This window comes from Streptomyces sp. HUAS MS02, from assembly GCF_055702265.1.
In genome coordinates, this window is record NZ_CM146747.1 from 9,687,716 (window position 1) to 9,913,548 (window position 225,833).

The following is a 225,833-nucleotide window of genomic DNA, read 5'->3' on the forward strand; positions in this document are numbered from 1 at the left end:
GCGCTGCTTCCAGGTCTTGGCGACGTCCGGGTAGTCCTGGGGGGTCATCCGGTCGGTGCCGTAGAGCACGAACGGGGGCAGCACCTCGATGCCCGGGTAGTAGAGGATGCCGTGGTGGATCGGGAACAGCAGGTCGTCGATGGGGCCGTTGATCCCGCGAGGGGCGTAGTGCGACTCCGGGCCGCCGGCGGTCACCGACAGCAGGGCCTTCCTGCCCGCGAGGGTGCCTTCGCCGAAGCGCTCGCCGTACTGGGTGTCGCTGTGCTCACCGACGCCGTACGCGAAGTGGTAGGTGAACACCCGGTCCACCCAGCCCTTGAGGATCGCGGGCATGGTGTACCACCACAACGGGAACTGGAAGATGATCCTGTCGGCCCACAGCAGCTTCTCCTGCTCGGCGCGCACGTCCGGGGTCAGCGTCCCGGCGTCGAAGGCCCGGCCCGAGTCCGCCGCGACCTTCAGGGGGCTTGAGGCATCGGGGCCGTAGTCCGCGGCGTCCACGACCGCCTTCCAGTTCATCGCGTACAGATCGCTCACCCGCACCTCGTGCCCGGCGGTCTCCAGGATGGACACCGCGAGGTCCTTCAGCGAGCTGTTGAGTGACTTCGGCTCCGGGTGTGCGTAGACGATCAGCGTCTTCATGGGAACTCCTGCTCCTTCGGATCGGATGCCTTCGATCCTGGGGGCCGGGGCGCCCGGCGTTCAGGGGCTCCTCTTCCGTCGGACGGGACTTCCTGGTACCGGCAGGGCCACCCTCACGGGCGCCGGCGCGGCCATACTTCGGTGCATGGACGACCTCGCCAGCTTCCTGCGGACCCGGCGTTCCCGGGTCGACCCGGCCGCCGTCGGCATCCCGACCGACAGCCGCCGCCGGGTCGAAGGGCTGCGCCGCGAAGAGGTCGCGCACCTGTCCGGAGTCAGCGTCGACTACTACGTACGCCTCGAGCAGGGCCGCGCGACCCAGCCGTCCGAGCAGGTCCTCGACGCGCTCGCCCGCGTCCTCGGCCTCGACGAGACCGAACGCGGGCACCTCGACCGGCTCGCCCGGCAGCGTCGCCGCCGCGCGAAGGCGCCGGTCGGGCGGGTCCGGCCGGAGCTGGTGCGCGTCCTCGACATGGTCGCCGACGCACCCGCGATGATCATGAACCACCGCCTGGACGTGCTCGCCGGGAACCGCCTCGCCGTGCTCCTCTTCGGCCGGCCGATGCCGGGCCTGAACATCGCCCGGCACATCTTCCTCGAGGAGGCCGAACGCGGCCTCTACGCGGACTGGGAGGCATGCACCCTCGACGTGGTCGGGCACCTGCGCCTGGCCGCAGGCAAATACCCCGAGGACCCCCAACTGGCTCTGCTCATCGGCGAGCTGTCGCTGGGCAGCGAGCGCTTTCGCCGCCTCTGGGCCCGCGCGGACGTACGCGCCCGCACACACGGACGCAAGGCGTACCGGCACCCGCTGGTCGGACTGCTGGAACTGCACCAGGAGAACTTCGCACTACCGGACGAATCAAGCACGGAGCTGCTCGTATTCTCCGCGGCCCCCGGTACTCCCGCCGAGGACGGTCTGCGCCTGCTCGCGGGCCTGGGCACGGGCAGCGGTGACACGCATCCCACAGTGAACGCTCAGATCCGCGAGTAACCCAACAACGCCCAGGCGACGAACCGAGATCGCGCCGACGCAGCGACTCAGGGTGGTGTCTCTGGCTGCAGGCCGGGGCCGAGCACGGGGTGTTCCTCTGCTTCGGGTTGCGCAGGCATGACGGATGCTCTCCGCAGGAAGGGTGATGCAAATGTGTGGCCGCCACCGTACGGCCCACCATGGGCCCCCACCGCCAACGCCGCGACGAGCGTCCACTGCCACCGGGCTACCGCCCGACCATCAATACACCCAGCGCCAACTGGATCTGAGAACAGCGGAATTGACTACCTGGCCGAGGAACTCGGATCAGATTCAGGGGTCCGTCAATGCCGGACCCTCATGGCACCCGTCAGTCGAATGGGCACGATCGAACGCGTGACTAAGCCGTGGACCAGCAGTCGGCGGATGGAGCGAGGGCCGGCCGTGCAGTGCGGCCAGCTCATTGCTGCGTACGGAAGCCGGCCCCCGGCCCACTGACCCAGGATTTGCGGCACCCGTGGGAGAAGCCAGCCGCACCAAACCGGATCACCCCCGCCCGGGTCCGCCGGACCTTTCGAAAACCCTCCACCAGCACCTGCTTGGAGGCGATGGGTCTGCCGTGCGGTGGTGGTGGCCCGTGGCGGGGCCGTCGGTGCGTTCCGTCAACCCGCGCTCACCAGCTGATCAGTACTTCCCGCACGCCGGGGGACCTCAGGCCGGGTCTTTTCGAGTCAGCGCAGATGACATTTTCGGCAAGCGCAAGGTCAGTCCCTGGCGGCGTTCGTGGCGATGGCATCGACTATCAGGTCCCACACGGCGGCTGGCAGATCATGGCCCATGCCTGGGATGACCAGCAACTTGGCACCCGGCACTGCGTCGGCGGTCGCCTGGCCGCCGCTGACGGAGACCAAGCGATCCGCTTCACCGTGGATGACAACGGTTGGCTGGTGCACGTCCCGCAGGGCGTCGGTGCGATCCGGGGAGGCGACGATGGCTGCGAACTGGCGTAGTACCCCGGCCGGGTGGTGAGCGCGCTCGAACTTGGCAGTGGCTTGGCTGATCCGCTCCTCGTCGCTGGTCTCGAACCCGGGGGAGCCGATCATGCGGTACAGGGCGACGTCCGCGGCGATCGAGGCTGCGCGATCTGTTCCTGGCACGGGAAGCAAGGCGCTTACGTCGTCGAGGATGGTCTGTCCGACCGCAGGGTCGCCGGTGGTCGACATGATCGAGGCGAGGCTGGCGACGACATCAGGGCTGTCGATGGCGAGCTGCTGAGCGATCATGCCGCCCATCGAGGCACCGACCAGGTGAGCACGCTGTACGCCGAGTGCCTCGATCAGGCCGCGGGTGTCGGCGGCCATATCGGACAGACGGTAGTGGACGCTGGATGTATCACCTCCGAACAGCGCGGGCATGTCGGGCTCGCCGAGTTCGTCGAGCCAGGTCGACAGGCCGACGTCCCGGTTGTCGAACCGGATCACATGGAATCCGCGGGCAGCAAGGGCCTCACAGAATTTGTGAGGCCATTGGGTTAGTTGCTCTCCCAATCCCATGATCAGCAGCAAGGCCGGATCGTCGGGATCGCCGCACGTCTCGTAGTGGAGGTCGAGTCCGTTGGAACGCACGGTCGGCATTTTTTCTCCTTTGCGAGTTCGGCTTGTGGTACAGAGGGCGCAGGGGCAACTCGGTTTGCATCTTCGACCAGAATGATTTCATCATCGCGTTGTCGTAACCATCGCCAACCCGAGCGCGGGCATCAGCCCGCAAGCCGCCCCTGCGTATAATCGGCAACGATCGTGCGTTTGCGGCGAATTTCGCTGCCTTGGGTCGCCGCGCCGGCAGCTCTGCCTTCCACTGCACGGCCGAGGCCCGGTACTCCCACCCGCCCCCGCGGGTCGCTGCGGTGCGCCGTAACTCTCGGGGGATCGTCGAGGGGCACGGTCCAGACGGCAGGCGATCTGCCGTACCCCTGAACCTCCTGCTCCATGCCTACTCGCGCATCCTGAACTGATGAGAGCCGTCTCGGTCCTCCGCGTCGGTTCGCTGCGCGGAGATCCCCACCACGCTACGGACCATGGCCCGGGCGCTTCCCAGGTAACCGGCGGGGTGGCAGAGCGCGTCGATCCGGTCGGCGCCGAGGATTGCCGTGGCATCCGGGTCCTTTCGCAGTTCGACGGCCAGCTCGGTGCCGGTATCTCGTGCTCGACCGCAGGCAGCGTAGACGAGTTTGTGGGCGTGCTGGCGGCCGATTTCGGGTGCGAGTGCCATCATCACGGCTTCCGCGGCGATGAGTCCGCCGGTCAACCCCAGGTTGGCTCGCATTCGTTCCGCATCGACATGCAGTCCGGCCATCGCCTGCTCAGCCTGAGAAAGCGATGAGGCGAGCAGGAGGAATGCTTCGGAGATCACGGCCCATTCGACGTGCCAGGGCCCGGTGGCGCGCTCGAAGTCCTGCATCATCGCGTCGAGCATGGCGGATGACTTGTCACGAAGCAGCTTCGCCGCTGCCACCATGAGCTCGCTGGAGATGGGGTTGCGTTTCTGGGGCATGGTGGAACTCGCCCCGCGACCCCGCACGAATGGTTCGGCAAGTTCGCCGAACTCCGTTGAGCACATCAATGCGACGTCGGTGCCGATCTTGCCGACCGAAGCACCGATCGCCGCGAGCAGGCCGACAATCTCAGCGAGGCCGTCCCGCGCGACGTGCCACGTGATGTCGGGGTCGCGAAGGCCGAGTTCCGCGGCCAGTTCGGCCCGTACCCGAAGGCCGGCCGGGCCCGGGCCGAGCGAAGCCAGGGTTCCTGCCGCTCCTCCGAACTGCACCATCAGGTCCCGCTCCCGCACGGCGGTCAGCCGATCGGCATGGCGGTCCAGTGCGGACAGCCAGACGGCCGCCCGGTAGCCGAAGGTGACGGGCAGGGCGTGCTGGAGATGAGTCCGGCCGGCGGTGACCGTGTCGATGTGCTCCACGGCCAGATGACGCACGTGCGCGCGCAGGCGATCGAGCGCATCCGAGACCAGGGTCAAGCCCTCGGCGCACTGGAGCACCGTCGCCGTGTCCATGATGTCCTGGGTGGTGGCTCCCCAATGCACATATCCGCCGGCGTCACCACATTGCTCGGAGAGCTGCTCGACGATGGGAAGGATCGGGTATCCGACCGTCTCCGTGTCGCGGCGAAGCCGATCACGGTCGAGTCGCGCCGGGTCGCACGATTCCGCGATCACGTCCGCACTGTGGCGCGGTATGACGCCGACTCGTGCCTCCGCCTGCGCCAAGGCGACTTCGACGCGGACAACCTGGTCCACGTAGGCGCGGTCGCAGAAGACAGCCCGCATCTCGGCTGTCCCGAACAGGTCCCGGAACAAGAACGAGTCGAATACGGTGCTGCCGCTCATCGCCCGCCCTCCGGCCCACCGACGCCTGATGGGATCGGCGTCGCCGCGGCGAGGGCACCGTTGTCCCCGGACCGGGGAGTACCCATGTGGATGGCCACGTACTTCTGCTCCAGGTATTCGTCGATCCCGGTGTTACCGCCTTCCCTGCCGATGCCGGACTGCTTCATGCCACCGAAGGGAGCGCTCGGGTCGGACACGTAGCCGCGGTTGAGACCCACCATGCCCGTTTCGAGCTGTTCGCTCATCCGGAGCGCCTGACCCAGATCCTCGGTGTAGAGGTAGCTCACGAGACCGAACTCGGTGTTGTTGGCGTCGTGAAGGGCTTCGGCTTCGGTGCTGAAGGTCTGGATGGCGGCGACCGGGCCGAAGATCTCCTCGCGGGTGATGCGAGTGCCGGCGGGGACGTCGGTGAGTACGGTGGGCGGGTAGAAGTAGCCCGGCCCTTCGGGAACCTGAGCGCCGGTGCGCACTCGGGCGCCCGCGTCGACTGTTTCGTCGACCAGGTCCGCGACCCTGCGCCGCTGGCGCGCGTCGATCATCGGCCCGAGGTCGGAGGCAGGGTCCGTGCCGGGTCCGACAGTGACGGTGCTCATGCGCGCGACGAGCTTCTCACTGAACTCGTCCACGACATCGGCGTGTACATGGAAGCGATTGGCGGCGATACAGGCCTCACCGACGTTCCGGAGCTTGGCGGTCATCGCACCCTCGACCGCGGCGTCGAGGTCGGCGTCGCGGCAGACGATGAACGGAGCATTGCCCCCCAGCTCCATCGAAGTCCGCAGGACGGTGTCGGCTGCCTGGGACAGCAACCTGCGGCCGACGGGCGTGGAGCCGGTGAACGACAACTTGCGCAGCCGGCCGTCCAGGAGGAGGGACTCGGTGATCGCGGCGGCTCGTGTGGTGGGAACGATGTTGAGCACACCACCGGGAAGGCCGGCTTCGGTCAGAAGCGCCGCCAACGCAGCCGTCGTCAGGGGTGTCTGCGGCGCGGGTTTGACAACCATGGTGCAGCCGGCAGCCACGGCCGGGCCGATCTTGCGGGCCGGCATGGCCAGCGGCGCGTTCCAAGGCGTGATCAGCAGGCAGGGCCCGACCGGCTGACGGGTGACCAGTACTCGGGCGGTGCCGTCCTCGCTGACCTTCCAGCTCCCGTCGATCCGAACGGCTTCCTCACCGAACCAGCGCAAGTAGTTCGCGCCGTACTCGACCTCCGCCCGGGACTCGGCCAGTGACTTGCCCATCTCCAGGGTGATCAGCAACGCGAACTCGTCGATGCGCTCGACCAACAGATCGTGAGCACGCCGAAGAATCTCGCCCCGCCGGCGCGGGGGTACCGCAGCCCACTTCGCCTGTGCGGCACTTGCAGCGTCGAGGGCGGCCAGCGCGTCCGTCGGGGTCGCGTCCGACACCTCGCACAGCGTCCGTCCGGTAGCCGGATCCTCCACCGAGAAGCTGCCCCCGCCGGAAGCCGATCGCCATACACCGCCGATGAACAAGCCCTTCTCGACACGTCCGACGGCATCGGCTTGAGACAGAGAGGTGACCACGGATTCCTCGCTTCTTCCTGAGCGATCATGACGGGGGGAGCATCAGCCGACGGATGCGGTTGGTGCCGCCGTTCCCGGACCTGGGGCGGGCGGCAGAAACCGGCGGCAGCCGGGAAATACCGAGTGGCGGGCAGGCTGTCGGCCTCCCGGCCGGCGAGCCGGTGAGCACTGCTACTTGAGCGCGCCGATCATGGCCTCGGCCATGGGGGCGCTGGAGGCCGGGTTCTGGCCGGTGAAGAGGTTCCGGTCCTGCACGTTGTACGCCTGGTACGCCGGTCCTCCTGAGTGCTTCGCACCCTTGCGGCGCAGCGTGCCGGCCAGCAGCCATGGAGCGCCTTCCGCAGTGCCGAAACTCTGCTCCTCCTCGTCGGTGAAGGCCGTCATCTCCCGACCTGCGAACAGCCACTCGCCGTTCTCGTCCACGGCGGACAGAAGCCCGGCCGGGCCGTGGCAAACGGCCCCGATGATCTTCCCGGCCGCGTCCGCCTCGGTGAGCAGGCGGCCGAGGTCACGGTCCTTGTAGAGGTCGACCACAGGACCATGCCCGCCGGGGATGACCACGGCGACGTAGTCGTTGATGTCGATTTCGTCCAGCTTGAGCAGCGGACCGAACTCGCTCAAGGCCCGCGCAGCGTGCTCCACGTAGTAGGCACAGTCCGGCCCGGCGATCTCCGGGTCGGCACTGTGGGCGTCGAGCGGCTGCAGAACGCCGCCCGGGGAAGCGAAGTCGACGGTGAAGCCGGCCTGCACGAACTTCTCGTGGGGCGCGGCGAGCTCTTCGGCCCAGTACCCGGTCGGGTATTCCGAGCCGTCGTTGCGTTCCCAGATGTCGGCAGCGGACATGACGATCAGAATCTTGCGCACGATTCGTTCCTCTCTATGGCCAACGACGAATGCTCAGGCATCAGCGAAGTCGGTGGCGGCGGCGGTCTGCTGGGTGGCTTCCAGGTTCGCGAGCAGGGCATCGACCTTCGCGGTGGCGTAGGCGTGGGCGTCCGAGCCGAGCAGCTGGCGCAGCGGGCCCTCGCCGCTGACAACCCGGCGGATGATCGCCTCCGCGCCCTTGACCGGGTTGCCCAACTGGCTGCCCTGGAGCTCCAGGTGGTTTTCGGTCATCTCGCGCAGACCCGGGTACGCATCCGTCGTCGAGGCGGGCAACGCGAGCGAGTCGGTGGTGAGGAAATCGGTGCGGAAGTAGCCGGGCTCGACGATGGTGACCTTGACGCCGAAGTCGGCCATCTCCTGGGCCAGCGCTTCGGTGAGACCCTCGAGCGCGAACTTGCCCGCGCAGTAGAGGCCCCAGCCCGGAACCGCGGTCAGCCCGAGAATCGACGACACGTTGACCACATGACCGCTCTTCTGCTCGCGAAGCACCGGCAGCGTGGCACGCAATACGTTCCACACCCCGATGACCTGGACGTCGAGCATGTCGCGAACCTCGCGGGCACTCGTCTCCTCCACGGCAGCCAGGTAGCCGTAGCCGGCATTGTTGACGACCACGTCGATGCTGCCGAATCGCTCCGTGGCCTGGCGGACAGCCTGCCGGACCTGCTCGTCATCACGCAGATCGACAGTCAGCGGCGCCAGCCGCGAAGTGTCGACGCGGTCACCCAGGGCTGCAAGCAGCCGCTCCGCGGAACGGGTCGTCGCGGCGACCTGGTCGCCACGCCGGAGCAACTGCGTGACCAGCTCCAGGCCCAGACCGCGGGAAGTACCGGTCACGAACCACGTCGCGGGTCGATCCGTCGGGAAACTCATGGGGGTCCTTTCCTCACGATTTCGGTGATGCGCCTCCGGGCTGCTCCCGTGGTGGCGTGCTTCAAGCGTGATCCACCGCAAACCCCGGTGAGGGCCTATCTCGCGCCCTGTGGAGGCGCGGTCCCCGGAACCTAGGACTCGCCGGTCCACCCAGGACCGCGTCGGCCTCAGGGATACTCCAACCGTGAACAAAACCAACCAAGAACTCGCCGATTTCCTACGGCGCACCCGCAACCAGATCGACCCCGCCCGTGCCGGCCTGCCCCCCGACGGACGCGTCCGCCGCGTACCCGGCCTCCGCCGCGAAGAAGTCGCCCGCCTCGCAGGCGTATCCACCGACTACTACGCCCGACTCGAACAAGGCCGCCGCATCACTCCCTCCGCCGCCGTCGTCGAAGCCATCGGCCGGGCCCTCGGCCTCGACGCCGCCGGACGCGCCCACCTCAACGACCTCATCGGCCTGACCTCGGCACCCACCACCCGCCGAACCCACGACGTCCAACGCGTCCGCCCCGGCCTCTACCAGCTTCTCGACTCCCTCGACGGCGAACCCGCCCTCATCCTCGGCCGCCGCACCGACATCCTCGCCGCCAACCGCATGGCCAAGGCCCTCTTCACCGACTTCGACCAGCTCCCCGCCGCCCACCGCAACTACGCCCGCTGGATGTTCCTCGACAGCGACGCCCGAGCCCTCTTCCTCGACTGGCCCGACCAAGCCCGCGCCGCCGTCGAAAGCCTCCGGTTCGACGTCGGCCGCAACCCCGACGACCGCGCCACCACCGACCTCGTCACCGAACTACGCGAACACAGCCGCGAATTCGACCAATGGTGGGAACAACACCGTGTCCACCAGCGCACCCACGGCTCCAAACGCCTCCGGCACAACCTCGTCGGAGACCTCACCGTCGAATACGAAACCCTCACCCTCCCCGGCGACCCTGATACCACCCTGTTCATCTACACCACCGAACCGGAATCACCTTCACGACGAGCCATCGACATCCTCGCCAGCTGGACCGCAACCACCCCCACCCTCGAACCGAACCCCGGCACCACCGAGCAGTAACGCCCATACGAGTTCTGCCGGCAACAGCAGCACCGCGAGGCGACACCGACCTGCGCCAAGCCGCCGCATCGGCCCGTTCGCCCTTCGCAGACCAGCTCCTGATCATGTGCAGCGCCCTGTAACTGCCCCGCCGACACATGGGTGTTCTTCACCCACATGGCCAACGACCATGCACCCAAGTCTGGGCACCCGCGATCGCGGGCACTACGGATGCGTTGGCGACCAGGCCTGCACGCTCAACTGCCGGCGCAGGCCCGCGATCAGGCGCGCTCGACGAGCGGCAGCGGACAACGCGGGAGATCCACGACACCAGCAGGTGCGTCTTGACCGTCGTCTCGCTGATGAAGAGTCCCTTCGCCGCCTCGCGGTTCTCGTGCTCCGGGCGATCAGCTCGAACACCTCCAGGTCGCGCTGTGACAGCGGTGCCGGGGTTGATTCGCGCACCGCAGGCGGCGCCGTGGGTGACGTCGGTGCTGATGTCGACGTGATCACCTGCTGGAGCGGGAGCAGTGGTCCTTGCAGCAGAAGCGTGCGCGCCGGCACGCCAGAGGCGTTCCACGCCGGGTCGGCCACGTCGGCGTACACGTCGCGGTTATGTGCGGAAGCCGGAAAGGCTCGCCGCGTCGTCGGCCTCACCAGCCCATACCGTCTGGAAGACCTCCTTCGTCACCGTGTTGCGCTGAGGTATCGCGTGGCTTCCGGCGATATCGCGTTCACCTGGCCGCCGTAGCCGACGAGCAGCAAGCCGGACTCCGCATCGCCGGTGGAGTTCGCCAGGTTGCGGTGGACCGCGGCGAGATGCCTGTCGGTCAGTGAGCTGCGCAGGTACCGGCTTTGAGCTTGTGCGGGCGGGGGCCCGTCGCCCGGGTCACCCGTGCCCGGCCAGATCGCCTTGTGCCGCCACGCATCGTCCGCCGCAAGTCGACGATCGGCTGGACGCCAGTGTCGGAGGTCTCTGCCGAAGCAGTGGCCGCCGCTGCGCACCGCGACCCGGCGCCCGGCCCGCACCGCTTCGGCCACCGTACACACCACCTGATCGGTCGAGCCGACCACGCGGATCTCGTCCGGCCCTCCCACGTGCCGGAAGTCGTTGCCACGCAACAGGCCGTCGTACTGCGGATCGCCCGGCGGATCTTCACCGGCCCGAACGCCGCGGCCGGTGCGGTACACGACGAAGCCCGCCTCGGCCCCTTGCCATGGGTTCGGTCGGCTTTGTTCCGGACGTGCCCTGAAGGTGTGGGCTCAGACGGACCTGGCGTGCTCGATGAAAAGGTCGGCGAAGGTGTCCGGCTGGTCGATCGGGGTGATGTGACCGCAGTCTTCAAGCAGGTGCTGGTCGAGGCAGTCGGTGATCGGCTCGAGCTGGTGGGCGGTGGCCGTGCCGATCACGCCACCGCCTATGGCGAGGGCCGGCACCGTCAGCCGCCGGTCCTGCGCCCAGTTTCCGATCCATTCCGCGGTGGCCGGCATCGCGCGGTAGTGGTCGAAGGCGTTGCCGAGACGTGTTCTGCCTCGATAGGCCTCGACGATCACCCGTGTGAGGTCTGCAGGCACACCTCGGCGACTGCCGACGGAGAGGAAGAAGCGGACGTAGCGCTCCGCCGAGTTCTGCAGCACGTCCTCGGCCAGACCACCGGGCGCCTGGTGGAAGCCGAACCACCACGGCGGCCCCTGCCGCAGGAAGGCCTCGGCACCGGGCAGAAGCCCGATCAGCCCTTCGGACAAGGTCAGGCTGGTCACGCGCTCGGGCGATGACGCTGCCAGGGCGAATGCCGGCGTGACACCTAGATCGGTGCCGACGACGTGTGCCTCGCGGTCACCGAGGACATCCAACATTCGGAGCAGGTCCGTGGCGATCGCGGGTGCCTGATAGCCGCGGACGGCGGGTGTGCTGTCACCCAGCCCGTGCAGGTCCGGCGCGATGGCCCGAAGACCTGCCGCGGCCAGCCGGGGTGCGACATCGCGCCAGATCGCGCGGGTGTGCGGGAAGCCGTGCAGCAGCAGCGCAGCCGGCCCCTGCCCGAGCGTTTCCACGACGAGTTCGACCCCGTCGATCGGTACCCGGTGCACGGTCGCGCCGGGGAGGTGAGGAGACGGAATCGTAGGGCGCACAGGGGCTCTCCTTGGTTACGCTTGGGGACGTGGTAACCATAGGAAACCCCCGATGAACGGGGAAGAAGGCACTTTCCCGGCACCAGGTGACGTCGTGGTAACTGCCTCGCGGCAGGGGAACCTGTTCGATCCTCTGTGCCCGACGAGGCACCTGCTCGACCGGGTGGGCGCGCGATGGTCGACCTTGGCGGTGCTGTCGCTTGCCGCCGCTGAGGACGAGCTGCGGTTCACCGAGCTGAAGCGGGAGATGACCGGTGTGTCGCAGAAGATGCTGGCGCAGACACTCAAGGCACTGGAACGAGACGGGCTTGTCGGTCGTCGTGTCGAGGCGAGCAGGCCTCCACGGGTGTACTACCGGCTGACCGGCCTGGGCACGACGCTCGTCGCGCCGCTGCAGAGTCTGCGAGCGTGGGCTGAGCAGTACATGCCCGTGATTCAGCACAACTGCTCCATGTTCGACGCCGCCGACCGCTCGGACGGCCACGGCTGACCGCCGCAGGGGCGCTGCTCGACACGCGGATGCGAGCCGACCTCGACTTCACCGGCGGTCTCCATCGTGGCGGAGGCTGTGACGACGTGGACGGCGACATCGCTTCTCCCGCTCAGGCGTGGGCGGAGGAAGGCAAGGTGCTGCTGAATCTCTGTCGGGAAGTGTGTCCTGAACACGATGAGGAGCACCGCACCCAGCTCGACATCCGTGCACGGGTGGCCCGCCGCTCGACGAGGTCAGCCTGTCCGTTCGCGCGTCAGGACGCGGCCGGCCCGCAGCGCCGCCGATCCGGCGGCCTAAGAGCCGTCCTGCTGCGGCTGTGGCGGAGGCGCGGCCAGGGCGCTGTGGGCCGGTCGGGCAGCAGATCGACGGGACGGCGCGTGTCCATGTCCACCAGGATCGTGGCGTAGTTGTGTCCCATGCGCAGGTCCCCGCAGGACGTCGAAACTCCCATCGGCCTGCTGCGTCGGCTGTTGCGCGGCTTCGAGTCGGGCGCCGGCCTGGAGACCAGGTTCCAGCGCCGTCCCGTGATCCGTCCGGGGCGGGGCCGGTCCCGGACGTCAGCCGGCGGTGAGGGCCCGGCGACGGCGGATGAGGCGTCGTATCCCGGTCGGCAGCAGGCCGACGCCGGCCGACAGAGCGATGGCCGCCACCGCCAGCCAGGTCGGGCGCCATGGCCACGCCGGGCCGGAGAGTGTCAGATGACCCGAGGGGTACTCGGAGAACTTCGCCGTAGCGCGGGCGGTGGCCCGGTCCGCGTGGGAGGCGAGGTCGCGCAGCACCGGATCGAAGCCGAACTCGCCCTGGGCCCGCCCGCCGCCGGGCAACTCGACGCGGAGCCCGTTACGGATCGCCCATCGGGCCAGTGGCCGGTCGACCCCGTTGGTGTCGGCGACCCCGGGGACCACGAACCGGTCCACGCCGCGCGCGCCGTCGGTACCGGCCACCGCGTCGGCGACCAGCACCATTCCGTGCCGGGTGGTGACGGTGCTACCCGCCGCGACCGTTACTGTGGCGGACGCGAACGACACACCCGAGTACACCTCGAAGGCCGCGGCGGCGTCGATCTCGCCCACCCCGTCGACCAGCCCGATCCCTACCGTCGGCTGCAGCCACGGGAACGCGGCGTTGAGCGCGTACGGCAGGTCGGCCACGGCGAGCTGGTTCGCCGGGATCGCGGTCGGGCCGTCCAGCGTCCAGCCCGGGTATGCCAGCAACCCGCCGATCCGCCCGGCCTCGGCTCTGTCCGCCAGTCGTTCGACCAGGCGCAGCGCGCCGACCGTACCGGAGGTGATGCCGGCGGTCGTGGTCACCTGGCCGTCCTCGACGTAGCGTTCGCCGCGCTTCCAGTGCACAGCGGGGTAATCGCGTTGCAGGGAGCCGATGTTGGACCAGAACGAGGTGGCGTCGCGGCCGTCCAGAAGCCCGGTGGCGGCGAGCAGTTCCGAACCCGCGCAGACACCGAGGATCCGGCTTCCCCGGTCGGCCCGCTGAGTGATCCACTTCCGTAGTGGTGCCTCTTTCGCGCTGTCGGGGCCGACCACCGCCGGGACGATCACCACGTCCGGCTCGGGGAGGGCTGCCGTGCCGACCTCGTCCAGGGTGTGATCGGGCAGCAGGTGCAGCCCGCCGGAGAGCGGCGAGGGCTTGCGCTCGGCCGCGACGGTGTAGACGAAGAACCGGTCCGAGGTGGCGAAGACCTCGTACGGTGCCAGCACGTCGGCGGCGACCGAGCCCTCGTTGCTGACGACGACCGCGACCCCGATCCGCCCCTGCGGCACGGCCTTCGGTTTTGGCCAGCCGCCCGCCGGGTCCGCCCGGGAGGAGGCGGGGAAGCTGTCGCCCATGGCCGTGGCGACACCGGTAAAGGCGATGCCCGCGAAGGAGGCGAGCGAGAGCACGGTGCCGAGCAGCACCCAACCGGCCCTGCGTAGAGGACGCGACATGTGAGGACTCCGGATTCCGGGCGTGGCGAAGCCGAGCCGCCGCGCCGAAAGTTGCCAAGGGGGAGGAGAGGGGGTCAGCCGGTCGGGGCCAGCGCGGCGCGCGCCCCGGACGGGGGCCTGCCGTACCGGTCCGCGAACAGCCGCCGCAGGTGGCGGGCGTCGCGGAAGCCGCAGCGGGCGGCCACGGCTTCGACCGTGAGACCGGTCCCGGCCAGCAGCTCCGCGGCCCGCTCCAGCCGCAGCTGTCGCTGGTACTGCAGCGGGGTGATGCCGGTCGCCGCGGTGAACGCCTTGCTCAGTCCCCGGGGCGAGAGGTTCACGAGGGCCGCCAGTTCGGTGAGAGTGAGCTGGGTGTCGAGGTGCTGGGCGAGGTGGTCCTGCACCTGGTGGACCGTCGGCCGCAGGTGTGAGCGGTACTGGAGGAACGGGCTGATCTGCGGGCCTGTGCCGTCCCGGCGCATGTACACCACCAGCTCACGGGCGACGGACGCGGCCAGCCCCGGGCCGTGGTCCCGCTCCACCAGCGACAGGGCGAGGTCGATGCCTGACGAGATGCCAGCGCTGGTGCTCACCCGGCCGTCGTGGACGTAGAGCGCGGCGTCCCGGACCCGTGCCGTCGGGTAGCGGTGCCGCATCGCCTCCGTCAGCGACCAGTGGGTGGTGCACGCCCGCCCGTCCAGCAGCCCCGCCTCACCGAACGCCGCGGCCCCGCTGCACACCGACACCATCCTGGCCCCTGCGTCGTACGCCGTACGCAGCCACCGCACGGCCGCTTCCGGCACCAGTTCCCCTCCCTCCGCCGCGCTCCGCCCGGCCTCCGGCCGCCGCAGCCGGGGACCCGGAACCAGTACCAGATCTCCCGGCCCCACCACCGCCCCGCCCAGCGGGCCGAGTCCTGCCAGTCGCAGCCCTTGGGCCGACACCGCCTCCGGTGCGTCCGCCACGTACTCCAGCCGGTAACCGGCGCCCAGGTGGGCGGCCGCGTCGAAGACCTGCACCGGCCCCCCGAGGTCGAGCAGGTTCACCTCCGGCAGGACCAGCACCACGATCCGGCCGGTGCTCACCACGTCATGCTCGTTCACCCGCCCCACGATAGGAGGCGCGGACGCCCGGCATCAGGCCCACAAAGGATCGCTGCCGGACGGATCAGGTACTCGGTGCCACGAGGCGAGTCGCACGCGGTACGGGCGCCGGCCCGACCGCGTGTCTCGGCCGTCGGCGTTGACGCAGGCCGGGCAACATCGCCTGCCAGTTGCGCAAGCCATGCCACCCGCGCTGACATCCGCGTCCTGGCCGAATACCCGAACCGCCCGGTGTACCGAGCACCTCCTACCCACCCTGAGCTCTTCAGTCCGGTCTGTGGATCATGTGGCCGGGCCAGCTCGTGGGCGAGGTTTTCCAAATGCCGCGGCTGTCGGCCCCCACCACCGCGTCGGCCTTCACGGACTGTGAGTCGATCACCGCGGCCGTGGGCTCCGGATCCCGCCCGGCCCCCTCGCGTACCTTCCCCCCCGGCCGGTCATGGAGCTCACCGATCAGCCCGGTCCGGCGCCAGCGCCGCCAGAACGCATAGACCCGGTCCCAGGGCGGGAAGTCGACCGGCATGTTGCGCCACTTGATGCCGTTGTCGACGACGTAGAACACCGCATCCGACATCACGCGATGGCAGTAGCCCTCCGGCCTGCCGTCCCGGCCCTCCAACCACGCCGGCACCGGAAGCGGCGGCCGGATCTCCCGCCACTGGGCGTCCGTCAGGTCCGTGCTGTAGGCCCGGACCCGGCCGGGCTGGTCGGCCGCGTTCCCGAACCGGTGAACGAGGCAATCGCACGCCCCGTCGGACGAGTTGAACCAGGCAGCCCCGACCGCCTACAACGGTGACAACAGGGCTCCCGGCGTGATCGGTGTCTCAGCAACTCCGAACTGCACCAGAAGCCCTGTCTTCATGCGCCGCCACGGCAGAATCACTTTGGTGATGACGGTCGTGCGGTTGGGGCTGATCCGGGACCTGCGGAAGATCTGCCAGGGCTTCAGCCGTGCCATGCGGCGTTCGACTGGGGCTCTCGCCGCGGCCAGGGCCCGGTTGACGGTGCGCTGGGTGGGGGTGAGTTCACCACCGGGTGGCCGTTTGAGTCCGGCGGTGACCCAGGGGTCGGCGCCTTGGTAGGTGCGGTTGGCGAGGATCGGGATGCCCTGGCGTTCACAGATCGGATGCTGCGGTTGGTGCGGACTGGGCTGCGGTAGCGGCCTGGGCGCAGTAGCCGTCCGTCATGGGGCGGGAAACACCGCGTCTCCACCGTCCCCCCGCGCTTCGCGGGGACGGCGGGGATGGTCGGTTCGTCGGATCAGCCGCCGCAGCCGTAGCCGTAGTGGACCTCGATGCTGGTCACCGCGTTGTCCCAGAAGAACAGGAGTTCCTGCTTCTGCCCCGGCCCGATGATCCAGTTGCTGTCGCGGTAGTTGGCGTCGGTCCAGACGCACACATACTTGTCGGTGCGGTTCCAGACCGAGCTGGCCCGGTCGTTCCACGCCTGGCCGACGTTGGGGTTGTCCACCCCGTCGAGTTGGAGGACGTCCCCCGTGCCGTCGTGGCCGTCGAAGAGGCAGACCTTGCCCGCCTGGCAGGCGTTGTAGTCGGCCGCCGCGGTTCCCGAGGCCGCCAGGACGGCGGTGACGGCGATGGCCACTCCCGCCGCCGCGGTCTTCAGATTCAGTTTCATGAGCACCCTTCCCGTTGCCGCCTGTGAAAGCGCGGTCGTGGCCGCCCCGTCCATCTGTCGATCTCGGGGCCTTCCGCCGGTAAGAGCGTCCCCGCGCACAGATGGTTCGCAGGAGTGATGTGGCCCACAACTCCCGTCCGTGGCAGTGCCATTGAGGTCGTTGCCTGCACGCCTGAGCTTGACTCTGTCGGAGATCTTGAGATTCGCCGGTGCGAGGGCTTGATCAGCGGCATGCTCGGGAGGGTTCGAGGTTCAGTAGGTAGTGCGGTGCTCGATGTCTGCCCGCGCCCGTTCTGGTGAGCAGGTTCCGTCACTGACTGCCAAGGTCGCGCGGGCGAGCAAGCCGGGCGGCACGACGGCGATGTGGGTACGGGGCCGGCTCGACGGGTTATGGCGGGACGAGGACTTCCAGGTTTGGAGTCGCAGCGGGAACGGCTCGCGCCAGTCCTCCTCTCGCCGGTCCTGCCCAGTCGCTCGGCGGGCACGTTGACGTCGAAGAACCCGGGCCGCTTCTCCTCCAAGCGGGAGGAGAGCTTCACCGTCAACGCGTGGAACTCCCGCAGCGCGGCAGGGGAAAGCGGCTCCGGAAAGTCGGTCACCAGCATCGGACCAGACATGCCGGAACTTGTCCTGATCGGCGATCAACCTGGTCACCGGGGGTTTCCCAGGGGTTTCCCGTTGACCGTCGAAGAGGGCAACCGTGCTGCTGTGGACGTCTCGCGGTGCGCTGCCGGAAGGTTCGGGACGTGGGGAGCGTACGCCCACAACGAGACCTGAGAGAACCGGGGAACGAACGACATGCGAAGAAGCACGCCAGGTGACGGCGGCCGAAGACAGCACCGCCGCTTCCGCCCGTTGCGGCTGCTGCTGGCCACAGCCGTCTCGGTGGCCTGTCTGGGTCTGCCGACCACCACCGCCACGGCCGCTCCGGCGACCACCACGCCCGCGAAGACCGCTGCGGCTCCGGCGGCCATCACGCCCGCGAAGACCGCCGCGCCGGCCGCCACCGCCGACACCTGCGCCCCGCTGAAGGCCGGCGCGAGCATCGCAGCCGTGGACGCCGTGGAGACCGCCTGCCGCTACATCGGCAAGATCTACGCGTGGGGCGGCGGCCACGCGGAGGGCCTCCCGGGCCCCAGCCAAGGCATAGCCTCCCTGGACCCGATGGCCCAGCACGACACCAAGTACTGGAGCTTCGACTGCATCGGCCTGGTCCGCTGGGCCTGGTACAAGGCGACCCGCCAGGACCTCATCAGCGAGCGGACGACCCAGTCGACCTGGCAGAACCCGGGCTACGCGCACACCCGGTTCACCAAGGAGCAGGGCGAGGCCCCCCTGTTGCCCGGTGACATCCTCTACTTCGGCGCCAATCTCACCCACGTGGCGCTCTACCTCGGCGACGGCAAGTACATCGAGGCACCCGAGTCCGGCTACCCGATCCGGGTCGGCAGCGACAAGTGGGACCGCTACCGGGGTGCGCTGCGGCCGCTCGCCGACGGTGTGTTCCCGGTCTGGGAGTACGACGGGCACGGCAAGGAACTGAAGACCTGGGGGCAGCCGAACCTGCGCGCCGACTCCCACACCGGCAGCGCGATCAACTGGCAGATCCGCAACGGCATCTCGGTCGCCGTGCGGGGCCTGTGCCAGCGGGTCGGCGAGCGGGCCACGTACAACGGCATGGTCAACAACGTCTGGACGTATCTGCCGGACTATCGCAGCTGGGTCAGCAACCTGTTCCTGCAAGGGCCGGCGATCATGTCCGGAGTGCCGTCCTGCGGGGAGTTCTCCCGTATCGGCGGCACCTTGGACGGTGCCGACTCCAACACCTCGTGCGGTAACGGCACCGAACCGAACTCCTCGGGTGCGTGGACGGCCAAGTCGACGACCGTGTGGGGTCGTACCGTCGAGCTGCGCTACAACAGCACCACCGCGTGTGCCTGGGGCCGCATCATCGGCGGCACGATCGGCGACGAGATCTGGGTCGACCGCAGCGGCGACGGCGGAGAAACCTGGGACCCCATGCTCGGTTACGCGAGGATCACGTCCGGCACCGACGCCTACACCACCCAGTGGAACGACAACGGGCTGGTGATGCGTGCCTGCGGCACCAACGGCCCCGGCGGCTCGATCGCATGCACGGCCTGGTTCTGACGCGCGTGCCGTACGCCGCGAACTCCGGGGCTCCGTAGGCCGTCCGTCGGCGAGGGGAGGGGGTACGAGGCCGATCTGGCGGCCGAGGAAGCGTACGCCGTCCACCCGTGCCAGCGGGGTATGTCCCTCGCGCACCGTGTCCGCCGAGGCCGTCGGCGGACGCAGGGTGGCCCCGATGTTCGCGCGTCTGACCGCCGCGTACGCCAGGGTGCGGCCCCCTGGCGTCGACCTCCCACTCGCTGCGGATCTCACCGCACAGCGACTCGTGGCTGCCCGAGACCTGTGTGATCTCCCCGTGGGGCCGAGGTGGGGCCGGAGGAGAAAGCATCGGAAGCCGGGGCTGGCCGGGGCGGGGGCGATACCGGCCATGTAGGCGCGTACACCCACTCCATGATCGCGAGGTAGGCGTGCTCGCTGGCACCTGGCTGGGCGTTCTGGTGAGGGGGAGTCGCGACGGACGGGCTGCTCGCGCTCAGAGACAGGGCGCGAGGCTCACGATTTGAGGCTCGTTCATGTTAGATCCGTCCGTGGGAGACCAGCCGTCTGGGGGCGGGCTCACCTGCGGGCCAATCTGCAATGACCAGTGCCAGCCCTGCCCGGCTCGCCCTCAGTGCACCACCTCCCGCGAAAGCCACCGCACCGTGGGTTTTCCTCCACGAGAGCTCCGCGACCTGCAACTCCGCGTCCGCATCGAGCAGCAGACGTCCGAGTGGAAGACCCGCTACGCGATCCGCTCCGGAGTGGAGAGCACGGTCAACGCGTTCGCCCACGGACACGGCATACGGCGCTGCCGCTACCAGCGGTCAGAGAAAGGTCCGCGTTCAGCATGTGTTGACGGCCATCGCCGTCAACATCGAGCGCCTCAGCGGGCTGCCACCGGCTGAGGAAGCCCACACCCCCCGCCGGCCGACTGCCTTCCAGAACAACCTCGACCAGCGCGAGATCCCTCGCCCGAAGTCCTGGCGAACCGTGGGCACTTGACTCCGCTGACACCAAGATCCCCGACAGAGTCAAGCTCAGCTTGCGGATGACGTAGCGGAATGTGCTGGCATGTAGCCCATGCACGCGACAGATTTTCCTGACAAGCCGCTGTCCATCGGCGAGGTCGCCGAGCTGACCTCCCTCACGCCCCGGGCCATCCGCTACTACCACGAGATCGGCCTGGTGCCCGAGCCTGACCGGAACGGCACGAGCAACCGGGCATACCGCATGGGGGAAATCACCCGACTGCTGTGGGTTCAGCGGATGACCGCGGCCGGGCTGAGCCTGGAGGCTGTCCGCGAGGCCGCTAACGCCAGCGATGACCAGCAGATTCAGACACTCCTGACCGAGCTGGACCGCGTCCTGGCGGCCAAGGAGGAGGCGTTGCGGCAGCAGCGGGCGATGACAGCGCGGCTCCGCGAGTTCGGCACCACCACGGGCCTGTTCACCCCCGAGGTGGCTGCCGCCTACAAGGCAGCCGGACTTGAGGTCCCCAGCAAGGACGAGCAGGAGTTCATGCTCCTGCTGGAGGCGACCCTCGGCACCAGCTTCGCGCTCGACATAGTGCGTGCTGAAGCCTTCCTGGAGAGCCGTCCGGGTCTAAAGGCGGAAGACTTGCGGCTGAATACGCTGTTCGAAGAGCTGGCTGACGTCCATGTCGATGACGTCCGCGTTGAGCGGTACGCCCAGGAGATGGCGGCGCACCGCGCGGCGGTGGAGGCCGCAGAGGAAGCAGCCGGAGTGCGCCCGCCGGAGCCGGACTTCAGCGACGCCGACAAGCGGGGGATCACGCTCGGGGCTCAGGCCATGCGCACGGCGACTGTCCAGCCATCACCTGCGCAGACCCGCGCTGTGGAGCGCTACGTGGAGCTGATGATGGCCGACTACTTCGATGAGAAGGGCCATACGGGCGCGGAGTAGGCCTCGCCGAAGTCCAGGTCGCCGCCGCTGCCGTAGGTCACGGAGGAGGAGTAGAGGCCGGCGAACACACCGGTGCGGGAGCCGCTCAGCGCGGTCGGGTCGAGACCGGTGCGCTCGATCGCCTCCCAGCAGGTCTCCAGGAGCAGCCGCTGATGGGTCATCCACCGCCAGCGCCTCGCGCGGGCTGATGCCGAAGAAGTCGGCGTCGAACTCGTCTGCCTCGTACAGGAAGCCGCCCTCGTGGGTGGCCGAGCCGGGCAGGTCGGGGTCGTCGTAGAGGCAGTCGGCGTCCCAGCCGCGGTCGGCGGAAAAGCCGACGATCGCGTCGGTGCCGTCCGCGACCAGCCGCCACAGCGCCTCGGGGCCGTCGATCCCGCCCGGGTAGCGGCAGCCCAGGCCGACGACGGCGATGGGTTCGTGCCTTCGTGCGGATAGTTTCCGCAGCTCCGTACGAGTGCTGCGCAGTTTGGCAGTCGCGGCTTTGAGATAGTCGCGAAGCTGCTGTTCCTCAGCCATTCCGCCCCGTTCTCGCGCAGCAAACTCTGCATCGACCGGACATAATTCCGCGCTCGTCGTCAGCCCTATGCTCAGGTGTGATGCGTGCTCGGCCCGTGAGACCGAGTTCGCGTAGGGCGTCGGCCGGGCGGTTTCGGTAGTGGTCGTGTGTGGCGGCGTTGTTCTTCCAGCCAGCGAGGTGGGCGAAGCTGGAGGAAGGCGTTCGGAGCTCGATCGACGTCCATGATCATCCTCACCTTCTGAACTCGCTTTTCCGCTCCCGCCCGGAAACGCACTGCGGATTTCTCCCGTGAATTAAGGGCCGGGTGCGATGGGAGGCAAATCCGGTCCCTATCTGAAGTCGGGCTCGTTTGCCGTCCGTTGGCCCTGTCGGTGTTCAACCCACCGCGCCACTCGCGAACTGAGGGCGTCGAGAACTCTTTCTTCGCTCTGGAGCATAACCATGCGTCACCCGCCTCATGGACTCAGTTGAACACCACGACCATCCTTTTTCCGCGACGGTCCAGGGGGCGCGTGGTCAAGATGCGCGCGCTCCGTGGGCGCGGTAGTCGCAGGCCATCCACCGATCGGACGATGCCACTTCGGGCCTGATGGACGATGTGGCGGCGGCGCCCGGTCCGTCAGGCTCGTTCCATGATCACGGCGAGCACACGACGGTCCGCGAGACCTCGTCGAAGACAGCGGGCCGCGCGTCATCACGGGACGCCGATCACCTCGTACTGGCATCGAGGCAACCATCCCGTAGACAACCGTTCGACCGGCTTCGCAGTGACTGCCGGTCGAGGTCGCCGATGCCTGGGTCAGCTCACCCAGGCTGTGGTGATCTTCCCACCCAGGAGGCCACTTCCGCATGTTCCGACGTATCGGGAACACCGTCGTCCGACATCCCGTCTGGACGATCTTGGCTTGGCTGATCGCGGCGTTCGCTATATCCGCCACCGCACCGAGCCTTCCCTCGACCAGCGATCAGAGTGACTTCCTGCCAAGGAGTTACGAGTCCATCGAGGCGGCGGATCTCCAGGACAAAGAGTTCCCCAGCACCTTCATCCCGTCCGCGACAGTGCTGTACCAACGCGCCGACGGGGGCAAGCTGACCGCCGCCGACCAGAAGGACGCCGCCCGCATCGCCTCAGAGCTGGGCAAGAGGGGCATCGACGAGGTGGAGCGGGTCGTATCCGGTGAGCCGTCCAAGGACGGCCGGTACACCATGGCCCTGGTCCAGATGGACGATGAGAACGCCGATCAGTCCGCTCAGGCCGAGGCGGCCCAGGTGCTGCGCGAGGACGCCAAGACTCTGGCGAAGGGCACCCGGCTTGACGTCAAGGTCGGCGGGCCCGCCGCGGAGGCCCTCGATCAACAGGAATCGGCCGAGCGTGGCGAGCAGTTGATCGGCATCGGCACCTTCGCGATCATTTTGGTGACCCTGCTGGTCATCTTCCGGGCGCCGATCCTGGCCGTCCTTCCCCTGGTGCTGATCGGCATGGTGGCCGTGGTTGCCAACGGACTGATCGCGTACGCAACGAAACTCTTCGACCTCCAGGCCAACAGCTCGGTCTCGTCCCTCCTGATCGTCGTGCTCTTCGGCGTGGGCACGGACTACTTCCTGTTCCTGATGTTCCGTTACCGAGAACGTCTGCGCGCCGGTGACGAGCCCAAGCAGGCGATGATCAACGCGGTCGACCGGGTCGGGGAGGCCATCGCCTCCGCCGCCGGCGCGGTCATCATCGCCTTCCTGGCGCTGGTGCTGTCCACACTGGGCTTCCTGCGGCAGATGGGTCCGGCTCTCGCCATCGCTGTCGCCGCCACGCTGCTCGCCGGCCTGACCCTGATCCCAGCCGTCGTCTCGCTCATCGGGCCGAAGATCTTCTGGCCCTCCCGATCGTGGAAGCAGGAACCGTCCGGCGCCCGGTTCGCCGCCCTGGGCCGCGGTGTGCAACGCCGCCCGGCCCTGTGGGCCGCCGCGTCCGGCTTCGTCCTGGTCGCGCTGTCGCTGGGCACCCTGAACTACAACGCCACCTTCGACCTCACCTCGGGCTCGATGCCCAAGAGCAAGGAGTCGATGGTCGTCCAGGACGAGATGCAGAAGGCGTACTCGGCCGGCGCGGCCGCCCCCACCGACGTCTACCTGACGAGCACCGACGGCAAACCGCTGGACCGCGCCGCGTTCGACGACTATACGAAGGAACTGCGTTCCGTGGACGGCGTGGCGAGCGCCCGCATGGCCCAGGTGAACAAGGAGGGCACCACCGCGGAATTCACCGTCACCCTCGACCACGCGGCATCGTCGGACGAGGCGATCGACACGGTGGGCAGGGTGCGGGACGTCTCGCACGCCAGCGCCCCGGACGGCACCGAGGCCCTCGTCGGCGGACTGTCCTCGATCTACAAGGACATCGACACCGCGGTCAACCGGGACTACCGGACAGTGTTCCCCGTCGCCGCCGCTCTGATCATGGTCATCCTCGCGCTGCTGCTGCGCAGCGTCGTCGCCCCCTGGTATCTGATGGTGTCGGTGGGCCTCGGCTTCGGCGCCACACTGGGCGCCACCGTGTGGCTCTTCCAGGAGATCCAGGGACGCTCGGGGTTGATGTTCATGCTCCCGGCGATCATGTATCTCTTCGTGGTCGCCATCGGCACCGACTACAACATCCTCATGATCGCCCGGCTCCGCGAGGAGGCCCGGGAGGGCCGTGATCCACGTGCGGCCGCCAGCATGGCGGTGCGGCACGCGGGGCCCACGGTGGCCACGGCCGGGTTCATCCTGGCGGCGACGTTCGCCACCATGATGCTGGCGGGCAACACACTGCTGACACAGATGGGCTTCGCCCTCTCCTTCGGCATCGCGATCACCTCGTTCGTCATGGCGCTGTTCTTCACGCCGAGCCTCACGGCGCTGATCGGCCACGCGGCATGGTGGCCGGGGCACGGGGACCGGGCGCAGGGCGCGGCGGCCCGCTCGGCCGCCGAAGGCGACGGTCACCCGTCCGCCCTCGGGACGGGCCGACAGGAGGCCTACGACCTGTCAGAGCGCCGCAGGTAGGGAAAGACGACGTGCGACCGGCCACTCCGCGGGAGGTGGCGGTCCCGTTCCCCGCGAGGAGGGGCCCACCCCGATGACCAAGACTACGCAACACCCCTGGCCGCGAAGGTACCGCGTTCGCAGTATCTGGACGCCTGCGCTGGCAGGGCGACACGCCCCGGTGCCTGCCGCGATCGTGGGACCGCCCCAGCCGTGGGGCCACACGGTAATAGAAAGGACGTTGATGAGCAGCGGAACCTTCCGCGAGACACTCGCGGCGGCCGTCGCGTTCCCGAGAGCCTGCCGAACTCCGGCCCGCCGACGCTCCGGCAGGGCCCTCGAGGCGTTGCCCGCTACAGGTCGTCCTCCGTCTCCGCGCCGGGCATCAGGGGGTCGTTCGCTGCTCGTTGAGGATCTGTTCCAGGCGTCTTCGGATGTGGGGGTTCGCGGTCCGGTCGAGTTCGTGCTTCAGGGCGGTGAGGAGCTGGTTGGCGGTGGACGGGGCCCGTTCGTCGAGCAGGCGGACGGCATGGACGGCGCCTTCGATGCAGCCCGTGGCGTGGTCGGCCTTCATGATCCTCCTGCGTACCCTGTCGACGACTTCGCGCTGGCTGCTGTACTGCGCGATGTAGCGGGCGGCGAGGTACTGGCCGAAGGGGTCCCTCACCAGGGTCCAGCGGGGCTCGGTGCCGGAGGCAGTGGTCGGTGCCGGACGGACGGGGAAGTCCGACTCGGAGAACAGAGCCAGCAGTTCGTCGGTGAGCCAGAAGCCGTACCTGTCGGGGACGGTGTGGCGCAGCGCCCGGCCCAGAGCTGCGGTGAAGTCATGACCGGTCATGTCGGGACCGCCGCCGGGCCGGATGACGAACTGGTAGGCCAGGCGGCACACGATCTGGCCGAGCTCCTCCGGCCCGATGGCGGAGCGGGAAATACCCCGGTACAGCTCACGGCCGCCGAACAGCAGGGTGTAGGTGCTGTCGTACAGGTCGACCAGCCGGTGCGGGAGATGGCCTTGGCGCTCGTAGACGGCGGCCATCTGGGTCAGGAGTAGCGGGTTGGTGACCAGGGACATCATCTCGGGGGAGGAGATGACTTCGGTGAGCAGCCGTTCGGCGTCGGGCGGGGGCATGTGGGTGGCGCGCGCCCACCGGGAGAGCTAGGTGCGGATGTCGCCCGTCGCGAACGCGTCGATCGTGTGCGGGGCGAATCCGTGCGCCGAGGCTGCCACGTTGTTGGGTAGGTGGCTGATGGCGTCGCGGCGTGCTGCAGTTCGGTTCCGGGCTGTGCTCAGGCAGCGTGGCGAGGCCGGCGACGCCGGTGATCTGCTCCCACATTGCAAAGCGGATGCTCATCTCGGCTCGGTGGGCTGCAGCGGTCATCAGGTGTCGGCGGGGCCGGAGGTGGGGCGAGATACCGCTGAACGCGGACGGGAACCGCTGGGCCCCGCCCGCGGAGCGGAAGCCCTTCATCGCCCGTTCACGCTGTCTGGTGGGCTGGTGGCTGTTCTCGGCTCGGTTGTTGAGGTACTTCGACTGACGGTGCTCGACGGAGGGCATGACCTCGCGGTGGGCGGCGCCGTAGGAGCGGAGATTGTCGGGGACGATCACCAGCGGCACCGCGTGCGTCTTCCTCATCAGGAGGCGGAAGAACCGCCTGGCCGCACCCTTGTCGCGTCGGTTCTGGACCAGGATGTCCAGGACGTTGCCGTCCTGGTCGACGGCCCGCCACAGGTGCTTCTGTTCTCCATTGATCTTGATGAAGACCTCGTCCAGGTGCCATTTGTCACCCGGCCGGGGCTGCCGTCGGCGCAGCGCGCCCGAGTACCGCTGCCCGAACTTGGCACACCGGCGGCGCACCGTCTCGTACGAGACGACGATCCCGCGCTTGAGCATCAGCTCCTCGACCTCGCGGAACGACAGCGGGAAGCGGAAGTACAGCCACACGCAGTGGGAGATGACCTCGACCGGGTACCGGTGCCCCTTGTACGACGGCGACACGGTCCCCACGGCCAGCCCCCTCCAGCACGATCAACCAGAAGATCATCCCACCCGGCTGACCAACGTGACATCGCCGCGCCGGCAGCTCACCCCCGACAGCAGCACCCCCCCGGCGCCTTCCCCACACCCCGGTTGAGAATCTGCGGGGTAGCGACAACGACATTGCAGGACGACAACCGAGCCGTATCCTCCGGCTCCTCGACCTCGGCAGCACGGCCGTCAGCTCCTTGACTGCAGGGTGCTCTGCCCCTGCTGCTGGAAGGGCCGGTGCGAGCAGGGCGGCCGCGCGCCGGCCCAGGGCGTGGGCACCGTCCAACGCCGGGTCCAGAGCGATAACGTCCTGCTGAAATGCCTCCAGCCATTCGGGTGTGGTGCAGATGCTGACCAGCAGGGGGATGAACTCTTCCCAGGCATCCGCGGATGGCGGCGGCTGATGAAGTCGGTGCAGTCCAGGTAATAGCGCGTGCGCGGACTGCGCGCACGGACTGCGAGGATGTGCTGCAGTGCGGGATCACGCAGGCCGGCCCGCAACGCCAAACGCAGTGGCAGCGCCGATTCCTCCCGCTCCGCCGCCCACAGCAGGAATCAGCAGGGTCTGTGAAACGACAGATGCGCCGAGTGGGCTGCCACTCGGCGCATCAGATCATCGTGCCTCAAGGAGGGCGCCGCGGTGGTTACCGGCATGTGAGCATCAATGTGGAGACCAGGGTGACAACGGCCAGCAGCGGCCCAGCGGGAAGGACTGCTGCCGTGAACCCATGACGGGCTGCCTCCCAGGCGTTGTCGCCCGCCTTGTGACTGATCCAGGCGACCACGAGACCGGTGATGAGGCCGAGCAGCAGCACGAGCACGATCCAGGGCAGTACGCCCAGAATACGGTCCGCGGCAGAGACGGAGTGGCACGAGGTGGTCGCGGCTGCGAGCAGGTTGAGCATCGCTGTCCTTCCAGAACATATAGGGGGCACGTCGCCGGGTGGCGACGTGCCCCCTACCTCGCCATTTCTTGTTCCGTCCGGCTCCGTTGAACAACTGCGTCGTTAAGGATGCGCAGGTCACGCGCCTTGCCTGTTCTGTCCGACCGGATCCGGCCGGACAGCCGGGAACGGTGCGGTAGAAAGAGACAGGGCCAAGAGAAGGAGTGTTGGCAGTGTCGGAACACGGAACGGATTTCGCTGCCGCATTGAAGTCGTTGCACGTACTGGCCGGCCGGCCCACCTACACACAAGTGCACCGAGCTACCAAGGTGGCGACGTCCACACTCTCGGACTGGATGACCCGCAAGGCCGTCCCCGACAAGCCCGAACTCCTCGTCTCGGTCGTCCGCTTCCTGCGTATGCGGGTGGTAACCCAGAAACTGGACGCCCGCTTCACTCCCGAACAGGCCGCCCGCTTCGCCCAGCTGACAGAAGCTCACCTCGAACAGCAACGAGCCGCTGCAGCCCTGCCGGGCGCTGGAACCCTGGAGCGCCTACGCCGTCTGACCGTGCAAGCAGTCGACGACCTCAGGCTGGTCGTGGAGCCGAACGAGCGTTTCCGTCGCGGCGTTCGCCTGGAGGACCTGTATGTGCGCCGGGACATTGAGCACCTGGTGCTGGAAGCCGTGCCAGACCGGTGCGCGCAGCTGATCGCAGGCCAGCCGGGGTCGGGTAAATCCAGTGTGCTGTGGAATCTGCAGCGCACCCTGGCCCAACAGCCGCAATTCGAAGCCCTGTTCGTGAAAGCCACGTACTTGCTGGACGGTCTGCGGCCGGGCACTGCGGACCTGCCCACCGCCGTGACCGTTCCACAGATCGAGGAGGCCACGCGCTACTGCGCGGCGAACGGCCGAACGCCCGTGCTGTTGGTCGACACGCTCGACCTGTTGGTGCACAGCGAGCCAGGACGCCATGCGGTAGCGAACCTGCTGAAAGCGATGCAGCGCGCCCAGGTAGCCGTGGTCATGTCCTGCAGGCCAGGCGAGGCCGCGCAACTGCCCTTCGACGACGACGCCGACGATTTGGCCGACTTGGAGCTGCCGCTGCCGCCCTCCGGCCCGTGCACCGGACCCGACGGATACCTCAGGGCCCAGCTGAAGTTGGATTGGTACAGCCCTCAGGAACGCAAAGAAGCCATCGCACGTCACAGTCAGGCCTTCTGCCCTGACCGCCTCTACGGCAACGGGGCCACGGCTCGTCTGGAGGAAGACATCGCAGAAGCCGTCTACCGAGGACTGCCCCTGGCAGAGGTCTGCAACAACCCGCTCTACCTGCGTCTGCTGTTCGACATCTACGCCCCCGATCCGCCTGTGAAGAACCTCGATGTCACCTCGCTGTTCACCGCGCTACGCCGCCGACGCCTAATTCGCGACGTGCGAGCCGGACAGGGACAGACGTCCCAACGCCCGCAGGCCGCACGCAACCTGGAAGCGACAGCGCGGGCCCTGGCCCGCTACATGCTTGCCGCCAACACCCTGGAAGTGGACCTCGAGGACGAAGGGCACCACCTTGAAGCGCTACTGCCAGATTTGAGCTGGGAAGAGATCTGCGCCGACGTGGACGAGCTCAGACGCCGCGGCCTGGTGGCAGCGATTCCCCACACATCCTCCATCCGTTTCTTCCACCAGACCTTCTTCGAGTACATGGTCGCCGACTACCTGTGGGCAAGCCGCCGCAGCCAGGAACTGGTCGACCGTCTCGTGCAGCACCCGGACGATCTCGTGCTGGCCGCAGTCGCGGGGCAGCTCGTGCCACGGCTGGCTCCTGGAGCAGCCGACGCCCTGCTGGCCCCGCTGCTGCACCATGACCGGCTGGCTGCGACCGGTATCGAGTTCTACGCGATGCTGCGCGCGCCCGGCAAGGTGAGCACCACAGCCCGCACCGTCCTGCACTCCCTCCCCTCGGAGACCCTCAAGCGATTTCTGAAAGTGCTCCCTGCCCACCGCCACCGACGCGCAGAACGCTGGCGCGGCGACCTGGAAACGGTATGGAAGATCACCGGTGCAGACGGCTACCGGGGAGCCAAGCCAGTGCGGCTGCAGATGTTCGAGACCCTCCGACGCCTCCTGCCCCAACACCCCGACACCACCATCGACTTCCTCGACACAGCCGAGCGCCTGAAGTGGCTGATCGACCTGCCCGACGACGAACTGGCAGCGCACAAGGACACCGTCCTCGATCTACTGCGCGCAGCCTTCGTCTACGACACGGACAAGGCCCTGGAATGGCTGGCCGACGTCTGCCGGAAGATGATCGCCGCAGGGAAGTACGAAGTCGCCGCCGATGCCGTCCGGGCGGCCGCGCACGAGGCCCGCCGCGCCCGGGACCCGCACACACGTGCGCAACAGTGGGGTGCCGCCCTCGACCGCTTCCAAAAACTTCTGGAACACCGGGAACCGGGCAGCAAAAAGAGCCTCTACCTTGAACCAGTGGAACAGGCCGTCGGTACTCTCTGGGCCGCCCACCACACCCGACTGCCTCACGACGACCTTCTCGCCGCCGTATTCAGCGTGCTCGCGACGGACCTCACCCACTCCCTGCAGCGGGCACGCCTCCACGGAACGTCCATCGCCTCCCAGCAGCTCAACGACCGAGCCGCTCAGAGGGTGATCAGTAAACTGATCGACCTGCCGACAGCCGCCGCCCAGACGGCCGCCAAGGACCACGTCCTGGTCCCCGCCCTGCGCAACTGCGGAACCAGCCCCTTCGAGCAGCACCTACGCGCCGCATGCCGCAACGCCCTGAGCCAGCTGCCCGCACCGGCATACGAGGAGGGACGCCAGCGACGCACACCCGCCTCCTGGTTCGCAGACGCCCTTGCCGCCGCACAACCTCCCCTCGAGATCCTTCGCCAGCTGCTGCCCGAGAATGCGTCCCCACGGGTCTGGCTCGACCGCAACGGCCTAGCCCGACTCGTGGTCCCAGCTGTCGCGGCCGGCCACGAAACCGCCCAGCACGCCCTCGAACAATGGTCCTCCGATGCGGAAACCCGCGCCGAACCAGCGACAGCCGCGGCACAGGGCTCCATCAGGAAGCCCTTCACCGACATGGTCGGCGACCACCCGCAACTCCTGCGCTACCTGGTCGCCGAAGCAGCGCTCCTGAGCAAGACGTCTTTGCTGACCACGGCCATCGAAATCATCGGGAGGAGCGACCGTCAGCCCTCCACGGCCGACACGCGGCGCCTGAAAAGGCTCACAGACGCACTCTGTGAAAGCACAGACAAGGGCCGCAGGCGAGAAGGCTATCGTCTGCGGCGCGCACTGATCGATCATGCAAACTGGGCGCCCCCATCCCCTGCCGAACTACTGGGCATCCTGACCGCAACCCACCCCGGGCAGCCCCTGCACACAGCCGTTGTGGAGACGGCGATCTCAGCAGCACGATCCGGGCACTGGACGTACCCGAAGACCCGCCCACTCCTTGAACACCTCACCCACCTCTCCTCTCCACACCTACAAAACGGTGGCCGAAACAAGAGCGTCCACCTCATCCACCATGCTGTAGCCAGCATCTGGGGACGCCTCGGACCAATCGACACACCAGAGGAACAAGACCTGGCTCTGCAGACCACACTCGCCCTCGTCCTGCCAGAAGACGGCTCCATGCAGACCTACAACAGCGACGACGTACGAGAACTGGGACGACTCCTCCAACGCATGACCGCAGCCGCACCTACCAAGGCAGCGCAGGGCCTGCAGACCATGTCGACGCGCCTTCGCTCCTACACAGCGCAGAACGACAGCCGCACGAACGATCTCGCTGCGCGTCTCGTCACGCTCCTGGTAGAGCTGCTGGACAAACTCGGCCCCAGCGCGCGCCGACAACTCGTGACGGGTCTGGCCGGCGGCGAGGTGGCCCTGGCCCGCAAGACTGTGGAGATCTTCGCGCAAGCTCACGAGGTCTCCCTGACCACTCCTCCCACTTGGTTCCGCGATCTCGCACATTGCAAGGACCTACCCACCACTGTCCGGCACACGATCACTGCACGTCTGCGTATTCATGCCCGCATGCAATGCGGAGAGCTCTGGCCTGAGCTACAAGAGGACCCCACGCCCACCCCGGCAGCAGCCTGAGTCCACACTCCGCAAGCCCGCCGCATCTTCAGGCAACTGTGCAGCCCAGCCATCCGCTGAGGGTCTGTACGGTGAGCGGGTCTGTTCCGTAGTCGGTGGTGACGGAGGGTGTGGTCGGCCCAGGAGGATGCGGTGGCGGAGGAGGGGGAAGCTCGCGCGGCCGTACATCTGGCGCTTGATCAGCTTGGTTTTGTTGTTGACGCCTTCGGTGCCGCCGTTGTGGTGCGGCAGGGTGAGGGCGGCGTCGACTGCGGCGCGGTCCTTCTCGAGGCCCCGGGTGAAGGCATGCAGGTGGGGCAGGTCCTCGGCCTGGATCGAGGTGATCCAGGTGCTCAACAGGGCGGCGTTACCGTCGGCGGGATCCAGCAGTACGGCGAAGCGGTGGATGAGGTCGGCCAGAGCGGTCATCTCGTGGCAGGCGGTGCGGGCGGCCTCGATGCGTTCCCGCTGGTGGTCCTTGAGGCGGTCGGGGCGGGTAAGCAGATAGCGGGCGAGGCGCCGGGGCGAGAGTGCGGGCCGGTCGGCCTCGACGCGGCCCTGGTTGATGTAGCGGACGAGCAGGTTCGAGCTGCCGGTTTAGCCCCGTTCCCTGATCTCCTGGAGGAGATGGGTGACGGGGACGGCCGGGTTCTCCAGCTGGCGCCGGCGCAGGTGATCACGGTAAGGATCCACGAGGGTGGGCCGGTACTTTGGGGCGCGGATGAGGCGCTCGGGCTCGGCGACGCGGTCGTAGCGCTTGACGGTGTTGAGAGCCAGGTTCAGGCGGCGCGCGCACTCCAGAAGTCCGAATCCGCGCTCGCGCAGGGCGTGGACCTGCTGCCAACGCTCGCGGGTGGTGGCGGCCTGTCTCCCCTCGGCCGGGGGGGGCGGGCCCGTTTTCGCCCAGCAGGTGCTGTGGGCGGCGACTTCTTTACGGACGGCCTCGGCGAGGTTGTGCCACAGGTGCCAGCGGTCGCTGATCTGAACCGCGTCGGGCAGGGCTCGGCGGACCGCCTCGGCGTAGGTGGCCGATCCGTCCACACAGCCTCAATACCCGGATGTCCGCGCAGCCAGGCTTCCAAAGTGGCGGCTTCGCGGCCGGGCAGTACCTCGATTCGCTCACCGGTCTCGGCGTTGATGATGATCGTGGCGTAGCTGTGGCGGCGCCGCAGGGCGAAGTCGTCGACCCCGATCACCCGCGGGATCCGCACTTCCGGCAAGGGCACCCGCCGCAGCAGCCGCAGGGCGGAGGCGTACGACACGGGCACGGCCAGAGATCGGGCGAGTCGGGCGGACGCCCGGCCGCATAACTCCCTGACCAGCTCGGAGAGCTGGCCGGTCAGACGTGTGGTGCGGCGCTGATGGCGCTCCAGGAGCCCAGGGACCTGCTCTCGGAAGGACTGCCGCCTGCAGCCCAGGACCGGACAGACCAGCCGTCGTATCCTCACCCGGACCACGACCTGCCGGCCGTCGACCGGCACATCCCGCACCGTCCGGCGGTGATACCCGTGGACCCTCCCCGTCACCACGCCGCACACCGGACAGGGAACGGGAACATCCCGGGTCCGAGCCGAAACCCGGACTATCTCGCCACCGTCCGCCACATCCTCGATGACCAACGCCGACAACCCCGAAAAGACCGTTCGCACAAGCGTGTTCGCATCATCTTCCTGACGCGGTCGGCAAGACGGATACCGCGGTCCAGGGCGTTCGCCAGATCCGCCCGAAGCGAGGCCCGGCTGACGACCGGACCAGCGTCGTGGTCGCACGGTTCGGCGCCGGCCGCGAGGCACGGGCTATGGGGTGCTGCCGGTGCTGGTGATCTTCGGGCTGGGGGCTGGGCTCCCTGATGAGGGTTCAGCGGCTTTGATACCGCTGGTGAGGAAGGCGCCGATGGCGACGACGGCGGCCGCCGCGGTGATTGCGGCCAGCAGTCGCTCGCCTCTGGTCGCCGCGCTTCCGGTACCTGCGGTCGGCGTAATCCACTGGTAGACGCAGCAGCCGACGGCGAGCGCCATCGCCGCCACGAGGACGGTGCCGAGGTCAAGTGTCACGTTCATGGAGAAGTTCCCCCTTGGGTACGGGCATGTGCCTCTCGCATGCGGGCTGGAGCATGAGCGGTTCTTCAGCCCTTGCGTCGCGGGGTTGCAGCTCGGGCAGGACCGCATGAGTGGCGGGTTAGCCGCGCAACTCGCCCGCGCATGAGCGGGTCACATGGGAGCGATGTGGAACCTGGGCCTTACAGCAGCAAGATCGGGCCGGGTCAGGGCACCGGACGGACGGGGAGCAACTGCGCGGCGCGGCGGCGCTGTTCGGCACCGAGTCGCCTGGCCTTGCGCCGCACGCGTTCACCGAAGGCCTCCGGCTCGGCGGCGCCGGCGAACGCGGCGGCCTCCGTCCAGGTGCTGCCCTCGCCTTCGGCGTACGCGAACACCATCTGCCGTTCGTCCGGGGCGAGGGCGCGCAGGACGGTGTTGAGCCGTTCATCCTCGAACTCTCCGCCCGCCGCACGGGCGAGGAGGGCCATGTCGGCAGCCACCAGGTCGTGCAGCGAGAGCTCGTCCCCGAGGTCAGCGACCAAGCCATCGCCGCCTTGCCGATCACCCGCCACCGCTTCCACGGAGACTGGAACTACACCTTTCACCCCGCAGATCACCAACCGGCCCCAATCCTTCCCCCGCAACGCGGATGGCCAGCCGAGAGCTCTCACCCCCTCAGCCTCGATGACCTGCAGCACCCCGAGCTGACCGGCATGTCCCGCAAGCACCTCAGCGACCTGACCCACTCTTTGATCCCCAGGCTGGAAGAGCGCCGTGAGCAGGTCCGCCATGCAGCTCGCGGAGGACCACGCCGTGTCGCCCCGGGCACCGGCCGCAAACCCACACTCATTCCCGCCGACCAGATCCTGGTCACCATCCTCTACCTGCGGAAACACTCTCTTCAGGAGCTTCTCGGCCAGTTGTTCAACACCACCGCCATGACCATCAGCCGTGCAGTGAAAGATGTCCGCCCGCCACTGGAAGCCAACGGTGTCTGTCTCCCCGCCTCAACAGCCCGTTTCCACACGCCTGAAGACATCGCCAGATTCCTCGAGCCAGATAAGACCAAGATCAAACCGACGTGTTGATTACCGGCAGGCCCTTAGCCGGGCAACCCAGCTGAGGGGAGAGACGCCACAGGGAGGTGGTGGGGAGACTGGTCTGCGGATCGCGGCGGAGTCCGGGTCAGGCGGGCGGAAGACCGGGGCGCCGCTGCTCGGCGCGGCGGTGCTGTTCGGCGGCGAGTCGTTTGACCTTGCGCCGTACGCGCTCGCCGAAGGCCTCCGGCTCGGCGGCGCCGGCGAACGAGGCGGCCTCCGTCCAGGTGGTGCCCTCACCTTCGGCGTAGGCCAAGACGACCGCATGCTCGGCTGGGTCGAGCCCGCGCAGGACAGAGTGGAGCCGGTCGTCAGCGAAGACCCCACCCGTCGTGTGGGTCAGGTAAACGGCATCCGTGGCCACCAGGGCGTGCAGTGACAGCCCGCCGCCAAGGTCGGCGTCCAGGGACAGCACCCGGCCGTGCCGGGTGCGGCGCCGCCACACCGGTACCAGCTGCCGGTGCAGGGCGCGGGCTTCCGCCTTCAGCGCGCCCAGCGCAGTAGTCGGTAGACGCCCAGTCTGCCACAGTGGTTCACACCATGCGCCGACCAGAGCCGTGGAGACGGCCTCCCGCCACCGCTTGCTGCGAGGAACCATCAGCACCTCAGCGGCGATCCGGTCGATAGCGACATCTCGCGGGGCGCGGATGGGGTAGAGGCCCAGCGTTTGGGGCCACGAGCCGCACACAGCCCCGCGGAGCACCAGAGCCCGTTCAAGGTCCCGTGGACCAGCGGGCCTCTCGGCGGGCTTCACCCGTTCAAGGTGCGTCCGGTACGCCAGGCTGGTGCGGGCCTTGCGGCGACGCATGAATTCTTCTGTGGTTCTCCAGCGGATGCCGGTGGCGGTGTAAACGACATAATCCTGCAACTCTCCGGCCTTGCGTCCAGGGATGAGGGGATGCCAGTGATCGGTCAACGCGGGTTCCGGGAACGTGCGGCGGGTGGGCCTCGGCATTGTGCTGTACTCCTTCCTTGCCCGGTGTCTCCACTACTCCGTCTCAGGCAGGCGCTCCACCCGCCTCTGTGCAGTACGCCGGGTCTGTTCTGCTGCGAGCCGTTTAACCTTGTGCCGTACGCGTTCGCCGAAGGCGGCCGGGTCCGTGGCGCCGGATGCGGCCGCGGCCTCGGCCCAGGTGATGCCCGCACTTTCGGCGTATGCGAACATCACCCGCCGCTCGTCCTCGTTGAGACCGCGCAGCACGACGTTGAGCCGATCATCTTCGAACACGCCGGACGTCGTGTGGGTCAGCAGGTCGACGTCGGCGGCGACCAGGTCGTACAGCGACAGCCCGTCGCCGAGGTCGGCATCGAGTGACAGCACACGGCCGTGCCGGGTGCGCCGCCGCCAGATCGGAACCAGCTGCCGGTGCAAGGTACGGGCCTCTGCCCTCAGTTCCCCGAAGGCGGTGGGCGGCAGGTGCCCGTTCGCCATCAGCGGGTCGCACCAGCGGCCGAGTAGGGCGGTGGAGACAGCCTCCCTCCAGCGGGTGCTCTGTGGGAGCACCAGTTCCCGAGCCGCCAAAGTCAGGAGGGTGCCGCCCTGGGCGGGTACGACGATGCTCCTTCGGCATAGCATCGCCCAGAGCAGCGTGGAGGTGTGATGTACCGGACCGGTGACGAGCCTGCGGGAGGCCACACGGAGCCCGCCGTCCTCTCGCGCCCAGATGAGCGGTGCGTCGAGGTCATTGAGACGTACAGGGGCATCGTGTAGCGGGACGGCTACGGGTACTGCAGGCTCGCTATTGGGCTTCATCGCCACCCAGAACGTCGTCCCTGGCGAGTGTGCCGACGGGCGGTAGGCGGTCATGACATGCCCTCCCGCCGCTGCGCGAGGCGGCGTTGTTGTTCCGCGGCCTGTCGCTTGGCTTTGCGGCGGACGCGCTCGCCGAAGGCTTCGGGGTCGACAGCGCCGACGGCGGCCGCGGCTTCGGTCCAGGTGGTGCCCTCGCCCTCGGCGTAGGCGAACACCACCTGCCGCTCGATTGGGTCGAGGACGCGTAGAACGGCGTTGAGCCTGTCGTCTTCGTACGTCCCCCTCGTGGTGTGAGTGAGGAGGTCGACATCGGCGGCGACCGAGTCGTACAGCGACAGCCCGTCGCCGAGGTCGGCACCGAGTGACAGCACACGGCCGTGCCGGGTGCGCCGTCGCCAGATCGGAACCAGCTGCCGGTGCAGTCTCTGGGCTTCGGCCTTCAGCGCGCCGAGAGCTGTGGAGGGAAGGTAGCCGGCGTGCGCCAGGGGTTCACACCACTCCCCGACGAGCGCCGTCGTAACCGCCTCCCGCCACCGTTCGCTGCGCGGAAGAGTCAGGACCTCAGCAGCGATGTCATCCACATCGCCAGGAGATCTATCAAGGTTGATCACTGTGTTGCCGGTCAAGTGTTGGATCACTCCAGTTGCCCTGCCTCGCAGCCGCAACGTGCGTACAAGATCCGGCTCCGGACCAGCAGTTGAGAGAGGACCAGGCCCAGGACCTTGATCTCGGTGAGCCAAACGGACGCCGCCGTCGGCAGGAGTGGCTACGACGACTGCCATACCGAGCGGCGCTGCAGGGAGGGAGATGGGCACGAAGGTTCGGTAAGACGGCTGAGCTGGTATGGCCAGACGAGTGTTCACATCTGCTCCGTTCCTCACGCAGTGTCTTCCTCTCTCGGTCCCAAGAGGCGGGCGTACCGGCAATGAATCTTGAGCGGCTGCCTGTGACCCTGCTCACTCCGTTTCTCCCGAAGTTCGTCAGCGTTTGATGCGTCCGCGGACGGCAAGCACCACAAGGGCCAGGAGAACGGGTTCGAGAAGGCGCGAGGTCATCTCGATGTAGGTGCCGGCGGTGATGAAATCTTTGGTTTCGTGAGCGAGAGTGAGCAACGTTTGTCGACGGTTTTGGGCAGCACTTACTGATCAAGCGCCTCGGAAATGTCGATGAGAACTGACAACGCTCGGGCCTGACCGTTCCGCGACGCTGTGGGCGTTGGGTTCTGTTCAGCTGTGGGGGGTGGCTGATCGCACGACGGTCAGGCCGCAACGGTATGGCTCGTCGAGCTCGCCGTCGGGGAAGCTGCGAGCCAGCGCGGTGCGGTTCATGTCGAGGAGTTCAGCCCGCTCGATGGGGTCCATGACCGCGAAGTGCGAGTGCGTGCCGAGGTTGCTGATGTGCTCGTCGACGGTGATCCGGCGCGACCACGGGATCTCGCGGGTAGCGACGTGGACCGGGAACGGGGCGAACAGCTCAGCCACGGTTGCCGGGTAGTTGCGGGTGAAGGGCGCGAGTCGGGCATCCTCCGCCGCGACCCACGGGACGCGGACGTCGGCTTGGTTCCACCACAGGGCCAGCACGCCGTGCGGGCGTAACACGCGTAGTGCTTCGGGGACGGACTGGACCGGGTCGGTCCAGTGCCAGGCCTGGGCGTAGGTGATCACGTCGAAACTGTGGGCGGTAAAGGGCAGACGGTTCCCTTCGCCCCGGACCAGCGGGATCTCCGGCTCGGCCGCGCGCAGCTTGGCGGCCATACCGGCGCCCGGCTCCAGGGCTACGACGCGGGCGCCGCGTTCGCGCATCAGCCGGGTGGCGATGCCGGTGCCAGCTCCGCAGTCCAGCACGTCGGCGCCGGCCAGCGGTCGGCCGGCGAGTTCCTCAACGGCGTCGAAGAGGGCCGGCGGATAGTCCGGGCGGGCGGCAGCGTACTGCGTGGCAACGGTGTCGAAGGACAGGGCGCGGGCTTGGTTCGCGTGAGAGGCCATGCCCGTGATCTTTCCGGGTGCTGGGAGAAGTTGTCAGCACTGCACGGCGAGATCCGCGTTCAGCGCAAACAACTGACCGGGGCCTGACGAGAGGCTGTCACATCGGAGCTCGGGCCCACGATGAACATGATGCTGATTGAGGTCAGCCCGTGGCGGTGTCCTTGGCCTGGGCTGCCCTGGTGCTGGCGAGTCGGTAGGACTCGGTGCCGGTCTCGATGATGTTCCCGCCGAAGGTGAGGCGGTCGACGAATGGCCGCGTAGAGCCGCGGATCGGTGAACGTCCTGGTCCACCCGCCGAACGACTCGTTGGAGGCGATGGCGACGCTGTTCTTCTCCTCGCTGTCGGCGTACACACGATCGTCCCCGGTCGCGTACGAGTGAAAAGGGACGCTTGATGGTGCGGTGAATCGTGGTGCCCGGCACTGTGCTGCTTGTCCGGTGAAGGGTGGCGGAGGGCGGTGGCGCGGTGGTTTTGGATCCGCAGCGCTGGCTGGAACTGCGGCGGTTCCGTGCTCTGGTCGAGTCAGGAGCGGTCAGTCTGACGGAGGTGGCCAAGGAGACTGGGCTGGACCGCAAGACGGTCCGCAAGTATCTGTCGAGCACGGCGGCGTCGGTACCGCCGAGGCGGACGTCGAACGGGTCGGCCCCGGAAGAAGGTGGTCGACGAGGTTGCGCCGTTGATCGACGCGATGCTGCGGGCAGAGATCCTCATCAAGGGCGCCGTGGTGCACGAGCGTCTGGTGAAGGAGTACGGCTCGACGATCAACTATCAGCGGGTCAAGCTGTATCTGCAGGAGGCACGGCCGCGGATCGCGGGTGAACTGGGCATCGATCCGCTGGAGTTGGCGGGTATGCACCGCTGCTTCGAGGTAGTTCCCGGGGCTCAGGCTCAGGCTCAGGTCGACTGGGGCGATGAAGGCAAGATCCTCGCCCACCTGGGAATCCCGAAGGTCTACTCGTTCCATATGGTGCTGTCGTACTCGCGCGACCCGTTCTGCTGCTTCACCACGAGCCAGGATTTGCAGACCTTCTTCGACTGCCACCGGCGGGCATTTGCGCACTTCGGCGGGGTGCCGATGTCGATCGTCTACGACCGGACCAAGACCGTCGTGCGCTGGCACGCCGCCCCGGGCGAGGCGGTGCCGCTGCATCCGGAAGCGGTCGGCTTCGCCGGCCACTACGACTTCGACATCGACGTGCTGGCCGCCTACCGGCCCACCGGCAAAGGCCGGGTCGAACGCCAGGTGTTGATCGAGCGTGATCACGTGCTGGCCGGGCGAGCGTTCTCCTCGCTCGAGGAACTGGATGCCGCCTTCATGGCGTGGGTGCCGCAGCGACGCGCCCGCACCCACGCCACCCACCACGAGGTCATCGGACACCGGGCCGCCCGGGATCACGCCGCCCTCAAGCCGTTGCCACTCTCGCCCTATCTGGTGGCCGAGCGGCATCTGCGGCCGGTCGGCAAGGACTGCCTGGTCGCGTTCGGCGGAAACCTCTACTCGGTGCCCGCCCGCAAGGTCCGCCCGCGTCAACTGGTGGAGATCAGAGCGACGAAGTCCCAGGTCATGCTGCACACGACCGCCCCTGATGCCAGTGGCGAGACCCTGCTGTCCAGCCATCCGCGGGCGGTCGGCCGCGGCGTGGTTGTCAAGAAGGACGAGCACTGGGACGGCCTGCCGACCGGCAAGAACCGCCGCACCACGACGAGCGACGGGCCGCCACCACCGCGGAGCGAGTCCTCCGCGTCCGGTCGCATCGGGCCGTTGCAGGCCCTGTTGAACCGGTCCGCCACAACCCAGATCGAGGTCGGGAGGCGTCCGCTGTCGGTCTATGACGAACTGACCGGCACCCGGCCCTTCACCACCAACTCCCCGACGAAGGAGTCGTCTTGAGCGAGCTGGCCGGCAACCGCATCCGCACCACGGCCGGCAAGCTCGGCCTGCCCCACCTGGCAGAGACCATCAACGAGTACACCCGCCGGGCCGACGAGGCGAAGATGGGCTACCTCGACTTCCTCGACCTGGTCCTGTCCGAGGAACTCGCCGTCCGCGACGACCGCCGCTTCCGCCGGGGCCTGCGACTGTCCAAGCTGCCGCACCACAAGACGCTGGACGAGTACGACTTCTCCTTCCAGCCCGAGCTCGACCCGCGCAAAGTCAAAGACCTCGCCAGCCTCTCCTTCGTCGACGGCAAGGCGAACGCCGCCCTGCCGGGGCCGCCCGGGGTGGGCAAGACGCATATCGCCGTTGCCCTCGCGGTCGCGGCCTGCCGGGCCGGCTACTCGATCTACTTCACCAGCCTCGACGACATGGTCCGCAACCTCAAAGCCGCCGAAGCGGCAGGCCGGCTGGTCAACAAACTCGGCACCTACCTGCGGCCGAGCGTCCTCGTGGTCGACTAGGTGGGCTACCAGCCCCTCGAACGCGCCGAGGCGAACCTGGTCTTCAGGGTGATCTCCAAGCGCTACGAGAAGGGCTCGATCATCCTGACCTCGAACAAGACCTTCAGCGAATGGGGCCAGGTCTTCGGCGACGAAGTCCTCGCCACCGCCATCCTCGACCGGCTCCTCCACCACTGCGAAGTGATCGCGATCAACGGCCCGAGCTACCGGCTCAAGAACCGCCTCCAGGCCATCGAGCGAGAGACCGACGTGGCCTAACAACTGGGGACGTTCACACGTACCGGCCCGGCCCGAAGGGACAGTACGCCGACAGTGTGGCTCGAGGATGTCGGCGGTCTCGGCTGCGTGTGCCGGAGCCTGGACGGGCTGTACGAGCGCCGGGGCAGGTTCCCCGTGCCACCGGGACAGCCGCATGGTCGGCTACGTGCTGCCGGGACCGGCAGCCGGGCCGTCCCGTTCCTCGGGCGTCTTCCGGTGTTGTGTCTTGTGGCTGCTGCGCCGCGGGCGGGGCACTGCTTGGGTTGGCTTGTATGCGGCCGGGGTGTCTGCGGAGGCCGTTGGCCCGCGCGTGTTCGTGTCTGGGTGCGAGGGGTGCGAGGGGTGCGAGGGGTGCGAGGGGTGCGGGGCCGGGCGGTGCGAGGGCGGCCGTCGTCGGTGGTGGGGGCTGGGGAGGTCGTTGGCGTTGTGTGTGGGGGGCCCTATGACTTTGGTCGAGGGGTAGTTGGGGTTGGTGGTTGGTAGAAGGGGCCGTCGCGGAGCATCGCGAAGAGTACGTCCGCTCGGCGTCGGGCGAGGCAGAGGAGTGCCTGGGTGTGGTGCTTTCCCTGAGCGATCTTCTTGTCGTAGTAGGTGCGGGAGGCGGGGTCGGCCAGGGCGGCGAACGCGGAGAGTAAGAAGGCCCGTTTGAGCTGCTTGTTTCCCCGTCTGGAGGGTTGTTCGCCGCGGATGGAGGACCCGGAAGTGCGGGTGGCTGGGGCGAGGCCGGCGTAGGCGGCGAGGTGGGCGGCGGACGGGAAGGCGGTGCCGTCGCCGACGTCGATGAGGATGCGGGCTCCGGTCCTGATGCCGATGCCGGGCATGGACGTCAGGACCTTGGAAAGAGGGTGGGCCTCCAGCGGTTCCTCGATTCGGTGGGCCAGGAGTCTGCGCTGGTCGAGCACCGCCTGGAGTGAGTTGGCGAGGCTGGGGACGATCAGCGCGGCCGCGTCTGTGCCCGGAACGACGACGGTCTGCTCGTCGAGCGCGGTGAAGACGTCGTTGATCAGACGCTGGGCCATGCGGGGTGCTTTCGGGCTGATCAGAGCGATGAGTCGTCGGCGTCCGGCCTTGCGGATCTGTGCCGGCGAGCCGAACTGGTCCAGCATTCTGAGGACGGCCGGGTGCTGCATGCGCGGGCCGATGACTCGTTCCAGGTGCGGGTGGATCTGGGTGAACAGGCCCCGCAGCCGGTTGGAGAGGCGATTGGCCTCGGTGGCGAGGTCGTCGTCGAAGCCGGCGATCATCTGGAGCTCGGCGATGGTCTCGTCGTCGAGGTCGACCGAGCGAAGCGTGTGCGGCATGGCCCGGGCCGCGTCGGCGATGATGAACGCGTCTTTCGCGTCGGTCTTGGCCTTGCCGGGATAGAGGTCGGCGATCCGCCGCATCGTTAATCCGGGCAGGTAGGCGACGTGGCAGCCCAGGTCCCGGGCGGCTGCCAGCGGCAGGGCTCCGATCGAGGCCACCTGGTCGACGACCACGTGGACGGTGCCGTGTTTGGCCTGCAGCCTGGCGAAGACCTCGCGGAGCTTGGGTTCGCTGTTGGGCAGCCGCTTGTCGAAGGTCTTCTTCCCGGCCGGGGTGAGTGCGGTGGCGTGGTGTTCGCCCTTGCCGATGTCCAGTCCGAGGTAGACGTCGATGTCGCTGGTGTCGATCACGTCGTGGTTCCTTCGGTCCTGTTCGCCCGGCCTGCCACGGCACTGATCGCCACATCCACATTACGAAGAGCCTCCCGACCTGCGAAGAAGCCGTTGGTCATGCCCCTAGTCAGCGGTCTGTCCGTGCCTTCGGAGCTGGTGACACCACTCCCCGGGCCACGCAATCGACAAGGGGAGGTAGTCATGCCAACTCCGAAGGCCGGTAACCCCGTTGCCGTTGTGGGGGCCGAGGGTGGTGGTGGGGTGCCGTGTGTGGGTCGGGTGGTGTGGTTCGCGGACGGGGGGTCTGGTGGTGGGGCGGTGCTGTCCGCGGGCTGGGTTGTGGGGTTCGCGGACGGCGGGGGTTGGTGGTTGTGGGTGTGGTTGTCAGGTGGTTGGGCCGGTGATGGTGGAGGTGAAGATTGTTTTGTCGTCTTGGTGGCCGGTGATGTGTGTGGTCGTGGTGCCGTCTGTTGTGGTGGTGTGGGTGAGGTCGAGGTAGCAGGGGCGGTCGAGTTCGGCGTAGTGGAAGAACTCGGTCGTGGTGCTGACGGGGACCAGTCTGTGGGGGGCGGTGGCTGCGCAGGCGGCTTGGCGGGCGCCTTCGAGGAGGACCATGCCGGGGAGGTGGTCGTCGTGGTGGTCGAAGAAGATCGGGTGGGTGAGGTCGGGGGTGAGGAGCCAGCGGGTGGGGGTGTCGGTGGGGGAGAGGACGACGTCGGACACGGAGGTGCGGCCCACGGCTGCCGGGGCCAGTGGGGTGCGGTGGGTGTGCAGGTCGAAGGGGGGTCCTGTCCAGGGTGTGCGGCTGGCCCGCAGTCGTTGGTAGACGGCGGGCGCGGTGGTGGAGAAGGTGCCGGCGCCGGTTGCCACGAGGTTGTTCTCGCGGTGGATGGACAGTTCGATGTGCATCCAGGTGGCCACGCCCCGGCGCCAGGTGATGTCTGTGCATCGGGCTCGCAGGTCGAAGTCGGTGGGTGTCGCGGCGATGTGTAGGTGCTCGGGGTGGGTGGTGTGGGTGAGGTTCCACATCACGAACCGTTGTCCGAGCGGGACGTCGAGTTCGGCGTGTGCGAGGAACATGCCTGCCTGACGGAAGGTCTCCGCCACCTGCAGGGGGTCGTGTCTGGTCCCGTCGCTGAAGAACGTGTGTGCGCGGGGCCACTGCCCCGTGAGGGTGAAGCGCTGGTTGCCCTCGCTGGTGCAGCCGGTCAGGAACACCTCGGCCAGACAGGCCCGGTGGACGTACTCCTTCGGGACCGTGGTGGTGAGCCGGGGCAACGCCGGCGGGGCGGTTGCGTGTTGGGCAGCGGGCAGAACCATCGAAGACCCCCCTGACTTGATGTCTGTGCGACAACGGCTAATAAGATACGGACCTACCGGTTTTCTTGACGGACCCCAAAGGTAAAGGATTAGCCAAGGGTCGCGCGGTCTGCTGAATGAAAGATTCCGCCCGCACCGGGCCAAGTCGCAGACTTGCGTGGGGTATTGACAAGTTTTTGGCCAGATGGGTAACGATAGGTTCAGGTGGCGTTACGCTTCGCGATCAGCCCGTGAGAAGCTAAAAACCTTATGCGCGGTTTGTTTTGGTGATCGTTCGCGAGGAGGCCGTACGTGCACATTCCACCTGTCCCGCTCGTCCTCGACCCCACCGGCCGGGATCTGCATGGTGAGGCCCGCCGGCTGCGGGAGCTCGGCCCCGTCGTCCCGGTCGTGCTGCCCGGGGGCGTCGCGGCCTGGGCGGTCAACCGGTACGACCTGATCAAGCAGGTGCTGATGGATCCGCGGGTGTCCAAGGACGCCTACCGGCACTGGCCGAAGTGGATCAGCGGGGAGGTGAACCACACGTGGCCGCTGGCGATGTGGGTGTCGGTGCGCAGCATGCTCACCGCCTACGGCGAGGAGCACACCCGTCTGCGGAAGCTGGTCGCCGGTGCCTTCACGGCCCGGCGTGTGGCCGGGCTGAGGCAGAGGATCGGTGAGATCACCGGCGAACTGCTCACCCGGCTCGAGGCGGTGCCGCCCGGTCGGGCGGTGGACCTGCGCCGGGAGTTCGCCTGCGAGCTGCCCGTACGGGTGATCTCCGAGCTGCTGGGGCTCGAGGGCCGGGAGAGCCGGGACTTCCATCGTGTGGTGAGCGTGCTGTTCACCACCTCCACGGACCCGGTGCTGGCCCAGGAGAACCAGGCCGAGCTGTACGCGCTGCTGGGCGGGCTCGTCGGGCGCAAGCGGGCCGAGCCGGCCGCCGATCTCACCAGTGCGCTGATCGCGACACGTGACGAGGGCGGTGGGGGACTGAGCGAGAGGGAGCTCGTCGACACCCTGCACCTGATTCTCGGGGCGGGACACGAAACGACCGTCAACCTCCTCGACCACGCCATCTGCGCCCTGCTCACCCACCCCGAACAGCTCGCTCGGGTGCGTGAGGGCGTCGTCGGCTGGGAGGCGGTGGTGGACGAGACGCTGCGGTGCCAGGCGCCGGTGGCGAACATCCCGCTGCGTTTCGCCGTCGAGGACATCGATCTCGGCGGAACCGTCGTCCCCGCCGGAGAGCCCATCGTGCTGTCTGTGGTCGCCGCCGGCCGTGATCCCGAAACCCACGGCGAGGACGCGAGCACGTTCGATGTCACCCGTCCCACGCGCCGCGATCACCTGGCCTTCGGGCACGGGGTGCACCACTGCCTGGGCCGGCTCCTGGCCGTGAGCGAGGCGACGATCGCGCTCCCGGCTCTCTTCGGGCGGTTTCCCGGTCTGCGGCTGGCGGTCCCGGCCCGCGAGCTCGGCCTGCTGGAGTCGTTCATCTCCAGCGGGCACACAGAACTTCCGGTGCTGCTGGCACCCATGTCCTGACCCTTTCCCCGAACTTTGCGGTCCTCCAGGAGACTTCCATGTCCCAGGCCCCACTGCGTACCCTGCGGCTCGCTGCCGTCGACATCGACGGAGTGCTGCTCGACGACACGTTCAGCCCGGTGATCCACCGCCTCGCGGTCCGCTGGGGAGTCGACTACACGCCCGAGTTGGAGCACGCCGTCTTCTCCCGGTCGCGCCTGACGGCGGCACGGGCGTTCGTGGAGGCCGCGGGGGCCCCGGTGCTCCCGCACAAGATGATCGATCTCTACTTCGCCGAACGCGAGCGGTACCTGCGCACCCATCCGGTCCGGGTGGCCGACGGAGCGCTCGCCCTGTTGCGCCGGCTGCGTGCGGCCGGACTGCAGATCGTGTGCTACGGCGGCCTGGACAAGAGCCACTTCGACCGTCACCTGGGCGCATGGGCTTCCTGCTTCGCCGGGCCGCGCTACGTCTGCACCGATGGATTCCGCCCGGGAATCACCGAGATCACCCAGGACGTGTGGGGACTGGGCTACGACCAGGTGCTCTTCATCGACGACGTGGCGAGCGTCGCCGAGGAGGCGAAAGAACTGGGCGTCGCCTTCGTCGGTCACCCCAGCTCCTACGCCCACGGCTTCCAGCGCCGGCTCATGCGGGCGGCGGGTGTGCGGCACGTGGTGGAGTCCCTGTCCGACATCGACGAGGACCTGCTGTCCACCCTGGACCGTGATGCCGCCGAGGGGACCCTCTGGCGGCGCCGGGGGGCCGGGCCCGCGATCCTCACGAGAGGAGCGCGGCCATGACCGGCGACCCCGCGGCTCCGCTCAAGGGGAAGGTCGCCCTCATCACCGGCGCGAGCAGCGGCATCGGAGCGGCCGCGGCACAGGTCTTCGCCCGGCAGGGAGCCGTCGTCGTGCTGGCGGCGCGTCGGGAGAGCCGGCTGAGCCACCTCGTCGACGACCTGCGCCGCACCGGAGCCGAAGCGGGTTACCACGTCGTGGACGTGCGCGACGGCGACGAGATCCGGCGGGTGGTGGACCTCACGGTGGCGCGGTACGGCAGCCTGGACGTGGCGTTCAACAACGCCGGGGCGGGGATCGACAGGACGCCGCTGCACCTCATCGACGACGCGGCGTACGAGCTGATCATGGGGACGAACGCCCGGGGCACCTGGAACTGCCTGCGCTACGAGATCGCCGCGATGCTGGCGGGCGGGGGAGGGGCGATCGTCAACACGAGCAGCGTGGGCGGCCTGGTCGCGTCCGCGGCCGGCGCGCCCTACATCGCCTCCAAGCACGCCGTGATCGGTCTGACCAAGGCCGCGGCGGTGGAGTACGCACCGCACGGGATACGGGTCAATGCGATCGCCCCCGGCCTGACCCGTTCGGAGATGGTCCAGGAGTGGTTCGCCCTCAACCCGGCGGGAAAGAAGCGGGCCTTCGCCTCCGCCCCGCAGGCCCGGGCGGCCGACCCGCAGGAGGTGGCGGAAGCGGCGGCCTGGCTCTGCAGCGACCTGGCGAGTTTCGTCACCGGCGCGACGCTGACCGTGGACGGGGGCCGTACGGCTTGGTGACCGCCCGGCCCCCGTCCCTCGAAGGACCGGCCCCCGTCCGTCGCAGGAGGTGACGCGGCAAGACAAGTCCCGCGAGCAGGAGCAGACAGTGGCGCCGTGGGTAAGGTACGTAACGTTCGGTTTTTAATTTCGGCTGAGGAGCCCACCATGGCGCGCCAGGAACGTGCAGTACGGACCCGATGTGCTGTTATCAGGGCCGCAGCGGAAGTCTTCGCCGAACGGGGCTACGCCGCGGCGACGATCGCCGAGATCCTCGACCGGGCCGGGGTGACGAAGGGAGCGCTGTACTTCCACTTCGACTCCAAGGAGGCCCTGGCCCGGGGGGTGATCGAGGCCCAGATCACCGGCAGCGGCCACGTTCCCCGGGAGCTGAAGCTCCAGGAATGGGTGGACGTCGGCATGGTGCTGGCCCACCGGATCCCCCGCGACGTCGTTCTCCTCGCCGGCATCCGCCTGTCGGCCGACCTGCACAGCCGGCGCCTGTTCGGCAGCGCCTGGCCCGCCTGGATCGAACTGTCGACCACCTACCTCGGCCTGGCGAAGGACCGGGGCGAGGTGCTGCCCCACGTCGTCCCCGCCGAGACCGCCGAGTGCTTCCTCGGGGCCTGGCTCGGCACGCAGATGTTCTCCGAGGCGACCTCGAACTGGTCCGATCTGAGCCGGCGCGTCTCGGTCCTGTTCAACCACATCCTGCCGGCCATCGCCACGCCCGCGGCGCTGATCCGGCTGGACACGGCCCCCGACCGGGGGGCCCGGGTCGTCAAGGAGGCGCAGGGCCTGCGGCAGGCCGAGAACGCGCCCGAACACGCCGAGGTCTGACCCTGCGGCGACCGCCCTTCCGCGCGCCGGCGAGCCCTTCAGCCTCGCCCCGCGCCGGACGAGGACCCGCAGCATGTCAAGTCCTTCTCGTGATGACACCAGCACCGGACTAGCAAACAGACCAAATATGCGGTTTGCTATTGTGGAGTCGGACCGGGAAGGGGCCATGTGGTCAAGCAGATGCGAGCTGCCAGGACGCGTCGCGCCCTCGTCCTCGCGGCGGCCGAGATCTTCGCCGACGAGGGATACGCTCAGGCCACGCTGCCCCTGATCAGCCGCAGGGCGGGCGTCAGCGCAGGAGCTTTGCACTTTCACTTCGCGAGCAAGGACGCCTTGGCGGCGGAGGTGGAGAGCGCGGCGACCGAGTCCGCCCGGAGACTGGCCGAGGGCTGCCGGTCCGCGACCGGCAGCTCGCTCCAGGCACTCGTGGACACCGTCTCCGGCCTGCTGCTCGCCGTCGCCACCGATCCCGTGGTCCGCGCCGGCTTCCGGCTGTGCGCCGACCCCTCCCGCAAGAACGGGGCACAGATGCTGCGGTGGTGGCAGCGTCGGGTGCGTGACCTCGTCGCCGAGGCGCAGGAGGCGGGAGAACTGACGTCGGCCGTCTCCGCCGAGGCCGCCACGACGGCCGTCGTCGCCGCCACTGTCGGATTCGGGGCACTGGGCGTGGCGGACGCCACCTGGCTCTCGGGCGAACGGCTCGCGCAGTTCTGGTCCCTGCTCCTGCCCCGGCTGGCGGCCTCGCTGAACCCGGGGGCGGTCCCCGTGACCCGCAGGGGCGAGGCGGCCGACTGAGACGCGGGGCCGGGATGCCTGAAGCGCGCCCGGGCTCTGCCCGCCCCGCGTCGGCGGACCGGCCCGGGGCGGGCAGAGCCCTGCGCCGGCAGAGCGGCTGCGCTCCGTACGCCGCCCCGGGGCACACCTCCGGGGCGCCGGGCCTGCTCCAAGGAGGGACCTCGACCGGGCCGAGAGCGGTTCTTGAGTGCGGTGCCCGACGGTTGCGGGGAATTGCGACGAAGAGGGAGCCGACCGGATGAGCAGCACGCGAGCGGTACTCCGGGTGGAGCGGGGCCGGGCCACCGACGCCGAACTCGCCGCGCTCACCGCCGTGTTGTTCTCCCTGCTGGCGGCCCGGGGCGAGGACACCGGGCAGGAGCGGACGCCCGACGTCCCGCCGTGGCGCCCGGAGCGGGCGCCCGGCGCCTACCGCTCCCCGTACAACTGGCAGTAGGCCGCCGCCGTCGTTCATGGCTGATGCACGAACGGCCCGCCCATCCAAAACCGCCTGGACGGTTTGTTAGGATGGAAGTAGCTCCTCCGGGCCTCACCACGAGGGAGGGACACGCCGTGACCATTGTGAATGACATCCCCCGGACCTCGGGGGCGGCAGACGCCCGCGAGCGTGCGGCGGAACTGGGGTTGGTGCGGGCCGAGGCGTTGGCCGGCCCCGGCGAGAAGGCGACCGAGGCGCAGCACGCCAAGGGCAAGCTGACGGCCCGGGAGCGCATCGAGCTGCTGCTGGATGCGGGCTCCTTCAACGAGGTCGAGCAGCTGCGCCGGCACCGGGCCACCGGCTTCGGTCTGGAGGCCAGGAAGCCGTACACCGACGGTGTGATCACCGGCTGGGGCACGGTGGAGGGCCGCACCGTCTTCGTCTACGCCCATGACTTCCGGATCTTCGGCGGGGCGCTGGGCGAGGCCCACGCCACGAAGATCCACAAGATCATGGACATGGCCATCGCGGCCGGTGCGCCGCTGGTCTCGCTCAACGACGGCGCGGGCGCGCGGATCCAGGAGGGCGTCTTGGCGCTGGCCGGCTACGGCGGCATCTTCCAGCGCAACACCCGGGCCTCGGGCGTCATCCCGCAGATCAGTGTGATGCTCGGTCCCTGCGCGGGCGGCGCGGCCTACAGCCCCGCCCTGACCGACTTCGTCTTCATGGTCCGCGAGACCTCGCAGATGTTCATCACCGGCCCGGACGTCGTCAAGGCGGTCACCGGTGAGGAGATCACCCAGAACGGCCTGGGCGGCGCCGACGTGCACGCCGAGACCTCCGGCGTGGCGCACTTCGCCTACGACGACGAGGAGACCTGCATCGCCGAGGTCCGCTACCTGCTGTCGATGCTCCCGCAGAACAACCGCGAGTACCCACCGTGCGTGCCGTGCACCGATCCCCGGACCCGGCGCTCGCAGACGCTGTTCGACCTGGTCCCGGCGGACGGCAACCGGCCCTACGACATGGCCGAGGTCATCGAGGAGATCGTCGACGACGGCGAGTACCTGGAGGTCCACGAGCGCTGGGCCCGCAACATCATCTGCGCCCTCACACGGTTGAACGGACAGGTCGTCGGCATCGTCGCCAACCAGCCGCAGGCGCTGGCCGGTGTGCTGGACATCGAGGCCAGCGAAAAAGGTGCCAGGTTCGTCCAGATGTGCGATGCCTTCAACATCCCGATCGTGACCCTGCTGGACGTTCCCGGATTCCTGCCGGGAGTGGACCAGGAACATGAAGGGATCATCCGGCACGGCGCGAAGCTGCTGTACGCCTACTGCAACGCGACCGTGCCCCGGATCTCGCTGATCCTGCGCAAGGCGTACGGAGGCGCCTACATCGTCATGGACTCCCAGTCCATCGGCGCCGACCTCAGCTACGCCTGGCCCACCAACGAGATCGCCGTCATGGGTGCCGAGGGTGCCGCCAACGTCATCTTCCGGCGCCGGATCGCCGAGGCCGACGACCCCGGGGCGATGCGTGAACGCATGGTCAAGGAGTACAAGGCCGAGCTGATGCACCCCTACTACGCGGCCGAGCGCGGCCTCGTGGACGACGTCATCGACCCCGCCGAGACCCGCGAAGTACTGATCAACTCCCTGACCATGCTCCGCACCAAGCACGCCGACTCCCCGTCCCGCAAGCACGGCAATCCCCCTCAGTGACGGAGCACGCGATGGTCAAACAGGAAAGGGCGGCGCGGACCAGGGAGAACCTGATTCTGTCCGCGGCCGAGGTCTTCGACCGGGAGGGGTACGCGCTCGCCTCGCTCACCACCATCAGCGCGCAGGCCGGGGTGAGCAGCGGGGCACTGCACTTCCACTTCGCCAACAAGGCCGCGCTGGCGGAGGCCGTCGAGGACGCGGCGGCCCTGCGCCTGCGCGACATCGTGGATCACACCCCCGCGGCCGGTGGCCTGCAGAACCTCGTGGACACCACGCACCAGTTGGCGCGGGGACTGCGGGACGACGTGGTGCTGCGGGCGGGGTTCGAACTCGGCAGGGCGGCCGGCCTCGGGCCCCGGGCCGATGTGCGCGCGCACTGGCAGAACCGGGTCGAGTATCTGCTCACGCGCGCCGACCGGGCGGGCGAGCTGCGCCAGGACGTCTCCGCCCCGGCCGTGGTCACCGCCGTGGTGGCCACGACCGCGGGGTTCGAGATGCTCGCCCGGCGCGACGGTGACTGGCTCTCCCGGCGGACCGTCGCCAGGTTCTGGGAGCTGCTGCTGCCCACGCTGGCCGCCTCGGAGCTGCTCACCGCCCTGGATGCCCGCGGAACCCACGGATAAGACCGGCTGGTCTCTTTGGTTCGCCCCCTGGGGTGTCCGGTCGACCTCCGGGCAGGCCCTTCCTCGCAGCTTTCCGTCGGCGACTTAGGGGCTATTGCGGTATTTTGCTGGGTTTCTTGACGCGAGTGCCCCTCGGAGGTCTGTCGCCAGCAGCACGGATGGTCCGGTATTGACAAACCGTCCATGCTGTTTTTTTATGGAGTTCACAGGTCGAGATGCATCGGTCCTGAAGCCTGACTCCAGGGGGAGAACGTGGACATCGAAGTGCTGGGTGCGCTGTCGGTGCGCGAGAACGGAGTGTCGGTCGTCCCGACGGCGCCCAAGCCGCGGCAGGTCCTCGCCCTCCTCGCGCTCAACGCCGACCAAGTGGTCTCCGTGGCCACGCTCATCGAGGAACTGTGGGGCGAGAACCCACCGCGCAGTGCGCGCACCACGCTCCAGACCTATGTGCTGCAGCTGCGTGAGCTGATAGCCGAGGCGCTGGCGCACGACGAGAACGAGCGGTGCACCGCCAAGGACATCCTCACCACCGTCCCCGGCGGCTACCGCCTGCAGAGCCGGGGCGGCATCGTGGACTTCCGGGAGTTCGAGCGGCGCGCGGGAGCGGGCTACCGGGCCATGGACGCCGAGGACCACACCGGAGCCGCGCGCCGTCTGGCCGACGCGCTCTCGCTGTGGAAGGGCCAGGTGCTCACCGACATCCAGGCCGGCGGCCAGATCGACATGGAGATCCGGCGGCTGGAGGAGTCGCGGCTGTGCGCGCTGGACCAGCGCATCGAGGCCGATCTGCGTCTGGGCCGCCATCGTGAGCTGCTGTCGGAACTGACGGTGCTGGTCAAGCAGTACCGCATGCACGAGAGCCTGCACGGCCAGTTCATGCTGGCGCTCCACCGCTCCGGCCGGCGCGGCGAGGCGCTGAGCGTCTACCAGCGGCTGCGGGCCACCCTCGTGGCCGAGCTGGGACTCGAGCCCTCCACGGCGCTCAGCCGCCTCCAGCGCTCGGTCCTCATGGCCCGCCCCGAGTCGCCGACCCCCGCCCCGGCCGGCGCCGCGGGAGGCCGCCTCATCACCCGCGGCCCCGAACTGGCAGGCCGCTGAGGCGACTTCGACGCTGACCGGCGGCCCCCGCCGCGGGACCGGGGGAGGGCAGGACAGGGTGGCCCCGGCACGGCGCCTCCGTACGCGCGGCTCACCGGTGAGGAGACGGCGGGCGGCCCGGGGCGGCGAGCAGGCGGAACGAGAGGCACCTCCCGGCGCGACGGCCGCCGGGTGCCGAGCGCCGCTCGCGGACCCCGACCCCGGCCCTGGTCCCGACCCCGACCCCGGTCCCGGTCCCGGCCCTGGCCCCGGTCCCGGTCCCGGCCCTGGCCCTGGCCCTGGCCCCGGCCCTGGCCCCGGTCCCGGTCCCGGTCCCGGCCCTGGCCCCGGTCCCGGTCCCGGTCCCGGCCCTGGCTCCGGTCCCGGTCCCGGCCCCGGCCCTGGTCCCGGTCCCGGTCCCGGCCCTGGCCCTGGCCCTGGCCCCGGCCCCGGCCCTGGCCCCGGCCCTGGCCCCGGTCCCGGTCCCGGTCCCGGCCCTGGCTCCGGTCCCGGTCCCGGTCCCGGCCCTGGCTCCGGTCCCGGTCCCGGTCCCGGCCCCGGCCCTGGCCCCGGTCCCGGTCCCGGTCCCGGTCCCGGCCCCGGCCCTGGTCCCGGCCCCGGTCCCGGTCCCGGTCCCGGCCCCGGTCACCGGGACGCGGTCCGGGACGGGGACCGAACCCGCCCCGGGCCTCACTGACTCCCGCACGACGGCAGCACCGGCCGCAGTAGCCGCAGTGGCCGCACCGGCCCACTGGGCCTCAGCGGCCCACCGCCCGCGGTGCTGTTACGCGCTCCACGCGCTCCACACGCTCCACGCGGTCTGCACGGCCCGCACGGTCTGCACGGTCCACGTGGTCCAGGCGCTCGGCCAGGGCGCGTTGTTCGCGGGTGAGGCGCTCGATGTGGCCGCGCAGCCGGAGAAGCTCCTCGTAGAGCACCCGTACGCCCGGCGCGTCGCCGGCCGGACGCGCGGCCGCCGTCGCGGCCGGTGGTCCCGGCACCGGATCGGTGCGGGGCGGGAGCGGCGTCGCCTGCGGTTCGTTTCCGTGGGGAGCGGGCGTGTGCGCCGGGGACGGTGACAGGTCCGGGGCCGGTGACCAGGGGTCCTGGCGCAGGATCGTCTCCAGGCAGGCGCGCAGCGCCGGGCCCGGTTCGATGCCCAGGTCGTGCACGAGGGCGCGGCGGGCCCGGTCGTAGGTGCCCAGTGCTTCCGCCTGCCGGCCGCAGCGGTGCAGCGCGGTCATCAGCAGCTCGTAGAAGCGTTCCCGCAGCGGGTGAGCGGCCGTCAGCTCCTCCAGCTCGCCGGTGATCTCCCGGCCGCGCCCCGTCCGCAGGTCGGCCTCGTACAGCCGCTCCAGAGCGGTCAGCCGCATCTCCTCCAGCAGGGCCGCCTCGGCCGAGCAGACCGGGCCGCGTCCGCTGCCCTGCAGGGCCGGGCCGCGCCACAGCGCCAGGCCCCGGCGCAGCGCCTCGGCCGCGCCGGCGGGGTCGCCGGGGGCCAGCGCCCGCCCCTCCTGCGCGAGACGGCGAAAGCACCGCACGTCCGTCTCGACGCGGCCCAGACTGAGCACATAACCCAGCGGACGGGTCACCAGGAACTCGTGATGCTGCTCGCCCGAGCCCGGCGTTCCCCCCGGCAACAGCCGCCGCAGCCGGCCCACATGGGCCTGCAGGGCATTGGCCGCGTTGGCCGGCGGGTGCTCGCCCCACAGCTCGTCGACGAGGAGCTCGGTGGGCACCAGCTGGTCGGCCCGTACCACCAGGGTGCCCAGCAGCGCACGCTGCTTCGCACCCATGGGCACGATGAGGACACCGGTGCGCTCGTCGTGGACCTGGACCGAACCAAGAATCTGAAATTCCATTTAGCCCTGCCCCGAGAAAACCAGTGAAACGGCGGCCGGACCCGGATGCGGGCGACCGAATCGCCCGCCGGAAACGATCTCCGAGAAATTCTCGGCGGCAATGTCCGGGGGCTTTCTTCTCGGGTGAAGCTAGCTGCCCGGCGGTCGCTCCGCCGGATTCACCAGCTGTTTTCAGGGGTCTGTGCAGGCTTCCTCAAGAGGGTCTCAGGCCGCATCCGCCTCCAGATCGGGAAAGCCGGCCTGGAGGGTGCGGCGATGGTGGGCGCCGAGCAGCGTCAGCAGCGCTCTGCCGGATACGTCTGGCAAGAACTCGTACCCCTGCGGCGCGTCACCGAAGCCGGCGGGGTCCGGGGGCGCGGACCCCGCTGGCTTCGCGAGACGGCTCAGCACCTCCCGGGTGACCGGGTCCGCACCACGACCGGCAGACGTGCTTCGCGGTTCCTTCGCCATGGCCGGAAAACTAACAGCACCTGCCCGCCCCGGGACAGGGGTTCACCCCCGCCAGGACGCCCCGGAAACGCGATGTCAGCGGTTTATCAGCCGGACGTCAGTATGGATGAAAGATCCGGCTGCAAAAGGACTCGAGAAATTCTCGAGCCGGCCTGGCGAGCGGCTCGGAAGAAGGTCAGGTTCCTCTGGCCTGTGCCTGTCGGCAATGACAAATACTGCTGCGGCAGGACACTATTCAGAGAGTTGAAAACCGAACGCGCAACCGAAGGACGACTTGGCTCGGAGGAATCATGGAGATAAAAGTTCTGGGCACGTTGAATGCCGAAGTCAATGGAATGTCGATCGTTCCGACCGCGGGGAAGCCCCGTCAGATCCTGGCCCTGCTGGCGCTCTACCCGGGCCGGGTCGTCCCGGTACCGACGCTCATGGAGGAGATCTGGGGCACCAACCTGCCGCAGAGCTCGCTCACCACGCTCCAGACGTACATCCTCCAGCTGCGCCGCATGCTCGGCACCGCCATGGGCCCCGGCGCCCCGGGCACCGCCAAGGACGTCCTGGCCACCCGCTACGGCGGCTACCTGCTCCAGATACCGGCCGAGTCCGTCGACGTCTACCGCTACGAGCGGCTTCTCGCCGAGGGCCGGCAGGCCTTCGAGGACGGCGAGGACGAACGCTCCGCCACGCTCCTGCGCGAGGCGCTGCAGCTGTGGGACGGCCCCGCCCTCGTCGACGTCCGCGTCGGGCCGATCCTCGAGATCGAGGTCATGCGCCTGGACCAGAGCCGCCTGGTCGCCCAGGAACGCCGTATCGACGCCGACCTCAGACTCGGCCGGCACGTCGAGCTCATCGCCGAACTCACCCACCTGATCGCCCGTCACCCCCAGCACGAAGGACTGCACTCGCAGGCCATGCTGGCGCTCTACCGCTCCGGGCGGCAGGCCGCCGCGCTGGACGTGTACCGCCGACTGCGCCAGCGGCTCATCGACGAACTCGGCGTGGAGCCCTCCCCGCAACTGCAGCGCATGCACCAGGCGATGCTCGCCGTGGACCCACGCCTGGACGTCCTCTCCGGCCCCCGGCGCACCTCCACCTTCGACCTGTACGCCGCCTGAGCGGACGTACCGCCGAAGGACCCGGGCCTGCCGGGGCAGCGGACGCGACACCCGCACCTTGGGTGCCGGGACGGCGGGAAGGACACGGCACGCACACCGAGGGGGCGGGGGCCCGCGGAAGCCGGTGCCGGTCGAGCGCCGCCCGAGTCGCACACGTCAGGCTCTGGAGGCGGAGTCCGCGCCGGCGCGGGCGGGCACCGCACCGCCACCAGGCCGCAGCAGATTCCTGCGCGGCTCCAGGACTTCTTCAGGAGGGCGAGGGATGGCTTCCCGTACGCAGGACGACGGGGCGGGGGACGGGCGGGTCAGACTCTACTGCCTCGCCCACGCCGGCGCGGGAGTGGCCAGCTACCGGCGCTGGCCCGTGGCGGCGGGAACGGCCGTCGACGTGACGCCCCTGCCGCTGCCCGGCCGCGACCACCGCCGACGAGAGCCACGTGTCACCGACCGTGCCGCCCTCCTCGCCGACCTGCTGCCCGACCTGCTGACCGCGGCCCGCTCGGGCCCCTACGCGCTGTACGGGCACAGCCTGGGCGCCCTCGTCGCCTACACCCTCACCCGGGCCCTCGCCGACGCCGGAGCCCCGCCGCCCCTGTTCCTCGCCGTGGGCGCCTGCCCCCCACCGCACACGAGCACCGCCCTGGTGGGCGCCGCCGACCTGCCCGACGTCGACCTGCTGCCCCTGCTGGACCACCTCGGCTCACTGCCGCAGGGCACCTCGGCGTCACCGGGCGGGCTGTGGCGGCGCAGCGTGCTGCCCGTGCTCCGCGACGACCTGCGCCTGGCCGCCTCGCTGCGCGCCGCCGCCCTGGACCCGGCCACCGGCGGCCCCGTCACCTGCCCCGTCCTGGTCTTCGCCGGCAGCGACGACCCGCTGACCGAGCCGGAGACGCTCGAGCACTGGCAGCGGTGGGCGACCGGCCCCATCGTCAGCCACACCGTCGCAGGGGACCACTTCTTCGCCGACTCCCCCGACCTGCCGCACCTGGTCGCCCTGGCCTGCCGCGACCGCCTCGCCACGCCGGCGCCGGCGCCGGGGGGACAGCGATGAAGCGCGTCGTCATCACGGGCATCGGGGTCGTCGCACCCAGCGCGGTCGGCGCCGCCGACTTCTGGGCGCTGCTCACCTCCGGCCGCACCGCCACCCGCGGCATCACCCTCTTCGACGCCGGCGGCTACCGCTCCCAGGTCGCCGCCGAGGTCGACTTCGACCCCGCCGCGCACGGCTTCACCCTCGCCGACACCGAACGCCTCGACCGCGTCGCCCAGTTCGCGCTGGTCAGCGCGCGCGAGGCGATCGCCGACAGCGGGCTCGGCGACGCCGGGGACGCCCGCGCGCTGCGCACCGGGGTGAGCCTGGGCAGCGCGATCGGCTGCACCACGGCCATGGCCACCCAGTACGCCATCCTCAGCGACTTCGGCAGCACCTGGACGGTGGATCACACCAGGGCCGGTGAATTCCTCTACGACTACCTCGTGCCCAGCTCGCTCGCGGCCGTCGTCGCCCGCGACGTGGGTGCGCAGGGCCCGGTGGGCCTGGTCTCCAGCGGCTGCACCTCCGGCCTGGACGCCATCGGCCACGGCGCAGACCTGATCCGCGAGGGCAGCGCCGACATCGTCGTCGCGGGCGGCGCGGAGGCGCCCATCTCCCCGATCACCATGGCCTGCTTCGACCGTATGCGGCTCACCAGCCCCCGCAACGACGACCCGGCCACGGCCTCGCGCCCCTTCGACCGCACCCGCGACGGGTTCGTGCTCGGCGAGGGCGCCGCCGTCGTCGTACTGGAGGAACTCGAGCACGCCCGGCGCCGCGGCGCCCGCGCCTACGCCGAACTGTCCGGGTACGCGGCCCTCAGCAGCGCCCACCACATGACCGGGCTGCGCCCGGGCGGACAGGAGATGGCCGCCGCCATCCGGGCCGCACTGGACGAGGCACGGCTCAACCCGGTCGACGTCGAGTACGTCAACGCCCACGGCGCCGGCACCCGGCCCAACGACCGGCACGAGACCCATGCCATCAAGGCCGGTCTGGGCGAGCACGCCCGCTCCATCCCCATCAGCTCCATCAAGTCGATGATCGGGCACGCCCTCGGCGCCGCCGGTGCCCTGGACGTGGTGGCCAGCGCGCTCGCCATCCGGCACGACACCGTCCCGCCCACGGCCAACCTGCGCGAACCGGACCCGACCTGCGACCTCGACTACACCCCGCTGATCGCGCGGGAGATGCGCACCAGCACCGTGCTCAGCGTCGCCAGCGGATTCGGCGGATTCCACAGCGCCACGGTGCTCACCCAGCCACAGCTGAAGGAGGCGGTGTGACGATGGGCCAGAACACGGCGAGCGGCCCGGCCGGAGCCCCGACGCGGCCGGGCGGGGCACCCACGGCCGACGTGCTCGTCACCGGCATCGGGGTCACCGCCCCCAACGGGCTGGGCGCGAACGCCTGGTGGCAGGCCCTGCTGCGGGGCCGCAGCGGCATCGCACCGCTGACCCGCTTCGACGCCTCCCGCTACCCGGTGCGCCTGGCCGGTGAGATCCACGACTTCGTCGACGCCGACCACGTCCCCAGCAGACTGCTGCCCGAGACCGACCGGGCCACCCGCCTCATGCTCTGCGCGGCCAGGGAAGCCATCGAGGACTGCGGCGCCGACCCGGCGGGCCTGCCCGGCCACGCGGCCGGTGTGATCACCGCGAGCTCCGCCGGCGGCACCGAGTTCGGCCAGCGCGGACTCGCCGCGCTGTGGAACAAGGGCGCCCGCAACGTCAGCGTCTACCAGTCCTCCGGCTGGTTCCACGGCGCCGGCCCCGGGCAGATCGCCATCCGGCACCAGCTGCGCGGCACCGGCTCCACCATCATCAGCGAACAGGCCGGCGGCATCGACGCCCTCACCCGCGCCCGGCGCCGCATCCGCGAGGGCGCGCAGCTGATGGTCACCGGCGGCGTGGACTCCACCCTGTGCCCGTGGGGCTGGGCGGCGCACCTGGCCGACGGCCGCATGAGCCGCACCGCCGATCCGCTGCGCGCCTACCGGCCCTTCCACGCGGCCGCCGACGGCCACGTGGTGGGCGAGGGCGGGGCGCTGCTCGTCGTGGAGGACGCCGAAGCCGCCGCGCGGCGCGGGGCGACCGGCTACGGCATCGTCGCCGGCTGCGCCGCCACCTTCGACGGGCCCGACGCGCCCCGGCTGCGGGAGGCCGCCCAACTCGCCCTCGACGACGCGGGGGTGACACCGGGGGAGATCGACGTGGTCTTCGCCGACGGCGCGGGCGAACGGGCCGGCGACCTCGCCGAGAGCGCCGTGCTGTGCGCACTGTTCGGGCCCTACGGGGTGCCCGTCACCGTCCCCAAGACGATGACCGGCCGCCTGGCGGCGGGGGGTTCGTCCCTGGACCTGGCCGCAGCCCTGTTCTCCCTGCGCGACGAGGTCATCCCGCCCACCACGGGCACCGGCCCCGTCGCCCCGGACTGCCCCGTCGACCTGGTCCTCGACCGCCCCCGCCCCCGGCCCGGCCTGCGCACCGCCCTGGTCCTCGCCCGGGGCCGCGGCGGCTTCAACGCGGCAGCCGTACTGAGGGCGCCCGGCGCGTGAGCCGGGCCGGGCGGGACCGGACACCCGCCGTGACGACGCCCCGCCCGGCCCCGCCCGGCCGCGCCCGGCCCGGACACCACGGCACCGCACGGCGCGTGCGGCCCTAGGCCGATTCCCGGTGGCCGGGCTCCAGGCCGGCCAGCTCGCGGGCCAGGCGGCGTTCCAGGGCAGACAGGGGCAGGTCGGTGCGCAGGCGTTCGGGATGACCGGGGGGCAGGCCCCGCAGGGGAGCCCGACGGGCCGACGCCTCGTACGCCGACGTCTCGCCGCACACCGCCAGCAGTCCGTAGACCACGAGGCCGTCCCACAGGCCGCGCACGAGGCGGAGACAGGGACGCAGGGGCTTCACCGTGGGCCTCCTCAAGGCCTCGCTCTTCGGGTGGCCACCGTCCGCCGCGGTCCTTGAGCGCGCGCCGCCTCCCGGTGGAGCGGGGCCGGGCGCGCCGGCGCGCCCGACCGGGCGCGCCGGTGGGCAGGACGACACGGGCCGGCGCCAGGCGGCCTGGTGGCGGCGCGTCGAGGGCTCGGCACACGGACCGGGCCGGCAGCCCGCGACCTGCGCCGCCCCGGCCGGGCTCCAGTGGAGGTCGAGCGGGGCACGTGCGGATCACGAGCGGTTCCGGACAGGGTCGAAGGCACGGCCGCCGGCAACGCCGAAACGAGAGGCCCCCGGATGCCGCCCGTGTGGCGCGGGACCGCCGCTCGGGCGGGACCCGCGGCCGGGAACCTCCCACCGGCGCGGCGGCGCCGCCTCGACCAACGAAGGGTGTGGACGATGCCCGAACCGCGAGTGCACCGTGCCGTCAGCGACGTGACCGCCTCGGCCCCGGCCGGCGTGCTGTACGGGCTGATCGCCGACGCCACGCAATGGCCGCTGTTCTTCCCGCCCTGCGTCCACGTGGAGCAACTGGACTTCGACGGCAGCCGGGAACGGCTGCGCCTGTGGGCCGCCGCGGGGGAGAAGGTCAGCTCCTGGGTCTCCAGCCGGCACCTGGACGTGGCCGCCCTGCGCGTTCAGTTCACCCAGGACCTGCCCGAGGCCCCCCTCACCTCCATGAGCGGCGTGTGGACCGTCCGGCCGCTCGGCGACGGCTGCCGGGTGACCCTGGAGCACAGCTTCACCGTCGCCGACGACGCGCCCGCCGACGTGTCCTGGGTGCACGAGGTCACCGCCGCCAACAGCCGCGCCCAGCTCGACCGGCTGGCCTTCCTGGCCGAGCGCTGGACCCGCCTGGACGACCTCACCCTGTCCTTCGAGGACACCGTGCACGTCCACGCGCCCGCCGAGCTGATCTTCGACTTCCTCTACCGGGCCGAGGCATGGCCCGCCGAACTGCCGCACGTGCGCACCCTGGAGGTCTCCGAGAAGGCCGCCGGTGTGCAGGTGATGTCGATGGGCAGCCTCACCGTCGACGGCGCCGCCCACGAGACGGAGTCGGTGCGCATCTGCTTCCCCGGCGCCGGCCGGATCGTCTACAAGCAGACCCGCACCTCCCCGCTGCTGACCGCGCACACCGGCGAATGGCTGCTCGAACCCGACGAGCGGGGCGTCAACCTCACCGCCCGGCACAACGTGCTCCTCGACGAGCGAGGCATCGCGGCCGTCCTGGGCCCGGACGCGGACGCGGCACAGGCCGCCCGGCACGTGCGCGACCGGATCGGGCAGGCGGGGCTGCTGGTGCTGCAGTACGCCACGCAGTACGCCGTCGGCGCGGTGCGTGTCCTGTGACCACCGCCGGACAGCCGACCGCGGGCCTGCCGGCCGCCTCCCGCCCCGCGCGCCGCAGCGGCGGCGAACCCGAGCGCGCCGCCCGCCTGGAGGCCGCGCTCGCAGACCCCTTCGACCCCGCCAACCCTCACGGCCACCTGGCGCTGCTGCGCGCCGACGACGCCCGCGAGGTGCCCGAGGCCACCGAGACCCTGCTCGCCGACGCGGGCCTGGCCGCCGAGTTCGTCCCCACCGACCTCGGCGGGCACCTTCGGGACCTGGAACGGCTGGCGCGGGTGCTGCGCCCGCTGTTCCGCCGTGACCTGGCACTCGGCTACGGCTTCGGCATCACCTCGCTGTTCGCGGCCTCGGCCGTGTGGACCGCGGGCGACGACGCCCAGCGCCGCACCCTGGCCCGGGTGCTCAACGGCGGCGGACGGATCTCGATCGTGCACCGCGAGGTGGCGCACGCCAACGCCATCCTCCGGCACGAACTGCGGGCCGTAGACGCCCCCGGCGGCGGGTTCCTCCTCAACGGCCGCAAGGACGCCGTCATCAACGCCGACCGCACCGACACCTTCGTCGCCTACGCCCGTACCTCCGCCCAGGACGGCCCCGACAGCCACTCGGTGCTGCTGCTGGGGCCCGAACCGCCGGCCTCCGGACAGGTACGGCGGCTGGAGCGGGTCCACACGCCCGGCATGCGCGGAGCACGTTTCTGCGGACTGGAACTCATCGACGTGCCCGTGCCCGCCACGGCCGTGGTCGGCGAGGTCGGCGACGGGGTGTCGCTGGCGCTGCGCAGCTTCCAGATCAGCCACTGCCTCATCCCCGCCACCGTCCTGGCCGGCGTGGACAGCGTCCTGCGCCAGGCCGTGCGCGCGGCCACCGCCAACCGCCCCGAGGGCCGGCCCTCGCGCCGTCGGCAGCGGGCGCTCGCCGGGGTCTTCGCCGACCTGCTGGCCTGCGACGCGATGGCCGTCACCGGACTGCGCGCGCTCAGCCTCCTGCCCCAGGACGCCTATCTGCTCGCCGCGGCCGTCAAGTACACGATGCCGGACCTGCTGCGCGAGAACCTGGAGGAGCTCGCCGCCGTGCTCGGCGCCCGCGGCTACGACCGCGGCCCGCTCTACGGCGGCTTCCAGAAACTCGCGCGCGACCTGCCGGTGGCCGGACTCGGGCACTCGGGCACGGCCGTGTGCCAGGCGGTGCTCGTGCCCCAGCTGCCCACCCTGGCCCGTACGACGTGGTTCCGGTCCGCGGAGCCGCCGGCCGCCCTGTTCACCCCCGGGGCGCCGCTGCCCGTCTTCGACCACCGCCGGCTCGCGCACTTCGGCACCGACGACCTGCTCACCGCGTCCCTGATCGGCGCCGCCGAACGACTCTCGGCCCGGACCGGCGGCGGCCCGCTGGAGCGTGTCCTCGCCGCCCTGGCGCGGGCGTTCGTCGACGAGCTGAAGGTGCTGCGCGCACGGTGCGCCGCCCTGCCGGCCGCCGGCGGCACCGCCTTCGACCCGCAGGCCTGCGCCCTGGCCGACCGCTACGCCCTCGTCCTGGCCGCGGCGGCCTGCCTCGGTGTCTTCGAGCACCAGGACGGCACCGACGCCTTCCTGGCCGACCCCGCCTGGGCGGTGCTCGCTCTCGGACGCATCGGCCGCAGACTCGGCGCCGACGTGCCCGACGTACCGGCCCAGGCCGAGCACACCGTCCTGGCCGAACTGCTGCAGCGCTGCCGCGACGGACACAGCCTGGACCTGTACGCGACCCGGCTGGCCGGCTGAGACGGCCCGGCCCCACGCGCACCCACGCCGGGGCCTCGCCCCCTCGGCACCGACACCGGCACCGGGCACCGGGCACCGGCGCCGGGCCGGGGACGCCGGGCGCGAGGACGCCGTCCGGGTTCCGACGGCGCGGGCGTGCCCGGCGTCACCGCCCCCCATGACCGCCTCCCTGTTCTGCGCGGGCGGGCCGGGAGACCACGACACGCAGGGAGACGACGATGAACCGGGTCAGATGCGCGGTACCCCTCCATGTGCCGCGGCCGGCGGGGCCCTGGCGCGGTGTGCAGGAGGACCTCGCGCGGCTCGGCAACGCACTGGTGTACACGACGTGGAGCGAGTGGCTGCCCAGTGTCCTGACCACCCCCCGGCTGCGGGAACTGCTCGGCCGTGACTGGCACCGCTACCGGCGTACGCCCGACGCCGCCGTCCGCTACCGGTTCGCCGCCGCGCGGCTGCTCATCAAGTACACGGCAGCCGCGGCCCTGGTCACCCCGCCGCAGTACCTGGAGATCGCCTACCGCCTGGGCGGACGGCCGTATCTGCGCGGCTTCGACCAGATCGAACTGAGCCTCAGTCACACCGGCGACCTGATGGCGGTCGGGCTCAGCCGCACCGGCCGCATCGGCGTGGACGTGGAGCCCGCCGACCGCCTGGTGCGGCTGGACCTGCTCCAGAAGCAGATCCTCACCCCCGCCGAGGCGCGCGAGGTGGACGCGATGCCCGAGGACCGGCGCACCGCCCACATCCTGCGGCTGTGGACCCTCAAGGAGGCCTACAGCAAGGCGCTCGGCCAGGGACTGCGGCTGGGCTTCAACGAGTTCGGCTTCAGCCCGGGCGGCAGGCTGCGCGCCCCCGACGGAAGCGCGGCCAGCCGTGGCGAGTGGGACTTCGCCACGCACCCGGTGATGGACCGTTACCTGCTGAGCGTGGCCTGTCACGACGCGGGCCTGAACACCGCCGACGACACCTCCGTGCACACCATGCTCGACCGCGGCTTCCTCTCCGCCATGCAGCCCAAGGCCCCGGAGGAGCGCTGACACCCTCCTGACGGCTCATCGCGGGTTCACGCCCCCGGCACGCGTACGCCCCCGGCACGCGTACGACCGCAGCACGTGCCCCCCGGCACATGTCGAGGGATGCTCCGGCGGGCCTGGAGCGGTGTCGGCGCGGTGTCAGTCGTGCGGCGGTACGCCCCGGCACGCTTGCTGCCGGAGCGATACGCCCTCGGGCGGCTCCCGGGCCCCCGGGGGCGGGGCCCGCACCGGACCGGCCGCCGCGCCGGGGAGGGGGAACCATGGCGAGGCCGAGGCGCCCGCGCTCCGGGCGCGACCGGGTCCGCGGCGGCACCGCCCCCTCCGGCCGCCCCACCCGCACCGCGCTGCCCGTGACCCGGCAGCAGTACGACGTCCTGCTCGACTGCCTCGCCCACGCCCGAAGCGGCAGGCACGTCGAGCAGCTGACGTGGCGCTGGCAGGGACCGCTGGACCCCGACCGGCTCGCCGCCGCCTGGCAGTCCGTCACCGCCCGCGAGAGCGTCCTGCGTTCGTCGTTCGCCTGGGGCCCGACCCCCCGCCTGGTGGTCCACGACCGGGCCCGCATCGAGGTCGTACGGCATCCGGCGGGCAGCGTCGACTTCGCCCGACTGCTGGCCGAGGACCGGCTGCGCGGCTTCGACCTGCGCCGCCCCGGCCCGCTGCGCGTCACCCTCGTCGACGTGCCCGGCCGCGGCACGTTGGGGCCGGCGCCGTCCGGGACGCGGATGCTGCTGACCTTCCACCACGCGCTGCTGGACACCGCCAGCGTCTTCGTGCTGCTGGAGGAGTTCTGCCGGGCCTACCTCGCCGACGGGGTGCTGCCCGGCGGCGAGCGCAGGCCGGACCTGCGGGACTGGACACGCTGGCTCGACGGACAGGACCCCGCCCCGGCCCGGGAGCTGTGGAGCCGGACCGTGCCCGCCGGCGACCCGGCGCTCCTGCCGCTGCTGCCCGGCCCCGACACCCGGCAGACCGGCTGCGGCCGCGCCGAGGTACGGCTCAGCGTCCGCGAGGCCGGCCGGCTGCACCGCTGGGCCGCCGCCCGGGCCCTGCCCGACTCCAGCACCCTGCAGGCCGTCTGGGCGCTGCTGATCCACCGCGCGCAACGGGTGCCGGGAAGCCTGCCGGTGGGCTTCGGCGTCACCGTCTCGGGGCGGGGCATCCCCCTGGACGGCGTCGAGCGACTGGTGGGGCCCCTGCGCACGAGCCTGCCGATGGTCGTGACCGTCGACCCCGAGCAGCCGCTGGGCCGGCTGCTGGCCGCCCTGCGGGACCGGGCGCTGGACATGGCGGCCTACGAATGGGTCGCCATCGGGCAGATCCACGAGTGGACGGGGCGCGCCGCGACCGGCGGAAAGCTGGTGGAGAGTCTGGTGGCCGTGGCCGGCGGGCCCCGTCCGCCCGCCGGACTGCGTGCCGGACTGGGCGCGGCCGGAGTACGCCTGGAGATGGAACACGCCGACGGCGCGCACCCCGCCGTACCCGTCGCCCTCCTCGCCCACCGGAGCGCGGACGGCTCCCTGCGCCTGAGCGTGGTCCACGACCGGGCCCGGGTCTCCGACCGGGACGCCCGCCTGCTGGCCACGCACTGTGCCCGGCTGCTGCGCCTGCTGCCCCTCACCACGGGCGGCGAGACCGTCGGCGAGGTGCTGTCCGCGCTCGGCTCCGACCTGCCGCCCGTCATCGCGCCGCCGCGCCACAGCCGGCGCACCGTGCGGCTCCGGCCGCGCCCCACGGGTTCCACAGGCGGCGTCGACCGGGCCCCGAGCGAGTCTTGACACCCTGAGGCGACCGACCACGAAGGAGGCGCCCATGAGCGAGCGCGTTGAGGAGTTCCGGGAGATCGACATGGCGGTGTTCGGGATGGTTCCGGTGGGCGTGGCGCCGCTGCTCAGGCTGGCCGGGGCCGACGACGAGGACGAGGAGTTCCTCACCATCGTCCGCAGCATCGACTGAACACGATCCAGGGCCCGTTCGAGGGGGAGGACGAGAAGGAACATGTCGCTGTCGAAGCAGCGCCCGGCCGCCGTGCGGGTGCCCGCCGCGGTCGAGGCGTTCCTGAACGACCCGGCCGAGGTCGCGGCGTTCACGACGATCCGCCCCGACGGTTCGCTCCACGTCGCGCCGGTGCGCTTCACCTGGGACCCGGCCGCCGGGCTGGCCCGGGTCATGACGGTCGCCTCCTCGCGCAAGGCGAGGAATCTGCTGGCCGCGCCGGGGAGCCGGGTGGCACTGTGCCAGGTCCACGGGTTCACCTGGGTGACCCTGGAGGGCACCGGCACGGTCGTCGACGATCCCGCGCGGGTGACGCTGGGCGCGGGCCTCTACGCCAAGCGGTACTGGTCCGCCCCTCCCAACCCGCCCGGCCGGGTGGTCATCGAGATCGCGGTCGACCGCGTCCTGCACCTGAACACCTGAACACCACCCGGGGGACCACACGGCGGACGCGGGCGGGGGCGGCACCGGAACACCTCCGGTGCCGCCCCCTGAACCCGTCCGAACACGGCCGAACCCGGACGAAGGGCTCACCCCGCCGTCGTCGGCGGCGGCGGGGTGCCGTCGGCCCACAGCAGCCGGAACGACAACAGGCTCAGCCGCCACCCCCCGGGCGTCCGGCGGGCCTCGCCGTCGACGAACGTCCCCGTGGCGAACAGCGGCTCCAACTCCCCCTGCGGGCGGGCATGGTGGGCATGGTGGACATGGGTGGAGATCAGGTTGGCGCGCAGCACGGCCCGCTCGCCCTCCACCGTCACCACGGGCGGGGAGCCCAGGTGCTGGGTGGCCGCGAACGCCTCGAGTGCCGCACGGTGGTAGGCGGCCATGCCCCGGGCGCCCTGGTGCCGGCTGATCGGGAACGCCACGACGGCGTCCTCGGTGAACAGCCCGGCCGCCCAGGCGTCGTCGAGTTCCTCGTCGTCGAGGGAGACGAAATAGCGGGCGAGAAGGTCGGCGACGTCGGCGCGGGATTCGCCGACGTCGGTGGGGTGATCTCCGGTCCGAGCGGATTCATCGATGGTCCGAGTGGAGTTCATGCCTGAGAATGCCGCCGATATACCCCCGCCCGGCAAGTGCATTTGACAAAGATCTGACGTTCCCGACGTTCTTCTGGCATTCCTTGCAGAAGACCTGTACCTATGGCTATTTACCGCCGTCGAAAGCCCTCGCGATACTGGCCGTACACCAGTGAGAAGAGGACAAATGAATTTCTTCGACGCGGATGTCATTGTTGTGGGGGCGGGTCCCACCGGACTCATGCTCGCGGGTGAACTGAGGCTCAATGGAGTCTCGGTTACCGTGCTGGACAAGCTGGACGAGCCGATTCGTGAATCACGTGCTCTGGGATTTTCGGCGCGGACCATCGAGGAGTTCGCGCAGCGTGGACTCATGGCCCGCTTCGGTGAGGTCGGCGTCATTCCGGCCGGTCATTTCGGCGGCGTGCCGCTGGACTACCAGGTGATCGAGGGCGGCTCCTACGGTGCCCGCGGCGTCCCGCAGGCCCGCACCGAGGGCGTCCTGGGCGGCTGGGCGGTGCAGCTGGGCGCCGTGGTGCGCCGCGGCGTCGAGGTCACCGGCGTGGACCTCGACGACGACGGCGTGAGCGTCACCGTCCAGGGCGCGGACGGCGCCGGCCGCCTGCGTGCCCGCTACGTGGTGGGCTGCGACGGCGCCCGCTCCCTGGTGCGCCGGGCCGCCGGCATCGACTTCCCCGGCACCGAGCCCACGCTGGAGCTGCGGTTCGCCGACATCACCGGCGTGAGCCTGCGCCCCCGCTTCAGCGGCGAACGCGTGCCCGGCGGCATGGTCATGGTGATGCCGCTCGGCCCGGACCGCTGCCGCGTCATCTACTACGACGCCGCGCAGCCGTTGCGCACCGCCGACGGCCCGATCACCTTCGAGGAGGTCGCCGAGGCGTTTCGGCGGCTGTCGGGCGAGGACATCAGCGGCGCCACCCCGCTGTGGGTCAGCTCCACCACCGACGTCAGCCGGCAGGCCGCCCAGTACCGCAAGGGCCGCGCCTTCCTGGCCGGCGACGCCGCCCACGTCCACCTGCCGATCGGCGCGCAGGGCATGAGCGCGGGCATCCAGGACGCCGTCAACCTCGGCTGGAAGCTGGCCCTGGAGATCAAGGGCCGGGCTCCCGAGGGGCTGCTGGACACGTACCACAGCGAACGCCACCCGGTCGGCGCCCGCATCCTGACCAACACCCTCGCCCAGCGCAGCCTCTACCTCGGCGGCGACGACATGGAGCCGATGCGCGAGGTCTTCGCCGAACTGGTGAGGGCCCACCCTGGCGTCCAGCGCCACCTGGTCGGCATGGTCACCGGCCTGGACATCCGCCACGACGTCGGCGGCGCCGACCACCCGCTGCTGGGCCGCCGGCTGCCCGAGCGCGACCTGGTCGTCGCCGGCGAGAAGGTCTCCAGCACCACCCTGCTGCACGCCGGCCGGCCCGTGCTGCTCGAACTCGGCGGGGACCACGGCCTCGCCCGCGCGGCCGCCGGCTGGCAGGACCGCCTCGACACCGTCGCCGTCGAGTTCGACTGCGACGTGCCCGTGGACGGCATCCTCGTCCGCCCCGACGGCTACGTCGCCTGGGTCGGCCCGGCCGGCACCGGCCCGGACGGCCTCACCGACGCCCTCACCCGCTGGTTCGGTTCCGCCGGCTGACAACAGCCGCGCACCGGCAACTCGTCCGTATCCAAAGGAAGCGAAGGACCCATGCCCAAGATTTCCGTCGAGGACAAGCACCTGACCGTCCTCAACCTGTTCACCACCGACGCTCCCGAGAAGCAGGACAAGCTGATCGAGGAGATGACGAAGATCGTCGACGCGGCGACGTACGAGGGCTGGATGTCCTCCACCGTGCACGCCGGCGTCCAGAGCCCGGGCACCGCCAACTTCATCCAGTGGCGCAGCGGCGAGGACCTGGAGAAGCGGTACTCGGGCGAGGAGTTCAAGCACCGCACGCTGCCGGTCTTCGGCGAGATCACCACCTCCATCCGCCTGCTGCAGAACGAGGTCAGCTTCGTGCTGACCCAGCCCGGCCAGGGCGGCGTCGCCGACATCGGCCCGCACCGCGACGACTACACCGTCATCGGCGTCTTCGGCGTCGAGGCAGGCGACCAGGACGAGCTCCTCGACGCGCTCGGCGAGGGCCAGAGGTGGTTCCTGGACGTTCCCGGCTTCGTCTCGCACGTCGTCCTCAAGGGCCTGCGCGCCCGCGGCCTGGACGGTCTGTTCGTCGTCTCCTACTCGCAGTGGGAGAGCAAGGAGGCCTTCGAGGCCTACCGCGACCAGCCCGCCGAGCAGTGGCCCGAGGGCCGTGCCAAGGCCGTGGGCCGGGTGCGCGCGGTCGCCACCTCCGCGGACGTGAACACCTACCAGGTGGTCCACACCCGTTCCGCCGGCGAGTGAACCCGGCGCGTCCTTCGTGACGCGCCGCCCCGCCCGCACGCCTCCGGACTGCCCGGCCGCCCACGGTGTGCCGGTCCGTCCGGAGGCGTACGCATGCCCGCACCCGGGTCCGCACCCGGGTCCGTGCCCGCCGTCACCGGCTCCGGCCGGACTCAGGCGCTGCGCGGGCCGGGCGCTACCGCCGGGCCGCACTGTCGAGGCGTCGGAGAGCCAGCGCCGAAGCCGGCGAAACGAACGAAGCGAACCCCTCCACGCACACGCCGAGGAGCCAAACCTATGCACAGCACGCTCATTGTCGCCCGGATGACAGCCACCTCGAGCACCGACGTGGCCCGGCTGTTCGCCGAGTTCGACCGGACCGAGATGCCCCACCGCATGGGAACGCGGCGCCGCCAGCTGTTCTCCTACCGGGGCCTGTACTTCCACCTCCAGGACTTCGACGAGGACAACGGCGGCGAGCTGATCGAGGCCGCCAAGCAGGACCCCCGCTTCGTGCGGATCAGCGCCGACCTCAAGCCCTTCATCGAGGCATACGACCCCGCGACCTGGCGCTCCCCGGCCGACGCGATGGCCACGCGCTTCTACCACTGGGAGGCGTCCGCGTGAGCCGGCGTCGCGTTGTCATCACCGGCATCGAGGTGATCGCCCCCGGCGGTGTGGGCAGGGAGAAGTTCTGGCAGCTGCTCAGCAGCGGCCGTACCGCCACCCGCGGCATCACCTTCTTCGACCCCTCCCCGTTCCGCTCCCGGGTGGCCGCCGAGGCCGACTTCGCCCCCTACGAGCACGGCCTGAGCCCCCAGGAGGTCCGCCGCCTGGACCGGGCCGCGCAGTTCGCCGTCGTCGCCTCGCGCGGCGCGGTCGCCGACAGCGGCATCGACCTGGCGGCGCTGGAGCCCCACCGCGTCGGCGTCACCGTCGGCAGCGCCGTCGGCGCCACCATGGGCCTGGACCAGGAGTACCGCGTCGTCAGCGACGGCGGCCGCCTCGACGTGCTGGACCACACCTACGCGGTGCCGCAGCTCTACGACTACATGGTGCCCAGCTCCTTCGCCTGCGAGGTCGCCTGGGCCGTCGGCGCCGAGGGCCCCTCCACGGTGGTCTCCACCGGCTGCACCTCCGGCATCGACTCCGTCGGCTACGCCGTCGAGCTGGTCCGCGAGGGTTCGGCGGACGTCGTGATCGCCGGCTCCTCCGACGCGCCGATCTCACCGATCACCATGGCCTGCTTCGACGCGATCAAGGCGACCACACCCCGGCACGACGAACCCGAGTGCGCCTCCCGGCCCTTCGACAAGACCCGCAACGGCTTCGTCCTCGGCGAGGGCGCCGCGTTCTTCGTCCTGGAGGAGCTGGCAAGCGCCAAGGAACGCGGGGCGCACATCTACGCCGAGATCGCCGGCTACGCCACCCGCTCGAACGCCTACCACATGACGGGCCTGCGCCCGGACGGCAAGGAGATGGCCGAGGCCATCGACCTCGCCCTCGCCGAGGCACGGCTCAACCCGGAGGCGATCGACTACGTCAACGCCCACGGCTCGGGCACCAAGCAGAACGACCGGCACGAGACCGCCGCGTTCAAGCGCAGCCTGGGCGAGCACGCCTACCGCACCCCGGTCAGCTCCATCAAGTCGATGGTGGGCCACTCGCTCGGCGCGATCGGCTCCATCGAGATCGCCGCCTCCGCGCTGGCCATGGAGTACGACGTGGTCCCGCCGACCGCGAACCTCCACCACGCCGACCCCGAGTGCGACCTCGACTACGTGCCCGTCGTCGCCCGCGACCAGCTCATCGACGCCGTCCTGACGGTCGGCAGCGGCTTCGGCGGCTTCCAGAGCGCCATGGTGCTCGCCAGCCCGGAGAGGAGCCTTCTATGACCGCCTCCGTGGTGGTGACCGGCCTGGGCGTCGCCGCGCCCAACGGCCTGGGCGTGCAGGACTACTGGTCGGCCACCCTGTCCGGCAAGCACGGACTGGGCCGGGTGACCCGCTTCGACCCCTCGGACTACCCCAGCCGACTGGCGGGCGAGATCCCCGGCTTCGTGGCCGAGAACCATCTGCCCAGCCGGCTGCTGCCGCAGACCGACCGGGTCACCCGGCTGGCGCTGGTCGCGACCGACTGGGCGCTGAAGGACGCCGGAGCCGACCCCGCCGCGTTCGCCGAGTTCGACATGGGCGTCATCACGGCCTCCGCCGCCGGCGGCTTCGAGTTCGGCCAGGGCGAACTGCAGAACCTGTGGAGCCGCGGCAGCCAGTACGTCTCCGCCTACCAGTCCTTCGCCTGGTTCTACGCCGTCAACAGCGGCCAGATCTCCATACGCAACGGCATGAAGGGCCCCGCCGGGGTCGTCGTCAGCGAGGGCGCGGGCGGCCTGGACGCCGTCGCGCAGGCACGCCGGCAGATCCGCAAGGGCACCTCCCTGATCGTCACCGGAGCGGTCGACGCCTCCATCTGCCCCTGGGGCTGGGTGGCGCAGCTGACCACGGGCAGACTGTCCACCAGCGACGAACCCGCCCGCGCCTACCTGCCCTTCGACCGCGACGCCCGCGGTTACGTGCCCGGTGAGGGCGGCGCCATCCTCATCACCGAGGACGCCCAGAGCGCCCGCGCGCGGGGCGCGAGGATCTACGGGGAGATCACCGGCTACGGCGCCACGATCGACCCCCGGCCCGGCAGCACACGCCCGCCCGCCCTGCGCAAGGCCGTCGAGATCGCCCTCGCCGACGCCGGCGCCGACGCGCGTGACGTCGACGTGGTCTTCGCCGACGGCGCCGGCGACGCGGCCGGCGACCTGATCGAGGCCCGCGCGATCAACGACGTGTTCGGGGAGCGGGGCGTGCCCGTGACCGTGCCCAAGACGATGACCGGCCGCCTGTACTCGGGCGGCGCGCCGCTGGACCTCGCAGCCGCCCTGCTGTCGATGCAGGACGCGGTCCTCCCGCCCACGGTGCACATCGACCCGTGCGCGGACTACGGGCTCGACCTCGTCCTGGGCCGGCCCCGCCCGGCCGAGGTGCGCACCGCCCTGGTCCTGGCCCGCGGCAACGGCGGCTTCAACTCCGCCATGGTCGTCCGCCGCCCCGCCTGACCCACCGGACGCCAACCAACGACCCCCTGCGACGAAAGGACCCACCCATGACCGCCAAGCTCTTCACCCTCGCCGACCTCAAGCGCACCCTGCGGGAGGCCGCCGGGGTCGCCGAGGGCGTCGACCTGGACGCCGACATCCTCGACACCGAGTTCGAGGTGATCGGCTACGAGTCCCTGGCCCTGCTGGAGACCGGCAGCCTCATCGAACGCGAGTACGGCATCTGCCTGGACGAGGAGGCCGTCGGCGAGGCCAACACCCCGCGCGCCTTCATCGACGTCGTCAACGCCCAGCTCGCGCCCGCCCAGGCCGCCTGAAAGGAGCACCCGCCCCCATGAGCGACAACAGCACCGCGAAGGTCGCCGTCGTCACCGGCGCCACCAGCGGCATCGGCCTGGCCTCGGCACGCCTGCTCGCCTCCACCGGCCACCGCGTCTTCATCGGCGCCCGCGACGCCGACAACGTCGCCGCCACCGTCAAGGACCTCCAGGCCGAGGGCCTTCAGGTGGACGGCACGGTCGTGGACGTCCGTGACAGCGCCTCCGTCGACGCCTTCGTGAGGGCCGCCGTCGACCGCTTCGACACCGTCGACGTGCTCGTCAACAACGCCGGCCGCTCCGGCGGCGGAGTGACCGCCGACCTCACCGACGACCTGTGGCAGGACGTGCTGGAGACCAACCTCACCAGCGTCTTCCGGATGACCCGCGCGGCACTGACCACCGGCGGCATGCGCCACAAGAACCGCGGCCGCATCATCAACATCGCCTCCACCGCCGGCAAGCAGGGCGTCGTCCTCGGCGCGCCCTACTCCGCCTCCAAGCACGGCGTCGTCGGCTTCACCAAGGCCCTCGGCAACGAGCTCGCCCCCACCGGCATCACCGTCAACGCCGTCTGCCCGGGCTATGTGGAGACCCCCATGGCCCAGCGGGTCCGCCAGGGCTACGCCGCCGCCTACGACACCTCCGAGGACGCCATCCTCGAGAAGTTCCAGGCCAAGATCCCCCTCGGCCGCTACTCCACGCCCGAGGAGGTCGCCGGCCTGGTCGGCTACCTGGCCTCCGACACCGCCGCCTCCATCACCTCCCAGGCCCTCAACGTCTGCGGCGGCCTGGGCAACTTCTGACCGACCCGACCTTCTTCGAGGAGAACCTCATGACCACACGTGAGGTCGAGCACGAGATCGGCATCGACGCCCCCGCCGCCGCCGTCTACCGACTGCTCGCGGACGTGACCAACTGGCCGCGGATCTTCCCGCCCACCATCCACGTCGACCGGCTCCAGACACAGGCCGACCAGGAGCGCATCCGGATCTGGGCCACCGCCAACGGCAAGCCCAAGGACTGGACCTCGCGCCGGACCCTGGACCCCGCCAACCTGACCATCACCTTCCGCCAGGAGATCCCGGCACCGCCCGTCAAGCACATGGGCGGCACCTGGATCATCGAACCGCTCGGCGAGGCGCGCTCCCGGGTGCGCCTGCTGCACGACTACAGCGCCCTCGGCGACGACCCGCACGACCTGCTGTGGATCGAGCGGGCGGTCGACAAGAACAGCACCTCGGAACTCGCCGCGCTCAAGGAGAACGTCGAGCGGGCGCACGCCGCCGACACCGAGGAACTGACCTTCTCCTTCACCGACACGGTGCACGTCGCCGGAAGCGCCAAGGACGTCTACGACTTCGTCAACGAGGCCGACCGGTGGGCCGAGCGACTGCCGCACGTGGCCGTCGTACGCCTCACCGAGGAGACGCCCGGCCTGCAGGAACTGGAGATGGACACCCGGGCCAAGGACGGCTCGGTGCACACCACCAGGTCCTACCGGGTGCTCTTCCCGCACCACAGGATCGCCTACAAGCAGGTCACGCTGCCCGCGCTGATGACCCTGCACACCGGCGAGTGGACGTTCACGGAGACCGAGGAGGGCACCGCCGCCTCCTCGCAGCACACCGTCACCCTCAACACCGACAACATCGCACGCATCCTCGGCCCCGACGCCACCGTCGCCGACGCCCGCGAGTACGTCCACACGGCGCTGTCCACCAACAGCTGCGCCACGCTGTCGTACGCCAAGGCCCACGCCGAGCAGAAGCGGGCCTGAGGCGTGACAGCGGAGCGCCTGACGGCCGACGTGGTCATCGTCGGGGCCGGTCCCGTCGGGCTGATGCTCGCCGGTGAACTGGCCCGCGACGTCAACGTGGTGCTGGTGGAGAAACGGCGCGCCCCGGACACCACGTCGCGGGCCTCCACCCTGCACGCCCGCACCATGGAGATCTTTCAGAGCCGGGGCCTGATACCCGACCTCGGCGAGCCGCCCAGCGAGGTGCGCGGGCACTTCGGCGGCATCCCCCTCGACCTCACCCTGCCCAGCACCCACCCGGGCCAGTGGAAGGTGCAGCAGACGAAGACCGAGGCGGTCCTGGAGGAGTGGGCGCTGGCCGCGGGCGCGGAGCTGAAGTGCAAGCACGAACTGGTCGCCGTCGGCGAGGTGGGGGACTGGGTCGAACTCGAAGCCCTCGGCGACCAGGGCGTCCTGCGCCTGCGCTGCCGCTACCTGGTGGCCTGCGACGGCGAGAACAGCACCGTGCGCCGCCTGATCGGCGCCGACTTCCCCGGCCAGGACGCCCGCCGGGAACTGCTGCGCGCCGACATCGCCGGCATCGACGTTCCCAACCGGCGCTTCGAACGCCTGGAACACGGGCTCGCCATCGCCGCGCGCCGCCCCGACGGCGTGACCCGGGTGATGGTGCACGAGTTCGGCTCCGACGCTGGGCGGCGCTCCGCCGACGCCCAGTTCGAGGAGATCATCACCGTCTGGAAGCGGGTCACCGGCGAGGACATCAGCGGCGGCACCCCGCTGTGGGTCAACGCCTTCACCGACGCCTCCCGGCAGCTGACCCACTACCGGCACGGCCGGATCCTGTTCGCCGGCGACGCCGCTCACCAGAAGATGCCGATCGGCGGCCAGGCCCTCAACCTCGGCCTGCAGGACGCCTTCAACCTCGGCTGGAAACTGGCGCTGCACCTGCGCGGCAAGATCGGCGACGACCTGCTGGACACCTACCACACCGAACGGCACGCGGTGGGCAGGCGGGTCCTGGCCAACATCAGGGCCCAGGCCCACCTGCTGCTCGGCGGACCCCAGGTGGAGCCGCTGCGCACCCTGCTGAGCGAACTCATCGCACAGCAGGACGTCCGCACCCACCTCGCCGGGATGATCAGCGGCCTGGACGTGCGCTACGACATCGAGGGCGACCCCCACCCGCTGCTCGGCGCCCGGATGCCGCACACCGCCCTGCACACCGCGCACGGCCGCGTCCACCCCCCGCGCCTGCTGCGCACCGGCGGCGGCGTCCTGGTGGACCTGCGCGCCGGGGCCGCCGGCGAACCGCCGGCCGGCTGGACCGACCGGGTCAGCGCGGTGTCGGTCCGCGCGGAGGACCGTGAACTCCTGCACGGCGCCGACCGGCTGCTGCTGCGCCCCGACGGTCACATCGTCTGGGCCGGCCGGGACGCCGGCGACGCCGGACTGGAGCAGGCCCTGACCCGCTGGTTCGGCCCGCCCAAGCCGGTGCGCCGGCTGGAGTACTGAGCCCCACGCCCCCTTCCCCCTCCCCGCCCCGCCGGTGACCGCCACCCCCTTGCCGGGCCCGACATGATCCCGTCGCCAGGAAGGAAACAACCCCTATGGAACCCGTGGAAGGCACCACGACCGACACCGACGTCATCGTCGTCGGGGCGGGCCCGACCGGACTGATGCTCGCCGGTGAACTGCGCCTGGGCGGGGCTCGTGTGGTCGTGATCGAGAAGCTCGCCGCCCCCACCGGGCAGTCCCGCGGCCTGGGCTTCACCGCCCGCGCCATGGAGACGTTCGACCAGCGCGGCCTGCTGCCCCGCTTCGGACAGGGCGAGAGCCTTCAGACCAGCCCCATGGGCCACTTCGGCGGCACCGTCTTCGACTTCACCGTGCTGCCCGACGCCCACTTCGGAGCCCGGGGCATCCCCCAGGGCGACACCGAGGCGGTGCTGGAGTGCTGGGCGGCCGAGACCGGCGCCGACATCCGGCGCGGCTGGCAGTTCGTGTCCCTGTCCGACGGCCACCTCGACGGCGACACCGTCGAGATCACCGTCCGCACACCCGCGGGCGAGGACCGCACCCTGCGCGCCGCCTACCTGGTGGGCTGCGACGGCGGCGCCAGCCGGGTGCGCCGGGCCGCCGGTTTCGACTTCCCCGGCAGCGCCGCGCGCCGCGGCATGTACCTCGCCGACATCACCGGAGTCACGCTGCGCGCCCGTCACCTGGGGGAGCGCTACCCGCACGGCATGGTGATGTCCGCCCCGCTCACCGAGAACGTCTGGCGCATCATCGTCTGCCCCGACGGCCAGCCCGCCCACGACCGCGAACGCACCGTCACCTACGCGGAGGTCGCCGAGGCCTGGCGGCACATCACCGGCGAGGACATCAGCGCCGGCAGCGCCTCCTGGGTGAGCTCCTTCACCGACGCCACCCGCCAGGCCTCCGCCTACCGGCGCGGCCGCGTCCTGCTGGCCGGCGACGCCGCCCACATCCACCTGCCCGCCGGCGGCCAGGGCCTGAGCACCGGCGTGCAGGACGCGGCGAACCTCGGCTGGAAGCTGGCCGCCGTGATCCGCGGCGACGCCGGCGAGGCCCTGCTGGACACCTACCACGACGAACGCCACGCGGTCGGCCGCCGCCTGCTGATGAACACCCGCGCCCAGGGCACCGTCTACCTCGGCGGCGCCGAGTCCGAGCCGCTGCGCGAACTGTTCACCGAACTCATCGCCCACGACGACGTCAAGCGTCACCTGGCCGGCCTGGTCAGCCACCTCGACATCCGCTACGACCTGTCCGTGCCCGGCGAACCCGAGGCGCCGGCCCACCCCCTGACGGGCCGCCGGATGCCTCCGCGCCTGCTGATCGGCGCCGCCGGCGAGGCCCGTGTCGCCCAGCTGCTGCACACCGGACGCGGCGTCCTGCTGGACCTGGCCGACGACGCGGAGACCCGCCGTGCGGTGACCGGCCGGGAGGACCGGGTCGACGTCGTCACCGCGACGCTGAAGCCCGCCGACGGGCCCGATGCGCTGGCCGCCGCCACGGCCGTCCTGATCCGCCCCGACGGGTACGTGGCCTGGGCGTCCGACGGTGCCACGACGGCCGGCCTGGAGTCGGCGCTGCGGCACTGGTTCGGCCCGGCCCGCTGACCGGCGGGGAGCGGGGAGCGAGGAGCGGGGCACCTGGTGACGGGGTGCCCCGCTCCGGCGCGCCCACGGCCCGCCGCGCGGGGGACACCCCCGGCTGACGGGCCCGCCGCGCGGGGGACACCCCCGGCTGACGGCAACGGCCCCCGCCGCGCCTCACTGAGGCGCGGCGGGGGCCGTTGCGGCGTACCGGGGGCCGGTCAGACCGGGATCGCCTCGACGATCGAGACCGCCGAGGCCGTCTCCACCACACGCTCCAGGCGGAAGCCGGCGCGCAGGAGCAGGTCGGCGTACTGGGAGGCGGTACGTTCCCTGCCACCGACCAGGAGCAGCAGCCACAGGTCGACGAGCTTGCCCGAGTGCGGCTCCTCGCCCTCCTCGGGGATCACCATCTCCACCAGCAGCAGACGGCCGTCCGGCCGGATCGCGGAGCGGACGTTGCGCAGGATCTGCAGGGCCTGCTCCTCGGGCCAGTCGTGGACGATGTGCTTGAGCACATAGGCGTCCCCGCCCTCCACCACCGGGTCGAACAGCCCACCGGCGTGGGTGGTGCAGCGGTCGGCGACCCCCTGCCCGGCGAGGAACTCGGCCGCGCCGTTGCCCTCCACCCGCGGGTCGGACAGGATGCCCCGCGCCCCGGGTGCCTGCCGCAGGATGCCCGAGAGCAGCCCGCCGCGTCCGCCGCAGAAGTCGACGACCGCGGTGAAGCGCGAGAAGTCGTAGGCGGCGACGACCGGTCCGGTCTCGGTGTCGGACATGTTGCCCATGCCCCGGATGAACACCTCGCCGTACTCCGGGTTCTGCTCCAGGTACTCGAAGGCACCCATCCCGCGGTGCTTGGGCGGGCTCGGCTCGCCGGTGACGACCGAGTCCAGCAGACCGCTCCAGTCCTCCCAGTGCGTGGGGTGGCCCATCAGGACGGCGATGTCACGCATCGTCATGGGGTGGTCGGCACGCAACGCGTCGGCCATCGGCGTCAGTTCCCAGGTCCCGTCCGGGCGCGCGGCGAAGACACCGTGCGAGGCGAGCAGCCGCAGCACCCGGCCCAGGGCGCCGGCGTCGGCGCCGGTCCGCTCGGCGAGGTGCTCGACACCGAGCGGGCCGTCCGCGAGTTCGTCGGCGACCCGCAGCCGTGCCACGACATACAGCGCCTGCGTGACCATGGACCCCATGGCCAGTTCCAGCAGGGCGAACGGCGGAGGCGCCAGCTGACGGCTCTGCCGCTGCAGATCCGCACGGGCCTTCTCCGCTTCCCGGACGACGTGCGGGGGCGGCAGTTCGGGCATCAGATTCCTCCAGACAGGGGCGGGAAAAAAGGTGTCCCAACCGCCGGAAGGGACCCGGCCACCACGGTAGGGACGGGCCTTGGCGCAGCCCTGGAGAGCGACTCGGACACCGCTGGAGTTGTGGCGCACCGGTTTGACAACGGCCCCAGGACCCCGCCCGCACGGGCGGCACCGCCCTTCCCGGCGGCCATGAACGGGATCCTCCGCTCCCGCCCCGACCACAGTGCGCCCCCCGCTCCCACGCAGAGCGCCCCGGCCCACCGGCCGTGGCCCCACGCCCGCCGCGACGCCGGGATCCGCGGGGGAGCGCCCCGGGGCGCGCATCACATCCGGCGCAGAGCGGCTCGCGGCCCGCTCGACGCGCGCCGGAGAACGACGCCCGCCCGCCGGGCCGCTCGGCATTCTGACCGGGCATCCGCTTGCCGCCCCGCCCCGACCGACCCTCATGGAGGCTGCCTGTGTCCCCTCACCCGAAGACCCCCGCCGCCCCCGCGCCGACCGGCGTGTGGCTGATCGGGGCGCGCGGATCGCTCGCCACGACGGCGATCGCCGGCTGCGCCGCGCTGGCGGCCGGCCTGATACCGCCCACCGGCCTGGTCACCGAGACCGACGCCTTCGCCGACAGCGGCCTGCCCCCGCTGCCCTCACTGGTCTTCGGCGGCCACGACACGGCCGCCACCCCGCTGGCCAAACGGGCGGAGGACCTCGCCGCCCAAGGGGTGCTGCCGCACTGGATGCCGGCCTCGGTCCGGGAGGAACTGGCCGCCGCCGAGGCGCGGATCCGCCCCGGCGTGCCCCTGCCCGGCGACGGCCGCGGCCACGAGGAACTGACCGGCGTCCTCGCCGGACACCTGCGGGAGTTCGCGCACACCACCGGCGCGGCCCGCACCGTTGTGGTCAACGTCGCCACCACCGAACCGGCCCCCGAGCCCGGCGGCTGGCCCGCCAGCTCCCTGTACGCGGCCGCCGCCCTGCGCGTGGGCTGTTCCTACGTCAACTTCACGCCCTCGACCGGGCTGCGCCACCCCCAGCTCGCCGTGACCGCGCCGGTGACCGGCCTGCCGTACGCCGGCCAGGACGGCAAGACCGGGCAGACGCTGCTCCGCTCGGTCCTCGGGCCGATGTTCGCCCAGCGGGCGCTCGCCGTGCGGGCCTGGTCCGGCACCAACCTGCTGGGCGGCGGCGACGGGGCCTCGCTCGCCGACCCGGCCGCGGCGGCCGCGAAGAACGCCGGCAAGGAACGGGTCCTCACCGACACCCTCGGCACGACGCCCGAGGGCCAGGTACACATCGACGACGTACCGGCGCTCGGTGACTGGAAGACCGCCTGGGACCACGTCGCCTTCGACGGCTTCCTCGGGACCCGCATGGTCCTGCAGACGATCTGGCAGGGCTGCGACTCCGCCCTGGCCGCCCCGCTGGTCCTGGACCTGGCCCGGCTGCTGGCCCGCGCCCACGAACGCGGCCTGTCCGGCCCACGCCCCGAACTCGCCTTCTACTTCAAGGACGCCGACCCCGGGTCCCCGGCCTCCCTGGCCGAGCAGTACGCCCGCCTGCTCGCCTTCGCCGAACACCTGAAGGACCCGCGATGAGCACACCGGCAGAACCGGCAGAACCGGCAGAACCGGCAGAACCGGCAGAACCGGCAGGACCGGCAGGACCGGCAGGACCGGCAGGACCGGCGGGACCGGAGGGAGTGGCGACCCCGGCGCGAGTGGCGCGCGTGGCGCTCCCGCACGCCGCGCTCAACCCCTCGCCGCCGCACGGCCGGCCCGCCGGGTGAGCGTGACATGAGCGGGCTGCGCCTGGGATACGGCACCAACGGGCTGACCGACCTGCGCCTGGACGACGCCCTCGCGCTCCTGGCCGACCTCGGCTACGACGGCGTCGGACTGACGCTCGACCACATGCACCTCGACCCGCTCGCCCCCCACCTCACCGCCCGGACCCGCCGCGTACGGCAGCGACTGGACGCGCTCGGGCTCGGCGTGAGCGTGGAGACCGGCGCGCGCTACGTCCTCGATCCACGCCGCAAGCACGGCCCCAGCCTGCTGGACGAGGACGACGACGCCCGCTGGGCCCGCGTCCGGCTGCTGATCCGCGCGGTCCGCGTCGCCGCCGACCTCGGCGCGCACGCCGTCCACCTCTTCAGCGGCACCCCGCCCGAAGGCGTGGACCCCGACACGGGCTTCACACGGCTGGCCGACGCGCTCACCCCGGTGCTGGAGGCCGCCGAGGAGGCCGGAGTGCCGCTGGCCGTCGAACCGGAACCCGGCCATCTGCTGGCCGACCTCGCCGGCTTCCACCGGCTGCGCACCGCACTCGGCGACCCCGGCGCACTCGGCCTGACGCTCGACATCGGCCACTGCCAGTGCCTGGAGCCCCTCCCGCCGCAGGAGTGCGTGCGGCAGGCCGCGCCCTGGCTGAAGCACGTACAGATCGAGGACATGCGGCGCGGGGTGCACGAGCACCTGCCGTTCGGCCAGGGGGAGATCGACTTCCCGCCCGTGCTGCGGGCCCTTCAGGACAGCGGCTACCAGGGGCTGACCGTGGTGGAACTGCCCCGCCACTCCCACGCCGGACCCGCCCTCGCCGCGCACTCCCTGGACTTCCTGCGCAACGGAGGGACGAGATGACGAGATGAACGCCCCCATCGACACCGCACCGCACGTCTGGCTGGAGCAGGCCCTGGCCCAGGCCGCCGCCCGCGCGCCCGGCTGGACGCTGCGCTTCGCCGAGGCGGGCCGCCGCTGCGGCGCCGGCGCGCTCGAGGCCCGTGTGCGGCTGCTGGCCGCGGCCCGCCCCGAGCCGGCCGAGGTGAGCCTGCTGTACCGGCAGGGCACCCCCGCCGAGCGCCGTGCCGTCCTGCTGGCCCTGACCCGCCTTCACCTCCCGGCGGCGGCCGGGGTGCCGCTGGTGCAGGACGCCCTGCGCACCAACGACACCGGTCTGCTGGCCGCCGCCCTCGGCCCGTACGCCGCCCGGCACCTGGACGCCCACACCTGGCGGCACGCCGTCCTGAAGTGCCTGTTCACCGGCGTGCCCGTGCGCGGTGTGGCCGGGCTCGCCGAACGGGCCCACGGGGACGGGGAGCTGGCCCGCATGCTGCGTGCCCACGCCGCCGAACGCACCGCCGCCGGCCGGCTGGTCCCCGAGGACCTCGACCACGTGCTCGCCCTCACCGGACACCCCCAGGACCCCCCACCGAGCCGCCCAGCCGCCCCAGCCCCCTAACCGCCCCACCCCGCCCAGCCGACCGGGCACCGACCGAGTACCGACCCCGAGCACCCGACCGGGCACCGACCGAGGAGAACGGCGTTGCGCATCTTCGACCCGCACATCCACATGACCTCACGCACCACCGACGACTACGAGGCGATGCGCGCCGCCGGCGTCCGCGCGGTGGTCGAACCCGCCTTCTGGCTGGGCCAGCCACGCACCTCGGTCGCCTCCTTCGTCGACTACTTCGACGCACTGCTGGGCTGGGAGCCGTTCAGAGCCGCCCAGTACGGCATCGCCCACCACTGCACGATCGCCCTCAACCCCAAGGAGGCCAACGACCCGCGCTGCGCACCGGTCCTCGCGGAACTGCCCCGCTATCTGGTCAAGGACCGGGTCGTGGCCGTCGGCGAGATCGGCTACGACGCGATGACCCCGGCCGAGGACCACGCGCTCGAACACCAACTGCAACTGGCCGCCGACCACCACCTGCCCGCCCTCGTGCACACCCCGCACCGCGACAAGCTCGCCGGACTCCAGCGCACCCTGGACGCCGTGGCCGCATCCGCCCTGGACACCGGCCGGGTGCTGCTGGACCACCTCAACGAGACCACCGTCGCCGCCGCCCGCGACAGCGGCTGCTGGCTGGGGTTCTCGGTGTACCCGGACACCAAGATGGACGAGGACCGGATGGTGGCGGTGCTCAAGGAGTACGGACCCGAGCGGGTCCTGGTCAACTCCGCCGCCGACTGGGGCAGGAGCGATCCGCTGAAGACGGCGAAGGTGGGCCGGGCCATGCTCGCCGCGGGCTTCGACGAGGACGACGTGGACCTCGTGCTGTGGCGCAACCCGGTCGCCTTCTACTCCCTCTCCGGCCGCCTCGATCTCTCCCTCACCGCCACCGGCCCCACCCACCAGGGCAACTCCGTCCTGCGCGGCACACCCGCCCGCCCGATCCCCGCCGGACGGTGAACGGTGCGCTTCCTCCACCACGACGGCAGCGTCGTCCACCTCGCCTACTGCACCAACGTGCACCCCGCCGAGGACCTCGACGGCGTCCTCGCCCAACTCGGCGACCACTGCGCACCGGTCCGCCACCGCCTGGGCACACGCCGCCTCGGCGTCGGCCTGTGGCTGGCCGAACGCGCCGCCCGCACCCTGGACTCCGACCCGCGCGCCCTGTCCCGGCTGCGCGGCGAACTCGACCGCCACGGCCTGGAGGTCGTCACCCTCAACGGCTTCCCCTACGAGGGATTCGGCGCCGGCGAGGTCAAGTACCGCGTCTACCAGCCGGACTGGGCCGATCCCGAGCGCCTGGAGCACACCACCGCGCTCGCCCGGATCCTCGCCGCCCTGCTGCCCGACGACGTCACCGAGGGCAGCATCTCCACCCTGCCGCTGGCCTGGCGCACCCGCTGCGGCACCCCCCGCGGCGCACGCGCCCACGCCTGCCTCGGGGAGATGGCCCGGCGGCTGGACGACATCGCCGACACCACCGGCCGCTCCGTCCGCCTCGCCCTCGAACCCGAACCCGGCTGCGTGGTGGAGACCCTCGACGACGCCGTCGGCCCGCTGACCGCCCTCGCCCACGACCGGGTCGGCGTCTGCGTCGACACCTGCCACCTGGCCACCTCCTTCGAGGAACCCGGCCCGGCCCTCGGCCGACTCACCGCCGCGGGGGTGCCCGTGGTCAAGACCCAGCTGTCGGCCGCCCTGCACGCCGAGCGCCCTGACCGGCCCGAGGTCCGCCGCGCCCTGGCGGCCTTCGCCGAGCCCCGCTTCCTGCATCAGACCCGCACCCTGACGTCGGCCGGCCTGCACGGCACCGACGACCTGACCGAGGCCCTCGCCGACGACGGCCCCCTGCCGGACACCACCCCCTGGCGGGCCCACTTCCACGTCCCCCTGCACGCCGCCCCCGCCCCGCCCCTGACCTCCACCCTGCCGGTGCTGCGCCGCACCCTCGCCGCCCTGCTCACCGGCCCCGCACCGCTGACCCGCCACCTGGAGGTGGAGACCTACACCTGGCAGGCCCTGCCGCCCCGGCTGCGTCCCGCCACCCGCGCCGACCTCGCCGACGGCATCGCCGCCGAACTCGGCCTCGCCCGCGATCTGCTGACCGACCTCGGGCTGAAGGAGCTGCCGTGACCGAGAAGCCGACCCCGCTGCTCGTCCTGGACGTCGTCGGCCTGACCCCCGCCCCCGCTGGCCCACATGCCGCACCTGGCCGGCCTGGCCGCACAAGGGTCCGGGGCAGTTGTGGACACCGTGCCGCCCGCCGTCACCTGCAACCTTCCTCACCGGCCACACCCCCGCCGAGCACGTGTGACTGAGCGTGCTATCTGGCCCCTGAGCGTGATAGTCGGCCTCTTGAGCGGGGCAGATGGCCCGCGGGGTAGCGGGGGCGCGCTGGCAGTTTCCGTGCGACCTTGCCCCGCTCCTTGACCGGCTGGAAAGCCGATCACCTTCACTCACCGGTACGTCAGGACGCTGGGCATGCACAGTTATCGTTCGCCAGTACGTATGTGAACAGTGCGAGTTCGGGGGTGGGGACCTGATGGTGCGAAAGAGCGGACGAAGACTGGTGTCGGCGGTGGCGCTCCTGTCGGCGACAGGACTGACCGCAGGGTGCGGGGAAAGTGCCGAGCCCGTCGAAGCCGGGAGAAAGCCGGGGCCGGCGACGAGCACGGCAGCCGGTAAGGCGGCGGAGCACTCCGAACCGCTGACCGCTGCCAAGCTGAAGGCCGCGCTGCTCACTGCGGACCAGGCCGTCGGTTTCGAGATCACGGGGAGCAGTTCTCGGGACGGGGCTGAACAGGACTCCTCCCTCGACGTCAAGGAGACCGTCTCCCCGGAGGTCTGCCGGCACGTGAGGGAGGCCACCGGGGGTGATGGTGAGGAGGCTGCCGCAGCCTCGTCGATCATGTACCGGGCTGGGACCTCCATGGCTCCCAGGAGCACCAACCTGATGAGCTATCCGGAAGGGGCTGCACGGGCCCGCATGAAGCAGTTGCGCGAGGCCGTCGAGGCATGCAGCCGGTTCAGCTTCAGCAACACGATCGGAAAGGCGTCCGTCACAACCGAGGCGCTAGACGTCCCGGCCCTCGGGGAGAACGCACTGCGCTACCGGACCCTGTCCCGGCTGGACAACGGAGGCTTCGCCTGGACCCTGGTGACCGCCGTACGGGTCGGAGGCGTCATCGCGACTATGCAGGTCCTGGACATCACCGGGCCGATCCCACCCGAGAAGCTCGCCACGTTCAAGCCGGATCCGGGCCCCGACGAGGCGGTCATCGCCACTCTCATCGAGAACGTCACCACAGCCTGGAACACCTGAACTCGACTACGGCCCGCCGCACGCCTCGGCTCGTTGAACGCATCGACGTTCTCGCGGTCCGGCTCCAGCTACCCCCGAGCACGCTTTCTCGCCCGTAAGACACCTTCGCCTCGGCGGACTGGAACTCTGACCGGCACGCCACCGTCCACGCCCGAAGCTGTGTCCCGCGTGTGCACGTAGTTGGCCAGACAGGCCAACTACGCCGCTCAGTCACAGCACGGCATCGTCGGCAACGGCTGGTACTTCCGCGAACTCGGCGAGGTCCTGCCGTGGCGGCACAGCCACCGCCTCATCGAGGGCGAACGCCTCTGGGACGCCGCCCGCCGCACCCCCCTCCGCCACACGGCCGCCGGCATCTGCTGGTGGTACGCGATGGGCGCCGACACCGACTTCACCGTCACCCCGCGCACCGTCCACCACGCCGACGGCCGCAAGGAACCCGACAACCACACCCGCCCGCCGGACCTGCACGACGAACTCACCGCGAAACTGGGCACGTTCCCGCTGTTCTCCTACTGGGGGACCGGCGCGGGCCTGGCCTCCTCCCGCCGGATCATCGACGCCGCCCGGCACGTGATGACCACCCGTGCCCCCGACCTGACCCTGGCCTGCCTCCCCACCTCGACTACGACCTGCAACGCCACGGCCCCGACGACCCGCGCGCGCACCGGGCCGCCGCCGACCTCGACACCGCCCTGGTCCCGCTCCTGGACGACGCCCGCGCCCAGGGCCGTACCGTCCTCGCGCTCTCGGAGCACGGCATCAGCCGGGCCGGCCGGCCCGTCGACATCAACCGCGCCCTGCGCCGCGCCGGACTGCTCCAGGTGCACACCCAAGGCCGGCATGGAGCACCTCGACCCGCTCGCCTCGCGGGCGTTCGCCGTCGCCGACCACCAGATCGCCCACGTGTACGTCCGCCAGCCGTCCCCCCTCGATCCCGCGCCGGTGCGCGGCGGCCGGTTCGCCAGGCGACGGTGCCGGCTGCCCGACCGCGACGAGGACGCCCCAATGCTCCTGTGCTCGGCGCCGGGCGCGGTGTCCGGCCGGGTGCCGGCGACCGGGGTGAAACAGCTGTTGCTTCAGCCGGCGGACCTGATGGCGGGGCTGACCGGAAGCAGCCCCTCCCCGGGGCTCGACCCGGTCTTTAACTCAGCTCAGGGACCGGTCTAGATACGTCCCGGAACATCAAGGGCGTCCGACTCCGGCTGTGGTCAAGACGACTCACGAAAAAGGTCTCCGCCGTGAAAAAGATCGCCTCGTCGGCCGCGCTGTCCGGGCGGGCCGAACGGATCACCGAACGCGCCCGCCCCGACAACTGGAAGAAGCCGCCCCGCCGCATCGAGAAGTCCGAGTGCATCACCTGCGACACCTGCCTGCGCAGCTGCCCCGCGGAGTTCGGGGCCATCTTCGACCGCGGCCTGGACGTGGTGATCATCCCCGAGCTGTGCTCGGGATGCCCCGCGTGCGTGCTGGAGTGCCCCGTCGACTGCATCTACGTCGACGAGGACTGGACGCCGACCGACGACGCGATGTGGAACCACATCGGGCTGACCGCCGAGGAAACCCCATGAGAGGCTCCCCCGAACGGGCCGAGACCCGCCGCGCCGCCAACGCCCGCAAGCGGATCAGCCGCCGTCCCAGCCGGCTCGGCATCCCGGCCGGCACCCAGAAACCCGACCACGCCTTCGACCCGGACGCCGGCTTCCCCGGGCTGCTGAAGGACACCTGGCGCCGCGCCGAACAGGCCGCCGACCTGCGCTCGTTCGTCGAGGTGCTGCTGACCCTCGACGGGCACGTCCCCGCCGACGTGCAGCTGCGCGCGCTCGGCGGCGCCGAGGAGGCCGCGCTGCAGGCACTGTGCGGGGTGTCCTGGCGGGAGGAGAACACCCCCGCGCCGGCGCCGGCGCCGGCGCCGGCCCCGCGGGAGGAGCGGGAGGCCGCCTTCCTCGGCGAGATCGGGCTGTCCACCGGCGGCCGCATCAGGGTGCGGGTGCCCGGGGGCGAGCCGCTCGGCCGGCACGAACTGGCCGGCGGGGCACGGCAGGTGCCGTGGACGGCCCGCACCCTGCACACCTACCAGGAGCTGCTGCGGCACGCCGCCGAACGCGACGCCCGCTCGGCCGCCGACTGCCGCACCTGGCTGCACCAGCAGGGCGAACAGGGCCGGCAGGAACTGCTGGAGCAGGCCAAGGAGGCGGCCCTGCGCACCGCCCCGTTCGTGCTGTACCAGCAGGACAAGCTGTACACGAACTTCCGCGGCCCCAACAATCTCACCGGCAAGACCCTGTGGCCCGGCCACCCCGACTGCACCCTGAGCGACCTTCAGCACAAGCCGCTGGACCTGTGGTCGGACAGCGAGGTGCAGCTGCTGGTCTGCCTCACCCTGCTCATCCGCTCGGCCGGCCCCGGCCGGGTGGAGGAGGCCAACGGCACCCAGCTGACCGTCGGCCACGTCGCCCACATGCTGGAGCGGATCCGCCGCGGCTACAACAGCGTGCTGGGCGGCGAGACCATCGCGCCGGCCGCCGGCGACGACATCCGCGCGCTGGACGCCCTCGCCGTCGACTTGCGCGCACACCGCCCCGCCACCCAGCGCGGCGCCCAGCTCTACCGCGAGATCCACGGCGCGCTCATGCACAAGATCGAGCGGGTGGCCGCCGCCCCCGGGCAGCGGGCCCGCGCCCGCGAGGACGCCGTCTGCGCCCGGCTGGCCGAGAGGCTTCCGCTGACCGGTACCACCCTGGCCGAACTCGGCGACCGGCTCGCCGCATCCCCCGACTGGCTCGCCGGCCCGCACGGCGACTTCGAAACCGGCCTGGAATCCCTGGTCTACGAGACGGTCGCGGCGACCACCGAGGCGTTCGAGGCCGACTTCACCATGAGCCGCGGCATGCGGTCGCTGCCCGAACTGATCTCGGCCCTGCGCGAGGAACGCTGGGCGGAGATCTGCGACTGGGACATCACCCGCTTCTTCTGCTGCGTGGTCCCCAGCCCCGAGGCACGCCGCCACTTCGGCGGCTCCGAGGCCGCCCTCGCCGACGCGGCCTGGGCCATGTCCTCGCGCATGCAGTACAACTCCTGGCACTTCATCGCCGGCAACCTGCCCCGCGAACCGGAGGTGAGGGCCCGCGACCACTTCGTGCCCCCCACCATCCCCGACATCTCCTTCCACTCCGACCAGCACCACCACGGGCACGTCAACAACAACGTGCGGTTCGCGCTGCGCACCCCGCAGACGGTCGAGGTCGACGGACACCGTTTCAACGGCTTCATGGACCTCAGGCTGCTGCGCTGCGCCGGCGAACCCTTCGACGAGCAGGACCTGCTCGCCGCGCACCGCGTGTCGGCGTTCGTCGCCCGCGCCACGAGTCTCGTCGCCGCGATGGCCGTCGCCGGCCGGCCCGTCGAGGTCACCGCGTTCGACTCCCCGTGGCACTGGTCGGCCATCGCGGGCGGCACCGACACCACCGCCGCCGGGCAGGTCCGCCGTGCGTCCTGACCCGCACGGCGGACCCCGCCCGCTCCCCGGACCCCGGCGCTCTTCGAGGACAGCCCGATGACCGCCCGCAGCATCAGCCACCTCAAGGACCTCCTCTCCCGAGGAGAGCTCACCGTCGTCGACCACGTCCGCTCCGTCCTGGCCGACATCCGCGAACGGGACACCCTGGGCGCGTACGTCGCGGTCGGCGGCGAGGAGGCCCTCAAAGCCGCCGAGCAGGCCGACGCCCGTATCCGCGAACGCGGCCGCGAGGCATGGTGGGAGCAGCCGCTGCTGGGCGTCACCGTCTCCGTCAAGGACCTGCTGCAGACCCGGGACCTGCCCACCACCCGCGGCTCGCTGCTGCCCAACGACCGGCCCCGCGAGGACGCCCCGGCGGTCGCCCGGCTGCGCGCGGCCGGCGCCGTCGTGGTCGGCAAGACCACCACCTCCGAGTTCGGCTGGAGCGCCTGCACCGTCGGCCGCGTCGCCCCGCCCACCCGCAACCCCTACGACCCGCGGCTGACCGCGGGCGGCTCCAGCGGAGGCGCGGGCGCCGCGGTCGCCGCCGGACTGTGCGAGGGGGCGCTGGGCACCGACGGGTCCGGCTCCATCCGCATCCCGGCCGCGTTCTGCGGCGTCGTGGGCTACAAACCCTCCTACGGCCGGGTGCCCTACTGGCCCAACGGCGCCGACCGCCTCGCCCACCAGGGCCCGCTCGCCGCCGGCGTCGCCGACGCCGGCCTGCTCGGCCAGGTCATCGCCGGCCCCCACCCCACCGACCCCGACTCCGGACTCGGCTCCCTGGACTCCCCGCGCGACCTGCGGGCCCTCAGGATCGGCTGGATCGAGTACGAGGGCACCGACGAGGAGATCCGCCGCGTCACCGAACAGGGCAGACAGGCACTGCTGGGGGAGGGGCACCGCGTCGAGGACGTCGAGGTGCGCTGCCAGAACCTCTACCCGGCCGTCGTCGACATCCTCGCCGCCACCGAGGCCGCCGGCACCCCGCCGGAGACCGAGTCCTTCTGCGACCCCGGCCGCCTGGAGATCGTCCGCCACGGCCGCACCCTCAGCGGCGTACGCGTCATCCGGGCCGAGGAGGTGCGCCAGAACCTGCGCGCCACCCTGCGCTCGGTCATGGACCGCTTCGACCTGCTCGCCATGGCCACCGTGCCCGTCGAGCCGTTCGCGGCCGACGCCGTCGGACCCCCCTGGGCGGCCGACCCACGCGATCTGATGTGGCTGGCCTGGGCGCCCGCCTCCTACCCGTACAACATGACCGGCCAGCCGGCCGTGTCCCTGCCCGCCGGACTGACCCGCTCCGGGCTCCCGGCCGGACTCCAGCTCGTCGGCCCGGTCGGCGCCGACGACCTCGTCCTGACCGTGGCCCGCCGCCTGGAGGCGCTGCTGGCGCCGCTGCCGCGCCCGCCCGTGCCCGACCTCACCCCCGCCGTCACCGGCGAAAGGACGCTCTGAAGCCATGTATGCCAGGTCATGGTCGGTCCCCGTCGCGGAAGGCAGCGTCGGGCGCCCGTCGTTCGTCACCGACCACGGGCTGTGGGACGCCGCCCAGCTGGACGCCGCCGAACGCCTCGAAGCGGCCCTGGACGACGTCGACCTCGTGCGGGTCGCCTTCGCCGACCCGCACGGGCTCGCCCGCTCCAAGACCCTCACCGCGCAGGCGTTCCGCGGCGTGCTGCAGGGCGGCATGAACTTCAGCCCCGGCCCGTTCCTGTTCGACACCGGGCACGCCGTCGCCGTCGACTTCCGCGGCGAGCACGGTATCGGCGTCGACGAGATCACCGGCGCCGGCAACTTCATCCTGGTGCCCGACCCGCTGACCTTCCAGGTGCTGCCCGGCACCGGCCCGCGCACCGCCTGGGTGATCGGCGACGAGTACCTGCGCGACGGCACGCCGCACCCGCTGTCCGCGCGGGCCGTCCTGCGCCGCGTCCTGGCCGCCTACACCGAGCGGCGGCTCACCCCCGTGCTCGGCCTGGAGGTCGAGTGGTACCTCACCCGCCGCCTCGACGACGAGGCCGGCAACGAGGGCAACGGCTTCGGCCTGCAGGGCCGGGCCCCGCGCGTGTCCGCCGTCAACGCCGGCTACCAGTTCAACCTGGACGCCGCCTACGACACCGTCGCCCCCGTCACCGACCCGCTCGCCCTGGACCTGCTCGCCCTGGGCCTGCCCCTGCGCTCGATGGAGCACGAGTCGGGCCCCGGCCAGGTGGAGACCACCTTCAGCCCCATGTCGGCCATGGACACCGCCGACGCGATGCTGCTGTTCCGCACCCACACCAAGCGGTTCTGCGCCCGCCGCGGCCACCACGCCTCCTTCATGTCCCAGCCGCTGCTGGCCGCCGCCGACCCCAGCGGCTGGCACCTGAACCAGTCCGTCGTGGACGGCGCCACCGGCCGGAACGTCTTCTCCGCCGAGGGTTTCTCCGGCGGACCGTCCCCAAAGGGCAAGGCGTACGCCGAGGGCCTCATGTCCTGGGCCCGCGAGCTGTGCCTGCTGTCGGTGCCCACCGTCAACGGCTACCGGCGCCTGGCCGCCGAGCACGCCCTGGCCCCCACCCGCGTCGGCTACAGCGTGGAGGACCGCACCGCCATGCTCCGCCTGGTCGGCAGCGGCGCCGGCGCCCACATCGAGAACCGGATGGGCGAGCCGTGCGCCAACCCCTATCTGAACATCGCCGCCCAGTTGTTCGCCGGCCTCGACGGCCTGACCGCCACCCCGGCCGCAGCCGGGGCCGGGGCCGGGCCGGACGACGGCCCCGGCCAGATGGTGCCGCAGCACCTGCGCGAGGCCCTGGATGCCTTCACCGGCGGCCGCGCCGGCCAACTCCTGGGCGCCCCGCTGGCCGCCTGCCTGACCAGGCTCAAGGAGAGCGAACTGCGCCGCTACGAGGCCTGGACGACACACGCCGCCCCCGCCCCGGGCCAGGTCACCGAGTGGGAGCAGCGCGAGTACTTCGGAGCGTACTGAGGGAACGCTGCCGAAGCCGGGCCCGGTGCGGGCCGTGGACGCACCCCCGCCCCGGGCCCCCAGCCCCCGCCCCTGCTCCCGCACCTATTACGCCGTCATAGGTGCGGCGGGGCCTGCCGCCCCCGGCCCCCTTCTCCCCACCACCCCCGGACGAAGGCCGACGATGATTCCTCGCTACACCCTGCCCGAGATGGCCGACCTGTTCACCGACCAGTCGCGCTACGCCACCTGGGTCGAGGTCGAGATCCTCGCCACCGAGGCCCAGGTGGAACTCGGCCGCGTACCCCGCCAGGCCCTCGACGACATGCGCCGCGCGCCGGTCCCGCTCGCCGCCCGCGTCGCCGAGATCGAGAAGGAACGCGACCACGAGGTGCTGTCCTTCCTCGCCGCCTACTGCGAGCCGATCCCGCAGGACTCCGCCCGCTTCGTCCATCTCGGCATGACCAGCTACGACCTGGTCGACACCGCCCTGGGCCACACCCTGGCCCGCGCCACCGACCTGCTCATCGCCGCCGCCCGGCGGCTGCGGCGCCACCTGGCCGACAAGGCCCTCGAACACTGGGACACGGTCATGGTGGCCCGCACCCATGGCATCCACGCCGAGCCCACCACGTTCGGGCACAAACTCGGCGGCTACGCCTTCGCCGCCGACCGCTCCCTGGCCCGGCTGACCGCCGCCCGCCAGGCCGTGGCCGTCGGCACGATCTCCGGCTCGGTCGGCACCTACTCCCTGATCGACCCGGCCGTCGAGGCCCACGTCTGCCGGGCGCTCGGCCTGGGCGTGGAGCCCGTGCCCAGCCAGGTCGTCGCCCGCGACCGGCACGCCCAACTCCTCCAGGCGGTCGCTGCGTTCGGCGCCTGCGTCGAACAGGTCGCCCTGGAACTGCGGCTGTTGCAGCGCACCGAGGTCCGTGAGGTCGAGGAGCCCCGGGCGAGCGCCTACCAGGGCTCCAGCGCCATGCCGCACAAGCGCAACCCCACCACCAGCGAGCGGCTGTGCGGGCTGGCCCGCCTGCTGCGCGGCTACGCCTCCGCCGCCCTGGAGAACGTGGCGCTGTGGCACGAGAGGGACCTCGCCCACCAGTCGGTGGAACGGGTCGTGCTGCCCGACAGCCTGTCCGTGGGCCACTTCCAGGCGACGAAAGCAGCCGAGCTGGTGCAGACGCTGACCGTGCACCCCGAGCGGATGCGCGCGCACATCGACGCCACCGACGGGCTGATCTACAGCTCGTCGGTCCTCGCCGACCTGCTGGGCGAGGGTGTCGAACGCGAGCGGGCCTACCGTTCGGTGCAGGCCGCGGCGAACCGGACGATCGCCACCGGCGAGCACTTCTCCGCCACGCTCGCCCACGAGGGCATCGACCTCCCCGCGCTCGAACCCGAGCGTTTCCTCACCCACCACGACGTGGTGCGCAGCCGATTGGAGATTCTTCGTGACCTGGACGATTGAGCGGGTGGAGGGCGCCGCCCTGGACCTGGACGAGGTGCTGGAGGTGTACCGCTCCTCCGGCCTGGGCCGGCGGCGCCCGGCCGACGACCGCGAGCGGATGGCGGCGATGGTGCGCAACGCCAACCTCGTCCTGGTCGCCCGTGAAGCCGACGGCACGCTCGTCGGCATCGCCCGCAGCGTGTCCGACTTCTCCTACGTCACCTACCTGTCCGACATCGCGGTAGCGGACACCCGCCAGCGCTCCGGCATCGGCCGCGCCCTGATCGACGCCACCCGCAAGGAGGCCCCGACGGCGAAGATCGTGCTGCTGTCGGCGCCGGCCGCGACGGAGTACTACCCGCACATCGGCTTCACCGCCCACACCTCGGCGTGGGTGCTGAACCCGTAGGACCACGGACGACCGGTCCACCGGTCCACCCGTCACCGCGTGGACGCGGCCCCGTACCCGGGCTTCAGCGGGACTCGACCGCCGGTGCCTACGGTCGGAAGCGGACCGCCGCGCAGGACCCCTGGGGAGGCATGAGCCAGATGACGACGGCACAGACACTGCCGGAGCTTCACACACCCGCCCCACAGCCGGTTCGCCCGGCCGACGGCATACCCGGGGCCCCCGGGGCCCCCATGGCCTCCATGGCCGCCCCGGCGGCCCCGGCCTCCGTCGCGGCCCCGGTCTCCACGGCGGTGCGCGTCCTGGTGGTGGACCCCGACCCCGGCGACCCCCTGATCGCCCAGCTGCGCCGGCACGGCCACGCGCCCGTCGGCGTCACCCGGGGCAGCGCGGCGCTCCAGGCCTACGGTGACGCCGACCTGGTGCTGCTCGCGCTGGAACTGCCCGACCTGGACGGGCTGGAGGTGTGCCGCGCCATCCGCTCGGCCAGCCGCGTCCCCGTCATCATTGTCACCGCCCGCCACTCCGAACTGGACTGTGTCCTCGGCCTGCAGGCCGGCGCCGACGACTACGTCACCAAGCCCTACGGGATGCGTGAACTGATGGCCCGCATCGAGGCCGTGATGCGCCGCACCCAGTGGCAGCCCAGCGCCGTCGAGGAGATCCGGCACGGCTCGCTGCGCATCGACGTCAACTCCCGCGAGGTCACCGTGGACGGCGTCGGCGTGCCCCTCACCCGCAAGGAGTTCGACCTGCTGTGCCTGCTCGCCTCGCACCCCGAGACGGTCATCCCGCGCAAGCAGCTGCTCCACCGGGTCTGGGGTGACACATGGTCACGCCGCACGGTCGACACCCACGTCAGCAGCCTGCGCGGCAAACTCGGCGCCAACGGCTGGATCGTGACCGTGCGCGGGGTCGGCTTCAAACTCGGCAACGGCTGAACCCCGCCCGCCCCTGCACCCGGCCTCGACGCGCCCTTGAGCGGCCCTTGCTGTACTGCCTGCCGCGCGCGCCGGCGCCGGCGACGAGCGGGGGAGAGGGGGTGGGTCCGGTTGCCTCAGCGACCGGCACGTGACCCGCTGCGCCCGCAGGACACCACAGCCACGCCGCGCACCCCGCTCACGACAGCCGTACGGCGCACCGGGCCCGTGGTGCGCCGCCACGCCGCGAGCCTGCTGCTGCCCCCGCTCGTCCTCGCGATCCTGTTCTGTCAGCTGGACGTGTCCGCGGCGCGCGGCGGTCCGTCGTGGGCGGCCACCGGGGCTCCGCTGGTGACGGCCGCCGCCCTGCCCGCCCTCGGTGCCCTCGCCGACCGGCACGGACGCCGCCGCGCCGTGATCGGCTCCCTCGCCCTCCTCGTGGCGGGCACGCTGCTCGGGGCCGCCGCCCGGGACGCGGGCCCGCTGCTCCTCGCACGCGTCGTCCAGGGCCTCGGGACGGGCGGGGCCACGGCCGGCGTGGTGGCGCTGCTCGCCGAACGCCTCCCCGCCCGCGAACGGGGCCCCTACCTGGCCACCCTCGTCGGTGCGACCGTGCTGGCCCTGTCCACCGGCCGCCTGGCCGACGTCACGCTCGCCACCCACCTGTGGGTGCCCTGGGCCACCGTCTGCCTCGGCGCGCTGGCCCTCGCCCCGGCCGCGGCCCTGCCCCCGCCGCGGCACGACAGGGCCTGCGGCGACTACCGCCGCGCGGCCCTGCTGCTGCTCGCCGTCACCGCCCTGGTGCACCTGACGACCCGCGCCCGCACCACCCCCGCCCCGGCCGTGGACGGCGCGGTGCGGATGCTCCTGGGCGCCGTCGGCTGGCTGACCTCCCTGCTGCCCGGCCTCCCCGCCCTCTGACGTCCCCTCGCCACCGTTGCCTCCACCACCGTCCCACCCCCGTTTGAGCGTCTCGGCCGACCGTGGCGGCGGAGCAGGGAGACGTCGAGGACGGCACACGCACACCCCGCTCCGCCCAGAACCCTCAGGAAGAGGTCTGTCCTTGTGAACAGCGGACGTGTGACTCCACCCATGCGTAAACGCGCGGGCTTCCTGTGTCGGTGGCTAGGCCGCCGGGCAGAGGGCCAGCCCGGCCCTGTTGAGGACGTTCGTCGCGCCGACGTGGTCCGCGTTCGCCGCGAACCCGCACGCCGTGCACTGGAACATTTCCTGGGTGACGCGGTTCTCCCTCGCGACATGCCCGCAGTCGGGGCACGTGCGGGAGGTGTTGCGCGCGTCCACCGGGACCACCAGGCGACCGGCGCTCTCAGCCTTGTTCGCCAGGATTTGGAGGAACTGCGCCCAACCCGCGTCGAGGATGCTGCGGTTGAGCCCGGCCTTCGCGGCGGCACCGTTCGGCAGGAACGCGCCGTCGCCTGCCGGGTCGGGCTTGGCCATGGGGGTGCGGGTCATGCCCGCTGTGTTGAGCCGTTCGTGCGCGATCACGTCGTGGTCGGTGATGAGCGCGCGGGCGGTCTTGTGGTGGAAGTCGGCGCGCTGACGCCTGATCCTGGCGTGCAGCCTGGCGACCTTCCGGGCGGCGGCCCGGTGTGCCTTGGTACGCCGCTTGGTGCGCTTGGGGAACGTCGCCAGGTGCCGCTGCGCTTCGGCGAGTTCTTCGGCCGCCGCTTGAAAAAAACGGGGATTGGCGACGTGTTCGCCGTCCGAGGTGGTCAAAAAGTGGGCGACGCCCATGTCGATACCGGCGACCGCCCCGGTGGGCGGCAGTTCCTCGGCGGGCACCTCGTCGCCGGCCAGGACGACGTACCAGCGGTTGCCCTCGCGCTTCACCGAGATTGTCTTGACCCGGCCGTGCACGGGGCGGTGCTGGTGCACGCGGATGTGCCCGACGCCTTGCAGGCGTACGCGGGTGACGGGGTCGTGGGGGGTGGAGTCCCAGCGGCAGCCGTCACCGTTCTTCGGGAACACCACGGTGTCGAAGTGTCCGTCGCCCTTGAAGCGCGGGTAACCCGGAGTCTGCCCGGCTTTGACAAGGCGGAAGAACGCGGCGAATGCCCTGTCGAGGCGGCGCAGGGTGGCCTGCTGGGAAGAGAACGACCAGCGGCCCTGACGCTCGGGGGCGAACGCCCGGATCTCCTTGAGCTGTGCGGACTGGTCCCCGTACTTGACGCTCGTCTTCGAGGCGTGCCGGTAGGCGTCGCGCCGCTCTTGAAGGGCGCCGTTGTACAGCGAGCGGTGATCCCGCAGCATCTCGCCCAGCGCGGCCGTCTGACGGGCCGTGGGGCGCAGGAGGAACTTGTACGCGCGGATCACGAGCCGTCCTCCCTCTTCCCCGGGCGTTCCCACTGGGTGTTGGTGTACTTCTCGACCGTCGTCGCCGAGACCGCGCCGGCCGATGCCGCGAAGTACGACGACGACCACAAGGTGGGCATCCGCGATTTCAGGTGCGGGAACTCCTCGCGCAGCACGCGGGAGGTGAAGCCCTTGAACTGGTTGGCCACGTACGAGGCCGACGACTTCGGGTCGTGCTTCACGAACAGGTGGACGTGGTCGGGCATCACCTCAAGGGCGATGATCTCCCAGCCGCGCTCCTCCGCCTTCTGCCGGATCAGTTCGTCCAGTCGTTCCGCGACCCGGCCGCCGAGGACCGGACGGCGGTACTTCGGGCACCACACCACATGGAGCCCGAGGTCGTACCCGCCGCCGGAGAACCGGCGAACCTTCCTGGTCACAGCCACGCGATCGCTATACACGCGCCACAGGTCTAATGCGACAGAGAGGTGGGCTCAGGTGAACAGTGCAGATCCGTGCGCACAGTTGAGGTCAGAGCAGGGCTCAGAAGCCATTCCGCACCCCGCTAAAGCGGGGCGTCCCCTGGCTGGGTTCTGATGGAAGTGTGCCTCGTCGGCGCCGGACCGCGGGGGCTGTCCGTCCTGGAACGGCTGTGCGCCCAGGAACGCAGCTCCCCGCGCTGGGCCGAACTCACCGTGCACGTGGTCGACCCCGGCCCGGCCGGATCGGGCCGGGTGTGGCGGCCCTCGCAGTCCCGGCACCTGCTGATGAACACCGTCGCCTCGCAGGTCACCCTCTACACCGACGCCAGCGTCAGCATCGAAGGACCGCTGGAGAGGGGCCCGAGCCTGTACGAGTGGGCGTCGGCCCTGCGGCCGGACGCCCGTGTCCCGGGCACCGACCTGCCCCTGGGCGACGAGACCCTCGCCGAGGCACGCGACCTCGGCCCGGACGGCTACCCCACCCGCGCCCTGTACGGCCACTACCTGACATGGGTGTTCGAACAGGTCACCGCGGGCGCCCCGGGCCACGTCACCGTGACGGTGCACACCCAGCGGGCCGTGGCCCTGGAGGAGGACCCCCGCGCCGAGCCGGCCGCGGCCCCCCAGACCGTGGTGCTGGAGGACGGCACACGGCTGACGGGGCTGTCCGCGGTGGTGCTGGCCCAGGGCCATGTGCCGGTCGCACCGACGGACACCGAACGCGACCTGGCGGCCTTCGCCGACCGCCACGACCTGACCTACGTCCTGCCCGCCAACCCCGCCGACGTGGACCTGTCGGGCGTCGCGCCGGGCGAGAACGTCCTGCTGCGCGGTCTGGGCCTGAACTTCTTCGACTACATGGCGCTGTTCACGCACGCCCGCGGCGGTGTCTTCGAACGCGCCGCCGACGGCCGCCTGGTCTACCGCCCCTCGGGCCGGGAACCGCGCCTGTACGCGGGCTCGCGGCGCGGCGTGCCGTACCAGGCGCGCGGCGACAACGAGAAGGGCGCGCACGGCCGTTACCTCCCGCGCCTGCTCACCGAGGAGCACCTCGCCTCGCTGCGCGCGCCCGGCCGGCGGCCGCTGCGTTTCGGCACCGACCTGTGGCCGCTGATCGCGAAGGAGGTGGCGTGCGTCTACAGCGAGACGCTGCTGGCGGGCCGCCAGGAGGCGGGCCGCGTCGCCGAGTTCGCCCGCCGCTTCCTCGCCTGCGCGCCGGGCCGTGAGGAGGAGCGGCTGCTGGAGGAGGCGGGCATCGCACCCGAGGAGCGCTGGGACTGGCGGCTGGTCACCCGCCCCTGGGGCGAGCGCCGCTTCGAGGACGCGGAGTCCTTCCGCGTCTGGCTGCGCGGACACCTGGACGAGGATGTGCGCCTGGCCCGCCAGGGCAACGTCAGCGGCCCCGTGAAGGCGGCCCTGGACGTGCTGCGGGACCTGCGCAACGAGGTGCGGCTCGCGGTCGACCACGCCGGGCTCGACGGCGACTCCCACCGCGCGGAGCTGGACGGCTGGTACACGCCGCTCAACGCCTACCTGTCGATCGGCCCGCCCGCCTCCCGCATCGAGGAGATGGCCGCGCTGATGGACGCCGGGATCCTCCGGGTCACCGGCCCCGGCATCCGGATCGAGACCGACGCGGACGCCTCCTGCTTCGTGGCGACCTCCACGCAGATCGAGGACGTACGGGTGCGTGCGGGGGTGCTGATCGAGGCGCGGCTGCCCGAGATCGACCTGAGGCGCACAGCGGACCCGCTGATGAGGCAGCTGCTGCGCACCGGTGGGTGCCGGCCCCATCGCGTCCCCGGCGGCGACGGCGACTACGAGACCGGCGGCCTGGCGGTGACCGAGCGGCCCTACCATCTGCTGGACGCCCAGGACGTGCCGCATCCGCGGCGCTTCGCCTACGGGGTGCCCACCGAGTCCGTGCACTGGGTGACCGCGGCCGGGATCAGGCCGGGGGTCGGCTCGGTCACGCTGGAGGACTCCGACGCCATCGCGGGCGCGGTACTCGCCCTGCCCGCGGCCCTGACCCGGGCCCCCGCCAAGCTCCGTTCGGCGCCCGCGACCCGCGACACCGCCCCGGCGACGACCGGGACGACGACGGCCACGACCCCCGCCGCGGCGGCGGTGCCGGTGGCGCAGCGGAGAGCGGCATGACCACGACGCATGCACAGCCCCTCGGCGCACGGGAGTCGGCAGTCCAGCCGGACGCCGGGCTGCTCTCCCCGGTGCGCGCCGGCACCCCTGTCGAGGCCGCGGTCGGCGACGGCGCCTGGCTGCAGGCCATGCTGGACGCGGAGGCGGCCTTGGCTCGCGCCCAGGCGCGCTGCGGCACCCTTCCGGCGTCGGCCGCCGCGGCGATCACCGCCGCGGCGCGCGCCGAGCGGCTCGACGTACGGCAGGTGGCGCTGGCGTCCCGGGAGACGGCGAACCCCGTCGTCCCCCTGATCGCGGCGCTGACGGCGGCGGTGGCGAGGGACGCGCCGCACGCCGTGGAGTATGTGCACCGGGGCTCCACCAGCCAGGACATCTTCGACACCGGCGCGATGCTGGTGGCCGCCCGGGCGCTGCGGCTGATCATCGCCGACCTGCGCTCGGTGGCCGGCACCCTCGCCGGGCTGGCCGCCGAGCACCGGGACACGGTGATGGCGGGACGCACCCTCGCCCTGCACGCCGTACCCACCACGTTCGGGCTGAAGGCGGCCGGCTGGCGGCAGTCGGTGCTCGACGCCGTCGAGCGCCTTCAGCGGGTGCTGCGGGACGGGCTGCCGGTGTCCCTGGGCGGCGCGGCCGGCACTCTGGCGGGCTACGCGCCGTACGGGGGCGGCGGACGCCCTGCTGCGGACACCGGCCCCGCCGGCCTGCTGGACACGCTGCTGCCCGCCTTCGCCGCGGAGACGGGGCTCACCGTGCCCGCCCTGCCCTGGCACGCGCTGCGCACCCCGGTCGCCGACCTGGGAGCCGCCCTCGCTCTCACCACGGGCGCCCTCGGCAAGATCGCCGCGGATGTGCTGGTGCTGGCCCGCACCGAGATCGGCGAGGTGGCCGAGGCGGTGGCCGAGGGCCGCGGCGTGTCGTCGGCGATGCCGCACAAGCGCAACCCGGTCCTGGCCACCCTGATCCGCTCCGCCGCTCTTCAGGTGCCCGCCCTGGCCACCGTCCTGGCGCAGTCCCTGCCGACCGAGGACGAACGCTCGGCGGGTCTGTGGCACTCGGAGTGGCAGCCCCTGCGCGAATGCCTGCGGCTGACCGGCGGCGCCGCCCATACCGCCGTCGAGCTGGTCCGGGGCCTGACCGTCCGTCCGCAGCGGATGCGCGCCAACCTGGCGGCGACCGGCGGGCAGCTCGTCTCCGAACGCATCGCGGCGGCCCTCGCCCCGCATCTGGGCAGGGCGGCGGCCGGGCAGCTGCTGGCCGCCGCCTCGCTGCGGGCGGCGGACACGGCCCGGCCGCTCGCCGAGATCCTCGCCGAACACCCCGACGTCCAGCGCCTGTTCACGCCCCGCCGGCTGGCCCGGCTGCTCGATCCGGCCGACTACACGGGAGCCGCCGCCGCGCTGGTGGACCGGGCACTGAAAACACCGAAATAAATATCCCTGGAGCATCACTCGAATTCCAATTCAATACGCCCTGAAATTGTTTTTCCTCGGTTATGTGAACACTATTTCTCCCCTATTCTGGCGCAGATTGCACAGCTGCTCCGGAAGAAGCGGGAGCCAAGAGCGAGCTAGGGAGAATCATGTCGATATCACGCAGGTCCTGGAGAACGGGCCTGATGACGGCGGCCGCCGCCGCGGTCGTCGCGGCCCCCGTGCTCACCGCTCCGGCGGCGCACGCCGGCACCACGGCCACGATCGAGGTCGTCGCCGACCACCTGAAGAACCCGCGCGGCATCACCGTCCTGTCCGACGGCACGATCCTGGTCGCCGAGGCCGGCGAGGGCCTTCCCGGCTGCGCCGAGGGACAGAGCTGCGTCGGCCGTACCGGCGGCGTCTACCGGGTCAAGGGCAACTCCAAGGGCCGCGTGGTGAGCGGACTCGCCTCCCACGCGCAAGGGGTGGCCGCCGGCGCACCGGTCAGCGCGACCGGACCGACCGACGCCGTGCCCGACCCGCACGGCGGCTACGACGTCGTCAGCAACCTCGGCGGCACCACCGACTACCGGGCGTCGCTGGGCCCCGACGCGGCCACCCTGGGCACCGTCTTCCGCACCCGCGACGGCAAGGTCCTCGGCGACCTCGCCGCCCACGAGAGTCGGCTCAACCCCGACGGCGGCGAGGTGCACGCCAACCCGTGGGGCCTGATCCGCAGCGGCTCGGGCTTCCTGGTCACCGACGCCGGCTCCAACGACCTCGTCCGCGTCCACGGCGACGGCACCACCTCCACCGACTTCCTGGTGCCCGTCAACGTCACCCCCGTGCGCACCGCCGAGGCCGTACCCACCGGCATCGTCCGCGCCAAGGACGGCACGGTGTACTTCGCCGACATGAGCGGCATGGTCGCCGGCTCCGCCCGCATCTGGAAGGCCGCGCCCGGGCAGCAGCCCGAGGTGCTCGTCACCGGCCTGACGAACCTGATCGACCTGGCGGTGGACTGCCGCGGCGACCTGCTGGCCCTGTCCTTCACCGAGGGCTTCCAGGCCGGACCGCCGCTCCCGGCGAAGCTGTCGAAGATCGACACCCGGAGCAGGACCGTCACCGAGATCCCGACCGGCGGCCAGCTGAAGCAGCCCACCGGCCTCGCCGTCGGCCCCCGCGACCAGGTCTACGTCACCAACAACGCCCACGGCACGGACGGCCAGCTCGTCCGGGTCCACCACTGACCCTCCCCCCAGCGCGGCCCCGTCGGCATTCCCCCGCCCGACGGGGCCGCCCCCCTGTCCCGGCCCCGCCCGACATCCGGCAGCCCTGCCGATCCGCCCACTCGGTTCTGCCGCCGCGCCACTTGAGCCGGACTGCACCGCCCGTCGAGACCAGCGGGCTTTCCTGATCTGCATCCACCTGTACCGAGGAGTCGACATGCCACACGGCGTGATCATCGTGGGAGCCGGCCCGGCCGGTCTGATGCTCGCGGGCGAACTCGCCCTCGGTGGCGCGGACGTCGTCGTCTACGACAAGCTGCCCGCCCCGAGCGGTGAGTCCCGGGGCCTGGGATTCACCAGCCGCACCGCCGAAGTCTTCGACCAGCGGGGCCTGCTGGAGCGCCTCGGTGACATCCGCTGGGGCAGCAAGGGCCACTACGGCGGTGTCCGTATCGACTTCTCCCTGCTGGAGGAGAGCCACTTCGGTGTCATGGGCCTGGCCCAGTCGGTCACCGAGGACATGCTCGCCGCCTGGGTCGCCGAACTCGGCGTCGAGGTCCGCCGCGGACACGAGCTGACCTCCTTCACCGAGACCGACGAGGCGATCGTCGCCCGCTTCACCGGCCCCGCCGGCCCCGTTCAGGACACGGCCTCCTACCTCGTCGGCTGCGACGGCGGCAACAGCACCGTGCGCCGCCTGGCCGGCATCGCCTTCCCCGGCAGCAAGGCCACCCGCGGCCTGTACCTGGCGGACGTGGTCGGCGCCGACCTGCGGATGCGGCCCATCGGCGAACGCGTCCCCGGCGGCGGCATGGTCCTGTCCGTCACCCTCGAACCCGGCGTCGACCGCATCGTCATCCACGAACCCGGCGTCCGCCCCCACCACGGCGAGGGCGAACCGACCTTCACCGAGGTCGCCGACGCCTGGCAGCGGCTGACCGGCGAGGACATCCACCACGCCGACGCCACCTGGATGTGCGCCCCGACCAACGCCACCGGCCTCGCCGCCCAATACCGCAAGGGCCGCGTCCTCCTGGCCGGCGACGCCGCCCACGACCACGCCCCGCTCGGCGCCCAGGGCGTCAGCGTCGGCCTCCAGGACGCCGTCAACCTCGGCTTCAAACTCGCCGCCGTCCTGCGCGGCCACGCCGGCGACGACCTCCTGGACACCTACCACGACGAACGGCACCCCATCGGCGAGAAACTCATGGCCGACGTGCACGCCATGTCCCTGCTCTACCTCGGCGGCGAGGAGATGGAGCCGCTGCGCGCCGTCATGCGCGAACTGGTGCAGTTGGAGCCCGTCGCCCGCCACCTCGCCGGACGCGTCAGCGGCCTGCACATCCGCTACGACGTCGGCCCCGGCGACCACCCGCAGCTCGGCCTGCGCCTGGCCCCCTACCAGGTGGTGGAACGCCCCGACGGCAGCCGGACGAAGGTCGCCGAACTGCTCCACGGCGCCCGCGGCCTGCTCATCGCCACCGGCGACGACGAGACCGCGGCCAAGACGGCCGCCGACTGGGCCGACCGCGTCGACGTCGTCACCGGCACCTGGGCCCCGCAGGACACCGCACCGCAACAGCGGCCCACCTCCGTCCTGGTGCGCCCCGACGGCCACATCGTGTGGACGGACCCCGACGGCGGGGACCTGCGCGCGGCACTGCACCGCTGGTTCGGCCGCCCCGCCGCCTGACGGCCCCGCGACCCCCTAGGAGAGGCAACCCGCCATGACCGTCCTCGTCACCGGCAGCCGCGGCAAGGTCGGATCGCTGCTCGTACGGCTCCTCGCCGACCACGGCGTACCCGTCACAGCCGCCTCCGCGAGCCCCGAGAAACTGACCCCGCCCGACGGCGTCCCCACCGTACGGCTCGCCCTGGACGACCCCACCACGTTCGCGGCCGCCCTCGACGGCGTCACCTCGGTGTTCCTGTACTGCGACCCCACCCACATCGAGCGGTTCACCGCCGACGCCGTCGCCGCGGGCGTCGAGCACGTCGTGGTGATGTCCGCCGACGCCGTGCTGCGCGCGGACGCCGGCACCAACCCGATCGCCGCCCCGCACCTGGCGGTCGAACGCGCGCTGGCCGCCGCCCCGCTGACCGTCACCACCCTCAACTGCGGAGCACTGGCCTCCAACGCCGCCTCCTGGGCGTACGTGCTGCGGGCCCGCGGCACGGTCACCCTGCCCTTCCCCGACAGCTACGCCGACCCGATCGACGAGCGGGACATCGCCGAGTGCGCCTACGCCGCCCTCACCCGCCCCGAGACGCGCGGCCGTTCCTACCACCTCACCGGCCCCGCCTCGCTGAGCTTCCGCGAGGAGGTCGCCGTCATCGCCGAGGCCGCCGGCCGTGACATCCCCGTCCAGCCGATCCCGCCCGCGGTGTGGCGCGCCCACAAGCCCGACTCGATGCCGGACGACATCGCCGACGCCCTGATCGAGCTGTGGTCGCTCTCCACCGGGCCCGTCCCCCTCAGCGGAGACGTCCAGCTGCTCACCGGACACCCCGCCCGCCCCTTCCGCGCATGGGCGGAGCAGAACGCGGCCGCCTTCGCCGCCTGACCAACCGTCCGCCCCCCACCCGACGCCCCACGGAGACGAGGGACATGACAGCGCAAGCCGGCCGCACCCCGACCGACGAGGAACTCGCGCGCGAACTGCCCGGCGACTTCACCAGCCACCACGCCGACGTCAACGGCACCCGGCTGCACTACGTCACCGGCGGCAGCGGCGATGCGCTGGTGCTGCTGCCCGGCTACCCGCAGACCTGGTGGGCCTGGCACAAGGTGCTGCCCGACCTGGCGCGGCACTTCACCGTCATCGCGGCCGACCTGCGCGGCATGGGCGGATCGGACCGGCCCGCCGACGGCTACGACAAGAAGACGATGGCCGCCGACATCCACGCGCTGATCCGCCACCTCGGTCACCACGACGTCCACATCGCCGGCCACGACATGGGCGCCATGGTCGCCTTCGCCTTCGCCGCCAACCACCCCGAAGCCACCCGCAAGGTCGCGCTCCTGGACACCGCACACCCCGACGACAGCTACTACGACCTGCGGCTGATCGCCCGCCCGGGCACCGGCATCACCCGCTGGTGGTGGGCGTTCAACCAGGTCCCCCACCTGCCCGAGGTGCTGTACGCCGGCCGTATGCGCCAGGTCATCGACTGGCTGTTCAGCCACGCCCTGGACGACCAGTCCCTGATCGGCGACCGCGACCGCGCCGTCTACGCCGCCGCCTACGACAGCCCCGACGGCATCCGCGCCGCCTGCGGCTGGTACCAGGCCTACCACCAGGACATCGCGGACCTGAAGACCTACCCCAAGGTCACCGCGCCCCTGCTGGGCATCGGCTCCCGCTTCTCCCACGACCACTTCCGCACGACGCTGCCCACGCTGGCCGACGACGTGCGCGTGGAACGGGTCAAGCAGTCGGTGCACTACTTCCCCGAGGAAGAACCCGAGCTCATCACCCACTACCTCCTGGACTTCTTCCGCCGACCACCGACCACTGACCGCCAACCACCGACCACCGACCACTGACCGCCAACCACTGACCGCTGACCCGGTCCTGACCCGACCGACCACAGCCGACCTGGCAACCGCCCGCCCGCGGCGGCCAGTTGCGTTAAGGAGTACGACATGCCAAAGGGCGCAATCATCGTCGGCGCCGGGCCGGTCGGGCTGATGCTCGCCGGCGAACTGCGCCTGGGCGGCGTCGACGTCACGGTGTTGGAGAAACTGCCCGCCCCGAGCGGCGAATCCCGCGGCGTGGGCTTCACCCGCCGCGCCGCCGAAGTCTTCGACCAGCGCGGCCTGCTCGCCCGCTTCGGCGAGGTCGAATGGGCCCAGGGCCACTTCGGCGGCGTGCGCATCGACTTCTCCCGGCTTCAGGACAACCACTTCAGCGTGCGCGGCATCCCGCAGTACCGCACCGAACAGATCCTGTGCGAGTGGCTCGACGAACTCGGTGTCGACATCCGCCGCTCGCACGAGGTCCTCGGCTACCACGAGAGCGACGACAACGTCGTCGTCGACTACCGGGGCCCCGACGGGCCCGGCCGGCTCGCCGCCCAGTACCTCGTGGGCTGCGACGGCGCCCGCAGCCTGGTGCGCCGGATGGCCGGCATCGACTTCCCCGGCTGGGAGGCCACCCGCGGGATGTACATGGCCGACCTGGTCAACACCGACATCCCCCACCGGCCCATCGGCGAACGCGTCCCCGGCGGCATGGTGATGTCCTTCAACCTCCAAAACGGTGTCACCCGCATCGTCATCCACAACGAGTCCCTGCGCCCGCCCGAGGACAAAAGCGGCCTGACCTTCTCCGTGATCGCCGACGCCTGGCAGGAGATGACCGGCGAGAGCATCCACGACGCCGAAGTGCGCTGGATCAGCTCCTTCACCGACACCACCCGCCAGGCCGCCCAGTACCGCAAGGGCCGCGTCTTCCTCGCCGGCGACGCCACCCACATCCACATGCCCGCCGGCGCCCAGGGCATGAGCGTGGGCGTGCAGGACGCCGCCAACCTCGGCTGGAAACTCGCCGCCGCCATCAACGGCCGCGCCCCCGAAGGGCTGCTGGACACCTTCCACACCGAACGCCACCCCGTCGGCGAGCTCCTGATGCGCAACACCCGCGCCCAGACCAAGCTCTACCTCAGCGGCGAGGAGATGCAGCCGCTGCGCGCCGTCATGCAGGAACTCGTCGCCGACCCCGACGTCGCCCGCCACCTCGCCGGCCAGGTCAGCGGCCTCGACATCCGCTACGACATGGGCGCCGGCTCCCACCCGCGGCTCGGCCTGAGACTGCGCCCCGACCTGCCGCTCAAGCTCGCCGACGGCAACCCCACCCGCGTCGCCGACCTGCTGCACACCGCCCGCGGCGTCCTGATCATCACCTCCGCCGCCCACGACGCCGAAGCCCTGCGCACCACCGCCGCACCCTGGACGGACCGGGTCGACGTCGTCACCGGCGACTTCGACGACGACACCCGGCACCCGGACACCCCGCACGCCCTGCTGGTGCGCCCCGACGGGCACATCGCCTGGGCCGCACCCGACGAGGCGGACCTCGAACAGGCGCTCAGGCGCTGGTTCGGGGCCGCTTGAGGACCGATCCACCGGGCCGCCCCGGGCAGCCGGGCGGCCCTAGGGTCGAAGGCGCCCCAGGGCGCCACCCGGGAGGCGGCGGCAGGGACCTGGACGCGGCGCACACGCGCCCCCGGCCGCCGCCTCCCGCCCGCCGTGCCGGACCGGCGAAGACCCCGGACACCGGCGGTGCGCACGCCGCGCGGGGCACCAGGACGCGCGAGCCGAAAGGCACCACATGAGCACACGACCGCTGCACGTCGCCGTCATCGGAGCAGGCATCGGCGGACTGACCACCGCGACAGCCCTGCGCCGCCTGGGCATCGGCGTCGACGTCTACGAACAGGCGCCCGCGCTGGGCGAGATCGGCGCCGGCATCCACCTCGCCCCCAACGGCAGCCGGCTGCTGGCCCGCCTCGGCCTCGGCGCCCAGCTGCACGCGGCCGCCGTACAGCCCGAGGTGATGGAGGTGCGGGCCTTCGACACCGGCACCGTCCTCGTGCGCCAGCCGATGGGCAAGCCCTGGGCGGACCGGTTCGACGGCCCCCACTACACCCTGCACCGGGCCGACCTGCACGCCCTGCTCGCCGCCCAGGTGCCCGCCGCCCACATCCACCTCGGCAGGCGCGCGATCGCGGTCACCGAGGACCCCGGCGGCGTGACGATCGACTTCGCCGACGGTGCCGCCTGCCGCGCGGACGTGGTCGTCGGCGCGGACGGCGTGCACTCCGTACTGCGCCGCGCGCTCGCCGGCGTCGAACGGCCGGTGTTCTCCGGCAGCGCCGCGATCCGGGCCGTCGTCCCCGCGGACGACGTCACCGGCCTGCCCGCAGACACCCTGCTCACCTGGACCCATCCGGCCGGACGGCTGCTGGCCCACCCCGTGCGCTCCCACCGGGCCTGGGCGTTCGTCGCCGTCGTCCCCGACGGGGACGCCTCCGGCGACTCCTGGAGCCGCCCCGCCGACCTGACCGCGCTGCGGGCCGCGTTCACCGGCGCCGAACCGGCCGCCCGCACCCTCCTCGAGGCCGCCACCGAAGCCGGGCACTGGAGCCTGTACGACCGCGAGCCCCTGCCGCGCTGGAGCACCGCCCGCACCACCCTGCTGGGCGACGCCGCCCACCCGATGCTGCCCCACCACGGCCAGGGCGCCAGCCAGGCCGTGGAGGACGCCGTGGCCCTGGCCGCCTGCCTCGCCCGAAGCGGCGACGGCCCGAACGCGCCCGCCGCCGCCCTCGCCCGCTACGAGAACCTGCGCCTGGCGCACACCAGCCGCGTACGCCAAAGCTCCCTCGGCGGCGGCTCCGAGCGCCTGTCCACCCCGCCGAGCACACCCGGCGCGCCGCGCGGAGGCATCGGGCAGCTGGTCCGGGACGTCGCCCTGGCGCAGTCCTACGACGTGGAGGCGGACCTGGCCGCACGGGTGTGACCCCGCGCGGGGCCCACGGCGCGGGCGGCGTCGACGAAGGCCCTGAACAACCCCGCCGTGTCCTCGCCCAGTTCGGCATGCGCCTGCAGACCCACCACGAACCGGGCCGAGGGATCCTCGACGACCTCGACGAGCCCGTCCTCGGACCAGCCGGTGGCCACCAGTCCCGCCCCCAACACGTCGACGGACTGGTGGTGATGGCAGTACACGGTCGCCGACGAGCCCATCACCCGCCCGGCGAGCGAGCCGGGCGCGAGACGCACGGTGCGCCCCTCGTAGCGGCCGGGCACCTTCGGCGAGTGCCGCGGATGATGCTCGTGCAGGGTGCCGCCGCGGAAGATCGAGATCAGCTGCAGACCCCGGCAGACCCCCAGAACCGGAATGCCCCGCCGCTCGGCCACGGCGAGCGCCCGCAGCTCCGCCTCGTCACGCACCGGGTCCGACGGCAGGGCATACGGCCCCGGCACCGCGCCGTAACGGGCGGGCTCGATGTCCTGCCCCCCGCTCATCAACAGCGCGTCGACCCGCTCCATCACCTCCTCGACGGCGTCGGGCAACGGCGGCAGCAGCACCGGCGAGCCGCCCGCACCGGTCACCTTCTCCAGATAGGCCAGGGGCAGGACGGCCGCGGGCACGTCCTTCCAGATGGTCCAACTGAGCATGCTCGTATCGGCCGTGACGGCCACCACCGGTCCGCTCATGGGCAATGCACATCCTTCACTGAGTCGACGTCCCCCCCCCCAGGCAGCCCACCGCACGCCCCTGGACCCTCACTCGCGCACCGCCGCACACCCCCGACGGCCCACCGGCCTCACCGTGCCCCCGCCCGCCCGCGCACCCCGCCCGCCCCGCGCGGCGCCCCAAGGAACAGCGCCGCGACAGCACCCGCCACCAGCAGCGCCACCACCGCCCACAACGCGACGGTGAACCCGTGCACGGCGGCCTCCGCCCGCGCCCCCCCAGGCGGCGTCCCGGCCGGCCGATCGGCCGCAGCGGACGCCGCCACGGTGTTCAGCACAGCCGTACCCACCGACCCGCCGACCTGCTGCGCGGCGGTGAACACCGCGGACGCCGCCCCCGAGTCCGCGGGCGCCACCCCCGCCGTCGCCACCGTCATCGCCGTCATCGCCGCACCGCCCAGCCCCAACCCGCACAGCACCAGCGCCGGCAGCACCACCGCCGCGTACGAGGAGTCGGTGCCCACCCGCGTCAGCAGCAGCGCCCCGGCCGCCGCCACCAGCAACGCCGGCGTGACCAAGGACCGCGCCGACGACCGCGGAGCCAGCCGCGCCGCGAGCGTCACCCCGCCCGTCATCCCCACCGTCAGCGGCAGGAACGCCACACCCGCGGCGACCGCCGAGAACCCGAGGACCACCTGCAGGTAGTACGTCACGAACAGCAGCACCGCGAACGTGCCGATCTGCCCCAGCGCCGCGATCCCGAGCGCACCCGCCCGCACCCGCTCACGCACGACACGCAGCGGCAGCAGCGGATCACGCACCCGGCCCTGATGCACGGCGAACACCACGAGCAGCACCACCGCCGCAGCCAGCACCCCCAGCACCGACGGGTCGGCCCAGCCCCGCCCCTCGGCCGCGCCGAAGCCGTACACGGCCGCCGTCACCCCGCCGCAGCCCCACAACGCCCCCACCACGTCCAGCCGCGCCCCACCCGGGCCCCGCTCGTCCCCGCGCAGCACCCGCAGCCCGCCACCGATCGCGACCAGGGCGACCGGCACGTTGACGTACATGCACCACCGCCAGCCCAGGTACTCGGTGAGCAGTCCACCGAAGATCAGCCCCGCGGCCGAGCCGACACCGGAGACCGTCCCGAACACCCCGAACGCCCGGCCCCTCTCCCGGGGGTCGGTGAACATCGTCACCACCAGCGACAGGGCGGCCGGCATCAGCAGCGCGGCGAACGCCCCCTGCCCGGCCCGCGCCGCGAACAGCATCACCGCAGTCGTCGCGGCACCCCCCACGGCGGAGGCGACGCTGAAGCCCAGCAGTCCGACGACGAACGCCCGCTTGCGTCCCACCAGGTCCACGACGCGCCCGCCGAGCAGCAACAGCCCGCCCAGCGCCAGGGAGTAGGCGGTGATCACCCACTGTCTGCCGCCGTCCCCCATGCCCAGATCGGCCTGCGCCGAGGGCAGCGCGATGTTCACGATCGTGCCGTCCAGCAGCACGGTCAGCTGGGCCAGGGCGACGACCGCCAGCGCCCACCAGCGCAACGGATCGGGCCCGGCCGCCTGCGTGCCGGACGGCCCCGGCACGCAGACGGTGTCCGGCCGGGTGGGAGGTGTGGTCGTCATGACGGGTGTCCTTCGCGGCGGCGGTCGGGCGTAACACGACTGCCGACAACCGATCACGCCGCACTGGACACCTTCTTGAGCTGGGCTCAAGCCCCGCACACGAGGCTTGCGTCGGCCCTCGACCCGCACAGCCGCCGAAGCCCGTGTGCGCGGGCGCCGGACCGGCCGTCCGGGCGTGATGACAGGCTCAAGTCACTCTCGAGCCGTTCTGTGCCGGGGGCCTGTGTACTTTCCGAGACCCGTCCTCGGACCACAGGGTTCCACGCCACGTTCGTGACCCTGTCACCGACGAACGGGAGTTACGGCACACCCGGCGGCTCCTTCGTCCAGGACCGCTTCCGACGACCCGATCCTGCACAGTTGAGGAGTTCACAATGGCTGCCCCCGACTCAACCACGAGCCGACCAGGCCTCGGGGCGGGATTCAACCCCGGGGCGATCCTGGCCTTCGTGTGCATGGGCCAGTTCATGGTCTTCACCGACGTGTCGATCGTGAACCTCGCGCTGCCCTCGATCCAGAGCGGGCTCGACATGTCCGATGTCAGCCTGAACTACATCGTCACCGCGTACGCGACGGTTCTCGGCGGCTTCCTCCTGCTCGGCGGACGCCTCGCCGACACCTTCGGCCGCCGCCGGATGATCCAGATCGGCTTCACGATCTTCGCCCTGGCGTCCCTGACCTCCGGCCTCGCCGAGACCGGCAACGTACTGATCATCTCCCGCGCCGTCCAGGGCCTGGGAGCCGCCATGATCACCCCGGCCGCCCTGGCGATCCTGACCAACACCTTCACCGAGGGCCCCGAACGCAACAAGGCACTCGGCCTGTGGGGATCCCTCTCCGGCATCGCCTCCATCCTCGGCGTCATCCTCGGCGGCGTGCTGGCCGACGCGGCCAGCTGGCGGTGGATCTTCTGGATCAACGTGCCCATCGGCCTCGGCGCCGCCCTGCTCGCCCCGCGCATCATCCCCGAGAGCAAGGCCGAGACCCGCGGCCAGTTCGACACCTTCGGCGCCGCCACCCTCACCGGCGGCCTGCTGCTGCTGATCTTCACGCTCGGCGAGGCCACCACCGTCGGCTGGGACAGCCTGCGCACCATCGGCTCGCTTCTCGCCGTGGCCGCCCTGCTCGCCGCGTTCCTCGTCATCGAGACCAAGGTCAAGTCCCCGATGATGCCGCTGAAGTTCTTCCGCCTGAAGACCATGCGCACCGCCAACCTCTCCGCGGTGCTGGTCTTCGGCACCTTCAGCGCCCTGTTCTTCTTCGCCAGCCTCTTCATGCAGGACGTCTTCGGCTACTCCCCGCTCAAGGCAGGCTTCGCCTACGTGCCGCTGGCCGTGTCCGTGGCCGTCGGCGCCGGCATCGCCTCCGGCCTGGTCAACAAGGTCGCCGCACGCGCCGTGGTGATGCTGGGCCTGACCCTGACGGTCACCGGCCTGCTGCTGCTGGTGCGCGCCCCGGCCGACGGCCACTACGCGGTGGACCTGCTGGCCCCGTTCATCCTGCTGGGCCTCGGCTGCGGCATGGTCTTCGTGACCCTGCAGATCGCCGCGTTCGTCGGAGTCTCCGGCGAGGAGGCGGGCGTCGGCGCCGGCATGATCAACACCAGCCAGGAGGCAGGCGGCGCACTCGGCCTCGCCGTCATCGCCACCATCGCCTACAACGGCATGGGCGCCAGGCTCGCCTCCGCCAACGGCGACCCGGGCCTGATCACCAAGGCGTACGAGACCGCCAACCACCACGCCTTCCTGTCGGCCGCGGTCCTCGGCTTCGTCGCCCTGCTCGTCGTCACCTTCCTGATGCCGCGCGGCCAGAAGCCGGCGAGCACCACCACCCAGGAACCCACGCAGGCCGTCGCACCGGCAGCACCGGCAGGCGCGGTCCTCACCACCGACAGCCAGCACTGACACCCCGCCACCCCCGGCCCCGCCGCCCCCACTCGGGAGCGGCGGGGCCCCTTCGTGCCCCGAACGACGCCCCCGCAAAAGAAGTCCGGCCGGGCACGGAAGCCGCAACGAAGCGGCTCCGTGCCCGGCCGGACACGAACTCGACCGAACGACGACGCTCAGCCGGCCAGCGACTGCGCGGGCTGACGGGTGGTCGGCATCAGCCGGTGCCACAGGTTGTTGAAGCCGACCGCCAGCAACAGACCGGCGAGCTCCTGCTCGTTGTAGTGCTTGGCGGCCTCGGCCCACACGTCGTCCGACACCGGGTCGGGACCGGCCAGACGGGTCGCCTCCTCGGCGAGGGCCAGCGCCGCACGCTCGGCGTCCGTGAAGAACGGCGCGTCGCGCCAGGCCGCCACGGTGTTCACACGCTCGTCGCTCTCACCGGCAGCCTTCAGGTCGAAGGCGTGCTTGTTCACGTTCCAGCTGGAGCCGTTGATCTGGCTGGCCCGCAGGTAGACGAGGTTGAGCGTCGTCTCCGGCAGCCCGATCTTCTTCACGGCCCCCGCCACGCCCATCAGCGCCGGGATGACGTCCGGGCCGGCGGCGACGGCGGGATTGGGGATACGGGCGGTCATGGTTCCTCCAAGATTCACAGGGTGCCTACTGCTCTCGCATGACGAGCCGGACCACGACGAATGACGGCGGCGCCGGCAGAACACATGACGAAGAACCCCCCGACACGTGCCCCGGCCTCGCCCCCTTCCGGCCCGCGTCCGCAGGAGACCGAGAACCACCATGCCCTACCTCCCCCGCCCCCACGGCCCGGCCGGACCGCCCCTCCACCAGCACAAAAGCGTTCCTCGACCCACCCTTGAGCGAACCGTCAGGCAACCAGCCGCAACGCCTCCAGCCGCTCCGGATCGGTCAGGACGTCCATCGCCGCGATACGCCCGCCCCGGACCGTGAACGACAGCACCGAGATCGCCCGCCCGCCGGCGAACGACACCACCCCGGGCGATCCGTTGACCAGCACGACATGGGCGTCCTGGGCGAACCTGGCGAACTGAACCGCCTGCGAGGCGACATCGGCCGCCCCGCGCCGCAGCAGACTCGCCGCCTGCCCGCCCCCGTCCGAACAGGCCACCACATCCGGGTCGAGGATCGCCAACAGCGCCTCGAAGTCGCCCCCGCGCGACGCGTTCAAAAACGCGTCCACCACCTCACGCTTGCGCGCCGTGTCGCTGTCGGCGGCCGGGGCGGCCCCCTGCACCCGCCGCCGCGCCCGGCTGGCGAGCTGCCGGGTCGCGGCCGGCGTCCGCCCCAGCACGGAGGCGATGTCCTCGAAGGGCACGTCGAACATGTCGTGCAGCACGAACGCCAGCCGCTCCGCCGGCGACAGCGTCTGCAGGACGACCATCAGCGCGATCCCGACCGAATCCGCGACCATGATCTCCTGCTCCGGATCGACCGCCCCGAGCCCGCTGACGACCGGATCGGGCAGCCGCACCCGCCCGTCCTGCTCGGGCAGCGGATCCTCCCGCCGCGCCGCACGGGAGCGCAGGATGTCCAGACAGACCCGCCCCACCACGGTCGTCAGCCACGCGGCGAGATTCCTCACCTCGCCGACGTCGCTGCGGCTGAGCCTGAGCCACGACTCCTGAACGGCGTCCTCCGCCTCGGCGATCGTCCCCAGCATCCGGTAGGCCACCGACCGCAGCCGCACCCGTTCCGCCTCGAACCGCTCGGCCAGAACTTTCTCTTCCCGCACTGTCACACCCTCGTGTCGGCGTCCGTCGTAGTGGTGAGGGACGCTAACCGATGCAAAGGACAGCCGAGATGAACGCTCGTATGAAGAACCCCGCCGTGGTACTGCCGGACGCCATGAAGGGCATCCAGAACATCTACAAGGCCATGTACCAGGGCGGAGTCTCCCCCCGGCTGCTGGAACTGGTCCACCTGCGCGCCAGCCAGATCAACGCCTGCAGCGCCTGCCTGTACGCGGGCGTGGAGGGCGCGAAGAAGCACGGAGAGACCGACGAGCGCCTGCACGCGGTCGCGGCCTGGCGCGAGGCCCCGTTCTTCACCGAGGAGGAGCGCGCGGCACTGGAACTGACCGAGGCCGCCACCCGCATCGCCGACCGCTCCGGCAAGGCGGTCCCCGACCACGTCTGGGACCGGGCGGCCGACCACTTCAACGAGGAACAGCTCTCCGCGATCATCCTCATGATCGGCCTGACCAACTTCTTCAACCGCGTCAACACCGCCATCGAGGAGCCCGCAGGCGCCTCCTGGGGCTGACACCCCCCGCCCGGCCCGTCCCCGGCCCGCTCCGCCCCCGGGGGGGGCCTGACACGACGCCGGCCTTCAGGATCCGTATCCGTCCTCCGCGGCCCCTGAAAGACCGGCGTCGTCTGCGCCACCGAAAGCTTCACCGAGCCCGCAGGAGCCGCCGCGGCATGTTCAGGCACGCCGCCGGGCCGGCGACCGGCAGCCCGCAAGCGGTGGCGACGCCGCGTGCCTGCCCGACCGGGACCACCTCGTGCGCGCCGGCCCGGCGCGGCGACGCCCGCGAACTCCGCGAGTTCCGCGATCCCGGTGAGCACGTCCCGACCCACCTTCAAAAGGGGCGGGCCCAGATCATTCCGGCCAACTCGCCGCGCACCGGCGGCATGACGAGCGGCGCGGGACCGCGCCCTCGCCCGGGAATCCGGCTCGGCGCTCCCCGTGCCAGGGCGGGTTCCCGCACTTCCCACGGCAGCCGCACCTGCCCCGTCGCGCATCGACCTCACGTTCGCGACGGCCATGGAAACCGGACGATCCCGGCTCCCACCCCGGCATGCCGGCCGATTTCCGACAGCCACAACTGCAAGCGCGAAACGGGGAACACACCACCTGCCGCCCTCCTTGGACATCCGTATGAGAGCGCGGCCCCCAGCGACGCTCCTCTAAGCCTGGCCTCAGGTTGATCGGAGACAATGAGCGGCAAAAACACCGACTGGAAGGGGGGCGGGCCGGCGTGCGGATCATGATCGCGGATGATGACCCGGCCATCCGTGACTCGCTGGAGCGTGTGCTCCAGGTCGAGGGCTACGACACCAGCACCGTCGCCAACGGTCTCGCCGTGCTCGACGGGGTCGATGAGGCCGGCGGCGACACGCTGGACCTGCTGCTCCTGGACGTCATGATGCCCCGCCTCGGCGGGCTGGAGACCTGCCGGCGGCTGCGGGCCGCGGGCCGGGATCTGCCGGTGCTGATGCTGACCGCCCGCGACCAGGTCTCCGACCGGGTCGCGGGGCTGGACGCGGGCGCCGACGACTACCTGCCCAAACCGTTCGCCACCGAGGAACTGCTGGCCCGGGTGCGGGCCCTGCTGCGCCGGCGCACACCGACCGAGGAGGAGTCGCAGATCCTGTCGTACGCCGACGTCCGGCTCGACCCCGACAGGTTCCAGGCGTGGCGGGGCGGGCGGCCGCTGCACCTGACCCGGACCGAGTTCTCCCTCTTACAGGTCCTCATGAGCAACGCGACCCGGGTCCTGACCCGCGACGCGCTGTTCGAGGCGATCTGGGGCTTCGGCATGAGCTCCACCGCCAACAACCTCCAGGTGTACGTCAGTTACCTGCGCCGTAAGATGGAGGCCGAGGGGGAGCCGCGACTGATCTACACGCTGCGCGGCCTGGGATACACGTTGCGGGAGACTTCTCCGTGAGCGGGCCCGCCGGACGGCAACCGCGCCGGCTGATCCGATGGTGGCGCCGGCGGTCCCTGCGGACCAGGCTGACGGTGATCGCGGCCACGGCCATCGCGGTCAGCGTGTTCGTGGCCTTCCAGGTGGCCAGCGAGCTACTGGACTGGGAACTGCGGGAGAGCGCCGAGAATCAGCTGCGCGCCGACTCCCGCGTCCTGGCCGCGACCGCGGAGCGCGCCGGTCTGGCGCAGGTCCAGCTACCGCCGTATCCCGGATCCGGCCGGCTGGTGCGGGTCGTCCTGCCCGACGGCTCGACCCGGACACCGGCCGGCCAACCCGCGCTGCCCCCGGTCAGCGAGCACGCCGGGCGCGTGGCGCAGGGCGCGTCGGCCGACCTGATGGAGTCCAACGACAGCGACGAGGACGGCTACGTCATCTACACGCTGCGGGCGGGCGACGGCGCGGTCCAGGTGGCCCGCGTCGTCGACGACAGCCCGATCAACCGGTTCGGGCTGGGCATGCTGCTGATCGGGCTGCTCTGCGTGGCCGGCGGCGCCCTGGTCGGGCGGACCGTGGCACGGGCCGGGCTGGCACCGATCGACCGGCTGACCGCCGCCGCGGTCCGTGTCGCGCACACCCGGGATCTCGACGCCGGCATCCCGGACGAGGGCGGTGGGGAGATCCGGCGGCTGATCCAGTCGATCAACGACATGCTCGCCGCGCTCCGGGACTCCCGGCGGGCCCAGCGGCTGCTCGCCGAGGACGCCGCCCACGAGCTCAAGACCCCGCTCACCAGCCTGCGCCTCAACGTCGAGCTGCTGATCCGGCTCGATCGGCGCGGCACCCTGGACAGCGCACTGCCGGCGGAGAGCCGGAGCCGGCTGCTCAACGATCTCGGCGCCCAGGTGGCCGAGTTGAGCACCCTCGCCGCCGAGCTGACCGACCTGGCACGCGGTGACGTCAGCGACGAGAGCACCGAGGTGCTCGACCTCGCCGACGTGGTGGCGGCCGCCGCGACCCGGGCGCGTTCCCGCACGCCCGACATCGAGGTCGCGCTCGACGTGAGCTCCGTGTGGGTGAACGGGCGTCCCGCCGCGCTCGAGCGGGCGGTGCTCAACCTCATCGACAACGCCGGCAAGTGGTCACCCGCCGACCAGCCGGTCCAGGTCCGCCTCCGCGCCGAGGGCGCGTCGGCGGTGCTCGAGGTCGACGACGCCGGGCCGGGCATCGACGCCGCCGACGTACCGCGGGTGTTCGACCGGTTCTACCGTGCCGACAGCGCCCGGGCGTTGCCGGGCTCCGGTCTGGGGCTGTCGATCGTGCAGCGGGTCGTCGACGCCCACGGCGGCCGGGCCACCGTCGCCCGCTCCGCACGCGGTGGCGCGCTGCTCCGGGTCGGCCTTCCGGCCGCGGCCCCGCCCGCCCCGATCGCTCGGCTCACCGCCGGGGAGGACACCGCGGCCTGCTGACCCGCCGCCCCGGCGGCGCGGCGCAGGACCAAAGGGGCGGCGGCCGACGGGGGCCGTGAACGAGATCCGGGACGGGCCTGGGGCCCGTCCCGGATCTCGTCCCGTGCCGCCCCGCTCACCGTTGCAGCGCGGGCTCCTCCTCGTCGGCGAGCGACCGTTGACCGTCCGGCAGCTGCGGGAGCGGACGGGACAGCCGGCTCGGCCACCACATCCGCCGGCCGATCAGCAGGGTGAGGGCGGGCACCAGGACCGACCGCACCAGCAGGGCGTCGAGCAGCACGCCGAAGGCCACCAGGAACCCGACCTCGATCAGCATCACCAGCGGAAGTGTGACGAGGACCGCGAACGTGGCCGCCAGGACCAGGCCTGCCGAGGTGATGACGCCACCGGTGACCGAGAGGGCTGTGAGCATGCCCTTCTCGGTGCCCAGGCGCGCGGTCTCCTCCCGGGCCCGGCTGGCCAGGAAGATGTTGTAGTCGACGCCGAGCGCCACCAGGAACAGGAACGCCAGCAGCGGCACCGCATGGTCGACACCCTCGAACCCGAGGATCGTGTCGAAGACGAACACGCTGCCGCCGAAGGCCGCGGCGAACGAGACGACCACAGTGGCCATCAGCACCAGCGGGGCCAGGACCGCGCGCAGCAGCAGCCCCAGGACGACCAGGACGACCACGAGCACCAGCGGGATCACCAGCTTCTCGTCGCGGCTGGTGGTCACCTCGGTGTCGAGGTTCTCCGCACTCGGCCCGCCGACGATCGCCTCCGCCCCGCGCACCGCGTGCACGGCGGTGCGCACCCGCTCAATCGTGTCGTACTCCGCGTCGGTGTCCGGCGCGTCCTTCGGGAACACGGAGATGCCGGCCCAGCCACCGCTGGTCTGCTCCGGGACGGCCAGGGCCACACCGGGAGTGTCCTTGACGATGTCGAGCACCCGCTCCTGGTGCGCCGGCCGCGTGAAGACCGTCATCGGCTGCCCGCCGAGCTCGGGGAAGTGCCGGCGCACAACGGTGAAGCCGGTGACCGACTCCGGCGCGGACAGGAACTGGTCCTGCTCGCGCAGGGCGCCGGTGTCGCCCGCCAGCCCGAGAGCGAGCACGCCGAGCACCCCGAGGGAGCCGAGCGTCGCCACCCACCGGCGGCGGCTGATGGCGACACCGAGCCGCCCCCACAGCCCCGGCTTCTCCTCCACGGCCGTGCTGAACCGCGGGACGGCCGGCCAGAAGATCCGCCTGCCGAGCACCACGAGCACCGCCGGGAACAGCGTCAGCATGGCCACCAGCGCGCACAGGATGCCGGCCGCACCGATCGGGCCCAGCCCGCGGGTGCTGTTCAGGTCCGCGACGAGCAGGCACAGCAGACCGGCGACCACGGTGGCCGCGGACGCGACGATGGCCGGCGCCGCGCCGCGCAGCGCGTGGACCATCGCGACCCGGACGTTGTCATGGTGGTGCAGCGCCTCCCGGTATCGAGCGATGAGCAGCAGCGCGTAGTCCGTGCCGACGCCGAACACCAGGATCGTCAGCAGCGCCGAGTTCTGGTCGTTGACCACGATGCCGAAGCCCTTGACGAGCAGGTAGACGGTCCCCATCGCGGTCAGCGCGGCCGCGCCGACGGCCACCAGCGGGATGATCCACAACACCGGGCTGCGGTAGGTGAGGATGAGCAGGAGCGTGACGACGACGATGGTGGTGAGCAGGACCTGCACGTCGATGCCGTCGAAGACGGCATCCATGTCGCCGTCGATCGCGCCCGGGCCGCTCACCTCGAGCTCCAGGCCCGAGGGGCGGTCCTTCGCCGCGTCACGCAACGGGCCGACCAGGGTCTCCGGTTCGCCGTGGGCCGTGCTCACCTCGAGGGTGAACATCATCGCCCTGCCGTCGGCGGAAGCGCTCGCCGGTGCGCCCTCGCCGTCCTCGCCGGCCGCCGCCGTCGCCTTCGGCGGGTACCGCTCGGCAAGGGCGCTGGAGTGGCGCTCGACCGTCGCGCGGTCGGCGTCGGTCAGGCCGCCGCCGCGGTGGTACACGAAGACGAACGTGTTGTCGTCACCGCCGGGGAGACTGTCGTCCAGCACCGCCACCTTGGTGGACTCGGCACCGGCCGGCAGGGTGTCCACGGCGCTGTCGGTGGTGACCGAACTCAGCTTTCCGCTCAGCGGCACCATGCCCGCCGCCAGCACCAGCCACAAGCCGATCACCAACCAGGGCACCCACCGGCCTGCCCACCGGCCGGCCGGCGCCTGCCCGGACGGCCCTGCGTCGACTGCCATCACTAGCCTCCTGCATACGGGTTGCATCGCTTGTCTGGATGCCGACTTCCTAGCGAGCGAACCTGAGGCGACTGTTAATGCGCTGCTCAGACCGGCCGGCCGAACCATGCCCAGCGCGGCACTGACATCCCTGGCAACCGTCATCGGTTCGGCCCTGACCGCGCCGACAGCAGCCGCCCCGCCGGCCGCCGCCGCCGACCTACCGCCCCAAGGCACACCCGCAACCTCCTCGTCCACCCAGAACGCCTCCACCCCCGCGGGGGAACCGTCTCCTGGAGCCTGCGCGACGTCGACGTCCTGGCCCAGCACTACGGCATCGGCGCGCTGGACCTGCTCGCAGGCCCGACCAGAGCATGCGAGGCACTGCCCACCGACCGGCACCGCCGCGCCCGCACCGAGACGAAGGCGACGAGCCGGTGAGCGACTTCGACGCGATCGACTCACTGCTCGACTCACTGCTCGACACCGTCGGCCCGCAGGCCGAACTCCCGCCCCACCACCTGCGCCGCGAGCCGCGGGAGCGGGCCCGCCTGTCCAAGGCGCAGGTGGCACGCGCGCTCGGCGTGAGCCGTCAACCCTCAGCGCATGGGAAAACGGCCGCCACCCGGCCGGCGAGATCCGCACCAAATACGCCTGCCTGCTGGACGGCCAGGTCTGTCGAACGAGCGGTGTGACTGGGGTGGTTGGGTTACTGGCGGGCCGCTGAGAAGCGGCCGTCGAACCGGCGGGCTGCACGGAGGCGTCCTGAGTCTCTGTCGCGACGCTCGTCCAGTCTGTCGGCTATGGACCTTCCTTGCCGAAGAAAGACAGCAGGGCCCCGGGCCGGCAGGGCGCCCGGGCCGAATCTGCTGCTCCACACCGAAGGCATTGAGCACGAGGACGCCAACGGCGCCCTGCTGGGCGCATTCGCCCATGCGCGCGCGGAAGGCACGGCCGTACCTGGCACGCCATCGCGCCCTCCGACAACCGGTCTCTGCGCGAGTTCGCGGCATCCATCGCGCTCAGTCGCAACAAGCAGGGCCCGGGCCGCGGTCGGTGCCGGGGCTAGTAGTCGAGGTCGAGGTAGTCGATGTCGTTGAGGGTGACGTCGGAGAGTCCCCGGGCGCGGGCTCCGCCGTCTTGGAAGTAGATCTCTTTGAGCCCTTCGGCGATGATGCCGCGCATCTGCTGGTCGCTTGCTCCGGCCTCGCGGGCGTCGAAGAGGCGCCGGGCGTACGCCGGGGGGAGGTGCACGGTCAGTCGCCGCAAGCGTCCGTCGTCGGTGGTGCCGATGGGCGCGGTGTAGCCGAACCGGGCTCTTGTCTCCACAGTGATCCCACCCGTGGCGGCGGCCCGCTTCCGGCGACGTCTGCGGACCTGTGGCTGCCAACGGGCCCATACGGCGGCGTCGATCCGTTCGGCGATGGCCTTGGGCGGGTGCTTGCGTTCGCCCTTGCGGTAGCGCTCCACCGATCGCTGGCTGACCCCGATCTCCGCCGCGACGGCCCTGGTCGTCTTGAGCTGTTTCATCAGAAAGTTGATGCGTGCCCGGAGTGTCTTGGGCGGCCGTCGGGTGAAGGCTTCCCGGTCGGCGCGTTCGATGGCGTCGTCGATCTCTCCCACGGCCTACTCTCCCTCGTCGAGGACCGCGTCGCCGCCCTTGATGTGCCGGGCGGGGTTGTACCCCTGCTCCATCACATCGACCGCCCACAGCATCGACTGGACGCCTTCCAGCTTCGCCAGGCCCGGCGTGGGGCCGAGGCGGAACCCGCCCGGCTGCGGCTTGCCGGACGCCGCGTACGGCAGGAAGTCCAGGGGCGAAGGGCCGGGACTGGGGTAGACGACGCAGTCGGACAGCACGGCGAGCGGGTACAGACCCGTCATCGTGGCCATGTTGCGCAGCTTGCGGTGCATGTTGACCCGGGCCTTGGAGATGACGGCGGCGCGGATGTCGGGCCGCCAGGTCGGCCGCTGAAGCGCCGGCCACCGCTCACCCTCCTTGTATTTCCTTCCCTGGGGGCGCTCGCGGAGCTTGCCGATGCCGCCCTTGACGGTGGCCTTGATGGCGGCGAGGACAGCGGCCATCGCCGGGTCGGTGTCCTTGTGCCGCTCCATCGCCGCCAGGAACTCGGTGTCGGACAGTTCCTTGGTGACGCCGAGGTCGGCGAGGGTGTCGACGTAGGCGCTCTTCAACCGGTCGTGCCACGGGTCCAGATACGCGCCGGTCTCGCGCCGCAGGTACCCCTCGATCGGGGTGACGTTGTAGCCGAGTTCCTGGGCGTAGGCGACGGTGTGTGTCTGGTACCAGGCAGGTCCCGTCGGCCGGGTGCCGTCCGGAGTGAAGGGCGAGGGCAGGCGCGGGTCCACCTCGACGTGGGAGAGGTCGACCAGCCAGGAGCCGGGGATCTTCGGGCTGAACGTCGGGCTCACGAAGTGGTCGGGGGCGGACAGGCCGACGACCAGGCGGGCCGCGGCGGCGAGGAACGCGGTGTTGAGGTCCAGCCCGACCGCGAAGGGCAGGGTGCACTCCTCATCGGTGAGCAGGTCCACCGGCCGCACCCACTGGTACGCCTCCTCGTTCAGGAACCCGCCCGTCCAGCCGGAGTCCACGACGACGGGGTGCTCGGCGGTGGCCTCCGGCGGCGCCGGGTCCATCGGCTCCGTGCCCAGCGAGCCCGGGTTGTAGCCGGACACCCAGTTCCCGGTCGCATCGTCCCGCACCGCGCGGGTGGGCGGGCGCAGCGCCGTCATCAGCTCCAGCCCCGACACCGCCGTCGACCCGCGCGGCGTGATGACCCGCCGGGCGTAGACCCCCAGGACGCGGGCGACGCCGGCCGGCTCCATCTCCGCCACGCCGGGCCAGGACCGCTCATCGAGAGCGTCCCAGGACAGGATCGCCAGCTGCACGCACTGCCGCTCGCGCCCCTGCGCCTTGCGGTAGATCCTCGCCCATGGGCCGAACCCGCGCTGAGTGAGCCGCCACTTCGCCTTCACCACCTCCTTGACCACTGGATGGTCCTCGGGAAGGCGCAGGGACCGGCGCTGCTCGTGGCCTTCCAGGCGCTCCGGCAGCCCGAGCTTCACGGCGGCTGCGGCGGTGAGGACGATCAGAGGGTCGCTGTCCTTGCCGTAGCGGTTCAGCTTTGGCGCTCCGAGGCCGGACTCGCGCAGCGTCCACTCCACCAGTTCCACCACGGTGGTCGCGGGGCAGTCGAGCACGATGCCGTCGAGGCCGTATGCGGAGCCGTCACCGTCCAGGACCGCGAGGGGCCCGTGGGGAAAACGCGGATCGGCTGCGGGCTGAGCTGCCTTCTTCGTGGCCGGACGCCGCGACGGCGCAGCGGGCCAGGGGCTGACGGGGCGAGCCGGCGCCGCAGCCGGAACGGCGGGAGCCTGCGGGACATCTGCCGTCTCCCCCCGGGACGCGGCCGGCTCAGTAGACGCCGCGGGCGCCGTCGCGACACCCGAGGCTGCCGGAGCCGCACCGGGGGCGGGGTACTTCGCCGCCCATCCGTTCAGTAGCCGCTGATAGGCGTCCAGGCGCGGCGACTTCGGCTCGCTGCGGCCGTTTTCCCAGTTCTTCACGGACTGGGTCGTGGTCTTCAGCGCGGTGGCGAGGCGGGCTTGGGTGATGCCGGCGGCCTCACGCAGCCGGGCACGCTCCGCCGGTGGCGGCAGGTGTGGCTCCTCGTTCAGCAGAGCGTCGACGGACGCGAACAGCTCTTCCTCGGATGGCATGACCCCGCACCCCCGCTCCAGGTAATCCTTAACCACGAACTTATCCCATTTCTTAGCCCCCAGGGCTCATCTCCTCCCTAGCGCGGCCGGGCGGGTGCGGCGAAGTTTGTCTGGCGATGGGCTTCGCGCAGCGTGCTTACGGTCGCCGGGGAGGGGAAGTGTGATCGCCATGACGAGCGTGATGCAGCACTACGGTCTGCTGTGGACCGACCCTGACGGCGTCCCGCAGGCGTCGGCCGGCAGGTACGACAAACGCTCGGCGAAGCGTCGCCGCACCGAACTCAAAGCTGTGGGCTGCACACGTGTCCAGATCGTGCCGGTCAGGCCGGGTGACGTTCCCGAGCCGGTTTCCTGAGCGAAGCGGAACGTAGACAGAACCCTGCGATCAGAAGTCCCGTCCAGCAGCCCCGCCACGCAGCAGCGTCGACCAGCCACTGAACTCAGTCGAACAGACCGAGGTCCGCGAGCAGCTGGCGCCGTGCATCGGGCAGCGAGTCTTGCCTGCTGCGCATGTTGCTGCGCCACACTCCGAGCTTCACTACGTGCTCCTGGCCGTCAACCACGATGATCTCTTCGTGGACCCTGGGGACCTTCACGGAGCCCTCGCGGGCCTTGTACTGCGCCAGGGCCGCCACGCCCCGCTCGAAGGCCCCCACGGGCGCCGTGGACGGCCCCGGGGACGCCTGCGGCTGCGGGGCCAGCGGCGTGATGCCGAGCTGCTCCAGGCGCTCGCGCTGCCCGTCGGTCAGGGCATGCCAGACCTCGGGCTTGCGCTGCCGGATCAGCCACTTCCCGATGTCCATGCCGTGCACGGTGACGCCTGGCGTGACGACCGAGGGGTCACTCTCCTCGCGCACCAGCTCGCGCAGTGCGGCGTAATGGCGCTGCCAGTCCGCCGGCCACGCCGGGTCCCAGTCCTCGTCCACGGCCTCCAGCGCCGTCTTCCACTCGGGGTGTCCGTCCAGGGCGCGGGGCCTTCGGAGGTTGGAGAGCCACTGCCCCACGGGCCGGTCCAGCATCTTCGCGGAGCGGGGCGCGCACAGCGTCCAGTGCTGGTCGTAGTAGGCCTTCGCGGCTTCCAGGTTCTCCTGGAACCGTTCATCGGCCAGGGACCACACCATGCCGAGCTTCTCCAGCCGTGCTGCGCGCTGGCCGGTCATCTGCCCTGCCCCATATGCCCTTCGCTGTTCTGCCACCCACTGCCCGAGGGGTGTCGCGCCCTCTCGGTGTCCGTAGGGGACGCGGGCGTGCCCGACGCGCTCAGTGAATTTCTTGAGGGCCGCCCAGCCGCGTGCCCAGTCCTGGCGTTCAGTGTCGATCACATTGAAGGAGACCCAGTCCGCGACCGTGACCGGGTCACGCGGAGCTGCAAAGCGGAGCAGGAGACGGGATTCTTCTTCGCCTTCCTCGGGCGCAGAGCCGATGTTCACGGACGGTTGCGCGACGTCTTTCTGCGGTTCCTGGGGGATGGCGAGCAGTTCCACGGCCTCTTCATCGTGGGCCCGCAGGCCCTCAAGGACTTTCACCAAGGGCCGATACGATCCCGAGGTGAACATATCCTCCGGCTGCTCTCCGTGCTGGAGGAATACGGGCACGATCAGGGAGGCGAGCTTGCCCTGTCCGGGCTTCTGCCGGAGTGCCCGGCCGATGGCCTGGACGATGTCGTGGGGCGCGCCCTTGGGGTCCAACAGGGCGACTGAATCCACGCTTCGAATATCGACGCCCTCGCCCAGAACCCGGCAGTTTGCGAGCACGGCCCGCTGCGCCGTGGACCCGAACGAGCCGAGGACTTCCCGCCGGCGTTCGGGGACGTGCTCGCCGCACAGCCAGTTGGCCCAGATCCGCTTCGGGTACGCCTCGGGCTGATCCGCGCGCAGCTTCGCAGCCACCCGCTCCAGTCCTTCCGCGTACGCCTGTGCCTCGATGGTGCGGTGGTGGAAGGTGATGCACGTCGATAGGTCGTGCTCAGCCATGGTGCGCAGCAATGCGGCCTGGAGGGCTCCGAGGCGCTGCCCGCGGACCTCTTCGGTGTGCCGCTCCTCGCCCATCAGCCGTTCCGGGGTGACGACGGGATCCTTCAGCTCCAGGACGATGATCTGGTACCGCGCCAACAGGCCCCGGGAGACGGCAGAGGCGAGCGAGAGCTTGTACAGGACAGGCCCGAAGACCTTCTCGTCATCCATGGACGCCGCCATCTCCCGAGACAGCGGATCCCGGACCCCCTCGGCAACCTCGCGGTTGAGCCGCTCTTCCCAGATCCGCGGCGTCGCCGTCAGATACAGCCGCCGGTGCGCCGGGATGACGCTCTGGTCGTGGATGTCCGCCCACGCCTTACCCATCGAGCCACTTGTCCGGTGGGCTTCATCAACCACCGCGAGGTCTACTGGATCAAGCTTCTGACCGTAGACACCCTCGAACGCCTCCGCCAGGACACCCAGGCTGGCGTACGTCGCGTAGATGGTCACGGGCCCGGAGCCGTGCCACAACGCCAACTGGATCGGGTTCGTCGTGGAGCGCACTTTCAACGACCACAGTTCCGGATCGTCCTGGAGTGAACACACCGCCACCGCCGGCCCTTTGTGACCGGCCTCGTGCCACGCCCTCACCGTCTGCGCCAGCAGATCCAGCGTCGGCACCAGCACGAGCACACGCCCCCTGGGCACAAGCCGCCTCGCCGACGCGGCAGCCATGATGGTCTTCCCCGTGCCACACGCGGCGTGCACCTGCCCACGAAGACCATTCCAGGGAATTCCACCCGGCGGAACATCAAGACCGCGCACGATGGCAGCGACGGCCTCGATCTGGTGATCACGCAGCTTCACGGCCATGCCCCGTGTTCTCCTTTTCGCAGAATGCAGCGCGTAATAACAAATGGAATCCAGGCGCAAGGTGGCGCGGCGGTATGGGTGTAGCATCTGATCCCAGACTCTACACAGCCACAACTCGTGATGCATCACCCACGCGCCAACTTCATACCTGAGGCTGGTAAATGACTCAATCTCACCCACGAACGCTCGATTGTCCTTATGCTGACAGGCCATTGGTGAGCATGTCGGGACAGGTAGACACGGGGGAGGGGTTCAGGGTGGAGCGCAGCGGAACCCGTCACTACAACGAGGTCGGCACCGGCACCCTGCCAGGCCGACGGTCCGTCCTTTGCTGCCAGCCTCAGGAATCCCGCTTGCGGGATTCCCTCAATTCGCGCTTGCGCGAATTGACACGCACTTAGAATTCCGCTTGCGGAATTCGCTTCCCGCGCAAGCGGGAAGTTGGCGGAGCGTCAGCGGAGCCAACACCCGAAGCGAAGCGGAGGGTGTCACTATGCAGCGCGCCAGCGCTGCATATCCCGCGGAGCGGGATATGCCCCGGCAAGCCGGGGCATAGAGCGCGAATTGCGCAAGCGCAATTCGAATTCCGGCGCAAGCGCCGGAATGGAATTCCGTAAACGGAATTCCGACGGGGTGTCAATTCGCGCAAGCGCGAATTGAGGGCACCCGCGCAAGCGCGGTCGCCACGGCTGGCAGCAAGGGGAAGTGCATCACGTGCGGGCCTGTGTAGCCGCTGGGAATCCCAGCCACCACCCCCACAACGGAAGTGACGGACCATCGGCCCGACAGGTGCCGGCCCCACCACAGTGACGGGCTCCGCTTACGCTCCACCCTGACCCCTCCTCAACTCCCGAAACCCGCACGGACAGGCTCAGCAACACCCCACCAGCGTACAGGACAACCGACCGCTAAGGGGTGAGATTCGGCCATGTATCACCCTGGGGGCGGAAGTTGGCGCAAGAGTGATGCATCACCGTGATGCACTGTGTAGAGTCTGGGTACAGACACCACACCCCCGAGCCGCACTCACCGCGCCGGGATTCCCTTTCCGATTACGCGCACCATTCCGCGAGAAGGAGAAAACGGGGCATGGCCGTGAAACTGCGTGACCACCAGATCGAGGCCGTTGCCGCCATTGTGCGCGGCCTCGATATCCCGCCGGGTGGTATTCCTTTCAATGGCCTGCGCGGGCAGGTACACGCCGCGTGCGGCACGGGGAAGACGATTATCGCGGCGGCGTCGGCTAAGCGGATTGTGCCCAAGGGGCGCATTCTCGTTCTGGTGCCGACGCTGGATCTCCTGGCGCAGACGGTGAAGGCGTGGCATGAGGCCGGGCACAAGGGGCCGGCGGTTGCGGTGTGCTCGCTCCAGGACGACCCGGAGCTGTGGAGCCTGAAGGTGCGCTCCACCACGAACCCCGTGCAGCTGGCGCTGTGGCACGGCCAGGGGCCCGTCACCATCTACGCGACCTACGCCAGCCTGGGTGTCCTCGCAGAGGCCTTCGAGGGCGTCTACGGCCAGAAGTTGGACCCCGTGGACCTCGCGGTAGTTGATGAGGCCCACCGGACAAGTGGCTCGATGGGTAAGGCCTGGGCGGACATCCACGACCAGACCGTCATCCCGGCGCACCGCCGCCTGTACCTGACGGCGACTCCGCGGATCTGGCAGGAGCGGCCCAACTGGGAGGTCGCCGAAGGAGTTCGGGAGGCGCTGCCGGAGGAGATGGCGGCCTCCATGGACGACGAGGCCGTGTTCGGCCCTGTCCTGTACAAGCTCAGCCTCGCGTCGGCCGTCTCTCGCGGCTTGCTGGCGCGCTACCAGATCATCGTGCTGGAGCTCCAGGACCCGGTCGTCACCCCGGACAAACTGATGGGTGACGAGCGGCGCAGCGAGGAAGTGCGCGGTCAGCGGCTCGGAGCCTTGCAGGCCGCGCTCCTGCACACGATGGCGCAGCACAGCCTCCAGACCTGCATCACCTTCCACCACCGGACCATAGAGGCACAGGCGTACGCGGAGGGCCTGGAGCGCGTCGCGGCGAAGCTGCACGCCGACCAGCCGGAGAAGTACCCGGCGCAGATCTGGGCGGACTGGCTGTGCGGCGAGCACGTCCCGGAGCGCCGGCGCGGCGTGCTGGGTGAGTTCGGCTCCACCGCCCGGCGTGCGGTGCTTTCGAACTGCCGGGTCCTGGGCGAGGGCGTCGACATCCGCGCCGTGGACAGTGTGGCTCTGTTGGACCCGAAGGGGGCGCCGCACGACATCGTGCAGGCCATCGGGCGGGCATTGCGGCAGAAGCCGGGGCAAGGGAAATTGGCCTCTTTGATCGTGCCGGTATTTCTCCAGCCGGGAGAGAAACCGGAAGACATGTTCACCTCCGGATCGTATCGGCCGTTGGTGAAGGTGCTCGAAGGTCTCCGGGCTCATGATGAAGAGGCCGTGGAATTGCTCGCGATTCCGCAGGAGCCGCAGAAGGACGTGGCGCAGCCGTCCGTGAACATCGGTCCGGCGCCCGAGGAAGGCGAGGAAGAATCTCGTCTGTTGCTCCGTTTCGCTGCTCCGCGTGATCCGGTGATGGTCGCGGACTGGGTCAGCTTCAATGTGATCGACACGGAGAAGCAGGACTGGGCGCGCGGTTGGGCGGCGCTGAAGAAGTTCACCGAGCGTGAGCTTCACGCCCGAGTCCCATATGGTCACAAAGAGGGCGCATACCCCCTTGGGTCATGGGTGGCAGAACAGCGACGGGCCTACGGCGCGGGACAGATGACCGGCCAGCGCGCCCGGCGGCTGGAGAAGCTCGGCATGGTCTGGAGCGTCGCTGACGAGCGCTTCCAGGAGAACCTGGAGGCCGCGAAGGCGTACTACGAGGACCACTGGACCCTCTGTGCTCCGAGGTCGGCAACAGCCCTGGACAGGCCGGTGGGGCAGTGGTTGAGCAATTTGCGCCGCGCGGGTGCGCTGGACGGCCACCCTGAGTGGAAGGACGCGCTGGAGGCCGTAGACCCGCACTGGAACCCGGAGTGGCCGGTGGACTGGCAGCGGCACTACGCCGCGCTGCGGGAGCTGGTGCGTGATGAGGGCCAGGCCGACGTCCTGCCCGGCGTGACCGTGCACGGGATGGACGTCGGGCGGTGGCTACAGAAGAACCGCCAGCACGCCGTCTGGCAGGGCCTGATGGACGGGCAGCGTGAGCTCCTGGAGGCCATCGGCGTCGTGCCGCTGCCGCCGGAGCAGGCAGCGCCCGCCAAGGCGCCCAAGACGCCTCCTGGCGCCTTCGAGCGGGGCGTTGCGGCCCTGGCGCAGTACAAGGCCCGCACGGGCTCTGTGACGGTCCCCAGGGGCCACGTAGAGGCGTTGCCGGACGGTTCGGAGGTGAAGCTCGGGGTGTTTCTCAGCAACAGCAAGAGCCGCCGGGCCAAGCTGACCGTCGACAAGCTCACCGCGTTGGCCGGCCTCGGGCTGGAGTGGGCGGCAGCGGCAGTGGAAGGAGCGGCGTGATGGCCGCACCCGAGGAAGAGCGGCGCGGGGAGTAAGCCGTGCGGCGGCACGTCCGCAACAGCGCCTTCGAGGAGGCGGAGAGGGTCATCTCGGCTCTGCTGTCCGACCTTGGGGTGCAGGAAGCAAGGTCACAGCTCTGCCCCGGCCTCACGTGGAGCCGGGGCGGGTGAGCCCGAGCACGACCGGGGCCTCCCCTGTGGGGCCGTCTTCGACCCAGAACTGGTGAGCGGAGAGGATCGTGCGCAGGGCTTGGTGCATGGCGGCCTGCTGGGCGTGGACCAGCTCGTCGGGCAGGTGGAGGGAAGCCGTAGCGTCCTGCCGCCACAGCACCCGCAGCGCATGACGACGGCCCGGGACCGGGGCCAGGCCCACCCCGGTCTCCTCACCGTCCGCTGCTGCCTCGAGGCTGTACGGCGGCAGACCGGCCAGCAGCACGACCTCCAGCACCACACACGCCAGTTCCTCCCGCGGGCCGGTGAGCGGTTCACCGCCCGGCACGGCCAGGTGTGCGAAGTAGCGTGCCTGGGTCCGGTGGTCCCCGCCCTGCGGGTGCATCGGCTAGCGCCTCCAGGAGCCTTGGGGATCGCGTTCCGGCATCGTGCTCGGATGTTCGAGTCGGCCTGTGGCAGCATCGGCCAGCCACCTGGCCCATCTGTCGATGAATTCGTCCAGCTCGCCGATGACGAGGGGGGTAAAGGGCCAGGCTGCTTGCCTTGTGCCGATCCCCCCGGCGATCGCCGCGCGCCCTTGTTTGGGATCGAGGGCGAAGGGGTCCATCGCCGACAGCGTGCCGCTGAACGGGTTCGCCATGAAGGCAGTCTCAAACCACTGGTACTGCTCAGCCACCCGGGCATCGGCATACCAAAGAGAGTGACTTCTGCCTTCATAGCCGCGACGGGCCACGGTGGTCTTCACCGTGACCGTCGCGGCGGCGATCACGTCGAACGGCTGTGGCGCCCCCGCGGTTGCGGCCTCAGGGATTTCCTGGGGACCGGTGAGGGCCAGCTCGGCACCGCTGAGGTGCATCGTCCAGCCTCCCGCGCTCTCTCTGTGCACGGTGGCGGTGGAGAGAACACCCGTGATCGCCGTCAGGAGCTGCTCGGAGATGAGATTAAGAGACGTTACTGCCGCTGCGAACAGGTCCTCACGGCGTTCGGTCTCGGTGGCCTGCTCAGAAGCCTGCCGGTCGTCCTCGGCCCGGCGTGCGACCACTTCCCGGTCAGCTTCCGCGAGTGCCGCAAGTCCCCCGGTCAGTGCGCCAGCGGGGATGCGTCGCAGCCGTTCCAGCACGTTGGCGGGCGCAGGTCGCGCCTGCGGAGCCTTGTAGAGACATTCCGTGATCAATGCGGCCAGGAGGGCAGGAGCCGCGGTCAGCGGAGATGGGGTGCCGCGCAGGTGTTGGTCAGCGAAGCCCGCCTCGTCAGGACCGGTGAAAGGGGTGGTGCCCTCCAGGAGTTCGTAGGCGAGAACCCCCAGGGCATAGATGTCGCTTGCGCTGGTGGCCCGCTGGTTCTTCCAGCGCTCGGGAGCCATATAGGCCAGCGTTCCGTGGAACTTGTAAGTCAGCTGGGCGGTGGTGGCTTCGGCGTACCGGGCGATACCGAAGTCGGCCAGACACCAGCGGCCGTTGAGGAGCAGGACGTTCTCCGGCTTGAGGTCGCGGTGCACGACCTGGCCGTCCAGATCGGTCAGCGTCTCAGCGATATCCGTCAGTACGCGTACGGCCTCTTCGAGCGCCAGCGGCCCGTTCTGCAGGTGTGCGCGAAGGGATTTCTTGGCGCGGGGCATGACGAGTACCCAGTGGTCGTCATGCTCGCCGCTGTCGATGACGGTCACGACGTTGCGCACGCCCGGCAGGTCGGTGAACAGCATCTCCCGGTCGGCCCCGGGTCTCTTGGGTACCAGCTTCGCCGCCGCTTCCGTGCCGTCTGCAGAGCGCGCCGCGTATACAGCGCCGAAACCTCCCGGGTCCCCGATGGGCTCGCCCAGGAACCACTCCTGCTTCAGGAGCACTCGCACTTCTTCCACTCCAGTGTCCGTTTCGGGTTCCGGCGCCGGGACGGGTTCGGCGGTCGGTGCCGGCGCCGCCTGTCCGCCGAACATCTTCCGGTCGGCCTCAAGGGCTTGGTGAACTTGCTGACAGGCCTCGCTGACGTAGTCCCGAAGCGATTTGGCGTGCTCGTACCGCACGACCTGGCGCGGGATCTCCATCGTCCAGCTGCCATCTTCCTGCCTGCTGCGTGAGGAAGACAGAAGCGGCTCGTTGGCGATGTACTCCGGCATAAGGCGGATGATCCGAGGGCGCATGTGTGGGAACGCCGCCTGGAGTTCTTCGGAGGTCATCTGGACCCGGGTGACCTCATTCGGCGAACGCGGCGCGTTCCGCCACAACGTGATCATGTGGTGGAGGACCCGCATGAATGGATCACCGAGGTCGTACTTCACTTCATCCAAGGCAAAGGCCGCAGCAGCCGTCAGGGCGATCCTCGTGTCTTCGGCGAGGATGCGCGGGACGTGGGTGGTGAATCCGTACGAGAGTCCGAACGATCCTGCGGGAGCCCCGATACGCGGGAGCGAGTAGAGCACTTCGCGGGGGTTCTCCAGCCCGAACGAACTGGCCCTGTGTTTCACCCACTCCCACATCGGCCACTGACCGTCCGGGTCTTTGGCCTGCTGAGTGCCGATAGTGACCAGCAGGCCGCATTGCCGCCGATCAAGCTCTACTTCCGTCAGGTCGCGCACGGACATCTTGTCGGAGCCCCCCGGGGTGCCGAAGCGGTGGTATTCACGCGGACGCTAGCGGAAGGAGCAGCATCAGGACATTTGGGCTGCTCAGAGGCATAGGTGACCGGTTGTCGGCACAGGGCCAGCTCTTCATGCGGGAACTGACGCCGACGTCGCGCTGTCATTGCACAGCACGACTCCATACACCGGGCCCCGGGGATGCCTTCACTCCCCGGGGCCCGTGGTGTGTCCGGACGCGCGGCCGGGAGGGGCGTCAGCGGTCGATCGGGAGCACCTGGTCCAGGCCACTCTCGCGCAGGATTTGCTGGATGGTGCCGTCCAGCGTGCTTGCCGCGTCGATCACGGACTCCAGGCCGTCGGGCAGCAGGTCCTTCTCCCGGTACCAGTCGCGCAAGTGGTCAGCGGTGACGTGCTTGAGGTACTCGGCATCGGGTTTCGTCGCGTGCCGCAGCAGCGTCTCGGTGTAGGGCACGTGGAGGTAGTAGCAGCGTGAGACACCTCGGTGGGCGCGCACCAGGTCCTGGAGCATCGTGCCGTAACGGTCGGCGTACAGGATGCCCTCCACGACGACGTGGAAGCCGTTGTTGAGCGCGTAGCGGGTGGTCAGGTCGATCAGGCCGATGTTGGCGCCACCGGGCCGGTCGCGTTCGCGCAGCACGATGCGGCGCAGGTTGTCCTGGGCGACGATCGCAAGGTTGCGGCCGAACTTCTCGCGCAGGCCGGCCGCGATGGACGACTTCCCCGAGGCACTGTTGCCCCGGATCACGATCAGTCGCGTGTCCTCCGTTCCTACGGTTCCCGGCACGCTCTCCGTCACGCGTCGTCGCCATTGATGGTCAGCTGCAGTCGGTGCTCGTGGAAGTGGTCCCAGTTCATGAGCAGGCGGAAGCGCTGGTGTGCCTCCAGGCGTTCCGCGTCGGCCGGCTCCTGGCCCCGCTGGACGCGGGCGTCCCCGGAGGCCACGAGTTCGGTGAGGGCGATGCGGACGTCGTCGGCATACTGGCTGGTGGCGGCTGCCAGTCGGTCCAGGGAGGTGAGGGTCTCCTGCGGTTCGCCCAGATCGTCGACCAAGTGGTTGATGAGCCCGTCGACAAGGGGGCCGGTGCGCAAGGTCCAGCGGATCCGGTCGAGCCGCTTGGCGAGGTCGGCGTCCAGGGGCAGCAGGTCACCAGGCAACGGCAGCGCTGGGGGCATCGACCACCGGGTGCCGTCCGGTGTCTCCTCGCGGCGCGCCAGGCCCCACGTCAGGTACAGCTCCGACAGGTCCCGCACGGTTTTGGGCACCGGGTAGCCGGCGGCCGTGAGCATGGCGCCGAACTTCTGCCAGCGATGTGCCTCGTTCGCTTCGCGCCCCTCTGGCGCCTCCTCGTAGTCCCATTCCTCATCGGGCCACGAGAACGTGAGCGCGCCGTCGAGATCGCCGCCGATCATGTCCCAGTGGCCTTCGAAGATCTCCTGAAGGAGGTCGTCCAGGGAGCCGGTGAAACCGGGCTGACTCGCGGTCCCGATCAGCATCGTCAGCGGGAAGCCCTGGCGGGGCAGGACGTGGTCCCAGCCCGAAGCCCACCAGTCGTTGTGCATCGCCAGGTCCCGGCGCGGCCCAGGCACCGACGGGTTCTCAGTCATCCGCAGCTCTTCCTCCAGGAACGGTCAAACGCTTGCAGAGTACGCACTGTTGTGCGCGAGGCGTCACGCGCGCCCAACCCAGGCTTGATGGTGGGACGCGACGTGCAGCCCCTCGCGCAGGCGGCCGCGCAGGACACCAACGCGTGTCCTGCCCTCCACGACCTGCAGCCCGCTGTCTGATGGGTCCAACAGGCGTCGGGCGATCAGGATCGGCGGGCGCAGCCACGTCCCGTGCTCTTCCCAGTGGCGACCCACCTCGGGGCGGCGAACGTTGACCCAGTGCACCGGATTCTCGGCGTAGATCTCGATGCAGCCAGCATCGGACGCTCCGGTCGGCATCTTGCCGAAGTCCGCGGCCGGGATCGTCTCCAGCCGCCACCTGACGTCGCGCAGGGCGATGCCGCCGTAGTCACGCACGAAGGCGGCGTTGTCGCCGTGGTCGAAGAGGAACTGTTCGAGGACGTCGTCGGGCCAGTCCAGGGATGCCAGTGCAGGGTCTGCGCGGAAGCGGTCATAGCTGAGGCCGCCGTCTTCACGGCGTGCCATCACCGGGCTGAGGTCGCTCAACTTCATGCCGCCAGGTGTACCCCAGGTTCCCGACAGGGGTTCCCCTGCTCCCGACGCGCTGCTGCCGTGCCAGGTGCCGGACCTCCATGATGGCGGGATGAACTTGCCGTCCGGAGTGCCAGTGTTCAAGCTGCGGGATGCCATCGCGGAGGCGCTGTGGGCTCACGTCAAGGCCAACCGGCTCGCGGCGGTGTGCGAGTACCTGGGGCTCGCCCCGCAGCAGCCAGACGAAGATCCGTACAACAGCAAGAGGTCCTATGTTCACGCCCGGCTGGAGGGCAAGCCGCTCCCCGATCTGATGGCGATAGCCCGTCGAGTGGTCGATGAGTACGGCGATGACGACCTGCAACAGTTGCTGGCTCAGATGGGACTGCACGGCGTCTCCGGGGAGCTGAAGAACCTCATCTTCGCCGCCGACGGCCCCAAACCGCAGATCGTGCTGCCGGACTCCATCAGCAACACCATCCGCATCGTCAAGAACGAGCAGTATTGCCTGGTGTATGACCAGCCGCTGGAAGACCGCGGGCTGAGCTGGCAGGACTTGGTCACCTGGTGGGTTCGCCAGCATCCCGAGCACTCAGGTGACCCGACACAGGCGCGGATCTCGCTGCGGGAGCGGTTGCGGCGCTCGCTGGGCAACAACGGCGCTGAACTGCTGGTGTTCGACACCTACCTCAAGCTCGGCTTCAACGTCCCGGCGCTCATTCCACAGGTCTACCTCCACTACGACCCCTACACCATCAGCGAGTTGGGCGGAGCCAGCCGCCTTGCCCGACAGAGGATGGACTTCCTGCTGCTGATGAACCATCGGGCCCGCGCGGTCATCGAGGTCGACGGCATCCAGCACTACGCCCGCCCTGCCGGCCGCACTGTGGTGCAGGAGCCTGGCGTCGGCTGGCTTCCTGATCCTGTGCGCTACGCCTCGCTGGTGGCGGAGGACCGCGAGCTCACGCTCCAGGGCTATGAGGTCTACCGCATCGGTGGCCACGAGCTGTGCGGTGACACGGCTGCCGAGATGCTCACCGACTTCTTCGTACGTCTCCTGCGCCGCCACAGCCATGCCGACTCGAGCTGAATACCGCTGACGTATCCAGGCCTCTCCGCTTGCGCAACAAAGCCGGTGTATCTGAAATGCCCATTTCACTACAGTGTTGTGATGACTGAGCAGGAAAAGCTGGTTTCCCTTCAGCAGCGTAGAGCCGTGTGCCCCTACCCGGACTGCGCCACTGGCACCGTGATGGACATGGTCGATCAGCGCATGATCGCTCCGGAGAGCCGTGAGTACGCGTTTGGCGACTTCGGCGACGAGGGGTCGTTGCCCGTGCACCCCCACTCCTCATGGACGCAGCAGGAATGCTGGGTGTGCCAGTTGTGCGGTCGCTCGGTCCTGGAAGTCATCGAGTGCAAGCAGACAGGCTGGGGCAAAGACAGCCGCATCGAAGAGCTGACGCGGCTGGTGCTGTGGCCCTCTCCCCCACCCCGCGTGCTGCCCCCAGACGTACCGGAGCGGATCCGCAGCGCGTACGAGGAAGCGTCACGGGCAGAGAACTCCGGCGCGGCCCGGCTCGCCGGCGTGGGGTACCGGTCGGCGGTGGAAGAGCTGTGCAAGGACCAGGGCGCTACGCATCACACCTTGCACGGAAAGATCCAGGAGCTCGCGGCCAAAGGCTTGCCTGCCGACGTCATCACGGCTCTGGACGAGACGCGAGTCGTCGGGAACGACAGTGTGCATCACGGTGTCGCGTACTCCGCCGAAGAACTCGCTGACATTGCCGAGTTGGTCGCCGAGGCCGCGGTTCTCCTCTACGTTCAGCCCGCGCAGCGACGACGCATGGCGGAATCGCGCAGAAGGCGTCACGAAGCAGCTCAGCAGAACCCGTGATGCACGCTTGCTGCAGTCGACTCAGTGTTGGGCTCAGACGGCGGTTGACGCCTACGTGGTCTGTCTATGCCTCTGAGTCGTCTTCGGCATCCTCGGCCATGGCGATTGCTGTGCTCATGTCGAGTTCCAGACGCTGTGTAGGGAGGGACAGAGACCGCTCTTCTTTACCGCTGACGTTCGTCGCTGTCGCCCGCCATTTCCCGGCGACCGCGTCGGTGGCTGCTTCCTGGATGCTGTAGAGCGTGATCGGGTCGAGGGTGACGGTTTCGTGGGGGCGCAGGTCCACCGGATCAAAGCGGATGATGGTGCGGCCGTCTTCTTGCGTGATGTCTGGTGCATGCAGGGATGGCAACGCGAAGGCCGGCGACCGCCGGGCGGCCATACCCGCGATCATCCCTACCCCGATGGGCATGGTGCCTGTTCCGTACTCCTTGGGCCGGTCCGGCCAGTCGACTTCCTCATCGTCGTCCGCGACGTGAGCCAGGACGGTGCCCGGAAGGCTCAGCACGACTTCGACCTTGGTGAGGTTCTCTTCGCCGGGGTTGGTGAGCTTGAGCGTCAGGGGTGCCACGAGGGCGCGGACCGCGTGTGCCAGGGACTGCTGCATGGCCTGGTCGAAGTCGTTCAGGTACTGCTCCACCTCCTGCCGGAATTCCTCAGGGGAGCGGTAGTCGGAGCTGGCGTTGTACAGCGCCGCGAAAGAGTAGGGACGTGCCGCTGTGCCCTGCTTCCTCGGGCGTGCGGTGTCGAGCTGCTTCATCAGGTCTTTGCGTAGAGAGTCCAGGATGTGGTTGCGCCTGTCCGCTAGGGGAGGCAGCAGGGCGACGGTGCCGGTGACCGGGGCGACGTCGACGTTCACGCGCTTGGCTGCCCGGCGTGCCCGCTCGGTGAGGGCGTCGATCTCGGCTGCGCGGGCAGGCATGGTCTTGCCGGCATACCGGTGGAAGACCGTGCCGGGGTAGAAGTTCTGGTGCTCCTTGCGCAGGGGGTGGATGGGATCACCCCAGCGTGGAGGGAAGACATCGACGAGCATGACGTGCCGTGTTCCCTCGCCGTTGTCGAAAGGGACGTAGGTGAACTGGTAGCGGTCGAAGTCGCCGATGTAGCGCCCCAGCCAGGCGTCGACCTTCTCGATGTCGTGTGTGGCGACCCCGTGCAGAGCCCCTTCCTCCACCCCGACCAGGAGGTAGGCGTGACCTCCGGCCCACTGCGCTGCCACATCGGGCATCCGGTTGGCGAACCCGAGGATCGCCTTCGAGACGGTGAAGGCTCCTTCGGCCTTCGAGACGTCCAGACGGGACTTCCACTCCAGCCAGCGCGTTTCGTCCGCGCTGCCTGCGTCGAGGACGGCTTCGATCAGCGCTCGCTGTCTCTTCAGCCCGACTACTGGTTGGTCTGCCTCGAAGTTAAGAGTCATGGTCGTCCCGAGGTCCTTCGTCTCAGTGAGACCTCCATCATGCGGGGTCGCACTGACAACACCGACCGGATTTCAGCTGGGGCGGCCCTGCCAATGGCAGCGCACCCCCGTGCCGTCGGCGTCGCGCTGTCGTTGAACAGCACGACGCCGTACACCGCGCCCCGGGGAGGTCGTCTCCCCCGGGGCCCGTGGTGTGTCCGGACGCTGGTCAGATCTCCCCGGCCGCCGTGGCGGTGAGCCAGTCGGCGGCTTCGGCGTCGGTCATGAGCAGCGCCTGCGTCGGGTGGGCGTCGCCGTCCTGGACGACGTGGACACGGCCCGGGTGGGCGCTGCTCTTCGGGGTGGGGCCGTCTATCGGGGCGAGCCGCTGCCAGATGCCGGTGCTGACCCGGGCGAGGATGACGGTGGAGAACTGCTCGCGGGCGCCGGGGTCGAGGCCACCGGCGACGGCGAGTCCGTCGTAGATGACGTGGATGCGGGCCGCTCGCCCCTCGTGCAGAACGTCCTCGAGGGCGGCGACGGCCGGGGACTTCTTGGGGTCGTCCTCCTGCCGGAACGTCTCCCAGTAGCGGGTGAGCTGCCGCAGGGTGGCGTCGGCCCGGTCGATCACGACCATCAGCCGCGGAACGTCGTCGAGGTCGCCGTCGAGGTCGATGCGGCGCTGGAACTCGGAGGCGAGGCCGACCAGGGCGTCGTGGATGCCGGCGACGTTGCCGCGGTGCGTCACCGTCGGTAGGTCCTTCGCCCACAGGTGGGAGATGCGGGTGGTGTCGAGGACCAGGGCGTGGGCGCCCTGGTGGAGGAACTGGGCGGTGAGGGTGCGCAGGATGGTCGTGCTGCCGCCGCCGGCGCCGCTGCAGACCAAGATGTGCGGCGCGGCGTCGATGTCGACGGCGATGGCCCGGCCGTCGGTGCCGATGCCGATCAGCGCTGCCGAGGCGGGCAGCGCCTGAAGCTGCTCGTGCAGGCCGGGGTCGGTGAGGCGCAGCAGCTTCGGGAGCGCGGTCGTGGTCGTCATGGTGCGTGTTCCTTTTCTGTGCTGTGCCTGGTGAACCGGGTGTTCTCCAGGGCGCGGGGGATCGTGCGGGCCGGGCGGGTCCGGTTCGCGGGCTGCTGGTCAGTCGAGGTCGGTGGTGCCGGAGGCGGCGCGGGGCCGGTTGCGTGCCCAGCGCTTGAGGTCGCCGACGCGGTAGAGGAGTTCGGCGCCGCGCTTGTCGACCGGCTTGGGGAAGGACGGGTCGTTGGCGCGGGCGTAGCGCAGCGCGGCGAGGGTGTAGGGCAGGTGGTGTTCGGCGGCCTGGCGCAGCCCCACCGCCTGATCGTCGACGTCCCCGGCCGGGTTCGCCGGCGACGTCGACGCGATCATGCCGGGCGGGTCGGTGGCGTCGTCCCGCTGGTCGGGGAGAGCGGCGTATGCGGGCGTCTCGGGCTCCGTGGGCAGGATCCGCGCCTGGTCGTCGGGGCCGGTGGGCTGCGGGCCGTCAAGGGCCGTCTGGAGCTCGGCTGGTGCGGGCTGCGCGGGGACAGCGGGGCGCCTTCCGTCCGAGGACACCGACCTGCCGGTGGTGGCCCACTCGCGTGCTTCGGCGTCGGTGAAGAACAGCACCTGCGTCTCGCGCGCGGTGCCGCCGATGACGACCTGGGCACGGCCGGGGTGCTTGGTGCTCTTGGGAGCGGGGTGGATCTCGGGGGCGAGCATGCGCCAGGCGTTCATGCTGTAGCGGGCGAGGATGCGGGTGGCGAACTGCTCGCGGACCTCCGGGCCACCGAGGGCACGGGCGGTCGCGGACTGGGCAACGAGCAGGACGTGCATGCGGACCTGGCGTCCCATGAAGAGGATCTCCATGAGCGCGTCGATCGCCGGGGACGTTTTCGGGTCGCCGGACTCGCGGATCTTGTCCCAGTAGCGGGCCAGCTGCCGCAGGGTGGCGTTGACCTCTTCCAGGAGGATCAGCAGCCGCGGGCCGATAGCGTCCGGGTCGGCGTCGATGCCGAGTTCGTCGGCGACACGTGTTCGGCGCCGGCCTTCCCAGCCGAGCTGGACCAGGGCGTCGTGGATGTCGGCGATGTCGGCGCAGTACGTGACGCCGGGTATGCCGCGCGCCCAGGGGTGGGAGATCCGCTTGTAGTCGAGGATGAAGGCCTGCGAGCCGTGGTGGAGCATCTGGCAGGTGATGCAGCGCAGCGTCACCGACTTGCCGCCACCCGTGCTCGCGTTGACGAGGATGTGCGGCGATTCGGCGTCCAGGTCGACGGCGACGGTCTTGCCGCCGGTGCCGATGCCGATGAGGGGCGCGGACTCCGGAGCCTTGGCCACCAGCTCCCGCACCTTGGGGTCCTTGAAGGCGGCCTTCTTCGGAGGCTTGCGGGTCTTCTTCACCAGCACATACGGCTTGCGCCCGGCCGGGTGCCAGGAGAACGTCACGCCCTCCAGGGCGAGCTTCTGGGTGATGAGGTCGGCGACCACATCGCGGGAGAACCGCAGATGCACCGGCAGGTCGACGCGTATCTGTGCGTCGTCGTCGCTGAAGTTCTTCGGGACGTGGAGGTAGCGGCGCGGGTCGGTCTGCTCCGCGATCCCCAGCGGCACGGCGAGCGCCTGGTGCAGCGGCGTCACCCACTCGCGCATCAGCTCGCGGCGCTCACGGGTCAGCAGCCCGTACGCGAGTCCGCCGGCGACCGCGGCGGAGGCCGCGCTGATCCCGCCCGTCTGCAGCGCCGCGACTGGGACGGTGTCCGGGTTCTCCCACCAGGCCCGGGCCGTCTCCTGGTGCTCCCACAGCCCCCAGCCGCCCCCGGCCGTGGCGCTGAGGCCGGTGATGCGGAAGGTGAGGCGCTGCCACCCGGGCCGGTACGACGATCGGGAGACGCGGCCTTCGACCTTGGGCAGGACGCGGGTGCCGGGGTGCCAGAACGTGGCGTCGGTCCGCTTGATGCCGTCCATGTCCCGGCCGGCCAGGAAGCGGCCGATGCCGAACATGAGGGCTTCGGCGGTCTCCTCTACCTGCTTGTCGAACTTCGTCTGCGCCATGCCGTCCAACGCCCTTCGTGCCAGGTGTGCGTGGGGCGTCACGGTGCCGCTGGAAGCGGACACCCACGCCGGACGAGGACGCTAAAACGATCTCCCTGTGGATAGAGTTCGGCGCTGAAGCGGACGGCTGTGGACACTTTTCGGCGCCCAAAAGGACAACCCGTTCGGGGAATGGCGTCCGGGCTGGCGGCGCGAGACGCTACCCGCGCGTCCGCGCGGGCCCGGCCTCGCCAACCGCCCGTTCAGCAGATCAGCGAGGCGTCCGTGTGTGGAGGCCACACCGCAGCCAAGAGGCCCTGCGGGGGCAACTAGCCACTGCTGCTGTCTCCGTCCCTGTCCCCCTGGCCCCGGGTGCGCCGCCTCCGTCTGGCTGTCGTGAGACCAGCCGTGGTTAGGGCCACGAGCAGCGCGGACGGTAGCTGAGTAAGCAGGCCGCGGCCGATCTCAGCAGCGATCTCGTACAGCGACATGTAGGTCTCCGTGTTCATCGGCGAGTGATGACACGTTTGTAGGTCGGTGCCGCTCGCAGGTGGCGCGAAGTGATCGACGTCGGACGAGGTTGCGGCCACGTGTGGCAAAAGCCCTGATGGGAAGCCGCCGCGACTTCTACGATCTGCGGAAATTGCGGAGCATTGAGGGGGAGTTATGGCCGACCCGGATGGGGCGCGTACGCCGGAAGAGTTCACCCAGGCGCTGCGGCGGTTGGTCTCCGAGACCGGCAAGAGCCCCGAAGACATCGCCAAGAAGGCCGGCCTCTCGGGGAACACGGTGCGCGGCATCACGGCGGGGAAGAACTGGCCGCAGCAGCGCACCCTGGAACAGCTGGTCCGCGCCTGCGGCCAGGACACCAGGCCCTGGGTGAATGCGTGGTCGCCGCTTAACGACGCCCGGCCCCGCACGGAGCGGGGCAACGCCAAGAACGTGCAGGAGCAGATCGACGCGCTCGGAGCCGAAGTGGACCGGCTCCACGGCCAGGTGCGCTCCCTTCAGGAATCCCTGGAACAGGAAGAGATGGGAGACCGGCGCCGTGAGCGCCGCATAGCGGATGCCTACTTCGACTTCCTGGCCACGATGCCGACCCCTGAATTCCGGCGGGCCGAGTTAGAGACGGCCGGAGAAGAGATGAGGGCGCCCTCGCCCCTGCTCAACTACTCGGAGCCCGCCTACGGGGTCACCGAGGTGAACTTCTTCCTCGATAAAGTGAAGGAACTTGCCACCGCGGAGGGCCTTCCTCAGCTGGCCCTCTATCTGGCCACCAGCCCGTTACTCCGAGCGTTCATCACCGTCCCCGCATACGAGATGAAGGACCACGACGCGGTCTACGACTACGTCAAGAGCGACGTGGACGCATACATCACCAAGCTCCGGGCTCGTGTTCACCAGTACCTGCGCGCCTGCACGGACGACCAGTCGTCTACGCAGACTGGCGGCGGCGCAGTTCCTCGGACCAGTCCCGCAGCGGGCCTTCGAGAGTGAGGTTGTCCCCGCGGCTCACGGTCTGGAGCAGCTGTGCGCACACGGTCGCTTCGGCGGCGAGGCCGGCCGGGCTGCCCAGCAAGGGGAAGACGGCGCGGACGCGGGCGGCGGTGTCCGGCTTCAGCAGCGAGTAGGCGTAGAGCGTGGCGCTGTCGAACCCCTCCGGAGCCTGGCCCCATCCCTCCCAGTCCAGCAGGCGCAGCGGCGAAGTGAGGTTCGCCCAGTGCAGATCCGCATGGGCTGTGGTCCAGCTGGAGACGGCCGGGGCTGGGATGCCGACGAACTCGGGGATGGCCCGCTCCATGTACTGCTGCCGTACGGCGACGCGGTCGGTGTCGACGGCCGACACCTTCTCCATCGTCCCGGCGAGCTCCTTCCACCAGGAGTCCGGCAGCTGGAGGTCGTGCTGGAGGATCGGGTCGCCGGACAGGACCGGCTCGTCGACGCGCACCGACAGTTCCGCCCGGTAGGCGGTGCCGTCGTCGACGGCGTCATGGACGGCCAGGAGGGCGGGCCGGTGACCGTCGAGATCGCCGAAGGCGTGCTGGGCATCGAGGGCGCCGTCCCACAGCTTCCCCGCGGCCTTGTCCTCCGGCGCGGACACCAGCCGGAGCCATACCGGCGCGCCTGTAGCGGTGCGGGCCGGGGCACCCAGGGTGCGCCCGGCCCAACCCCAGAACTCCGCGCCCGGCTCCACCTGGACGTCCAGGGCCCTCGCCGTGTGCGCGTGGTGGGCGCGCATGCGCTGTTCGGTGTCCGGGTCAGGGGGAGGCGAGTACACCAGTGATCTCCCGCAACTTGGCGGCGGTCAGGGAGGGTTGAGCGACGGCGTCGGCCGCCTCCTTCCAGTGTGGCGCACCGGAGGCGGCCAGAAGGACGTCCGTCACCCCTGGGCATGACGCGACGGCGAGGACGCACGCCTGTGCGGGCGTCAGGCCCGGCCGGATGAGGTCGGCGAGGTCCTGGTCGACCATGCCGGGGAGGTCCCCGCCGTGCAGCGGGGCCGACGCCATCACCCGCAGTTCCGCGTCGGCGGCGGCCGGGAGCGGCCCCTGTCCGTGAAGGGCCTGCACGATCGGCGTCATCATCACCAGGTTGACCGGCAGCTGGATGGCGACCAGGTGATGCTGTTGTCCGTCGGCGGCTTCGGCGGCCAGGGCGAGCAGCTCCCCCACCGTGAACGCCTCCTCTTCCAGGCCCGCCCACGTGGCGACGCCGTACCCGGTCACGTGCCCGGCCGCCACGGCTTCCTCGAGGACAGCGAAGGCGTCCCGGATCGCCCGGTGCAGTGCGGGGCGGTCGCCGGGGTGGGCGCGCTCGGGGTTGTGCAGCAGGACCAGGTCCAGCCGGTCGCGCCCGAGCTGCTCGCGGTTGCGGCCGGTCTGCCAGCGCACGTAGTCGGGGGCGAGGCTGTGCCCGGCCGGGGCCTGGTCCTCGGTGAGGGCCCCGGCGTTCACGGCTTCGGCACCGGTGGCGGCCGTGAAGTAGCCGGCCTTCGTGGAGACCCGCAGGAATGGGTGGGCGGCCAGGGCCGGGGCGAGCAGAGTCTGCGCGCGGCCGGTGGCGTAGTTGGGGGCGGTGTCGATCCACTGCGCGCCGGAGGCGGCCGCACGGGCAGCCGCCTCCGGGATCGCCCGGCACCGGTAGGTGCCCAGAGCGAGCTGTGCCATCACAGAAGGCTCCCCACCGTCGCGGCCTGCCCGGCCACGAGCTCCTGGACCAGCCCGGCGACGTCCTGCACATCCAGGCCGGCCGCGTCGGCGAGCGTCGCCAGGTCCACGGTGCCGCCCTCTACCAGCGGGCGCAGCACCGCCTCAGCGGCCGGGGCGAACTCGAACGTGCTCCCGGCGGCGGACAGCGTCACCACGTCCTCGCCGACGTCCAGCACGGCGCGGGCCGTGGTCAGCCGCACTCGCAGCCCGGGGTCGGCCGGGGTGCCGTCGATGTACGGCAGGCTCGGCACCATCCGGCCGACGGCCTGGCCGTCCATCGCGACCTGGTAGCGGGCGAGCAGCGTCGGGTCGTCCAGCAGTTCGGCGAGCCGCTTGCGCATCCCGTCCACGGCGTCGGCCTGGACGTCCGGCGCGGCGAGCAGCGGCAGGTCGCGCCGCCAGTCCTCGTGCGTGAGCAGCTGCTCGCACACCCACGCCATCAGGTCCGTCGCCGTGTGGGTCTGCAGGCCGCAGGTGACATGCAGGGAGCGGGTGCCCTGGTCGGTGGAGACCGCGTGCCACACACCACGCGGCACGTACAGCACATCGCCGGGGTGCAGGACCAGGTCGGCGACCGGTTCGGTGGGTGCCTCGCCGGGGTCCTCGATGTCGCGGTACAGCGGGTAGGGGCGGGTGGTGCCGTAGATCCGCCACCGTTTGGCGCCGTCCAGCTGGACGATGACAGTGTCGTGGTCGTCCCAGTGGACACCGAAGCCCTCGGTGCTGGTCCACGAGGCGTAGAGGTTCGCCTGCACGCGGGTGCGCAGACGGCGCTCGATCGCTTCGGCGAGCCGGGCGATCGGCGGGTGGAGTTCGTCGACGCTGTCCAGGGCGAGGGACGCGCCCTCCTGAAGGCGGGCGTGCAGTTCGGCGGGGTGGAGGCGGTGCCAGACAGTGTGGCGGCGGGTGGCCACCGGGGCGGTGTATCCGCCGGCCAGCAGCGTCTCGCCGTTGCGGGAGAGCCGCATGCGCGGCGGCTCAAGGCGGTGGGCGGCCAGGATGTGGTTGAGGTCGTCCCAGGTCATCAGTCCGGCGACATCGAGCGCGCCGGGTACGTGGCGGTATTCGCGGTGCAGTGCCTGGGCGAGGAAGTCCTCGCCCAGGCATGCCGCGATGGACACATCCGTCATCGCGTCAGGGCTCCCGGTCCGTCAGTCGTTGCCGTCGCTCTTGCCGGTGCCGCCGCCGTCCGAGGGGATGGCGTTGCGGCCCCGGGCGGCGACGATCAGCCGACGGGAGCGGACCAGGCCGCCGGTCGAAGGCCCGGACGTGGCGGGCGGGGGCTGGACGGGACTCTGCATGGGTCCTCCTCCTGATCGGTCGGCCGGGCCCTGGACAGCCGCGGCCGCGACACCCGCCAGTACAGCCACGACAACGGCTGGCGCTAACCCCTCCATGGGGGCCCCAGGGTGGGTATGGTCGTTGGGCTGACGCAGCGTCATTCCACGGGCTTTCAGGGGGACTTGTGGACGACTTACCGCCGTCACCCGCCCAGGTTCCGCGCCGTCTGCTGGCCGATCCCGTCTTCGTCAGGGCCTTGCAGGACAGGGACTTCTCCGTGGTCTTCGCGATGGCGCACGGCGTGGGCATCTCCTTCAACCGGATCGCCGAAGCGTGCGCGCTCAAGTCCGAGCGCGTCAGCCAGATCGCCCGCGGCACGGCCTCGGTCACCGCACTGGCCACCGTCGAGCGAATCGCCGCCGGTCTGCGCATTCCCGGTGCCCTACTGGGCCTCGCTGCGCAACCCTGGGAAGACACCGCCGCTCTCAGCACGGAGTCCCACCATGGAGATGATCCGATGAAGCGCCGCAACCTGCTTCGTGGCGCGCTCGCCGCCGGCCTCACCGCCCCGGCGCTCGCCGCCCTCACCGCCGCCCGGACCGACGTCGACCAGACCCTCTCCCCCGACGCTCCCCAGGACCTCGCCGACCTCGAGGCCGCAGCCGAGAGCTACGGGTACGGCTACCACGGACAGCAGCCCACCCGTGTCCTGGCCGACCTGGTCGCCGACTTCACGACCCTGCGCCCGCTGCTCACCGTCCCGCAGCCCGCCCCCATCCGGGCCAGGCTGTGCCGGACGGCCGGGCAGATGGCCGGGATGACCGCGATCGTCTTACACGACCTGGGGAGCCGCCGCGAGTCCCGCGCCTGGTTCGCCACCGCCGCCCGGGCCGCCGCCGAATCCGGCGACGACCAGCTGCACGCCTGGGTCCGCGCCCGCGAGGCGATGGTGCCGCTCAACTACGGCGCCCCGAAGGCGGCGGCCGGCCTCGCCGAACAGGCCCGCCACTTTGCCGGGGCCCGGCCGACCGCAGCGGCGACCCTCGCGGCCGCCGTCGCCGCCCGCGCCTACGCCCTCAACCACCAGCCCGAGCAGGCCCGCGCCGCGCTGGCCGCAGCCGACGCCCTCATGGACCGGCTCCCCGAGGGCGATCGGTCGGACACGTGGCTGACCTACAGCGAACAGAAACATCACGTGCACCTCAGCCACGCCTACACCACCCTCGGAGACACGACCCGCGCCCATGAGAGCCAGCAGCGCGCACTGGAACTCTCCGCCCCGACCAGCAGCATGACGCGCACCCTGCTGAACATCGACGCCGCCGCCTGCGCCCACCACAACGGCGACACCGAGCAGGCCTGCCACCGCACCATCACCGCCCTGACCGCGCTCCCGGACGGCTACCGCACCGGGCTGGTCCGCCGCCGCGCGCTGGACCTGTACGAGGCGATCCCCGCCCAGCACCACCGCGAGGACGCTGTGCGTGAGCTCCGGGACGTCCTCGCTGCTTGACCCAGCGGTCAGGGGTCGCCCTCGATGGTGACGGGGGGCCTCCAGCGGGACGGTCCATTCGCTGCCCTTGGACCTGGCGGTGATGCTCAGGCGTACCAGCGCGTTCGCGTAGTCAGGGCGTCAGACCGAGGGCGTGCGGGTCGCTTTGGAGTTTTTCCGGCACAGCTGTAACGCGTGGGACCTGCTTCCGCACTACTCATTGAGGCCGTACGGTGCGGCCACGTCGAAGTCGGCGGTCTGGAGGCAGGCGCGTGATGGGTACGAGCAGGTCAGGCAGGTGGCCATGACGGATGACGAAACGCTCGCCGATCCGGTGGTCTTCACGCGGTTCTACCGCGCGCACCTGTCGAGCGGCGTCGCAATGTGCCGTCGGCGGGGCTTGTCGGAGGACGACGCCTACGACCTGACGCAAGCGGCCATGGCGGTGATCTTCCAGGCAGCCAAGGGCGGGAAGCCCGTGCATGATCCCGTCCGGTACTTCCGTGGGGTCCTCGCCAATCTCTCCAGCACCGCGATCAGGGCGCTGATCTCCGGTCGCGAACTGGTGGAGAAGCTCGGCCTGCACATCGAGGACTCCCTTCCGGACCGCCAGGCGGTCGCGGCGCCGGCGCTGACCCCGCACCTGGTCTACGCGGCCAAGGAGGAACGCGAGCGGATCTGCGAGGCGCTACGCGAACTCGCGCACCAGTACAAGGCATCACTCGCCTTGGAGAGCGACGGCTTCGACATCGAGGAGCGCGCCGCGCTCAAGGGCGTGCCCAAGGGCACCGAACGGGTCCATTCCCACAGGGCCCGGCAGCACGCCGCCCGGCTGATCGGACAGCGCGCTCCCGATCTGAGGCCCGTGGCCGTGGTCAAGGACGTCAAGCCGGCACGAGAGGAGGGGGCGGCATGAACAAGTTGGAGGGCACAGAGGGATCCGAATTCAAGCGGGTACTGCATCAGCGCGCCTGGAAGTACGTGCTCGGCATCGACGGAGACGATGTCCTGACCGGCGACCGGCTCCACGATGCCATCGAGGCTCTGGCCCAGGACGAGGCCGTGGACAACGAAGCCCTGTGGGAGGTTCCGGCGGACCTCCACGTCACGCCCCGGCTGGACGAGGTCTTCGAGATGGCCTCGCGGATCGAGCTGGAAACCCCGGCCGAACCGGCACTGAACTCCATCACCAACGGCCACCAAAACTCCGAGAAGCTCAACTACCTTCCCGGACCCGACGCCGAGTTCAGGGTGTCCGTCCGCTCAGCCCCCGAGATCGAGTTGACGGTCGACACTGACATCTACACGGTCACTTCGCCGTCCCGCCGAGAAGAGCGTGTCAGCACGCCGTCGGCCCGGCGCCGGCGGCTGCGCGACAAGCGCAGGATGCGTCGGCGTGATCGCACGCGTCCGTCCTGGAAGCGGATGCTCGGTATCGGCGAATCCTGGACACCGCTCAAGTCCGGGATGGTCCTCGGGCTGATGTTCATGTGCTCAACGCTGTGCTCAATGCTGTTGTCCATCCTGTTCCCCACTCGTGCGGAGCTGGACCGTGCAATCGAAACCGATTCAGTTCCCTGGTACGTGCTGGCCCTCACCGTGGCGGCCTACGCCACGTTCGTCATCGCACTCGTACATGTTGGGGAGCTGATTAGGCGGCTGATTAGGGGGCTGATTAGGGGCTGCGTCGCATTCGGGTCGCGGCAGCGCGCGCGGGAGGAGAAGGCCAGCGAGGCGGAAGTACGGGCGGCGGCGCGGGCGCGGGCCGACACGCCTGCGCAGCCGACGCGGAGCGGGTCGGCGCTCCATGAGTGGAAGGACCGCGACATGACCCGCTTGTAGCACGACGGTCCGTCGCCTCCCTGGTTCCTAGGCCGCAGGAAGCAACGGACCGATCGCAGCGCCCTCCAAGGAACACGACAATGAACCTGCAGAAGGAGACCGCTATGCCGTCCAAGGGTCGCACGAACCCCGACGCCAAGGCGAGGAACAAGTCCAAGACGAACAAACCCGCCATCCCCTCGGCCGTGCTCGCCGACATCGCGGAAACCGCGGCCCAGATGCCCACGGCACCCGGGACCGTCAAGGCCGGGACCACCGCGACGGCCGAGGTGCCTGCCGTCCCGGTGGAGGGCGGCCTTGCCGGGCGCGGATGGAAGAAGAAGGCGGTGAACGTGTGGCTGCCGCCGCTACCGCGCGGCTCAGCGCTCGGCGTCGGCACCGCCAGCACATGGCTCGCCTACAGTCTGATCGTGGAAAACAGCGCAGGCACCTCGACTTGGCCCGCCATCGCCCTAGTCGGAATGGGCATGGCCTACGACCTCGGACTTCGCCTCATCGACAGGTGGCGCTGAGCGGGAGCGCTCGCCCCCGCCTTCCCGAAGTCGTGGCCGTCACGGCAGGAGCCCCGGGCATCATGACTGATGTCCCGGGGCTCCTATCCTGCGGCGCATGCGTTCTACACGAGCGTGCCCAGGGCCTGCTCGGCCATCTGAATGCCAACCTGGGCGGCCGCCGTCGCTCCGGCATCCACCAGCTGGCCACGACCAGGTTCTCCGGCCCCACCTGACCGACTCGGCCGGCCCCAGCCCCTTGATCGGGAAACCGATGTCCAGGAAAAGTGGCCCCACCCGGCAGGGTGCTCAAAAGGCTCGAGGTAGCGCCAGAACTTCCGGTCGACGCTGCTCGGGGTAGATCGCCAAGAGGGGCCAGAGATCTCGTTCAACTGGGGCCAGAAGACTCGTTCGAAGCCAACCAGCATGGCCTTGACCTGGGTCGTGAACTGCCAATCAGGCCCGGCTTGGGGCTCGGCGACGTCGCTTCGTCATGGAGCTTCTGGGCGACGCGCTCCAGCTCCACGCGGTCCGGGTCGGGCATGCCCAGTGTGGGGCTGATCTGTCCGACGTACCCGGCCAGTTAGACGAACAGCGTCGGGTGGGTCTGTCCAGCCAACGGGTCTTCCAAGATTTTCGTAACCGGTGATCGGGTCAACTGGCCTGGGTGTCGGCTGGTTGGCGGCGTAATCCTGGTGGTGTGTGCGATACGGCTGGAAGAGCTGTTGCCACAGCTGGCCGCGGTACGGGTCGATCGTGTGGAGGCCAGCGGTGATCTGCATACCGCAAGCAAACGGATGGGTGGGGTGGCGCTCCAGCCCGGAGACTGAAGCGCCACCGGTTCCGCCCTAGCGCTGGATGAGGTATCCCCCGTAGCCTCCGCAGGCCGCGAGGGCCGAACAGAGGAGGGCTATGGCCCTGGAGGAGATGTAGATCCCGACGGTCACGTCCAGGTCGTCGCCGATCTGGATGCGCATCTTCTTCGGTTTCCTCGAGTTGCGTGTCGGTACGGGCGTCTCGCGCCCGGTGGCCATGTATGCCTCCTCGGTCTCGTGCTCATCTGGACACAGCACGCCCGTCGCTCCCGGCAGAGGTCTTCGGTCGTGGCTGTGGAGAGCCATTGTTGTGGGTGTTGGTCCGCTCCGTTTCGGCCGTCGGCATTTCGTTCCCCGTCACTGCAGGTCAGAGCGCAGCCACATTTCGAGCTGTGAAGAAGTGCACTTTGGGGCAACCCTTTGGGGGGATCGTCGGTCGAACCCCAGTAGATGGTCGGTGCGCGTGCGCTGAGCAGCTGTGTGAATCCCGCCACCCGAGCGGTCCATGCACTCGTCTGACCTGGTCATTTACTGGCAGGCGGGGACCCCTCGCGGTTACATGGGGAAGCCGGGGTTACAGTTGTCACGCACAGGTGACACTGAGCAACTCAGGGTTACGATCTATGACGGTTGGTGAGATCCGCTCCGGACCTCGCTCTTCGGTCTTGTGCTCACTGGGTACGCGGCACCTCTCGCTCCCGGCAAAGAGAACGAGGTGACGTGAGGCGCACATGCGCGTCGAGGGGCCGGTTACCGACCGGCCCCTCATCCATCTCAGCGGTCGCACAGCTCCTCTGCCCAGGTGCGGAGCTGGCTTTCGAGGGCAAGCGGCGCCGACGCCATCACCCGCAACCCCGCCCTGGCAGCGGCTGGGAGCAGGCCCCGGCCGCTGCCAGGGCCTGCACGGTCGGCTGCGATGCTCAGCGTTTCACGGTGCCCATCTGCTCGGGGGTCGTCTGCCTGCGCTCACGATCGGCCGCCCTGGTGTCCGGTGATGCATACGGGCCGGGGGCGGGGCGGCTGGGGCGGCGACCCCAGATGGAGGGATGATCGGCCGCGGCGAGGATGCTGTTGATGCGGCGGGCGAACTCGTGGCCGGGCAGCGGGAGCTCGGTGTCGGGCTCCCGGAGGTAGCCGGCCGTGACGGCCATGGGGATGTAGGCCATGAGCTTGCTGACTCCGGCGGGCCGGGAGCGGACGGTCTGCTTGGCGAGGTGGCCAAGGACCCGCATGAAGTGGGTGGTGGTCGTGCTGGTGATGCGGTGTTCTGCCGGGTGCCAGGTGCCGCCCTCGTCGACCGCGGGGGGTTGGGGTGGGGGCTGGACGTCGTCGGTCTGCCGGTGCCAGAAGTCGGCGGTGTCCCCCTCCCCCAGCGCCAGGTGGTGGAGGTAGAGGCAGTAGGCGGCGGCGGCCTGTCCGGCGCCGGCGGCGTACTGCCACCAGAAGCGAGCGCCTTCGTCCGTGTCGGTCAGCTGCAGGACACACGCCAGGACCAGGGCAGCACGAGGCTCGGGGACTTGGTCGGTGACGAACTTCGCCACGGTGCCCGGTGGGGTGTGCGAGACGAGTGTTTCGCACAGGGTACGCAGGTCTTCAGCCGCCGCGTGGCGGCTGCCACCCGGGGAGTCGTGGCCGGGGTGGTCGGCATCGGGCGCGGACGTTGGGTGGACGATGTCGCGCGGCAGGGTGCGCTCGCGGACGAGCGCGGCTCTGGAGAGGAGTTCTTCGATGCCGGTCACGGGGTGATCCCTTCGGTCGAGGGCGGCGGACACAGGACGCTCTCCAGGAAGCGGGTGGCGTGACGCTCGTCGGAGCGGACGGTGGCCAGCGGCACGCCCAGGAGGGCGGAGACGGTCTCGGGCGGGCGTTTCAACAGCCAGCGCAGCACCATGACATCGAGCTGGCTGCCGGGCAGGCGGCTCATGGCCGCGAACAGCTTCAGGCTCTCGATGATCTGCTCCAGGTGGTCGGCCGGATCGGCGAGGGACTGGAGGACGGCGGTGTCGAAGGCGGCCATGCCCAGTTCGGGCCGTCCATCCCGGTGCGGGGTGCTGGCCATGACCGTGGCACGCAGGGCCATCCAGGCGTAGCGGCGGGTGTCCTGGCTGGCCAGGGCGTCGTCCCAGGACAGCCAGAGGATGTCGAAGGTGTTGGACACGGCGGCGTCGCGCCGGTCGTCGTCGAGGAAGACCTGGGCGTAGAGGAGGTAGTCCAGTTCGACGAGTTCGCGGAACGCGTGGTGGTCCAAGGGCGGGGGCGCGTGGGTGGCGGTCAGAATGGGGGTCCGTTCGGTGCAGTCGTCGACCCACTCGCTGCTCCTGTGGGCTTCGAGAGCGGCCTGGCACCACAGCCGGTACAGGGGCCAATTCGGCATGCCCAGTTCGGTGGCCAGAAGGAAGACGATCTCCCAGCGAGGGTAGAGACCGACACCGCGCAGCAGTTCGGAGAGCTTGGACTTGGCGAACCGCACGCGCATGCTGAGATCGCTCAGGGTCAGGCCGCTGGCGAGGTAGCTCTCGCGCATCGGGTCCAGCCAGGCCCTGTGGGCGCTGCCGACGGACGAGGCGATCGGTCCGAGTTTGCGGCCCGGGCGGACGATGAACGGTCTGCCTGGTGGGAGCGGCGGTTCGGCAGGGGTGATCACGGGGCGTCGTCCTCCTTGTCCGTGGCCGCGTGCACGCGGTTGCCGGTGCCGGGCGCGGTGTGGGAACGGGAGGCGTGCACGATCTGCTGCACGGTCAGGGCGAGGGCCGGAGCGAGCGAGGCTACCGCAGCGGCCGTCTGGCCGACGGCGACCAGCACCACGCTCCAGGCGAACACCGTTGCCGTGACCGCGATGACGACTATCTGACGGGTCTTCATACAAGTTCCTCCGCTGTCGGAAGGTCGGCCTCAGGGACGCGGCGGCCCCATCCGAAAAGGACCGCCGCGCGCCCCAGGCAGGCGGGTGCCAAACCGCCGTGCCCGGGGAGGTGAACCAGCATGGACAGAAAGGGAGTTGTGACGCCACGTGATCAAGGAATCACGGAACAATGGCGATCACCGACCCCCATCCGAACGCCTCGCGGAACCGCGTCGGTCAAAAACGCAAGCAGGCGCGCGGACGAGTGGAAGTTCCCGGATTTCCTTGCAATTGCACGTCGAAGAGACGTCAATAGAACAGACGCCGTTGGTGTCGGCCTTCCATCCGGAAGGGCCCGCCCCCGTGCCAACCCGTCAAAGGGGGGAAGCGGGCCATGCCGCTCTCGCCTGGCCAGCCCTAAGGCCAGGCGAGAGCACAGTCCCGTGCCGGGACACGAGCACCGTAGACCACCCCACTGACAACGCCCGCGACACTGACGGCAAACCGCCTCCGGCCCCTGCACGACCAGGGCGAAGACCCTACGGCGCACCATGAAGAAAGCCGGCCTACCGCGCAAGAGGCTCCCCGAAGGCGTCGCCAAGCTATTGGGACACGGACGCGCACTCGTCACCGCATGCGGGGACCGGGCCTGGCCCGAGGTGGAGGCAAGGCCCGCCCCTGCCGTCCCCGGACGAGGCCGTCGGCTTCAAGGGTTGGCACAAGAGATGTCGCCGCGCGGCAGACGGGGGGCTCCAACGCGCTCTGCTGTGGTCGGGCCGGCGGTCGGTACGTTCGCGCCACTCGTTTTGTGACCGGCGGGTCTGGTGGAAGGCATGGGGCTGTGACCTGGACGCTGCCGGAACCGATGCTCGCCGCCCCTGTGTCCGATCCTGCTCTAGCGCCGGGGTGGGCGGGTGAACCGAAGTGGGACGGGTTCCGGGCCCTCCTCTCCGTCGATGCCGACCGGGTGGTGCTGCGCTCGAGGCGCGGCACCGAGATGGCCGCCTCCTTTCCGGAGATCGTGGCCGGGGCCGCCCAGTTGCCGGATGCGACCGCGCTCGACGGCGAGCTCGTCGTCTGGGACGCCGTAGGCCGCCTCGCGTTCGAGCGGGTACAGCACCGGCTCACCCGGCGCGGCGCCGGGGCGGCCCGGGCCGCGCAGGAGTGGCCGGCCCACTTCGTCGCGTTCGATCTGCTGCGCCTGTCCGGAACGGACACGACCGGATGGGCCTACCGGCGGCGCCGGGACGCGCTGGAGTCCGTCTTCGCCGCCGGCCGGCTCATCGCGCCGTGGGCGCTGTGCCCGTCGACCACCGAGGCCGACCTCGTGCGCGAGTGGCTGACGTGGGCGTCGGTCGGGGTGGAGGGCGTGGTCTTCAAAAGGCTGGACGACGCCTACAAGCCCTCGGTGAGGGGCTGGCAGAAGTACAAGGTCCGCCAGACGAGCGAGGCGATCGTCGGCGCGGTCACCGGTTCCCTGACCGCGCCCGGCACGCTGCTGCTCGGCAGGTACGACGACCAAGGCCGCCTTCAGTACGTCGGCCGCACCACCACCCTCGCCCAGGCGGCAGGTGCTGCGGTCGCCAACCTGCTCGCTCGAGGACGGCCCGGACATCCGTGGGCAGGCTGGTCGTTCTCCGCCGGATGGGGCAGCCAGGAAAAGCTGAACGTCACGCTGGTGGAACCCGAGCTGGTGGTCGAGGTCGGCGTCGACGTTGCCCGGGATGCTTCCGGCCGGTGGCGGCATCCCGCACGCTGGCACCGCGCCCGCCCCGACCTCTCCCCCACCGACATCCCCCGCCTGACGTCACGACCGCAGTGAGCTCGCCGGTCTCGCCCCGGCCGCGCACGGGCGGGGCGGTCACGCCTGTGCGCGGAACGTCGTGATCGCCTCCCGTACGGCGTGGGCTCCTTCCCACTCGCCACCGTGCTCGCCGGACGGCGTTCGGCGGGTGCGCACGAGGGTGCCGACCGTCTCGACGACCGCATAGGGCGTCGCGAAGACGCGGCGGAGCGGGACCACGGGGCCGCGGGGGAGCACGCGTCCCCGCGCCCCGAGGAAGGCGTACGACCAGCCGGTCTCCTCCGCCCAGGTCAGGCGGATGCCGCCGGGGCGGACGGTCCGGCTGACGTCCCAGGCGAGCACGATGTACATCGTCTCGCCGTGCTCACGGCCGGTGCGTTCGACACGGACGGAGCCCGGCGGGATGCCGTGCTCGGTGAGGGCCTGGTCGACGGCTTGGGCGTAGGGCCAGTGCGGCAGCAGCTCGTACGGCAGCAGGCCCGGCGGGTGCAGCAGCAAGATCCGTCGCCTCCCGGGCGGGTTCAGGAGGCGTGGCGTAGGTGGGTGGTGGCCGGGCCGATGGCGTCGGGGCCGAACTTGGCGCGGATGCGGTCGCTGACGGCCTCCGCCGTCAGCCGGTCCTGGCGCTTCTGGTCGAGGCTGATCTGGAGGGCGACCTGGTCGGCGTCGACGAGGTCCTCGCCCTTGAGGGAGAGGCCGGTCAGGCGGCCACGCTGCAGTCCGGCGGCGTCCATCATCCGGTACGCGAGCGTACGCAGGTCCTCATCGTGGGCGGAGGCCTCGGGCAGGCGCCGGGTGGTCTCCCAGGTGGCGCCGCCGGCGAACTTCAAAGTCAGCTTCAGGGCCCGAGCGACTTGGCCTCGGTGGCGCAGGTCCTGTCCGAGCTGGACGACGAGGCCGAGTAGGGCCGCGCGGACTTCGGCTCCGTCCAGGGTGTGGCGGGGGAAGGTGCAGCGGGTGGTGGCGGAGGCGGGCAGGGTGCGGGGGGTGACGGGTCGGGGGTCGATACCGCGGGCCCGGTCGGCGGCCAGGCGTCCGGCGCGGCCGCCCAACAGGCGCTGGACGGTGGCCGGCGGCACCGTGGCGAGCAGGCCGACGCAGTGGATGCCGTAACCGCGCAGCGTTTCCGCCTGGCGGGGGCCGATGCCGTGGAGGGCCTCGACCGGCAGCGGTCCGAGCCAGTCGGTGACCTCGCCGGGCTCGACGGCCAGAACGCCGCCCGGGGCCGGGACCTGTGCGGAGGCGGTGGCGGCAACGGTGATGCTCGGGCCGATACCCACCCGGACGTCGACACCAAGCCGGGCCACCGTCCGCACCCGCAGCACCTCCCCCAGGCGCCGGGCCGGCACACCGTGGTACTTCAACGCACCCTTCAGCTCCACCAGAGCGGCCGACGGCGGCAGCGCCTGCACCACCGGAGACAGGTCCGCGAGCAGCTCCAGGACCTGCCGGTAGACCTCCTCCGGCAGTCGGTCCGGACAGCGCACATGCATCACCGTCGACACCCCGAACCCCGCTTCACCCGTATCCACCGCACCCACCTCCTCCACACCCCACGTTATCGAACTAGAATTCGAACACGCGAGAGGATGAAGCTCGCGGCGAGACGCCTGGGACGGAACGTGTTCGATGACCTGCCGCCTGACCTGGGGCGACTGCACACCTTGCGGGTGTGGCACGCCATGTGGCTGGCACGCATCGACGCCAAGATCGCCACCCTCGAGCAGCGGGAGGCCGAGATCGAGCGCGGACGGCAGCGGCGGCCCGCAGAGCCGGACTGGTTCGTCGAACTCGGCATCGGCGTCGGCCGCCCGCCCCTCGCCGTCCACGCCCGCGGCTGCTACGCGGCCGGCAAACGACGCCGCGCGGTCGGCCGCGACGAAGCCCGCCGACTCCTCACCGCAGGCCTGCGCGGCTGCACACACTGCGAGCCCGACCTGCACCTCGGCATCGAGTAAAAAGCGCAGGGGTGGTTCCGCCGGAAGCGGCTCGAACAGCAGTACCTTTGCCTCGTGCCAGCCTCGTACGACTTTCCCCCAGACCTGACCGACGCTCAAGACGAACTCCGTCAGGTCCGCGCTGAACTGCAGACCGTCTACCGGCGGGTGCCGTGGTCGGCCGAACCGCTGGACGCGTGGGAGACGCACGAGAACGCCTGGCGGCAGTCGTCCCGCCCCGCTTCACCAGGCTGGGATCCTCAGGACGCGGCGGAGATCGCCCGGCTACGGGCGCGGGAAGTCGAACTCGCCGCGGCGATCCTCACGCATGCGTACTGGAGCGAGCTCGCCCCGGCCGACGTCCTCGCGGCCCGTGACGCGCTCAAGCACCACCACGAGCAGCAGATGGCCGACGCCTCCAGCTAGCCGCCCACCGCTTCCCCGGCCGCCGCCCCGTCGGCGGCACCAGCACGTCGGCCCGCCCGGCGCGCAGCACCGGCGAACGCGCCCCGATCCCCGGCAGCGTCCGCGCCGCCCATCCCGCCCTCCCTCATCCTCAACTCCAGCCAGGGCATGGGCGAAGGGGGTCGCAACGGGGATGTCAGCGGTCCGACCAAGCCACACGCCCGTGGTGACCTGGGCGGACTCCAGGACGCTGAGAGGGCCTGCGCAACATCCAGCGCAACACCAGCCGCAACACCTTGGCGCAGCGCCTACTGCAATATCCAGTGCAACAGGGGCAGCGAGGTGGCGCGGCCGTCAGGTGGGGCCAGCACCGGCTCAGTCGTCGACATGCGCGCGCCCCTACTCGGTCGGGTGAAGTGGCTCGGGTGGGAGAACTTCCGTGGGCGTCGGCGCGTACTGCCGTACATGAAGCAGATCAACGAAGCGCATGTGGCGCTGCCCGGCCTGGCCGTGGTGGAAGTCGCGGCCGCCGATGACGAGACCGCGTTCGCCATCCAGAAGCTGCTCGCCGCGCGGTGCGCGGTGGCGCCGGCGGACCGCACGACCCGGGAGCCCGGCGAGCCCGGCGTGCGGCTGCGGTTCTTCCTGAACCTGCACGAGAACGCCGACACGTAGCTGGCGGCGAGCGCCTGGCCGTGCTCGTGCCGGTCCGTGACAGGGCTCCTAGGCTGGGAGTGCTCGGGGCTGCGGAGGTGTGCCATGCCCGCGAGCATCTTCAACGGCGTGATCTCGTTCGGGCTCGTCAGCGTTCCGATCATGGTCCTGAGCGCGACCGAGGACCACAGCGTGCGCTTCCGGAGGATCCACACCGTCGACAACGCTCTGGTGCGCAACCGCTACTGGTGCGAGCAGGAGGACCGTGAGGTCACCTTCGGAGAGATAGGGCGCGGCTACGAACTGCCGGACGGCCGGGTCATCCCGGTCACGGACGAAGAGCTGCGGGCCCTGCCGCTGCCCACAGTCCGCGCCATCGAGCTGATCGCGTTCATCCCGGCCGCAGCCGTCGACCTGCTGCGCATCGGCGCCGGGTACTACCTCCAGCCTCAGGGGGCCGTCGCTGCGAAGCCGTACCTGGTCCTTCGCCGTGCTCTGAAGCGTGCCTCGCGGGTCGCTGTCGCACGGTACGCGTGGCACGGCCGTGAACGACTCGGTCTGCTGCGGGTCCGGGGAGACGTGATCGCTCTACACGGCCTTCTGTGGCCCGACGAAATCCGGGACCCCACCACCGTGGCCCCGCCTCCCGTCCAGCTGGACGAAGACGAGATCGACGAAGCCGTGGCACTGATCGACGCCATGACCCGCGACGACCTCACCGGCCCCGAGTTCACCGACGGGTACACCGACGCCCTGCACGCGGTGATCGAGGCCAAGCAGGAAGACCGCCCCCCGCCGCAGGCCCCGGCGCCGGCGTCCCTGCCGGGACAACTGGTGGACCTGATGGCCACGCTGCAGGAGTCCGTCAGCAAGGCCCGGACGGCACGCGGGGAGACGCTCGGCACCGATACGGCCGAAGCACCGGCGACGCCCTCGAAGAAGGCACACTCCCCGAAGACTTCCTCGAGGACCGCCGGGCGCCCGGGCGGTCGACGCGGTACGCCAGCACGCTGACCAGCCGTGGTCGGGGCCATGGTCGGGGGTTGGCGGCAGCGTGGTCGGGGACGGAGAGCTCCAGCGGGAGCCGCTGGAGTGCGCCCATACGGGTGGGGCCACAATCGCCGCCCTGTCAGAAATCTGGGACGCCCTCAGTTCGATTGTCACCACCCTGGCCCTGGGTGGCGTCGTGTGGCAGGGGTACCTCACGCGCAAAGCACTGAAGGTCAGCCAGCTCATGGCCGCCGACGCCGTCCGCAGCCGGCTCGACTCCCAGGCCCCGGAAGTCACTCTCAAGCTCAGTCCCCCGCCGTGGGATCCGCTGGCGGCGACCAGCATGGGGATGCCGTGCAACCCCTGGCCGCAGGGGCAGACCTGGCACTTTCCCGAGCAGCAGGATGGCGCCAACCGTCTCGTGCTGCAGCAGGTCCTGATCCTGGAGAATCTCAGCGACCGGCGCGTGCAGCTACGGTTCGACGGCGACCTGGTCGTGGCCGATGAGGACAGGCGGCCCAATGCCGCCGGCGTCATCGTCCTGGAACCCCGCGAGACAAGCCCGGACGTCTACCTGCAGCGCGAGTTCACCATCAAGGAACTCTCGGAGAACTTCCACGCGAAGCAGGCCGGGCGGGAGCTGCCGCACAGAGTGCTCGGCACGGTGACGGCGGAAGACGACCGTGACAACGGGAGCACGGATCGCTGGGACCTGGTGCTGACCGGCTGCCCGGTCGAGCCGTTCCCCGACCGGGACGGGCTGTGGAGGATCGCGCCATGGCACCTGACCGAGGGATCAGGGCTGCGCACCCTGGACTACAGCCTGCTGCCCCCACGGCACGCACCCACTGGGTCTCGCGCGCCCGGGGGATCCAACTCCCCGCTCCGGAAGGCGCGTAGCGGCCCAGCACCCGCTGACCAGCCGTGGTCGGAGTCATGGTCGGGTTAGCGGGCAGCGTAGTCGGTGCCGTGGTCGGTCTACTCGGTGGTGTAGTCAGGGTCGGGGAGCTCCGGAGGGAAGTGCCGCTCCAGGATCTCCGCCCACCGGCGCAGGACGACGAAGCCAGTGGTGTCGGCCTGCGCCTGGACCAGCTCGGTCAGAGCGTCGACGAACGGCTGAGCCGCCGTGCCCGGCGGGATCACGGCGGCGGCCTGCTTCAGTCGTTCGAACGCGGCCGGGAAGACTTCCTTAGCCCACGCTTCCTGTTCCTCGACCCGCCGGGAGCCCGCCTCCAAGTTGATCCGCATGATGACGTACGTCGGACAGTCGGACGTGTGCCACATCTCGTAGGGCGTCCCGCCCCCGACGCGGGCGTTCTCGGGACTCGGTCCTGCCTTGCAGTCGGCACACACTTCGCCTTCTGTCTCCGCCCAGCCCTGCATCGAGACACTCCCATCATCCGGAGAGCAAGAGCCTGCCACGGGTGATCACTGGCTGGCCAGAGCTTCGGACCAGGCGGTGGGCGGTGAGGTAGTCCGTCAGGGCGGTGAGTTCGGTGGCGTCGCGGCTGAGCCGCTTCATTACGTACATGGTGAAGATGACCCGGCGGTGCGGAGCGTGCACCTTGACCTCCCGCGCGGTGCGCAGACCTACCGGATTGGCACAAACAGGAGGGCCGCCGGATTCTTATCCGGCGGCCCCAAGATCCCTGGGCGGGAGCTCTCAGTCCATGATCCCCGCGCGCTCCCCCAGGAACTCGTGCAGCTTCACAGCGACGATCTTCCTGGCATGACGACGATTGGAGCGCACGGTGGCCGGGGCAATGTCGAGACGGTCCCCGATTTCAGAGTCACTCCAGCCGTGCGCCGTGAGCAGCAGCACCTGCGCCTGGCGGTGCGGCAGCGACTTGAGAGCATCGTTTAGGAGGAGCGCCACGATCACATCTTCGGCGCTCCGCTCGACACCTTCGGCGAGCGGCCCTTCAAAGAAGGTGAGGAGCCCTTCCGTGGAGGTCGACACCTCTCGGGAGGACTTCTTCATCGCTCGCAGGACACCCCGGGCGGCCACTGTGCGCAAGTACTTGTCCGGGTGCATCATCCGGCCGATGCGCGGCCAGTCGCGCACGGCCAGCTCCATGGTGTCCTGGAGGATGTCCTCCGGGTCGATGGGGGCCTCGTACCCGTGCTCCCGCATGACCCTGAGCACCAACGCGATGAGGCGCAAACGGTGTTCGCGGTAGAACTCGTCGAAGTCCTTGAGCGGAATCCACTCCTCGGCATCCGCGAAGGGTACACCGTCGACGTCGCCGTACTCCTTCCGCTGAGCGTGGCTTATGGCGTCCTCGGACACATCGGCGGAGTCGGCCTCCTCCGGCGGAGTCTCGTTGCCGATGCGATGCTTGTCCCCGTCCAGACCGGCGGCCGCGAAGGCTTCGCGGAGCACCTCGTAGATCTGGGCCCTCCGCCGGTCGATGTCTCGGTCGGTGTCTGCAGACTCCGCGTAGCGCTCGATGTCCATGACGAGCTGGAAGCGGTACTGGTCGTCCAGTGACGGATGGGTGTCAGTCCGGGCCATCGGTGCCCTCCTGTCCCGAGCTCCCGGAGGGTGCATCGGGGGCGCTCGCCGGCCGGTCCGACTCAGTCTCACGAGCGCGCGGTACGGCGGTGTTCGCGGCGGACTCCCGGCGAATCCGCGCGGCCCGCCGCTTACGGAACCACTTGATGACTCCGAGGAACGCGCTGGCGATGATCGAGATGATCGTCACGACGGGTGCGAGTTCCTTCGCCAGACCGATCACCTCCTCCCAGGCAGTCCACAACAGTGCCCCAGCGCCTGTCATCAGCAGGACGAACATGGTGACGACCACCGCGACATGGTGATCCTGGATCCAGAGGTCGACCGCCTGCACCCCTCGGCGGAAGCCGGACGAGACGCGGCGCGTCATGCGGACGAAGCGCTGACGCATCTTCTTGATACGGGCGCGCACAGAAGAACCCACGAAGGTCCCCCCTCGGTCGGGGGCCAGCCGACGCCGGGGCTGGGGCCGCCGAACCGCTCACACGATATCGGCGCCCCCTCCCCGCGGGCGACGGAAGCCACGCACACCCCACTGCTCTCGCCAAAGACCTCATGAAGTGGCGGGCCCTGCTTGGCCCTTGTTCTGTTTTGCCATGCATTGAACCAGAGCACGAACAGTCGAAACGCCCCTGGATGCACCTCTCTCAAGGTGACATGGTTCACAGAGGTGAGTTCCATAATCTCTTGCACGGTTCACGGTTCCCGCCGCTTATCCATGGTGACGGCGCCTCCCAAAGAGGAGTCGTTTTGGCAGCTCGCTGGCGGCCCGGCCCCACGGGGACGGTCCGGCGTCCTGCTGCCGCGCCACCCGACGGGTGACGGAAGGTCTGAGAGGAACCTGCTCTCGCCAAAGATCTCGGGATCTCTCAGGCCCCTGCGAAATATGACGAGCCCCGGCCGCTTTCTTGCGGCCGGGGCTCGTTGCGCCGAGCTTGCCAGCGATCCGCCGTGGTCAGGGTGTGTCGCCGGAGTAGTAGAAGCGGCAGCTCACACCCCGGGCCAGGCATGCGCTGTTCGCCAGGGCGCGGGTCGTACAGCGACCGACCACCAGGGAACTTCCCGAGCTCGGTGGACAAGGCAGCACCGTCGTCGACTTCCTCCGGCCGCCATCACGTGATGTCCAGCAGCAACCCGTCCAGCGGCCCGCCTGTCAGCGCGGCGTAGGTCCGGTGCGGCAGCGGACCGGGGTTGGGGTCGTCGTGGTCGTGGCCGTAGACCCGGCCGTTGCGCAGCTGCTCGTCTCCGTTCATGCCGTCCAGCCTCGCAGCCGCCACCGACAGCGCCCGCGCGGCGGCGGGCCCGGCCCGTGCCTCCCTTCACCCAGGCCGGGCCGGGCCCGCCGCGCTCACCGCGCCTTCGGCAACGCGTCCAGAGAGCAGCGTTCCTCCCCCACGCCGCGGCCGGCCACTCGCCACACCGGCTCATCGGGCCCCTGCCGGGTCAACTGCGCCAGCGTCGTGGTCGCCACGATGAGCCGGTATTTCACGCTGTGGACGTGGCGGGCGCGCTCGTGGAAGGCGGCCTCCCTCGTTGCCGGGGCCGCGCGCCGCGGGGTCGAGGCGAAGACGAACAGCACCGGCGGGAAGGACCGGTCCATCGACGGCCCGGCGTAGGTCTCCTGCCAGTGACTGCGCGGGGCGCGGGCGGCGTTGCCGCGCCCGGCCGGCGGCGCGTTGCGGTAGGCGTCGTAGCGCTCCAGCTTGGCGACCAGGCGGGCGTAGGACATGGTGCGGTCGATCTCCACGAACGCGCTGGAGCCGTCGGCCAGGAGCACCACGGCGTCGGGCACGAGGTTTCCGGCCGGGGTGGGGTGGGCGACTTCCACCTGCCAGTCGGCGTGGTCGGCCATCTCCGCCTGGTGGAAGGCGATGACAGTGTCGACCAGGGCGAGGCCGTGCTCCCGAAGGCCCGTCTTGCTGGCGGCGATGCGCTTCCCGGTGGTCCGGCCGGCTGTCGGCGCGAGCTCACCGGAGGCCGCGGCTTCGGCGAGGCCCGCCGGGGTGCAGTACCAGTAGCTCTGCTGGGCGCGGTGGGTCCGGCCGACCAAGGCCGGGGATTCGGCGAGCAGGTTGCGCAGCGCGCGGCGGGCATGGTCGGTGTCCTGCTGGTGCGGCAGCAGCAGTGCCTTGAGCTGGCGGGGTGTGGCCAGACGCAGCTGGGCGAGGGTGAGGAGGACCTCACCGCGGATGTCCGCGCCGGCCTTCGCCACCGCCTTCCGGGCTAGGGACGCTTCTCCAGGCACATCAGTGCTGGGAGAAGCGGAGTTGCAACCGGCCCAGGCGGGCGAATCGGGAGTCTGATCAGCGACAACCGCCAGATGGCGGCTCGGAGCTGCGGGGCTGGGAGCGTGGCTCGCTACAGGGCTCGCTGCGGGGCTCGCTGTCGCAGCGCCGTCCGAGCCCGCTGGTGCGGTCGGCGGGACGGGCGGGGTTGGCGGGAGGGGTGCGGTGGTCATCGCGTCCTCGGGATCCTCCGGCCGTACGCGGCCGGATCGGTGACAGGCCCGGCCCGCACGCGCGAGACGTACGGGCCGGAGCCACCGTGAGGAAGTACCCCTTGTCCGCGGTCTGTTCATCCCGGCCCGCAGTGTCCGTTTCGACCCTTGACCACCCCTTGACCGGATGGTTCGTCCGTGGCCGATGCCACACCGCCGCAGCCTCGGGGTGGCGGTGTCTGGAAGGGCACAGAGCTCAGGGGCTGCCCGACTGGGTAACGCCCTGCGCGAGTTGGCCGACGACGTCGAAGACGGTCTGGCCGAACGCGGTCGGGGCGATCAACACACCGAATACCAACACGATCACGACGGTCAGCTTCTCGTCGTTCCGGCTCCGGGCCTCCGTACGCCGCCGCAACCGCACGACGATGATGACCGCCAGCAGAACCGCAACATTGATCGACAGAACCATCAGCCAGCCCTCCCCGTCACACGAACGTCCCAGCCCACAAGTAGCTCGAACCACTCCACGCGGTGGGTTGATTACTGATCGTTGGCGGCAAAGCGCTTCTGCCCGGCTGGATTTCCGGCCTTGACCGGCCCGCACAGCCTCCGCCGCTTACGGTGGAGGCCGCAGGCATGCTGCGTCGCCGCCACACGTTCAGCTTTCGCGTTCGCCGGAGATCGGTAGCGCCACTTCGAACCAGACGATCTTTCCGCTGGAGAGACGTGTCGCCCCCCATCGTTTGGCCAGGCGATTGACGATGAACAGTCCGCGGCCGTCCTCATCCAATTCGTCGGCTCTCCGGATCCGCGGCAGTTGCGGCACGTCGTCAAAGACCTCGCATCTGAGCACCTCCGTACGCAGCAAGCGCAAGGTCACCGGTCGAGTCGAATACCGCACGGCGTTGGTCACGACCTCACTGATCAGCAGCTCAAACGCATCCGTCATCTCCTCTAGGTCCCAGCCGAGCAGCGCACTTCGGGCCAGGTGCCGGGCTCGGCTCGGCGCCTGCTCCTCCGGCTCCAAGTACCAGTACACGACATCGCCGGGTGCGATCCCATCGAAGCGGGCCGCGAGCATCGCGATGTCATCGTCCCGCTCCCCAGGGGTGAGCAGATCGAGTGCCTCGTCACACAACACTTCCAGCGGCAGCGATTGGTCCGGCCCGATCAGTTGGGCGGTCGCGGCGAGCCTCTCCCGCAGCTGCTCTATGCCTGTCCATACGTCCCGCAGCCGGGACTCAACAAGCCCGTCCGTGTACAGCAGCAGCGTCGCCCCCGTCGGTGCGTCCAACACCACTGCCTCGAAGTCCACCCAGCCGACACCGATCGGCGCGCCGGGCGGCACGCGCAGTACCTCGGCCCGCCCGCCGGGATGTAGCAGTATGGGCGGTGGGTGACCCGCGCTCGCGATGGTGATCTGATGAGCCACAGGGTCATACACGGCAAACAGGCAGGTCGCCAGGCGGTCCGGCCCGAGCCGCTGCGCCTGCTCATCCAGGTGGTGCAGCACCTCCTGCGGAGGCAGGTCCAGACCCGCGAGGGTCTGCGCGGTGGTGCGCAACTGCCCCATGATCGCGGCGGAGGTCATCGAGTGACCCATGACGTCGCCCACGACGAGGGCGACGCGGGCGCCCGGCAACGGAATGGCGTCGTACCAGTCACCGCCCACCCGGGCGGTTTCAACGGCTGGCAGATATCGACTGGCAAGTCGTACACCTGCCAGCCACGGCAGAGAGTCCGGCAGCATGGTGCGTTGCAACTCGCCCGCAAAGTAGGCCTGACTGCGGGCCAGCAGTGCCCGGTCGATACCGAATGCGGTGTGAGTGGCCATCTGCGCGGCGATGAGTACCTCGGTGTCCTCAAAATCCGGCTGGTTTTGCCGGATCAGAACGGCCACCCCTAGGAGGCGCCGCTTGCTCCACAGGGGAGCGATGACAGCGCTGAGGTCTGGGGTGAGGGACAGCTTGGTGATTTCCTTCAGGGCAGCGTTAGAGAGCGGGTCGTTGACGGCGACCGGACGGATGTTGTTGAAGACCTCCGCCAGCGCCCCTCTAGGTTGCGCAGTCAGTCGTTCCTCGGGCGCCAGGAGCATCAAGGGTGCGGGCGAAGGTGTGGAGGCTGCGTGGTGGTGGTGGTGGGCGAGCCGGAAGTTCAGAGGAGTGATCGTCTCGTAGTCCTCAAGAGGGTCGGGAAGGTAGACCAGGATGCCCTCCGCGAACTCCGGCACAGCCGCTACCGCCAGTCCCATGACGATCTCCTCCACGCTGGATCCGGCGGCGATACGCTCGGTGGCTGCCCCGATGAACCGCATGTGGTGGAGGGATCCGTCTGTCTCGTCCCCGGGCATCTCAGACGGGTCTGAATGGCTGGGCAGCGAGTTGTTCGCAGTTGTTCGCAACAACTGTCCTCGCGCTTGCGTACCGGCAGAAGGGCTGTTCACGGTCGATGTCGGGAACCGGACTTCGGTGGCCTGTCCGGGAATGGTTTGACCGCGGGGCTCTGAGGGTGCGACGGGCGGTACGGCCACGTTCAGCCCCAGACCTTCGGCTGCCTCCTGAACAGCACCGTGCTCCCGTTCCAGCACGAAGCGCACCTTGTCCAACGTCTCGTCGACAGCGTCGAGGGCCGCGTCGTGAGGCTCGTGGCGTGCGGTGGCGGGAGCGGGTAGTGCCTGCCCGTCGAAGTTGTATGCCCGGACTGCTGCGGCTTTGGTCTTGAGGGCTTCGAGCTCGGATTCCAGTTGCTCAATCCTACGGGCGGCGTGATCCGCAACGGCTTGTGCTGTTTTCCGTTCCTCATCCGCTCGGGCCAGTTGGGTGCGCAGCTCTCGCTCCTGGCTCTGAGCCCGGTGCATTGTCTGCTGCAGATGCCCAATTTCGCCCAGGTTTTCCGGAACGGAACGCTGCAGAGCGTCGATGCGCCGGTTGAGATCCAGCACCTTGGCCTGCGCCTGACCCAGCATGCCCACCAGAATTGTGGCAATCTGCAAGGCCTGTTGGCGCCCCTGTTCACTGGCCTCAAAGGCGCGACGTGCTCGGTTCAGCTCCTCATAAGCCTTGATGGCCTGACCTTGTGCCTCCAGGAGTTCCCGGGCCGTGACTTGAGGGCCGCTGCCGTCCACGGCAGTCGGAGCGCTCTGCGACACCTGCCATAGGTGTCGCGGTCGCACGAGCCGCTGGCTGACACTGGCGTTGTCGTCGCTCGGGAAGCAGATATCAACGACCGCTTCGACAAGATCCCAAGTCAGACCCTCGCCCGCCAGCTGTCCCCGTAACCGGCGCAGCGTTGGAATCTGGCCGCCCACGAAGTGGTCAGGAGTCAGGCGCTGGTGTAGCTCGCCTACAGCCACTCCCGCGCTGTCCAGCCAATCCCGCAGCAGCGCAACCAGTTCGTTGATCTCTGCGCAGTTACCGCGCGGAGGCCCCCAAGGCCTGCCGGTCCTCGATTTCTCCCCCACCCCAGCGCCCCCCACAGGTTGTTCCGGGATAACCCCTGCCTTATTGCCGGAACAACATCCAACCCTTCGCCCATCTTGCCGCGGGAGTGAATGGTGGAACTCCTTCTGGTGATCGACCGACTACCAGTCAGCACGAGCTACAGGCGGTGCCGCAACGTGTCCCCCGACCGTTCCACGGTGATCCTCATCCTGCTCACCGTGACCCTGACCCTCTCGCTTGCTTCAGGCATAGCCGCAGCCGCACTGGCCCGGTGGGACGGAACAACCGTCCCGGCAGCGATCACCCGCGGCGGGATCGCCTTCGGCGGCACGCTGTCCCTATGTATCGCCGGCATCGCTCTAATCCTCACCGTCTGGCCTTAAAAGGACGATGCGGACGGTAGCGAAGGCGGTCTAGGGAACGCGTCGACACCTTCGACAACGACAAGGATTGATTCTCAAGGCGTGCATCCGGTGCGGCCCCTTTGGACACGGGGTGCACGCCGTCGGCGCCGGCCCGCGCACTGTCACTCAGCGTATGCGCTCCAGGGGATGCCGGACACTCTCGCGGACATCGCGGTGCGCACCGGTAGGTCCCGGCGGAGTGCACGACTCCGTCGGTGCGCGCGGCGCGGCTGGCCGTGCGCGCCCGATGTTCGCGGCGCGGTGCACGGCGGGCGCACGAACATCGTCGGTGCGCGCACCGGATGCCGGGACGCCCCCGTACTCACCGCTGGCGGCGTCGTCGCAGGCGCGCGGACCGCCACGAGTTCGGCCGGCCACCGAGGTACTGCCGCGAGCGGCGCCGGACCGGCGGCGGCTCCGGGGACGGACGCAGTGCCACGCGCAGTCGGGACGCCTCGGCGAGCTGCTGAAGGTGCTTCAGTTGCTCCGGCGTGAGGTACGGCGGGATCGGGTCAACCATGCGGGCATCCATGCTTCGGCGGGTCGGTCCCCCGCACCCTCGCCCGTCCCCGCCGCCTCCAGTACGTGGGTGCCGGCCGCGTCCCGGCAGTTGGCCCGACGACTTCGCCGTCCGTTCCGCCGGGCGGGCTCCGGTCTTCCTCAGCGGCCGCGGCCGCCCGCTCCCCTGCCCTGGTCCGGCTGCGCCGGGTGGTGCTGCTGACTGCCCGGGGCCGCGGCCGGGGCCTGCTCCGCCTGGTCCGCCTGCCTCGTCTGGTCCGCCTGCTCTTCGAGCGTGCGGCCGCGGGCTTCTGCTGCGTAGGTGAGCGCGGCGATACGGGCGAGGTTCTGCGGCGAGGTCATCCACGTCTCGGGGGCCGTCGTCCGGCCCTCCAGGTACTCCTGCGGCATCGCTGCCTGCTGGTGGGCCTGGATGGCAGCGGCCCGCTGCGCCGGAGCTCGAGCGGCGTTCCGGCCCGGGTGGTCGACGGCGTGCGGTGCGGCCGACGTGGTCGCGGCCGGCGCTTCCTCTCGTACGGCGGGCGGGGCGGTGAGGGCAGCACGGATCGCGTTCTGCAGGGCGAGGCTGGCGACCCGGGCCCGCTCGTACCGGGTCGACTCACGCGGCGGCTTCCCATCGGTGCCCGCGATCCACCAGCGGATGGGCCAGGCGAAGTCGGCGGTGTAGGAGAGCTGGTCCGGGGCCGGGGTTCGCCGGCCCTTCTGCGGCACGGTGAGCTGACGGCCGTAGCGCTCCAGGGCCCGGTCGGCGATGTGGCTGTCGATGCCGGGCACGTAGGCGCGGCCGCGCAGGGTCTCCAGCAGATGCCGTCGCGCTTCGGCCAGGACGTGGCGGCGGGAGAAGATCCCGCGCACGGTGAAGACGACCGCGGCGACGTCGACGGTGGCGAGCGCGGTGTCCACCAGTGGCCCCACCCGGGCCCGGATCGCCGCCCCGGCCGCCTGGCACCGCTGAAGCAGCCCGTCGACCATCCGCTGCCCGAACTTCAGCAGCGCGGAGACACGCCACCAGGCGAGCAGTTGGTCCAGCGGGCGCGGTGTCTTCTTGTCCGGGCGGGTCTCCTGCGCCGCCCACCAGGCCAGACCGTGGCGGGCGCGCTCGCCGGGCAGCCGACCGTGCTTCTTCACGTACTCGTCGGTGACGCCCTTGAGGACGTCCTCGATCCGGCGGCGGCGGGTGGCCGACCAGTCGATGAGCTCCTGGTCGACCCCGGCTATCTCCATCACCGGGCGCAGGCCCGGCGTCACCTCCCGGGGCACGGTCGCCAGCCCGAGCTCCTCGCACACCTCGGTCGTCATCTCCAAGGTGTACAGCGTGTCGGCCGCCACGATGTTCTTGTACAGCCGGACGGTGTCCAGCGCGTACCAGGAACCGTCCGGGCGCTGCGCCCGGTTCAGGATCAGGCAGTGCTCATGCAGGAGGGGAAACCCGTCCCTGTTGTCGAAGTGCCGGAACGCCGCGACGACCAGGGCCGGGGCCTTCGCGCGCTGGCGGCCGGACGCCCACCGGACCTCGGCGACCTCATCCTCCAGCCAGCGCAGCGTCGCGGCGACGGCTCGCTCGTGCGCCCGCTCGATGACCCGGCGCGTCCTGGCATCCCCCAGCGCCCACAGCACGACCAGTGATGCCTGCGGCCGGAACACGAAGTCCAGGGCGATCAGCGGGGCCTGCCCGCGCTGCTCGATCTCCTCGATCGGCTGACCGAGGACCGTGGCCAGCCGCGCCGTCTCCGGATCCTCGCCGTCGTCCAGGAGCCTGCGTTCCATGCTGTCGGCGTCCGGGTGCCGGCCTTCGCCGTACACCAACTCCATCTGCCGCTCCGTCACCGTCTGCCCGGCGGTGAGCCCGAGCGCGGCCAGGCCGCGCCCTCTCCACATCCCAGGCGGGAGCCCGGCCATCTCCTGCGCGTCCTTCAACGCCTGGCCGACGGGACGACGCCCGTCCCCGAATGCGACTCCACGGACGTAGTACCGCCAGGCATTCCGCCTCTGCACCTTCGAAACACTGATCATACCGGCAGCGAACACTGGCTCTGACCTGCGGAAAAGAGCGGTCCCGTGGGGCGGGAGAGTTCACCGGAACTTCACGGCCGATCCCGCAGGGCGGGCGCCGGCGACAACGTCGCGCCCGCCCTGCGGGCGCCATGAGGCCATGCAAATACTGCGCGGCACCCAGTCACACAGACCTCACGCCCTCACGTCACGCCTACCTACCTACTCCCTGAGAGCCAACGTGGCGGGGGCTCGAGCGTTCTGCAGCGTGAGCTCCGCGCCGCACCTGACGTAGTCACCGTGTGGAGGTGGAAGAGGTCAGGAGGGAGAGCGGTACGGCTGCCTGTGTCGTTCGGTGGTGTTGTTGTCCGCGGACAACAACACCACCGAACGACACAGGTCTTGTGCTACTTGCGGAACCTTCAAAGTGAGTAAGGTAGCGCCATGACCGTGCCATACGACCCGAGTGATCGGGAAAAGGTAGTGGCGAAGCTACCGGCTGAGCTTCGCAAGGAACTCAAGATCCGTGCTGCCGAGTTGGGCACGGACATCCAGGACGCCGTCACCGCAGGTGTGGAGGCCTGGCGCAAGGCCAAGAACCGCCCGGTGGTCGACACGTCCGGTGGAACGTCGTTCGCGACCTATCTGCCGGCTGGGCTGTACGACAAGCTCAAGACGAACTGCAAGGCCCAAGGGATCTCATACAACCAGGGCATCGCCCAGTCCATCCGCCTCTGGCTGGACGGCAACCCGTCCCCGCGACCGAAGCCGGCGCGGGTTACAGGTGCCCGCCGGATCGTCTTCGGCAACCAGAAGGGCGGGGTGGGCAAGACGTCCGTCTCCGCTGGTGTCGCCCAAGCGCTGGCCGAGTCCGGACACCGCACGCTGCTCATCGACTTCGACCCCCAGGGTCACCTGACGAAGCAGCTGGGACATCCCCTGTTCGACATTGACGCGCCGAGCCTGGCCAAGCACATGCTCGCTGAGGCCAAGGGAGAACTGCGGGACCTCCTCACGCCCATAAAGGGCGGTGACTTCGAAGATCACCTGTGGCTGCTCCCCGCCTGCAAGGACGCCTTCCTCCTGGACGCGAAGCTCGCCACCAGCCGCAGCGTCCGTATCAAGGAGACGGCGCTGGAGAAGGCTCTGGAACTCCTGGAGCAGGACTTCGACTACATCCTCGTCGACTGCCCTCCGAGCCTCGGGTACAGCATGGACACGGCCCTCTATTACAGCCGCAGGCGGGAGGGAGAGGAGGAGAACACCTCCGGCATCGTCATCCCCGTGCTCGCGGAGGACTCCTCCGCCGACGCGTACGACATGCTCTTCGACCAGGTCCAGGACCTCGTCGAGGACATGGACATCGACATCGCGATGCTGGGTTTCGTCGTCAACATGTACGACAGCCGCAAAGGGTTCGTCGCGACCTCGTCCCTGGACGCGTGGCAGAACATCGGCGACCCGCCGGTTCTCGCGATCGTCCCGGAGTTGAAGGACCAGCGCGAGGCCGTCCGCGTGAAGCAGCCCCTACTCGTCCACGCCCCCTACGGTGAGCAGTCCGAGGTGATGCGCACCATCGCACGGAGGATCAGCGCATGAGTATCGCCGACAAGCTCGGAACCGGCTCTTCGTTCAGCCAGGCTCCCCGTGGGCGCAGTGCCCGGGGCCGGGCCAAGGCCGTCACGCAGGGAGATGTTCCCGCTTACGAACTCGTGCGGCTGCGCCTGGACGAGGTCTCCCCCACTCCTCTCAACCCGCGGCGCAACTTCGGGACCGACGAGGACAAGACCCGGTTCGGCGAGGAGCTCCGGCAGGCTCAGCTGGCCGCCTGCGTAGCCGTCACGCGGGACGCCTACCTTGCCCTGTGGCCCGATCACGCGGATCGGATCGGGTCGGCCAAGCACGTCCTGGTCAACGGCGAGCGCCGCTTTCACAGCGGTGTCCATGTGGGGCTGGAAGCACTGGACTTCGTGGTCCGTGATGACCTGGCGGTCTCTCGTGAGGAGTTCATCAACCACCTGCTCAAGGAGAACCTGGAGCGGGAGGACTTCGACGTCATCGAGCGCGCGCGCGGCGTCAATGAACTCGTGCAGATCTGCGCGGAACAGTCCGAGCGGGGTGCACGCACCCGGGCAGCGGAGCGTCTGGGTAAGGACCGTTCCTGGGTGACGAACCAGCTCGCCTTGTTGGAGCTGCCGGAGGAACTGCAGGCCATGCTCAGCGCCGGCACGCTGCCTGAGCGAGACGGACGGTCCCTTGCCCGCCGCCTCAAGGACCATCCGGAGCTCGATGCGGTTGCTCTGCTGGACTACCTCCAGCTGACGAAGGAGGCCGCCGTCGAGGCGAAGGAGCGGGAGCGGGCTGTTCTGGAAGCGGCGAAGAAAACTCAGGTGGCGCCGACTGAGACTCGTTTGTTGTCCGCGGACAACAAGGCCGGCAAGCCGAAGGCGATCCAGGCGAAGCCTGAGCGCTCATCCAACTTGTTGTCCGCGGACAACAAACCGACGGAGCAGACTCCCGTCCCGGCGCCCACCTCCACGGCAGTAGAGCGCGGCGTTGCATCGGACGACAGGAAGCCCACGGAGTCCTCTTCGGCGTTGCCTGGCCAGCGACACGATCTGAATGCCAGCGCAGCGGAGGGGACGAAGCAGCAGGGGAACGGCCAGCCGCGGAAGTTGCCGTACGACGACCCGGGGTACGTGGCTCTGCATCTGGAGTGGAAGATGACCCCGCCGGACTTCGTAGTGGCCGCGCGGGTCATGGTCATGCGGTCCTGGGACAAGGCCGGCCAGGAACCGTCTCTCGAATTGCTGAAGGAGATGCTGTCGATGGCCGCGCAGCGCGACCCTGACGCCCTGCGGACGCTCCTCGACGAGTTCTCCAGCCAGACCCCAACGTCCTGACCATCCAAGAACCGCAGCGTGCGGACAATTTAGGGCCTGGCTCTCACCAGAAGCACGGGAAGAGTCAGGCCCTCGCCTCGTCATCTTGACAGGGTCGTAGCGGTCACCGCTCACCCTCACAAGGGCGTTGGCCAAGAGCGTGGTGATGTCGGCGTCGTGCGGGTGGTGGGGGGGGCGGCTGTCGTGGTGGGGCGCAGGGACGCTTGTTTACCGTGGACTTGGCTGGCGAGTTCGGCGTAGGCCTGTTCGGCCCAGTCGTCGCTGATCTGGTCGTAGTCGTCATTGCTGAGGTAATCAAAAGCAGGGTCGGTCAGGAAGCCCTCGTCCATCTCCGATGATCCACCGTTTGAGGCCAGACGATCCTGCCAGGCACGGAATAAGCCAGCAAAATCGTCATGGCCTCAAACGAAGCAGCCAGCACGGACCCGGGCAGTATGCGGGGCGCTGGCCTGTGGGTTCGCCAAGGGTGGTCGCAGAACGGTCAAGAGAGGATGTTCTCGCGTACGTTCCCGGTGCCGGCACGGATGATCCAGGATCCGTCTTCCTGACGATCGGAACGTCGCTTAAGACGGTAGATGTCGGTGGAAGCGGGCCATGTGGTGCCGTCCGACCACCTGACTCCGGTCAGGTTGATGTCGTCCTCGCGTACATCCGCATTGCTGAGGTCGTCCGTGGTGAAGTCGTCCATGAGACTCGCCAGGGATTCCTCGTCCACTGCCACTGGCGCGCCGACGGCCTGCGTGTATTCGTCATTGATGATCTGCAGGCACCGGTATCGGGCACGGGCGAGGTCACGGTCGAGGGAGAGGGCGAGGTCGCGGACGAGGTCGAGGACGCGGGCGAGGACAAGGTCGGAATCAAAGGCGCGGGCGGGGTCAAGGGCGCGGGCGAGGGCGAAGGCGAGGTCGCGGGCGCGGGCGCAGTCGAGGCCGCGATCGAGGTCGTAGCCAAGGTCGAGGGCGAGGTCGAGGGCGCGGTCGAAGTCGAGGTCACGGGCGAGGCTGTGCGCGCGGGCGAGGTCACGGGCGAGGCCGTGGGCGCGGGCGAGGTCACGGGCGAGGCCGTGGGCGCGGGCGAGGTCGAGGTCGAGGTCGAGGTTGAGGTCGAGGGCACGGGCGAGATCAAGGGCGCGGTCGAGGTCGCGGACGAGGACGGGGACGAGCTCGGGGTCACGGTCGAGGTCGCGGACGGGGTCACGGGCGAGGCCGTGGGCGCGGTCGCGGTCGAGGTCACGGAGGGATGTGCTGGCCCAGTTCCCTACGACACGCAGCACGCGGCTCGCTGCCGCCACGCGGGAGTTGCTGCGCAGCTTCAGCCGCTGAGCCGGAGTGGCCTGCCACCTGCTACTGCCCGGGGCTGTGTTGGCGACAGGCGGGGCTACGGCAGGAGGGGTGCTGGGCATCTGGTTGGTGGGAGGTGTGAGGATGTCGCGCAGGCCAGTTTCCACGTCCAGAGCGGTCTCAACCTTCACCGTGAACGCTTCATGACGGGACTGGAAAAGGATGTCGCGCAGGCCGGCTTCGACATCCAGCGCTGCTTCGATCTTCGCTGTGAACGCCTCATGGTGCCGCGTCAGCTCGCGGTCGGTCGGGTCGGCGGGCCCATGCTCGTCCCTGTGAGCGGTCACTGACGTTCCCCCTTCCGCTTCCCGAGCACTGTCACCACGGCTTGGCGCGCGCGGGCGAGGTTGCCCCGCACCTGACTCGCGGGCACGTCCAGGATCCGTGCGATCTCCGCCGGACTGAGCTCATCGAACGTCAGAGCCAGCGCCTGCCGCTGGCAAGGAGGCAGCTCCCGCAGGATGGCCAACACCTCGTCGTATTCCAGTGATTCCCACATGGCCTGGTCGCCCACCAGAGCCGCCGCAGCTGGTTCCGGCGGCTCCGCGAGGGCCTCCTCCCGGAGGGAGCCGAGCGCGCGGATCAGCGCCCGGCGGGCCGTCGTTCGCGCCCACGCCTGGGGGTGGCGTACCTCGCCCCACTTCTGGTGCAGGGTGCGCATCGTCTCCTGCGCGGCGTCAAGTGCGTCCTCCCGACCGGCACCTACCTGGATGAGGTACCCGACCAGACGCGGGAAGTCGGCCCGGTAGAAGGCGGAGAACGCCGCGTCGACGGCGGCGCGTTCTGCGGCCCGGTCCTCGACCCCGCCGACGGACAGGTCCACCGGCGGGTCAGCGTCCGTGGGCTCCCCCGAAGTCGTCACGCTGCCTCGTCCCCCTCACCCCCACGACGGCTCACGGTGAGCCGCACGTACCGCCCCCGGCGCCGCTCGGTCAGGCACACGTGTCCACCTGGCCCCGCCGCCCGCGTCACCTCGGCCAGGTGCCTGCGGGCCGCCCGAGCGTGCAGCACCCGGTAGCGGAAGTACGCGGTAAGCCCGCCGGCAAGCGCCGGGCCCGCGACCCCGACCACAGTGACAGCATCCATCGCACCCCATCCTCTCGTCGTACAGCGGGACGGATCGGCCGTCCATGGATGAGAGGCCCGAGAGGCCGCCCGCGTGAACAGACGAACCAAGATTTTTTCGCGGGCAATGGCGCGCGAGGGGGAACCGCCTTCGCTCCGCACCCACCCACGCCCTGCGCAGCTGCAACTCGGTTGCAGCACACGGCAGCCACTCTGCGGACGAACACACTGCTACTCGCGCCGACTCGCTGGCGGCGGACTCTTGTGCCCGTGCGTCCCCCAGCACCTCGGCGCACCAGTTGGTCACGGTGTCGTTTGCGGCTGGTGACACGGCTCCCTACCGGCTCCCCCTGTAGCGCATCAGGTGGGCAGCCCCGGAACGCAGAAATGCCCCCGGCTGCGCCCTCGTGGAGGGGCGCCGAGGGCCTCGTCTTCTGCGTGGGTCAGTCGACCAGCTCGATGCCGATGGCCAGGCAGCCGAGCCTCTCCTTCTCCGGACCGTAGATGCGCCGGATGTTGGCGAGCTGCTCCTCACGGGTCGCCTCGGGGTTCACCTGGGACGGCCCTTCGGTGTCGAGGAGGTCCTCGAAGGAGGCGTACTCCGCGACCCGTGTCACCCGCGTCAGGCAAGACCGGTCAGTGTTCTTCACGGAGAACCGGATCAGGTCACCGGCCGTCAGGCCCTCGAACTTGGCGTACTTCACCCGGACCTCCCGGGTCTTGCGGCCTGCGGCCACGAGGTCGAAGTACTGGGGATACAGGTTCAGCTCGATAACGCGGGCTGAGGTGGTGCTCATGTAGTCGGGCTCCCTGCGGGTCAGGACATCAGCCGCGACAGCTCCGCAGCCGAGTACGAGCGGAAGAAGTGCCGGGGGTGGGACAGCAACAAGCCCGCCAGGTGCAGCAGGCGGTCCGCGAACTCTCCCACGGTGCCGGGCCACTTCCGGGTGTCGAGCATCCAGGGTTCGGCGCCAGCGGGCAACGCCGCGTCCCCGGATCGGATGAGGCTCTTGGAGAGCTTGGCGCCCGTCTCGGCGACGATCATCGGGCAGAACAGCCGCGCGGGCAGCTGCCCGCGGGTCAGCCCGACGGCCTGGAGGGCGTCGTCGACCAGGAGGCTGCCGGGCATCCAGTCGGTGCCCTTGACCATCACCTGCAGAACCCCGTGCTCCCCGAGCGCGGCCAGCTCTTTGACCATGTTCCGGTAGAGGGTGGCGAGGTCGAGGTAGCCGCCGCCCGTCGCCGTGATCGTGCCCATGTACGGGCCGTGGTGCAGGCAGACCGCCGACACCCGGGCGAGACCGCTGCCGACCAGCTGCACACGGGTGCGCTCCGCGTGCTTCTCCGCCCACCCGCACGAGTACGGGCAGGGCACCCGCAGGTGCGGCACCCCCGTGGAAGGGGCCAGCCACAGGCGGGCGGCCTCCAGCCGGGGCAGGACCCGCAGCCACGTCTCCCGGAACACCGCGGTCTGCTGCTGCTCTGAGTAGGTCTCCACGCTGTACGGGACGGACAGCCGCTCCGACAGCGCGTCGAACAGGGGCCGGTAGAGGGTGCCGACCAGGCCGGCGATGCCGTCCGTCCCGAGTGCCTGTGCGTAGGCGAGCTGGTAGCGGTTGCCCGTCGCGGGGTCGGTGACGATCTCGTGTGGCGCGTTGTCGAGCGCGGAGAACCTGACCTCCACGGGCAGGCCGTGGCGGTCGTGGAGCCGGGCGGCCGTGGCGAACGCCATCGACTGCACCAGCGAGGTTCCGGCGTGCGGGGCGCCGTTGATCTGAGTGCCCACCACCAGGGCGATCCGCTCCCGCTTGCTCGCGCAGATCCGCGGGGCGAGAACGTCCTCGACGTTCGTCAGAGCGTTCGCGAGCACGGTGTTCGGGCTGATGAGTGTCATTGCTGTGCCTCGTCTCATGTGGGTGAGGTGCTGTGACTGCGTGGGCCGGTCCCGGGGGACAGCCGGGCCGGAGGGTGGGTCACAAGAGGCGGGACCCCGACCCGGAGCGGGGCAGGGTCCTCGACGACGGGGTCAGCGGTCGGGGCTGGCCGCGGTTAGAGGCGCGCTTCGGGGCCTGACGAGGGAGCAGGGGCCAGGACTGGCCGGGCTGGGCGGCGCGGGCCCACGCTGCGTGGGAAACACGGACGACCAGGCCGCGCTCCGAGAGCTGCGTGAGAGCGTTGTCGACGGACCCGGAGGACGGGCCGCCGTCGGTGCCCACGCCGACCGCCTTGCGGATCTCGCGGGTCCGGAGCTGTCCGTCATCCGTCGCCGCCGTTGACGCGCTCGTGGATCTGGATCAGCGTGCCGATCGCGTCAGGGTTTTGTGCCGTGCCGACCCACTGCCCGCCTGCGGTGAAGACCGGGACGGCCTCAGCGTCGGCGTCGAACACCACGACGTAGTCGCCGTACCTGTCGAGGACCATCTCCTGCAGCGCCCGGGCCGGTGCGGGGGCCAGGACCTCCAGAGCGTCGACGGTGAGCCGGGCGGGCTGAGCCGGGTCGTCGAGCTGGGTGAGGAACCCGGAGACGTGCAGCAGGTCGCCGGACTGGATCTCGGTGAGCAGCGCGTCCGCGATCCGGGGGTCACTGGTGGAGCAGGACCATACAACGTCGTCCACGAGGTCATCGGTGGGGGAGACGACCAACTCGAACCGGGCGGTGCCCGGGCCGTCGCCGGGCGCGGGGACGGTGTAGAGGAAGCCGTCGACGGTGAGCGGCTTGGTGTCCATCAGCTCGCCTCCGCCGGGGCGGTGGTGCGGTGGGCGGCGTCGTAGGCCTCCGCCACCGACTTCCGGATCACCCCGGCGTCGGCAACCTGGTGGCCGTTGGCCCGCGCCCAGGTCCGGATCGCGGCCAGCTGCTCCTTGCTGCGCTTGGTACCGGTGGTCGGCGCGGGAGCATCGGCGGGCGCCGTGGGACGGCCGCCCGCCTTCACCGTGCGCAGCGTCTCCTGCGCCTTCTCCAGTTCCGCCTTGAGGTTGGCGACGCGCTCTTCGGCCTCACGCTGGGCGGCGTCGGTCTCGCGGCGTGCGGTCAGCTCGTAGAGGTCGCTGCGGATCCGGGCGGCCTTGTTGCGGATCACGGCGGCCGGGTGGTTCTTCGCCCAGGAGAGCAAGGCCTCGATCCCGTCGCTGTCCACGGGGCCGGCCGCCTGCGGGGCGTCGGTGTTGGTGTCCGGGGTGGGGTCGTCCTGGTCGGTGAACTGAAGGGCTTCGGCGAGTTCACTCTCCGACAGTCCGAGGGTCTCGCGGACGTGCTCGGGGCTGTCGCCGTTATTCAGCATGGAGGCGGCGGTGGCGGTGAAGGCGTTGGCAGGCATCGGGTCTCCGGTCGTCGGGGTGTCAGGGCTGGTGAGGTGTGGGAGCAGGGTCACAAGGTCGCCCTCGCCGCAGGGCAATCCAAGCGCGCCCAGTAGGTCGGCGAGGTCGTCCTTGTCGCGGGCCTGGTGGGCGACCACCAGGGAGGCTGCGGCGCTCTGGCTGCTGCCGAGCGGGGTGAGTTCGAGGGCCTCCGCTTCGAGGGCCTCTGTCATGTCGGTGAACATGGCCGGCCCTCCTACGCGGCGGTGGTGCGGGGCTTGTGCTGGGCGATGTCCAGCAGCTCCCGGTTGCGCCGCTGTTGGGCGGGGGTGAGCGGCCGGGCCTTCGCGCCGTGGCGGTGCCAGAGCGGGGAGGCGGGCGGCTCGGGGTAGGCGAGGGCGTGGTCGACGTCGCGGTCGGTGCTGCTCATGGGGGTCCTCCAGGTGGAGGTCAGGAGTGGTCGCCTTGGCCCTTGGTCTTGGGCTTCGGCGTGAGGTCGGAGGCGAACCGCCCGCGGCGGGCCTCAACGGGGTTGGCGGTGATCCATGCCTCGGCACACGCCTTGTGCACGGGCTCGCCGGAGTGGGAGCGCATGGGTGTGGGCCAGCCGCACAGCGTGCAGGCAAGGTCCTGCCAGCGGTCGAAGTGCTGACCGTCGCGCCAGACGAGAAGCTCGCCGGGAGCCGGGATCAGGCCCGGCTCGAACGGCGGCTTCTCCTTCTTGCGTCCCGTGCGGGTCACGGCCGGAAGCCGGGCAGCTGCTGGACCACCTGCGCCAGCAGTTCCGGCGTCGGCTTCCAGGCCGGGAGCGCGCCCCTGGCGGGCACGGGCAGGGCGAGCTCCTGGACGTCGGCGAGGACCAGGTGGTGCGCGCCGCGCTCCGCCCAGGGGCTCGGGCACCGCTCCGGCCCTTGGTCCGGGTGGCAGCCGGTGAGGCGAGCGACGCCGATGACCGCGCCCAAGGGCAGTTCGCGGCCGCGGATCGCGGTGGCGACCAGCGGGTCGCGCAGCAAGGCGGGCTCGGACTTCTTCTTTCCGGCGTGGATGAGGACCCAGCCCTCCCACGGCCAGTGCACCGGCCTGTTCTCCGGATTCTTGCCCGCGAGGATGCACGTGGCCCACGGCTGGCGGATCGTGATGCCGCGGATCCAGTCGCCCTCGGGCAGGGTGGCCAGGCTCATGCGGCTCGACCCCACACACTCGTGCCCGGGCGGCCCCCGCGCCGGCCGTTGATGGACGCCACCGTCGCGTGCTTCTTCGTCGCGAGGTGCGCGCGGCCCGAGTGCTTGCCGTCGTAGAGGGCGGCATCGGCGGCCCGCTGCAGCAGGGACAGGTCGCGGGAGCCGATCACGTCCGGGGTCGCGGCGCCGACCGAGGCGGCGACGTCGACGGTGCGGCCGTCGTCCAGGACGACCGGCGTGCGCAGCATCCTCACCAACGTCGTGAGGCGGACCTCGCGGCGGCCGCGGGACATCGGCAGCACGACGGCGAACTCGTCACCGCCCAGCCGACCGACGGACGCGCTACGGCCTGCCCAGGCGGTGAGCCGGGCGCCGAACGCGGTGAGGACGACGTCCCCGGCCGCGTGCCCGAGGTCGTCGTTGATGTCCTTGAAGTGGTCGGCGTCGACCAGGACCACGGCCACGTTGCCGCCGTGGCGGGCCAGGACCTGCCGGGCCCGGGCGGTCCACGCGTCGCGGCGCAGCAGCCCGGTCAACGGGTCCTTCTTCGCGGTCGCCAGGCGCCGGTGCAGGGCGATAGCGTGGACGGTCCAGCCGGTCAGCGGGACGGCTGCGGTGGTCAGTAAGAGTGCACGCTGCCCGATCCGGGCCTGTGCGCGCAGGACGGAGTCCATACTGGGGATCTCCCTCTCGTCTCGTACGGGTTGGGTGGGCCCGGGGCAGCCGTCGAAGCCGGCAAGCAGAGCGGCTGTCCCGGGGCGTAGCTACAGCTCGAAGTCACCGTCGTCGGCGACGCGGGTCCAGCTGTACGGGTTGTTCCAGCGGCCGACAATCGCGGCGGGCCAGACGAGCTCCCAGCCGGGCCGGTAACCGCACGCGCCCCAGCCGTCCGGCCGGTCGTGGGGGATCTCGAGTCCGGCCTCGCGCGCGGCGCGTGCCGCGTCGTAGACCTCGTGCGCGATCCGTACGGCGGCGCTGCGGCTGTCGGCCCGGCCGGTGAAGACGTGCACGCCTTCCAGGCCGGGCTGGGTGGTGCTCCTTGTCGGGACGTCGACCTCGAAGTAGGGCAGGGTCATGACGTCCATCTCCTCTCGTGCTCGCGGGGGTTGAGGGGCCATCGCGACCGCCCCGGCCCCGGCGCGGTGGCCGGGGTCGGGGCAGCACGGAGCGCCCGTCACCTCATGCGTGGATCGCTTCCCTGGCCTGCGCTTCGAGGTCGGCGCGGCCCTCGGGGTCGTCGTCCTGGTCGTCGCCGGTGTTGGGGCCGTGGACGGTGCAGAAGATGTCCTCGTCGTCGTCCAGGTCGCCGTTGAGCGCGCGGAACAGGCAGGTGACGCTGTAGGCGGGCACCCAGGCGTAGCCGTCGCATTCGACGTCGTGCGGGCACGGCACCATGACGTCGAACCCGACGTCGCCCTCGCCGTCCACGTCGGTACGCAGGGCGAGGGTGAGGTACATCTGACCGAGGCAGATCTCCGCGACGCGGTCGCCGCCGGCGACGTTCGAGCCGGGCTTCCACTGCCACAGCGGCACGATCTCCTCGCCGAACATCCGGGCCACGAGGTTCAGGTCACCGAGGCCGTCGCTGCCGTCCAGGCCGAGGTCGGCCTGCCGGGCCCCGCTCAGGCGCTCCAGGAACGGCAGCAGCCGGTAGAGGCTCTCGGAGTAGACGACCTCGGTGAAGCCCTCCGCCTTGAGACCACGACGCTGTGAGTCGACCATGTCCTTGCGCTGCCGGATGACCACTTCCTCCGGCACGCGGCGGTTGGCCGGCCGCGCGCCCTGCCGGTCCACGCACACCGTGCCGGGGGTGGCGACCAGGAGCGCGATGGGGAGCATGTCGTGCCGCTTGGCTGCGGCGACCAGCGGCCGCCTGGCCGCCTCGGTGACGCTGGTGGCGTCGACGACCGTGAACAGCCGGCGGCGCATCCTCGCCTCCAGGAGCAGGTGCAGGGCGGCGACCGCGTCGCCGGTGGCGTCCTGGTCGCCCGCGTCGTCGCTGACCGTCTCGCGTAGCGCGTCCAGGGACAGGACCTGCGAGGCGGGCCAGGTGTTCGCGATGGTGGTCTTCCCGGCCCCGGCTGGGCCGATGAGGACGACCAGGCTGTTCTCGGGCATCTGCGGGTAGTACGGCGCGGTCATACGGACTCCTTGATGGTGAGGGTGCCGGGCAGCTCGGTGGAGGCGCTGCCCGGCGTGGTGGGTGAACGGGACGGCTTCGCGCGCCGTCAGCGGACGATCATGTGGGCGGGGTGGCCGTTCTTCATGTGGTCCACGCACTGCGGGCAGTCCTCGCGCGGACCGAGCCCGGCGTGGGCATCGCGGCTGGCGTACGCGTGGAACCAGCACTGCGTGCACTGCCCCCGGGGCGGGTTCGTCGCTTTCGCGCTCGCCATCTCAGCTGTCTCCTTGCGGGTGAAGGGCGCGGGCAGACCAGATCAGGCGCTGCCCGGCGTCGTCGGTGATCAGGGCGGCGGCCTCGTGCAGCGGGCAGGAGGCGTCTCCGTCGCGGTCGGGCTCGATCTGCTCGGCACGGCGTGCGGCGGCGGTGAGCAGCTGCGCCACGGCCGCGAGGAAGCCGCCGGGCGGGTCGGTGTCCTCGATGAGCTCGCGCAGGATCGCGGCGAGCTCCTCCTGGTCGACGTCGTCGGCGCGAAGGTCGTCCTCGATCTGCTGGAGGGCCAGTGAGGCGATCCCGGCCGCGGCGCGGACGCGTTCGATGCGCGTGCGGGTCACCCCGGCCGCCGTCACAGCGCGAGGCCGGCGGCGGCCAGCGTGAGCAGGACCAGGGCGGCGAGCGACAGGTCGACCGCGCGCCGCAGGTGGGTGAACTTCCGTACGGCGAGGGTGGACAGGGCTCGGATGCGGGCGGCTCGGGTGTCGCCGTTCATGCAGGCGCGGATCTCGTCTTCGTCCAGGCGTGCCCAGTAGGGGAAGGACGCCCGGTCATCACCGCGCATGCGGGGCCTGACGACCAGGAGCAGCAGCACGGCGGCCGCGCCCAGCGCGAGGACGGCGAGCATGCCGAAGACCTTCGTCACAGGCGGCAGATCCTTGTCGGCGACGGACGCGAGGCCGGCGAGGACTGCGCCGTTGAAGGCGAGCAGTAAGGATGCCTTGCCGTCTGTCCGTCCGATCTCGTTGACGATGGAGGCGCAGGCGGTGTCCAGGTTGTTGTCGACGGTGGAGGCGGGGGACGTGGCGGTCGTCATGAGCGGGGTTCTCCTTGCGGAACGTGAAGGGGCGGCCCGTGTGTGCGGGCCGCCCGGAACGGCTTGGGTACGTCGGGTGTCAGAACGGCGGTTCGTCCGGCCAGGGGTCACGGACGGGCAGGAGCCGGATGCGCAGCTCGCGCCGGTTCGACCAGCAGCCGCACGCCTCCATCTCCGACTTCGTGCCGCCGACCCACCAGCCGCCTGCGCCCCGGCAGTCGGGGCAGGAGCGGCGGGGTCGGGGCGTCAGCTCGATGCGGTGCCGGTCGGCGTACAGCCGCCAGTGGCCGGCCTTGAGCGCGGCGGCGGCCGTCGCCGCGGCGAGCGGGACGGCGGCGAGCAGCAGGGCGGCGCGCAGGTGGCGGGTGGTCACGTGAGCGGGATCGCGCGGCAGGCTGCGGCGTGGCCGTTGGCCTTCTCGCGGATGCTGAACAGGTAGCCCTCTTCCGGGAACTGCGAGGTGGCCTTGCAGCCGTGGCACTTCCACCGGTTCTTGAAGTTCTCACCGAGGCCGGTGACGTCGACGAAGGATCCGCCGATCGTGGCGAACCGGATCTGGAGGTTCTTCGGCCGCTCGGGCTCGTTGAAGGCGGAGGCGCGGACAGCGGTGCTCATGGGCGGTGGTCCTCTCGGATCAGGCGGCAAGCAGGTGCTTGGCCGGGGGAGCGATGTAGGAGGCGGGGTCGGCGGGCGTGCCGTCGAAGCACTCCAGGCAGGACCCCAAGGTCTTGAGCGGGAGGCAGTGGAAGTAGCGCCGGCGGCAGGTGCCGCATGTCTGGCGTGCGGCCATGGCCTTGTCGAGCGCGGCTTCCTTCGCGAGGGTCATCGGGCGCTTCGGCTTCGCCAGGTCGATCCGGTACAGCCACGCGAAGCGCTTCCCGCCACGGCATTCGATCCGAGCAACGGGCTCCTGGCCGCCGGGGCGCAGTCCCATCTCCCGCAACTGGCGACGGGTGGCGAGGTTGTCGCGCCCGGCCTGCTTCCACCGGAAGACCGGTAAGGAGCCGTCGCCGGGGTCGTACGGCTCGACGTCGACCAGGTCCTGGTCCTGGTCGGCCATCACCTGCTCCAGGTACCGGGCAACCGGCGCTGAGGCAGCGGGTAGCGGGGGCCGGGACGCTGCGGGCGGGGCCGGCCGATCCGGCGGCGCGGGCGGGGGATGAGCACGAGCGGTTCCTCCTGGTGTCGGTGGACAGCAAGCGCCGCGCCCCGCCGACGTCGTGCTGGTGTCGGCGGGGCGCGGTGCGAGGTGGCCGGTCGGCCTGTCCAGTCCTCGCCCACCCGCGAGTGGGGTGGGCGAGGACCAGGCGGAGCGACCGGAGGTCAGTCCCGGAACGGGCAGCTGCTGTGCGGGTGCTGTTCGGCGGCCGGGGCCGGGGGCTGGACGGGCACGTGGATCTCGGGCTTGACGGTCACCTTCGCGGGCCGGCCGACGACGCGGCGGCGCATGGTGACGCCGCGCATCGCGAACGCGGAAAGGAACGTCCAGGCGAGGACGGCGAGCCCGGCCGCGATGGGGCGGCTGGTTGCCGGAGTGGTCGTCCAGACCATGAACACGGTCGCCGCGCCGTGTGCGGTCCACATCGCGCGCACGCCGTTGTTGCGGGAGAGGTAGCCGAGGACCAGGCCGGTGATGCCGGTGAGCAGCCACAGCGTGTAGACGGTGGAGGCCGCGACCGGGAGGCCGGCGGAGTGCTGCGCGATGTACGTGCGCACCGGCTGGTCGACGACGGCGGCCACGCCGTTGGAGGCGTCGACGCCGACCTGCACCCTGGGTGCGGCAGTGAGGATCTGGTGCAGCGCCTGGAGGACGACTTCGCCGGCGGCCTGGGCCATCAGCACGGCGAAGGAGACCCCGGCGACCATGAGCACGGCGCGCAGCCAGGGGGCCGTGTGGCGCAGGCCGTCGTCGGGGGCGCTGAGGACGTCGTCCCACATCTCGTGCAGGACGCCGTCGATGTCCCAGGCGTGGTTCCACCAGTCGCGCAGCGCGGCGAACCGCGGCGGCTTGGGCGGTGCCTTCGGGAAGGGCACGGGGAGGTAGGTGAGCTCCTGGTGGTTGCGGCCGGGGGTGTTGTCGTTGGACGGCACGGGGCAACTCCTTGTTGTCGATGCGGTGTTCACGGAGCGTGCGAGTGGGCCAAGCTGTGTGCGACGGGCCCGGAGAGAGGGGAGGCGGCTGCGATGGGGTGGTTCACCCGTGATGAGCCGGAGGAAGTCGTCTTCGAAGAGGTCGTGGACACGGACGGGCAGATCTGGCCCGCGTTCACCGACGACGACGGTGTGCTGTGGATCGACGTGGACTACGACGTCGAGGTGACGATCAACGGCGCGATCGTCGACGGGCAGATCCGGGGTGCCGAGGTCGACGGCGACGGCCGTATCTGGATCGACTACGACTGACCGCGAGGCCGGACGGCCTGTCCCGCACCCGAAGCCCCGGCCCGGTGGGCGAGGTTTCGGATACGAGGCAGGGCGCCCGGAGTTCAGCGGACGTCGTTGCGGGTGCGGGAGAACATTCCGCGCTGGTTGCTGGTGTTGTTGATCTGTGTGTTCTGCACGACCGGCGCCTCGTACACGTTGTTTGTGACGGCGCTGCGGGCCTTGTTGATCGCGCCGCCGATGGCGGTGGCGACCATGGCGATGCCCGCGAACGGCAGGGTGACCATGAGGACGCCGTAGAGCGTGACGGAGGCCAGGCCCTGGAGGATCAGCCAGGCGCCGCAGCCGACGCCGGTGATGCCAGCGCCGACGCCGATGGAGGCCACCGCGATCCCGGCCGCCCACGCGGGGACGATCCGCTTGTCGTCCTGATGGACGGGCGGGGTGTCGCCGTAGGGGGGCAGCGGGGTGTCGTCGCGGAACGAGGTCGGGATGTGCTGCACGGGCGGCACCTCGGGCTGGAAGGACCGGGCGATGATCCGCTCGGCTTCAGCCTTGGCTTCGTCGTCGGTGAGCGGGCGGGTGATGGGCTCGAAGTCCACGGTGATCTCCGTTTCGGGGCAGACGCGGGGCGCCCTCCCCGCCGTGGTGGCGGGGAGGGCGCAGGGGGCGAGAGGGGGCGGGCGGGGCTACTGCTGGTCGGCGGTGCGCAGGAGGTCGGCGACCAGGGCGCGGGCCTCGGGGCTGGCCGCGAGGATGTCGGTGGCGTCGTCGACGACCAGGACCAGGGGACGGTTCATCGGGGTGTTCTCCTTCTCGTTCGGCAGGGACGGGACCGGGGTGGTCAGAAGCTGCTGATCCATCCGGTGAGGGAGGACACGGCGCTGGTGATCGTGGGGGCGATGCCGGTGCTGGCGAGGAAGAAGCCGAACAGGCAGACGGCGATGCCCGGCATGATCCGCTGGTAGCCGGTGCGCACCAGGATGACGACGATGATGCCGAGCAGGAGGACCAGGGAGATCGACAGGGCCACGGGGATCGGTTTCCTTCGGTGAGTGGGTGGTGGGTGCGGGTCAGCTGTCGGCGAGCTGCCAGTGGCCGCGCTTGACCGACTTGGCCAGGCCCTTCGCCTTGAGTTGGGTGCAGGCGTTGCTGACGCTGGAGGGCTGGAAGCTGGGCAGGGCCTCGCGCAGCTGCTTGAGGCTCTTGGGCCCGTCGGCGAGCAGGTCGAGGATCTGGTCCTGGAGGCCGGGCTCCTCCCCGATCTCGGGGCCGCCGTCGCCGAACGGGATGCCGAACGGCGCGTCGAACGGGGCGGGTGCTTCATCGCCGTCGGCGTCGGGGGCCGGGGTGCCAGCCGCCGGGGTGCTGCCGGGGGCGTCGGAGAACGCCTGGGCGAGGGTGTCGCAGTCGGCGTAGGGGTTGGTGTGCCGCACGCCGTAGATCGCGGCCCCGGTCTGCGCGGCTTTGGCCTCGCCCTCGGTCAGCCCGTTGGCGGGTTCGTCGCCGTACAGGGCGATCAGGTCGGGGTAGACGCCGTCGATCTTCTCCGCGAAGAACGTCCTCATGAACTTGGCGCGCCCGTCGAGGAACATGTACGCCATGCCCGCGGTGGACTCGCCGTCCTCGTCGTCCTTGCCGGAGAACAGCGCCTCGATCTGCCCGTTCTCGTAGATCCGGGCGGGGATGTTCTCCATCTGGAAACCGGCCGGGGCGATGCCGTCCAGGCCCATCTCCTTGGTGGAGGAGGAGGCGGTGCGCATGAGGAACAGCGCGCCGACCTTGCCCTGCTGGCGGATCGCGTCGTCGTCACCGAGGTCCTTGAGGTGCAGGGACTGCACGGCGAGCCGGATGCCGATGCCGACCTTGCGGCCGGTCTTCTGGATGTCGGCGATGAGGTAGGCGGTGGCCTTGCGCATCGCTTCGTCCGGGTGGGACAGCAGCCGGTTGATCTCGTCCAGCGTGATGTTGATGAGCGGCCACGGCCGGTTCAGGGCGAAGTCGCCGCGGCCCATCTCGTTGGAGATCCGCTCGCGGTACTTCATGACCGCGTGCGCGGCCGTGAGCATCAGGAGCGTCTCCACCGGACCCTTGGCGAACCAGTCGACCCGGCCCTCCGCCTCCGGGAGGCTCATGCCGCCCTGGACGTCGCCGACCCAGGAGACGACGCCGGAGCGCTTCTCTGCGGCGAGGATCAGGTTCTGCAGGACGGACTTGCCCGCGCCGGTGACGCCGGCGGTGATGCCGCGCAGCGCGCCCTGGCTCGGGTCCCACAGCCGCATCCGGGCGGGCTTGCCGTCGTGGCAGACGCCGATGGTGACGCGGCCCTTGGAGTCCATCGTCAGGTCTTCGACGGTGGCCTTGCGGACCTTCATCAGCGGGTTCGTCTTGTAGATGGAGACGACGCCCTGGCGGATGCCGTCGGTCTCGATGACGAGCCGGGAGGGGTCGTCGATTCCGAAGGCGGAGCAGATCGCCGTGTGCGGCAGGTGGATCTCCTTACCCGGAGGGGAGGCGACCAGCAGCACGATGCGGTGCGGTTCGGCCCGGTAGTCGAGCAGCTCGACACCGGGGGCGGCCTTGCCCGGGGCGGCGACCGCGGTCTCCCACAGGCCGCGGATGCCTTCGGCGACGGCCTCCACGTCCTCAGAGGTGGGGCGGGCGACCAGCCGCATCCGGCCGGGCCCGGATCCCTGGATCGGGCGGATCTTCACGGTGCCGACCGGGAAGTCGAACGCGGCGGCGAGCTGCACCTCGGTGAAGGTGGGCACCGCCTTCCCGGCCTGGGCGACGACGACGGCCTCGAAGTCGGGCCGGTCGGCGCTAAACGGGGTGATGGACACCAGTCGGGTGCCCTCGCCGGTGGCCTGCTGCCACTTCGCGGCGAGGAACTCGGTGTAGGTCAGCGGCTGACCGGGTCCGGCGCCGTGCTGGTCCTGGTGCTCGGTGAGCTCCAGGACCAGGCCGGCGCTGCGGGTGAGCGGCGCCATCCATCCCATCAGGGACGCCCACGCGGCCGGGGCGACGACCTCCCACCAGTTGAAGCCGGGGGTGATCAGGTTCGCCACGTAGGTGCCGGCGGCCGTCAGGAACGGGATCGCCCGCTGCGCCCGGGTCAGGACGCTCAGGCCCTGGTCGGGGTCCTTGGTCTTCGTGTAGAGCCAGGCGAGGGTGCCCAGTCCGATCCCGCCGGAGGCGAGGTAGGACCAGGCGCTGTCGTCGAGCTGCGGGCCGACGGCCATTCCGGCCGCCGCGAGGGCGTAGGAGGTGCGTTCGGCCAGGACGCGCCGGTAGATGACGTGGCCCGGGACGCGCTTGGTGGTGTCGGCGGCCGGCGCCGCCTGGTCGATGGTGCTCAACACTGCCTCCGTTCAGGGACAGGCAGCAGCAGGGGCCGCACCCGATCGCCGGGTGCGGCCCCTGCTGCTGCGGGGTGGGGTTGTTCAGCTGCGGCGGCCGGTGCGCCGGTAGTAGCCGGGCTTGGCCTGCCGGACGCCGGAGCCGTTGGAGGCTTCGTAGCCGGGGCGGTACTCCCGGTCGTGCGCGTTGTTGAAGCCGCGGGCGTCGGTGTCGACGGCGTCGGCGGCGTTGACCATCTCGCCGGATGCCTCCGCGACCGCGGTGAGGTGGGTGGCGACGTCCTCGATCATGGAGATGAACTGGGGCTCGACCTCTGCCTGGTTGTTCATCTCCGACAGGCGCAGGGACGCGTTGGCGTTGGCCTTCATGTGCGAGCGGAGCAGGTGCATGCCCTCCTTGAGGAAGAGGGCGGAGGCCGCGAGTTTGGCGGTCCGGCCGGCCAGGGCGAGGAAGCCGTTGCCGCTGCCGGCGCTGCCGCCGCTGTTCATGCCCGGGATGGCCGGGAGGTTGTCGCTCACGTGCTGATCTCCTCTCAGTTCTCGTTGTGGATGCGGGCGGCAGGCACGAGCAGGCCCGCGTCCTCGGTGGCCTGCTGCAACGGCCGGTAGGCGTCGAACATCGCGTTCTCCGTCGACTCGGAGACCTCCGCCGCCGTCAGCGACTTCGTGGACATCTCGTCGGCCTTGCGGGCCAGCAGTTCCATGGACTCCGCCAGCTTCGCCATCGCGGCGCCGGTCAGACGGCCGATGACGTTGTGCGTGGAGCGCAGGTCGGCGGCGAGTTCGTCCAGCTCGTGCCGGATCTCACGTGCCTTCGTGGCCAGCTTCAGGCACGTCTCGTGCGCGCTGAAGGACTGCTTGGTGAGCTCCTCCAGGACGTCGAGCGTGTCGTCGAGGGTGACCTCGGTCTCGTGCTGCGCGTCCATGTCCGCGATGGCGCCGCTGCCCCACCGCTTGATCCAGGAGTCGCGCTCCGGGTTCGCCGCCACGAGACCGCCCGTCTTGGACGCGTCACTCACGCTGTTCTCCTTCGTGCTCGAGGTGCCGTCGGGCACGCCAGCCCCGGGGGAGTCGGCCCGCTCGACTGTGATCGGGCCTGTTGGGGCGGAGCCCGCGGTCGCCATGCCCATCGCCTCGAACGGCGACAGGCGACGTGTTCCGGTGCCCGGCACCGTGCCCCCGCCCGCAGAAGGCCGTGCGGTGGCGGGCCCGGTGACCGCGGCGCCCGGAGTTGGCGCGGCCGGGCCAGGTGTCGGGAGCGGGGTCGGGGTCGGGCCTCCGACCGGGACGGTGGTGGTGCGCATCCGGGCGCGCTTGCGGGCCCGTGCCTTGGCCGTGGACCAGGGCGTGCGGCGGGTCGGCGCCTTCGCGGCCGGTCCGAGCGGCGCCTTCGCGGCCGGACCGGCGGGCTTCGTGCTGCCGGACTTGGTGGTCTTGGTCTTCGGGCCGGTCTTCTTCTTCGGCTTCTTGACCTTGACCTTCGTGACGATGGGCGGCCGCAGCTTCTTGCGGCGGCGCTTGAGCCGCTTCTCAGCGGTCTCGTGCACTGCCTCGCCGAAGGTGGTCCGGCCCCGGGCGGCGGACTTCATCGCCCCCAGGACCTTGCGGCTGTACTCCTTCTGGAAGCGCCGGCACTTGCGGCAGCGGCAGCCGTACTTGTCGGCCGCCGCGAACGTGCCGTGTGCGATGCCCGGCGTGAGCGTGACCTTCTTGCCCTTGCGGGACTTGCCGCCCGGCGCCTTGGGCACCGAGGCCGGGCCGGTGCCGCCCTTACCTGAGGGGGTCTTGCCTTTCCCGCCGCCGCGCTTGCTGCCGGGCGCCGTGGTGCCCGCGCCGCTGCTGCCCTTCCCCTTCGGCTTCGTCTTCGGGCCGGTGCCGGAGGTGGTGGTGCCGGGCTTCTTGCGCAGGATCCCGGACGGGCCGGTCGTACCGCGCGGCGACTTCTTCGTCCCGCTCTTGGGGCCGGTCCCCGTGCCCTTGCCGGTGCCGGGGCCCTTCGAACTGGTGGTGCCGGGCGAGCTCTTCCCGCCCGACCCCGTGCCCTTGCCGGGGCTCTTGGTGCCGGGGCCGGTCGTCTTGCCGGTGCCCGTCCCGGAGCCCGGTCCGCGCTTCCTGCCGCCACCGGACGAACCGCCGGCCCCGGCCCCGCTGCCGGGGCCGCGCTTGCGGTTCGTGCTCGTGCCGCCCCCGGAGGAGCCGGACCCGCCGCCGCTGCCGGGGCCGCGGTTCTTCCGGCCGCCACCGCCGCCGCTGTTGCTCGGGCCCTTGCCGCCGCCGGAGCCTCCCGAACTGCCCGAGCCGCCGGACGATCCGGGGCCGCGGTTCTTCTTGAGGTTCACGCCGCCGCCCTGCGAGGTGCGCTTGAGCGGGGTGACGCCCGAGCCGCCCTTGCCACCGGAACCGGAGTTGGAGTTGGAGCGGCCGGGCCCGGAGCCACCGCCGCCGCGCCCGCCCCGGGAGCCGCTGCCAGAGCCGCCGGCGCTGCTGGGCGAGCGGGTCGTCGACCCGCCGCGCCCCCGGCCTCCCGAGCCGCTGGGCGAGCCGCTGCCGCCCCGCCCGGACCTGCCCGGACCTGCGCCGCCGGAGCGGCCTCCCAGGCCGCCAGGACCGCGCTGGAGGGTCTTGCGGCCGTACTCGTGGCTGGGCTGCACCTGCTTCTTCGAACCGCCCCCGGAGGAGCCGTCCTTGGCGGTGCTCGCGGTCTTCGCGACCGCTTCGCGCTGCTCCCGGTTGGCCCGGCCCGCCGCGACGGCGGAGTGAATGCCGCGCATGGCCGCCAGGGACACCGCGAGGATCGCCGCCAGGGACAGCGAACCCAGACGCGGCGCGGCGGGCTGAGCGCCCTCCGAACGGAAGGTCGCCGGGACCATCGCGCCGCCCGTCGCGGGGGTTGCGGCGGGCGCGGCGGCGATCTCCGAGTCGCCGGAGAACGGGGTGCCGAGACCGGGCTCGGGCAGGGCCGCGATGACGTCCATCGGGTCGGTTCGCGTCGCGGGTGCAAACGCTTCGGGGGTGGCCGGAGAGGTGTCTGCGGGGGCAGCGAACGGCACGTCGACCGGGGCCGAAGCAGGGGGTTCGGCAGGGGCGGTGTAGCCCACGCGGGGGAAGTGGATCAGGTTGTTCGGGCCGTCGTCGTCGGCCATGACGTCTCCCTCTCGGAGTTGACAGACGGTCACCGCCTGGGGCACTCTCGCGCGCGCACGACACGCGCGCGCCTTGGGGTGCTCCAGGCGGCGAGGAGGAGGCGGTGATGAAGAAGAACTTCGTCACCCTCCGTTGTTCTTGTAGAAGTCGTGCAGCGCCTTGGTGAGCGCGGGCCACAGGTTCGGCTTGCCGTCGCGTTCGGCCTGGCGGGCCAGGGTCCGGCACGCGTCGTACCAGACCCCGGCCCGCTCCTGGTCGCTCTGGGCCTCCGCGACCCGCGCGTTCCAGAACCTCGATCGGTTTTGCACCTGCCGAGGCGTCGTCACTGCCCTTCTCCCTTCGGGAAGTAGTCGTTGATCGAGGCGGTCGGCCGCTCACCGCCAGCCGCCATCGGCCACTGCTGCCAGGGGTTGTCCGGGGCCACGAACTCAGCCGGCCTCGCCTGCGGAACCGCGCCCGGCACCTGGTCGGCCGGGGCGTTCAGCGAGGTCACCGTCTTGTCCAGGGACTTGGCGACGGCGGCCCCCAGGGCGGCCTGGCGGCCGGACTTGCGCTCCAGCTTCCGGGCCTCCGCCGCGGCCCTGCGCTGGGGGAGCTCCAGGACCTCGTTCTTGTAGGTCGCGTACAGGGCCTCCGCCTTGCTCGCGGCCTCGCCGGACGCCTTCTGCATGGCCTTGAGCTGCCGCGACACCTTCCAGGCGCGGAGCTTCTTGGACATCCAGCGGTCGCCGTCGATCGGCGTCTGCTCCAGGCGCCGGCGCACGATGTCGGCGATCTGCCCGTACTGCTGGGCGTCGCGAACGTGCTGGTCGCGGACGGTCGCGGTGAAGGCCCGCAGGCCCTCATCCGTGAACAGTGCGTTGATATCCATGGGTGGGGTTCTCCTTCTCGGGGCTGGGTGATCTGGGAGGCTTTGTCGTGGCGTTTCGGCGCCTTCACCGCGCTCCCGAGGCGACGACAACGTCTCGGGGGCCGGTGGAACCGTCGAAAGGCTCGTTTGTGCAGGTCACTGCTCCGGGCGGTATCCGCCGACGATGAGCGCGACGGCCTCCTGGCGGTACTTGGAGGCGGTGTCGGTGGACGAGACCTCGAACTCGCGCTGGACGTCGGCGATCGAGACGACCCGGCACAGCTCGCGGTGGATCCCGTAGGCGTCCAGGCCGACGAACACCGCGCCGGCCGCGAACGACATGCGCACGACCTTGCGGACCGCCCGCTCGCGCGGCGTCAGCTTCGCGGCGTCCTCGATTTCGACCGCGCGCCGCTCGACTTCGGCAGCGGCGAGCCGCCTTTCGGCAGCGGCGTACTCCGTTTCGGCTTCACGCTTGCGGGCCGCCTGCGTGTTCGCGTCGGCGATCGCCTTGCGCTCGTTCTCCTCCGCCGCGAGCCGATCGGCTTCGGCGGCGCGGCGGCGGGTTTCGGCAGCAGCCCGCTCCGTTTCGGCAGCGACCCGATCGGCTTCGGCAGCACGCTGCCGGGCCTCCGCGATCTCCGCCGTCTCGATGGCCTGAGCCTCCGCCGCAGCGACCCGGTCGGCCTCCGCCGCGAGCCTCCGCTTCTCCGCCGCCTGGCGCTCCAGCTCCGCCGCGCGGACATCCGCGGCGGCCTTGGCCTCGCGCTCCTGGGCCTCCTTGCGCTCCGCCTCCGCCTCGCGGGCGCGGGCTTCGGCGATGACGGCGGTCTCCAGCGCGGCCTCCTCCAGCTCAGCGGCCCGCTCTGCGGCGCTGACCTGGGCTCGGGCGTGCGCGCGGGCCTGGCCGGTCTCCCCTTCCACCCGGGCGCGGACCGCCTCGAGCTGGCCCTGCGCCTCCAGCCGGTCGGCTTCGGCCTTCTTGCGCGCGAGCTCCCTGCGCGTCTCCGCGTCCAGGCGCCGGCGCTCCGCCTCCTCCGCGCGGGCCTCAGCAGCACGTTCCTGCTGCTCAGGCATCGCGAGGGCCTGGGTGACGGTGTAGCCGTAGGCGGCCATCTTCATCGGCAGCAGTTCGTCCTCGGTCGCCTTGCTCAGGTCGCCGTCGTACTTGCGCTTGAGCCACTGCTCGTAGCCGATGAGCTCCTGCTGGCGCCGGATCATCTCCGGGTAGGAGGTGACGTTGTGCAGCCGCATCCGGCGGTAGAACCGCGGAGTTGCGACGGGGGAGAGGATCCAGCGGTGCAGCGGGATCCGGTCGGTGACCGTTCCCGCCTCCAGCCTGGCCTTTTGGATGATCAGGCGGCGAGCGGCCTCAACGCCGATCACGAACAGGACCGGCATGACGCCGTGGCTGGCGGCCTGCACCGGGTCAGTGCCGATGTGGCCCTGCGAGCTGGCGTTGAACCAGATCGTCGCCCCAGTCATGGCGTGCGCGGCCATCCGCAGGAGCGGCCACGGGGTGCCCTTACGGATCAAGTACAGGTCCAGCGCGAGGAACGCGATGATGCTGGCGTCGACGCCGACCGGGAACCAGGGAGCCAGCTCCTTGCTGAACCCCCAGCTCAGGGCGACCTTGGCCAGGGTGCTGTAGGACATCGCGAAGCCGATGACGCCGACCAGCGTGCCGCCGAACGCGGCGACGAGCGACAGGGCGGTCATCAGCCGGTCCCGGTTGGGCTTGATCGTCTTCCGCTTGTCCGGGCTCGAAACGCCCCGGGCCGTACCCGAAACCTTCTCGGGTGCGCCCGAAGCGCGGTCCGGCGGGTGCGAAGCGGGGGCGTCGGGAGCCGCGCTCTGCGGCATGTCGGTGATCGTCATGGGGGCCTCCGGAAGGGGTCGTTCAGGGCGGGGTCGAAACGGCGGCCGGTGCTCCCGAAACGCGAGGGGTGCGTTCCGAAACGGCGGCCGGTGCGGACGGTTGATCACGAAACTGGCACCGGCACTACCCGCTCCAGGCACGCGAAAAGGCCGGCCTCCCGAGGGGCGGGCGACCAGTGCGGGGGAGCGCTGCAGGGCGGGCCCGAAACTGCCTGCCGCTCCCGCCGGGCGGGAACGAAATCAGCTCTCGGGGAACCGCGCGCCGTGCCGGGTGAGGTCGGCGGTGGTGATGCCGAAGTGACGGCACCCGTCGATCAACGGCTGGAGCGCGGCGCCGCCGCGAGCGCCTCGGGCGAACCGACGCCGTACCGCTCCTGCGTGGCGAACAGCTCGTTGAGCGCGGTCGCGGTGCGGGCGGCGTGCCGCTCGAAGCGGCCCTCGCCCACCCACTCCTCCGCGATGACGTGGAAGGTGGTGCGCCAGCTGCCGCTGTAGTCCTCCGGCCCGATCGGCGGGATGTCGCTGCCGAAGATCGCGAAAGCGGCGGCCTGAGCGGCGGCTTCCGTGCCGGGCTGGAGCGGGGTCATCGTCGTGGCCATGGGGCCTCCCTCGACTGTGGTCCGGGCTGTCCGGCTCCCCTTCACCGCCCGTCCCGGCCGCCGTGGTGCAGCGGTCGGTGCGGGCGGATCAGGCAACCGCCAGAACGGATCAGGAGGCGTTGCGGGCCCGCTGGCGGGCGGCGCGGCGCTTCATGGAGCGGCGTTCGTCCTCGCTGAGGCCTCCCCAGACGCCGGCGTCCTCGCCGTGCTCCATCGCCCACTGAAGGCAGGTCTCCATCACGGGGCAGCGGCGGCAGACGGCCTTGGCTTCCTCGATCTGGAGCAGCGCCGGGCCGGTGTTGCCGATGGGGAAGAACAGCTCGGGGTCCTCCTCCTTGCAGGCGCTGCGCTCCCGCCAGTTCGTGTTGACCGGCAGGTCGGCGGAGGGGGCGTAGCTGGTGCGTACGACGGATTCGCGATTCATCAGGGCCTCCCAGAAGGTCCAGAGCAAGAAGTCAGCCCCGGGGTGGCCGCCCCGGGGCTGTTGCGTGTTGTGGCGGCCGGACGGCCGGAGCGGGCGGGAGCTCCCGGCGCTCTCCGCCGGCCCCGGCCGGGACGGCGCGGGGACGACGGGCAGGGCCGGGGGATCAGCGCTGCTGTTTCTGGCGTGCGGTGTAGGCGTCCTGGAGGCGGGCGAACCGATCGTGGATCGGCACCCCCTCCGCGCACGGCGTCTCGCCCTGGCAGGCCGGGCAGTCGGCGGTGTGCTTGGCGGAGTCCTCGAACGCCTTCATGTAGCGGACGAACAGGTCGTCGGTCTGGCGCGCGGTCATCGGCGGTTGGCCTCCGACCGCTTGTTCTGCTCCCGGTTCTTCTGCGAGAGCGCCTCGCGTTCGGCGTCGGTCATGCCGCCACCGCCCAACCGGCCAGCACCGGGGCGAAGTTGGGCACCAGGACCAGGGCGACGTCGACGCGGGCGGCTTCCTCGGGCTCGTAGCCCTTGGAGTCGTCCTCGCGCTCGATGTCGTCGATGATCCCGGCCCGCGGCTGCGCCGTGGTGCGTGTCATGCTTTTCTGCATCAGGTCCTCCGAGTCAGGTCCTGGACAGTCCCCGGGCCGCAATCCCAAGGGCTGTCGCGATCACTCCCCAATTGGGGAGCTGACTGCTTGTACGAGCAGCCAAGGCCCCGGCCTCCCCTCTGCGGGGTGGCCGGGGCCTTGGTCGTTCGTCCGGAGCAGGTCAGCTCGCGCGGCGCTCGGGGTGCAGCGTCTTGAGCGGCACCGGCGGTGCGCCCAGCGGCGCGTCACCGTCAGGCAGCTGCGCGCGCCGGGTGTCGGCGTCGCGGACTGCGGACTCGGTCGACGCCCACTTCATCTCGCGCAGCAGCCACAGGGGCCGGCCGTCGCCGGAGTCGTCGTCCGTCGTCGTCTGCTTCTGCGCGGCGACCTGGCTGACGGCCGGGGCGGGCGCGACCTTCGGCTTGCGCTGCACGGTGGTCGGGCGGCGGTGGCCGGTCTCCGCGTGGCCGTCCTCCAGGCGCTCCTGCCACTTCTTGACCGTGACGTTGACGGTGACCAGGCGGTTGCTGCCCAGGCGGCAGCGGACGGCCGCGTCCTTGCCCGCACAGCCGGTGTCGTGCGGCACGACCTTGGGCTGCTTGGTCTGGAGGCCGGTGATCGGCACCCACGTCTCGCAGTCGGGGCAGACCAGCGACGCGCAGGCGGGGCGCAGGTCGTACTGGTGGGGCTTGAGAGTGGACAGGGCCAGCGCCGGGCGGGCGTTGACGGTGCGCGAGCGGGTCCGGCTCCGGCGGGGACGGGCGGTGTGCTCAAGGGTCGAAGCAGACATCTGAACTCCTCACAGACGGAGTGGCAGGGAGCGCGTCGCGATGCTCTCTCTGCCCTCCAGGCCGCGCGGCACAAAGCCGGCGTCCCGCAGGCCAGACAGCGCACAGCGCTGCGACGTGCACACAGTCGTCGCGGCCGTCAGGCTCCGGAGGAGTTCGATGGTGCTCTCGCGCCCTCAGCGAGCTGAGGACTACTCCGGCCGCCCCGTAGGGCGGACGACTACTGCGGTCTTGCGGTGGTGCCGAGGGGCGTAACCCCTGCTCAACGGAGCGTTAGAGCTATCGCTATCGCCTAGTAGAGACCATGTCGGGCTATCGAGTCAATAGCGATAGCTCTATTCATGTCGATCGGTTGTGCTCGCACATCGCCGCCTGATAGAGCTAGCCCTAGAATCAGATCCGCAGCACTCTGAAAGGTGGCTCCGATGCCCGTCTCGTATCGCGACATCGCCGCTGACCTGCGACAGCAGATCGGCGAGGGGCGATACATGCCGGGCGACAAGCTGCCGATGCTCACCGAGCTCCAAGCCCAGTACGGCGCTGGCTATCAGACCGTGCGAAGCGCCATCTCGCTCCTGGAGCAAGAAGGCCTGGTCGTCGCGGTGCGCCGCAGAGGGACCATCGTGCGAGAGCGCCCTGAGAAGCGGCGCATCACCCGGTCCCGCCAGGTCTTCCGCGATGAGATCGGCTACTACTTCGACCCGACAGCCCAACCGTGGGTGGCCTTGGAGCCTCCCACCCTGCGTTGGGGCGTCGTGCCGGTCGATCTCGCTGGCCTCATGGGCCTCCCCACCGGATCCGAAGTCCTCGTTCGCGACCGCGTGATGGGCGACCCCGAGAGCAGGAAGCCGAAGCAGTTGGCCACTAGTTACCTGCCGGCCGAACTCGCTCGAGGAACTCGACTCGCAGAGGCCGACACGGGGCCCGGAGGCATCTATGACCGCCTGGAGGAGATGGGCCACCGCCCCCTCCACTGGAGCGAAGGTGTCTCCGCCCGCATGCCCTCGCCCGAAGAGGCGGAGGCATTGAACCTCCCAGCCGACGTTGGCGTTCCGCTCCTGCGCGTCGTGCGAGTCACGACCAGCTCCAACGGCGAGGTTGTCGAGCTGAACGACACCAGGATGAGCGCCGAGGAATTCGAGATCGGCTACTCCATCCGACGCCATGCGAGTGCTCGACTCGCTGATGACGACGGAGATGGTGACGACGACCACTGACAGCACCTCATGTGCCATGTCGTCCCTCCCGTCGGCTGATCTCGTGAGGGCCATCACACTCGGGCCAGGCGGGGCGAACCATCACAGGGGCTTGTCCAAGCTCGTACGCACCGTCATTCACGCGTTTTCAACATCCGCGTATACATGCGATTTGCAGCCCGAGCCCTAGGCTCGCGGCCATGACGATGACGGAGGGGCAGAGGGTGGGGAAGCAGCGCGCTGGGTGGAGGCCGGACCGGCTGCGGGAGCAGCGCGAGGCCCACGGCCTGACCCTGGAGAAGGCTGGCGAGCGACTCCGAGAAGTCGCTGAGCGAGCCAAGCTCAAGGGCATTCCCGCTGCGAATCCGCAGACCTTGTGGCAGCACGAGCAGGGGGAGGTCTACCCCGGTCCGCACTACCGGCGCGCCTACTGTCTGCTGTACCGCGCGACCGAACCGGACCTTGGCTTCCGCACCGCGCTGCCGGGGGAGGAGACGTCTTTCAAGCTCACGCCGATGGACGACCGCCTCAACGGCTCGCACGTCCTGGCGGTTGAGCGAGCCATTCACCGCATCGCGCCGGGCTCCGACGAAGCCAACCACTTCGACTTGCAGCAGCGGATCATCGACGCGTGGAAGCGTCGGCACACGGGCGGTGACCCTCACCGGCCCGTGCTCATCCTGGTCGGCGGCTTCGCGGGCAGCGGTAAGACCGAGCTCGCCCGCTTCTTCGTTCAGCTGACCGGCTGGCCGCTGCTCGACAAGGACCCGCTCACCCGCCCGCTCGTGGAGCGCCTCCTGGTAGCGCTGGGCGGCGACGCGAACGACCGGCACACCGAGCTCTACCGCGAGAAGGTCCGGCCCGTGGAGTACGACTGCCTGATGCAGTCGGCCATGGCCAACGTCAAGTGCGGCATCTCCACGGTGTTGACCGCGCCGTTCATATCCGAGATGACTGATCCGGACTGGATGCAGCGCCTGGCCAACCGTGCGGGCTCGATGGGGGTCGACGTCTTCCCGGTGTGGGTTCGCAGCGACGAAGAGTCGATGCGCGAGTACATCGGATTCCGCTCAGCGGCCCGGGACGCGTGGAAGCTGCAGCGGTGGGACGAGTACATGGCCACGATCGACCTCGAGCTGCGCCCGGCGGTGCCGCACCTGGTCGTCGACAACCGGCTGGGGACCGCGGTGACGCTCGCGGACCAGGCCCGGCAGGCGATGGGGGCGATGTACGCGTGACGGAGAAGCAAGGCGTGATCCTCTACGGCCCACCGGCCTCGGGCAAGGACACCGTCACCGCCGCGCTCAGCGAACTCGACTCCAGGTACGCGCAGTTCGCGCGGCTCAAGGTCGGGACGGGCAAGTCGGACGGCTACCGAATGGGCACGGCGGAGCAGCTGCGCGAGTTGGAGGCCGCGGGCGACGTCGTCTACGCGAACGCCCGGTACGGCAACACGTACGCGATCGACCGGCCCGGCGTCGACGCCGCGTTCGCGGCCGGGGTGCCCGTGGTGCACCTCGGGCAGGTTGACGGCATCCGAGCGCTGATTGACGGCTACCCGGCCGACTGGTCGGTGGTGCTGCTGTGGTGCCCGCGCGAGGTGACCGAACAGCGGTCGGCGGGGCGCGGCGACAGCGACACCACCGCGCGCCTGGCGGCGTGGGACGCGACCTGCGAGGACCTGGACGCGCACCCGGGCATGGTCTGGAACCTGACAGTGGACACCACGGCGTCGGCTCCGCAGGACGCGGCGCAGCTCATCGACCAGCTGCTAGCGCAGCGGGCGGGAGCGGCGACGGCATGAGCGCGGGCTACGGCTGGGCGAGTCGATCCAAGGCGTCGGTGAGCGTGAGCTCGCTGTCCTTGGCGTCGTTCCACCGTGCCAGCGTGGACGCGGCCGCGCGCAGCATCTCCGGTGGAAGGCCGACCGCCGCGAGTGCGTCGGCGGCTTCCTCCAGCTCCGGGCCCCAGCGCCAAGCGCGGGCCGCGGTCTTGGCAACGTACTGCGGCTCGGACAGGTACGAGTCGGTGCGTCTTGAGGCGATCTCGATGAGCTCCTGGTCGACGCCGTGCTCGCGAGCCATGCCGACCGCGAGCGCCACCAGCACTCGGCTGGCCTTCTGGAACGAGGCGTACGACAGCTTCAGCGCGGATGCCTTCCCGACTTCCGTGCCCAGCACCGCCGTTCGGACGGTGGTGCCCTCGAAGAGCGCCTCGATGCGCTCGGTCGCGGCGGCCGGGCCGGAGAGGTACAAGGTGGGCGTTTTGCCGCCGACCGGTGGGGAGCCGACGACGCCGCCGTCCACGACGATCGTGTCGGGTTCGAGTAGCGCGGCGATCCGCTGCACGCGCGCGGGGCTGATGGCGTTCGCCTCCACGTACACCCCGGCGAAGCGGTGCCCGGCGACGTCGCAGGCGAGGTCCTCGGCAGCGGCCGGCGGGCAGAGGCTGATGACGATGTCGCTGCGGTCCAGCAGCTCGGTCAGTGTCGCCACGGGCGTCAGCCCGAACCGGGCGGCGCGCTCCACGGATGCGGTGCTGCGCCCGGTCTCGCACCACAGGACCGCGGCCGCGTTGGTCGCGGCGCAGGCGGCGACAGCGGCGCCCATGCTGCCGGGGTGGAGGATGCCGACGGTCGGCTGGTCCACGGTGCTACTCCGTCTCGTTGAGCAGGATGGTGATGGCGTCGGTGACGTCGTCGACGACGTGGTGCGCGGCGGGGAGTCCGTCGGGCCAGGGGCGGCCACGCAGCCAGATGGTGCGCAGGCCAGCCTGGTGGCCGCCGCCGATGTCGCCAGTCGGGTTGTCGCCGACCATCCAGCCGCCGTCCGCGAGGCTGATGCCGCATCGGGTAGCCCCGAGTTCGAAGAGGCGCCGGTCCGGCTTGCGGATCCCCAGGTCGCCCGAGGCGGCGACGCCGTCGATCAGGTCGGCGAGACCGGTCCCGGCGAGCTTGGCGCGCTGGATGTCGCCGGCCCCGTTAGTGATGACGCCGATTGTCCATGCAGCCGCGCGCAGGCGGGCCAGCCCCTCGAGGACCTCGGGGCGACAGGTGACGGCGGCCGCCATGAGGTCGACGTAGTCCTGCCACAGGTCCGCAGCCGGCGTTTCCAGCCGGAATGCTTCCCGCAGCCGGGCGAAGTCGCCGGTGGTCGCGCGGTCGGCCAGTTCGGTGCGCAGCCACTGATCGGCGGTCGGGGGGAGACCGCGGGAACGGCACAGGTCGGTCACGGCGTCGCTGAGCGCCGACTGCCGGTCGGCCAGCGTGCCGTCCAGATCGAAGAACACGAGGCGGGCCACGGGCACGGACCCTATCGGGCGTCGTGCGGCATGCGGATCGCGGTGACGGCCACTCCCCGGAAGGGATCACGTCGTGTATCTTTCAGGGAACCATCGATCTTGAAAGGCTGCGCCGTGACCGACCCGGACCGCTTGAAGCGGGTCGACGCCCTTGTGGACGACCTCCTGCCGCCGCCTGCTGTGCGCGCGCAGCTGCGCCTCGCGGCCGGCCTCACGCAGCAGGAGGTCGCGGAGGCGGTGGGCGTGAAGCGTCTTGCTGTGGCTCGCTGGGAGCTGGGGCAGACCCACCCCCGACGTCCGCATCGCGCTGTCTACTTGCACCTACTCAACCGGCTTGCGGAGCGGTACCCCGAGGCCGCGAAGCAGGATGAGGGCATGCCGACGCCAGCCTCGGAATCAAGGGGGTCGGGGTGACGTAGCCGCCACCGGCCGCGCGCGCCACAAAAGCGGACTGACAATCCACTCGGCCTCGCGCGGCCCTTCGTTCCGACCGGGTTTGACACCCCGGATCGGCTGCTCGGTTCCGGCTTGACACCCGGTTCCGAGCCTCGGCTCATCGAGCCACTGCATTTCCCACTGCACCACCCCGCCTTTGACAAGCGGGTCGGCCCCTTTGACAAGGGCCACCAGCAACACCCCGGCCGCTGACAACGGCCGGCGCTTCACCCTCACCTGCGGGGCCCTGACAGGGGCTCTGCAGAAGGACCCAGACGAGAGGAGAAATCTCCCCCCACCACAGGCCGTGGTGGTGACGCTCACCCGCTCCTCACGGAGGGGGCTTGGTGTCTCCCGGTCCGCTCCTTGCGGAGAGGACCGGTGTTCCCAGTTCGCTCGTCGGCTGTCCCGCGTTGCGGGGTGGTCCGGCTCGCTTATGAGAGTTGGTGCCCCCGCCATAGTGCACGACCTCGTGTCCCCTTGTCAGCTCGACCGTGCCCGATTCACACCGGTTCGAGCCCCCCACCCTTCCCGCGTGACGGGATTCGCACAGTCTGTTTGCCCTGTTCACGGCATTAGTCGCGAAGATTCTTCGGGGTGGAGTGTCACACCGACCCCGGTCCGCGACACCTATACCGAGAGGGGGACCCATGTCCTCCTGGCGGCGCGGGCCGCCACGGTGTTCCGGAGCTCCGTCCCGTGGGGCGGGACGCGATCGGAAGTTGTTGCCCGCCGGGCGGGAGGGACCGGGGGTCTCGCCGCTTCTCGGACTCTGTCCACAGGCGGTCTGCGCAAGGCTGCCAAGATGATCTCTTTCTCGTGCGTCCGGGTAGTCCGGTGAGTGCCGTGGCGGCGTCGGCCGCCGTGTTCCCGCGACCGCGTACGGAGTTCGCTGGCAGGGCCTCGCGCCGTCGGCTGCGGTCGATTCCGGTGCAGGCCGGTCCGGTCGTTCCGCTGGAGCTGGGCAATCCGCTCCAGCTGTCGAAGTCGATGCGGGCCCGGCTGCTCGCCGCGGTGCGCGCGTTGGTGTCGTCTCCGGCGCTGGCCGGTGCGTCGGACGGCGCGCGGTTGGCCTCGGTCGTGCTGACGGCGAAGTCGAAGGTCCGCGAGGACTACCAGGCGTCGATCTGGGCGGCGGAGCTCGGGCGGTGGCTGGGGGTCTCCCAGTCGACGGTCGCGCACACCGTGCTGCCCGAGCTGCGCGCTGCCGGGTTGCTCGGCTCGAACGTCGCGACGAACGCCTTCGGGCACGCGACGGGCCTGGAGTGCTGGGTGATCCCGATGTACCGGGCCCAGAAGGCCGGCGACCGGCGGCACGCGCTGGCGCTGTCCCGCTCGGAGCTGGCGGTGCTGCTGAGCCTGATCGAGGTGCTATTCGGTCCGGGGTGGGTGCCGAAGGACAAGGCGCCGGTCCCGGCCGGGCTGCTCGCCGGGCGTACGGGCCGGGGGGCTGCGACGGATCGGCTCGGGCTGCTGTTGATGGTGCTGACGACGGGTTCGGCGGGCTGGCTGCAGCTGTGCCCGGGGTCGGTGGACACCGGTCGTGGGCGTCCGGCGGCGACGGTCGCGCGGCTGCTGGGCTGCACGGCGGCGGCCGGGGCGAAGGTGCTCAAGCGCCTCCAGGAGCACGGGGTGGCCGACGTGGTGCGCAAGGAGACCGGCTCGGGTCTGCACGCGCAGTCGCGGGTGCGCCTGGTGCCGGTCGCCGAGGCTCACGGTGTGGCTGTGCGGGAGGCCCGCCAGGTCGCCAAGGCTCTGATTTCAGACCTCGCCGGTACTGCATCCGGAGATCTTGGGTCCGGCGAGACGGGCGAGACCCTTGTGACGACTGGGATCGAGGGTGCCGGGCAAGACGGGATCGGCGAATCAGCAGACCTCGCCGCAACTGCACAGCACCACGCTCTCCACGCTTCTGGGGTTACTCCCGGTGGGTCTCTCGCGCTCTCTGGCGGCTTTTCCGGCGAAGGCCGTGGGGCGATCGGTGGTCTGCCGGACCGCGCGTGCGTGCGCGAGGACGGCGGCCCGCTGCGCGGGGAACAGCAGGAGAAGTCCCCGGTCGTCGAAGGCATGAAGGGCGGCCTCGGGCCGGCGGTTGGCGCTCCGATGCGGGTCCTGGACGGTGAAGGTCGGGGCAGGCAGCAGCGGGGGAGGGTGCCTCTGCCTCCGGAAGATCTGCGGGTCGTCCTGGCTCCGGTCGACCTGGTGTGGGCGCGCCTGGAGCGTCCGGCCGCCCGGAAGCTGGTGGAGGCCGCCGCCCGTAGCGAGCTGGCCCGGGTGGTCGGCTTCGCCGGGCGTACGGATGCGCCGCAGGTCCTCGCCGACCGGGTCGCCCGGCGCCTGGACGACCAGATGCGGCTGGCCGGGCCGATCAAGGACCCGGTGGGCTGGCTGATCGGCCGGGGCCTGCCGCAGCGCCAGCAGTGCGGCGACACCCTGTGCGACGACGGCATGCTGCTCGACTCCGGCCGGGACTGCCCGCGCTGCGAGGACCGGCAGGTCGACCGCCGTGCCCAGCGCCACGCGGTCGCGGCCGCCGTCGACGCCGCGATGCCCGGAGCCTCCGAGGCAGAGCGTCGTACGGCCGCCGAACGGCAGCTGCACGAGAGCGTGACGGCCAGGGCGTGGGCGAAGGCCCGCGAGTGGGAGCAGTACCGCGCCCGGAAGGCCGCCGCAGCTCAGCTCCGTGCCAAAGCCGCGCAGCCGGCCCCCGGCGTCCCGGCCGCGTCGGTGACCCCGATCGTGCTGCCCGCGCCGCGTCCGGCCGCCGTTGTCCCCGCCCCGGAGCCGGAGCCCGCCGACGTCGACGACGATCAGGAGCTGGTCCTCGAGGACCTGACCCGCGAGCAGGTACGCGACTGGCGGGTGCGGGCGATGAAGGACCACCAGGTCGTCTTCGACCACATCGACCAGTACGGCGAGACGTCCGCGAGGCGCCTGTTCAGCAACCAGCTGGTTGACCAGGCACAGCGCCTGTCCGGCACCCGCCACCTGGTCCTCGGGCACACCACCTGGGGGCAGGCATGAGCGGCGGCGAGGTGTCCGGCGTCGACCTGGCCCGGGTCGCGCTGCGGGCCGCGATGGAGCAGGCCCGGAAGAACGGCGGCGGCCAGAAGACGAAGCAGAAGTCGCCGCGCGGGGTCCGTACGGTGCGCCGGGACGGTCGCGAGCCGATTGGACTGGGCGCAGCGATCGGCGCGCTGGTCACCGAGCGGGCATGGGAGCTGCCGGCCGCCGGCGCCACGCTGCGACAGCGGTGGGAGGCCATCGCCCCCGAACTCGCGGGGCACGTCGCGGCCGTGGGGTACGACGCCGACTCCGGCCAGCTCACCGTGTGCCCCGACTCGTCGGCCTGGGCGACGAAGACGCGCCTAGAGCAGATCCGCACCGTCGACGCCGCCAACAAGGCAGCGGGCCGGACGGTCGTGCGCGCCTTGCGGATCCTGGCACCAGGCTCCGTCCCCGCGTCTGAGCCGGACGACACCGCGCCGACCGGCCTGGACGCGCCGACGGGCCCGGCGAAGACCAGAGAGGCCGCGTGCAACGGCTACCACCGCGCCCTGGCCGCGCACCGTGAGGCCGCGCCGCCGTCCCGGGTGGATCCCGGAATCGCGGAGGCGGTGGAGCGGCAGAACCGTGCGATGCGCGAGCTCAGCCGGCGGGCGTTCCCCGACCCCGAGACGGTGCCGGACGGTGTGCCCGCCCCGATCGAGGTGACCCGCGCGCAGCGCCGCCGCCAGGCCGCGGCCGCCGCGCTGCGCCGGGCCCGACAAGAGCGCGCCGCCCGGGCGTCCGATATGGGGGCAACGATGCGGAGAACAGGATCCCCGGCCAGCTGGCTGATGCGACTGACCGGGGATCTGATGATCAACTACTGAACGGAACTGGTGACCAGTCCGTACACGAGGGCGGCAACGGCGATACCGACCAGGAGGGCAGCGCCCAAGCGCTCGTTCTTAAAAGCGATCCAGACAGCTCCTCCACTGAGGGAAAGCCCCACCAAGATGGTCACCACGACCACTGCGGTGGTCTCGTCGAAATGGTTACCCACGTACGGGTCCTTTCGGCTGGGGGGTCTGCTCGTTGCGACGGCCAAATCCTGGCGAGCAGACCCCCGACTCAGCTCCCGCATCGCGAGAGCCCTTGCCTTACTGACTACGAATCGCCCCAGGGTTCTGCTCACACTGCTGCGGACGGCGCACACCCGGCCTCCCCGTAGTCCGGCTTCCGGGGTGCGGCTGGCCGGTTGTGGCCCCACCGTGGGAGGCATGGGAATCGTCGTCGTCGAGGAGTCCAGCAGGCGGATGTCCGAGGACTTCGGTCCGGGGGACGCGGTCGCGTACACCGGGAAGGTGCACGCCGCGCCCGCTGATCCTGTGGTGCCCGGCGATCCGGGCGACACCACGTTCTGCGGCAAGTCGACCGAGGACATGGACAAGCGCTCGTACACCCCGAGCGGGCCCGGTGCCCCGTGGTTCCCCCGGAACAAGCGCAAATGGGTGTGCGACGACTGCGACGAGGCGCTGCGCTCCGGCTGAGCGCCTCCTAGCACGGCACCAGGCGCGATGATGGTCCGATGCACCGAGACGAGGAGCGACCCGTGGTTCGCCCGACTCCAGTTCCAGACCGACGGCCCCGTCGTCGAGGGCGAGTGTGCCGTCCCGGACACGCGCAGGACCGGCACAGGGAATGGATCGGGCTCTACGGCACCGGCCCGGCCGTGGTGATCCAGCTTATCGAGGAGACCGACGGCCGCGAGCGGGTGCACAGGAAAGGGACCGCCCAAGGCGAGACCGAGGGCCCGACGAGCTGACCGTCCGGGCGGACCCGCGAGGTGATGTGCGGGAAACATGTCCCCCATGCCCAACACCCTGTTGACCTTGCTGGTGGCCGCCGTCACCGCCATGGTGACCACCCTCGCGGTCGGTCTGTTCGTCACCCCGCGCATGGAGGCCCGCAAGAAACGGCTGGGCAAGGTCCACACCGCCCGCGACACCTTCGGCGCGAGCATGCTGCGCGTCATCTCCGCCTGCTCCCTGCTGCAGAAGATCGAGCTACCGTCGGCCGACGATCCCAACTGGACGCCCGTCATGCGTGAACGGGTGATGAACGAGCGCAACCGCTGGTGGCAGCAGCTCGACGAGACCACCGTGTGGCTCCTCGACGTACGCCGGCAGCTACCCAAACTCCCGCATCATCCGACTCGCCATCGACTACGCGAGCCAGGCGCGTGCGGTCGTGCTGTCCGAACGGGAGGAGATCACCAAGGTGGAACTGCTGCTCGCGCTGACTGTGCCGGTTCAGCGGCACTTCTTCGGGTGGCCCTGGGCACGTGCCCGGCACGCCGTCGCCGATCACCACGCCTTCGCCGAGACCGTCGCCCGCATCAGCGGCGAGCCCAGCACTCCGTAAGCCCTGCACTGTCTGCGGACACGAGGCGGAGCAGCGAGAGAATGCACCGACGATCGGACCGAGTGAGTCGGAGGCCTGATGGGCGCACCACCGAAGATGTCAGCACGCGACGCGTTCAACCTGAACATGCAGGACGCCGAGATGCTGGTCGAACTCGCCAAGTTGCTGAGCAACCAGCGAGTTCGAAGGATGCGCGTCGAGCTCAGGCAGCGTCTGGGAAGCGCGTTGTCCCTTCCACAGAAGTACTGGGACGACCTTGAGTGCCTGGAGAACGAGCGCGTGTTCGTCACCTTCAAGCCGGGACATGCCGAGTGGCGTGAGCGTCTAGACGAGCCCAATCTCAGGCCACTCCTTCGGCAGGCACTTGTCGCGGCCTGCGCCGCAATCGAGACCTTCTGCGCCGACCGCGTCATGGAGCTCTACCCCGCCGCCATAAAGCAGGACCAGCCACCCAGCCGCCTGCTGGAACTCTCACTCACCGTCGACGACTACCTGGCGATCGAGAAGAAGTACACGAAGAAGGCATGGGGACTTCGCCAGGTCGTCGAACTCGAAGTCCGTCAACGGGCGAGCCCCGCACCTGCGCAGATCGGCCAGCTCTTCTCTCTCGTCGATAAGAAGAAGCTCTTCACTCAGGTTGACAAGATCCGCAAGGTCGCGAAGGAGACCTCGACGCAAGAGCTGGACCGAATCGTCGAGCGGCGCAACCTCATTGCACACACGGGCGATCGAAGCGGCAGGGGCCGCGCCGCGATCAGCGTTGCCGAGGTTGAAGCAGACCTTGCCATCATCGTGGAGATCATCGACGCGCTCGATCAACTGACCCAGGACTGAACGGAGCTAGGGCGTCTGTGTGGTCAGATCGCGCTGCTCGCCTCGTGAGGTGGCCGAGGGTATTGAGGACCTTACGAGCGCAGGGCCGCTTCAGCCTGTGGTTGGTAGGGGTCAGTGCTTGATCCGGTGGGGGGTGGCGGCAGGGGGTCACAGGTCGGGCGGGGACGCCCCGGAGGGCCTGGCGGCCCTCCGGGGTGGTCTGGCGGGCGCCTTCGGCGCGTTCACCGCCAGACCACCCAGCGCGAGCGCGGGACGTCGCCGCGGCGATGGACCGCGCCCGCGCCCTGGCACGGGGCGAAGCATCCACCAGCTGAACCGGCGGGAGCAGACACACGGCCCCGGCAACGAGGCTGTCAGCGATCATCCCGCGCGCGAAGGTCATCGGCCCATACGGAGTCGACTTCCCTACGCTGCTGCACGAGTACGAACGCCGGAGAAGGTCGGAGTGGCGCCGTGACGGTCGTCACATTTTTGGGGTCTGGCATGGAGACTTGAAGGCATTTTCAGACCCCCGTTGAAGCGACCATCCAGTCACCCATTGTCGCAGCACAGCAACCCCTCCGAGCGCGGCCCAAACGACGACCGGCGCTGGTTATTTGCGCCTTCCTGCATGTGACTTGTGAGGGGCAGTCGTGCGCACCGGGCGTGTGACCTGCGGTTTGATAGTGCACAGACGCGGGAGAGGCCGCCCCCTGGTCCGGGGCGACCTCTCGTACTCCGCGTCTCGTCCGAGCAATCAGCCGACAACTACGGAGATTCCATCGTGTCAGATCGCCCCACCCCCGAGGAGCCGGACCTGTTCCGGATCCGTAAGCCGTCACCCGGCCTGGCCGGTGTCTCCGGCCTGGCTCTGGTACAGGCCGCAGACCTCGCGGGGCTCGTCCCCGAGGGCCTTACGGCAGGGTTGATGCTCGCCGGGGCAGCCGCCCTGGCCCTGCTCAAGGGATGCGTCCACCGCGGATGATGACCTGAACACTCTGCGGGGGTCCGCACCGGGCCCCCGCACCTCACCCGAGTTGAGGAAGGCGCAGTACGGGCCGGAGTCAGTTCACGCGGTTGCCGAGGAGGGCGAGGCCGGCCGCTGCCGCGCGGTGCTGGTAGGCCCGCAGCCCCCGGGGCGCCACGAGCCCGGGTGCGGCGACCACTGCCGAGCACCCCTCGCCACACCCGGAAAGCTGGCCGGTCCACGGCGGCCACGACCACACCACCGGGTGCGGGCCGTCTCCGGGCGCCACGGCCCGCGCCTCCACCGGACCCGACACAGTATCGCTCGCGCGTTCCATATCAGTCTGTCTCTGCGTGCCGCAGGCGGGAGACCGTCACGACCTGATGCCGGGTGCTGCCCGCCATCACCTCCGCCTGCGCGTGACCCGCCGCGACGTACCGGGTGCCGTCGCGGGTCGCTTCGAGATGCCGGGGCTCGTCGTCGACCAGGAGCGCGGCCGCATCCGCCGCCAGCGGCGCAGTGAGCCGCTGAGACAAGGCGCGGCGGCCGCCCGGCAGCTCGACCACGAGTGCGCGCGGACGTGAGCGGGGGCCGGTGTAGCCGACCACCGGCGCATCAAGCGGTTCCGAATGCCTCACCTTGATCCAGATCCGGGACGGCCGGTAGAGACTCGACCCCGGCTTGCAGACCAGACCCTCGATGTTCAGCAGCCGCAGGCTCTCGTACCAGTCACGAGCCGTCTCCACGTTATCCGTCGCGGGCACCGCCTGAATCGGAGGCCCGAGATCGCCGAGCACGTCCAGGAGCCAGCCCCTACGGACGACGTACGGCCGTCCCCGAAGGTCACCGTGGACAGGGTGGCCGATGCAGTCCCACACCGGATACGAGGCGGGCAGCTCCACGGCGAGCGCGCGGGCCCGCGCCGGCGTCGACGCTGCCCGCGACTGCACCGCGCTCCAGTCCAGCGCACCGCCCCGCCAGATCACCAACTCGCCGTCCAAGACCGTGCCCGGCCGCAACGCCATCCCGGCCAGCGCGACATCAGGCCACATCGCGGTGATGTTACGCCCCGAACGCGAGAACAGCCGGGCCCCGTCGGCGTCCCGGACCAGTACGGCCCGGTGCCCGTCGAAATTTGGGCTCGTACCACCAGCCCGGCCCGACGGGGAGTACGGGAGCCGACGTGGCCAGAGCGACCCGAACAGGCAGTTCCATGAACTCACGGTAAGCCGGGCAGAGCACGAACCGCCCGCCGAGCGGAAAAGGCCGCCACCTGCGGCAGGTCCGAGCACACACGTGAAGGTACGGGCCTTTGCCCGCAAATGGGCTTTATGTCGGTCTCGACCCAGTTTTCCCCGCGCCCCCTCCATGGCCCGTGCGCCCCCTCCATGGCGCCTGCCGCCCCATGGCTGGGCATCATCCTGGCGGTCTGGCCAGGCACTTTGCTGCCGGATGCCCTCGGAAAGACTTCGAACCCGTTGAGAATCCGTCCGGCGAAGCGGTATTGCCCTGCACGTCACGCACTCGTTTGACCAGCGGCAATCCGACTCCAGCACAGAGGAACCGGCCATGCGCCCCCTAGTGCGTATGTGAGCCACCCGATGCGCGCGCATTGCTCCCTATGCTTCGAAGCAGGCAACGAGAAGTCCTCTGAGCGCCGCGACCGGCCGAGCCGCTCGCCTCCCGCGGGATCCGGAACCCGCGGGGCGAGGAGCCGAGCATCGCGTGTTTCCGCATATGAGGTGGCCTGCCCGTTCGTCTCTTGGCGGGGTCCGACGGGCAGGCCGGCAGCCCTTAGGAGGGCCTAACAATGACGGTACAGGTCAGCGCAAGCGCCCTCGTGATCCTCGTGATCGCCGGGGCCGTGGGGATCATGGTCTACCGGTGGAGCCAGCGCAGGAACGAGGCCGGAGTGCCGCAGGAGAGGGGAGACCTGGGGCAGGCGATCGGCGCCGCGGCCGCCGTCGGGGCTCTGCTCGCCGCAGTGCTCGCGCTCCCCGGAAATCCGGCGGCGGCCGACCCGGCCGTACCCGACCCCACGACGCCCCGGTCCTCGGCCACGTCGCCTGGCCCGTGATCCCCGCCGCTCCGCCTCTCCTCCTTCGCGAAGGGCGGCGTGACGGCGAGCGGACCGCTCGACGACGGGATCCGCTCGCTGTCGGGTTGGTTCGCGTGCACACGCGAACCAACCGATCCGAACGCGTCGGCCTGCCGGCGGCGGCCCGGCCGACACTCCTGCGCTGGCTGTGTCATTTTCCGTGGACGTCGTTTCTCGTTGATTCCGGGAGCCGTTGCGAATCGAGCGGAAGCGGATTCCCCCTCAGCCAACGACGGACTGCCTCCGCCTCCGCCTTACGCCCGATCTTCTCAAGCAGATCCGCCTGTAGGCCCAGCAAGGCGTGAAGTCGCAGGAGTACGGACGGCGCTGTGGCGACGTGACTGCGGTAGAGCTCCACAGCTTCCCCCGTCGCGCGTAGCGCCCGGGAGAAGTCGCCCTCCGCTGCCAGAAGCATCGCGAAGACAGTGAGCGAGGTGGCGAGGTCGGGTTCGTGGGCGGCCGGGTTGCCCTGCGCCAGTCGACGCCGGATCTCCACCGCCGTCTCGGTCGCGGTCAGGGCCTCGCTCCACCGCCCCGCTTGTGTCAGCTGGTTGCCGAGGTTAGACAGCGAGCGCGCGAGGTCGGGTTCGTAGGCGGCCGGATCGCCCTGCACCAGCCGACGCCGGATCTCCACCGCCTCCTGCTCGGCGGTCAGGGCATCGCTCCACCGCCCCGCCTCCGCCAGCCGGTTGCCGAGGTTAGACAGCGAGCGCGCGAGGTCGGGTTCGTAGGCGGCCGGATCGTCCTGCACCAGCCGACGGCAGATCTCCACCGCCGTCTCGGTCGCGGTCAGGGCATCGCTCCACCGCCCCGCCCGCGCCAGCCGGTTGCCGAGGTTAGACAGCGAGCGCGCGAGGTCGGGTTCGTAGGCGGCCGGATCGTCCTGCACCAGCCGACGCCGGATCTCCACCGCCTCCTGCTCGGCGGTCAGGGCATCGCTCCACCGCCCCGCCTCCGCCAGCCAGATACCGAGGTTGGACAGCGAGGCGGCGAGGTCGGGTTCGTAGCCGGCCGGATCGCCCTGCACCAGCCGACGGCAGATCTCCACCGCCGTCTCGGTCGCGGTCAAGGCTTCGCCCCACCGCCCCGCCTCCGCCAGCCAGATACCGAGCCTGGACAGCGAGCGCGCGAGGTCGGCTTCGTAGGCGGGGTTACCCGCGGCACGTTGCAGGTGGGCATGAGAGAGAACGGTGGTGAGGCGCAGGGCAAGGGGGGCGATGATGCGGGATGGGTAGGGGAGTGCGTCTGCTGCGGTCTGGACGCCTTGGTAGGTCAGGGGAGTGGTGTCCAGGGCTGTGTTCAGGGTGTGGAGGACTTGTTCGCTGGCTCTCGTGCGGCCGGTGTTGTAGTGAGCTATGACGGCGCGGGCCAGGACAGTGATGAGCTGGGCTTGTTGTCCGGGCGTTGCTGCGCCGAGCAGGGCGGGCAGCGGGATGTCGTCTTCGGTGAGGGTGTGGGAGGCGTGGTATTCGGCGATGCGGTCGGGTTGGAGGGAGCCCCAGTAGCGGTCGCCGTCGGCCGGGTACAGGGAGGCGAGCCAGGCGGCGGCGGGTGCCGTCTGGTGGGCGGGCAGGCCGGGCAGGGTCGTGATGACGCGCAGAGCCTCGTCTTTCGTGGCGGCGCCGCACAGGGCGGCCACTGCCACGGCGGCGCCGAGGGTGGGGGCGGGCAGGCCGAGTCTGTAGGCGGGTGAATTGGCGCTGGCTTCCCAGAAGCGGTCCTCGTGTTTGAGGAGGGTGCGTTCCGGTGGGGTGCCGGGGGTCGCGTCGACGGGGCGCGGTCCGTGCTGCAGGAGGCCGACCAGGGCGGTCATCTGCAGGGTGAGGACGTTGTCGTAGCGATGGTCGTGCAGGTCTGCAGGGGGGCGGAGTGTGCCGGCCAGGGATGTCCACTCGTGTGCGGGCAGGTTGGGGAGCAGCGGCAGCAGGAGAGAGAGGTCATGGGCGGCGTGGTGGAAGGCGTCGTGCCGGTCGTGGGCGGTGTGGCTGGTGGGGATGAGCGGGGCGAGGGGGATGACCGGGGCTTCTTCGAGAAGGTCTCGTACGTTGGCGGTGGCTTGGAGGGAGCCGGTGCGCCATTGTCCGTCGGAGCGTGCGAGCAGTAACACGCGCAGGCGGTGGCGGGAGCGGTGCAGGTGGGTGAGGAGGCGGCGGAGCAGGCGGGGGCGGGTCTCGGCGTAGTCGACGACCAGGAGCAGTGGGAGGGATGTGGTGAGGGTGGTGAAGTCGGGTGGGGCGGTGTCCGGGGTGGGGTCGTCGGTGAGGTCGGGGCTGAGGTGTCCGGTGACCCAGCCGCGCCAGCCGAGGGTGTCGGTGAGCCGGCGGGCGAGGCGGGTTTTGCCTTGTCCTCCGGGGCCGGTCAGCACGCGGACCTGGATGGCGGGCGGGCCGTTCTCGCACCATGCGTGCAGGTCGGCGAGTTCGCTTTCGCGTCCGTGGAAGGTGACGGCTTCGGCGTCGGCGCGCAGGAGGGCGGCGGGGGAGCGGAGGTTGCGGTCGACGGCGGCGGGGGTGAGCAGGGCGGCGGGTTCGACCGGTTCGAGGACGGGTTCCCAGCCGGTGTGTTCGGTGATGAGGGTGCGGAAGGCGTCGTCGTCGAGGAGGCGGGCGGCGGGGGTGGCGGTCAGGCGGGTGCCGTTGTCGGCTTGGCGGTCGCGGCGCATGACGCCGCACATCAGGTCTGAGCCGTAGCCGTCGTCGGTGAGGACGGCGGCGCCGGATATGCCTGACCAGCGGGTCCCGCTGCCGGGGCTTTCTGTTGCGGGGGTGGGGGTGGTGCTGGTGAGTTCGTAGCGGCCGGCCAGGGAGCCGGTACCTGGGGCGATAAGGCCGGCGAACTGTTCATCCAGCCGTCGGCCGTCTGTGGTGTCTTTCTGCAGGCGGGGGAAGCCGCTTGCGGTGACCGGGTGGGGGCGGGTTCCGATGATGAGGCCGTAGCGCTGGGGTGGCCGGGTGAGCAGGTCACTGAGGGACTGCGGTGCCTGCCAGTCGTGGCCGTCAGTGATCTCGATCAGGGCGCCATCCACGGTGGCGTCCTTGCGCTGCCAGCGCACCACCGCAGGGAACTCCTTCCTCCCGGTGTCTGGCAGACTCACCGTCACCGGATTGACGGCGGCCGGGTCCACGTGGTCCAGAACGTGGGCGGCGGTCAGCACCAGGCGCGGCCCCACCAGGTAGCCGGAGCCGAACCCCTTTTTCCGCTGCCCCCTATCCAGCCGGTCCACCCGGATCTGCACCCGCCGGTCGAACTCCACCAGCCCTCCCCCTCCCCCCGCTTCTTTGCTGCCGCCTCCGGCACGTGCCTGGAGGGTCTACTCCTCGTCACTGACGTCGATGTCGCCACCTCCGGGCCGGTGCGGGGTCAGCTTCACGGTCACGGTGTGGGTGGCCTTGCTGCCGCTTTCCTTCTTGCCGCCCAGGCTGATCACGCTCCAGCGCAGTCCGCCGTTGACGCCCTTGGTGCCGGTCAGTTCCAGGCCGAGGTCCAACGTGATCTCCCCCAGCGTGAACAACACTCCCCGGTCCCCCCGGCCCGCGGGGTCGGCGATCCGGTCCTGGGCCTCGGCGACCTGGTCACGCAGCAGCGTGATCGCGTCCGCCAGGTCCATCCACTCCTGATCCGAACCGCTTGTGTTACCCACCACAGTCCCCCTCCACAGCTCTCCCTCGTCTCCTGCCCGGCAGGAGACGCATCCGGCTACTTCTCCCGGCGTAAATTGGCAGAAACCACGTCACGGCAGTCGCGTTCCCGGGAGCCTGTCGCACTCCGGCCCGCCGACGCTCCGGCAGGGCGCCCTTGAGGCGTTGCCCTCCTACAGGTTCGTCCTCCGTCTCGCCGTCGGCATCAGGGGGCCATGCGCAGTTCGTTGAGGATCTGTTCCAGGCGCCTTCGGACGTGGGGATTCGCTGCCTGGCCGAGTTCGTGCTCGAGGGCGGTGAGGAGCTCGTTGGCGGTGGACGGGACCCGCTCGTCGAGCAGGCGGACGGTATGGACGGCGCCTTCGACGAAGCCCGTGGCGTGGACAGCCTTCATGATTCGGCTGCGTACCGTGTCGACGACTTCGCACTCCCGGCTGTACTGCGCGATGTAACGGGCGGCGAGGTACTGGCCGAAGGGGTCTCGCACCAGGGTCCAGCGGGGCTCGGTGTCGGAGGTTGTGGTCGGTGCCGGACGGACGGGGAAGTCCGACTCGGAGAACAGGGCCAGGAGTTCGTCGGTGAGCCAGAAGCCGTATCTGTCGGGGGCGGTGTGGCGCAGTGCCCGGCCCAGTGCGGTGGTGAAGTCGTGATCGGTCATGTCGGGTTTGCCGCCGGGCCGGATGACGAACTGGTAGGCCAGGCGGCACACGATCTGGCCGAGCTCCTCGGGTCCGATGGCGGAGCGGGAGATGCCCCGATACAGCTCACGGTCGCCGAAGAGCAGCGTGTAGGTGCTGTTGTAGAGGTCGATCAGCCGGTGCGGGAGATGGCCTTGGCGTTCGTAGACGGCGGCCATCTGGGTGAGGAGTAGCGGGTTGGTGACCAGGGAGGTCATCTCGGGGGAGGAGGTGACTTCGGTGAGTAGTCGTTCGGTGTCGGACAGGGGCATGTGGGTGGCGTGTGCCCACTGGGAGAGGTAGGTGCGGATGTCGTCCGGCGTGAACGCGTCGATCGTGTGCGGGGCGAATCCGCGTGCCAGCAGGCCGGAGACGGAGGTGCCGGGGCGGCTGAAGACGACGACGGTGGCTTGGGGGTAGGTCGTTGCGAATGTGGTCACGTCGGCTTGGGCGCGGTCGCGGTCGCGGACGGGCAGTTCGTCGAGGCCGTCGAAGATGATCAGGGTGCGGCGCTCGGTGAGGAGGAGTTCGAGCGTCTCGTAGGACATCTCCAGGTCGTGGCGCAGCCCGACCGAGTCGGCGATGAGGCGTTCCAGGGTGTGCGGCCGGCCGGTGTGCTGGCGCAGGGGGACGGTGAAGGCGACGTCCAGCCGAGCGTCGTCGTGTGTGGTGGCGATGTCGTAGCAGATGCGGTCTGCCAGGACTGTCTTGCCGGTTCCGGCGCCGCCGAGGACGAGGATCTGGCGGTGGTCGGCGGCGATGTCCTGCCAGGGTGCGCGCCAGGCGCCGGGCAGGGTTTCTTCGGTGGCGGTCAGGTGCTGGGGGATGTAGAGCTCGTCGGGGGCGGAGAGCCGCCGTTCACGGCCGCGAAATGTCATGGGGCTGGCGCCGGACCACTGGCTGCCCAGCAGGCGGCTGCGGTAGCTGTCGAGGAAGTCGCTGGTGTAGACGTCCAGGAAGCGGGCGACGTGTGTGCCGTCGGGGTCGTCGCCCGCCTTCTCGCAGTGCTGGCGGGCGAACAGTTTGAGCAGGTCGTGGTAGCGGAAGTGGGTACCGTCGCTCGTCTCGACGAGTTGGGCGTCGACCAAGAGTTCCAGCAGTTCCTCCGCCTGGGCCTCCGGCACTTGGAGGAACACGCCGGCGTGCCGGGCTTGAAAGCGGCTGAGCGGCAGTTGGGACAGGGCGCGGAAGGCGTGAGCCTCGGCCTCGTGCAGGCCGCGGTAGCTGATCTCGAAGCTGCCGCGGACGTCGCGGGAGCCGTCGGCGAGTTTCGCGAGCCTGGTGCGTTCGTCGGTGAGTACGCCGGCGAGCTTGCCGACGGTCCAGTGGGGCTTCCGTTTGAGGAGGGCTCCCGCGATGCGCAGGGCCAGGGGGAGGCGGCCGCACTGCTGGACGAGCGTGCGGGCGGCGTTCTCGTCGTCGGCGCCGGGCCAGCGGCGCTGGGATACCTCGGCGAGCAGGGTCAGGGATTCGGCCTCGCTCATCAGGTCCAGGTGGTGGAGCTGGACGCCGTCGATCTCTGACAGGGGGATGCGGGAGGTGACAAGGACCAGGCAGGCGGCTGTGGCGGGGATCAGGTCCACGACCTGGTCCGCCGACTGTGCGTTGTCGAGGAAGATCAGGCAGCGGCGCCCGTCGAGGAGGGAGCGGTAGCGCTGGGGGAGGTCCTGGGTGCCGAGCGGGACACTGAGGGTGGCGGGGTCGAGATCGGCGACGAACCGCTGCAGGATCTGTGTGGCGGTGGGCCGTTCGCCGTTCTGTTCGCCCAGGTCGGCGTAGAGCTGGACCTCGTCGAAGCGCCCAGTCAGCCGGTGCGCCATGTGCACGGCCAGGGCGGATTTGCCGACGCCCGGGGTGCCATACAGGTCGATGACGTGAGGCCCGGGCCTGTCGTTGCCGATCAGGGACGCGACCGCGGTGATGTGGTCCGCGCGCCCGCTGAAGTCCTTCGTGCCCTGGGGGAGCTGGCGCAGGGACCGGGTGGGGCCGGGTGCGGAGGTGAAATAGATCGGTGCGTAGTTGTCGCGGAGGACGTTGACCTGTCGGGCGTGGCCGGTGGCGAGCGCCATGGTGGCCGGCCGGGGCGGACGGCGTCTAGGAAAACGAAATGGGCCCACTGTTGTTTCCGCTGACATTGACCTGCTTGGCGTTGCCGCTCGCGTGGGCGATCAGCGTCTGCGTGGCAGGGTCACTCTGGGCTGCGGTCACCAGGGCTTCAAGGGTGGCGGCGAATTCCGCATCGCTCTCCAGCTCGCGACGCAGATGGCCGGCGACGGCGGCCTGCACGTCCTCGTCTCCCGGACTCGCCTCCAGCTCGTCCAAGGCAGCGCTCTGCGCGTCGGAACGGCGCAACCGCTGCCGGACGGCCTGCGCGACACTCTGGATCTTCAGCCAGGCGGCCTTCCCGGCCTCCAGCGCGGCGCCCTCCCCGAACTTCGTCGCAACCAGTGCCACCGCAACGACACTTAACGTCGCTGGATCCATGCTCGCTCGCCTCCCCCACGCGTCCCCACGACACGGTCCTGCCCCCACGCTAGCGGCGCGAAGCGTGCTCCGGCAGCGAAACAGTCACAGCCGCCTCCTGCCCAGCGCAGCCGTCGCGGCTCACGCATCGAGCTCACGCCACAAGACATTGGAATCAGCCAGCTTCTCGCACGCTGCTGTTGTGACCGGCACGAGGCCTACGCCCCTTCGGCGCATGGCCGGACGCGCCGGCGATTGTTCATCGAGCCGGCCTCGCCACTCGAACGAGTGACAGCTCCCATGTTGTGCAACTGCCGCAGGCGCCTGGCAGTCCTCCACGTACAGCACCGTTGATTCCACTGTGGAGGAGCATCCTCTTGCGTAAGCGTTCCATCCTGGCCGTAGCCGTCACCGCCGGCACTCTCGCCGCCCTGGTACCCGCCGTGTCGGCCCAGGCGGCCGAGTACAGCTCGGCACTCAAGGTCCGCGGCGTGCAGTACGACGCACCCGGTAGGGACTCCAACAACTGCTCCACCGGCAATACGGCCACCGAGTACCTGACGGTCAAGAACTACTCCTCCACCGCGACCGTCAACCTCAAGGGCTACGCCGTCAAGGACGCCACCGGCAACCACTTCACCTTCCCCGCCAACCACTACCTCGAGCCCGGCGACTACGTGAAGCTGCGCGGCGGCCACGGCAGCGACTCCGACAAGTACAACGTGGTCTACCGCGACAACTGCAACTTCCTGTGGAACAACGACCGCGACACCATCTACCTGTACAAGCCCTCCGGCAGCCGCGCAGACGTCCACTCCTACACCAAGAGCGGATCCGACCCCGACGGCGACGGATACATCCGCTACCACAACTGAGCCGGCTGAAGCCGGTCGCTGCAGTGCCCAACGGAGGGCTTGTGGCGGGAGCTGGACCCGGACGGTTCGGCGATGCCCACGGCCCTTTCCGCCGCCATGTCGAGGAGCGGACGGACAAGGCCCATGCCGCAGTCGGTCCGAAGCTGGTTCCGGTGCTCACCGACTGGCTCAACGGCACCATGCCGGACGGGCCCTACCCGCACCGCGAGCTGGCTGGCTGGCTGGCTGGCAAGGACCGCCCCGCGCGCTGACGAGGCACGCCCGGGTGGATGGGCTTGGGCTGAGCGGTCGTCTCTACCGGAGGTCCTGAGGCGCCCCACTGACTCTGCAGCCCGGCGGGGGCTTGTTCTGCAGGGAGCTCCATCAGCGGAAGCAGCGCGGCGACGGCTTGCGACGACCGCTTGCTGCTCGGCCGCAGCCAAGTCGACGATGGGGCTAGAGTTTTGAAGGTGACGTGTTGTCTGAGGTGAGGGGCGCTCGTGGCTGGGCTTGTCCGGAAGCAGCATGTGGATGCCTATGTGGGGTTTCACGCCTTCGGGCTGCAGGAAAGCGATGACGCCGACCTGCCCGTCCCGTTCCCGGACGACTTCGACTTCGATGCTTTTCTCAGTACTCATCCCGGGCGGCTGGACATCACCAGCGGCGGTCACACCCACACCGCCGCTGTCGCGGTCGAGGTGTGGGACGGTCCTCCGGCAGCGCCGGATCCGGCCGGCTGGGACGAGCAGGCCGAAGCCGACTTCGTCTCCACCAGTGGTGAGGTGGCCGTGTGGTCCATGCACACCGGCCGCTCTGATGCCCTGATCACGCTGGCTGATGTCGGCGGATCGTGGCGGGTGCGTGTCAGCTGTGCGGGCCGCGCCGCCGCTGCGGCTCTGTCGGAGGGCGAGGGCACCGGACATGGTGTCGAGCGCTACCTCGTGCAGTTCTGGCCGGCCCGATCGTGAACAGACGGCGGCAGCGGGCCCCGGTCCATGGCCGCTGCCGCCGCATTCTGAACTGGATCAGCTGACGATCTTTACGATGAAGCCGTCGAGGTCGTTCTTGCCGTCGAGGCCGTCGAGGATGCGGTTCTTGGCGTAGAAGCTCTTCAGAATGAGCCCGCCTGCCCGGTTGTCGTCCTTCGCGATCGGCTTCGCGGAGAAGTTGAACTTCTTCGCTTCCGCGTCGTAGTGGCTCTCCGCGGCCCCCTCATAGGTGCTCGCGAAGGGGTACTCGTCGCACTCCTTCGTCCCGCCGGCGGTGTAGTTGGCTCCCCAGTAGCGCTTGCACTGCTTGACCGCTTCTCCGCGGTTCTTGTCGTTGCGGGCCTCGCTCACCGTCCGGTGCAACGGATCCTTGGCCGTCTGACCGGGCACCTTCTTCGCCGACATGTACGGCTTGGTGTCCTCCGGGACCAGGAACGCCTGCCTGATGTGCTGGGCCTCGGCGCGCTCGGCGGCTCCCGCCTTGGCGCTCAGGGTGAGCGTCGGCACGTAGCTGAAAGTGGCCGCGCCCTTCTTGTCCGGCTTGCCGCCGCCGGTGGAGTTGGCCAGGTACGGCGCAGTCTCCCAGCGTGGTGCGAGCATGAACAGCTTGCCGCCCCGGTTCCCGCTCAGCGTCCACCCCGCGGGCGGGGTGTAGCTGATGGCCGGCTCGTACACCGCGAAGAGCAAGTCCGTCTTGCCCTTCAAACCCGTTCCCTTCTGGCCCTGCCCCGGCTTGGCGTTCACCGTCTCGCTGAACGTGCGCAGCGCCTTCAGCTGGGTGAACGTCTGCGTGCCCGGCTTGTTGCCGCCCCGGGTCTAACGTGCTCCGGCCGGCCAGCTCTGCGGAATGTTGCCCTTCGTCGTGATCGGCATCGTGGCCGCGCCGGTCGTGCCGGTCGTGACGAAGTCGGTGAAGTAATACTGGAAGTTGATCGTGCGGCTGTTCTTGGCGATCGTGCCGACCACCCGGACGTTGAACATGCTCTCGCCGACGGGCTGGTTGTTGCGCACCCAGGTCTGCAGGAACGACGCCCCGTTGCACACCGCGAAGCGGGACTTCACGTAGAACGCCTTGCTGCTGCCCAGTCCTTTCTTGCATTGCTCGAACGTCATCGTCCGCGCGGGTTCCGGGGCAGTGGTCGCCATCGGTCCTACCGACGGCCTTTCCAGCTTCTGCTCCGCAGGCGCCGGGGCTCCGGATGCCCTGCGGGACAGCGGCGCGTACGAGGCCGCCGGCCCCACCGTCTCCGCGGCCAAGCCCACCCCGGGCTCGGACTGACCCGCCAGCTGCCGCAGCCGCTCCATTCCCCGCCCGCTCTGCAGGTCCTCTAGCGAGGGCTTCGCGGCTCCGACCGGGAGCACATACGACTCCACCCGCAGATCATCCGAACCCTTGTCCGCCGCCTGCGCGGTGGTCAGGCAGCCGCCGAGCACCGTCATCGCGACGGCGCCCGTACACAGCAGTTCTCGTATTCTCATTTTGTGTCCCCGTGTTTGACGCAAGGTCAGAATAGGCGTGGACACCTTTGGTTGGCGTGTCCACGCCGAACTGATGCGATCAAAACACGAGGCACTGACATCGAGCCTCCCAATAACGACCCTGGGCGCGCCCGGATCCCCAGACCGGGGCCGGTGCTGTCCGGCGACGGTGGGCGTCACGCTGGTCAGGGTGTGGGCTGCAGTTCCATGGGGATCCCGGGTCTGGCTGCGGTGCTGAGCAGGCGGGTGAGGGCGGGAAGAGCGTGGATCGCGGTGTCGGCGTGTGCCGTGACGAGCGCACGGATGTCGGCGGGCAAGGTGATGTCGTCGCGGGTGGTGGCCAGGGTGTGCATGCCTGCGGCGTGCTTGGCCTCGGCGGTGGCGAACTCTCCAAGCTCCTGGCGCGGGTCGCGCGAGGACGATGCAGAAGCATGGGATGAGCCAGGTCACCGGCTGGTGTCCCCTTGGCACAACACGACATCAGCGTGCTCTCGCATGAGCTGCAACTCGCGTACAACCAGACCTCTGTTTCGCGCATCTGAATCATCGGCCACGTCACAGGTTCACCTTCGACCAAGGAGAAGTCATGCGCAGTATCCGCCGGATCTTCAGCGTGGGAGCGGCCGCGCTCGTGCTCGGGGCAGGGCTCGTAGCTGGTTCCACCGTGGCTGCTCAGGCGGCGGAGTCGGACTGCGTGGGAGGTGCGAAGGGTTTCACCGACATCCCGGACAGTCTCAGCGGTCGCGGAGTGGCGGGGGCGGGAGCAGTGATAGTCAACTTCGGCGGCAAGCCGTACGCCATCGCTTCGTACGAGATGCACACTGGCAACGTTGGCGGCAGAGCGATGGGGTGGGGCGTCTTGAGCACCAGCTCCAGCACTTGGGGCGGTGGTGCCAGGGGATGGGTCTGGATGGATGTCACCAACGACGGCAAGAATTCGTGGATCCAGTGCGGCCCATTCACGACCACCGCGAGCGGCGCCAGGATCACGACCCCGGCCTACCCGACCAGCAACTCTGCGAGTCGGGCCTTCCGTGTCTGCGCGCAGGTGACCACCCCCTCCCCCGTCAGCGGCATCACCTGCACCCCTTGGTGGTAATCCCCGGCCCTCACCCCGTAGGTCCGCCCGACTACCCAGCGTCTGGGGAGTACCACAAGTCCTGTCATCGACTATGCGGCCGACGGCTCCAGAATCAGGATGCGGCCATCGGCTGCACTGACAGGGGCGCGCCCGGCCGTAAGTTGCCGGGCGCGCCCCTGTCGTTGTCGGGGTGTGCGTGTGGTGTGGGGTCAGTGGTGGCGGCCGCCGCCGTTGTTGTGGTGCCCGCCGCCGCCGTGGTGCTGGCCCCAGGAGTCGCTGTCGATGTAGCGGCCGCGGTCGTTGCGGAGGGTAGCGGTGTCGGAGCGGTTGTCCCAGACGTAGCGGCGGCTGTCCTGGTACAGGTCGGTGTCGGTGTCGCGGCCGCGGCCGGTGTGGATACGGACCGTGGTACGGCCCTCCAGGCGGTAGTCCTCGAAGGTGTAGGTGTGGCCGTCCTCGTCCTCGAGGGTCCAGCCGTCGAGGTTGACGCTGCGGCGGGCGTTGTTGGTGATCTCCACCCACTCCCGGTTCAGGGAGCGGTTGGAGCGGTCGTCGTAGCCGGGGGAGTCGTACTGGACATCCGAGATCTTCACCCTCGACCGCTCGGGCCGGGCGTGGTCGGCGGCCGACGCCGGCAGCGTGACCATGGAGACCACAGCGCCGGCGGCGAGGGCAGCGGCGACGAGACTGCGAGCGGTGACAGAAGCGGAAGCGGACATGAGTCCCCCTCAGGGTGCAGACACCCTCCCCCGACAGCCTGAACAGGCCCCGGGATCCGGTGTGGTGTGCGTCGGCAGCCGGCTGGCCGCACACACACCTTGTCCACACCACGGATCACTCAGGGAGAGAACATGGCCTCTGTTACCTTCTGCCCACATTTCCATGACTCTCAGATGCAACGCCCATATATGTCACATGTGGCTGCGTTGACGTACTGGCAGGTCGGAGAGGTCTTGCTGGGGTTGGGGCACGACGCCTTCCGCCACGGTGCGCCACCCTGCGGGGGTTCGGAGCGTCACCCGAAAGTGAGTAACAGCAGATCGTTCTCCGAGCACTCGCGCCGACCGCCAGCTGAGAGCCCGGCCCGGCAGCCAGGAGTCACGGTCGGCGACGGTGGCCGGGCGACGGCGTGGTCGTTTCCTCCGCCCGCGATGCCTCGTTGGAGCCCCGAACGCCGAGTCGCGGGGAGGGGCGGTTGTGCGGGGTGGGGAGCAGGTTTTTGCTGCGCTGGGGGCGCTGGATGAGCGGGCGCGGGCGTCGGTGCACGGCTGGGTGATGGCCGCGGATGTGCTGTCGATGAAGCAGCAGGTGCGGGGGCTGGCCGACCGCGGTCTGGTGGAGATCGCCGGCAGGGAGGACCGGGCGGAACTGTCGGCGTGGGAGGGCACCGTGGTGCTGTGGGCGGCCCGCCTGTCCCCGGCCGGACACGACCTCCTGCTCTACGCCCGCACCCGCCCACGCCCCGGCAGCGCCGTCGGTGAGCCGGATGCGGGTCGGCGGCTGGTGAAGTTGCTGCCCTCGCAGATGGCGGCCCTGCGTCTGTTCCTGGGCCTGGCTGGCCGGCTGCGGGTGCCGGTGGCGGCGGGGCTGGCGGAGCAGGCACGTACGGCCCGCAGTGATCACGGCGCGCGGCGGTGGTTGCTGTACCTGACTGAGGAGCAGATGGAGTCGGTGGCGTACGGGTTCTGGCTGCACCGGATGACCGGATCGGCGATGGAAGCCAACCACTTCGCCCGCGACTACGGGATCATCCACCACCCCGCTCCACGACGGGCCTCTGCCGCCACTGCACGGCAGACCAGCCCTTGCGAAGAGCCGTGAATGGCGTCATGGCCTCCGGATCCACCTCGGCCGCCGCCGTGCTGCGGACCGCGCCGGAGAGACTCTTGCCGGGGCACATGGCGGGAGCCCCAGCCGGCCCGCGGATAGCCAGGGGTTCTCGGTGCGCCGGCACAACCGGCAGGAGGGTTCTCCGCAGGCTTGTCACCGGCCAGTTCGGAATCCCCACGTACGGCCAGTTGCGATGTCACTCTTGGTTACGGCCCGGGCTCGACGTCTGACCCGATCGGTCACATGCGGATGAACGCGACCGGTTGTCGGGCCACGTCAGTGAGCGCTCAATGCGGGCACCCCGTTTTGTCGGATGCGATCCAGCGCACAGCCCGCGAGCAGGCGATCGTCACGGAGGCCGAACGGTTGCTCGCCGGTCCCTGGCCACGCACAACTTCGGGGCCGCTTCCGCCCGGTGCGCCGATCCTGGAAGAAGGACGACCGGTGAGGGAGGCCCTGTGACGCTGCGACCGCCGGTGGAGTCGATGCTGGCGCAGGGCTGCGCGTGACCGGGCGGCGGGCGCGGTCGTATGGCGGATCGCACGGGTCCTCCCATGCGGGGTGCATGTCCCGCAGAATCCCGGTCCTGCCGTACGCGTCCTGGACGCGGTGTCCGATGTCGTTGCGGTGCAGCCCCGAGACCCCGGACAGGTCCCCGGGCCGGCACACCGCGGACACCCCGGGATCGAGCTGGGGGAGTGGCACGTGCACCGGGCCGCCCTGGCCCCCGCCGGGTTCGTCGGGCCGACCGCCGTACGTCACCTGCCCGCAGGTGCAGGGCTTCTGTGAGTTCGGAGTTCACCATCAGGGCCCTCCGTCATCGCGCGGGTGGCGGATGCTCCTCAGGTTGGCTGCCACGGTTCTCGTCAACGGATGCTCTTCGCCCATTGTTCGCA

At 70.5% G+C, this 225,833-nt stretch carries 212 protein-coding genes and 13 pseudogenes (2 of these 225 running past the window's edge); 106 read left to right on the top strand and 119 right to left on the bottom strand.

The window, feature by feature from the left end; all coding sequences use genetic code 11:
* A protein-coding gene (locus tag ACZ9QC_RS41890; RefSeq protein WP_472917918.1) for an NAD(P)H-dependent oxidoreductase crosses the window boundary here: on the bottom strand, window positions 1-642 show its 5' portion. It extends 138 nt beyond the left edge of the window; 642 of the gene's 780 nt are visible here — the first part of the coding sequence; the start codon lies at window positions 640-642; the stop codon falls past the left edge of the window.
* A gap of 145 nt (window positions 643-787) precedes the next feature.
* Between ACZ9QC_RS41890 and ACZ9QC_RS41895 the strand changes: the two genes are divergently transcribed.
* Window positions 788-1,636, top strand: coding sequence for a helix-turn-helix transcriptional regulator (locus tag ACZ9QC_RS41895; RefSeq protein ID WP_472917919.1), 849 nt, complete (start codon window positions 788-790; stop codon window positions 1,634-1,636).
* Window positions 1,637-2,379: 743 nt separating this feature from the next.
* Here ACZ9QC_RS41895 and ACZ9QC_RS41900 read toward each other — a convergent pair.
* The 6 genes and pseudogenes from ACZ9QC_RS41900 to ACZ9QC_RS41925 all read right to left on the bottom strand — a co-directional run bounded on the left by ACZ9QC_RS41900 (window position 2,380) and on the right by ACZ9QC_RS41925 (window position 8,316).
* Window positions 2,380-3,249, bottom strand: a complete 870-nt coding sequence (locus ACZ9QC_RS41900) for an alpha/beta fold hydrolase (RefSeq protein ID WP_472917920.1) — start codon at window positions 3,247-3,249, stop codon at window positions 2,380-2,382.
* A gap of 166 nt (window positions 3,250-3,415) precedes the next feature.
* A pseudogene (locus ACZ9QC_RS41905) lies at window positions 3,416-3,585 on the bottom strand (helix-turn-helix domain-containing protein); the annotation flags it as partial.
* Window positions 3,586-3,604: 19 nt separating this feature from the next.
* Window positions 3,605-5,011: a class-II fumarase/aspartase family protein gene (locus ACZ9QC_RS41910; protein ID WP_472917921.1), complete on the bottom strand. Its 1,407-nt coding sequence runs from the start codon at window positions 5,009-5,011 to the stop codon at window positions 3,605-3,607.
* Window positions 5,008-6,558, bottom strand: coding sequence for an NAD-dependent succinate-semialdehyde dehydrogenase (locus ACZ9QC_RS41915; RefSeq protein ID WP_472917922.1), 1,551 nt, complete (start codon window positions 6,556-6,558; stop codon window positions 5,008-5,010). The genes ACZ9QC_RS41910 and ACZ9QC_RS41915 overlap by 4 nt, the downstream gene beginning before the upstream one ends.
* A gap of 171 nt (window positions 6,559-6,729) precedes the next feature.
* Window positions 6,730-7,422 (bottom strand): type 1 glutamine amidotransferase domain-containing protein, encoded by a 693-nt coding sequence (locus ACZ9QC_RS41920; RefSeq protein WP_472917923.1) that lies wholly within the window; start codon window positions 7,420-7,422, stop codon window positions 6,730-6,732.
* Between the two features lie 33 nt (window positions 7,423-7,455).
* Window positions 7,456-8,316, bottom strand: coding sequence for an SDR family oxidoreductase (locus tag ACZ9QC_RS41925; RefSeq protein ID WP_472917924.1), 861 nt, complete (start codon window positions 8,314-8,316; stop codon window positions 7,456-7,458).
* A gap of 184 nt (window positions 8,317-8,500) precedes the next feature.
* On the opposite strand from ACZ9QC_RS41925, the gene ACZ9QC_RS41930 reads away from it, so the two are divergent.
* On the top strand, window positions 8,501-9,382 hold the full coding sequence (locus ACZ9QC_RS41930; RefSeq protein WP_472917925.1) for a helix-turn-helix transcriptional regulator: 882 nt from the start codon (window positions 8,501-8,503) through the stop codon (window positions 9,380-9,382).
* A 666-nt stretch (window positions 9,383-10,048) separates the two neighbouring features.
* On the opposite strand, the gene ACZ9QC_RS41935 is transcribed toward ACZ9QC_RS41930, so the two are convergent.
* Both ACZ9QC_RS41935 and ACZ9QC_RS41940 read right to left on the bottom strand, forming a co-directional pair.
* Window positions 10,049-10,552, bottom strand: a complete 504-nt coding sequence (locus ACZ9QC_RS41935; RefSeq protein ID WP_472917926.1) for a hypothetical protein — start codon at window positions 10,550-10,552, stop codon at window positions 10,049-10,051.
* Between the two features lie 72 nt (window positions 10,553-10,624).
* Entirely contained in the window at window positions 10,625-11,452 is an 828-nt protein-coding gene (locus ACZ9QC_RS41940) for an alpha/beta fold hydrolase (protein ID WP_472917927.1), read from the bottom strand.
* Window positions 11,453-11,546: 94 nt separating this feature from the next.
* Between ACZ9QC_RS41940 and ACZ9QC_RS41945 the strand changes: the two genes are divergently transcribed.
* Window positions 11,547-11,984, top strand: coding sequence for a winged helix-turn-helix transcriptional regulator (locus ACZ9QC_RS41945; RefSeq protein WP_472917928.1), 438 nt, complete (start codon window positions 11,547-11,549; stop codon window positions 11,982-11,984).
* Between the two features lie 256 nt (window positions 11,985-12,240).
* Here ACZ9QC_RS41945 and ACZ9QC_RS41950 read toward each other — a convergent pair whose 3' ends face one another.
* From ACZ9QC_RS41950 to ACZ9QC_RS41975, 6 genes and pseudogenes are all read right to left on the bottom strand, one after another.
* Window positions 12,241-12,405: a hypothetical protein gene (locus tag ACZ9QC_RS41950; protein WP_472917929.1), complete on the bottom strand. Its 165-nt coding sequence runs from the start codon at window positions 12,403-12,405 to the stop codon at window positions 12,241-12,243.
* Between the two features lie 139 nt (window positions 12,406-12,544).
* Window positions 12,545-13,930, bottom strand: coding sequence for a DJ-1/PfpI family protein (locus ACZ9QC_RS41955; protein WP_472917930.1), 1,386 nt, complete (start codon window positions 13,928-13,930; stop codon window positions 12,545-12,547).
* A gap of 74 nt (window positions 13,931-14,004) precedes the next feature.
* Complete coding sequence (locus ACZ9QC_RS41960; protein ID WP_472917931.1) at window positions 14,005-15,012, bottom strand: GlxA family transcriptional regulator; 1,008 nt, start codon at window positions 15,010-15,012, stop codon at window positions 14,005-14,007.
* Between the two features lie 265 nt (window positions 15,013-15,277).
* A complete protein-coding gene (locus ACZ9QC_RS41965; RefSeq protein ID WP_472917932.1) occupies window positions 15,278-15,643 on the bottom strand; it encodes a transposase in 366 nt (121 codons plus the stop codon).
* Between the two features lie 225 nt (window positions 15,644-15,868).
* Window positions 15,869-16,135, bottom strand: a pseudogene (locus ACZ9QC_RS41970) (transposase family protein); the annotation flags it as partial.
* A gap of 137 nt (window positions 16,136-16,272) precedes the next feature.
* The gene (locus ACZ9QC_RS41975; RefSeq protein WP_472917933.1) at window positions 16,273-16,647 is read right to left on the bottom strand and encodes a peptidase inhibitor family I36 protein; all 375 of its coding nucleotides are present in this window, start codon (window positions 16,645-16,647) and stop codon (window positions 16,273-16,275) included.
* Between the two features lie 798 nt (window positions 16,648-17,445).
* On the opposite strand from ACZ9QC_RS41975, the gene ACZ9QC_RS41980 reads away from it, so the two are divergent.
* The 3 genes from ACZ9QC_RS41980 to ACZ9QC_RS41990 all read left to right on the top strand — a co-directional run bounded on the left by ACZ9QC_RS41980 (window position 17,446) and on the right by ACZ9QC_RS41990 (window position 20,700).
* Window positions 17,446-18,798 (top strand): NlpC/P60 family protein, encoded by a 1,353-nt coding sequence (locus ACZ9QC_RS41980; protein WP_472917934.1) that lies wholly within the window; start codon window positions 17,446-17,448, stop codon window positions 18,796-18,798.
* A 512-nt stretch (window positions 18,799-19,310) separates the two neighbouring features.
* Window positions 19,311-19,682 carry a transposase gene (locus ACZ9QC_RS41985; RefSeq protein ID WP_472917935.1) on the top strand — a complete coding sequence of 124 codons (372 nt, stop codon included), beginning with the start codon at window positions 19,311-19,313 and terminating at the stop codon, window positions 19,680-19,682.
* 175 nt (window positions 19,683-19,857) lie between these two features.
* On the top strand, window positions 19,858-20,700 hold the full coding sequence (locus ACZ9QC_RS41990) for a helix-turn-helix domain-containing protein (RefSeq protein ID WP_472917936.1): 843 nt from the start codon (window positions 19,858-19,860) through the stop codon (window positions 20,698-20,700).
* A gap of 20 nt (window positions 20,701-20,720) precedes the next feature.
* Here the strand turns inward: ACZ9QC_RS41990 and ACZ9QC_RS41995 are convergent.
* Window positions 20,721-21,216: pseudogene (locus ACZ9QC_RS41995) on the bottom strand (beta-ketoacyl synthase N-terminal-like domain-containing protein); the annotation flags it as partial.
* Between the two features lie 850 nt (window positions 21,217-22,066).
* On the opposite strand from ACZ9QC_RS41995, the gene ACZ9QC_RS42000 reads away from it, so the two are divergent.
* Window positions 22,067-24,256: an MMPL family transporter gene (locus ACZ9QC_RS42000; RefSeq protein WP_472917937.1), complete on the top strand. Its 2,190-nt coding sequence runs from the start codon at window positions 22,067-22,069 to the stop codon at window positions 24,254-24,256.
* Between the two features lie 364 nt (window positions 24,257-24,620).
* On the opposite strand, the gene ACZ9QC_RS42005 is transcribed toward ACZ9QC_RS42000, so the two are convergent.
* The 3 genes and pseudogenes from ACZ9QC_RS42005 to ACZ9QC_RS42015 all read right to left on the bottom strand — a co-directional run bounded on the left by ACZ9QC_RS42005 (window position 24,621) and on the right by ACZ9QC_RS42015 (window position 27,167).
* Window positions 24,621-25,364, bottom strand: a complete 744-nt coding sequence (locus tag ACZ9QC_RS42005; RefSeq protein ID WP_472922000.1) for a hypothetical protein — start codon at window positions 25,362-25,364, stop codon at window positions 24,621-24,623.
* A 169-nt stretch (window positions 25,365-25,533) separates the two neighbouring features.
* A pseudogene (locus tag ACZ9QC_RS42010) lies at window positions 25,534-26,241 on the bottom strand (IS6 family transposase); the annotation flags it as partial.
* Between the two features lie 665 nt (window positions 26,242-26,906).
* Window positions 26,907-27,167 carry a hypothetical protein gene (locus ACZ9QC_RS42015; protein WP_472917938.1) on the bottom strand — a complete coding sequence of 87 codons (261 nt, stop codon included), beginning with the start codon at window positions 27,165-27,167 and terminating at the stop codon, window positions 26,907-26,909.
* A gap of 212 nt (window positions 27,168-27,379) precedes the next feature.
* On the opposite strand from ACZ9QC_RS42015, the gene ACZ9QC_RS42020 reads away from it, so the two are divergent.
* Window positions 27,380-31,282 (top strand): hypothetical protein, encoded by a 3,903-nt coding sequence (locus ACZ9QC_RS42020; RefSeq protein WP_472917939.1) that lies wholly within the window; start codon window positions 27,380-27,382, stop codon window positions 31,280-31,282.
* 120 nt (window positions 31,283-31,402) lie between these two features.
* On the opposite strand, the pseudogene ACZ9QC_RS42025 reads toward ACZ9QC_RS42020, so the two are convergent.
* The 3 genes and pseudogenes from ACZ9QC_RS42025 to ACZ9QC_RS42035 all read right to left on the bottom strand — a co-directional run.
* Window positions 31,403-32,910: pseudogene (locus tag ACZ9QC_RS42025) on the bottom strand (ISL3 family transposase); the annotation flags it as partial.
* Between the two features lie 147 nt (window positions 32,911-33,057).
* Entirely contained in the window at window positions 33,058-33,321 is a 264-nt protein-coding gene (locus ACZ9QC_RS42030) for a hypothetical protein (RefSeq protein WP_472917940.1), read from the bottom strand.
* Between the two features lie 203 nt (window positions 33,322-33,524).
* Window positions 33,525-33,842: a hypothetical protein gene (locus tag ACZ9QC_RS42035; protein ID WP_472917941.1), complete on the bottom strand. Its 318-nt coding sequence runs from the start codon at window positions 33,840-33,842 to the stop codon at window positions 33,525-33,527.
* Between ACZ9QC_RS42035 and ACZ9QC_RS42040 the strand changes: the two are divergent.
* Window positions 33,831-34,388, top strand: a pseudogene (locus ACZ9QC_RS42040) (helix-turn-helix domain-containing protein); the annotation flags it as partial. The gene ACZ9QC_RS42035 and the pseudogene ACZ9QC_RS42040 sit on opposite strands and share 12 nt — an antisense overlap.
* A gap of 97 nt (window positions 34,389-34,485) precedes the next feature.
* On the opposite strand, the gene ACZ9QC_RS42045 reads toward ACZ9QC_RS42040, so the two are convergent.
* From ACZ9QC_RS42045 to ACZ9QC_RS42065, 5 genes and pseudogenes are all read right to left on the bottom strand, one after another.
* Window positions 34,486-35,352, bottom strand: coding sequence for a hypothetical protein (locus ACZ9QC_RS42045; protein WP_472917942.1), 867 nt, complete (start codon window positions 35,350-35,352; stop codon window positions 34,486-34,488).
* A 33-nt stretch (window positions 35,353-35,385) separates the two neighbouring features.
* A complete protein-coding gene (locus tag ACZ9QC_RS42050) occupies window positions 35,386-36,204 on the bottom strand; it encodes a hypothetical protein (RefSeq protein ID WP_472917943.1) in 819 nt (272 codons plus the stop codon).
* Window positions 36,201-36,776 (bottom strand): hypothetical protein, encoded by a 576-nt coding sequence (locus tag ACZ9QC_RS42055; protein ID WP_472917944.1) that lies wholly within the window; start codon window positions 36,774-36,776, stop codon window positions 36,201-36,203. The genes ACZ9QC_RS42050 and ACZ9QC_RS42055 overlap by 4 nt, the downstream gene beginning before the upstream one ends.
* A 600-nt stretch (window positions 36,777-37,376) precedes the next feature.
* The gene (locus ACZ9QC_RS42060) at window positions 37,377-38,135 is read right to left on the bottom strand and encodes a class I SAM-dependent methyltransferase (RefSeq protein ID WP_472917945.1); all 759 of its coding nucleotides are present in this window, start codon (window positions 38,133-38,135) and stop codon (window positions 37,377-37,379) included.
* Between the two features lie 142 nt (window positions 38,136-38,277).
* Window positions 38,278-38,479: pseudogene (locus ACZ9QC_RS42065) on the bottom strand (ATP-binding protein); the annotation flags it as partial.
* 312 nt (window positions 38,480-38,791) lie between these two features.
* On the opposite strand from ACZ9QC_RS42065, the gene istA reads away from it, so the two are divergent.
* The 3 genes and pseudogenes from istA to ACZ9QC_RS42080 all read left to right on the top strand — a co-directional run bounded on the left by istA (window position 38,792) and on the right by ACZ9QC_RS42080 (window position 41,257).
* Window positions 38,792-40,027 (top strand): IS21 family transposase, encoded by a 1,236-nt coding sequence (istA, locus tag ACZ9QC_RS42070; RefSeq protein WP_472917946.1) that lies wholly within the window; start codon window positions 38,792-38,794, stop codon window positions 40,025-40,027.
* Window positions 40,024-40,794: pseudogene (gene istB / locus ACZ9QC_RS42075) on the top strand (IS21-like element helper ATPase IstB). Before istA ends, istB begins: the two are co-directional and overlap by 4 nt.
* A gap of 154 nt (window positions 40,795-40,948) precedes the next feature.
* On the top strand, window positions 40,949-41,257 hold the full coding sequence (locus tag ACZ9QC_RS42080) for a DUF6009 family protein (RefSeq protein ID WP_472917947.1): 309 nt from the start codon (window positions 40,949-40,951) through the stop codon (window positions 41,255-41,257).
* Here the strand turns inward: ACZ9QC_RS42080 and ACZ9QC_RS42085 are convergent.
* Both ACZ9QC_RS42085 and ACZ9QC_RS42090 read right to left on the bottom strand, forming a co-directional pair.
* Window positions 41,235-42,449 (bottom strand): IS110 family RNA-guided transposase, encoded by a 1,215-nt coding sequence (locus ACZ9QC_RS42085; protein ID WP_472917948.1) that lies wholly within the window; start codon window positions 42,447-42,449, stop codon window positions 41,235-41,237. The genes ACZ9QC_RS42080 and ACZ9QC_RS42085 overlap by 23 nt on opposite strands.
* Window positions 42,450-42,815: 366 nt before the next feature.
* Window positions 42,816-43,751 carry a ScbA/BarX family gamma-butyrolactone biosynthesis protein gene (locus tag ACZ9QC_RS42090; protein WP_472917949.1) on the bottom strand — a complete coding sequence of 312 codons (936 nt, stop codon included), beginning with the start codon at window positions 43,749-43,751 and terminating at the stop codon, window positions 42,816-42,818.
* Between the two features lie 291 nt (window positions 43,752-44,042).
* On the opposite strand from ACZ9QC_RS42090, the gene ACZ9QC_RS42095 reads away from it, so the two are divergent.
* From ACZ9QC_RS42095 to ACZ9QC_RS42135, 9 genes are all read left to right on the top strand, one after another.
* A complete protein-coding gene (locus ACZ9QC_RS42095; RefSeq protein WP_472917950.1) occupies window positions 44,043-45,278 on the top strand; it encodes a cytochrome P450 family protein in 1,236 nt (411 codons plus the stop codon).
* A 38-nt stretch (window positions 45,279-45,316) separates the two neighbouring features.
* A complete protein-coding gene (locus ACZ9QC_RS42100) occupies window positions 45,317-46,060 on the top strand; it encodes an HAD family phosphatase (RefSeq protein WP_472917951.1) in 744 nt (247 codons plus the stop codon).
* Window positions 46,057-46,830, top strand: coding sequence for an SDR family NAD(P)-dependent oxidoreductase (locus ACZ9QC_RS42105; RefSeq protein WP_472917952.1), 774 nt, complete (start codon window positions 46,057-46,059; stop codon window positions 46,828-46,830). The genes ACZ9QC_RS42100 and ACZ9QC_RS42105 overlap by 4 nt, the downstream gene beginning before the upstream one ends.
* Window positions 46,831-46,977: 147 nt before the next feature.
* Window positions 46,978-47,649, top strand: coding sequence for a ScbR family autoregulator-binding transcription factor (locus ACZ9QC_RS42110; RefSeq protein ID WP_472917953.1), 672 nt, complete (start codon window positions 46,978-46,980; stop codon window positions 47,647-47,649).
* Window positions 47,650-47,829: 180 nt separating this feature from the next.
* Entirely contained in the window at window positions 47,830-48,444 is a 615-nt protein-coding gene (locus tag ACZ9QC_RS42115) for a ScbR family autoregulator-binding transcription factor (RefSeq protein WP_472917954.1), read from the top strand.
* A 238-nt stretch (window positions 48,445-48,682) separates the two neighbouring features.
* On the top strand, window positions 48,683-48,880 hold the full coding sequence (locus ACZ9QC_RS42120) for an acyl-CoA carboxylase subunit epsilon (RefSeq protein WP_472917955.1): 198 nt from the start codon (window positions 48,683-48,685) through the stop codon (window positions 48,878-48,880).
* 116 nt (window positions 48,881-48,996) lie between these two features.
* A complete protein-coding gene (locus ACZ9QC_RS42125) occupies window positions 48,997-50,586 on the top strand; it encodes an acyl-CoA carboxylase subunit beta (RefSeq protein ID WP_472917956.1) in 1,590 nt (529 codons plus the stop codon).
* An 11-nt stretch (window positions 50,587-50,597) separates the two neighbouring features.
* Window positions 50,598-51,209 carry a ScbR family autoregulator-binding transcription factor gene (locus ACZ9QC_RS42130; protein WP_472917957.1) on the top strand — a complete coding sequence of 204 codons (612 nt, stop codon included), beginning with the start codon at window positions 50,598-50,600 and terminating at the stop codon, window positions 51,207-51,209.
* Between the two features lie 252 nt (window positions 51,210-51,461).
* On the top strand, window positions 51,462-52,307 hold the full coding sequence (locus ACZ9QC_RS42135) for an AfsR/SARP family transcriptional regulator (RefSeq protein WP_472917958.1): 846 nt from the start codon (window positions 51,462-51,464) through the stop codon (window positions 52,305-52,307).
* A 737-nt stretch (window positions 52,308-53,044) separates the two neighbouring features.
* Here the strand turns inward: ACZ9QC_RS42135 and ACZ9QC_RS42140 are convergent.
* Window positions 53,045-54,148 carry an AfsR/SARP family transcriptional regulator gene (locus ACZ9QC_RS42140; protein ID WP_472917959.1) on the bottom strand — a complete coding sequence of 368 codons (1,104 nt, stop codon included), beginning with the start codon at window positions 54,146-54,148 and terminating at the stop codon, window positions 53,045-53,047.
* Window positions 54,149-54,888: 740 nt separating this feature from the next.
* On the opposite strand from ACZ9QC_RS42140, the gene ACZ9QC_RS42145 reads away from it, so the two are divergent.
* The 4 genes from ACZ9QC_RS42145 to ACZ9QC_RS42160 all read left to right on the top strand — a co-directional run bounded on the left by ACZ9QC_RS42145 (window position 54,889) and on the right by ACZ9QC_RS42160 (window position 59,300).
* Window positions 54,889-55,710 carry an AfsR/SARP family transcriptional regulator gene (locus ACZ9QC_RS42145; protein ID WP_230223842.1) on the top strand — a complete coding sequence of 274 codons (822 nt, stop codon included), beginning with the start codon at window positions 54,889-54,891 and terminating at the stop codon, window positions 55,708-55,710.
* A gap of 262 nt (window positions 55,711-55,972) precedes the next feature.
* A complete protein-coding gene (locus ACZ9QC_RS42150; RefSeq protein WP_472917960.1) occupies window positions 55,973-56,761 on the top strand; it encodes a thioesterase II family protein in 789 nt (262 codons plus the stop codon).
* Entirely contained in the window at window positions 56,758-58,029 is a 1,272-nt protein-coding gene (locus ACZ9QC_RS42155) for a beta-ketoacyl-[acyl-carrier-protein] synthase family protein (RefSeq protein ID WP_472917961.1), read from the top strand. The genes ACZ9QC_RS42150 and ACZ9QC_RS42155 overlap by 4 nt, the downstream gene beginning before the upstream one ends.
* A 2-nt stretch (window positions 58,030-58,031) precedes the next feature.
* Window positions 58,032-59,300: a ketosynthase chain-length factor gene (locus tag ACZ9QC_RS42160; protein ID WP_472921966.1), complete on the top strand. Its 1,269-nt coding sequence runs from the start codon at window positions 58,032-58,034 to the stop codon at window positions 59,298-59,300.
* A gap of 103 nt (window positions 59,301-59,403) precedes the next feature.
* Here ACZ9QC_RS42160 and ACZ9QC_RS42165 read toward each other — a convergent pair whose 3' ends face one another.
* Window positions 59,404-59,649 carry a DUF6059 family protein gene (locus ACZ9QC_RS42165; RefSeq protein ID WP_472917962.1) on the bottom strand — a complete coding sequence of 82 codons (246 nt, stop codon included), beginning with the start codon at window positions 59,647-59,649 and terminating at the stop codon, window positions 59,404-59,406.
* Between the two features lie 426 nt (window positions 59,650-60,075).
* Here ACZ9QC_RS42165 and ACZ9QC_RS42170 point away from each other — a divergent pair, with 426 nt between their 5' ends.
* The 6 genes from ACZ9QC_RS42170 (at window position 60,076) to ACZ9QC_RS42195 (ending at window position 66,241) form a co-directional block, all read left to right on the top strand.
* Window positions 60,076-61,029, top strand: coding sequence for an aromatase/cyclase (locus ACZ9QC_RS42170; RefSeq protein ID WP_472917963.1), 954 nt, complete (start codon window positions 60,076-60,078; stop codon window positions 61,027-61,029).
* Window positions 61,026-62,789: an acyl-CoA dehydrogenase gene (locus ACZ9QC_RS42175; RefSeq protein WP_472917964.1), complete on the top strand. Its 1,764-nt coding sequence runs from the start codon at window positions 61,026-61,028 to the stop codon at window positions 62,787-62,789. The genes ACZ9QC_RS42170 and ACZ9QC_RS42175 overlap by 4 nt, the downstream gene beginning before the upstream one ends.
* A gap of 218 nt (window positions 62,790-63,007) precedes the next feature.
* Entirely contained in the window at window positions 63,008-63,826 is an 819-nt protein-coding gene (locus tag ACZ9QC_RS42180; protein ID WP_472917965.1) for a 4'-phosphopantetheinyl transferase family protein, read from the top strand.
* A 257-nt stretch (window positions 63,827-64,083) separates the two neighbouring features.
* The gene (locus tag ACZ9QC_RS42185) at window positions 64,084-65,601 is read left to right on the top strand and encodes a condensation domain-containing protein (protein WP_472917966.1); all 1,518 of its coding nucleotides are present in this window, start codon (window positions 64,084-64,086) and stop codon (window positions 65,599-65,601) included.
* A gap of 34 nt (window positions 65,602-65,635) precedes the next feature.
* Window positions 65,636-65,779: a hypothetical protein gene (locus ACZ9QC_RS42190; RefSeq protein WP_184903525.1), complete on the top strand. Its 144-nt coding sequence runs from the start codon at window positions 65,636-65,638 to the stop codon at window positions 65,777-65,779.
* 42 nt (window positions 65,780-65,821) lie between these two features.
* Window positions 65,822-66,241, top strand: coding sequence for a pyridoxamine 5'-phosphate oxidase family protein (locus ACZ9QC_RS42195; RefSeq protein WP_472917967.1), 420 nt, complete (start codon window positions 65,822-65,824; stop codon window positions 66,239-66,241).
* 107 nt (window positions 66,242-66,348) lie between these two features.
* Here the strand turns inward: ACZ9QC_RS42195 and ACZ9QC_RS42200 are convergent, their stop codons facing one another.
* Window positions 66,349-66,855 (bottom strand): nuclear transport factor 2 family protein, encoded by a 507-nt coding sequence (locus ACZ9QC_RS42200; protein ID WP_472917968.1) that lies wholly within the window; start codon window positions 66,853-66,855, stop codon window positions 66,349-66,351.
* 220 nt (window positions 66,856-67,075) lie between these two features.
* Between ACZ9QC_RS42200 and ACZ9QC_RS42205 the strand changes: the two genes are divergently transcribed.
* The 10 genes from ACZ9QC_RS42205 to ACZ9QC_RS42250 all read left to right on the top strand — a co-directional run bounded on the left by ACZ9QC_RS42205 (window position 67,076) and on the right by ACZ9QC_RS42250 (window position 77,542).
* Window positions 67,076-68,491 (top strand): FAD-dependent monooxygenase, encoded by a 1,416-nt coding sequence (locus tag ACZ9QC_RS42205; RefSeq protein WP_472921967.1) that lies wholly within the window; start codon window positions 67,076-67,078, stop codon window positions 68,489-68,491.
* Window positions 68,492-68,542: 51 nt separating this feature from the next.
* Window positions 68,543-69,238, top strand: coding sequence for an antibiotic biosynthesis monooxygenase family protein (locus tag ACZ9QC_RS42210; protein WP_472917969.1), 696 nt, complete (start codon window positions 68,543-68,545; stop codon window positions 69,236-69,238).
* A gap of 276 nt (window positions 69,239-69,514) precedes the next feature.
* Window positions 69,515-69,844, top strand: a complete 330-nt coding sequence (locus ACZ9QC_RS42215; RefSeq protein WP_184903535.1) for a TcmI family type II polyketide cyclase — start codon at window positions 69,515-69,517, stop codon at window positions 69,842-69,844.
* On the top strand, window positions 69,841-71,112 hold the full coding sequence (locus ACZ9QC_RS42220) for a beta-ketoacyl-[acyl-carrier-protein] synthase family protein (RefSeq protein WP_472917970.1): 1,272 nt from the start codon (window positions 69,841-69,843) through the stop codon (window positions 71,110-71,112). The genes ACZ9QC_RS42215 and ACZ9QC_RS42220 overlap by 4 nt, the downstream gene beginning before the upstream one ends.
* Entirely contained in the window at window positions 71,109-72,323 is a 1,215-nt protein-coding gene (locus ACZ9QC_RS42225) for a ketosynthase chain-length factor (RefSeq protein ID WP_472917971.1), read from the top strand. The genes ACZ9QC_RS42220 and ACZ9QC_RS42225 overlap by 4 nt, the downstream gene beginning before the upstream one ends.
* Before the next feature lie 47 nt (window positions 72,324-72,370).
* On the top strand, window positions 72,371-72,640 hold the full coding sequence (locus ACZ9QC_RS42230) for an acyl carrier protein (RefSeq protein ID WP_184903541.1): 270 nt from the start codon (window positions 72,371-72,373) through the stop codon (window positions 72,638-72,640).
* Between the two features lie 17 nt (window positions 72,641-72,657).
* Window positions 72,658-73,446: a 3-oxoacyl-ACP reductase FabG gene (fabG, locus tag ACZ9QC_RS42235; RefSeq protein WP_472917972.1), complete on the top strand. Its 789-nt coding sequence runs from the start codon at window positions 72,658-72,660 to the stop codon at window positions 73,444-73,446.
* Window positions 73,447-73,475: 29 nt separating this feature from the next.
* Entirely contained in the window at window positions 73,476-74,420 is a 945-nt protein-coding gene (locus ACZ9QC_RS42240) for an aromatase/cyclase (RefSeq protein WP_472917973.1), read from the top strand.
* A gap of 3 nt (window positions 74,421-74,423) precedes the next feature.
* Window positions 74,424-75,911 (top strand): FAD-dependent oxidoreductase, encoded by a 1,488-nt coding sequence (locus ACZ9QC_RS42245; RefSeq protein WP_472917974.1) that lies wholly within the window; start codon window positions 74,424-74,426, stop codon window positions 75,909-75,911.
* 95 nt (window positions 75,912-76,006) lie between these two features.
* Entirely contained in the window at window positions 76,007-77,542 is a 1,536-nt protein-coding gene (locus tag ACZ9QC_RS42250; protein ID WP_472917975.1) for an FAD-dependent monooxygenase, read from the top strand.
* 197 nt (window positions 77,543-77,739) lie between these two features.
* Here ACZ9QC_RS42250 and ACZ9QC_RS42255 read toward each other — a convergent pair whose 3' ends face one another.
* The gene (locus ACZ9QC_RS42255) at window positions 77,740-78,825 is read right to left on the bottom strand and encodes a methyltransferase (RefSeq protein ID WP_472917976.1); all 1,086 of its coding nucleotides are present in this window, start codon (window positions 78,823-78,825) and stop codon (window positions 77,740-77,742) included.
* 458 nt (window positions 78,826-79,283) lie between these two features.
* Between ACZ9QC_RS42255 and ACZ9QC_RS42260 the strand changes: the two genes are divergently transcribed.
* The 16 genes and pseudogenes from ACZ9QC_RS42260 to ACZ9QC_RS42335 all read left to right on the top strand — a co-directional run bounded on the left by ACZ9QC_RS42260 (window position 79,284) and on the right by ACZ9QC_RS42335 (window position 95,533).
* Window positions 79,284-80,417: an inositol-3-phosphate synthase gene (locus ACZ9QC_RS42260; RefSeq protein WP_472917977.1), complete on the top strand. Its 1,134-nt coding sequence runs from the start codon at window positions 79,284-79,286 to the stop codon at window positions 80,415-80,417.
* 198 nt (window positions 80,418-80,615) lie between these two features.
* A complete protein-coding gene (locus ACZ9QC_RS42265) occupies window positions 80,616-81,461 on the top strand; it encodes a sugar phosphate isomerase/epimerase family protein (protein ID WP_472917978.1) in 846 nt (281 codons plus the stop codon).
* Between the two features lie 4 nt (window positions 81,462-81,465).
* Complete coding sequence (locus ACZ9QC_RS42270) at window positions 81,466-82,059, top strand: EboA domain-containing protein (protein ID WP_472917979.1); 594 nt, start codon at window positions 81,466-81,468, stop codon at window positions 82,057-82,059.
* Between the two features lie 84 nt (window positions 82,060-82,143).
* Window positions 82,144-83,016, top strand: coding sequence for a TatD family hydrolase (locus ACZ9QC_RS42275; protein WP_472917980.1), 873 nt, complete (start codon window positions 82,144-82,146; stop codon window positions 83,014-83,016).
* A 3-nt stretch (window positions 83,017-83,019) separates the two neighbouring features.
* Entirely contained in the window at window positions 83,020-84,192 is a 1,173-nt protein-coding gene (eboE, locus tag ACZ9QC_RS42280; protein WP_472917981.1) for a metabolite traffic protein EboE, read from the top strand.
* A pseudogene (locus tag ACZ9QC_RS42285) lies at window positions 84,189-84,367 on the top strand (alkaline phosphatase family protein); the annotation flags it as partial. The gene eboE and the pseudogene ACZ9QC_RS42285, both read left to right, overlap by 4 nt.
* A gap of 234 nt (window positions 84,368-84,601) precedes the next feature.
* On the top strand, window positions 84,602-85,381 hold the full coding sequence (locus ACZ9QC_RS42290) for a hypothetical protein (protein ID WP_472917982.1): 780 nt from the start codon (window positions 84,602-84,604) through the stop codon (window positions 85,379-85,381).
* A 210-nt stretch (window positions 85,382-85,591) separates the two neighbouring features.
* Window positions 85,592-86,551, top strand: a pseudogene (locus ACZ9QC_RS42295) (nucleotide pyrophosphatase/phosphodiesterase family protein); the annotation flags it as partial.
* A 71-nt stretch (window positions 86,552-86,622) separates the two neighbouring features.
* Window positions 86,623-86,952: a 4Fe-4S dicluster-binding protein gene (locus tag ACZ9QC_RS42300; protein ID WP_472917983.1), complete on the top strand. Its 330-nt coding sequence runs from the start codon at window positions 86,623-86,625 to the stop codon at window positions 86,950-86,952.
* On the top strand, window positions 86,949-88,880 hold the full coding sequence (locus ACZ9QC_RS42305) for a hypothetical protein (RefSeq protein ID WP_472917984.1): 1,932 nt from the start codon (window positions 86,949-86,951) through the stop codon (window positions 88,878-88,880). The genes ACZ9QC_RS42300 and ACZ9QC_RS42305 overlap by 4 nt, the downstream gene beginning before the upstream one ends.
* A gap of 57 nt (window positions 88,881-88,937) precedes the next feature.
* Window positions 88,938-90,338 (top strand): amidase, encoded by a 1,401-nt coding sequence (locus tag ACZ9QC_RS42310; protein ID WP_472917985.1) that lies wholly within the window; start codon window positions 88,938-88,940, stop codon window positions 90,336-90,338.
* A gap of 4 nt (window positions 90,339-90,342) precedes the next feature.
* Window positions 90,343-91,854, top strand: coding sequence for a type I glutamate--ammonia ligase (locus ACZ9QC_RS42315; protein WP_472917986.1), 1,512 nt, complete (start codon window positions 90,343-90,345; stop codon window positions 91,852-91,854).
* 163 nt (window positions 91,855-92,017) lie between these two features.
* Window positions 92,018-93,304 carry an adenylosuccinate lyase gene (gene purB / locus ACZ9QC_RS42320; protein WP_472917987.1) on the top strand — a complete coding sequence of 429 codons (1,287 nt, stop codon included), beginning with the start codon at window positions 92,018-92,020 and terminating at the stop codon, window positions 93,302-93,304.
* Window positions 93,288-93,692 carry a GNAT family N-acetyltransferase gene (locus tag ACZ9QC_RS42325; RefSeq protein WP_472917988.1) on the top strand — a complete coding sequence of 135 codons (405 nt, stop codon included), beginning with the start codon at window positions 93,288-93,290 and terminating at the stop codon, window positions 93,690-93,692. The genes purB and ACZ9QC_RS42325 overlap by 17 nt, the downstream gene beginning before the upstream one ends.
* Window positions 93,693-93,823: 131 nt before the next feature.
* Window positions 93,824-94,633: a response regulator transcription factor gene (locus ACZ9QC_RS42330; RefSeq protein WP_472917989.1), complete on the top strand. Its 810-nt coding sequence runs from the start codon at window positions 93,824-93,826 to the stop codon at window positions 94,631-94,633.
* A gap of 111 nt (window positions 94,634-94,744) precedes the next feature.
* The gene (locus ACZ9QC_RS42335) at window positions 94,745-95,533 is read left to right on the top strand and encodes an MFS transporter (protein WP_472917990.1); all 789 of its coding nucleotides are present in this window, start codon (window positions 94,745-94,747) and stop codon (window positions 95,531-95,533) included.
* 204 nt (window positions 95,534-95,737) lie between these two features.
* Here the strand turns inward: ACZ9QC_RS42335 and ACZ9QC_RS42340 are convergent, their stop codons facing one another.
* Together ACZ9QC_RS42340 and tnpA are read right to left on the bottom strand one after the other, a co-directional pair.
* Entirely contained in the window at window positions 95,738-96,946 is a 1,209-nt protein-coding gene (locus ACZ9QC_RS42340) for an RNA-guided endonuclease InsQ/TnpB family protein (protein WP_472917991.1), read from the bottom strand.
* A complete protein-coding gene (gene tnpA, locus ACZ9QC_RS42345; RefSeq protein ID WP_472917992.1) occupies window positions 96,943-97,371 on the bottom strand; it encodes an IS200/IS605 family transposase in 429 nt (142 codons plus the stop codon). Before tnpA ends, ACZ9QC_RS42340 begins: the two co-directional genes overlap by 4 nt.
* 150 nt (window positions 97,372-97,521) lie before the next feature.
* On the opposite strand from tnpA, the gene ACZ9QC_RS42350 reads away from it, so the two are divergent.
* The 8 genes from ACZ9QC_RS42350 to ACZ9QC_RS42385 all read left to right on the top strand — a co-directional run bounded on the left by ACZ9QC_RS42350 (window position 97,522) and on the right by ACZ9QC_RS42385 (window position 108,732).
* Window positions 97,522-99,564 (top strand): FAD/NAD(P)-binding protein, encoded by a 2,043-nt coding sequence (locus ACZ9QC_RS42350; protein ID WP_472917993.1) that lies wholly within the window; start codon window positions 97,522-97,524, stop codon window positions 99,562-99,564.
* On the top strand, window positions 99,561-100,997 hold the full coding sequence (locus ACZ9QC_RS42355) for a nitrosuccinate lyase (protein ID WP_472917994.1): 1,437 nt from the start codon (window positions 99,561-99,563) through the stop codon (window positions 100,995-100,997). The genes ACZ9QC_RS42350 and ACZ9QC_RS42355 overlap by 4 nt, the downstream gene beginning before the upstream one ends.
* Window positions 100,998-101,146: 149 nt before the next feature.
* Window positions 101,147-102,229, top strand: a complete 1,083-nt coding sequence (locus ACZ9QC_RS42360; RefSeq protein WP_472917995.1) for a ScyD/ScyE family protein — start codon at window positions 101,147-101,149, stop codon at window positions 102,227-102,229.
* Between the two features lie 196 nt (window positions 102,230-102,425).
* A complete protein-coding gene (locus ACZ9QC_RS42365) occupies window positions 102,426-103,901 on the top strand; it encodes an FAD-dependent monooxygenase (RefSeq protein ID WP_472917996.1) in 1,476 nt (491 codons plus the stop codon).
* 34 nt (window positions 103,902-103,935) lie between these two features.
* Window positions 103,936-104,772, top strand: a complete 837-nt coding sequence (locus ACZ9QC_RS42370; RefSeq protein ID WP_472917997.1) for an NAD(P)H-binding protein — start codon at window positions 103,936-103,938, stop codon at window positions 104,770-104,772.
* Between the two features lie 44 nt (window positions 104,773-104,816).
* A complete protein-coding gene (locus ACZ9QC_RS42375) occupies window positions 104,817-105,755 on the top strand; it encodes an alpha/beta fold hydrolase (RefSeq protein WP_472917998.1) in 939 nt (312 codons plus the stop codon).
* A 99-nt stretch (window positions 105,756-105,854) separates the two neighbouring features.
* Window positions 105,855-107,324 carry an FAD-dependent monooxygenase gene (locus ACZ9QC_RS42380; RefSeq protein WP_472917999.1) on the top strand — a complete coding sequence of 490 codons (1,470 nt, stop codon included), beginning with the start codon at window positions 105,855-105,857 and terminating at the stop codon, window positions 107,322-107,324.
* Window positions 107,325-107,541: 217 nt separating this feature from the next.
* A complete protein-coding gene (locus ACZ9QC_RS42385; RefSeq protein WP_472918000.1) occupies window positions 107,542-108,732 on the top strand; it encodes an FAD-dependent monooxygenase in 1,191 nt (396 codons plus the stop codon).
* Here ACZ9QC_RS42385 and ACZ9QC_RS42390 read toward each other — a convergent pair.
* Together ACZ9QC_RS42390 and ACZ9QC_RS42395 are read right to left on the bottom strand one after the other, a co-directional pair.
* Entirely contained in the window at window positions 108,696-109,433 is a 738-nt protein-coding gene (locus ACZ9QC_RS42390; RefSeq protein WP_472918001.1) for a gamma-glutamyl-gamma-aminobutyrate hydrolase family protein, read from the bottom strand. The two genes, ACZ9QC_RS42385 and ACZ9QC_RS42390, sit on opposite strands and share 37 nt — an antisense overlap.
* A 110-nt stretch (window positions 109,434-109,543) precedes the next feature.
* On the bottom strand, window positions 109,544-111,046 hold the full coding sequence (locus ACZ9QC_RS42395) for an MFS transporter (RefSeq protein WP_472918002.1): 1,503 nt from the start codon (window positions 111,044-111,046) through the stop codon (window positions 109,544-109,546).
* A gap of 374 nt (window positions 111,047-111,420) precedes the next feature.
* Between ACZ9QC_RS42395 and ACZ9QC_RS42400 the strand changes: the two genes are divergently transcribed.
* Complete coding sequence (locus ACZ9QC_RS42400; protein ID WP_472918003.1) at window positions 111,421-112,950, top strand: MFS transporter; 1,530 nt, start codon at window positions 111,421-111,423, stop codon at window positions 112,948-112,950.
* Window positions 112,951-113,108: 158 nt separating this feature from the next.
* Here the strand turns inward: ACZ9QC_RS42400 and ACZ9QC_RS42405 are convergent, their stop codons facing one another.
* Both ACZ9QC_RS42405 and sigJ read right to left on the bottom strand, forming a co-directional pair.
* Window positions 113,109-113,567: a carboxymuconolactone decarboxylase family protein gene (locus tag ACZ9QC_RS42405; RefSeq protein WP_472918004.1), complete on the bottom strand. Its 459-nt coding sequence runs from the start codon at window positions 113,565-113,567 to the stop codon at window positions 113,109-113,111.
* A gap of 248 nt (window positions 113,568-113,815) precedes the next feature.
* Window positions 113,816-114,700, bottom strand: coding sequence for an RNA polymerase sigma factor SigJ (gene sigJ / locus ACZ9QC_RS42410; RefSeq protein WP_472918005.1), 885 nt, complete (start codon window positions 114,698-114,700; stop codon window positions 113,816-113,818).
* A gap of 68 nt (window positions 114,701-114,768) precedes the next feature.
* Between sigJ and ACZ9QC_RS42415 the strand changes: the two genes are divergently transcribed.
* The 3 genes from ACZ9QC_RS42415 (at window position 114,769) to ACZ9QC_RS42425 (ending at window position 118,089) form a co-directional block, all read left to right on the top strand.
* Window positions 114,769-115,230 (top strand): carboxymuconolactone decarboxylase family protein, encoded by a 462-nt coding sequence (locus ACZ9QC_RS42415; protein ID WP_472918006.1) that lies wholly within the window; start codon window positions 114,769-114,771, stop codon window positions 115,228-115,230.
* A 718-nt stretch (window positions 115,231-115,948) separates the two neighbouring features.
* Window positions 115,949-116,641 carry a response regulator transcription factor gene (locus ACZ9QC_RS42420; RefSeq protein WP_472918007.1) on the top strand — a complete coding sequence of 231 codons (693 nt, stop codon included), beginning with the start codon at window positions 115,949-115,951 and terminating at the stop codon, window positions 116,639-116,641.
* The gene (locus ACZ9QC_RS42425; protein ID WP_472918008.1) at window positions 116,638-118,089 is read left to right on the top strand and encodes a HAMP domain-containing sensor histidine kinase; all 1,452 of its coding nucleotides are present in this window, start codon (window positions 116,638-116,640) and stop codon (window positions 118,087-118,089) included. Before ACZ9QC_RS42420 ends, ACZ9QC_RS42425 begins: the two co-directional genes overlap by 4 nt.
* A gap of 115 nt (window positions 118,090-118,204) precedes the next feature.
* Here the strand turns inward: ACZ9QC_RS42425 and ACZ9QC_RS42430 are convergent, their stop codons facing one another.
* Window positions 118,205-120,355, bottom strand: coding sequence for an MMPL family transporter (locus ACZ9QC_RS42430; protein ID WP_472918009.1), 2,151 nt, complete (start codon window positions 120,353-120,355; stop codon window positions 118,205-118,207).
* 255 nt (window positions 120,356-120,610) lie between these two features.
* Between ACZ9QC_RS42430 and ACZ9QC_RS42435 the strand changes: the two are divergent.
* Window positions 120,611-120,775: pseudogene (locus ACZ9QC_RS42435) on the top strand (XRE family transcriptional regulator); the annotation flags it as partial.
* A pseudogene (locus ACZ9QC_RS42440) lies at window positions 120,772-121,004 on the top strand (helix-turn-helix domain-containing protein); the annotation flags it as partial. The pseudogenes ACZ9QC_RS42435 and ACZ9QC_RS42440, both read left to right, overlap by 4 nt.
* 395 nt (window positions 121,005-121,399) lie before the next feature.
* On the opposite strand, the gene tpg reads toward ACZ9QC_RS42440, so the two are convergent.
* Together tpg and tap are read right to left on the bottom strand one after the other, a co-directional pair.
* Window positions 121,400-121,957 (bottom strand): telomere-protecting terminal protein Tpg, encoded by a 558-nt coding sequence (gene tpg / locus ACZ9QC_RS42445; protein WP_472918010.1) that lies wholly within the window; start codon window positions 121,955-121,957, stop codon window positions 121,400-121,402.
* Between the two features lie 3 nt (window positions 121,958-121,960).
* A complete protein-coding gene (gene tap, locus ACZ9QC_RS42450; protein ID WP_472918011.1) occupies window positions 121,961-124,072 on the bottom strand; it encodes a telomere-associated protein Tap in 2,112 nt (703 codons plus the stop codon).
* Between the two features lie 169 nt (window positions 124,073-124,241).
* Between tap and ACZ9QC_RS42455 the strand changes: the two genes are divergently transcribed.
* Complete coding sequence (locus ACZ9QC_RS42455; RefSeq protein WP_472921968.1) at window positions 124,242-124,427, top strand: hypothetical protein; 186 nt, start codon at window positions 124,242-124,244, stop codon at window positions 124,425-124,427.
* Window positions 124,428-124,512: 85 nt separating this feature from the next.
* On the opposite strand, the gene ACZ9QC_RS42460 is transcribed toward ACZ9QC_RS42455, so the two are convergent.
* Window positions 124,513-126,900, bottom strand: coding sequence for a helicase associated domain-containing protein (locus tag ACZ9QC_RS42460; protein WP_472918012.1), 2,388 nt, complete (start codon window positions 126,898-126,900; stop codon window positions 124,513-124,515).
* A gap of 1,089 nt (window positions 126,901-127,989) precedes the next feature.
* Between ACZ9QC_RS42460 and ACZ9QC_RS42465 the strand changes: the two genes are divergently transcribed.
* A complete protein-coding gene (locus ACZ9QC_RS42465) occupies window positions 127,990-130,392 on the top strand; it encodes a helicase associated domain-containing protein (RefSeq protein WP_472918013.1) in 2,403 nt (800 codons plus the stop codon).
* A gap of 147 nt (window positions 130,393-130,539) precedes the next feature.
* On the opposite strand, the gene ACZ9QC_RS42470 is transcribed toward ACZ9QC_RS42465, so the two are convergent.
* The 5 genes from ACZ9QC_RS42470 to ACZ9QC_RS42490 all read right to left on the bottom strand — a co-directional run bounded on the left by ACZ9QC_RS42470 (window position 130,540) and on the right by ACZ9QC_RS42490 (window position 135,336).
* Window positions 130,540-130,947 carry a hypothetical protein gene (locus tag ACZ9QC_RS42470; protein ID WP_472918014.1) on the bottom strand — a complete coding sequence of 136 codons (408 nt, stop codon included), beginning with the start codon at window positions 130,945-130,947 and terminating at the stop codon, window positions 130,540-130,542.
* A 3-nt stretch (window positions 130,948-130,950) separates the two neighbouring features.
* On the bottom strand, window positions 130,951-133,134 hold the full coding sequence (locus tag ACZ9QC_RS42475; protein ID WP_472918015.1) for a serine/threonine-protein kinase: 2,184 nt from the start codon (window positions 133,132-133,134) through the stop codon (window positions 130,951-130,953).
* Between the two features lie 256 nt (window positions 133,135-133,390).
* Window positions 133,391-133,942 carry a P-loop NTPase family protein gene (locus ACZ9QC_RS42480; protein WP_472918016.1) on the bottom strand — a complete coding sequence of 184 codons (552 nt, stop codon included), beginning with the start codon at window positions 133,940-133,942 and terminating at the stop codon, window positions 133,391-133,393.
* Window positions 133,943-133,950: 8 nt separating this feature from the next.
* Complete coding sequence (locus tag ACZ9QC_RS42485) at window positions 133,951-134,763, bottom strand: DUF6042 family protein (protein ID WP_472918017.1); 813 nt, start codon at window positions 134,761-134,763, stop codon at window positions 133,951-133,953.
* A 63-nt stretch (window positions 134,764-134,826) separates the two neighbouring features.
* Entirely contained in the window at window positions 134,827-135,336 is a 510-nt protein-coding gene (locus tag ACZ9QC_RS42490; RefSeq protein ID WP_472918018.1) for a hypothetical protein, read from the bottom strand.
* A gap of 91 nt (window positions 135,337-135,427) precedes the next feature.
* Here ACZ9QC_RS42490 and ACZ9QC_RS42495 point away from each other — a divergent pair, with 91 nt between their 5' ends.
* Both ACZ9QC_RS42495 and ACZ9QC_RS42500 read left to right on the top strand, forming a co-directional pair.
* Window positions 135,428-136,405, top strand: coding sequence for a hypothetical protein (locus ACZ9QC_RS42495; RefSeq protein ID WP_472918019.1), 978 nt, complete (start codon window positions 135,428-135,430; stop codon window positions 136,403-136,405).
* 81 nt (window positions 136,406-136,486) lie between these two features.
* Complete coding sequence (locus ACZ9QC_RS42500; protein WP_382104295.1) at window positions 136,487-137,212, top strand: DUF4145 domain-containing protein; 726 nt, start codon at window positions 136,487-136,489, stop codon at window positions 137,210-137,212.
* A gap of 64 nt (window positions 137,213-137,276) precedes the next feature.
* Here the strand turns inward: ACZ9QC_RS42500 and ACZ9QC_RS42505 are convergent, their stop codons facing one another.
* The 3 genes from ACZ9QC_RS42505 to ACZ9QC_RS42515 form a co-directional block, all read right to left on the bottom strand.
* Complete coding sequence (locus ACZ9QC_RS42505) at window positions 137,277-138,629, bottom strand: AlbA family DNA-binding domain-containing protein (RefSeq protein WP_472918020.1); 1,353 nt, start codon at window positions 138,627-138,629, stop codon at window positions 137,277-137,279.
* A 208-nt stretch (window positions 138,630-138,837) separates the two neighbouring features.
* A complete protein-coding gene (locus ACZ9QC_RS42510) occupies window positions 138,838-139,647 on the bottom strand; it encodes a hypothetical protein (protein WP_472918021.1) in 810 nt (269 codons plus the stop codon).
* Window positions 139,648-139,746: 99 nt separating this feature from the next.
* On the bottom strand, window positions 139,747-141,660 hold the full coding sequence (locus tag ACZ9QC_RS42515) for an ATP-binding protein (RefSeq protein WP_472918022.1): 1,914 nt from the start codon (window positions 141,658-141,660) through the stop codon (window positions 139,747-139,749).
* 645 nt (window positions 141,661-142,305) lie between these two features.
* Here ACZ9QC_RS42515 and ACZ9QC_RS42520 point away from each other — a divergent pair.
* A complete protein-coding gene (locus ACZ9QC_RS42520; RefSeq protein ID WP_472918023.1) occupies window positions 142,306-143,136 on the top strand; it encodes a helix-turn-helix domain-containing protein in 831 nt (276 codons plus the stop codon).
* Here the strand turns inward: ACZ9QC_RS42520 and ACZ9QC_RS42525 are convergent.
* The 4 genes from ACZ9QC_RS42525 to ACZ9QC_RS42540 are packed head-to-tail and all read right to left on the bottom strand — an operon-like array spanning window position 143,075 to window position 146,149.
* Complete coding sequence (locus ACZ9QC_RS42525) at window positions 143,075-143,917, bottom strand: hypothetical protein (RefSeq protein WP_472918024.1); 843 nt, start codon at window positions 143,915-143,917, stop codon at window positions 143,075-143,077. The genes ACZ9QC_RS42520 and ACZ9QC_RS42525 overlap by 62 nt on opposite strands.
* The gene (locus tag ACZ9QC_RS42530) at window positions 143,898-144,806 is read right to left on the bottom strand and encodes an aldo/keto reductase (protein WP_472918025.1); all 909 of its coding nucleotides are present in this window, start codon (window positions 144,804-144,806) and stop codon (window positions 143,898-143,900) included. Before ACZ9QC_RS42530 ends, ACZ9QC_RS42525 begins: the two co-directional genes overlap by 20 nt.
* On the bottom strand, window positions 144,806-145,978 hold the full coding sequence (locus ACZ9QC_RS42535; protein WP_472918026.1) for a JmjC domain-containing protein: 1,173 nt from the start codon (window positions 145,976-145,978) through the stop codon (window positions 144,806-144,808). The genes ACZ9QC_RS42530 and ACZ9QC_RS42535 overlap by 1 nt, the downstream gene beginning before the upstream one ends.
* Before the next feature lie 21 nt (window positions 145,979-145,999).
* A complete protein-coding gene (locus ACZ9QC_RS42540; protein ID WP_179382408.1) occupies window positions 146,000-146,149 on the bottom strand; it encodes a hypothetical protein in 150 nt (49 codons plus the stop codon).
* 164 nt (window positions 146,150-146,313) lie between these two features.
* On the opposite strand from ACZ9QC_RS42540, the gene ACZ9QC_RS42545 reads away from it, so the two are divergent.
* From ACZ9QC_RS42545 to ACZ9QC_RS42560, 4 genes are all read left to right on the top strand, one after another.
* Window positions 146,314-147,642 carry a hypothetical protein gene (locus ACZ9QC_RS42545; protein WP_472918027.1) on the top strand — a complete coding sequence of 443 codons (1,329 nt, stop codon included), beginning with the start codon at window positions 146,314-146,316 and terminating at the stop codon, window positions 147,640-147,642.
* Window positions 147,643-147,925: 283 nt separating this feature from the next.
* Entirely contained in the window at window positions 147,926-148,537 is a 612-nt protein-coding gene (locus ACZ9QC_RS42550; protein ID WP_472918028.1) for an RNA polymerase sigma factor, read from the top strand.
* Window positions 148,534-149,463 carry a hypothetical protein gene (locus tag ACZ9QC_RS42555; RefSeq protein ID WP_472918029.1) on the top strand — a complete coding sequence of 310 codons (930 nt, stop codon included), beginning with the start codon at window positions 148,534-148,536 and terminating at the stop codon, window positions 149,461-149,463. The genes ACZ9QC_RS42550 and ACZ9QC_RS42555 overlap by 4 nt, the downstream gene beginning before the upstream one ends.
* An 80-nt stretch (window positions 149,464-149,543) precedes the next feature.
* On the top strand, window positions 149,544-149,975 hold the full coding sequence (locus ACZ9QC_RS42560; RefSeq protein ID WP_472918030.1) for a hypothetical protein: 432 nt from the start codon (window positions 149,544-149,546) through the stop codon (window positions 149,973-149,975).
* A gap of 827 nt (window positions 149,976-150,802) precedes the next feature.
* On the opposite strand, the gene ACZ9QC_RS42565 is transcribed toward ACZ9QC_RS42560, so the two are convergent.
* The 4 genes from ACZ9QC_RS42565 to ACZ9QC_RS42580 form a co-directional block, all read right to left on the bottom strand.
* A complete protein-coding gene (locus ACZ9QC_RS42565) occupies window positions 150,803-150,931 on the bottom strand; it encodes a hypothetical protein (RefSeq protein WP_472918031.1) in 129 nt (42 codons plus the stop codon).
* Window positions 150,932-151,689: 758 nt separating this feature from the next.
* Window positions 151,690-152,508: a hypothetical protein gene (locus ACZ9QC_RS42570; protein WP_472918032.1), complete on the bottom strand. Its 819-nt coding sequence runs from the start codon at window positions 152,506-152,508 to the stop codon at window positions 151,690-151,692.
* The gene (locus ACZ9QC_RS42575) at window positions 152,505-153,413 is read right to left on the bottom strand and encodes a sigma-70 family RNA polymerase sigma factor (RefSeq protein WP_472918033.1); all 909 of its coding nucleotides are present in this window, start codon (window positions 153,411-153,413) and stop codon (window positions 152,505-152,507) included. The genes ACZ9QC_RS42570 and ACZ9QC_RS42575 overlap by 4 nt, the downstream gene beginning before the upstream one ends.
* Entirely contained in the window at window positions 153,410-153,631 is a 222-nt protein-coding gene (locus ACZ9QC_RS42580) for a hypothetical protein (protein ID WP_472918034.1), read from the bottom strand. Before ACZ9QC_RS42580 ends, ACZ9QC_RS42575 begins: the two co-directional genes overlap by 4 nt.
* An 821-nt stretch (window positions 153,632-154,452) precedes the next feature.
* On the opposite strand from ACZ9QC_RS42580, the gene ACZ9QC_RS42585 reads away from it, so the two are divergent.
* Window positions 154,453-155,433: an ATP-dependent DNA ligase gene (locus tag ACZ9QC_RS42585; RefSeq protein ID WP_472918035.1), complete on the top strand. Its 981-nt coding sequence runs from the start codon at window positions 154,453-154,455 to the stop codon at window positions 155,431-155,433.
* Window positions 155,434-155,472: 39 nt separating this feature from the next.
* Here ACZ9QC_RS42585 and ACZ9QC_RS42590 read toward each other — a convergent pair whose 3' ends face one another.
* Together ACZ9QC_RS42590 and ACZ9QC_RS42595 are read right to left on the bottom strand one after the other, a co-directional pair.
* Entirely contained in the window at window positions 155,473-155,913 is a 441-nt protein-coding gene (locus ACZ9QC_RS42590; protein WP_472918036.1) for a hypothetical protein, read from the bottom strand.
* Window positions 155,914-155,936: 23 nt separating this feature from the next.
* A complete protein-coding gene (locus ACZ9QC_RS42595; protein ID WP_472921969.1) occupies window positions 155,937-156,908 on the bottom strand; it encodes a DNA polymerase Y family protein in 972 nt (323 codons plus the stop codon).
* Window positions 156,909-157,037: 129 nt separating this feature from the next.
* Here ACZ9QC_RS42595 and ACZ9QC_RS42600 point away from each other — a divergent pair, with 129 nt between their 5' ends.
* The 5 genes from ACZ9QC_RS42600 to ACZ9QC_RS42620 all read left to right on the top strand — a co-directional run bounded on the left by ACZ9QC_RS42600 (window position 157,038) and on the right by ACZ9QC_RS42620 (window position 160,350).
* A complete protein-coding gene (locus ACZ9QC_RS42600; protein ID WP_472918037.1) occupies window positions 157,038-157,373 on the top strand; it encodes a DUF6233 domain-containing protein in 336 nt (111 codons plus the stop codon).
* Between the two features lie 54 nt (window positions 157,374-157,427).
* Window positions 157,428-157,778, top strand: a complete 351-nt coding sequence (locus tag ACZ9QC_RS42605) for a hypothetical protein (protein ID WP_472918038.1) — start codon at window positions 157,428-157,430, stop codon at window positions 157,776-157,778.
* A 444-nt stretch (window positions 157,779-158,222) separates the two neighbouring features.
* Window positions 158,223-158,432, top strand: coding sequence for a DUF6207 family protein (locus tag ACZ9QC_RS42610; protein ID WP_472918039.1), 210 nt, complete (start codon window positions 158,223-158,225; stop codon window positions 158,430-158,432).
* A gap of 84 nt (window positions 158,433-158,516) precedes the next feature.
* On the top strand, window positions 158,517-159,425 hold the full coding sequence (ku, locus tag ACZ9QC_RS42615) for a non-homologous end joining protein Ku (RefSeq protein ID WP_472918040.1): 909 nt from the start codon (window positions 158,517-158,519) through the stop codon (window positions 159,423-159,425).
* 40 nt (window positions 159,426-159,465) lie between these two features.
* Window positions 159,466-160,350 (top strand): hypothetical protein, encoded by an 885-nt coding sequence (locus ACZ9QC_RS42620; RefSeq protein WP_472918041.1) that lies wholly within the window; start codon window positions 159,466-159,468, stop codon window positions 160,348-160,350.
* Between the two features lie 29 nt (window positions 160,351-160,379).
* Here ACZ9QC_RS42620 and ACZ9QC_RS42625 read toward each other — a convergent pair whose 3' ends face one another.
* The 8 genes and pseudogenes from ACZ9QC_RS42625 to ACZ9QC_RS42660 all read right to left on the bottom strand — a co-directional run bounded on the left by ACZ9QC_RS42625 (window position 160,380) and on the right by ACZ9QC_RS42660 (window position 166,898).
* Window positions 160,380-160,649, bottom strand: coding sequence for a hypothetical protein (locus ACZ9QC_RS42625; RefSeq protein ID WP_472918042.1), 270 nt, complete (start codon window positions 160,647-160,649; stop codon window positions 160,380-160,382).
* A gap of 148 nt (window positions 160,650-160,797) precedes the next feature.
* The gene (locus tag ACZ9QC_RS42630; RefSeq protein ID WP_472918043.1) at window positions 160,798-160,923 is read right to left on the bottom strand and encodes a hypothetical protein; all 126 of its coding nucleotides are present in this window, start codon (window positions 160,921-160,923) and stop codon (window positions 160,798-160,800) included.
* Window positions 160,924-161,064: 141 nt separating this feature from the next.
* Window positions 161,065-161,916 carry an RNA polymerase sigma factor gene (locus ACZ9QC_RS42635; RefSeq protein WP_472918044.1) on the bottom strand — a complete coding sequence of 284 codons (852 nt, stop codon included), beginning with the start codon at window positions 161,914-161,916 and terminating at the stop codon, window positions 161,065-161,067.
* Window positions 161,903-162,340, bottom strand: coding sequence for a hypothetical protein (locus ACZ9QC_RS42640; protein ID WP_472918045.1), 438 nt, complete (start codon window positions 162,338-162,340; stop codon window positions 161,903-161,905). The genes ACZ9QC_RS42635 and ACZ9QC_RS42640 overlap by 14 nt, the downstream gene beginning before the upstream one ends.
* A gap of 531 nt (window positions 162,341-162,871) precedes the next feature.
* Window positions 162,872-163,169, bottom strand: a pseudogene (locus ACZ9QC_RS42645) (hypothetical protein).
* Between the two features lie 95 nt (window positions 163,170-163,264).
* Window positions 163,265-164,128 (bottom strand): replication-relaxation family protein, encoded by an 864-nt coding sequence (locus tag ACZ9QC_RS42650; RefSeq protein WP_472918046.1) that lies wholly within the window; start codon window positions 164,126-164,128, stop codon window positions 163,265-163,267.
* A gap of 481 nt (window positions 164,129-164,609) precedes the next feature.
* On the bottom strand, window positions 164,610-164,825 hold the full coding sequence (locus ACZ9QC_RS42655) for a hypothetical protein (RefSeq protein WP_069757814.1): 216 nt from the start codon (window positions 164,823-164,825) through the stop codon (window positions 164,610-164,612).
* A 189-nt stretch (window positions 164,826-165,014) separates the two neighbouring features.
* Window positions 165,015-166,898: an ATP-binding SpoIIE family protein phosphatase gene (locus ACZ9QC_RS42660; protein ID WP_472921970.1), complete on the bottom strand. Its 1,884-nt coding sequence runs from the start codon at window positions 166,896-166,898 to the stop codon at window positions 165,015-165,017.
* A 1,095-nt stretch (window positions 166,899-167,993) separates the two neighbouring features.
* Here ACZ9QC_RS42660 and ACZ9QC_RS42665 point away from each other — a divergent pair.
* Window positions 167,994-168,179 carry a hypothetical protein gene (locus ACZ9QC_RS42665; RefSeq protein WP_472918047.1) on the top strand — a complete coding sequence of 62 codons (186 nt, stop codon included), beginning with the start codon at window positions 167,994-167,996 and terminating at the stop codon, window positions 168,177-168,179.
* Between the two features lie 343 nt (window positions 168,180-168,522).
* Here ACZ9QC_RS42665 and ACZ9QC_RS42670 read toward each other — a convergent pair whose 3' ends face one another.
* Window positions 168,523-168,720, bottom strand: coding sequence for a hypothetical protein (locus ACZ9QC_RS42670; protein WP_472918048.1), 198 nt, complete (start codon window positions 168,718-168,720; stop codon window positions 168,523-168,525).
* Window positions 168,721-168,860: 140 nt separating this feature from the next.
* A complete protein-coding gene (gene mobF, locus ACZ9QC_RS42675) occupies window positions 168,861-170,714 on the bottom strand; it encodes a MobF family relaxase (RefSeq protein WP_472918049.1) in 1,854 nt (617 codons plus the stop codon).
* 441 nt (window positions 170,715-171,155) lie between these two features.
* Here mobF and ACZ9QC_RS42680 point away from each other — a divergent pair, with 441 nt between their 5' ends.
* Both ACZ9QC_RS42680 and ACZ9QC_RS42685 read left to right on the top strand, forming a co-directional pair.
* Window positions 171,156-172,310, top strand: coding sequence for a ParA family protein (locus tag ACZ9QC_RS42680; RefSeq protein ID WP_472918050.1), 1,155 nt, complete (start codon window positions 171,156-171,158; stop codon window positions 172,308-172,310).
* Window positions 172,307-173,614: a ParB/RepB/Spo0J family partition protein gene (locus ACZ9QC_RS42685; RefSeq protein WP_472918051.1), complete on the top strand. Its 1,308-nt coding sequence runs from the start codon at window positions 172,307-172,309 to the stop codon at window positions 173,612-173,614. Before ACZ9QC_RS42680 ends, ACZ9QC_RS42685 begins: the two co-directional genes overlap by 4 nt.
* A gap of 116 nt (window positions 173,615-173,730) precedes the next feature.
* Here ACZ9QC_RS42685 and ACZ9QC_RS42690 read toward each other — a convergent pair whose 3' ends face one another.
* The 21 genes from ACZ9QC_RS42690 to ACZ9QC_RS42790 form a co-directional block, all read right to left on the bottom strand.
* Complete coding sequence (locus ACZ9QC_RS42690; RefSeq protein ID WP_472918052.1) at window positions 173,731-173,943, bottom strand: hypothetical protein; 213 nt, start codon at window positions 173,941-173,943, stop codon at window positions 173,731-173,733.
* Between the two features lie 152 nt (window positions 173,944-174,095).
* Complete coding sequence (locus ACZ9QC_RS42695) at window positions 174,096-175,241, bottom strand: hypothetical protein (protein WP_472918053.1); 1,146 nt, start codon at window positions 175,239-175,241, stop codon at window positions 174,096-174,098.
* A complete protein-coding gene (locus ACZ9QC_RS42700) occupies window positions 175,238-175,816 on the bottom strand; it encodes an RNA polymerase sigma factor (RefSeq protein ID WP_472918054.1) in 579 nt (192 codons plus the stop codon). Before ACZ9QC_RS42700 ends, ACZ9QC_RS42695 begins: the two co-directional genes overlap by 4 nt.
* The gene (locus tag ACZ9QC_RS42705) at window positions 175,813-176,040 is read right to left on the bottom strand and encodes a hypothetical protein (protein ID WP_472918055.1); all 228 of its coding nucleotides are present in this window, start codon (window positions 176,038-176,040) and stop codon (window positions 175,813-175,815) included. The genes ACZ9QC_RS42700 and ACZ9QC_RS42705 overlap by 4 nt, the downstream gene beginning before the upstream one ends.
* A 422-nt stretch (window positions 176,041-176,462) precedes the next feature.
* Complete coding sequence (locus ACZ9QC_RS42710) at window positions 176,463-176,816, bottom strand: ASCH domain-containing protein (RefSeq protein ID WP_472918056.1); 354 nt, start codon at window positions 176,814-176,816, stop codon at window positions 176,463-176,465.
* Between the two features lie 20 nt (window positions 176,817-176,836).
* On the bottom strand, window positions 176,837-177,913 hold the full coding sequence (locus tag ACZ9QC_RS42715) for a hypothetical protein (RefSeq protein WP_472918057.1): 1,077 nt from the start codon (window positions 177,911-177,913) through the stop codon (window positions 176,837-176,839).
* A gap of 362 nt (window positions 177,914-178,275) precedes the next feature.
* Window positions 178,276-178,746, bottom strand: coding sequence for a hypothetical protein (locus ACZ9QC_RS42720; RefSeq protein WP_472918058.1), 471 nt, complete (start codon window positions 178,744-178,746; stop codon window positions 178,276-178,278).
* Window positions 178,746-179,561, bottom strand: a complete 816-nt coding sequence (locus ACZ9QC_RS42725) for an Lsr2 family DNA-binding protein (RefSeq protein WP_472918059.1) — start codon at window positions 179,559-179,561, stop codon at window positions 178,746-178,748. Before ACZ9QC_RS42725 ends, ACZ9QC_RS42720 begins: the two co-directional genes overlap by 1 nt.
* A gap of 11 nt (window positions 179,562-179,572) precedes the next feature.
* The gene (locus ACZ9QC_RS42730; RefSeq protein WP_472918060.1) at window positions 179,573-179,746 is read right to left on the bottom strand and encodes a hypothetical protein; all 174 of its coding nucleotides are present in this window, start codon (window positions 179,744-179,746) and stop codon (window positions 179,573-179,575) included.
* Window positions 179,747-179,766: 20 nt separating this feature from the next.
* The gene (locus tag ACZ9QC_RS42735) at window positions 179,767-180,057 is read right to left on the bottom strand and encodes a hypothetical protein (RefSeq protein WP_472918061.1); all 291 of its coding nucleotides are present in this window, start codon (window positions 180,055-180,057) and stop codon (window positions 179,767-179,769) included.
* The gene (locus tag ACZ9QC_RS42740; RefSeq protein ID WP_472918062.1) at window positions 180,054-180,497 is read right to left on the bottom strand and encodes an ASCH domain-containing protein; all 444 of its coding nucleotides are present in this window, start codon (window positions 180,495-180,497) and stop codon (window positions 180,054-180,056) included. Before ACZ9QC_RS42740 ends, ACZ9QC_RS42735 begins: the two co-directional genes overlap by 4 nt.
* Window positions 180,494-181,171, bottom strand: a complete 678-nt coding sequence (locus ACZ9QC_RS42745) for a GGDEF domain-containing protein (RefSeq protein ID WP_472918063.1) — start codon at window positions 181,169-181,171, stop codon at window positions 180,494-180,496. The genes ACZ9QC_RS42740 and ACZ9QC_RS42745 overlap by 4 nt, the downstream gene beginning before the upstream one ends.
* Window positions 181,172-181,261: 90 nt before the next feature.
* Entirely contained in the window at window positions 181,262-181,573 is a 312-nt protein-coding gene (locus ACZ9QC_RS42750; protein WP_472918064.1) for a hypothetical protein, read from the bottom strand.
* Between the two features lie 103 nt (window positions 181,574-181,676).
* Window positions 181,677-182,639 (bottom strand): AAA family ATPase, encoded by a 963-nt coding sequence (locus tag ACZ9QC_RS42755; protein WP_472918065.1) that lies wholly within the window; start codon window positions 182,637-182,639, stop codon window positions 181,677-181,679.
* An 86-nt stretch (window positions 182,640-182,725) separates the two neighbouring features.
* Window positions 182,726-182,893: a pRL2-8 gene (locus ACZ9QC_RS42760; RefSeq protein WP_472918066.1), complete on the bottom strand. Its 168-nt coding sequence runs from the start codon at window positions 182,891-182,893 to the stop codon at window positions 182,726-182,728.
* Between the two features lies 1 nt (window position 182,894).
* Window positions 182,895-183,233: a hypothetical protein gene (locus tag ACZ9QC_RS42765; protein ID WP_472918067.1), complete on the bottom strand. Its 339-nt coding sequence runs from the start codon at window positions 183,231-183,233 to the stop codon at window positions 182,895-182,897.
* A gap of 11 nt (window positions 183,234-183,244) precedes the next feature.
* Entirely contained in the window at window positions 183,245-183,709 is a 465-nt protein-coding gene (locus tag ACZ9QC_RS42770) for a Pycsar system effector family protein (protein ID WP_472918068.1), read from the bottom strand.
* Between the two features lie 79 nt (window positions 183,710-183,788).
* Window positions 183,789-184,082 (bottom strand): hypothetical protein, encoded by a 294-nt coding sequence (locus ACZ9QC_RS42775; RefSeq protein ID WP_472918069.1) that lies wholly within the window; start codon window positions 184,080-184,082, stop codon window positions 183,789-183,791.
* Window positions 184,079-184,324 (bottom strand): hypothetical protein, encoded by a 246-nt coding sequence (locus ACZ9QC_RS42780; protein ID WP_472918070.1) that lies wholly within the window; start codon window positions 184,322-184,324, stop codon window positions 184,079-184,081. The genes ACZ9QC_RS42775 and ACZ9QC_RS42780 overlap by 4 nt, the downstream gene beginning before the upstream one ends.
* A gap of 19 nt (window positions 184,325-184,343) precedes the next feature.
* A complete protein-coding gene (locus ACZ9QC_RS42785; protein ID WP_472918071.1) occupies window positions 184,344-184,769 on the bottom strand; it encodes an RRQRL motif-containing zinc-binding protein in 426 nt (141 codons plus the stop codon).
* 263 nt (window positions 184,770-185,032) lie between these two features.
* Window positions 185,033-185,800 (bottom strand): hypothetical protein, encoded by a 768-nt coding sequence (locus tag ACZ9QC_RS42790; RefSeq protein WP_472918072.1) that lies wholly within the window; start codon window positions 185,798-185,800, stop codon window positions 185,033-185,035.
* Between the two features lie 93 nt (window positions 185,801-185,893).
* Here ACZ9QC_RS42790 and ACZ9QC_RS42795 point away from each other — a divergent pair, with 93 nt between their 5' ends.
* Window positions 185,894-186,112, top strand: a complete 219-nt coding sequence (locus ACZ9QC_RS42795) for a hypothetical protein (RefSeq protein ID WP_453417177.1) — start codon at window positions 185,894-185,896, stop codon at window positions 186,110-186,112.
* 83 nt (window positions 186,113-186,195) lie between these two features.
* Here ACZ9QC_RS42795 and ACZ9QC_RS42800 read toward each other — a convergent pair whose 3' ends face one another.
* From ACZ9QC_RS42800 to ACZ9QC_RS42865, 14 genes are all read right to left on the bottom strand, one after another.
* Entirely contained in the window at window positions 186,196-186,693 is a 498-nt protein-coding gene (locus ACZ9QC_RS42800; protein WP_472918073.1) for a hypothetical protein, read from the bottom strand.
* 87 nt (window positions 186,694-186,780) lie between these two features.
* A complete protein-coding gene (locus ACZ9QC_RS42805; RefSeq protein WP_472918074.1) occupies window positions 186,781-186,954 on the bottom strand; it encodes a hypothetical protein in 174 nt (57 codons plus the stop codon).
* Window positions 186,936-187,124 (bottom strand): hypothetical protein, encoded by a 189-nt coding sequence (locus tag ACZ9QC_RS42810; protein ID WP_029380917.1) that lies wholly within the window; start codon window positions 187,122-187,124, stop codon window positions 186,936-186,938. The genes ACZ9QC_RS42805 and ACZ9QC_RS42810 overlap by 19 nt, the downstream gene beginning before the upstream one ends.
* Before the next feature lie 40 nt (window positions 187,125-187,164).
* Window positions 187,165-189,450, bottom strand: coding sequence for a hypothetical protein (locus tag ACZ9QC_RS42815; protein ID WP_472918075.1), 2,286 nt, complete (start codon window positions 189,448-189,450; stop codon window positions 187,165-187,167).
* Window positions 189,451-189,534: 84 nt separating this feature from the next.
* The gene (locus ACZ9QC_RS42820) at window positions 189,535-189,969 is read right to left on the bottom strand and encodes a conjugal transfer protein TraB (protein ID WP_472918076.1); all 435 of its coding nucleotides are present in this window, start codon (window positions 189,967-189,969) and stop codon (window positions 189,535-189,537) included.
* 14 nt (window positions 189,970-189,983) lie between these two features.
* Window positions 189,984-192,593 carry a hypothetical protein gene (locus ACZ9QC_RS42825; protein ID WP_472918077.1) on the bottom strand — a complete coding sequence of 870 codons (2,610 nt, stop codon included), beginning with the start codon at window positions 192,591-192,593 and terminating at the stop codon, window positions 189,984-189,986.
* 123 nt (window positions 192,594-192,716) lie between these two features.
* Window positions 192,717-192,902: a hypothetical protein gene (locus ACZ9QC_RS42830; protein ID WP_266081875.1), complete on the bottom strand. Its 186-nt coding sequence runs from the start codon at window positions 192,900-192,902 to the stop codon at window positions 192,717-192,719.
* A 14-nt stretch (window positions 192,903-192,916) separates the two neighbouring features.
* Window positions 192,917-193,465 (bottom strand): hypothetical protein, encoded by a 549-nt coding sequence (locus ACZ9QC_RS42835; protein WP_266081873.1) that lies wholly within the window; start codon window positions 193,463-193,465, stop codon window positions 192,917-192,919.
* A gap of 135 nt (window positions 193,466-193,600) precedes the next feature.
* Entirely contained in the window at window positions 193,601-195,322 is a 1,722-nt protein-coding gene (locus ACZ9QC_RS42840; RefSeq protein ID WP_472918078.1) for a DUF2637 domain-containing protein, read from the bottom strand.
* A 314-nt stretch (window positions 195,323-195,636) separates the two neighbouring features.
* On the bottom strand, window positions 195,637-195,921 hold the full coding sequence (locus ACZ9QC_RS42845) for a hypothetical protein (RefSeq protein ID WP_472918079.1): 285 nt from the start codon (window positions 195,919-195,921) through the stop codon (window positions 195,637-195,639).
* 109 nt (window positions 195,922-196,030) lie between these two features.
* Window positions 196,031-196,345, bottom strand: a complete 315-nt coding sequence (locus ACZ9QC_RS42850; RefSeq protein WP_472918080.1) for a WhiB family transcriptional regulator — start codon at window positions 196,343-196,345, stop codon at window positions 196,031-196,033.
* A 163-nt stretch (window positions 196,346-196,508) separates the two neighbouring features.
* Window positions 196,509-196,694 (bottom strand): hypothetical protein, encoded by a 186-nt coding sequence (locus ACZ9QC_RS42855; protein ID WP_472918081.1) that lies wholly within the window; start codon window positions 196,692-196,694, stop codon window positions 196,509-196,511.
* Window positions 196,695-196,764: 70 nt separating this feature from the next.
* On the bottom strand, window positions 196,765-196,929 hold the full coding sequence (locus ACZ9QC_RS42860; RefSeq protein WP_472918082.1) for a hypothetical protein: 165 nt from the start codon (window positions 196,927-196,929) through the stop codon (window positions 196,765-196,767).
* Between the two features lie 172 nt (window positions 196,930-197,101).
* The gene (locus ACZ9QC_RS42865; RefSeq protein ID WP_472918083.1) at window positions 197,102-197,710 is read right to left on the bottom strand and encodes a hypothetical protein; all 609 of its coding nucleotides are present in this window, start codon (window positions 197,708-197,710) and stop codon (window positions 197,102-197,104) included.
* Window positions 197,711-198,133: 423 nt separating this feature from the next.
* Between ACZ9QC_RS42865 and ACZ9QC_RS42870 the strand changes: the two genes are divergently transcribed.
* The 3 genes from ACZ9QC_RS42870 to ACZ9QC_RS42880 all read left to right on the top strand — a co-directional run bounded on the left by ACZ9QC_RS42870 (window position 198,134) and on the right by ACZ9QC_RS42880 (window position 200,708).
* Window positions 198,134-198,925 (top strand): GntR family transcriptional regulator, encoded by a 792-nt coding sequence (locus tag ACZ9QC_RS42870; RefSeq protein WP_472918084.1) that lies wholly within the window; start codon window positions 198,134-198,136, stop codon window positions 198,923-198,925.
* A 179-nt stretch (window positions 198,926-199,104) separates the two neighbouring features.
* The gene (locus ACZ9QC_RS42875) at window positions 199,105-200,142 is read left to right on the top strand and encodes an AAA family ATPase (protein WP_472918085.1); all 1,038 of its coding nucleotides are present in this window, start codon (window positions 199,105-199,107) and stop codon (window positions 200,140-200,142) included.
* Entirely contained in the window at window positions 200,139-200,708 is a 570-nt protein-coding gene (locus tag ACZ9QC_RS42880; RefSeq protein ID WP_472918086.1) for a phosphotransferase-like protein, read from the top strand. Before ACZ9QC_RS42875 ends, ACZ9QC_RS42880 begins: the two co-directional genes overlap by 4 nt.
* A gap of 7 nt (window positions 200,709-200,715) precedes the next feature.
* On the opposite strand, the gene ACZ9QC_RS42885 is transcribed toward ACZ9QC_RS42880, so the two are convergent.
* Together ACZ9QC_RS42885 and ACZ9QC_RS42890 are read right to left on the bottom strand one after the other, a co-directional pair.
* Entirely contained in the window at window positions 200,716-201,552 is an 837-nt protein-coding gene (locus ACZ9QC_RS42885; protein WP_472918087.1) for a DUF1932 domain-containing protein, read from the bottom strand.
* A gap of 4 nt (window positions 201,553-201,556) precedes the next feature.
* Window positions 201,557-202,204, bottom strand: a complete 648-nt coding sequence (locus ACZ9QC_RS42890; RefSeq protein WP_472918088.1) for an HAD family hydrolase — start codon at window positions 202,202-202,204, stop codon at window positions 201,557-201,559.
* Window positions 202,205-202,318: 114 nt separating this feature from the next.
* Here ACZ9QC_RS42890 and ACZ9QC_RS42895 point away from each other — a divergent pair, with 114 nt between their 5' ends.
* From ACZ9QC_RS42895 to ACZ9QC_RS42905, 3 genes are all read left to right on the top strand, one after another.
* Window positions 202,319-202,618, top strand: coding sequence for a helix-turn-helix domain-containing protein (locus ACZ9QC_RS42895; RefSeq protein ID WP_472918089.1), 300 nt, complete (start codon window positions 202,319-202,321; stop codon window positions 202,616-202,618).
* 858 nt (window positions 202,619-203,476) lie between these two features.
* A complete protein-coding gene (locus ACZ9QC_RS42900; RefSeq protein ID WP_472918090.1) occupies window positions 203,477-205,663 on the top strand; it encodes a hypothetical protein in 2,187 nt (728 codons plus the stop codon).
* Window positions 205,660-206,514, top strand: a complete 855-nt coding sequence (locus ACZ9QC_RS42905; RefSeq protein ID WP_472918091.1) for a DciA family protein — start codon at window positions 205,660-205,662, stop codon at window positions 206,512-206,514. The genes ACZ9QC_RS42900 and ACZ9QC_RS42905 overlap by 4 nt, the downstream gene beginning before the upstream one ends.
* Here ACZ9QC_RS42905 and ACZ9QC_RS42910 read toward each other — a convergent pair.
* Window positions 206,508-206,687, bottom strand: coding sequence for a hypothetical protein (locus tag ACZ9QC_RS42910; protein WP_472918092.1), 180 nt, complete (start codon window positions 206,685-206,687; stop codon window positions 206,508-206,510). The genes ACZ9QC_RS42905 and ACZ9QC_RS42910 overlap by 7 nt on opposite strands.
* 217 nt (window positions 206,688-206,904) lie before the next feature.
* Between ACZ9QC_RS42910 and ACZ9QC_RS42915 the strand changes: the two genes are divergently transcribed.
* The 4 genes from ACZ9QC_RS42915 (at window position 206,905) to ACZ9QC_RS42930 (ending at window position 209,846) form a co-directional block, all read left to right on the top strand.
* Window positions 206,905-207,174 carry a hypothetical protein gene (locus ACZ9QC_RS42915; protein ID WP_472918093.1) on the top strand — a complete coding sequence of 90 codons (270 nt, stop codon included), beginning with the start codon at window positions 206,905-206,907 and terminating at the stop codon, window positions 207,172-207,174.
* Window positions 207,175-207,874: 700 nt separating this feature from the next.
* Window positions 207,875-208,048 (top strand): hypothetical protein, encoded by a 174-nt coding sequence (locus tag ACZ9QC_RS42920; RefSeq protein ID WP_472918094.1) that lies wholly within the window; start codon window positions 207,875-207,877, stop codon window positions 208,046-208,048.
* 78 nt (window positions 208,049-208,126) lie between these two features.
* Window positions 208,127-208,882 carry a HEPN domain-containing protein gene (locus ACZ9QC_RS42925; protein WP_472918095.1) on the top strand — a complete coding sequence of 252 codons (756 nt, stop codon included), beginning with the start codon at window positions 208,127-208,129 and terminating at the stop codon, window positions 208,880-208,882.
* Between the two features lie 763 nt (window positions 208,883-209,645).
* Window positions 209,646-209,846, top strand: coding sequence for a hypothetical protein (locus ACZ9QC_RS42930; RefSeq protein WP_472918096.1), 201 nt, complete (start codon window positions 209,646-209,648; stop codon window positions 209,844-209,846).
* Window positions 209,847-210,166: 320 nt separating this feature from the next.
* On the opposite strand, the gene ACZ9QC_RS42935 is transcribed toward ACZ9QC_RS42930, so the two are convergent.
* Window positions 210,167-211,441: an ATP-dependent DNA ligase gene (locus tag ACZ9QC_RS42935; RefSeq protein ID WP_472918097.1), complete on the bottom strand. Its 1,275-nt coding sequence runs from the start codon at window positions 211,439-211,441 to the stop codon at window positions 210,167-210,169.
* Between the two features lie 197 nt (window positions 211,442-211,638).
* Between ACZ9QC_RS42935 and ACZ9QC_RS42940 the strand changes: the two genes are divergently transcribed.
* Window positions 211,639-211,905 carry a hypothetical protein gene (locus ACZ9QC_RS42940; RefSeq protein WP_472918098.1) on the top strand — a complete coding sequence of 89 codons (267 nt, stop codon included), beginning with the start codon at window positions 211,639-211,641 and terminating at the stop codon, window positions 211,903-211,905.
* Between the two features lie 172 nt (window positions 211,906-212,077).
* Here ACZ9QC_RS42940 and ACZ9QC_RS42945 read toward each other — a convergent pair whose 3' ends face one another.
* The 4 genes from ACZ9QC_RS42945 to ACZ9QC_RS42960 all read right to left on the bottom strand — a co-directional run bounded on the left by ACZ9QC_RS42945 (window position 212,078) and on the right by ACZ9QC_RS42960 (window position 218,725).
* Complete coding sequence (locus tag ACZ9QC_RS42945) at window positions 212,078-215,179, bottom strand: tetratricopeptide repeat protein (protein WP_472918099.1); 3,102 nt, start codon at window positions 215,177-215,179, stop codon at window positions 212,078-212,080.
* 57 nt (window positions 215,180-215,236) lie between these two features.
* Window positions 215,237-215,533, bottom strand: coding sequence for a trypco2 family protein (locus ACZ9QC_RS42950; RefSeq protein ID WP_472918100.1), 297 nt, complete (start codon window positions 215,531-215,533; stop codon window positions 215,237-215,239).
* 236 nt (window positions 215,534-215,769) lie between these two features.
* Window positions 215,770-218,310: an NACHT domain-containing protein gene (locus tag ACZ9QC_RS42955; protein ID WP_472918101.1), complete on the bottom strand. Its 2,541-nt coding sequence runs from the start codon at window positions 218,308-218,310 to the stop codon at window positions 215,770-215,772.
* Between the two features lie 25 nt (window positions 218,311-218,335).
* Window positions 218,336-218,725, bottom strand: a complete 390-nt coding sequence (locus ACZ9QC_RS42960) for a hypothetical protein (RefSeq protein WP_472918102.1) — start codon at window positions 218,723-218,725, stop codon at window positions 218,336-218,338.
* Between the two features lie 356 nt (window positions 218,726-219,081).
* Between ACZ9QC_RS42960 and ACZ9QC_RS42965 the strand changes: the two genes are divergently transcribed.
* From ACZ9QC_RS42965 to ACZ9QC_RS42975, 3 genes are all read left to right on the top strand, one after another.
* A complete protein-coding gene (locus ACZ9QC_RS42965; RefSeq protein ID WP_472918103.1) occupies window positions 219,082-219,579 on the top strand; it encodes a lamin tail domain-containing protein in 498 nt (165 codons plus the stop codon).
* 41 nt (window positions 219,580-219,620) lie between these two features.
* A complete protein-coding gene (locus ACZ9QC_RS42970; RefSeq protein WP_472918104.1) occupies window positions 219,621-219,830 on the top strand; it encodes a hypothetical protein in 210 nt (69 codons plus the stop codon).
* Window positions 219,831-220,058: 228 nt separating this feature from the next.
* Entirely contained in the window at window positions 220,059-220,526 is a 468-nt protein-coding gene (locus tag ACZ9QC_RS42975; RefSeq protein WP_472918105.1) for a hypothetical protein, read from the top strand.
* A gap of 57 nt (window positions 220,527-220,583) precedes the next feature.
* On the opposite strand, the gene ACZ9QC_RS42980 is transcribed toward ACZ9QC_RS42975, so the two are convergent.
* The 3 genes from ACZ9QC_RS42980 to ACZ9QC_RS42990 form a co-directional block, all read right to left on the bottom strand.
* A complete protein-coding gene (locus ACZ9QC_RS42980) occupies window positions 220,584-221,252 on the bottom strand; it encodes a NucA/NucB deoxyribonuclease domain-containing protein (RefSeq protein ID WP_472918106.1) in 669 nt (222 codons plus the stop codon).
* Window positions 221,253-221,363: 111 nt separating this feature from the next.
* Window positions 221,364-221,987: a hypothetical protein gene (locus ACZ9QC_RS42985; RefSeq protein WP_472918107.1), complete on the bottom strand. Its 624-nt coding sequence runs from the start codon at window positions 221,985-221,987 to the stop codon at window positions 221,364-221,366.
* 224 nt (window positions 221,988-222,211) lie between these two features.
* Window positions 222,212-222,379 (bottom strand): hypothetical protein, encoded by a 168-nt coding sequence (locus ACZ9QC_RS42990; protein WP_472918108.1) that lies wholly within the window; start codon window positions 222,377-222,379, stop codon window positions 222,212-222,214.
* 233 nt (window positions 222,380-222,612) lie between these two features.
* On the opposite strand from ACZ9QC_RS42990, the gene ACZ9QC_RS42995 reads away from it, so the two are divergent.
* A complete protein-coding gene (locus ACZ9QC_RS42995; RefSeq protein ID WP_472918109.1) occupies window positions 222,613-223,125 on the top strand; it encodes a hypothetical protein in 513 nt (170 codons plus the stop codon).
* 191 nt (window positions 223,126-223,316) lie between these two features.
* Here the strand turns inward: ACZ9QC_RS42995 and ACZ9QC_RS43000 are convergent, their stop codons facing one another.
* Window positions 223,317-223,826: a lamin tail domain-containing protein gene (locus tag ACZ9QC_RS43000; protein ID WP_472918110.1), complete on the bottom strand. Its 510-nt coding sequence runs from the start codon at window positions 223,824-223,826 to the stop codon at window positions 223,317-223,319.
* 556 nt (window positions 223,827-224,382) lie between these two features.
* Between ACZ9QC_RS43000 and ACZ9QC_RS43005 the strand changes: the two genes are divergently transcribed.
* Entirely contained in the window at window positions 224,383-224,928 is a 546-nt protein-coding gene (locus tag ACZ9QC_RS43005; RefSeq protein WP_472918111.1) for a DUF6417 family protein, read from the top strand.
* Window positions 224,929-225,741: 813 nt separating this feature from the next.
* Here ACZ9QC_RS43005 and ACZ9QC_RS43010 read toward each other — a convergent pair.
* Window positions 225,742-225,833 carry the end of a tetratricopeptide repeat protein gene (locus ACZ9QC_RS43010; RefSeq protein ID WP_472918112.1) on the bottom strand. The gene runs 2,206 nt beyond the window's last position, so only the last 92 of its 2,298 coding nucleotides appear in the window; the start codon falls outside the window, past its right edge — the gene reads right to left on this strand; it ends in the stop codon at window positions 225,742-225,744.

Coding starts and splice junctions, on each gene's coding strand:
- ACZ9QC_RS41895 (WP_472917919.1), top strand. CDS start 788: ATGGACGACCTCGCCAGCTTCCTGCGGACCCGGCGTTCCCGGGTCGAC.
- ACZ9QC_RS41900 (WP_472917920.1), bottom strand. CDS start 3,249: ATGCCGACCGTGCGTTCCAACGGACTCGACCTCCACTACGAGACGTGC.
- ACZ9QC_RS41910 (WP_472917921.1), bottom strand. CDS start 5,011: ATGAGCGGCAGCACCGTATTCGACTCGTTCTTGTTCCGGGACCTGTTC.
- ACZ9QC_RS41925 (WP_472917924.1), bottom strand. CDS start 8,316: ATGAGTTTCCCGACGGATCGACCCGCGACGTGGTTCGTGACCGGTACT.
- ACZ9QC_RS41945 (WP_472917928.1), top strand. CDS start 11,547: ATGAACGGGGAAGAAGGCACTTTCCCGGCACCAGGTGACGTCGTGGTA.
- ACZ9QC_RS41950 (WP_472917929.1), bottom strand. CDS start 12,405: ATGGGACACAACTACGCCACGATCCTGGTGGACATGGACACGCGCCGT.
- ACZ9QC_RS41955 (WP_472917930.1), bottom strand. CDS start 13,930: ATGTCGCGTCCTCTACGCAGGGCCGGTTGGGTGCTGCTCGGCACCGTG.
- ACZ9QC_RS41975 (WP_472917933.1), bottom strand. CDS start 16,647: ATGAAACTGAATCTGAAGACCGCGGCGGCGGGAGTGGCCATCGCCGTC.
- ACZ9QC_RS41980 (WP_472917934.1), top strand. CDS start 17,446: ATGCGAAGAAGCACGCCAGGTGACGGCGGCCGAAGACAGCACCGCCGC.
- ACZ9QC_RS41985 (WP_472917935.1), top strand. CDS start 19,311: ATGTTAGATCCGTCCGTGGGAGACCAGCCGTCTGGGGGCGGGCTCACC.
- ACZ9QC_RS41990 (WP_472917936.1), top strand. CDS start 19,858: ATGCACGCGACAGATTTTCCTGACAAGCCGCTGTCCATCGGCGAGGTC.
- ACZ9QC_RS42000 (WP_472917937.1), top strand. CDS start 22,067: ATGTTCCGACGTATCGGGAACACCGTCGTCCGACATCCCGTCTGGACG.
- ACZ9QC_RS42005 (WP_472922000.1), bottom strand. CDS start 25,364: ATGCCCCCGCCCGACGCCGAACGGCTGCTCACCGAAGTCATCTCCTCC.
- ACZ9QC_RS42015 (WP_472917938.1), bottom strand. CDS start 27,167: ATGCTCAACCTGCTCGCAGCCGCGACCACCTCGTGCCACTCCGTCTCT.
- ACZ9QC_RS42030 (WP_472917940.1), bottom strand. CDS start 33,321: ATGAACGTGACACTTGACCTCGGCACCGTCCTCGTGGCGGCGATGGCG.
- ACZ9QC_RS42045 (WP_472917942.1), bottom strand. CDS start 35,352: ATGCCGAGGCCCACCCGCCGCACGTTCCCGGAACCCGCGTTGACCGAT.
- ACZ9QC_RS42050 (WP_472917943.1), bottom strand. CDS start 36,204: ATGACCGCCTACCGCCCGTCGGCACACTCGCCAGGGACGACGTTCTGG.
- ACZ9QC_RS42060 (WP_472917945.1), bottom strand. CDS start 38,135: ATGGCCTCTCACGCGAACCAAGCCCGCGCCCTGTCCTTCGACACCGTT.
- ACZ9QC_RS42080 (WP_472917947.1), top strand. CDS start 40,949: ATGGTCGGCTACGTGCTGCCGGGACCGGCAGCCGGGCCGTCCCGTTCC.
- ACZ9QC_RS42090 (WP_472917949.1), bottom strand. CDS start 43,751: ATGGTTCTGCCCGCTGCCCAACACGCAACCGCCCCGCCGGCGTTGCCC.
- ACZ9QC_RS42100 (WP_472917951.1), top strand. CDS start 45,317: ATGTCCCAGGCCCCACTGCGTACCCTGCGGCTCGCTGCCGTCGACATC.
- ACZ9QC_RS42105 (WP_472917952.1), top strand. CDS start 46,057: ATGACCGGCGACCCCGCGGCTCCGCTCAAGGGGAAGGTCGCCCTCATC.
- ACZ9QC_RS42110 (WP_472917953.1), top strand. CDS start 46,978: ATGGCGCGCCAGGAACGTGCAGTACGGACCCGATGTGCTGTTATCAGG.
- ACZ9QC_RS42115 (WP_472917954.1), top strand. CDS start 47,830: ATGCGAGCTGCCAGGACGCGTCGCGCCCTCGTCCTCGCGGCGGCCGAG.
- ACZ9QC_RS42120 (WP_472917955.1), top strand. CDS start 48,683: ATGAGCAGCACGCGAGCGGTACTCCGGGTGGAGCGGGGCCGGGCCACC.
- ACZ9QC_RS42130 (WP_472917957.1), top strand. CDS start 50,598: ATGGTCAAACAGGAAAGGGCGGCGCGGACCAGGGAGAACCTGATTCTG.
- ACZ9QC_RS42140 (WP_472917959.1), bottom strand. CDS start 54,148: ATGGAATTTCAGATTCTTGGTTCGGTCCAGGTCCACGACGAGCGCACC.
- ACZ9QC_RS42145 (WP_230223842.1), top strand. CDS start 54,889: ATGGAGATAAAAGTTCTGGGCACGTTGAATGCCGAAGTCAATGGAATG.
- ACZ9QC_RS42150 (WP_472917960.1), top strand. CDS start 55,973: ATGGCTTCCCGTACGCAGGACGACGGGGCGGGGGACGGGCGGGTCAGA.
- ACZ9QC_RS42155 (WP_472917961.1), top strand. CDS start 56,758: ATGAAGCGCGTCGTCATCACGGGCATCGGGGTCGTCGCACCCAGCGCG.
- ACZ9QC_RS42160 (WP_472921966.1), top strand. CDS start 58,032: ATGGGCCAGAACACGGCGAGCGGCCCGGCCGGAGCCCCGACGCGGCCG.
- ACZ9QC_RS42170 (WP_472917963.1), top strand. CDS start 60,076: ATGCCCGAACCGCGAGTGCACCGTGCCGTCAGCGACGTGACCGCCTCG.
- ACZ9QC_RS42180 (WP_472917965.1), top strand. CDS start 63,008: ATGAACCGGGTCAGATGCGCGGTACCCCTCCATGTGCCGCGGCCGGCG.
- ACZ9QC_RS42185 (WP_472917966.1), top strand. CDS start 64,084: ATGGCGAGGCCGAGGCGCCCGCGCTCCGGGCGCGACCGGGTCCGCGGC.
- ACZ9QC_RS42190 (WP_184903525.1), top strand. CDS start 65,636: ATGAGCGAGCGCGTTGAGGAGTTCCGGGAGATCGACATGGCGGTGTTC.
- ACZ9QC_RS42195 (WP_472917967.1), top strand. CDS start 65,822: ATGTCGCTGTCGAAGCAGCGCCCGGCCGCCGTGCGGGTGCCCGCCGCG.
- ACZ9QC_RS42200 (WP_472917968.1), bottom strand. CDS start 66,855: ATGAACTCCACTCGGACCATCGATGAATCCGCTCGGACCGGAGATCAC.
- ACZ9QC_RS42205 (WP_472921967.1), top strand. CDS start 67,076: ATGCTCGCGGGTGAACTGAGGCTCAATGGAGTCTCGGTTACCGTGCTG.
- ACZ9QC_RS42210 (WP_472917969.1), top strand. CDS start 68,543: ATGCCCAAGATTTCCGTCGAGGACAAGCACCTGACCGTCCTCAACCTG.
- ACZ9QC_RS42215 (WP_184903535.1), top strand. CDS start 69,515: ATGCACAGCACGCTCATTGTCGCCCGGATGACAGCCACCTCGAGCACC.
- ACZ9QC_RS42225 (WP_472917971.1), top strand. CDS start 71,109: ATGACCGCCTCCGTGGTGGTGACCGGCCTGGGCGTCGCCGCGCCCAAC.
- ACZ9QC_RS42230 (WP_184903541.1), top strand. CDS start 72,371: ATGACCGCCAAGCTCTTCACCCTCGCCGACCTCAAGCGCACCCTGCGG.
- fabG (WP_472917972.1), top strand. CDS start 72,658: ATGAGCGACAACAGCACCGCGAAGGTCGCCGTCGTCACCGGCGCCACC.
- ACZ9QC_RS42240 (WP_472917973.1), top strand. CDS start 73,476: ATGACCACACGTGAGGTCGAGCACGAGATCGGCATCGACGCCCCCGCC.
- ACZ9QC_RS42250 (WP_472917975.1), top strand. CDS start 76,007: ATGGAACCCGTGGAAGGCACCACGACCGACACCGACGTCATCGTCGTC.
- ACZ9QC_RS42255 (WP_472917976.1), bottom strand. CDS start 78,825: ATGCCCGAACTGCCGCCCCCGCACGTCGTCCGGGAAGCGGAGAAGGCC.
- ACZ9QC_RS42265 (WP_472917978.1), top strand. CDS start 80,616: ATGAGCGGGCTGCGCCTGGGATACGGCACCAACGGGCTGACCGACCTG.
- ACZ9QC_RS42270 (WP_472917979.1), top strand. CDS start 81,466: ATGAACGCCCCCATCGACACCGCACCGCACGTCTGGCTGGAGCAGGCC.
- ACZ9QC_RS42290 (WP_472917982.1), top strand. CDS start 84,602: ATGGTGCGAAAGAGCGGACGAAGACTGGTGTCGGCGGTGGCGCTCCTG.
- ACZ9QC_RS42305 (WP_472917984.1), top strand. CDS start 86,949: ATGAGAGGCTCCCCCGAACGGGCCGAGACCCGCCGCGCCGCCAACGCC.
- ACZ9QC_RS42310 (WP_472917985.1), top strand. CDS start 88,938: ATGACCGCCCGCAGCATCAGCCACCTCAAGGACCTCCTCTCCCGAGGA.
- ACZ9QC_RS42315 (WP_472917986.1), top strand. CDS start 90,343: ATGTATGCCAGGTCATGGTCGGTCCCCGTCGCGGAAGGCAGCGTCGGG.
- purB (WP_472917987.1), top strand. CDS start 92,018: ATGATTCCTCGCTACACCCTGCCCGAGATGGCCGACCTGTTCACCGAC.
- ACZ9QC_RS42330 (WP_472917989.1), top strand. CDS start 93,824: ATGAGCCAGATGACGACGGCACAGACACTGCCGGAGCTTCACACACCC.
- ACZ9QC_RS42350 (WP_472917993.1), top strand. CDS start 97,522: ATGGAAGTGTGCCTCGTCGGCGCCGGACCGCGGGGGCTGTCCGTCCTG.
- ACZ9QC_RS42355 (WP_472917994.1), top strand. CDS start 99,561: ATGACCACGACGCATGCACAGCCCCTCGGCGCACGGGAGTCGGCAGTC.
- ACZ9QC_RS42360 (WP_472917995.1), top strand. CDS start 101,147: ATGTCGATATCACGCAGGTCCTGGAGAACGGGCCTGATGACGGCGGCC.
- ACZ9QC_RS42365 (WP_472917996.1), top strand. CDS start 102,426: ATGCCACACGGCGTGATCATCGTGGGAGCCGGCCCGGCCGGTCTGATG.
- ACZ9QC_RS42370 (WP_472917997.1), top strand. CDS start 103,936: ATGACCGTCCTCGTCACCGGCAGCCGCGGCAAGGTCGGATCGCTGCTC.
- ACZ9QC_RS42375 (WP_472917998.1), top strand. CDS start 104,817: ATGACAGCGCAAGCCGGCCGCACCCCGACCGACGAGGAACTCGCGCGC.
- ACZ9QC_RS42380 (WP_472917999.1), top strand. CDS start 105,855: ATGCCAAAGGGCGCAATCATCGTCGGCGCCGGGCCGGTCGGGCTGATG.
- ACZ9QC_RS42385 (WP_472918000.1), top strand. CDS start 107,542: ATGAGCACACGACCGCTGCACGTCGCCGTCATCGGAGCAGGCATCGGC.
- ACZ9QC_RS42390 (WP_472918001.1), bottom strand. CDS start 109,433: ATGAGCGGACCGGTGGTGGCCGTCACGGCCGATACGAGCATGCTCAGT.
- ACZ9QC_RS42395 (WP_472918002.1), bottom strand. CDS start 111,046: ATGACGACCACACCTCCCACCCGGCCGGACACCGTCTGCGTGCCGGGG.
- ACZ9QC_RS42400 (WP_472918003.1), top strand. CDS start 111,421: ATGGCTGCCCCCGACTCAACCACGAGCCGACCAGGCCTCGGGGCGGGA.
- ACZ9QC_RS42405 (WP_472918004.1), bottom strand. CDS start 113,567: ATGACCGCCCGTATCCCCAATCCCGCCGTCGCCGCCGGCCCGGACGTC.
- ACZ9QC_RS42415 (WP_472918006.1), top strand. CDS start 114,769: ATGAACGCTCGTATGAAGAACCCCGCCGTGGTACTGCCGGACGCCATG.
- ACZ9QC_RS42430 (WP_472918009.1), bottom strand. CDS start 120,355: ATGGCAGTCGACGCAGGGCCGTCCGGGCAGGCGCCGGCCGGCCGGTGG.
- tap (WP_472918011.1), bottom strand. CDS start 124,072: ATGCCATCCGAGGAAGAGCTGTTCGCGTCCGTCGACGCTCTGCTGAAC.
- ACZ9QC_RS42455 (WP_472921968.1), top strand. CDS start 124,242: ATGACGAGCGTGATGCAGCACTACGGTCTGCTGTGGACCGACCCTGAC.
- ACZ9QC_RS42460 (WP_472918012.1), bottom strand. CDS start 126,900: ATGGCCGTGAAGCTGCGTGATCACCAGATCGAGGCCGTCGCTGCCATC.
- ACZ9QC_RS42465 (WP_472918013.1), top strand. CDS start 127,990: ATGGCCGTGAAACTGCGTGACCACCAGATCGAGGCCGTTGCCGCCATT.
- ACZ9QC_RS42470 (WP_472918014.1), bottom strand. CDS start 130,947: ATGCACCCGCAGGGCGGGGACCACCGGACCCAGGCACGCTACTTCGCA.
- ACZ9QC_RS42485 (WP_472918017.1), bottom strand. CDS start 134,763: ATGACTGAGAACCCGTCGGTGCCTGGGCCGCGCCGGGACCTGGCGATG.
- ACZ9QC_RS42490 (WP_472918018.1), bottom strand. CDS start 135,336: ATGAAGTTGAGCGACCTCAGCCCGGTGATGGCACGCCGTGAAGACGGC.
- ACZ9QC_RS42495 (WP_472918019.1), top strand. CDS start 135,428: ATGAACTTGCCGTCCGGAGTGCCAGTGTTCAAGCTGCGGGATGCCATC.
- ACZ9QC_RS42500 (WP_382104295.1), top strand. CDS start 136,487: ATGACTGAGCAGGAAAAGCTGGTTTCCCTTCAGCAGCGTAGAGCCGTG.
- ACZ9QC_RS42505 (WP_472918020.1), bottom strand. CDS start 138,629: ATGACTCTTAACTTCGAGGCAGACCAACCAGTAGTCGGGCTGAAGAGA.
- ACZ9QC_RS42510 (WP_472918021.1), bottom strand. CDS start 139,647: ATGACGACCACGACCGCGCTCCCGAAGCTGCTGCGCCTCACCGACCCC.
- ACZ9QC_RS42515 (WP_472918022.1), bottom strand. CDS start 141,660: ATGGCGCAGACGAAGTTCGACAAGCAGGTAGAGGAGACCGCCGAAGCC.
- ACZ9QC_RS42520 (WP_472918023.1), top strand. CDS start 142,306: ATGGCCGACCCGGATGGGGCGCGTACGCCGGAAGAGTTCACCCAGGCG.
- ACZ9QC_RS42530 (WP_472918025.1), bottom strand. CDS start 144,806: ATGGCACAGCTCGCTCTGGGCACCTACCGGTGCCGGGCGATCCCGGAG.
- ACZ9QC_RS42535 (WP_472918026.1), bottom strand. CDS start 145,978: ATGACGGATGTGTCCATCGCGGCATGCCTGGGCGAGGACTTCCTCGCC.
- ACZ9QC_RS42540 (WP_179382408.1), bottom strand. CDS start 146,149: ATGCAGAGTCCCGTCCAGCCCCCGCCCGCCACGTCCGGGCCTTCGACC.
- ACZ9QC_RS42550 (WP_472918028.1), top strand. CDS start 147,926: ATGACGGATGACGAAACGCTCGCCGATCCGGTGGTCTTCACGCGGTTC.
- ACZ9QC_RS42555 (WP_472918029.1), top strand. CDS start 148,534: ATGAACAAGTTGGAGGGCACAGAGGGATCCGAATTCAAGCGGGTACTG.
- ACZ9QC_RS42560 (WP_472918030.1), top strand. CDS start 149,544: ATGAACCTGCAGAAGGAGACCGCTATGCCGTCCAAGGGTCGCACGAAC.
- ACZ9QC_RS42565 (WP_472918031.1), bottom strand. CDS start 150,931: ATGCGCATCCAGATCGGCGACGACCTGGACGTGACCGTCGGGATCTAC.
- ACZ9QC_RS42580 (WP_472918034.1), bottom strand. CDS start 153,631: ATGAAGACCCGTCAGATAGTCGTCATCGCGGTCACGGCAACGGTGTTC.
- ACZ9QC_RS42595 (WP_472921969.1), bottom strand. CDS start 156,908: ATGCATGTGCGCTGTCCGGACCGACTGCCGGAGGAGGTCTACCGGCAG.
- ACZ9QC_RS42610 (WP_472918039.1), top strand. CDS start 158,223: ATGAAGCAGATCAACGAAGCGCATGTGGCGCTGCCCGGCCTGGCCGTG.
- ku (WP_472918040.1), top strand. CDS start 158,517: ATGCCCGCGAGCATCTTCAACGGCGTGATCTCGTTCGGGCTCGTCAGC.
- ACZ9QC_RS42625 (WP_472918042.1), bottom strand. CDS start 160,649: ATGCGGATCAACTTGGAGGCGGGCTCCCGGCGGGTCGAGGAACAGGAA.
- ACZ9QC_RS42630 (WP_472918043.1), bottom strand. CDS start 160,923: ATGAAGCGGCTCAGCCGCGACGCCACCGAACTCACCGCCCTGACGGAC.
- ACZ9QC_RS42635 (WP_472918044.1), bottom strand. CDS start 161,916: ATGGCCCGGACTGACACCCATCCGTCACTGGACGACCAGTACCGCTTC.
- ACZ9QC_RS42655 (WP_069757814.1), bottom strand. CDS start 164,825: ATGGTTCTGTCGATCAATGTTGCGGTTCTGCTGGCGGTCATCATCGTC.
- ACZ9QC_RS42670 (WP_472918048.1), bottom strand. CDS start 168,720: ATGGTTGACCCGATCCCGCCGTACCTCACGCCGGAGCAACTGAAGCAC.
- ACZ9QC_RS42680 (WP_472918050.1), top strand. CDS start 171,156: ATGACCGTGCCATACGACCCGAGTGATCGGGAAAAGGTAGTGGCGAAG.
- ACZ9QC_RS42685 (WP_472918051.1), top strand. CDS start 172,307: ATGAGTATCGCCGACAAGCTCGGAACCGGCTCTTCGTTCAGCCAGGCT.
- ACZ9QC_RS42690 (WP_472918052.1), bottom strand. CDS start 173,943: ATGGACGAGGGCTTCCTGACCGACCCTGCTTTTGATTACCTCAGCAAT.
- ACZ9QC_RS42705 (WP_472918055.1), bottom strand. CDS start 176,040: ATGGATGCTGTCACTGTGGTCGGGGTCGCGGGCCCGGCGCTTGCCGGC.
- ACZ9QC_RS42710 (WP_472918056.1), bottom strand. CDS start 176,816: ATGAGCACCACCTCAGCCCGCGTTATCGAGCTGAACCTGTATCCCCAG.
- ACZ9QC_RS42715 (WP_472918057.1), bottom strand. CDS start 177,913: ATGACACTCATCAGCCCGAACACCGTGCTCGCGAACGCTCTGACGAAC.
- ACZ9QC_RS42720 (WP_472918058.1), bottom strand. CDS start 178,746: ATGGACACCAAGCCGCTCACCGTCGACGGCTTCCTCTACACCGTCCCC.
- ACZ9QC_RS42725 (WP_472918059.1), bottom strand. CDS start 179,561: ATGTTCACCGACATGACAGAGGCCCTCGAAGCGGAGGCCCTCGAACTC.
- ACZ9QC_RS42730 (WP_472918060.1), bottom strand. CDS start 179,746: ATGAGCAGCACCGACCGCGACGTCGACCACGCCCTCGCCTACCCCGAG.
- ACZ9QC_RS42740 (WP_472918062.1), bottom strand. CDS start 180,497: ATGAGCCTGGCCACCCTGCCCGAGGGCGACTGGATCCGCGGCATCACG.
- ACZ9QC_RS42745 (WP_472918063.1), bottom strand. CDS start 181,171: ATGGACTCCGTCCTGCGCGCACAGGCCCGGATCGGGCAGCGTGCACTC.
- ACZ9QC_RS42750 (WP_472918064.1), bottom strand. CDS start 181,573: ATGACCCTGCCCTACTTCGAGGTCGACGTCCCGACAAGGAGCACCACC.
- ACZ9QC_RS42755 (WP_472918065.1), bottom strand. CDS start 182,639: ATGACCGCGCCGTACTACCCGCAGATGCCCGAGAACAGCCTGGTCGTC.
- ACZ9QC_RS42760 (WP_472918066.1), bottom strand. CDS start 182,893: ATGGCGAGCGCGAAAGCGACGAACCCGCCCCGGGGGCAGTGCACGCAG.
- ACZ9QC_RS42770 (WP_472918068.1), bottom strand. CDS start 183,709: ATGACGACCGCCACGTCCCCCGCCTCCACCGTCGACAACAACCTGGAC.
- ACZ9QC_RS42780 (WP_472918070.1), bottom strand. CDS start 184,324: ATGAGCACCGCTGTCCGCGCCTCCGCCTTCAACGAGCCCGAGCGGCCG.
- ACZ9QC_RS42785 (WP_472918071.1), bottom strand. CDS start 184,769: ATGGCCGACCAGGACCAGGACCTGGTCGACGTCGAGCCGTACGACCCC.
- ACZ9QC_RS42795 (WP_453417177.1), top strand. CDS start 185,894: ATGGGGTGGTTCACCCGTGATGAGCCGGAGGAAGTCGTCTTCGAAGAG.
- ACZ9QC_RS42805 (WP_472918074.1), bottom strand. CDS start 186,954: ATGGATCAGCAGCTTCTGACCACCCCGGTCCCGTCCCTGCCGAACGAG.
- ACZ9QC_RS42825 (WP_472918077.1), bottom strand. CDS start 192,593: ATGGCCGACGACGACGGCCCGAACAACCTGATCCACTTCCCCCGCGTG.
- ACZ9QC_RS42835 (WP_266081873.1), bottom strand. CDS start 193,465: ATGGATATCAACGCACTGTTCACGGATGAGGGCCTGCGGGCCTTCACC.
- ACZ9QC_RS42840 (WP_472918078.1), bottom strand. CDS start 195,322: ATGACGATCACCGACATGCCGCAGAGCGCGGCTCCCGACGCCCCCGCT.
- ACZ9QC_RS42845 (WP_472918079.1), bottom strand. CDS start 195,921: ATGGCCACGACGATGACCCCGCTCCAGCCCGGCACGGAAGCCGCCGCT.
- ACZ9QC_RS42850 (WP_472918080.1), bottom strand. CDS start 196,345: ATGAATCGCGAATCCGTCGTACGCACCAGCTACGCCCCCTCCGCCGAC.
- ACZ9QC_RS42855 (WP_472918081.1), bottom strand. CDS start 196,694: ATGACCGCGCGCCAGACCGACGACCTGTTCGTCCGCTACATGAAGGCG.
- ACZ9QC_RS42860 (WP_472918082.1), bottom strand. CDS start 196,929: ATGACACGCACCACGGCGCAGCCGCGGGCCGGGATCATCGACGACATC.
- ACZ9QC_RS42865 (WP_472918083.1), bottom strand. CDS start 197,710: ATGTCTGCTTCGACCCTTGAGCACACCGCCCGTCCCCGCCGGAGCCGG.
- ACZ9QC_RS42870 (WP_472918084.1), top strand. CDS start 198,134: ATGCCCGTCTCGTATCGCGACATCGCCGCTGACCTGCGACAGCAGATC.
- ACZ9QC_RS42875 (WP_472918085.1), top strand. CDS start 199,105: ATGACGATGACGGAGGGGCAGAGGGTGGGGAAGCAGCGCGCTGGGTGG.
- ACZ9QC_RS42905 (WP_472918091.1), top strand. CDS start 205,660: ATGAGCGGCGGCGAGGTGTCCGGCGTCGACCTGGCCCGGGTCGCGCTG.
- ACZ9QC_RS42915 (WP_472918093.1), top strand. CDS start 206,905: ATGGGAATCGTCGTCGTCGAGGAGTCCAGCAGGCGGATGTCCGAGGAC.
- ACZ9QC_RS42925 (WP_472918095.1), top strand. CDS start 208,127: ATGGGCGCACCACCGAAGATGTCAGCACGCGACGCGTTCAACCTGAAC.
- ACZ9QC_RS42935 (WP_472918097.1), bottom strand. CDS start 211,441: ATGCGCGCGCATCGGGTGGCTCACATACGCACTAGGGGGCGCATGGCC.
- ACZ9QC_RS42940 (WP_472918098.1), top strand. CDS start 211,639: ATGACGGTACAGGTCAGCGCAAGCGCCCTCGTGATCCTCGTGATCGCC.
- ACZ9QC_RS42950 (WP_472918100.1), bottom strand. CDS start 215,533: ATGGACCTGGCGGACGCGATCACGCTGCTGCGTGACCAGGTCGCCGAG.
- ACZ9QC_RS42955 (WP_472918101.1), bottom strand. CDS start 218,310: ATGGCGCTCGCCACCGGCCACGCCCGACAGGTCAACGTCCTCCGCGAC.
- ACZ9QC_RS42960 (WP_472918102.1), bottom strand. CDS start 218,725: ATGGATCCAGCGACGTTAAGTGTCGTTGCGGTGGCACTGGTTGCGACG.
- ACZ9QC_RS42985 (WP_472918107.1), bottom strand. CDS start 221,987: ATGACGGTGCTCGGCGGCTGCCTGACCACCGCGCAGGCGGCGGACAAG.
- ACZ9QC_RS42990 (WP_472918108.1), bottom strand. CDS start 222,379: ATGCACACCCTGGCCACCACCCGCGACGACATCACCTTGCCCGCCGAC.
- ACZ9QC_RS42995 (WP_472918109.1), top strand. CDS start 222,613: ATGCGCAGTATCCGCCGGATCTTCAGCGTGGGAGCGGCCGCGCTCGTG.
- ACZ9QC_RS43000 (WP_472918110.1), bottom strand. CDS start 223,826: ATGTCCGCTTCCGCTTCTGTCACCGCTCGCAGTCTCGTCGCCGCTGCC.
- ACZ9QC_RS43005 (WP_472918111.1), top strand. CDS start 224,383: ATGGCCGCGGATGTGCTGTCGATGAAGCAGCAGGTGCGGGGGCTGGCC.